At 62.8% G+C, this 226766-nt stretch carries 213 protein-coding genes, 1 tRNA gene and 3 pseudogenes; 111 read left to right on the top strand and 106 right to left on the bottom strand.

Annotated features, from left to right (window positions below; translation table 11 throughout):
• Positions 1–255: 255 nt before the first annotated feature.
• Together RFN30_RS18325 and RFN30_RS18330 are read right to left on the bottom strand one after the other, a co-directional pair.
• Positions 256–1593: an adenylate/guanylate cyclase domain-containing protein gene (locus tag RFN30_RS18325; protein ID WP_320263495.1), complete on the bottom strand. Its 1338-nt coding sequence runs from the start codon at positions 1591–1593 to the stop codon at positions 256–258.
• A gap of 265 nt (positions 1594–1858) precedes the next feature.
• Entirely contained in the window at positions 1859–3028 is a 1170-nt protein-coding gene (locus tag RFN30_RS18330; protein ID WP_320263724.1) for a DUF3095 domain-containing protein, read from the bottom strand.
• A gap of 92 nt (positions 3029–3120) precedes the next feature.
• Between RFN30_RS18330 and RFN30_RS18335 the strand changes: the two genes are divergently transcribed.
• Entirely contained in the window at positions 3121–4209 is a 1089-nt protein-coding gene (locus RFN30_RS18335; protein ID WP_320263496.1) for a glycosyltransferase family 4 protein, read from the top strand.
• The gene (locus RFN30_RS18340) at positions 4206–4973 is read left to right on the top strand and encodes a polysaccharide deacetylase family protein (protein ID WP_320263497.1); all 768 of its coding nucleotides are present in this window, start codon (positions 4206–4208) and stop codon (positions 4971–4973) included. The genes RFN30_RS18335 and RFN30_RS18340 overlap by 4 nt, the downstream gene beginning before the upstream one ends.
• A gap of 57 nt (positions 4974–5030) precedes the next feature.
• Here the strand turns inward: RFN30_RS18340 and RFN30_RS18345 are convergent, their stop codons facing one another.
• The 4 genes from RFN30_RS18345 to RFN30_RS18360 form a co-directional block, all read right to left on the bottom strand.
• Positions 5031–5885 (bottom strand): MBL fold metallo-hydrolase, encoded by an 855-nt coding sequence (locus tag RFN30_RS18345; RefSeq protein ID WP_320263498.1) that lies wholly within the window; start codon positions 5883–5885, stop codon positions 5031–5033.
• Positions 5886–5960: 75 nt separating this feature from the next.
• Positions 5961–6410, bottom strand: a complete 450-nt coding sequence (locus tag RFN30_RS18350) for a cyclic nucleotide-binding domain-containing protein (protein WP_320263499.1) — start codon at positions 6408–6410, stop codon at positions 5961–5963.
• 186 nt (positions 6411–6596) lie between these two features.
• Complete coding sequence (locus RFN30_RS18355) at positions 6597–9311, bottom strand: ABC transporter transmembrane domain-containing protein (RefSeq protein WP_320263500.1); 2715 nt, start codon at positions 9309–9311, stop codon at positions 6597–6599.
• A gap of 16 nt (positions 9312–9327) precedes the next feature.
• Entirely contained in the window at positions 9328–9657 is a 330-nt protein-coding gene (locus RFN30_RS18360; protein ID WP_320263501.1) for a hypothetical protein, read from the bottom strand.
• Between the two features lie 80 nt (positions 9658–9737).
• Here RFN30_RS18360 and RFN30_RS18365 point away from each other — a divergent pair, with 80 nt between their 5' ends.
• The gene (locus RFN30_RS18365) at positions 9738–10412 is read left to right on the top strand and encodes a class I SAM-dependent methyltransferase (RefSeq protein WP_430699064.1); all 675 of its coding nucleotides are present in this window, start codon (positions 9738–9740) and stop codon (positions 10410–10412) included.
• Positions 10413–10469: 57 nt separating this feature from the next.
• Here RFN30_RS18365 and RFN30_RS18370 read toward each other — a convergent pair whose 3' ends face one another.
• From RFN30_RS18370 to RFN30_RS18400, 7 genes are all read right to left on the bottom strand, one after another.
• Positions 10470–11621: a glycosyltransferase family protein gene (locus RFN30_RS18370; RefSeq protein WP_320263502.1), complete on the bottom strand. Its 1152-nt coding sequence runs from the start codon at positions 11619–11621 to the stop codon at positions 10470–10472.
• On the bottom strand, positions 11618–12862 hold the full coding sequence (locus RFN30_RS18375) for a glycosyltransferase (RefSeq protein ID WP_320263503.1): 1245 nt from the start codon (positions 12860–12862) through the stop codon (positions 11618–11620). Before RFN30_RS18375 ends, RFN30_RS18370 begins: the two co-directional genes overlap by 4 nt.
• A 1-nt stretch (position 12863) precedes the next feature.
• Positions 12864–14078, bottom strand: coding sequence for a glycosyltransferase family protein (locus RFN30_RS18380; protein WP_320263504.1), 1215 nt, complete (start codon positions 14076–14078; stop codon positions 12864–12866).
• A 422-nt stretch (positions 14079–14500) separates the two neighbouring features.
• A complete protein-coding gene (locus RFN30_RS18385) occupies positions 14501–15571 on the bottom strand; it encodes an adenylate/guanylate cyclase domain-containing protein (protein ID WP_320263505.1) in 1071 nt (356 codons plus the stop codon).
• Positions 15572–15574: 3 nt separating this feature from the next.
• Positions 15575–16069, bottom strand: a complete 495-nt coding sequence (locus tag RFN30_RS18390; RefSeq protein ID WP_320263506.1) for a Rab family GTPase — start codon at positions 16067–16069, stop codon at positions 15575–15577.
• Positions 16070–16082: 13 nt separating this feature from the next.
• Complete coding sequence (locus RFN30_RS18395) at positions 16083–19130, bottom strand: OmpA family protein (RefSeq protein ID WP_320263507.1); 3048 nt, start codon at positions 19128–19130, stop codon at positions 16083–16085.
• Positions 19131–19137: 7 nt separating this feature from the next.
• Positions 19138–19803: a hypothetical protein gene (locus tag RFN30_RS18400; RefSeq protein WP_320263508.1), complete on the bottom strand. Its 666-nt coding sequence runs from the start codon at positions 19801–19803 to the stop codon at positions 19138–19140.
• 738 nt (positions 19804–20541) lie between these two features.
• Here RFN30_RS18400 and RFN30_RS18405 point away from each other — a divergent pair.
• From RFN30_RS18405 to RFN30_RS18415, 3 genes are all read left to right on the top strand, one after another.
• A complete protein-coding gene (locus tag RFN30_RS18405) occupies positions 20542–22470 on the top strand; it encodes a TPR end-of-group domain-containing protein (protein WP_320263509.1) in 1929 nt (642 codons plus the stop codon).
• A gap of 662 nt (positions 22471–23132) precedes the next feature.
• Positions 23133–24239, top strand: a complete 1107-nt coding sequence (locus RFN30_RS18410; protein WP_502572748.1) for an efflux RND transporter periplasmic adaptor subunit — start codon at positions 23133–23135, stop codon at positions 24237–24239.
• Positions 24236–27439: an efflux RND transporter permease subunit gene (locus RFN30_RS18415; protein ID WP_320263510.1), complete on the top strand. Its 3204-nt coding sequence runs from the start codon at positions 24236–24238 to the stop codon at positions 27437–27439. The genes RFN30_RS18410 and RFN30_RS18415 overlap by 4 nt, the downstream gene beginning before the upstream one ends.
• Positions 27440–27567: 128 nt before the next feature.
• Here the strand turns inward: RFN30_RS18415 and RFN30_RS18420 are convergent, their stop codons facing one another.
• Together RFN30_RS18420 and RFN30_RS18425 are read right to left on the bottom strand one after the other, a co-directional pair.
• Positions 27568–27843 (bottom strand): hypothetical protein, encoded by a 276-nt coding sequence (locus RFN30_RS18420; protein WP_320263511.1) that lies wholly within the window; start codon positions 27841–27843, stop codon positions 27568–27570.
• Positions 27729–28072, bottom strand: a pseudogene (locus RFN30_RS18425) (substrate-binding domain-containing protein); the annotation flags it as partial. The pseudogene RFN30_RS18425 and the gene RFN30_RS18420, both read right to left, overlap by 115 nt.
• Positions 28073–28458: 386 nt before the next feature.
• Between RFN30_RS18425 and RFN30_RS18430 the strand changes: the two are divergent.
• From RFN30_RS18430 to nuoG, 14 genes are all read left to right on the top strand, one after another.
• On the top strand, positions 28459–28959 hold the full coding sequence (locus RFN30_RS18430) for an NADH-quinone oxidoreductase subunit J (protein WP_320263512.1): 501 nt from the start codon (positions 28459–28461) through the stop codon (positions 28957–28959).
• A complete protein-coding gene (gene nuoK, locus RFN30_RS18435) occupies positions 28959–29261 on the top strand; it encodes an NADH-quinone oxidoreductase subunit NuoK (RefSeq protein ID WP_292109789.1) in 303 nt (100 codons plus the stop codon). The genes RFN30_RS18430 and nuoK overlap by 1 nt, the downstream gene beginning before the upstream one ends.
• Positions 29262–29264: 3 nt before the next feature.
• Positions 29265–30719, top strand: coding sequence for a monovalent cation/H+ antiporter subunit D family protein (locus RFN30_RS18440; RefSeq protein WP_320263513.1), 1455 nt, complete (start codon positions 29265–29267; stop codon positions 30717–30719).
• Complete coding sequence (locus RFN30_RS18445) at positions 30716–30970, top strand: hypothetical protein (protein ID WP_320263514.1); 255 nt, start codon at positions 30716–30718, stop codon at positions 30968–30970. Before RFN30_RS18440 ends, RFN30_RS18445 begins: the two co-directional genes overlap by 4 nt.
• Positions 30963–32723 (top strand): Na(+)/H(+) antiporter subunit D, encoded by a 1761-nt coding sequence (locus RFN30_RS18450; RefSeq protein WP_320263515.1) that lies wholly within the window; start codon positions 30963–30965, stop codon positions 32721–32723. The genes RFN30_RS18445 and RFN30_RS18450 overlap by 8 nt, the downstream gene beginning before the upstream one ends.
• A 9-nt stretch (positions 32724–32732) precedes the next feature.
• The gene (locus tag RFN30_RS18455; protein ID WP_320263516.1) at positions 32733–34208 is read left to right on the top strand and encodes an NADH-quinone oxidoreductase subunit M; all 1476 of its coding nucleotides are present in this window, start codon (positions 32733–32735) and stop codon (positions 34206–34208) included.
• Positions 34205–35644, top strand: a complete 1440-nt coding sequence (locus RFN30_RS18460) for an NADH-quinone oxidoreductase subunit N (protein ID WP_320263517.1) — start codon at positions 34205–34207, stop codon at positions 35642–35644. Before RFN30_RS18455 ends, RFN30_RS18460 begins: the two co-directional genes overlap by 4 nt.
• A 155-nt stretch (positions 35645–35799) precedes the next feature.
• Positions 35800–36165, top strand: coding sequence for an NADH-quinone oxidoreductase subunit A (locus tag RFN30_RS18465; RefSeq protein ID WP_320263518.1), 366 nt, complete (start codon positions 35800–35802; stop codon positions 36163–36165).
• Positions 36153–36656: a NuoB/complex I 20 kDa subunit family protein gene (locus RFN30_RS18470; RefSeq protein ID WP_320263519.1), complete on the top strand. Its 504-nt coding sequence runs from the start codon at positions 36153–36155 to the stop codon at positions 36654–36656. The genes RFN30_RS18465 and RFN30_RS18470 overlap by 13 nt, the downstream gene beginning before the upstream one ends.
• Complete coding sequence (locus RFN30_RS18475) at positions 36653–37216, top strand: NADH-quinone oxidoreductase subunit C (RefSeq protein WP_320263520.1); 564 nt, start codon at positions 36653–36655, stop codon at positions 37214–37216. The genes RFN30_RS18470 and RFN30_RS18475 overlap by 4 nt, the downstream gene beginning before the upstream one ends.
• A gap of 1 nt (position 37217) precedes the next feature.
• Complete coding sequence (nuoD, locus tag RFN30_RS18480) at positions 37218–38432, top strand: NADH dehydrogenase (quinone) subunit D (RefSeq protein WP_320263521.1); 1215 nt, start codon at positions 37218–37220, stop codon at positions 38430–38432.
• Between the two features lie 16 nt (positions 38433–38448).
• Entirely contained in the window at positions 38449–38961 is a 513-nt protein-coding gene (locus RFN30_RS18485; protein ID WP_320263522.1) for an NADH-quinone oxidoreductase subunit NuoE, read from the top strand.
• 4 nt (positions 38962–38965) lie between these two features.
• On the top strand, positions 38966–40231 hold the full coding sequence (gene nuoF, locus RFN30_RS18490) for an NADH-quinone oxidoreductase subunit NuoF (protein WP_320263523.1): 1266 nt from the start codon (positions 38966–38968) through the stop codon (positions 40229–40231).
• Positions 40232–40263: 32 nt separating this feature from the next.
• On the top strand, positions 40264–42852 hold the full coding sequence (gene nuoG / locus RFN30_RS18495) for an NADH-quinone oxidoreductase subunit NuoG (protein ID WP_320263524.1): 2589 nt from the start codon (positions 40264–40266) through the stop codon (positions 42850–42852).
• A 49-nt stretch (positions 42853–42901) separates the two neighbouring features.
• Here the strand turns inward: nuoG and RFN30_RS18500 are convergent, their stop codons facing one another.
• From RFN30_RS18500 to nuoH, 3 genes are read right to left on the bottom strand one after another with little or no spacing between them, the layout of a single operon-like run.
• Positions 42902–43342 (bottom strand): CBS domain-containing protein, encoded by a 441-nt coding sequence (locus RFN30_RS18500; RefSeq protein WP_320263525.1) that lies wholly within the window; start codon positions 43340–43342, stop codon positions 42902–42904.
• A 45-nt stretch (positions 43343–43387) separates the two neighbouring features.
• On the bottom strand, positions 43388–43954 hold the full coding sequence (locus RFN30_RS18505) for an NADH-quinone oxidoreductase subunit I (RefSeq protein ID WP_320263526.1): 567 nt from the start codon (positions 43952–43954) through the stop codon (positions 43388–43390).
• 20 nt (positions 43955–43974) lie between these two features.
• Complete coding sequence (gene nuoH, locus RFN30_RS18510) at positions 43975–44961, bottom strand: NADH-quinone oxidoreductase subunit NuoH (RefSeq protein WP_320263527.1); 987 nt, start codon at positions 44959–44961, stop codon at positions 43975–43977.
• Between the two features lie 360 nt (positions 44962–45321).
• Here nuoH and RFN30_RS18515 point away from each other — a divergent pair, with 360 nt between their 5' ends.
• From RFN30_RS18515 to RFN30_RS18540, 6 genes are all read left to right on the top strand, one after another.
• A complete protein-coding gene (locus RFN30_RS18515; protein WP_320263528.1) occupies positions 45322–45780 on the top strand; it encodes a YbhB/YbcL family Raf kinase inhibitor-like protein in 459 nt (152 codons plus the stop codon).
• Positions 45781–45844: 64 nt separating this feature from the next.
• Positions 45845–46972, top strand: coding sequence for a CapA family protein (locus RFN30_RS18520; RefSeq protein ID WP_320263529.1), 1128 nt, complete (start codon positions 45845–45847; stop codon positions 46970–46972).
• 143 nt (positions 46973–47115) lie between these two features.
• On the top strand, positions 47116–48051 hold the full coding sequence (locus RFN30_RS18525) for an oxygenase MpaB family protein (RefSeq protein ID WP_320263530.1): 936 nt from the start codon (positions 47116–47118) through the stop codon (positions 48049–48051).
• A 5-nt stretch (positions 48052–48056) separates the two neighbouring features.
• A complete protein-coding gene (locus tag RFN30_RS18530; RefSeq protein ID WP_320263531.1) occupies positions 48057–48776 on the top strand; it encodes an SAM hydrolase/SAM-dependent halogenase family protein in 720 nt (239 codons plus the stop codon).
• A gap of 38 nt (positions 48777–48814) precedes the next feature.
• A complete protein-coding gene (locus RFN30_RS18535) occupies positions 48815–48970 on the top strand; it encodes a hypothetical protein (protein WP_320263532.1) in 156 nt (51 codons plus the stop codon).
• A gap of 44 nt (positions 48971–49014) precedes the next feature.
• Positions 49015–49350 carry a 4a-hydroxytetrahydrobiopterin dehydratase gene (locus tag RFN30_RS18540; protein ID WP_320263533.1) on the top strand — a complete coding sequence of 112 codons (336 nt, stop codon included), beginning with the start codon at positions 49015–49017 and terminating at the stop codon, positions 49348–49350.
• Positions 49351–49473: 123 nt separating this feature from the next.
• Here the strand turns inward: RFN30_RS18540 and RFN30_RS18545 are convergent, their stop codons facing one another.
• Entirely contained in the window at positions 49474–50394 is a 921-nt protein-coding gene (locus RFN30_RS18545) for a complex I NDUFA9 subunit family protein (RefSeq protein ID WP_320263534.1), read from the bottom strand.
• Positions 50395–50797: 403 nt separating this feature from the next.
• Between RFN30_RS18545 and RFN30_RS18550 the strand changes: the two genes are divergently transcribed.
• Together RFN30_RS18550 and RFN30_RS18555 are read left to right on the top strand one after the other, a co-directional pair.
• Positions 50798–51091 carry a GYD domain-containing protein gene (locus tag RFN30_RS18550; protein WP_320263535.1) on the top strand — a complete coding sequence of 98 codons (294 nt, stop codon included), beginning with the start codon at positions 50798–50800 and terminating at the stop codon, positions 51089–51091.
• Positions 51092–51137: 46 nt separating this feature from the next.
• Complete coding sequence (locus tag RFN30_RS18555; protein WP_320263536.1) at positions 51138–51659, top strand: amino acid synthesis family protein; 522 nt, start codon at positions 51138–51140, stop codon at positions 51657–51659.
• A gap of 158 nt (positions 51660–51817) precedes the next feature.
• Here the strand turns inward: RFN30_RS18555 and RFN30_RS18560 are convergent, their stop codons facing one another.
• The 12 genes from RFN30_RS18560 to RFN30_RS18615 form a co-directional block, all read right to left on the bottom strand.
• Entirely contained in the window at positions 51818–52657 is an 840-nt protein-coding gene (locus RFN30_RS18560; RefSeq protein ID WP_320263537.1) for a D-glutamate cyclase family protein, read from the bottom strand.
• 152 nt (positions 52658–52809) lie between these two features.
• Positions 52810–53625, bottom strand: coding sequence for a type III secretion system export apparatus subunit SctT (gene sctT, locus RFN30_RS18565; protein ID WP_320263538.1), 816 nt, complete (start codon positions 53623–53625; stop codon positions 52810–52812).
• Positions 53626–53634: 9 nt separating this feature from the next.
• Positions 53635–53904 (bottom strand): EscS/YscS/HrcS family type III secretion system export apparatus protein, encoded by a 270-nt coding sequence (locus RFN30_RS18570; protein WP_320263539.1) that lies wholly within the window; start codon positions 53902–53904, stop codon positions 53635–53637.
• A 17-nt stretch (positions 53905–53921) separates the two neighbouring features.
• A complete protein-coding gene (gene sctR, locus RFN30_RS18575; RefSeq protein WP_126101731.1) occupies positions 53922–54575 on the bottom strand; it encodes a type III secretion system export apparatus subunit SctR in 654 nt (217 codons plus the stop codon).
• Positions 54568–55683: a type III secretion system cytoplasmic ring protein SctQ gene (gene sctQ, locus RFN30_RS18580; protein WP_320263727.1), complete on the bottom strand. Its 1116-nt coding sequence runs from the start codon at positions 55681–55683 to the stop codon at positions 54568–54570. Before sctQ ends, sctR begins: the two co-directional genes overlap by 8 nt.
• A gap of 17 nt (positions 55684–55700) precedes the next feature.
• A complete protein-coding gene (locus tag RFN30_RS18585) occupies positions 55701–56189 on the bottom strand; it encodes a hypothetical protein (RefSeq protein ID WP_320263540.1) in 489 nt (162 codons plus the stop codon).
• Positions 56186–57535: a FliI/YscN family ATPase gene (locus RFN30_RS18590; RefSeq protein WP_320263541.1), complete on the bottom strand. Its 1350-nt coding sequence runs from the start codon at positions 57533–57535 to the stop codon at positions 56186–56188. The genes RFN30_RS18585 and RFN30_RS18590 overlap by 4 nt, the downstream gene beginning before the upstream one ends.
• Positions 57532–58152 (bottom strand): type III secretion system stator protein SctL, encoded by a 621-nt coding sequence (gene sctL / locus RFN30_RS18595; RefSeq protein ID WP_320263542.1) that lies wholly within the window; start codon positions 58150–58152, stop codon positions 57532–57534. Before sctL ends, RFN30_RS18590 begins: the two co-directional genes overlap by 4 nt.
• Positions 58152–58775, bottom strand: coding sequence for a SctK family type III secretion system sorting platform protein (locus RFN30_RS18600; protein WP_320263543.1), 624 nt, complete (start codon positions 58773–58775; stop codon positions 58152–58154). The genes sctL and RFN30_RS18600 overlap by 1 nt, the downstream gene beginning before the upstream one ends.
• The gene (gene sctJ, locus RFN30_RS18605; protein ID WP_320263544.1) at positions 58772–59608 is read right to left on the bottom strand and encodes a type III secretion system inner membrane ring lipoprotein SctJ; all 837 of its coding nucleotides are present in this window, start codon (positions 59606–59608) and stop codon (positions 58772–58774) included. The genes RFN30_RS18600 and sctJ overlap by 4 nt, the downstream gene beginning before the upstream one ends.
• A gap of 10 nt (positions 59609–59618) precedes the next feature.
• Entirely contained in the window at positions 59619–60239 is a 621-nt protein-coding gene (locus tag RFN30_RS18610) for a hypothetical protein (RefSeq protein ID WP_320263545.1), read from the bottom strand.
• Positions 60240–60251: 12 nt separating this feature from the next.
• Positions 60252–60848 carry a type III secretion protein gene (locus RFN30_RS18615; RefSeq protein WP_320263546.1) on the bottom strand — a complete coding sequence of 199 codons (597 nt, stop codon included), beginning with the start codon at positions 60846–60848 and terminating at the stop codon, positions 60252–60254.
• Positions 60849–61142: 294 nt separating this feature from the next.
• Here RFN30_RS18615 and RFN30_RS18620 point away from each other — a divergent pair, with 294 nt between their 5' ends.
• Together RFN30_RS18620 and RFN30_RS18625 are read left to right on the top strand one after the other, a co-directional pair.
• Positions 61143–61862: a L,D-transpeptidase gene (locus RFN30_RS18620; protein WP_245460067.1), complete on the top strand. Its 720-nt coding sequence runs from the start codon at positions 61143–61145 to the stop codon at positions 61860–61862.
• A gap of 3 nt (positions 61863–61865) precedes the next feature.
• Positions 61866–62843 (top strand): LysR family transcriptional regulator, encoded by a 978-nt coding sequence (locus tag RFN30_RS18625; protein WP_320263547.1) that lies wholly within the window; start codon positions 61866–61868, stop codon positions 62841–62843.
• Here the strand turns inward: RFN30_RS18625 and RFN30_RS18630 are convergent.
• Together RFN30_RS18630 and RFN30_RS18635 are read right to left on the bottom strand one after the other, a co-directional pair.
• The gene (locus RFN30_RS18630; protein WP_320263548.1) at positions 62816–72613 is read right to left on the bottom strand and encodes a LysM peptidoglycan-binding domain-containing protein; all 9798 of its coding nucleotides are present in this window, start codon (positions 72611–72613) and stop codon (positions 62816–62818) included. The two genes, RFN30_RS18625 and RFN30_RS18630, sit on opposite strands and share 28 nt — an antisense overlap.
• A gap of 77 nt (positions 72614–72690) precedes the next feature.
• Positions 72691–73518, bottom strand: a complete 828-nt coding sequence (locus RFN30_RS18635; protein ID WP_320263728.1) for a MurR/RpiR family transcriptional regulator — start codon at positions 73516–73518, stop codon at positions 72691–72693.
• Between RFN30_RS18635 and RFN30_RS18640 the strand changes: the two genes are divergently transcribed.
• From RFN30_RS18640 to RFN30_RS18675, 8 genes are all read left to right on the top strand, one after another.
• Entirely contained in the window at positions 73429–73689 is a 261-nt protein-coding gene (locus RFN30_RS18640) for a hypothetical protein (RefSeq protein WP_320263736.1), read from the top strand. The genes RFN30_RS18635 and RFN30_RS18640 overlap by 90 nt on opposite strands.
• A gap of 75 nt (positions 73690–73764) precedes the next feature.
• Positions 73765–73947 (top strand): hypothetical protein, encoded by a 183-nt coding sequence (locus RFN30_RS18645; protein WP_292299484.1) that lies wholly within the window; start codon positions 73765–73767, stop codon positions 73945–73947.
• Positions 73948–74071: 124 nt separating this feature from the next.
• Entirely contained in the window at positions 74072–75094 is a 1023-nt protein-coding gene (locus RFN30_RS18650) for a SctD/MshK family protein (protein WP_320263549.1), read from the top strand.
• Positions 75091–75531 carry a hypothetical protein gene (locus RFN30_RS18655; protein WP_320263550.1) on the top strand — a complete coding sequence of 147 codons (441 nt, stop codon included), beginning with the start codon at positions 75091–75093 and terminating at the stop codon, positions 75529–75531. Before RFN30_RS18650 ends, RFN30_RS18655 begins: the two co-directional genes overlap by 4 nt.
• 179 nt (positions 75532–75710) lie before the next feature.
• On the top strand, positions 75711–75860 hold the full coding sequence (locus tag RFN30_RS18660; RefSeq protein WP_320263551.1) for a hypothetical protein: 150 nt from the start codon (positions 75711–75713) through the stop codon (positions 75858–75860).
• Positions 75857–78013 (top strand): type III secretion system export apparatus subunit SctV, encoded by a 2157-nt coding sequence (gene sctV / locus RFN30_RS18665; protein ID WP_320263552.1) that lies wholly within the window; start codon positions 75857–75859, stop codon positions 78011–78013. The genes RFN30_RS18660 and sctV overlap by 4 nt, the downstream gene beginning before the upstream one ends.
• A gap of 48 nt (positions 78014–78061) precedes the next feature.
• Positions 78062–79423, top strand: coding sequence for a type II and III secretion system protein family protein (locus RFN30_RS18670; protein ID WP_320263553.1), 1362 nt, complete (start codon positions 78062–78064; stop codon positions 79421–79423).
• A gap of 12 nt (positions 79424–79435) precedes the next feature.
• Positions 79436–79885: a hypothetical protein gene (locus RFN30_RS18675; protein ID WP_320263554.1), complete on the top strand. Its 450-nt coding sequence runs from the start codon at positions 79436–79438 to the stop codon at positions 79883–79885.
• Between the two features lie 170 nt (positions 79886–80055).
• Here the strand turns inward: RFN30_RS18675 and RFN30_RS18680 are convergent, their stop codons facing one another.
• Complete coding sequence (locus RFN30_RS18680; protein WP_320263555.1) at positions 80056–80859, bottom strand: tetratricopeptide repeat protein; 804 nt, start codon at positions 80857–80859, stop codon at positions 80056–80058.
• Positions 80860–80944: 85 nt separating this feature from the next.
• Here RFN30_RS18680 and RFN30_RS18685 point away from each other — a divergent pair, with 85 nt between their 5' ends.
• A complete protein-coding gene (locus tag RFN30_RS18685) occupies positions 80945–81985 on the top strand; it encodes an EscU/YscU/HrcU family type III secretion system export apparatus switch protein (RefSeq protein WP_320263556.1) in 1041 nt (346 codons plus the stop codon).
• 505 nt (positions 81986–82490) lie between these two features.
• Here the strand turns inward: RFN30_RS18685 and RFN30_RS18690 are convergent.
• Positions 82491–83387: a GNAT family N-acetyltransferase gene (locus RFN30_RS18690; protein WP_320263557.1), complete on the bottom strand. Its 897-nt coding sequence runs from the start codon at positions 83385–83387 to the stop codon at positions 82491–82493.
• Positions 83388–83617: 230 nt separating this feature from the next.
• On the opposite strand from RFN30_RS18690, the gene argE reads away from it, so the two are divergent.
• The 6 genes from argE to RFN30_RS18720 all read left to right on the top strand — a co-directional run bounded on the left by argE (position 83618) and on the right by RFN30_RS18720 (position 90203).
• Positions 83618–84742, top strand: a complete 1125-nt coding sequence (argE, locus tag RFN30_RS18695) for an acetylornithine deacetylase (RefSeq protein WP_320263558.1) — start codon at positions 83618–83620, stop codon at positions 84740–84742.
• A gap of 13 nt (positions 84743–84755) precedes the next feature.
• Positions 84756–85679: a 2-hydroxyacid dehydrogenase gene (locus RFN30_RS18700; protein WP_320263559.1), complete on the top strand. Its 924-nt coding sequence runs from the start codon at positions 84756–84758 to the stop codon at positions 85677–85679.
• A gap of 24 nt (positions 85680–85703) precedes the next feature.
• A complete protein-coding gene (locus RFN30_RS18705; RefSeq protein ID WP_320263729.1) occupies positions 85704–86057 on the top strand; it encodes a cupin domain-containing protein in 354 nt (117 codons plus the stop codon).
• A gap of 153 nt (positions 86058–86210) precedes the next feature.
• The gene (locus RFN30_RS18710) at positions 86211–87674 is read left to right on the top strand and encodes an aldehyde dehydrogenase family protein (RefSeq protein ID WP_320263560.1); all 1464 of its coding nucleotides are present in this window, start codon (positions 86211–86213) and stop codon (positions 87672–87674) included.
• Positions 87675–87684: 10 nt separating this feature from the next.
• The gene (locus tag RFN30_RS18715) at positions 87685–88728 is read left to right on the top strand and encodes a tartrate dehydrogenase (protein ID WP_320263561.1); all 1044 of its coding nucleotides are present in this window, start codon (positions 87685–87687) and stop codon (positions 88726–88728) included.
• 17 nt (positions 88729–88745) lie between these two features.
• Entirely contained in the window at positions 88746–90203 is a 1458-nt protein-coding gene (locus RFN30_RS18720; protein WP_320263562.1) for an NAD-dependent succinate-semialdehyde dehydrogenase, read from the top strand.
• Between the two features lie 35 nt (positions 90204–90238).
• Here RFN30_RS18720 and RFN30_RS18725 read toward each other — a convergent pair whose 3' ends face one another.
• Together RFN30_RS18725 and RFN30_RS18730 are read right to left on the bottom strand one after the other, a co-directional pair.
• Complete coding sequence (locus tag RFN30_RS18725; RefSeq protein WP_320263563.1) at positions 90239–91513, bottom strand: NAD(P)/FAD-dependent oxidoreductase; 1275 nt, start codon at positions 91511–91513, stop codon at positions 90239–90241.
• Positions 91514–91529: 16 nt separating this feature from the next.
• Positions 91530–92198, bottom strand: a complete 669-nt coding sequence (locus RFN30_RS18730) for a haloacid dehalogenase type II (protein WP_320263564.1) — start codon at positions 92196–92198, stop codon at positions 91530–91532.
• A 320-nt stretch (positions 92199–92518) separates the two neighbouring features.
• Between RFN30_RS18730 and RFN30_RS18735 the strand changes: the two genes are divergently transcribed.
• The 15 genes from RFN30_RS18735 to RFN30_RS18805 all read left to right on the top strand — a co-directional run bounded on the left by RFN30_RS18735 (position 92519) and on the right by RFN30_RS18805 (position 107002).
• Positions 92519–93358, top strand: a complete 840-nt coding sequence (locus tag RFN30_RS18735; RefSeq protein ID WP_320263565.1) for a GNAT family N-acetyltransferase — start codon at positions 92519–92521, stop codon at positions 93356–93358.
• 14 nt (positions 93359–93372) lie between these two features.
• Positions 93373–94746: an aspartate aminotransferase family protein gene (locus RFN30_RS18740; RefSeq protein WP_320263566.1), complete on the top strand. Its 1374-nt coding sequence runs from the start codon at positions 93373–93375 to the stop codon at positions 94744–94746.
• 268 nt (positions 94747–95014) lie between these two features.
• A complete protein-coding gene (locus tag RFN30_RS18745; protein WP_430699066.1) occupies positions 95015–95707 on the top strand; it encodes an HAD-IA family hydrolase in 693 nt (230 codons plus the stop codon).
• A gap of 65 nt (positions 95708–95772) precedes the next feature.
• Positions 95773–97383: an ABC transporter substrate-binding protein gene (locus RFN30_RS18750; protein WP_320263568.1), complete on the top strand. Its 1611-nt coding sequence runs from the start codon at positions 95773–95775 to the stop codon at positions 97381–97383.
• An 88-nt stretch (positions 97384–97471) separates the two neighbouring features.
• Complete coding sequence (locus RFN30_RS18755; protein WP_320263569.1) at positions 97472–98422, top strand: ABC transporter permease; 951 nt, start codon at positions 97472–97474, stop codon at positions 98420–98422.
• Between the two features lie 2 nt (positions 98423–98424).
• The gene (locus RFN30_RS18760; RefSeq protein ID WP_320263570.1) at positions 98425–99270 is read left to right on the top strand and encodes an ABC transporter permease; all 846 of its coding nucleotides are present in this window, start codon (positions 98425–98427) and stop codon (positions 99268–99270) included.
• 2 nt (positions 99271–99272) lie between these two features.
• Complete coding sequence (locus tag RFN30_RS18765; protein WP_320263730.1) at positions 99273–100928, top strand: ABC transporter ATP-binding protein; 1656 nt, start codon at positions 99273–99275, stop codon at positions 100926–100928.
• Positions 100929–101016: 88 nt separating this feature from the next.
• Positions 101017–101496 (top strand): Lrp/AsnC family transcriptional regulator, encoded by a 480-nt coding sequence (locus RFN30_RS18770; RefSeq protein WP_320263571.1) that lies wholly within the window; start codon positions 101017–101019, stop codon positions 101494–101496.
• A gap of 381 nt (positions 101497–101877) precedes the next feature.
• Positions 101878–102120: a hypothetical protein gene (locus RFN30_RS18775; RefSeq protein ID WP_320263572.1), complete on the top strand. Its 243-nt coding sequence runs from the start codon at positions 101878–101880 to the stop codon at positions 102118–102120.
• A 55-nt stretch (positions 102121–102175) separates the two neighbouring features.
• On the top strand, positions 102176–102952 hold the full coding sequence (locus tag RFN30_RS18780; protein ID WP_320263573.1) for an amino acid ABC transporter ATP-binding protein: 777 nt from the start codon (positions 102176–102178) through the stop codon (positions 102950–102952).
• A 40-nt stretch (positions 102953–102992) separates the two neighbouring features.
• Entirely contained in the window at positions 102993–103811 is an 819-nt protein-coding gene (locus RFN30_RS18785) for a transporter substrate-binding domain-containing protein (RefSeq protein ID WP_320263574.1), read from the top strand.
• Positions 103812–103871: 60 nt separating this feature from the next.
• Complete coding sequence (locus RFN30_RS18790) at positions 103872–104585, top strand: ABC transporter permease subunit (RefSeq protein ID WP_320263575.1); 714 nt, start codon at positions 103872–103874, stop codon at positions 104583–104585.
• A gap of 1 nt (position 104586) precedes the next feature.
• Positions 104587–105279: an ABC transporter permease gene (locus RFN30_RS18795; protein WP_320263576.1), complete on the top strand. Its 693-nt coding sequence runs from the start codon at positions 104587–104589 to the stop codon at positions 105277–105279.
• An 11-nt stretch (positions 105280–105290) separates the two neighbouring features.
• The gene (locus tag RFN30_RS18800) at positions 105291–105644 is read left to right on the top strand and encodes a cupin domain-containing protein (protein WP_320263577.1); all 354 of its coding nucleotides are present in this window, start codon (positions 105291–105293) and stop codon (positions 105642–105644) included.
• Between the two features lie 20 nt (positions 105645–105664).
• A complete protein-coding gene (locus RFN30_RS18805) occupies positions 105665–107002 on the top strand; it encodes an NAD(P)/FAD-dependent oxidoreductase (protein WP_320263578.1) in 1338 nt (445 codons plus the stop codon).
• Between the two features lie 31 nt (positions 107003–107033).
• Here RFN30_RS18805 and RFN30_RS18810 read toward each other — a convergent pair whose 3' ends face one another.
• Positions 107034–107510 carry an Lrp/AsnC family transcriptional regulator gene (locus RFN30_RS18810; protein ID WP_066989429.1) on the bottom strand — a complete coding sequence of 159 codons (477 nt, stop codon included), beginning with the start codon at positions 107508–107510 and terminating at the stop codon, positions 107034–107036.
• A gap of 224 nt (positions 107511–107734) precedes the next feature.
• Between RFN30_RS18810 and RFN30_RS18815 the strand changes: the two genes are divergently transcribed.
• Complete coding sequence (locus RFN30_RS18815) at positions 107735–109060, top strand: NAD(P)/FAD-dependent oxidoreductase (protein ID WP_320263579.1); 1326 nt, start codon at positions 107735–107737, stop codon at positions 109058–109060.
• A 53-nt stretch (positions 109061–109113) separates the two neighbouring features.
• Here RFN30_RS18815 and RFN30_RS18820 read toward each other — a convergent pair whose 3' ends face one another.
• The 5 genes from RFN30_RS18820 to RFN30_RS18840 all read right to left on the bottom strand — a co-directional run bounded on the left by RFN30_RS18820 (position 109114) and on the right by RFN30_RS18840 (position 115839).
• Positions 109114–110481 carry an FAD/NAD(P)-dependent oxidoreductase gene (locus tag RFN30_RS18820; RefSeq protein ID WP_320263580.1) on the bottom strand — a complete coding sequence of 456 codons (1368 nt, stop codon included), beginning with the start codon at positions 110479–110481 and terminating at the stop codon, positions 109114–109116.
• The gene (locus tag RFN30_RS18825) at positions 110478–110777 is read right to left on the bottom strand and encodes a (2Fe-2S)-binding protein (RefSeq protein ID WP_320263581.1); all 300 of its coding nucleotides are present in this window, start codon (positions 110775–110777) and stop codon (positions 110478–110480) included. Before RFN30_RS18825 ends, RFN30_RS18820 begins: the two co-directional genes overlap by 4 nt.
• Positions 110774–112759, bottom strand: a complete 1986-nt coding sequence (locus RFN30_RS18830) for a hydantoinase B/oxoprolinase family protein (RefSeq protein ID WP_320263582.1) — start codon at positions 112757–112759, stop codon at positions 110774–110776. The genes RFN30_RS18825 and RFN30_RS18830 overlap by 4 nt, the downstream gene beginning before the upstream one ends.
• A 5-nt stretch (positions 112760–112764) precedes the next feature.
• Complete coding sequence (locus RFN30_RS18835) at positions 112765–114843, bottom strand: hydantoinase/oxoprolinase family protein (protein WP_320263583.1); 2079 nt, start codon at positions 114841–114843, stop codon at positions 112765–112767.
• Between the two features lie 90 nt (positions 114844–114933).
• Positions 114934–115839 (bottom strand): LysR family transcriptional regulator, encoded by a 906-nt coding sequence (locus tag RFN30_RS18840; protein WP_320263584.1) that lies wholly within the window; start codon positions 115837–115839, stop codon positions 114934–114936.
• Between the two features lie 115 nt (positions 115840–115954).
• On the opposite strand from RFN30_RS18840, the gene RFN30_RS18845 reads away from it, so the two are divergent.
• Positions 115955–117073, top strand: coding sequence for an NAD(P)/FAD-dependent oxidoreductase (locus RFN30_RS18845; RefSeq protein ID WP_320263585.1), 1119 nt, complete (start codon positions 115955–115957; stop codon positions 117071–117073).
• 432 nt (positions 117074–117505) lie between these two features.
• On the opposite strand, the gene RFN30_RS18850 is transcribed toward RFN30_RS18845, so the two are convergent.
• Positions 117506–117766: a hypothetical protein gene (locus tag RFN30_RS18850; RefSeq protein WP_320263586.1), complete on the bottom strand. Its 261-nt coding sequence runs from the start codon at positions 117764–117766 to the stop codon at positions 117506–117508.
• Between the two features lie 13 nt (positions 117767–117779).
• Positions 117780–118805 carry a substrate-binding domain-containing protein gene (locus RFN30_RS18855; RefSeq protein WP_320263587.1) on the bottom strand — a complete coding sequence of 342 codons (1026 nt, stop codon included), beginning with the start codon at positions 118803–118805 and terminating at the stop codon, positions 117780–117782.
• Between the two features lie 270 nt (positions 118806–119075).
• On the opposite strand from RFN30_RS18855, the gene RFN30_RS18860 reads away from it, so the two are divergent.
• The 6 genes and pseudogenes from RFN30_RS18860 to RFN30_RS18885 all read left to right on the top strand — a co-directional run bounded on the left by RFN30_RS18860 (position 119076) and on the right by RFN30_RS18885 (position 125428).
• On the top strand, positions 119076–120119 hold the full coding sequence (locus RFN30_RS18860; protein WP_320263588.1) for an ABC transporter substrate-binding protein: 1044 nt from the start codon (positions 119076–119078) through the stop codon (positions 120117–120119).
• Between the two features lie 28 nt (positions 120120–120147).
• Complete coding sequence (locus tag RFN30_RS18865) at positions 120148–121188, top strand: ABC transporter ATP-binding protein (RefSeq protein WP_320263589.1); 1041 nt, start codon at positions 120148–120150, stop codon at positions 121186–121188.
• Complete coding sequence (locus RFN30_RS18870; protein ID WP_320263590.1) at positions 121185–122075, top strand: ABC transporter permease; 891 nt, start codon at positions 121185–121187, stop codon at positions 122073–122075. Before RFN30_RS18865 ends, RFN30_RS18870 begins: the two co-directional genes overlap by 4 nt.
• Positions 122076–122078: 3 nt before the next feature.
• Positions 122079–122870, top strand: coding sequence for an ABC transporter permease (locus tag RFN30_RS18875; protein ID WP_320263591.1), 792 nt, complete (start codon positions 122079–122081; stop codon positions 122868–122870).
• Positions 122871–122889: 19 nt separating this feature from the next.
• Positions 122890–123789 carry a phosphorylase family protein gene (locus RFN30_RS18880; protein ID WP_320263592.1) on the top strand — a complete coding sequence of 300 codons (900 nt, stop codon included), beginning with the start codon at positions 122890–122892 and terminating at the stop codon, positions 123787–123789.
• A 563-nt stretch (positions 123790–124352) separates the two neighbouring features.
• Positions 124353–125428 (top strand): annotated as a pseudogene (locus RFN30_RS18885) (site-2 protease family protein).
• 463 nt (positions 125429–125891) lie between these two features.
• Here RFN30_RS18885 and RFN30_RS18890 read toward each other — a convergent pair.
• Entirely contained in the window at positions 125892–126809 is a 918-nt protein-coding gene (locus RFN30_RS18890) for an MBL fold metallo-hydrolase (protein WP_320263593.1), read from the bottom strand.
• A gap of 419 nt (positions 126810–127228) precedes the next feature.
• On the opposite strand from RFN30_RS18890, the gene RFN30_RS18895 reads away from it, so the two are divergent.
• Genes RFN30_RS18895 through RFN30_RS18910 form a run of 4 tightly spaced genes read left to right on the top strand, consistent with a single transcriptional unit; the run spans position 127229 to position 132750 of the window.
• A complete protein-coding gene (locus tag RFN30_RS18895) occupies positions 127229–131026 on the top strand; it encodes a PAS domain-containing protein (protein WP_320263594.1) in 3798 nt (1265 codons plus the stop codon).
• Positions 131023–131664, top strand: a complete 642-nt coding sequence (locus RFN30_RS18900) for a response regulator transcription factor (protein WP_320263595.1) — start codon at positions 131023–131025, stop codon at positions 131662–131664. The genes RFN30_RS18895 and RFN30_RS18900 overlap by 4 nt, the downstream gene beginning before the upstream one ends.
• Positions 131665–131666: 2 nt before the next feature.
• The gene (locus RFN30_RS18905; protein ID WP_320263596.1) at positions 131667–132056 is read left to right on the top strand and encodes a response regulator; all 390 of its coding nucleotides are present in this window, start codon (positions 131667–131669) and stop codon (positions 132054–132056) included.
• Complete coding sequence (locus tag RFN30_RS18910) at positions 132046–132750, top strand: response regulator transcription factor (protein WP_320263597.1); 705 nt, start codon at positions 132046–132048, stop codon at positions 132748–132750. The genes RFN30_RS18905 and RFN30_RS18910 overlap by 11 nt, the downstream gene beginning before the upstream one ends.
• 144 nt (positions 132751–132894) lie before the next feature.
• On the opposite strand, the gene RFN30_RS18915 is transcribed toward RFN30_RS18910, so the two are convergent.
• The 6 genes from RFN30_RS18915 to RFN30_RS18940 all read right to left on the bottom strand — a co-directional run bounded on the left by RFN30_RS18915 (position 132895) and on the right by RFN30_RS18940 (position 137563).
• Entirely contained in the window at positions 132895–133542 is a 648-nt protein-coding gene (locus tag RFN30_RS18915; RefSeq protein ID WP_320263598.1) for an HD domain-containing protein, read from the bottom strand.
• 96 nt (positions 133543–133638) lie between these two features.
• Positions 133639–134391, bottom strand: coding sequence for an SDR family NAD(P)-dependent oxidoreductase (locus tag RFN30_RS18920; protein WP_320263599.1), 753 nt, complete (start codon positions 134389–134391; stop codon positions 133639–133641).
• A gap of 18 nt (positions 134392–134409) precedes the next feature.
• On the bottom strand, positions 134410–134823 hold the full coding sequence (locus tag RFN30_RS18925; RefSeq protein WP_320263600.1) for a cupin domain-containing protein: 414 nt from the start codon (positions 134821–134823) through the stop codon (positions 134410–134412).
• A 98-nt stretch (positions 134824–134921) separates the two neighbouring features.
• Entirely contained in the window at positions 134922–135914 is a 993-nt protein-coding gene (locus RFN30_RS18930; protein ID WP_320263601.1) for an alpha/beta fold hydrolase, read from the bottom strand.
• Between the two features lie 63 nt (positions 135915–135977).
• Positions 135978–136736, bottom strand: a complete 759-nt coding sequence (locus RFN30_RS18935) for an SDR family oxidoreductase (protein ID WP_320263602.1) — start codon at positions 136734–136736, stop codon at positions 135978–135980.
• A gap of 65 nt (positions 136737–136801) precedes the next feature.
• Positions 136802–137563: an alpha/beta fold hydrolase gene (locus tag RFN30_RS18940; protein ID WP_320263731.1), complete on the bottom strand. Its 762-nt coding sequence runs from the start codon at positions 137561–137563 to the stop codon at positions 136802–136804.
• Positions 137564–138043: 480 nt separating this feature from the next.
• Here RFN30_RS18940 and RFN30_RS18945 point away from each other — a divergent pair, with 480 nt between their 5' ends.
• Complete coding sequence (locus tag RFN30_RS18945) at positions 138044–138826, top strand: sensor histidine kinase (protein WP_320263603.1); 783 nt, start codon at positions 138044–138046, stop codon at positions 138824–138826.
• A 194-nt stretch (positions 138827–139020) separates the two neighbouring features.
• Here the strand turns inward: RFN30_RS18945 and RFN30_RS18950 are convergent, their stop codons facing one another.
• Together RFN30_RS18950 and RFN30_RS18955 are read right to left on the bottom strand one after the other, a co-directional pair.
• The gene (locus tag RFN30_RS18950) at positions 139021–140589 is read right to left on the bottom strand and encodes a mechanosensitive ion channel family protein (RefSeq protein ID WP_320263604.1); all 1569 of its coding nucleotides are present in this window, start codon (positions 140587–140589) and stop codon (positions 139021–139023) included.
• A gap of 117 nt (positions 140590–140706) precedes the next feature.
• A complete protein-coding gene (locus tag RFN30_RS18955; protein ID WP_320263605.1) occupies positions 140707–140928 on the bottom strand; it encodes a DUF680 domain-containing protein in 222 nt (73 codons plus the stop codon).
• Positions 140929–141566: 638 nt separating this feature from the next.
• On the opposite strand from RFN30_RS18955, the gene RFN30_RS18960 reads away from it, so the two are divergent.
• Positions 141567–143780, top strand: a complete 2214-nt coding sequence (locus RFN30_RS18960) for a mechanosensitive ion channel family protein (RefSeq protein WP_320263606.1) — start codon at positions 141567–141569, stop codon at positions 143778–143780.
• A gap of 576 nt (positions 143781–144356) precedes the next feature.
• On the opposite strand, the pseudogene RFN30_RS18965 reads toward RFN30_RS18960, so the two are convergent.
• Positions 144357–144725 (bottom strand): annotated as a pseudogene (locus tag RFN30_RS18965) (NAD(P)H-dependent oxidoreductase); the annotation flags it as partial.
• Between the two features lie 34 nt (positions 144726–144759).
• Positions 144760–144835: transfer RNA gene (locus tag RFN30_RS18970), tRNA-Ile, on the bottom strand.
• A gap of 220 nt (positions 144836–145055) precedes the next feature.
• Between RFN30_RS18970 and RFN30_RS18975 the strand changes: the two genes are divergently transcribed.
• A complete protein-coding gene (locus tag RFN30_RS18975; RefSeq protein ID WP_320263607.1) occupies positions 145056–145766 on the top strand; it encodes an SIMPL domain-containing protein in 711 nt (236 codons plus the stop codon).
• 171 nt (positions 145767–145937) lie between these two features.
• Here the strand turns inward: RFN30_RS18975 and RFN30_RS18980 are convergent, their stop codons facing one another.
• The 3 genes from RFN30_RS18980 to RFN30_RS18990 all read right to left on the bottom strand — a co-directional run bounded on the left by RFN30_RS18980 (position 145938) and on the right by RFN30_RS18990 (position 147760).
• Complete coding sequence (locus RFN30_RS18980) at positions 145938–146291, bottom strand: hypothetical protein (RefSeq protein WP_320263608.1); 354 nt, start codon at positions 146289–146291, stop codon at positions 145938–145940.
• A 227-nt stretch (positions 146292–146518) separates the two neighbouring features.
• Positions 146519–146965: a YcgN family cysteine cluster protein gene (locus RFN30_RS18985; protein WP_320263609.1), complete on the bottom strand. Its 447-nt coding sequence runs from the start codon at positions 146963–146965 to the stop codon at positions 146519–146521.
• 324 nt (positions 146966–147289) lie between these two features.
• Positions 147290–147760, bottom strand: a complete 471-nt coding sequence (locus RFN30_RS18990) for a hypothetical protein (protein WP_320263610.1) — start codon at positions 147758–147760, stop codon at positions 147290–147292.
• A gap of 27 nt (positions 147761–147787) precedes the next feature.
• Between RFN30_RS18990 and RFN30_RS18995 the strand changes: the two genes are divergently transcribed.
• The 4 genes from RFN30_RS18995 (at position 147788) to RFN30_RS19010 (ending at position 150892) form a co-directional block, all read left to right on the top strand.
• Positions 147788–149422, top strand: a complete 1635-nt coding sequence (locus RFN30_RS18995; protein WP_320263611.1) for an OmpA family protein — start codon at positions 147788–147790, stop codon at positions 149420–149422.
• 362 nt (positions 149423–149784) lie between these two features.
• The gene (locus tag RFN30_RS19000; RefSeq protein ID WP_320263612.1) at positions 149785–150300 is read left to right on the top strand and encodes a TIGR00645 family protein; all 516 of its coding nucleotides are present in this window, start codon (positions 149785–149787) and stop codon (positions 150298–150300) included.
• A gap of 65 nt (positions 150301–150365) precedes the next feature.
• On the top strand, positions 150366–150602 hold the full coding sequence (locus RFN30_RS19005; protein WP_320263613.1) for a type II toxin-antitoxin system ParD family antitoxin: 237 nt from the start codon (positions 150366–150368) through the stop codon (positions 150600–150602).
• Positions 150599–150892, top strand: coding sequence for a type II toxin-antitoxin system RelE/ParE family toxin (locus RFN30_RS19010; RefSeq protein ID WP_320263614.1), 294 nt, complete (start codon positions 150599–150601; stop codon positions 150890–150892). Before RFN30_RS19005 ends, RFN30_RS19010 begins: the two co-directional genes overlap by 4 nt.
• Here the strand turns inward: RFN30_RS19010 and RFN30_RS19015 are convergent.
• The 3 genes from RFN30_RS19015 to RFN30_RS19025 form a co-directional block, all read right to left on the bottom strand.
• On the bottom strand, positions 150889–151755 hold the full coding sequence (locus RFN30_RS19015; RefSeq protein WP_320263615.1) for an SDR family oxidoreductase: 867 nt from the start codon (positions 151753–151755) through the stop codon (positions 150889–150891). The two genes, RFN30_RS19010 and RFN30_RS19015, sit on opposite strands and share 4 nt — an antisense overlap.
• A 117-nt stretch (positions 151756–151872) precedes the next feature.
• Entirely contained in the window at positions 151873–152514 is a 642-nt protein-coding gene (locus RFN30_RS19020) for a helix-turn-helix transcriptional regulator (RefSeq protein ID WP_320263616.1), read from the bottom strand.
• A gap of 8 nt (positions 152515–152522) precedes the next feature.
• On the bottom strand, positions 152523–153395 hold the full coding sequence (locus RFN30_RS19025) for a S1C family serine protease (protein WP_320263617.1): 873 nt from the start codon (positions 153393–153395) through the stop codon (positions 152523–152525).
• Positions 153396–153623: 228 nt separating this feature from the next.
• Between RFN30_RS19025 and RFN30_RS19030 the strand changes: the two genes are divergently transcribed.
• Complete coding sequence (locus RFN30_RS19030; protein WP_320263618.1) at positions 153624–154571, top strand: S1C family serine protease; 948 nt, start codon at positions 153624–153626, stop codon at positions 154569–154571.
• 2 nt (positions 154572–154573) lie between these two features.
• On the opposite strand, the gene RFN30_RS19035 is transcribed toward RFN30_RS19030, so the two are convergent.
• Both RFN30_RS19035 and RFN30_RS19040 read right to left on the bottom strand, forming a co-directional pair.
• A complete protein-coding gene (locus tag RFN30_RS19035) occupies positions 154574–155479 on the bottom strand; it encodes an arginase family protein (protein ID WP_320263619.1) in 906 nt (301 codons plus the stop codon).
• A gap of 170 nt (positions 155480–155649) precedes the next feature.
• Entirely contained in the window at positions 155650–156597 is a 948-nt protein-coding gene (locus tag RFN30_RS19040) for a LysR family transcriptional regulator (RefSeq protein ID WP_320263620.1), read from the bottom strand.
• A 111-nt stretch (positions 156598–156708) separates the two neighbouring features.
• On the opposite strand from RFN30_RS19040, the gene RFN30_RS19045 reads away from it, so the two are divergent.
• On the top strand, positions 156709–157353 hold the full coding sequence (locus RFN30_RS19045) for an FMN-dependent NADH-azoreductase (protein ID WP_320263621.1): 645 nt from the start codon (positions 156709–156711) through the stop codon (positions 157351–157353).
• Positions 157354–157408: 55 nt separating this feature from the next.
• On the opposite strand, the gene RFN30_RS19050 is transcribed toward RFN30_RS19045, so the two are convergent.
• Positions 157409–157750, bottom strand: a complete 342-nt coding sequence (locus RFN30_RS19050) for a hypothetical protein (RefSeq protein ID WP_320263622.1) — start codon at positions 157748–157750, stop codon at positions 157409–157411.
• Between RFN30_RS19050 and kce the strand changes: the two genes are divergently transcribed.
• Complete coding sequence (gene kce / locus RFN30_RS19055; protein WP_320263623.1) at positions 157710–158642, top strand: 3,5-dioxohexanoate:acetyl-CoA acetone transferase; 933 nt, start codon at positions 157710–157712, stop codon at positions 158640–158642. The genes RFN30_RS19050 and kce overlap by 41 nt on opposite strands.
• Positions 158643–158671: 29 nt before the next feature.
• Here kce and RFN30_RS19060 read toward each other — a convergent pair whose 3' ends face one another.
• Positions 158672–158965, bottom strand: coding sequence for an HlyU family transcriptional regulator (locus RFN30_RS19060; protein WP_320263624.1), 294 nt, complete (start codon positions 158963–158965; stop codon positions 158672–158674).
• A gap of 182 nt (positions 158966–159147) precedes the next feature.
• Positions 159148–159819 carry a PadR family transcriptional regulator gene (locus RFN30_RS19065; RefSeq protein WP_320263625.1) on the bottom strand — a complete coding sequence of 224 codons (672 nt, stop codon included), beginning with the start codon at positions 159817–159819 and terminating at the stop codon, positions 159148–159150.
• A 265-nt stretch (positions 159820–160084) separates the two neighbouring features.
• Between RFN30_RS19065 and RFN30_RS19070 the strand changes: the two genes are divergently transcribed.
• Positions 160085–160342 (top strand): DUF2798 domain-containing protein, encoded by a 258-nt coding sequence (locus tag RFN30_RS19070; RefSeq protein WP_320263626.1) that lies wholly within the window; start codon positions 160085–160087, stop codon positions 160340–160342.
• Between the two features lie 68 nt (positions 160343–160410).
• On the opposite strand, the gene RFN30_RS19075 is transcribed toward RFN30_RS19070, so the two are convergent.
• The 5 genes from RFN30_RS19075 to RFN30_RS19095 form a co-directional block, all read right to left on the bottom strand.
• Complete coding sequence (locus RFN30_RS19075) at positions 160411–160791, bottom strand: thiol-disulfide oxidoreductase DCC family protein (RefSeq protein WP_320263627.1); 381 nt, start codon at positions 160789–160791, stop codon at positions 160411–160413.
• Between the two features lie 62 nt (positions 160792–160853).
• Positions 160854–161147: a GYD domain-containing protein gene (locus RFN30_RS19080; RefSeq protein ID WP_320263628.1), complete on the bottom strand. Its 294-nt coding sequence runs from the start codon at positions 161145–161147 to the stop codon at positions 160854–160856.
• Positions 161148–161342: 195 nt separating this feature from the next.
• Complete coding sequence (gene rpoD, locus RFN30_RS19085) at positions 161343–163373, bottom strand: RNA polymerase sigma factor RpoD (RefSeq protein WP_320263629.1); 2031 nt, start codon at positions 163371–163373, stop codon at positions 161343–161345.
• A gap of 367 nt (positions 163374–163740) precedes the next feature.
• Positions 163741–165693 (bottom strand): DNA primase, encoded by a 1953-nt coding sequence (gene dnaG / locus RFN30_RS19090; protein ID WP_320263630.1) that lies wholly within the window; start codon positions 165691–165693, stop codon positions 163741–163743.
• 137 nt (positions 165694–165830) lie between these two features.
• Complete coding sequence (locus RFN30_RS19095; RefSeq protein ID WP_320263631.1) at positions 165831–166193, bottom strand: RcnB family protein; 363 nt, start codon at positions 166191–166193, stop codon at positions 165831–165833.
• Between the two features lie 363 nt (positions 166194–166556).
• Between RFN30_RS19095 and RFN30_RS19100 the strand changes: the two genes are divergently transcribed.
• The 3 genes from RFN30_RS19100 (at position 166557) to RFN30_RS19110 (ending at position 169848) form a co-directional block, all read left to right on the top strand.
• The gene (locus RFN30_RS19100; protein WP_320263632.1) at positions 166557–168221 is read left to right on the top strand and encodes a Na/Pi cotransporter family protein; all 1665 of its coding nucleotides are present in this window, start codon (positions 166557–166559) and stop codon (positions 168219–168221) included.
• A gap of 106 nt (positions 168222–168327) precedes the next feature.
• Positions 168328–168585: a DUF2061 domain-containing protein gene (locus RFN30_RS19105; protein WP_320263633.1), complete on the top strand. Its 258-nt coding sequence runs from the start codon at positions 168328–168330 to the stop codon at positions 168583–168585.
• A gap of 81 nt (positions 168586–168666) precedes the next feature.
• Positions 168667–169848 (top strand): MFS transporter, encoded by a 1182-nt coding sequence (locus tag RFN30_RS19110; protein WP_320263634.1) that lies wholly within the window; start codon positions 168667–168669, stop codon positions 169846–169848.
• 31 nt (positions 169849–169879) lie between these two features.
• Here RFN30_RS19110 and RFN30_RS19115 read toward each other — a convergent pair whose 3' ends face one another.
• On the bottom strand, positions 169880–171256 hold the full coding sequence (locus RFN30_RS19115; protein ID WP_320263635.1) for an aminotransferase-like domain-containing protein: 1377 nt from the start codon (positions 171254–171256) through the stop codon (positions 169880–169882).
• Between the two features lie 113 nt (positions 171257–171369).
• Here RFN30_RS19115 and RFN30_RS19120 point away from each other — a divergent pair, with 113 nt between their 5' ends.
• Complete coding sequence (locus tag RFN30_RS19120; protein WP_320263636.1) at positions 171370–171756, top strand: DUF983 domain-containing protein; 387 nt, start codon at positions 171370–171372, stop codon at positions 171754–171756.
• 31 nt (positions 171757–171787) lie between these two features.
• Here RFN30_RS19120 and RFN30_RS19125 read toward each other — a convergent pair whose 3' ends face one another.
• Positions 171788–172345 (bottom strand): GNAT family N-acetyltransferase, encoded by a 558-nt coding sequence (locus RFN30_RS19125; RefSeq protein ID WP_320263637.1) that lies wholly within the window; start codon positions 172343–172345, stop codon positions 171788–171790.
• A gap of 114 nt (positions 172346–172459) precedes the next feature.
• Between RFN30_RS19125 and RFN30_RS19130 the strand changes: the two genes are divergently transcribed.
• On the top strand, positions 172460–173464 hold the full coding sequence (locus tag RFN30_RS19130; protein ID WP_320263638.1) for a hypothetical protein: 1005 nt from the start codon (positions 172460–172462) through the stop codon (positions 173462–173464).
• A 31-nt stretch (positions 173465–173495) separates the two neighbouring features.
• On the opposite strand, the gene RFN30_RS19135 is transcribed toward RFN30_RS19130, so the two are convergent.
• The 3 genes from RFN30_RS19135 to RFN30_RS19145 form a co-directional block, all read right to left on the bottom strand.
• Complete coding sequence (locus RFN30_RS19135) at positions 173496–173783, bottom strand: hypothetical protein (RefSeq protein ID WP_320263639.1); 288 nt, start codon at positions 173781–173783, stop codon at positions 173496–173498.
• Between the two features lie 122 nt (positions 173784–173905).
• Entirely contained in the window at positions 173906–174304 is a 399-nt protein-coding gene (locus RFN30_RS19140; RefSeq protein WP_320263640.1) for a PALP domain-containing protein, read from the bottom strand.
• A gap of 97 nt (positions 174305–174401) precedes the next feature.
• Positions 174402–174851, bottom strand: a complete 450-nt coding sequence (locus RFN30_RS19145) for a GatB/YqeY domain-containing protein (RefSeq protein WP_320263641.1) — start codon at positions 174849–174851, stop codon at positions 174402–174404.
• Positions 174852–175121: 270 nt separating this feature from the next.
• Between RFN30_RS19145 and carA the strand changes: the two genes are divergently transcribed.
• Positions 175122–176327: a glutamine-hydrolyzing carbamoyl-phosphate synthase small subunit gene (carA, locus tag RFN30_RS19150; protein ID WP_320263642.1), complete on the top strand. Its 1206-nt coding sequence runs from the start codon at positions 175122–175124 to the stop codon at positions 176325–176327.
• 15 nt (positions 176328–176342) lie between these two features.
• Here carA and RFN30_RS19155 read toward each other — a convergent pair whose 3' ends face one another.
• From RFN30_RS19155 to mntR, 3 genes are all read right to left on the bottom strand, one after another.
• Positions 176343–177611, bottom strand: coding sequence for a TCR/Tet family MFS transporter (locus RFN30_RS19155; protein WP_320263643.1), 1269 nt, complete (start codon positions 177609–177611; stop codon positions 176343–176345).
• Between the two features lie 156 nt (positions 177612–177767).
• On the bottom strand, positions 177768–178670 hold the full coding sequence (gene ypfJ / locus RFN30_RS19160; protein ID WP_320263644.1) for a KPN_02809 family neutral zinc metallopeptidase: 903 nt from the start codon (positions 178668–178670) through the stop codon (positions 177768–177770).
• 160 nt (positions 178671–178830) lie between these two features.
• Positions 178831–179286 carry a manganese-binding transcriptional regulator MntR gene (mntR, locus tag RFN30_RS19165; protein ID WP_320263645.1) on the bottom strand — a complete coding sequence of 152 codons (456 nt, stop codon included), beginning with the start codon at positions 179284–179286 and terminating at the stop codon, positions 178831–178833.
• Positions 179287–179501: 215 nt separating this feature from the next.
• On the opposite strand from mntR, the gene RFN30_RS19170 reads away from it, so the two are divergent.
• From RFN30_RS19170 to RFN30_RS19180, 3 genes are all read left to right on the top strand, one after another.
• Positions 179502–180863 (top strand): Nramp family divalent metal transporter, encoded by a 1362-nt coding sequence (locus tag RFN30_RS19170; RefSeq protein WP_320263646.1) that lies wholly within the window; start codon positions 179502–179504, stop codon positions 180861–180863.
• Between the two features lie 45 nt (positions 180864–180908).
• The gene (locus RFN30_RS19175) at positions 180909–181748 is read left to right on the top strand and encodes a protein-L-isoaspartate O-methyltransferase family protein (RefSeq protein ID WP_320263647.1); all 840 of its coding nucleotides are present in this window, start codon (positions 180909–180911) and stop codon (positions 181746–181748) included.
• A 189-nt stretch (positions 181749–181937) separates the two neighbouring features.
• Complete coding sequence (locus RFN30_RS19180) at positions 181938–182588, top strand: dihydrofolate reductase family protein (protein WP_320263648.1); 651 nt, start codon at positions 181938–181940, stop codon at positions 182586–182588.
• Positions 182589–182818: 230 nt separating this feature from the next.
• On the opposite strand, the gene RFN30_RS19185 is transcribed toward RFN30_RS19180, so the two are convergent.
• Positions 182819–183715 carry a LysR family transcriptional regulator gene (locus tag RFN30_RS19185; protein ID WP_320263649.1) on the bottom strand — a complete coding sequence of 299 codons (897 nt, stop codon included), beginning with the start codon at positions 183713–183715 and terminating at the stop codon, positions 182819–182821.
• A 69-nt stretch (positions 183716–183784) separates the two neighbouring features.
• On the opposite strand from RFN30_RS19185, the gene RFN30_RS19190 reads away from it, so the two are divergent.
• Complete coding sequence (locus tag RFN30_RS19190; RefSeq protein WP_320263650.1) at positions 183785–184384, top strand: LysE family translocator; 600 nt, start codon at positions 183785–183787, stop codon at positions 184382–184384.
• 12 nt (positions 184385–184396) lie between these two features.
• Here the strand turns inward: RFN30_RS19190 and RFN30_RS19195 are convergent, their stop codons facing one another.
• Positions 184397–185191 carry an SDR family NAD(P)-dependent oxidoreductase gene (locus tag RFN30_RS19195; protein WP_320263651.1) on the bottom strand — a complete coding sequence of 265 codons (795 nt, stop codon included), beginning with the start codon at positions 185189–185191 and terminating at the stop codon, positions 184397–184399.
• Between the two features lie 193 nt (positions 185192–185384).
• On the opposite strand from RFN30_RS19195, the gene RFN30_RS19200 reads away from it, so the two are divergent.
• Positions 185385–185849, top strand: a complete 465-nt coding sequence (locus RFN30_RS19200; protein ID WP_320263652.1) for a MarR family winged helix-turn-helix transcriptional regulator — start codon at positions 185385–185387, stop codon at positions 185847–185849.
• 33 nt (positions 185850–185882) lie between these two features.
• Here RFN30_RS19200 and RFN30_RS19205 read toward each other — a convergent pair whose 3' ends face one another.
• A complete protein-coding gene (locus RFN30_RS19205) occupies positions 185883–187061 on the bottom strand; it encodes an MFS transporter (RefSeq protein WP_320263653.1) in 1179 nt (392 codons plus the stop codon).
• Between the two features lie 208 nt (positions 187062–187269).
• Between RFN30_RS19205 and RFN30_RS19210 the strand changes: the two genes are divergently transcribed.
• The 4 genes from RFN30_RS19210 (at position 187270) to carB (ending at position 193303) form a co-directional block, all read left to right on the top strand.
• Positions 187270–187626, top strand: coding sequence for an ArsR/SmtB family transcription factor (locus tag RFN30_RS19210; protein ID WP_320263654.1), 357 nt, complete (start codon positions 187270–187272; stop codon positions 187624–187626).
• On the top strand, positions 187626–188384 hold the full coding sequence (locus RFN30_RS19215) for a metallophosphoesterase family protein (protein ID WP_320263655.1): 759 nt from the start codon (positions 187626–187628) through the stop codon (positions 188382–188384). Before RFN30_RS19210 ends, RFN30_RS19215 begins: the two co-directional genes overlap by 1 nt.
• Before the next feature lie 385 nt (positions 188385–188769).
• A complete protein-coding gene (locus RFN30_RS19220) occupies positions 188770–189585 on the top strand; it encodes an SH3 domain-containing protein (protein ID WP_320263656.1) in 816 nt (271 codons plus the stop codon).
• Between the two features lie 214 nt (positions 189586–189799).
• Entirely contained in the window at positions 189800–193303 is a 3504-nt protein-coding gene (gene carB / locus RFN30_RS19225; protein ID WP_320263657.1) for a carbamoyl-phosphate synthase large subunit, read from the top strand.
• Between the two features lie 536 nt (positions 193304–193839).
• Here carB and RFN30_RS19230 read toward each other — a convergent pair.
• The 9 genes from RFN30_RS19230 to RFN30_RS19270 all read right to left on the bottom strand — a co-directional run bounded on the left by RFN30_RS19230 (position 193840) and on the right by RFN30_RS19270 (position 201796).
• Complete coding sequence (locus RFN30_RS19230; RefSeq protein WP_320263732.1) at positions 193840–194424, bottom strand: AIPR family protein; 585 nt, start codon at positions 194422–194424, stop codon at positions 193840–193842.
• A gap of 280 nt (positions 194425–194704) precedes the next feature.
• Entirely contained in the window at positions 194705–195208 is a 504-nt protein-coding gene (locus tag RFN30_RS19235; RefSeq protein WP_320263658.1) for a hypothetical protein, read from the bottom strand.
• A gap of 201 nt (positions 195209–195409) precedes the next feature.
• A complete protein-coding gene (locus RFN30_RS19240) occupies positions 195410–195874 on the bottom strand; it encodes a cupin domain-containing protein (protein WP_320263659.1) in 465 nt (154 codons plus the stop codon).
• A 244-nt stretch (positions 195875–196118) separates the two neighbouring features.
• Positions 196119–196685: a DUF4142 domain-containing protein gene (locus tag RFN30_RS19245; protein ID WP_320263660.1), complete on the bottom strand. Its 567-nt coding sequence runs from the start codon at positions 196683–196685 to the stop codon at positions 196119–196121.
• Positions 196686–196764: 79 nt separating this feature from the next.
• On the bottom strand, positions 196765–197589 hold the full coding sequence (locus RFN30_RS19250; protein WP_320263661.1) for a carbohydrate ABC transporter permease: 825 nt from the start codon (positions 197587–197589) through the stop codon (positions 196765–196767).
• A gap of 1 nt (position 197590) precedes the next feature.
• Positions 197591–198505 (bottom strand): carbohydrate ABC transporter permease, encoded by a 915-nt coding sequence (locus RFN30_RS19255; protein WP_320263733.1) that lies wholly within the window; start codon positions 198503–198505, stop codon positions 197591–197593.
• Positions 198506–198597: 92 nt separating this feature from the next.
• A complete protein-coding gene (locus RFN30_RS19260; RefSeq protein WP_320263662.1) occupies positions 198598–199866 on the bottom strand; it encodes an ABC transporter substrate-binding protein in 1269 nt (422 codons plus the stop codon).
• A gap of 414 nt (positions 199867–200280) precedes the next feature.
• Entirely contained in the window at positions 200281–200778 is a 498-nt protein-coding gene (locus tag RFN30_RS19265; RefSeq protein WP_320263663.1) for a GNAT family N-acetyltransferase, read from the bottom strand.
• A gap of 55 nt (positions 200779–200833) precedes the next feature.
• Positions 200834–201796, bottom strand: coding sequence for a transglycosylase SLT domain-containing protein (locus RFN30_RS19270; RefSeq protein WP_320263664.1), 963 nt, complete (start codon positions 201794–201796; stop codon positions 200834–200836).
• A gap of 176 nt (positions 201797–201972) precedes the next feature.
• Between RFN30_RS19270 and RFN30_RS19275 the strand changes: the two genes are divergently transcribed.
• A complete protein-coding gene (locus RFN30_RS19275) occupies positions 201973–202542 on the top strand; it encodes a methylated-DNA--[protein]-cysteine S-methyltransferase (protein WP_320263665.1) in 570 nt (189 codons plus the stop codon).
• A gap of 102 nt (positions 202543–202644) precedes the next feature.
• Here the strand turns inward: RFN30_RS19275 and RFN30_RS19280 are convergent, their stop codons facing one another.
• Positions 202645–202974, bottom strand: coding sequence for a hypothetical protein (locus RFN30_RS19280; protein WP_320263666.1), 330 nt, complete (start codon positions 202972–202974; stop codon positions 202645–202647).
• On the opposite strand from RFN30_RS19280, the gene RFN30_RS19285 reads away from it, so the two are divergent.
• Both RFN30_RS19285 and RFN30_RS19290 read left to right on the top strand, forming a co-directional pair.
• Positions 202973–203239 (top strand): hypothetical protein, encoded by a 267-nt coding sequence (locus RFN30_RS19285; RefSeq protein WP_320263667.1) that lies wholly within the window; start codon positions 202973–202975, stop codon positions 203237–203239. The genes RFN30_RS19280 and RFN30_RS19285 overlap by 2 nt on opposite strands.
• 12 nt (positions 203240–203251) lie before the next feature.
• Positions 203252–203464, top strand: a complete 213-nt coding sequence (locus RFN30_RS19290) for a cold-shock protein (RefSeq protein WP_040970890.1) — start codon at positions 203252–203254, stop codon at positions 203462–203464.
• Between the two features lie 367 nt (positions 203465–203831).
• Here RFN30_RS19290 and RFN30_RS19295 read toward each other — a convergent pair whose 3' ends face one another.
• The 3 genes from RFN30_RS19295 to RFN30_RS19305 form a co-directional block, all read right to left on the bottom strand.
• Positions 203832–204440 (bottom strand): glutathione S-transferase family protein, encoded by a 609-nt coding sequence (locus RFN30_RS19295; protein WP_320263668.1) that lies wholly within the window; start codon positions 204438–204440, stop codon positions 203832–203834.
• Positions 204441–204521: 81 nt separating this feature from the next.
• On the bottom strand, positions 204522–205382 hold the full coding sequence (locus tag RFN30_RS19300; protein ID WP_320263669.1) for an EAL domain-containing protein: 861 nt from the start codon (positions 205380–205382) through the stop codon (positions 204522–204524).
• Positions 205379–206278: an EAL domain-containing protein gene (locus RFN30_RS19305; protein ID WP_320263670.1), complete on the bottom strand. Its 900-nt coding sequence runs from the start codon at positions 206276–206278 to the stop codon at positions 205379–205381. The genes RFN30_RS19300 and RFN30_RS19305 overlap by 4 nt, the downstream gene beginning before the upstream one ends.
• 205 nt (positions 206279–206483) lie before the next feature.
• Between RFN30_RS19305 and RFN30_RS19310 the strand changes: the two genes are divergently transcribed.
• Positions 206484–207686: a pyridoxal phosphate-dependent aminotransferase gene (locus RFN30_RS19310; protein WP_320263671.1), complete on the top strand. Its 1203-nt coding sequence runs from the start codon at positions 206484–206486 to the stop codon at positions 207684–207686.
• Between the two features lie 63 nt (positions 207687–207749).
• On the opposite strand, the gene RFN30_RS19315 is transcribed toward RFN30_RS19310, so the two are convergent.
• On the bottom strand, positions 207750–208145 hold the full coding sequence (locus RFN30_RS19315) for a (R)-mandelonitrile lyase (protein ID WP_320263672.1): 396 nt from the start codon (positions 208143–208145) through the stop codon (positions 207750–207752).
• A gap of 310 nt (positions 208146–208455) precedes the next feature.
• Between RFN30_RS19315 and RFN30_RS19320 the strand changes: the two genes are divergently transcribed.
• The 3 genes from RFN30_RS19320 to RFN30_RS19330 all read left to right on the top strand — a co-directional run bounded on the left by RFN30_RS19320 (position 208456) and on the right by RFN30_RS19330 (position 213424).
• Positions 208456–209985, top strand: coding sequence for a putative bifunctional diguanylate cyclase/phosphodiesterase (locus RFN30_RS19320; protein ID WP_320263673.1), 1530 nt, complete (start codon positions 208456–208458; stop codon positions 209983–209985).
• A 222-nt stretch (positions 209986–210207) separates the two neighbouring features.
• Positions 210208–212259: an elongation factor G gene (locus RFN30_RS19325; protein WP_320263674.1), complete on the top strand. Its 2052-nt coding sequence runs from the start codon at positions 210208–210210 to the stop codon at positions 212257–212259.
• A gap of 667 nt (positions 212260–212926) precedes the next feature.
• Positions 212927–213424, top strand: a complete 498-nt coding sequence (locus RFN30_RS19330) for a methyltransferase family protein (RefSeq protein ID WP_320263675.1) — start codon at positions 212927–212929, stop codon at positions 213422–213424.
• A gap of 156 nt (positions 213425–213580) precedes the next feature.
• Here RFN30_RS19330 and RFN30_RS19335 read toward each other — a convergent pair whose 3' ends face one another.
• On the bottom strand, positions 213581–214477 hold the full coding sequence (locus tag RFN30_RS19335; protein WP_040970899.1) for a LysR family transcriptional regulator: 897 nt from the start codon (positions 214475–214477) through the stop codon (positions 213581–213583).
• Positions 214478–214549: 72 nt separating this feature from the next.
• Positions 214550–215524 (bottom strand): thioredoxin-disulfide reductase, encoded by a 975-nt coding sequence (gene trxB / locus RFN30_RS19340; protein WP_320263676.1) that lies wholly within the window; start codon positions 215522–215524, stop codon positions 214550–214552.
• A 222-nt stretch (positions 215525–215746) separates the two neighbouring features.
• Between trxB and RFN30_RS19345 the strand changes: the two genes are divergently transcribed.
• Positions 215747–216223, top strand: coding sequence for an Lrp/AsnC family transcriptional regulator (locus RFN30_RS19345; protein WP_126088098.1), 477 nt, complete (start codon positions 215747–215749; stop codon positions 216221–216223).
• Positions 216224–216356: 133 nt separating this feature from the next.
• Here the strand turns inward: RFN30_RS19345 and RFN30_RS19350 are convergent, their stop codons facing one another.
• From RFN30_RS19350 to RFN30_RS19370, 5 genes are all read right to left on the bottom strand, one after another.
• Positions 216357–216989, bottom strand: coding sequence for a D-glycero-alpha-D-manno-heptose-1,7-bisphosphate 7-phosphatase (locus RFN30_RS19350; RefSeq protein ID WP_320263677.1), 633 nt, complete (start codon positions 216987–216989; stop codon positions 216357–216359).
• Complete coding sequence (locus RFN30_RS19355) at positions 216982–217554, bottom strand: D-sedoheptulose-7-phosphate isomerase (protein WP_320263678.1); 573 nt, start codon at positions 217552–217554, stop codon at positions 216982–216984. The genes RFN30_RS19350 and RFN30_RS19355 overlap by 8 nt, the downstream gene beginning before the upstream one ends.
• A 7-nt stretch (positions 217555–217561) precedes the next feature.
• On the bottom strand, positions 217562–219052 hold the full coding sequence (gene rfaE1, locus RFN30_RS19360; protein ID WP_320263679.1) for a D-glycero-beta-D-manno-heptose-7-phosphate kinase: 1491 nt from the start codon (positions 219050–219052) through the stop codon (positions 217562–217564).
• A 149-nt stretch (positions 219053–219201) separates the two neighbouring features.
• Complete coding sequence (locus RFN30_RS19365; RefSeq protein WP_320263680.1) at positions 219202–219834, bottom strand: LysE family translocator; 633 nt, start codon at positions 219832–219834, stop codon at positions 219202–219204.
• 47 nt (positions 219835–219881) lie between these two features.
• Entirely contained in the window at positions 219882–220316 is a 435-nt protein-coding gene (locus RFN30_RS19370) for a thioesterase family protein (RefSeq protein WP_320263681.1), read from the bottom strand.
• A 239-nt stretch (positions 220317–220555) separates the two neighbouring features.
• Between RFN30_RS19370 and rfaD the strand changes: the two genes are divergently transcribed.
• Genes rfaD through waaC form a run of 3 tightly spaced genes read left to right on the top strand, consistent with a single transcriptional unit; the run spans position 220556 to position 223457 of the window.
• Positions 220556–221506: an ADP-glyceromanno-heptose 6-epimerase gene (gene rfaD, locus RFN30_RS19375; RefSeq protein WP_320263682.1), complete on the top strand. Its 951-nt coding sequence runs from the start codon at positions 220556–220558 to the stop codon at positions 221504–221506.
• Positions 221479–222486 (top strand): lipopolysaccharide heptosyltransferase II, encoded by a 1008-nt coding sequence (gene waaF, locus RFN30_RS19380; RefSeq protein ID WP_320263683.1) that lies wholly within the window; start codon positions 221479–221481, stop codon positions 222484–222486. The genes rfaD and waaF overlap by 28 nt, the downstream gene beginning before the upstream one ends.
• Positions 222483–223457: a lipopolysaccharide heptosyltransferase I gene (waaC, locus tag RFN30_RS19385; protein WP_320263684.1), complete on the top strand. Its 975-nt coding sequence runs from the start codon at positions 222483–222485 to the stop codon at positions 223455–223457. Before waaF ends, waaC begins: the two co-directional genes overlap by 4 nt.
• Positions 223458–223755: 298 nt before the next feature.
• Here the strand turns inward: waaC and greA are convergent, their stop codons facing one another.
• Together greA and RFN30_RS19395 are read right to left on the bottom strand one after the other, a co-directional pair.
• Entirely contained in the window at positions 223756–224229 is a 474-nt protein-coding gene (greA, locus tag RFN30_RS19390) for a transcription elongation factor GreA (RefSeq protein ID WP_320263685.1), read from the bottom strand.
• Positions 224230–224499: 270 nt separating this feature from the next.
• A complete protein-coding gene (locus RFN30_RS19395) occupies positions 224500–225036 on the bottom strand; it encodes a tetratricopeptide repeat protein (protein WP_320263686.1) in 537 nt (178 codons plus the stop codon).
• A gap of 181 nt (positions 225037–225217) precedes the next feature.
• Here RFN30_RS19395 and RFN30_RS19400 point away from each other — a divergent pair, with 181 nt between their 5' ends.
• Both RFN30_RS19400 and RFN30_RS19405 read left to right on the top strand, forming a co-directional pair.
• Positions 225218–225643, top strand: coding sequence for a DUF3775 domain-containing protein (locus tag RFN30_RS19400; RefSeq protein WP_320263687.1), 426 nt, complete (start codon positions 225218–225220; stop codon positions 225641–225643).
• Positions 225644–225836: 193 nt separating this feature from the next.
• Complete coding sequence (locus RFN30_RS19405) at positions 225837–226640, top strand: extensin-like domain-containing protein (RefSeq protein ID WP_430699065.1); 804 nt, start codon at positions 225837–225839, stop codon at positions 226638–226640.
• The last annotated feature ends 126 nt before the right edge of the window (positions 226641–226766 follow it).

Below are 226766 nucleotides of genomic sequence, written 5' to 3' on the forward strand. Positions count from 1 at the left end.
AGGCCCCGCCATCATCGCCTATCTGCCCGGTGTCCGGGCATGGAGACGACGAGGGAGCGGCAGGCCGATCAGCTATGGAGCGATAGCGATACCGAGCACTCGCGCAACAGCCTGCGGCAACCCTCAGCGTGTTGCGCCGGGACCTCTCCCGATCGCGAGTCGACCTCATTCATTGGATTCGAAGCGATCGCCCGTCTCCCGGCGGAACCGGTGACCGGACTGCATGCCAATGGCGTTCGGATCAGATCGTGGCGACTACTGGAGCTTCCTCGGGTCGCCCGCGGACAGCCGCGAGGCATCGCGGTGAAGCAGCATGACCTGCTCGGCGTCCGACATTCGGTCGTGAATCGGCTCCAGCGCCCCGTCTTCATCGAGTGCAGCACCCGATAGATCGGGGGCAAGCACCGTAAGCTTCTGCTTGATGCCCGGCAGTTCCTCCTTGCCGAGCGTCAACCAGTTGTTGGCGCCGCAGTAGCTGGCGAAGTGTTCGCTGGCGAGAACGCTGTGCGGATATTTCTTGGTCAGGATCTGGAGGCGCTGGACCTCGTTCACAGCCGCGCCGAAGACAGAGAATGTGAGCCGGTCGGTAAGCCCGACATTGCCGAACATCACATTGCCGACATGCAGGCCGATACCAAATTTTATGTCGGACAACCCCTTTTCCTTTCTGCGCAGGTTGAGATCCATCATGCGCGCCATGGCCTTGTGCGCTGCGCCAAGAGCAGCCTGGCAGGCGGTCTCGGACTGCGAGCGGTGCCTTTCGCAAGGGTAGACGGCAATGAAGCCGTCACCTATGAAACTCATGATCTGCCCGCCTTTACGATTGAACGGTGCGGCAACGGCGTCGAAAAACTGGTTCAGCGTATCGATGTAGATTTCGCGGCCCGAGGTTTCGGCAAGCCTTGACGACCCACGCATATCGCCCATGACCAGCGCGGCCCGGATCGTATCGCCCTCGCCGCGCTTGATTTGACCGTCAAGCACGCGCCTGCCGGCGTCGCCGCCGAGATAAGTGGTCATCATGTTGTCGGCGAGCTTGGTGAGCACCGCCATCTTGGTTGCGATGGCGAGATGGCTCTGGATGCGCAGCAGCGCCGAAATCATGCTGTCGCTGAAGCCTGCGGCACTGTCGGTGGACCAGGACCCCATCATGCCCTGACTGGTGTTGCCGCTGAAGGGAAGGACGAAGGCCATGTAATCGGTGATGCCCATAGTCCTGAGTTCATCGAAAACAGGAAACTCCGACGGCACCGATGGGTCGAGCCGGCGTCGCAGATGCTCGAGCTTGTTGCTGAGCAGATGGTAGTATGGACTGGTGAGGAATCTGTCAGACGGCAAGCCGGCCTTGTGGCGGAAGCCTTCCACTTCCATGCCCTGGCCGCGAAACCAGGTGAAGCCAAGCGCGTCATAAAGCGGATGAAGCATCGAAAAGCTCAAATGCACCCGCTTCAGCGGCAGGCCGGCAGCAGCCAGCCGTTCGCAAAAGCCTTTTATCAATGTCTCCAGGTCGTTGCCCGCGAGTGCCGATTGGTTCAGCCAATCTGCAACCTTGTCCATGAGAATGGTGGAAATTTCTGCTTGTGCTGTGCTCATGCTATCTCGAAATCCGTCGAAGACGGAGCCTTTATGCTTTGATCCGCCATAACACAGTCCGCCAACGACCCAAAGACAAGAGCCCCGAAGTCAACCATGCCGGCTTCGGCGGCAAAAGCGGCGAAGAATTTCCCGGATGACTGTCCTTGCGGCCAGGGAGCAGGCGTAACTGCATCTATGTTCTGCAGCACTATGTGGCGAGGCTGCCGGCGGAGTGCAAACACGATTGTGACATCGGCCAAAAAATTCGCCGGCTCAGACGCCGTCAGGCCTTCACCACCGGCACCTTCGCCTTCAGGCTTGCGGCAGCCATCGCATAGCCGCCGGCCGCGCCATCGATGAAATGAAGGTGATCGCGCTGCAGCGGCGAAGCGACGAGGCATGTCATCAAGGCCGATTTCTGGCGGTGCAGGCCATAGCTGCAGATGCCCGCCTCTTCCGCCTGTTTCAGCCGGCTCTCGATCCGTTGCAACACATCAGCGTCAACGTCGATGGTCATCTTCAAGCCGTCGTCGAACTTGCGGAAATCCGAATTGCTGGCCACGTCGCGTTTGTAGACCTTCGGATCGAAGCTGCCGATCGTCCAGCCATATCTATCGGTGACAGCCGTAAGCGTCATCAGGAACACTACCCACAGCTTCGTCAGCCACCGCCGTCCTGCCGGCGCCGTGGCCCGCGCCTCGATGTCGAGACCAGCGGGCAGCAGACTGTAGTTCGGCCCGTTCACCGGCACCGGGTGGCCATCGCGCTCCTGCCTGCCGGCAAGGGCGATGATGTCGGAAACCAGCAACTGAAAGCCGCGCAAGTCGCGCGATGCCCCCGGTATGGCTATGATCGAGACGATTTCGCCATGCCGGGCTTCGATAGGGTTCCAGCGGCAAGAGAGGCCTGTCAGATCCGGCCGCGCGCCGGCCGGCGCGGGATCGATGCGGTAGCGCCCCGCTTTCATCTCGGCTTCCGCCCAACTGCCGCCACCGCCGGCGAACATGGCATAGAAGACCGCTTCGGAGGCCTGGAACCTCGCCACGCGAACGTCGAGGCCTTGCGCTCTTATGTCCCTTATCGGCACGATTGCGGCACGCAAGGTCAGGTCCAGCTCGTCCGCCACCCATCTCTGGACAGCCGCAAGCGCGTTGCGGGTGATCTCCAGCGCCGAGCCGGGAAACGCCACGAGCGCGCCGTCGCCGCCGAAGACAAAGGGAAAATCCTGCCGACCCAGCGCATTGAGCAGTGCCGAAATGACGCTGGCGCCAGCCATGTTGACGGTCTTATAGCGCCCAGCCGCGATCGCCTTGGTCGAGCCGACGATGTCGGCGGTGGCCAGCGCCCAGCCATCGGGGAGAGGCCGATAGTTGTCGATATCGGCAACGCTTTCGAACTTTGCGAAGACCGGCAGAGACGCGACAAACGGGTCGGACGCGGCAGCTGTTTCCATGAGCATCAGATAGCATATTCCACTGCTTGAAGGTGAAGTCGATCATGCTTCGAAATTGACTTGCGCCGGCTTTCCGATGATAGGGTCCGGCGATGCGAATTGCCTTCTACGCGCCGCTGAAGTCACCCAATGATCCCATTGCCTCCGGCGACCGCCAGATGGCACGGATGCTGGTCAAGGCGCTGGAACATGGGGGGCATAGCGTCGAGCTGGCATCCGAATTGCGCTTCTATCTACGCGAACCGGACCCGAAAAGTTTCGATGCGCTCAAGATCGAGGCCCGGGAGGAAGCCGCGCGGCTGACAAGGCTTTGGGATCGTGACGGCAAGCCAGATCTCTGGTTCTCCTATCACCCCTATTACAAGGCGCCCGATCTGATCGGGCCCGAGCTGGCGTCGGCTTTTGCTGTCCCCTATGTGACGGCGGAAGCCTCCTATTCGAGCCGGCGCAACGCCGGTTTGTGGGCCGATACGCAAGCATTGGTGGCGCGGGCCGTCGAACAGGCGGCACTGAACATCTGCTTGACGCAAAGGGATCGTCAGGGACTGGCAGATGCGATACCCGACGCCGCTTTCGACATGCTTTCGCCCTTCATCGACACATCGCTATTCCGGGAAACACCGGCGCGGGGTTGCCCGACGCGCCTCGTTACCGTCGCCATGATGCGCCCGGGCGACAAAGTCGAAAGCTATCGCATGCTGGCGCAAGCGCTCGGTTCGATCAGCCATCTGCCCTGGACCATGTCGGTCGTCGGCGACGGGCCTGCCCGTGAAGAGGTCAAAGCGCAATTCGCCGGCTTGCCCGCCGACCGTATCGAATGGGTTGGTGCTGTTGAGCCGGCCGCCGTGCCGGATGTCCTCTACAGTGGGGGAATCTACGTCTGGCCGGGGTTCGGCGAGGCCTATGGCGTTGCCTATCTTGAAGCACAGGCCGCCGGCCTTCCGGTGGTGGCTCAGAATATCGCCGGCGTGCCGGAGGTCGTGCGGGATGGCCAAGCCGGGTTTCTCACCCCACCGGGCGACGTGGCGGCGTTCGCTTCTGCCATTGAAAGGCTTCTGGCCCGTCACGACGAACGTGCCATCATGGCCGCGGAAGCCAGACGTTTCATCCTCGAAGAACGCTCCCTCGGTGCCGCGGCGGCGCGGCTGGCCGAACTTCTTGCGAAGATCCCGGCTTCATGACATCCGATCAGATTTGGCAACCCCTGGCAGAAGAACTGGCGCGCCGGCAACGAACGGGCCGTAAGGCAGAGTTCTGGCTGCGCGACGATGACGCCGTGGAGCCGACGCCTGCGCTGGACAGGCTGCTCGACCTCACCGGCGAATTCGCGGTTCCGGTCACCCTGGCCGTCATTCCGGCCCTGACCGATGAGAAGCTTGTCGCCCGGCTTGACGAGGCGCCGCATGCCACTGTCGCCGTCCATGGCTGGGCGCACCGAAACCATGCGCCCGAGGGCCAGAAAAAGCAGGAACTCGGCCCGCATCGGCCACGCGAGGCGGTGCTCGATGATCTGGCTCGCGGGCTGTCGCGCATAACCGGCCTGCACGGCGCACGTGCCGTTCCGATGCTGGTGCCACCCTGGAACAGGATCGACGCCGGCCTGGTATCCGAGCTTGGATCGATAGGATTTGCGGCATTGTCGGTCTATGGACCGCCGAAGCCAGCTTCGCTGGCGGTCATCAACAGCAATGTCGACATCATGGATTGGCATGGCACGCGCGGTTGCCGCGACCATGGCGTGTTGGTTCAGGCTATCGTCGCGCAATTGCATGCATTCGGCGGCGGCGGGCCGGTCGGCCTGCTCACCCACCATCTCGTCCACGATGAATCGGCCTGGCTTTTCCTTGAACGGCTGTTCACAGTCACCGCGCAGGCTGAAGCCTGCGCATGGCTTCCGATCAAGACATTGATCGGCCGCGGCGCCGGTAGAGCAATTCCAGGATAAAGTGTGAGCGGTTTCCCGTCCGGAATTGCGTCAAAGAAGAAGATAGAGGAAAATAGCTCAGCGCTCTTTGCGCAACGAGGCCGGAAATTTGAGCGTCTGGCCATCCCGCGCGGCAAAAGCTCCGGCAAACCTGTCCTTGGCCAGTTTCTCGATCTCGTCCAGTTCCTCGTCGGTGCGTGCCGGATCGTGGTGAAACAGCGCAAGCTCCCGCGCACCGGCTGCCTCGCAGAGCTTGACGCCCTGTTGCCATGTCGAGTGCCCGTTACCGCGGCGGCGTTCCATTTCCTCCTCGGTGTACGCACAATCGTAGATGACGAGGTCGGCATCTTTGATCAGGCCGAGCACCGCCTGATCGAGTTCGCCAGGCTTGTGCTCGGTGTCGGTGATCACTGCCACGACGCGGCCGCCCCATTCGACCCGGTAGCCTATGCAGCCGCCCGGATGGAAAAGACTGCCGGTTCGGACCACCACCCCTTCGCGCGGCCGAAGCACGTCTCCGGATACGAAATCGCAGCAGTCAATGTTTGCCTTGCAGATATCGAGTTTCACCGGAAACCAAGGCGGCCGCATGAACTCATCGACCATCTGCCGGGTCGTCATGCGTCCTGCAAGATGCGCGGACCAGAGCCTGACTTTGACGCCTCGGTCATAGATCGGCTTAAAAGCCGGCAGCCCGATGATGTGATCGTAATGGCAATGGGTGAAAAACAGGTCGAAATCGGTCACGCCCGTCGCACGAAACGTTTCGCCGGCAGGCCGCAGGCCAGAGCCCGCGTCGAACAGAAGCGTATGCTTGCCGCACCGCATCTCAATACAGATTGTGTTGCCGCCATAACGGGAGAATTCTGGCCCCGATACCGAAATGCTGCCGCGCACACCCCAAAATCTGACCAGGAAAACGTCGTCGTCCATGCTACCTCTTCGCAGTCCAGTCGCCCATGGTAGCCGGTGCCATCACGACGGCGAGGATTAAGCGCGCGTCAGTCGTTACTTGGTGCTTCGTGCATCGATCAGATCCGCGGTCGTATGGCTTAGGCGATCGGCAAGAACCCGCAATATCTCGATGGTCATTTCCGGGAACTCCTTCATAAGCCTCAGGAAATGATCCTTGCGGATTCTCAAGGCCTCCAGCGGACTTGCGGCTCTGACGGTGGCAGTGCGACTGCTGTTGCATAATATGGCTATCTCGCCAACGATCGAATTTGGCACCAGTTCGGCAACTTTTATCGGCCCGCTGTCGGAATCGACCAGAATATCCGCCCTGCCTGAAAGGATGACATAAGCGGCGTCTCCCTCGTCGCCCTGCCGGAAAAGGATCTCGCCGGCGCTGTAGCTCACGCGATCGGATGTGAACGCAAGCAGCTTGAGCTTTGTCGGCTCCACGCCAGAGAACAAGGGAACGCGTTGCAGCATTCCAACCTCATCCTTGAGAAGCATTATCGCAAACCTTCCCGAAATTCACGCCTGCGAGATTAGAACAACCGGCACCCAGATGGAATTCTGTTTCCAGACGGCGAGACGAACCAGGCGAAAGGTGGCGAGCCCGATCGGCCGCAAACCCCAATTCCTGACCTTGCAGCAAGTTCCCACCGGCAGAATAATCCCGTCTGAATGTCCTATGCTCTATGACAGCAGTTCCTTGAAAATACCGCTCCTTGCCAGAAGTGTCTCTTGAGTTCCGTCTTCCACCAAACGACCCGAGTCGAAGACGACAACGCGATCGAACATCATCCCCATTGCCGGATTCGTCACGACCCACACAATTGCCGGCGAATGGCCGTCGCGTCTGGCTTCCTCGAGCACGTTTCGCAGCACCTTCTCCTGCATGCGCTGGTCGAGCGCCTCCAGCGGCCGGTTGAGAATGAGAAAATCGGGACGCTTGAGCAGGGCCCGGGCAACATCGAGCTTTTGTCGCTGTCCACCGGTCAGCCGCCTGCCACCGGAGCCGACGTTGAAGTCCAGGCCGACATCCAGAAGTTCGCCGTAAAGCCCCAGTTCGTCAAGAATGTCATAGACGATGGAGCGTATGCGGTCCGGCGCGTCGGGATGGTTGTTGCCCACACGCCCGAACAGGACATTGTCCATGACGGTAGCCGCGGCAATGTATTTGGCAGGATCGTAGCGTTCGACCGCATTTTGCAGGTCGGGCGGCAAGTTTTCATAGAACATGTTGCGTGCAGCGACGATCTTGCTCATCAGCTCGTCACTCAGCAGGCCGAAGCGGTGCCGGGGCTCGATATAGGCAAAGCTCAAGGTGACGATCATGGCGCGATCGTTCTCCGAAACCGCGTCATAGGGACGGTTCTTGAGCCGTTGCAGCAAGGTTTCGTAGGCGGGTATCTCCTCGGCGCTCATGAAGGCGAGCTGCTGGAAGAACTGGTGATCGGGCGGCAGGTCGGCAAACAGCTCGATCGTCTGTTCCGCGATCTCCATGCCCATTTCGTAGAGCGCGCGGTCGAGGCCGGATTGCTTCAGCACGGAAGCAAAATAGGGATTGGCCGCCAGAGCCCTATCAGCCAGTTCGGGACCGGCGGCAGCGCCGAAGAGCAGGTTTTGGCCGATCGTTGCTTCCTTGTTGTAGGCGCCCGGTTCGAAAGGAACCACCAGTCCGCTCAGCCCTTCGTGTTCCAGCCGGGTCCGCAGCGCCGCACGCAGTTCGACGATGTGCCTGGCAAGCTCCGTGTGACGCGTGAGGTCGGCCGAAGAACGCAGGCCAAGATCCAGAATGTCGCGCGACAGGACGACCGCGTCGAGCACCCGGCGCACGGGTTCAAAGAGGTCGTGCGAGCCGGTAGCGCCGGCGGAAGCATAGTCTATCCAGTCGCTGTGAATATCATGATCCGGATTGCCCGATCGGCTCGCCTCCTCGATGTCCCAGCGGCGCTGGTCCGCCGCAGCGCCTTCATAAGTCACCGATGTCAGCGGCGCATGCTTCAACCCGTAGAGCAGATTGTCGCGCAGGCTTGCCTGGAACAGGAAAACATCCGACGAGGCATAGGAGATGCGCCGGCCGGTCACTGCTTCGGGGAGTTCAAGCAGGTCATCGGCGCCCGAGGCGACCTTTCCGCTGCTGGGCCAGACCAGCCGCGCGAAGGCTTCTGCAAGGGCGTCGGCTCCACCTGTTGCGGTACTGACCAGCGCCACCGTCTCACCCGGCTTGACTTGGACGGAGATGCGGTCGAGGAGCATCGCACCGCCATCGTCTGCTACGGACAGGCTGATCGCCGACAGCGGGTCGGTCATCGGAGGCGGATCGTCGACCGTCAATGCCGCGATTCTCGGTGCAATGACACTCTCGACGGAGAACTGTTCAACGACCTGTTGATATTTGACCTGGACATCCTGCCGCGCCTGATCCCAGTCGATCAGTTCCTTCATCGGTCCAGGCAGATCCTTGTAGGCGCCGATCACGGCCACGAGCTGGCCGACGTCCAGCCGCCCCTCGATGGCTAGATATCCGCCGATCATGTAGAACAGAAACGGCGTGACCTGCGCGAGAAAATTGTTCAGGAACTTCACCATGAATTTCCATTGGTAAAGATCGAAGCGGATCTTGAAGATGCGCCCGAGCCGGGCAGCTATGTCGGCGCGCTCGTAGTTTGATGTATCGTGGACGTGAACCGCGCCGATGCCGTCGACGATTTCGCCGACCCGGCCCGAAAGCGCGCGCGCCGTCAGCTGTCGCTCGCGCCCGAGTACGATAAGCCGCCGCCGCATTCGCGGGATGAGCACGATCTGGATCACCACGATCACGGCTGCGATCATTCCGAGCCAGAAGTTCTGGACCACGATGAACAGCATGGCCGTCAGCGCCTGGCCGCCGAGCAGTACCGGCTGCAGGAAGGCATCGCCGATGAAGCCGCCCAGCGGCTCCACCTCGTCCTTGACCATGGTCGCCACTTCGGCGGATTTCACCCGTTTGAAGTAGCGCGGCGGAAACCGCAGCACACGATCGACCAGATCGAAGCGGATACGCCGCAGCATGCGTTCGCCGAGGCGGCCCTTGTAGGTGTTGATGTAGAGTTTGAAGAGGCCGTTGATGATGACCAGCAAGAGGAACACAAGGCTCAGGGCAAACAGCGTCTCCTCGCGGTCGAGCTGAAAACCGGAGAAGAGCTGGACCTCGCCAATGAACGGCAGGTCATAGTGCAGCTTCATGAATGGTCGGGTCGCGCCCGGTTGCTCGAAACCGCGCCCCTGGATCGGGCCGTTGACGATCAGCTTCGGCAGATCGAAGGACATGAAATACGGGATCATCGAAAGCAAGACGATCACCAATGTCCAGATCTGCTGCTTCTTGGTATACCTCCAGATATATCGGACTAGGCTGGGTTCCATATGCGACTGTGGACCTTCAGTTGGATGGACGGATGCAAAAAGCACCTGCTGGCGAACGGCGTGTCGGCGATTTCTTCGTCGCCAGCAACAGGTTCGCAGTGGAAGGAACCTGCCAGGCGGCGCGATCCAGATCCGGCGCATGGGCGATGACAACGACATGGGCATTGTTCATCGGCGAAGAAAGCAGCTGGCCAAACGGTTCGCTGCTTCCGTAGGGTTTTGACGAATAGCCGAGCAGCACGGGGCTGCAGCTGCGCGGCTGGCGCTGGCGGATGGACGCCGATGGTCCGAACAGATGCAACAGGCTCTCTCCGGCACCGGACAATGGCGAAGCGGCTTGCGGCATGATCACGTCCGCGAATCAAACAGGCTTGCGGGAGGCAAGATTGCGTTGTGTCGCCCGAAACCCCGACATACAAGACGAATATGATGGATGTCACGCAACCACGCAATGCCGGCATGGACCAGCACGAGCAAGCCTTGGACCTCACGCGGGGAATTGCTGCCTATGTCAACCACCCGCTGGTGGCAGGGCTGGCGCGCGTCATCGCCAAGCATCCGAAGGCCGATATCGCCAACGCCTTCAACCACAAGCAGGTCGCCTGCAAGATGTGGGCGCTCGACAGGCTGTTCGAAAGCTGCGGCGGCCGGTTCGAGCGCATATGGGTTCTGGGTGGATGGTACGGCGTATTGCCGGCAATGCTTTTCAACGATGCCCGCTTCGACATCGCGGCGATCGATAGCATCGACATCGATCCCGAAGTCGGGCCGGTCGCCCGGACCCTCAACCGGGAAGCCGGCGACCGGTTCCGGGCGCTGACGGCGGATATGTATGCACTCGACTATGCGGCCGGGCGGTCCGACCTGATTGTCAATACGAGCTGCGAACACATAGCCGATCTGCGCGCCTGGCTTGCTCTGCTTCCGCGGGGCACGAATGTGCTGCTGCAATCCAACGATTATTTCAGCGAGCCGACGCACATCAACTGCGTGGCTTCACTGGCAGCCTTCGAAGCAATGGCGGCGCTACGGGAGGTGCGGTTCTCCGGTGAACTGCCGACAAAAAAATATACGCGCTTCATGCTGATTGGAACCGTTTGACGCATTTCGCCCGAAAGAGCGTGGCGGTTCTGGGACAACGATATCGCGCGACGCCCGTTAGGGGCCGGTTTTCAGGGACCATGTTCTATACCGCTCGCGCAGGATTTGCGCCGAGTGACGCGCGCCTTCCAGATCGAGATGGTGCGCCGATGGCGGCGGTGCCGCAAGCGCCCGTTCGATCGCTTGCGCCATACCGTCAGGCGTCAGGTCCTTTTCCATCAGCACCGTTGCAAGACCGAGTTCTTCGAGCATCTGGGCGCGAACCGTTTGTTCGGTTTCCCCGCCGGCTGCAAATGGAACGAGCAGGGAGCGACACCCCGCGCGCAGGACATCGCAGACCGTGTTGTAACCCGCCTGCGAGACCGACAGGGGGGCACCGGCCAGCAGGCTGGCGAAATCCTCGCGGAACCGGAAGATGGACAGGCCCGGCGTGGCGTCGTATGCGATCGCGTCGAACTCGACTTTCGGCAGGTTTGGGCCGGTGATCAAACACCATTTCCAACAGTTGTTGGCATTCCGCGCCGCTGCGATGGTGGCGCTCACAAGGCTCTTTCCGGCAGCCCCGCCGCCAACCGACACCAGAACGTCGAAGCGCTCGGAGGCCGCGGGCGCTGGCGGCGCCGCAACGAGACCTGTGTAGGCGACCTCGGCCCTGATCGCCCCAGCCAGCGGAAATGTCTTGTCGATGGTTGCGAAAGCCGGATCGCCGTGGACCATGACAAGGTTGAAATGCCTGTTGATGAGATCGACCGTTTCCTCGTTTCGGCCCGGCTTGACGCGCTCCTGAAGGATATCACGGACGGACGTCGCCAGCAGCGGTCTGGGTGACGTCGCGTCGATGGCCTCGATCAGCGGCAAGAGTTCGAAACGCATCTGCCGGCGTCCAAATGGAAACGCCTCGACAATGACGATATCAGGCCGGCAATCCCGGTATGCCTGCAGCAGCATCTCCGAACGCCGTTGCTTGAAATCATCGTCGACTGGTTTGCCCTGCAGGTCGACAAGTCCCGAAAATCCTTCATCGCCTGAGGTGACGGGTGGCAGGGTTACAGATTTTACCCCTGGTCCCGGAAACCCCGCGATCGGCGCTCCGCCGGTCACGACGGTTACGTCGAACCCGTCATCGACCAGAGCCGCCGCGATGCGGCTGGAGCGCGCGAGATGGCCGATACCGAGCAGGTGCTGGACATAGAGGAAGACGCGCGTCAATCGGCGGCCCGCCACTCGCGCTCGAACAGTTCCTTGAGCTGTCCAATGCTTGCCGTATGATCGAAATTGCCGCGCACGCGCTGCTCTGCGGCGTCGCCGAGGCGGGCGCGCAGCACGGGATCCCGGATCAGGCGTTCCAGCGCCTGTGCCAGGGCAATTGGGTTTTCAGGCGGAACCAGCAGCCCGGTTTCATCCGGCGATAAAAGCTCCGGCACGCCGGAAATATCGGTGGACACGCAGGCAAGCCGCTGGCTGGCCGCCTCCACCAGAACATTCGGCAGACCGTCCCGGTCGCCATTTGCGGTGATCCTGCAGGCCAGGGCGAAGATGTCGGCGCGGCGGTAGTGCTCGAGCACCTCCTTCTGCGCAAGCGCGCCTTTCCAGGAGATGCGACCATCCAGTCCAAGCTTTTGCGCCAGCGCCTTGAGCCGTTCCAGGTCCTCGCCGGAGCCGATATGCTCGAAACGCCACGCCAAATCGCCAGGCAAAAGGGCAAGCGCCTTCAGCAAGGTATCGTAACCTTTCTTTTCAACGGCGCGCCCGACACTCAGAACGATAACCGGTTCGTCCGGCGCCGAGCCGTCACGCTGCTTTCGCGCCTCGCCGAAAATGCCGAAGCGATCAAGGTCGAGCCCATGATAGCTCAGATGCACAGACGAGTTGCCGTTAGCGAGTTCTTTCAGACGGTCGAAGCCGGTTTTCGTGCAAGTGACCGTCCAGCGCGCCGAGGAAAGCTTGCCAGCCAGATCCCAGTCCGCCGAAGTCCAGATGTCCTTGGCATGGGCTGAGCAGCTCCAGGGCAGACCACGAAGCAGGCTGGCATAGCGCGTCACCGATGCCGGCGTGTGTGCGAAATGCGCATGCAACCATCCCGCCCCTTCCGGCCATTCGGCTGCCAGCACGAGCGCTTGTCCGAAGCGACGCACACGATTGCGCGTGAAGTCGCGGGGGAGATCGGTAGCCAGCGATCCGAGCGCGCGCCAGAGGCCCGGCCGCGGCAGATGAGCAAACAGCGAGCGAAGCACGCGCAGCGGCTCTCTATGCAGATATTCCGGCAGATAATGGACGGGCGCTTTGATCTCGTCATGCACGGGGTGGCGTTTTGCGTCGGTCGGCCGCCTCAGCGCGACGAGTATCAGTTCGAACCCCGCACGCTCCAGACCGAGCAGTTCCTGCGCGATGAAGGTTTCCGACAGCCGCGGATAGCCCTTCAGAACCACGACGATCTTGCGGCGTTGCAACTCAGTTCAGTCCTTCGATGACCGAAAGGTGATGGCCGGCCCGCCGTTCGAGCAGTTCCGCGACGATTTCGGAAATATGAGGCAGCCCTTCCAGCGTCAGATGCGGATTGCTCTGTGATGGGCGGGGCCGGTCCGGCAGCACCACCAGTGCATCGGCAAACCGCTGGGAATCCTTGGCTTCTTCCGGCAAAAGCATCTCGATGAGGCCGAGTTCGGCTGCGCGCCGGGCGCGGATCAGTTGTTCCTCCCGAGGCTCGGTGCGCGGCACGATCAGCGCCGGCTTGTCGAAAGACAGTATCTCGCAATAGGTGTTGTAACCGCCCATCGCCACTACCGCCTTGGCGCCGGCAATCAGGTCTTCCATGCGGTTGTCGAACTCGATGATCTTGATGTAGGGGATCTTGGCCCCCTTCTTGAGCAGCTTGTTGCGCTTGCGCGCCGGCATGTAGGGCCCAAGCACGATCAGCGCCCTATGCTGCAAGTGCGGGTCCTGCTGATAGGCATCGATGACGTCGTGGATCAGTTCCGCGCCGTCACCGCCGCCCCCGGTGGTAACGAGGATATACTCGCCCTCGGGCCGGTGGCCGGGCAACTCGATCCGCTGCAGGCTCCGTTGCAGGAAACCAACGAACCTCATCTTTGCCCTGACAGCCGGCGGCACATCCAGGCCGGTCAACGGATCGTAGAAATCCGGCGGGCCATAGGCCCAGATCTTGTCGTAGAACAGGCCTATCTTGCGCATTACATCCCTGCGTGCCCACTCTGCTTCGAGCAGATGCGGCGCATCCATCACCTCGCGCAGGCCAAGCACGAGCGTGGTACCCCGCGTCTTGAGGTAGGACAGAGTGTCCTCGATCTCACCGCGCAGGCCGAGCGGTTCCTTGTCGACGATGAAGATATCCGGCCGGAAGGTCTCGGCCGTGTGGCGGATGATCGACTGCCGCATCCTTAGCGTCTCATGCAGATCGATATCCTTTTCCAGCGACGTGTACTCGCCGTTGCGCAACTTGATGACGCTGGGGATCTTCACGAAGTCGACACGGGCGCGATAGTCGAAGGCGCCGGCGATAGGCGCGCCTGAAATGATCAACACCTGAAGTCCGCGGAAATCCTCGACCAGCGAATGCGCGATCGTCCGGCAGCGCTGCAAGTGGCCGAGCCCGAACGTGTCGTGGCTATACATGAGAATTCGAGCGTCTTGTACGTGCTGGGTCATTGTTGAACGTCTTTTCGAATTCTCGCTTCAGGACCGTAGGCGACCCCGCAGGCCTCGAAGCCATCAAGGGTCTACCGACTTGTCCGACTTGCCACAGGGAGCCGCCTAGCCCTTTCGTCGTTCCCCTTAGAGCGTCCAGGGCGGCACGGTTACGATAGTGAATGCAATTAAGGCCAACCGACCCAATAGGTACTTGGGTCATGGACCCGGTCTACGATGCGATCCTTAAAATTGATCCTGCCTGTCCCGAGGGCATTGGCAACCAGAGCGGTGCTGGCAAGCTCACGCGCGATCAAAAGCGCCTCTCATCATTGGCCGGTCGAATTTTCTCATGCACCTTTCATATCAGCCCACCGAGAATTTCGGCAACGGTGTCCAAGGAATGCAATGCGCCCCGGGGTCCGACACTGCCAAGCGGCAAATCAGGCCGGGAGCCGCCACATTCGCACACGACCTGTACCACGCAATTCCGTTTCCTCGAGTGGGTCGCATGCAAAATCTGGTCCAAGCAGTTTATGAGTTGCATCCGAGATACGGATTTCATCGGGCTCCGCGGCCTTTTGAATCCGCGCGGCGAGATTGACGGTGTCGCCCCACAGGTCATAGACAAACCGTCTTTTGCCTATGACGCCCGCCACGATCGGTCCTGAGTGAATTCCAATTCTAAGACTTAGCGGTTCGCCCGCGAAGCGCTCGCGTCTGGCCGCCTCCCGCAGCTCAAGCGCATAGTGCACAAGGGCTTGTGCATGATCGGATCGCGCGGTGGGCAGGCCGGCAACCGCCATCACGCAGTCGCCGATGGTCTTGATCTTTTCGCAGCCATGTTGCTCCGAGAGCAGATCCGCCGCCTTGAAGAAGTAATTCAAGATAGCGAGCGTTGTCGTGGCTCCAACGCTCCGCGCTCTTTCCGTAAAACCGACGATGTCGGCAAAAAGCACACTCACCTCCGCGTGGCTGTCTGCAATTTGCTCGTCCGCCTTCAGCCGCTCCGCGATCGACGCCGGAAGAATGTTGAGGAGCAGGGATTCGGCGCGCCGGTATTCGCGCGACAACCCCTCCTGGCTCTCCCTCAATGCCTCGTTCGTCGATTGTAATTTCTCATTGAGTTGACGCTCCCTCTCCTGCAGGAGCGTCATTTCATAAGCCTTCTGTTGCAGCCGCTGCTGGTTGTCGCGTTCGGGAGTGGCGTCGAGAAAGAGCAGCCACACGGAGCCGCCGTCGCCAAAGAGATGAAGGTCCGCGACACACCCGCCGGGCAGTTCCACCATGGGCATATGGTATGGAAGCTCCGGGCAAGGCAGCAGCCCTTCCATGAATTCAAGCTGATCGGCAACGGGCTTGCCAATGCGAAGCGACGAGAGTCCGTAATGTTCAAAGTTGCCGCCCTTCGCGGCTATGCATTGCCGGGCGTCAATTTTCAGATATGCGGCAGAGCGCTCATTGTAGAAGAAATCGTATATCCAGCTTCTGACTTCTTTCGGCACTCTGGGCATGGTCTATTTGGCGACCATCGAGGCAAGCTGACGAAACGCATCGTCAACATGTTCGCCAGAAAGCGCGCTTGTCAGATAGATTTGCCATCCACGTTGCTTCAGTTCGTCAATCTCACCATCCGATATTGCCCACCGATCGGCCAGATCGGATTTGTTGAACAGCAATACGAACGGCATGGCGCCGAATTCGGCCTCGGCCCGCTCGCGCAGCGTGAGCGCCACGGCAAGAGTAGCGGGCCGGGTTCCATCGACGACGAGCACGAGCCCGGTCGCACCTCGCACATAGCTGACGCGGAATGAACCGATGTCGTCTTCGCCGGCCAAATCCCACAAAATCAGATCCACGGTTTTGTCCGGGAGTGCGACACTCTTCTTGTCGATTTTCACGCCCACCGTGGTCAGGTAGTTTTCCGAGAAGATGCTTTGCACGAACCTGCGCACCAGGCTCGTCTTGCCGACAGCGAACCCGCCCAACATGCAGATCTTTTTTTGCAGCATCCTGGGCTCCGCACTACTCCAGGTTCACCGTAACCGAAACCCGGCGATTGGTGGAGTTCCCAGTTCGACTATTTTCATTTTCGGGTACCGCCGGCTCAAAGGTGCCGGCGCCCCGAACCAGCAGCAGTTCCGGAGCGACGCCGCGCTTGTTGAGAAGCGCGCGAACTGTCTCGGCGCGGGCGGCGCTGATCGACGCGTTGGCCGTCTCACGGCCCGTCGTGTCCGAATGGCCGGTCAACATGAACCGCGCTGTCACGCCTGCCTTGCGGGCATTTTCGGCGAATTCCTTCAACTGATCAGCCAATCTGTCGAGCACCGGCGTCTGCTCCGGTCCCGGGACAACTCTACCGGAAGAGAAGAAAATATCGGTCGTCTGGATGGCCTCTCTCAAATGATTAAGTTCTGCAAGGTTCAGCTCGCGCAGCTGCGAGACATCCAGAACCACTCCGTCCGCCGAAAGTTGGTCGGCGGCGGCCTGCGCCCGGCTGATCCAGCCGGCAGGAGCCTCGCCCACGACAACGATGCGACCCTGGACGATCGAAAGCCGAACCGATTTCGGCGGGGACAGCGACGCCGTCAGCCGCTTCACCACGAACTTCGGATCAAGACTCTGATAGAATTGCCACTGTGAATGAACGCGGGCAGGATCAACCTCCGTTCCGGACAGCAGAGCTTGCGGGTCGGCGGCAAGAGGGTCTCTCAGACCGGAAATGTAGAAATGTCCGCCCCTCGCCGTTTGTTGAGCGACGATGATTCCCGGTTGGGCCTCAAGTCGCGACACATAATACTGCCAATGCTCCGCCGCGCGTGCATCGGGGCTCACATCACGAACCTTGGAGATGTCGAACTCCGGTCCGCCTACTGAAAGCTGTCGTGCCGCTGCGCGCGCCCGATCTATCCAGGTATCGGGAGCCTCACCCTCGGCAACGATGCGGTCATTGACGATCGAAAGTCGCACTGTATCCGTCGGATACAGCGACGCCGTCAGCCGCTTCAACACGAACTCCGGCTCAAGGCTCTGATAGAATTGCCACTGTGAATGAACGCGGGCGGGATCGACCTGCGTCCCGGACAGCAGCGACTGCGGGTCGACGGCAAGCGGGTCTCTCAGGCCGGTAATATAGAATTGGCCATCGCGCACATTCTGTTGGGCGACGATGATGCCGGGCTGGGTCTCCAGTCGCGACACATAGGCCTGCCAGCGCTCCTCGGGGCTCACATCACGGACCCCGGAGATGTCGAAGACCGGGCCGCCGGCTGAAAGCTGCTGGGCGGCGGCCCGCGCCCGGTTGATCCACGCGGTGGTGGCCTCACCCGCGGCAACGATGCGATCATTGACTACTGAAAGCCGCACCGAATCCGGCGGCGCCAGCGACGCCGTCAGCCGCTTCAGCACGAACTGCGGCTCAAGGCTCTGGTAGAATTGCCAGCTTGCATGAACACGCGCGGGATCGACCTGCGTTCCGGCCAACAGCGACTGCGGGTCGGCGGCAAGCGGGTCTCTCAGACCGGTAATATAGAATTGGCCGTCGCGCACATTCTGATCGGCGACGATGATGCCAGGCTGGGTCTCCAGTCGCGACACATAGGCCTGCCAGCGCTCCTCGGCGCTCACATCGCGGACCCCGGAGATGTCGAAGACCGGGCCGCCTGCCGAAAGCTGCTGGGCAGCGGCCCGCGCCCGGTTGATCCACGTGGTGGTCGCCTCACCCTCGGCGACGATGCGACCATCGACGACCGAGAGTCGTACCGAATCCGGCGGCGCCAGCGACGCCGTCAGCCGCTTCAGCACGAATTCCGGCTCGAGGCTCTGATAGAACTGCCAGTTTGAATGAACGCGGGCGGGATCGACCTCCGTTCCCGACAACAGCGACTGCGGGTCGGCGGCGAGCGGGTCCCTCAGGCCGGCAATGTAGAACTGGCCGCCGCGAATTTTTTGTTCGGAAACGACGATCCCCGGCTGGGTCGCCAGTCGCGACAGATAGGTCTGCCAGCGCTGCCCGGCTTGCCAGGAAAGAAAGAACCAGGCGCCTGCCGCAGTCAGAATCAGCAGGGCTGCCGTCACCACCAGCCACGGGAATCCCTCTTTTGAATCCGTATGCTGCAGCTCGACGCAGGTCTGCAACTGGGTCTCTACGCCGGGCAACTGCGAGGTGTCCCCGTCGAAGCGCTCCAAAGCCTGCGAGGACTGATCATGGATGCGAAGCAATACGTCGCGGATTACGTCATGCAACTCCTCGGGCGGATTTCCCCTGATCACCGCAACCAGCGTCGCAAACGGTCCGACTTCCGACCAGAGGCGAAGCTCTCCGAACCGGATGGTGTCCAGGCCGCTGTTTTCTTTCTCGTTGAACGAGTCCTTCACAAAATCCTGGATTGCGCTGAGCATCGAGGAAATCAGTTGAGGGTCTTCGCTGGTCGCGTTTTCGGCTGTTACATGCGCGATCAAAAGCCCGGAGCTGCGGCTGATGAGAAAGACATGCTCCACGCGATAGACAAGAGAATGCTTGAGAACGACTTCGGAGAAGCTTGTTCCCGTTCTCCAGGCCTCAAATCTCCACTTGAGGCCATGCCAGGTAAATATATGTCTTAAAGATTCATTCAACGACTGAAAAGTCTGGTCGATTTTTTCACCGATCGACTTGCGAATAGCCGGCAGAAACACCGGATACAATATATCGGTCAGCGCGCTGGGGTTCTTCTGGATGGACCGTTGCGCTGCCCTCTCGACGGCTGGCGCAAGGGCCTCGCCGAGCTGCACAAGAGACGCACCTGCGGCTGCAGTGGGGAGAACGTTCCCTACAGCGGCCGCAAGCTGCTCAGGTTCGTCGAGCAGGTGCGTAACGCGTGAAAGTTCCGAGATTTCGCCGCCGACGAGCAGTTGGCGAAGCCTTTCCAGCCGATGATCGGCGGCTGGAACGCCTTCGTAAAGCGCATGGTTGTCCGGATCGACGTTCCGGGCAATTTCCACCAAAAGGCGGGCCAAAGCCTCGCGATCAATCCCGGTATCGTTCGAAGCTGTTCTTTGAGGAAGGCTGATTGGTTCGACGCTCGACGTCAACTTCCGATCAACTCACTTTCCAGCCACGCTCCGAATTGCCCTTGCTGCCGACGGGATCCTGATTGAGACATTTCGCGACCTCGACAAACAGGCCGGCCAAAAGATTTCGGTCGGTCTTGACGTTGCTGAGATCGGAAAAGATCTTCTCCATCAGCATTTGAGCGCTTTCATTCTTTTGCTTGATTTCCTCGCGCAGCAAATGGTCGCTTCTGTTCATGCGATCCGCTATTTCGCGCTCGAGCTCGCTCAATTGATCAGACAAAGCGCGCACCTGCTTTTCAAGCGCCTGATTTTGATCGCGAAGATTGCGGTCGATCTCCTTGTCGGCCTCGGCTCGCGCATCTTTTTCGTTCCGCAACTGCGTCGCCAGCGAGTCAACCTGCTTCTTGGCATTCGACTCGTAGGTCTCAAGATTGCGCTTGGCCTCGGATTCGACATCCTTGAACCGCTGCAGGAACCGTTCCTCAAGTTTGGAGAAGCGGCGATCATAGTCCTGCATCTGATTGCCGAACAAGAGATCGCGTATCTTGTCGACACCTGGAGCGTCACCGCCGGGCCCGCCCTCGCGCGCCTGGCCCGCCATGAAGTTCAGCCCGTTTCCCTCTGCATTACCTATGAGATTTGCGTCCGCTTTGTTTGCTGAAGAAGCGGCAGTCGAAGATTCCTTAGCCATCACTATGCCCCAATTGCCCAGTGCAACATTAGGAAGTGATAAATCATGTCAGACAAATACCCGGCCCGCAAGCTGGAATCCTGTCGGCGCGGGCCGATTCGTGCCTCCCTTGTTCGTCTCTTGGACCCGCAACAAATGCACGAGTTCCGATTGGTGTCGCTCTCGGTACCGCTATGTGATAGCGGCCCGCCAATCCAATCGACCATTGGACGCAATCTGCCATCGAAAGGCGTATCAAAATGTCAGACTATAGTCACTGGAGCGCAAATAGGTTGCGCAGGCTCTTTGGATGAATCGCAATGGGCTGATCTGGCGGTGCCCATATCGCAGGCCAACAAAATCAAAGCGACGCGCGGAAGTTCGCCACCGGGACTTGGCCAACCAACGGAAGAAATAGGCACTAACAGGTTGATGAAAAAGTCTCGGAGATACCCGTTTTGACTCTGATCTGTGCCGGGTTCCGATACGTTCCGTGAGTTTTGCCACAGCCCGCTAAGTCATTGATAGACGATGGCGGGCCCGGAGGATGTGCTCAAGTTGTTGATTTCATTGATTATTTCGTGGTCTTGAATCAGAAATCTTCCCGCATCGTTCCGAAAGGTTCCGTGACCTGCCGCGCAGTCGAATTTCGCTACGATATGCTTCCTTAGCCAATTTCGGATTCCAGGCATCCGAACAAGGGCTCGCTCGCGCCGTTTCTTAGGCTAAGATTGTTCCAACTGGCGGGAGGTCCGTCCCTTGCGAGAAGAGCAACGCAGGCTTGCGGCGATCTTGGCTGCCGACGTGGCAGGTTACTCGCGGCTGATGGCGGCCGACGAGTTGGGAACGCTGGGGCGGCTGAAGCGGTTCCGAGCTGAGGTGTTCGAGCCCAAAATCGCGCGGTTCCACGGACGCATCGTCGGCTCGGCCGGGGACAGCCTGCTGATCGAGTTTGGGAGCGCGGTTAACGCCGTGCAGTGTGCGATCGAGCTGCAGCGCGAGCTGGGCGGCGAGAACGCCGGCCTCCCCGAAAACCGGCGTATGGCGTTCCGTATGGGCGTAAATCTCGGCGACGTGATCGTCGAAGACGACACGATATACGGAGACGGTGTGAACATCGCGGCACGGCTTGAAAAGCTAGCGGAGCCTGGCGGCGTTTGCATCGGGCGCGCCATTTACGATCAAGTAAAAGGCAAACTCGAATACGTCTATACGGATATCGGCGAGCAACGGGTTCACAACATTGCGGAGCCGGTACGCGCTTACCGTGTCATGTCCATTGAGCAATCCCAGACCAGCTCGTCCGTGCCGTCGGCCAAGGATGCGCTTCCGTTCCGCAACCGACCATCGATCGCCGTGCTGCCTTTCACCAACATGAGTGGCGACCCAGAGCAGGAATACTTTTCTGACGGCATCACCGAGGACATCATTACGGACCTCAGCAAGGTCGGGGCGCTGGCAGTCACGGCGCGCAACACGACCTTTGCCCTCAAAGGCAAGTCGATGGACGTCAGCGAAGCGGCGCGGCAATTGCGCGTTTCGCATGTGCTGGAAGGCAGCGTACGCAAGGCGGGTAGTCGCGTTCGGATCACGGCGCAGCTGATCGACGGGACGAGTGGGCATCATGTGTGGGCCGAACGCTACGACCGTGATCTTAACGACATATTTGCGCTCCAAGACGAGATCGCACGGGCCATCGTCGATGCCCTGAAGATCCGGCTGATGCCGGCCGAGTATGCTGCCATCGGCAAGCGCACGACGGAGAACGTAGAAGCCTATCAATATTACCTCATGGGACGGCAGCATTTCTTGCGCCTGGGCCGTCGCAATCACCTTTCCGCCCGACGCCTCTACCAGCGGGCGCTCGAGATCGATCCTGAATACGCGCTGGCGCGGGCCGGGCTGGCGCTAGCTGAAGGCATGTTGCTGAGATCCGGAGATCCCAGCGCAAACCTTGTCACCTTGAGCGCCGAGGCGCAGCGCGCGCTGGCCTTGGACTCGACGCTGGCGGAAGCTCACGTGGCCCACGCGATGGCACATTTCCAGAAGGAGCAAATCGAGCTCGCAGGCGCCGCCTGTCGGCGAGCAATCGCGCTCGATCCCGATCTCTACGAGGCGCACAGGACCTTGGGCGACGTGCTGCGCATGGAGCGCAAGTTCGCAGAGGCCGCGGCTGCCTATGAGAAGGCGGCGGAGGTTGATCGCAACAGCTATGGTGCGATGTGCATGCTCTGGGATTGCCGCAAGACGCTGGGCGACGAGGAGGAAGCCCACAGGCTTTCAGGGGAGTTGCTTACCCGCATCGAGAAAGCCATGCAGCTCTATCCGGACGATGGGGCAGCCTATGCCTATGGTTGTTACATCCTCCACAATCTCGGCCTGGACGAACGCGCCCTCCAGTGGGCCGAGCGCGCGATCACCATCGACCCGGAGGACTATAACAGCCATTACAATGTCGCGTGTTTCCTTGCGGCGATCGGCGCCGTCGAAAAGGCGATCGACACGCTGGGGCACTGCGTGCCGCAGCTTGGATTGCAGCAAGTGCACTGGATGGCGCAGGACGTGGATATGAATCCTCTGCGCGATAATCCGCGCTATCGGGCGCTGATCGAGCGCCTGGAGGTCAGTTTGGCGAAGGCAGAAGGCCAATCAGGAAGCGGAACCGAAGGACGGCCTTCCGGAGCTTAGAGCCATTTCCCGCTCGGGACTGCGAGATGGCTTTAGGCCGTGACTTCCGATTCCGAAAGGCCGCGTCGCGCCGGTCGGTGACGCTGCGCCGAGTCCAAAATGGCTATAAAATACAATAAAATCAAATGCTTAAATTGTTGGCGGGCCCGGAGGGGCAACTTTTTCTACAGGAAATCAATACGTTAGCGGATGGTTCGCCAACCCGTTTCCTTCGTATTCTCTCGTATGGTCTGAACCTCAAGACGATGAACGAGATTAATTGCTGGCTCGACATATCGATGTAACCGCAGGTAGCTCTCCTAGTGAATGACCGAAAGGGGCCGGAAGCGGCCGGTCCGGTTCTGGGACGAACTAGCCAGAAAGGTGCCATTCCGCTGGCGCCCATCTTGGCGGCAACGAGGACGAGTGGCGGGGCAGCCACAGGGTGGACATTTCAGCCCACATGGAAAATGATCATGTTGCCATGCACAACACTGCAGTGCTCTGATCTCGACGACAAGCCTGAGCGTAGAAGCGGATCAACCGACCTCCGGGTCCAGCGAGCGGGGACGCAAATGGACACCCCAGGGAATGGGCAATTGCATCGCGACGCGGGCGGGCGATCCCGTCGATCGGCCGGCTGGCTTGCCCGCGTCGCGATGTCGGTGGCATTCCTGCTCGGCATGGCTTTCAGCACCACTGCGTTTGCGCAGGACCAGCAGCTACCCGTGGTGACGGCGGCCAAGCCGGTGGTGCGTGAAATCGTCGAAGACGACGAGTTCGTCGGGCGCTTCGAAGCCGTCGACCAGGTCGCCATCCGTTCGCGCGTCAGCGGCTACCTTGACAAGGTCAGCTTCCAGGACGGCGCACTGGTCAACAAGGGCGACCTGCTCTTCACCATCGATCAGCGTCCGTACCAGGCGGCTTATGATGCCGCCAAATCGCAAGTGGACGTCGCCAAGAGTCTGCTCGAATTCTCCAAGATGCAGCTGGATCGCGCCGACGAACTCGCCAGGACCGGCAATATCTCAACCGCGACGGTCGACGACCGCCGGCGGGAATACCTTTCGGCGCAGGCGCAGATGCAGGGCGCGACGGCTGCGCTGACGACGGCCAGCCTGAACATGGAATTCACCGAGATCAAGGCGCCCTTGTCCGGCCGCATCGACCGCCGGCTGGTGTCGGTCGGCAACCTCGTGCAGCCGGATTCCACCTTGCTGACGACCATCGTCACGCGCGACCCGATCGACTTCTATTTCGACGTCGATGAGCGCCTGTATTTCAGCTACGCCCGCGACGCGAAGGCGCGTGGCGGCAGCATGCAGGAAGGCGCCGGCGGGCTCGATGTGGAGGTTCGTGTCGCCGACCGCGCGGAGGCGGTATTCAAAGGCAAGCTCGATTTTGCCGAGAACCGGATCGACAACGCGACCGGCACCATGCGGGTGCGTGCGAAGTTTCCCAACGCCGACGGCATTCTCCAGCCAGGTATGTTCGGGCGCATCAACGTGCCGGGATCGCTGCCGCATAGCGGCGTGCTGGTGCCCGACGAGGCGATCGGCGCCGATCAGGATCGACGCATCGTGTTCCTGGTGGATGAGGCCGGGATGGTGTCGGCGAAGCCCGTGCGCACCGGCCCGCTTCTCGACGGCTACCGGGTGATCCGATCGGGCCTGACTGGCGGCGAGACGATCATCGTCAACGGGCTGATGCACGCCAGGCCCGGCACCAAGGTTAAGGTCGAGATGGCGACGTTGCCGCCCAAGACCGAGACCGCCGGGTTGCAGCAATGAGGTTCGCACATTTCTTCGTCGACCGCCCAATCTTCGCATCGGTCGTTTCGATCGTCCTGCTGGTCCTCGGCGGGATTGCTTATACCCAGCTGCCGGTCGCGCAATATCCCGAGATCGCGCCACCGACCATCGTCGTTCGCGCGCAGTATCCGGGCGCCGACGCCGAGACGGTCGCAGCGACGGTGGCAACGCCGATCGAGCAGGAGATCAATGGCGTCGAGGGCATGCTCTACATGTCGTCCTATTCATCAGGCGACGGATCGATGGCGCTGACCATCACTTTCAAGCTGGGCACCGATCTCGACAAGGCGCAGGTGCTTGTGCAGAACCGCGTGTCGGTCGCCGAGCCGCGCCTGCCCGAAGAAGTCCGCCGCCTCGGCATCACCACCACCAAGAGCTCGCCCGACCTGATGATGGTCGTGCACATGCTGTCGCCCGACAATACCTACGACCAGCTCTATGTCTCGAACTACGCCCGCTCGCGGGTGCGCGACATACTGCTCAGACTCGACGGCGTCGGCGATCTCATCATCTTCGGCGAACGCGAATATTCGCTGCGCATTTGGCTCGATCCGGAAAAACTGTCCGCCCTGGGGATGACCTCGGGCGATGTGGTGCAGGCGCTGCGCGACCAGAACGTCCAAGTGTCGGGGGGCTCGATCGGCGCGCCGCCGACCGGCACCGGCACGGCGTTCCAGTACACGGTCACCACGCAAGGCCGCTTCAACGACGCCCGCGACTTCCGATACGTGATCGTCAAATCGACCGACGACGGCCGGCTGATCTCGCTGCAGGATGTGGCGCGCATCGAGCTCGGCGCCAAGGAGTATGTCACCAACTCCTATCTCAACGGCAAACCGGCGGTGGCGCTCGCCATCTTCCAGCGGCCGGGCACCAATGCGCTCGCCGCAGCCGCGGAGATCCAAGACAAGATGAAGGAGCTTTCCCGCGACTTCCCGAAGGGGTTGAGCTACGACATCGTCTACAATCCGACCGAGTTCGTCGCCGAGTCGATCCAGGAGGTCTACAAGACGATCCTCGAGGCGATGCTGCTGGTCATCATCGTCATCATCGTCTTCCTGCAATCGGGGCGCATGGCGATCGTGCCGATTGTGGCGATCCCCGTGTCGCTGATCGGCACGCTGGCGGTGCTTTACGCCGCCGGCTTCTCGCTCAACATGCTGACGCTGTTCGGCCTCGTTCTGGCGATCGGCATCGTCGTCGACGATGCGATCGTCGTGGTCGAGAACGTCGAGCGCAATATCGCCAGTGGGCTGGCGCCCAATCCTGCGTCGCACCTGACCATGGACGAAGTCGGAACGGCAGTCATCGCGATCTCGCTGGTGCTGATAGCCGTGTTCGTACCGACAGCCTTCATCCCCGGCATTTCAGGGCAGTTCTACCTGCAGTTTGCGATCACCATCGCGGTGTCGACAGCCATCTCGGCATTCAATTCGCTGACGCTTTCGCCAGCGCTGGCGGCACTGCTGTTCAAGCCGCACCACGCCACGGCGGCGCCACCGCGCTTTTTCCTGGCGCGGTTCGGACGGGCGCTCGCCGACGGCTTCAATCGCGGCTTCGACAGGGTCGCCCATTGGTATTCGAGCATCGTCCGCGTGCTGGTCGGCTCGTGGTTAGCGATCACCGCCATGCTGGCCGTTTTCGCGGCCCTCATCTACGCGACGGTCTACATGGTGCAGACGGTGCCGCGCGGTTTCATTCCGTCGCTCGATCAGGGATATGCGATCGTCGTGGTCCAGTTGCCGGACGGCGCCTCGCTGTCGAGGACCGATGCGGTCATCCAGCAGGCGTCGCAGATCATCCAGAAAACGCCTGGTGTCGACTACGCAGTCGCCTTCGCCGGCTTCTCGGGCGCGACCTTCACCAATGCCAGCAACGCTGGCGTGATTTTCGCCAGGTTCAAGCCGTTTGACGAGCGGCTGAAGGCCGGCCAGTCGGCGACCAAGGTCATCGGCAACCTGTTCGGCAGCCTGCAAAGCATCAAGGAAGCCTTCATTATCGCACTGCCGCCGCCGCCGATCCGCGGCGTCGGCAATGCCGGCGGTTTCAAGCTGCAGATTCAGGAGCGCAACAGCGCCGACATGCGGCAGATCCTGGCGCTTGCCTACGAAATCGCCGGCAAGGCCAACAAGACGCCGGGGCTGACAGGCGTGTTCACCACGTTCTCCGCGTCGAGCCCGCAATTCTTCCTGGCGATCGATCGCGACAAGGCGCGCATCCTGAACGTGCCTATCCCCAACATCTTCGAGACCCTGTCGATCAATTTGGGCACCGCCTACGTCAACGACTTCAACGCTTTCGGGCGCGTCTACCAGGTACGGGCGCAGGCCGATCAGGCGTTCCGCCTCGATCGCGCCGACATCTTGAAACTGAAGGTGCGGTCGGCGACCGGCGCGCTGGTTCCGCTCGGCACGCTGATCGAGATCCGCGACGTCACCGGCCCGGCGCTGGTCCAGCGTTACAACATGTACGTCTCGGTGCCGCTGCAGGGCAACGCCGCGCCGGGCGTTTCCACGGGCGACGCGCTGGCATTGATGGAAGGAATCACGGCAAAGACGCTGCCGGCCGGTACCTCCTATGAATGGACCGAGCTCGCCTATCAGGAGCGCAACACCGGCAATGCCGCTGTCTATATCTTCGGACTATCGGTGCTGTTCGTCTTCCTGGCGCTGGCGGCGCAATATGAAAGCTGGGTGCTGCCGTTCGCCATCGTGCTGGTGGTGCCGCTCGGCGTGCTCGCGGCGTTGCTCGGCGTGACTTTCCGAGGGCTGGACAACAACATCCTCGTGCAGATCGGCCTCATCGTGCTGATCGGGCTTGCCGCCAAGAACGCGATCCTGATCGTCGAATTCGCGCGGCAGGCGCAGGAACGCGGCCTGTCGGCCGCCGAGGCTGCCGTCGAAGCCTGCCGGCTCAGGCTGCGGCCGATCCTGATGACCGCCTTCGCGTTCATCCTCGGCGTCGTGCCGCTGATGATCGCAACGGGCCCGGGCGCAGAAATGCGCCAGTCGCTCGGCACCGCGGTGTTCTCCGGCATGCTCGGCGTCACCTTCGTCGGCCTGTTCCTGACGCCGGTGTGCTACGTCACGCTTAGATCGCTGTTTTCACGGCGCAAGCCACGTGCTGAGGCCGGGGCTTCGGGGCCGGCAGAGGCGCCATCGGAGACGGCTGCCGAGTAGCGCAACCGCGACCTCCGGAGTCCTCGCTTGCGATGTCTGCTTTCAGGACGCGGCAGCTGATCTCTACGGCCAAAATGGGTCGAGAGCTGACCGTCGGCTTCTAGTTTCGGAATGTTAGAACCGGACCTTCAGAGCGAGGCAAACACCAATTTGGCCGCGACGAGGTCCGCCAGGCCCGAGCCGACAGCTTTGAAAAATGTGATCTGCTGCTGGTTGCGGCGCCCTTTGATCTCCGCTCTTGCGAGCTGTGCAAGAGTACTGCGGATATGATTTGGTGAGATCAGTGCGCTCGCACGACCGCGTTGAAGGCCGAGGTGACGCGATTGTTTACCTCGATGTTGCCCATTGCGGTCGAAGACGGGAGAACGATCGAGCCCTTCTCGATCCCCTTGTCGGCCAGGCACTTGACGAGTGCTTCACCGGCGATCGCCGCGGCGGAGGCGTCCTGGCCGGTGTGGCTGATGCCGCTGCGGTCGAGGATCGTGCCGTCGAGGGAATTGGTCGTGGCTACCGGTATGCCCTTGGCCTCGGCGGCCTTGACGATGTCGTTATAAGCGCCGACCGGGGCGTTGTCATGATCAGCCCATCGATCGTGGGGTCCTGCACGATCTGGTTCAAGCAGGCCATCCTCCGCGTAAGCATCGAATTGAGTCAGGAACTTCGCGCGAGATATGATGGTGACTTCAGCTATGAACCGAAGGATATGCTCCTTAGGCCGCACGCGACGGCCTCGGCAGCGAATTCGTCTCCGGGATCGGTACCGGCGTCCTCGTCTGCCGCCCTTTCCGTGCCGCCTGAAAGCCTCGCTTCAACCGAGCCTAACCTGTCACGGATCGGCAGGCTTTCCGAGAAGTGCGCCTCTCTCTCAAATATGAGTAGTGAGTTTAGCGCAGCACTAAACCACGATAATCTTGAGAAAAATCCGAGACTAGGGCACAATTTGTGAACGGAAGGGGCCAGCTATCTCAAGTCCGGCCCTGTCGCGCCGAGTGACAGTTCGGGTCGGAGGAGCGGCGTCGATGGATCAGGGGTTCTTTCTTCTGTTTGCCGTGGCGTCCGTGGTCACGGCCCTGACCTTGGTCCTGGCGCGTAATCCTGTTCACAGCGCATTGGCGCTGATGGCGTGTTTCCTGCAAGTATCGGCGATCTTCGTCTTGCTCGAGGCGCCGCTGCTCGCGGTCATCCAGATTTTCGTCTATGTCGGCGCGATCATGGTCTTGTTCCTGTTCGTGATCATGATGATCGACGTGCGCGAAGCGGTGCTGCAGCGGTTCTTGCCCGGCAGCAATCTGCCGGTCCTGGTGCTGCTCGTCGTGCTCGGGGTCGAGATGCTTGTGCTGGTGCTCAGGAGCGAGCGCTTTGCGATCGCGCAACCCGTCGCAATGCGCACCGGCGGTGAGGTCAGGCAGCTCAGCGCGACACTTTTCGCCGACTATCTCCTGCCGTTTGAAGTCGCCTCCGTCATCCTGCTGGCAGCCCTGGTAGGCGCTATCGTGCTGGCGCGGAAGGAACCGCAGTGATGGTGCCGCTGTGGTGGTATGTCGTGCTCGGAGTGGTCCTGTTCGTGATCGGTGCGGCGGGCGTGCTGCTCAGACGCAATATCCTGGTCGTGCTGATGTCGCTGGAACTGCTGCTCAACTCGGTCAATATCAATTTCATCGCTTTCGGGCATTACTACGACGACTTCCGCGGGCAGATTTTCGCAATCTTCGTCATCGCGATCACTGCGGCGGAGGTTGCCGTCGCCCTGGGAATCCTGGTCGCCCTCGCGAGGAACAAGTCCACCCTCAAGGTCGACGAAGTGACCATGATGAAAGGATAGCCGGTGATATCGATCCGGCCGCTGCTTGCCGTAGCCGTCGCAGTTGTGGCGGCCCTGGCAGTGCTCCTTCTGAACAAGCGCGCGAAGCTCCGCGATGTCGTCTCGCCGTTGGCAGCGATCGCCATGTTCGCAATCGTCGCCTCAATGGCACCCACGGTGCTGGCAGGCGGGACAGTCGATTTGCGCCTGTTCGAGATTCTGCCGGGGATCGACTTCGCTTTCCGTGTCGATGCGCTCGGCATGGTGTTTGCCACCGTATCTTCGCTGCTGTGGATCGTGGCTTCGATCTATTCCATAGGCTACATGCGGCACTTGAATGAGCATGCGCAGACCCGGTTCTTCGCCTGCTTCGCTGCCAGCCTCGCGGCAGCCGCCGGGGGCGCCTTCGCCGCCAACCTGTTCACGTTGGTGATCTTCTACGAGGTGCTGAGCCTCGTCACCTATCCGCTTGTCTACCACCACGAGGACGAGGAGGGATGGACGGGCAGCCGCAAATACCTCGTCTATTTGATGGGCGCATCGAAAAGCGTGCTTCTGGCTGCGCTGGCGTTGACCTACAATATTGCAGGGTCGCTCGACTTTGTGCCGGGGGGGCTGCTGGCGGGAGTCAACGCCTCGGCGCCGCTGCTGACCGTCGTCTATTTCTGCTACCTCTTCGGCTTCGCCAAGGCCGCGGTGATGCCGATGCACGCCTGGCTGCCTGCCGCGATGGTGGCGCCGACACCGGTTAGCGCGCTCTTGCATGCGGTGGCCGTCGTCAAGATGGGTGTTTTCTGCGTGCTGCGCGTCGTGTTCCATGTCTTCGGCGCAGGGCTGGTGGGTGGGCTGGGGCTCGGAATCGCCACGGCCTATGTAGTCTCGTTCACGATCCTGATGGCGTCCATCTACGCCCTGACGCGGGACGACCTGAAGGCACGGCTCGCCTATTCGACGGTCAGCCAGCTCTCCTACGTCGTGCTGGGCGCGGTTCTGCTGTCGCCCGTCGCGATGGTTGGTGGGATCATCCACATCGCGGCGCATGCATTCTCGAAAATCACGCTGTTTTTCTGCGCAGGCTCGATCTATTGCGCGTCCGGCAAGCGCAACATCAGCGACATGGCCGGCATCGGCCGCAGGCTGCCCTGGACGATGGGGGCGTTCTTCGTCGGCTCGCTCAGCATGATCGGGGTGCCGCCGGCTGCGGGCTTCATCAGCAAGTGGTATCTGGCGCTCGGCTCGGTGGAGGCCGGGGAGACCCCGTTCCTAATCGTGCTCTTGATAAGTTCGGTCCTGAACGCCGCCTATTTCCTCCCGGTCAGCTATGCCGCTTTCTTCGGGACGGAGGCGCAGGAGAGCCCGGCGACCGTTCGTGAAATTCCGATGTTGACGATCCCGCTTGTCGCGACCGCCATCCTGTCGGTGGCGATGGGCATCTTCCCGGACTATTTCCTCGCCCTGGCGGAAAGAGTCGTCAGATGATCAGGCGCGTCGTCGATTTCTTTGGCGATGAGAGACATGCGAGAAAGCGTCGCCGGCTATTCTATCTGGTGCTCGTCCTGATCGTCGTCGCCGACTTTCTGGTCTTCCGCGAACACGCCGAATACCTGTGGGAGCGGCTGCCTGGCTGGTCTGCCGTCTACGGCTTCGGCTCCTGCGTGCTTCTGATCTTCGTGTCCAAGTTTCTTGGCCATCAGTGCGGGCTGATGCGGCGCGAGGACTATTATGACTGACTTCGTCCATCCAGGACTACTGTTCATTCTCGGCGCTCTTCCGATTCCATTCCTCAAAGGGTCCGTCCGCAAGGCCTATGTGCTGCTGATCCCGACGCTGGCGATCCTGGCCGTGCTGACGATGCATCCTGGCGCCTACGGCACTGCGCAGTTCATCGGGCAGCAAATCATTGTTGCGAAAGTCGACAAGCTAAGCATCCTCTTCGCCACTGTTTTCAGCATCATGGCGTTGATCGGCACGGTCTATGCGTTGCACCTGACGCGTGCGGGACAGCATGTCGCGGCGTTCGTCTACGTCGGCAGCGCGCTCGGAGTCGTGTTCGCCGGCGACTACCTGACCCTCTTCCTTTTCTGGGAAGGTATGACGTTTGCCTCCGCCTACCTGGTCTTTGCCCAGCGCAGCGGGCAGGCATTCCGCGCAGGGTTCCGCTACCTCATGGTCCACATCACCGGCAGCGTTGCCCTGCTCGGCGGCATCGTTCTCCATGGGTTCGCCACGGGTTCGCTGCTCATCGGCCCGATCGAGGGCGGGCTGGGCTTCGCCACTTGCCTGATCCTTGCCGGGTTCCTGCTCAACGCCGCGGTGCCGCCGCTCAACGCCTGGCTGACCGACGCCTACCCGGAAGCAACCGTCACCGGGGCCGTATTCATGAGCGCCTTCACCACGAAGACCGCCGTCTATGTGCTGGCGCGGGCGTTTCCGGGGACCGATCTTCTCGTCTGGCTCGGCACTGTGATGGCGCTTTACGGCGTTATCTACGCGGTGCTGGAGAACGATTGCCGACGGCTCCTTGCCTATCACATCGTCAGCCAGGTCGGCTACATGGTGGCGGGCATCGGCATCGGGACCGAGATGGCGGTGAACGGCGCCGTCAGCCATGCCTTCGCGCATATCCTCTACAAGGCGCTCCTCTTCATGGGCGCGGGGGCGGTGATTCACGTCACCGGACGGCGCAAGCTCACCGAGCTCGGAGGGCTCTATAGAACCATGCCGGTAACCCTTGCGCTCTATATGATTGGCGCCTTTGCGATCTCGGCATTCCCGTTCTTCTCGGGCTTCGTCACCAAGTCGATGGTGGTGGCCGCCGCCGCGCAGGATCATCGCGCGCTGGTGGTGCTGGCGCTGACGATGGCGTCGTCAGGCACGTTCCTGCACACCGGGCTCAAGCTCCCGTACTACATGTTCTTCGGTGCGGACCAAGGGCTGGAAGCGCGAGAACCGCCGCACAACATGCTGGTTGCGATGGGCATGGCGGCAGTACTCTGCATTGCGATTGGGGTGTTTCCCCACACGCTCTACGCGCTTCTGCCACATCCGGTCGACTTCCAACCCTACACCGGCGTCCATGTCACCGAGAGCCTCGGCGTGCTGATGTTCACGGCCTTGGGCTTCGTCATCTTCCTCCGGGCGCTCGACCCCGAGAATACGATCAGCATCGACACCGACTGGTTCTACCGCATGGGCGCGCGGCGCTTCATGTGGCTCGCCGAAAAACCGCTCGCGCGCTACGAGAAGGCGGTGAGTGACGTGTCCGAGACCGCGGCGCTGCCCTTTCTGCATGGGATGGCACGGGCAGGACTGCGGATCGACCTCCACGGCGTGGACGCCTTCGTGAACGGCGTCGCCCGCTCGATCCTGCGCGGCGGCCTGGCGCTGCGGCGGCTCCAGAGCGGCGTCGTGACCCACTATGCGCTGGCGATGGTCGCCGGTGTGATCGCGGCTATCGCCATATTCGCTGTGGCGTGGCGGTAGGGCAGCGCGATGGCGATGCCTCTGCTTAGCCTCATCGTCTTCACGCCAGCCGTCGGGGCGACAGCATTGATGTTTGTCCGCAACGACGATGTTGTGCGGTGGACGGCACTGGGCGTCACTGTCCTCGACTTCGCGCTTTGCATCGCCATGCTTGGCGGCTTTGACACCTCTACCCACGAGATGCAGTTCACCGAGATACGCCGGTGGGTGCCCGCGCTAGGGATCACTTACGCACTTGGCGTCGACGGGATCAGCGCGCCCTTCGTGTTCCTGACCGCGCTGCTGGGCTGGATCTGCGTGCTTGCCTCGTGGGTTGCGATTGACCGCAAGGTAAAGGAGTTCATGGTCAGCCTGCTGGCCATGCAAGCGCTGATGCTGGGCGTGTTCTGCGCGCTGGACCTGTTCCTGTTCTACGTCTTCTGGGAGGCGATGCTGATTCCGATGTACGTCATCATCGGCGTCTGGGGTGGCGACGGCCGGATCTATGCGGCGTTCAAGTTCTTCCTCTACACGCTGGCAGGCAGCCTCATGTTCCTGATCGGTGTCATCGTGCTCTATTTCCACGGTGGCGAGACCTTCGACATCCGCACCTTGATGGCGCAGCATTTGCCGTTCCAGGTCCAGTCGTGGCTGTTCTTCGCCTTCCTGATCGCCTTCGCGGTCAAGGTGCCGATGGTCCCGGTCCATACCTGGCTCCCGGATGCCCATGTGCAGGCACCAACGGCCGGCAGCATCATCCTCGCCGCCGTGCTCCTGAAGATGGGCGCCTACGGGTTCCTGCGGTTCTCGCTGCCAATGCTGCCCGAAGCGACGGTGCATTATTCGACGCTGATGCTGGTTCTTTCGGCGGTTGCCATCGTCTATGGCGGGTTGCTCGCCCTGGCGCAGGACGACCTGAAGAAGCTGGTGGCCTATTCCAGCATCAGCCACATGGGCCTGGTGACGCTGGGAATTTTCACGCTGAACCTGCGTGGGCTCGAGGGCGGCATCCTGCAGATGTTCAATCATGGCGTGACGACGGGTGCGCTATTCCTGTTCGTGGGCCTTATCTACGAGCGGACCCATACCCGCAGCATCGCGGATTATGGCGGCCTGATGAAGGCGGCGCCGGTCTATACGGCGTTTCTTGCACTATTCGCCCTGTCGTCGATGGCGCTGCCGGGAACGAATTCGTTCGTGGGCGAGTTGCTGGTGCTGTCAGGCGCGTTCGCAGCCAATCTCGCTGTCGGCGCCGCCGCCGTTCTGGGAGCCTTGCTGGGGGCAGCCTATCTGCTTGGCATGTATAGGAAGGTCGCGCTTGGTCCGGCCAGCATCGGCATGCGGTTCAAGATCCGCGACGTGAACGCCCGCGAGATAGCGGCGATCCTGCCGCTAGCCGTCTTCGTTGTTTGGATCGGACTCTATCCGAAGCCCTTTCTCGAAATCATCGACGCCTCGGTGAAGCATCTTCTGGCGCAGGTGCACGGCAAGGGGGATGCCCAATGACCGCCGCCGTGCTTTTCCAGTCGATTCTAGCAAGCCTGCCCGAGATTGTCGTGATTACCGGGGCCTGCATCCTGCTGATCCTGGGGCAGCTTGTGCGCAAGGGGCAGGAACATTTCCTTGTCTGGGCTTCAGTCGCGGTCGTGCTGATGGCCGCTTCGGGGACACTCATGCTGGCTGGCGAGGTGCGATCGGCTTACTCGGGCATGTTCATCGCCGATCGCTTCGCGGTCTTCTTCAAGGTCGTGTTCTACCTAGCTACAGTTCTGACATTCCTTCTGTCGCAAAAATATACCGAGATCGAAGCGATCGGGCGCAGTGAATATTATGTACTGCTCCTCTTGGCGCTTTCGGGAATGATGATCATGGCCTCGGCGATCGACCTCCTGTCGATCTATGTGGGCCTCGAACTGATGGTGCTCTGCACCTATGTGCTGACCGGTTTCCTGCGGCAGCAGCAGCGGTCGAACGAAGCGGCGCTGAAATACGTGATCCTTGGCGGGGTCTCGACCGCAATTTTCCTCTACGGCGTTTCGCTGGTCTACGGGCTCACCGGCACGACGCAGTTGGACAAGATGGCTACGGCGGTGACCGGAAACCCGCTCGATCCCGGATTGCTCCTCGCGGTGGTCTTTATCGTCGCGGGGCTTGTATTCAAGGTCGGCGCTGTGCCGTTCCATATGTGGGTGCCGGACGTCTATGAAGGCGCGCCGACGACGATCACCGCCTTCATGTCGGTGGGGCCCAAGGCAGCGGGGTTCGCTGTGATCCTGCGGGTGTTCCTCAACCCGCTGGTCGCTGCCTCGAATGTCTGGATCATTGTCGCAGTCATTGCGGCAGTGACAATGGCACTCGGCAGTTTCGTGGCGCTGGTGCAGGACAATTTCAAGCGCCTCCTGGCCTATTCCAGCATCGCCCATGCCGGGTTCGCCATGTTCGGCGTGGCGGCCGGCGGTGCGGACGGGGTCGCCAGTGTGATGCTCTATTTGCTGATCTATGCGTTCATGAACCTCGGCATCTTCGGCATCGTCATCATGATGCGGAACGGCGATTTCTCGGGCGAGGTCATCGAGCACTACGCTGGTTTCGCCAAGTCCCATCGCGGGCTGGCGCTTCTGATGCTGCTCTATCTGTTCTCGTTGGCCGGCATTCCGCCGACAGCCGGGTTCTTCGCCAAATTCTACGTGCTGGTCGCGCTCGTCGAGCGAGGCTTCGTCATGCTGGCGGTGATCGCGGTGCTGTTGAGCGCCGTTGCCGCCTACTTTTACATCCGTATCGTGATGGTGATCTACATGCGCGAGCCTGAAGGCGCGTTCGTCCCCGCGCTGACGCCCTCGGTCGGCGCCACACTCGCCCTCACCGCAGCCGGCACCATCGGCATCGGCCTGTTTCCGGCGTGGTTTCTGAAGCTTGCTCAACATGCCGCGATTGGCGGCTGATCGATTGGATTTGCAATGATCCGACCGACGGAATACTCTGAGGGTACTAGAAAGGAATGCCCTAGTCGCTTCCAAAGGGCGCCCGCATCACCGATCCCAAAGGCGTCGGTGGCGGCTTGAGTAAAGCCCTCGGCGGATGACCGGGGCTGTGCGACGTGACCGGAATGGAGTTCCTGCCGGTACTTTTCATGGTCGCCGGAATTGTTCTGGTGGCGATAGCTACGCTTTTTGTCTCCTCGCTCCTGCGCCCATCCAATCCCTATCCCGCGAAGAACATGCCCTATGAATGCGGCATGGACCCGGCGGGCGAAGCCGCCGGGGGCCGCTTCAGGGTGCAGTTCTTCATCATCGCGATCCTGTTTGTGGTCTTCGACGTCGAGACGATGTTCCTCTTTCCGTGGGCCGTTGTCCTGAAAGAGATCGGGCTGGTTGGTTATGTCGAGATGTTCGTCTTCATATTGCTGCTTCTCGTGGGCTTCGCCTACGCCTGGCTAAAGGGGGCGCTGGAATGGGAAGTGTAAACAACGCGATCCGCGACAGCGTGCTGTTCACCACCGCCGACAGCCTGATCAGCTGGAGCCGAAGGTCGGCGCTGTGGCCCGAAACCTTCGGCATTGCCTGCTGCGCCATCGAGATGATCTCCGCGGGCTGTGCACGCTACGATCTCGACCGCTTCGGCGTGGTGTTCCGGCCTTCGCCGCGCCAGTCCGATGTGATGATCATCGCCGGCACCATAACGCGGAAATTCGCGCCCGTGGTGCGCCGGCTCTATGACCAGATGCCGGAACCGCGCTGGGTCATCGCCATGGGCACCTGCGCCATCTCGGGCGGGGTCTACAACACCTATGCGGTGGTGCAGGGCGCGGAGACCTTCGTGCCGGTGGACGTGCATGTGCCCGGCTGCCCGCCGCGGCCCGAGGCGCTGATGCACGGCTTCCTTCTGCTTCAGGAGAAGATCAAGAAATCGAGGGCGCTGGCCGGGGCGTCTCCGGATCGGGTCGCGGTGCCATGAGCGTGGAGACACCCCTCATCCGCACCCTGGTCGCGGAACGTTTCGGGGAGGCAATCAAGGAACTCGGCTTTTCGCACGGTGTTCACGCTTTCGCCGCTCCGCCTGACATGATCGTCGAGCTTTGCCGGTTCCTGAAGGAGCACCCGGTGCTTCGGTTCGACTTCCTGTCCGACATCTGCGGGGTCGATCACTACCCCGAGATGCCGCGCTACGAGGCGGTGTACCACCTCTGTTCGCTGCCGAACAAATGGCGCGTGCGGGTCAAGTGCCGCCTCGGTGATCCGCCCCGGGTCCCGTCGGTGACGGGGGTCTGGCGCACCGCCAACTGGCATGAGCGCGAGGCCTGGGACATGTACGGGATCAGGTTCGAGGGCCACCCCGACCTGCGCCGGATTTATATGTGGGAAGGGTTCCAGGGCTTCCCGCAACGCAAGGACTTTCCGCTGCGGGGCTACAAGGACAAACTGAACCCGTTCGGCGCCGAAGGCTCGCCGCCGACGCAACCCGACCTTGCCACCGAGGACATTCCGCAGGGAGGCCGCTCCACACCGGGGACTTGAGATGACCGAAGTCACGGAATTGAGCTGGTCTGAATCGGATGCGCCCCACACCAGGGAAGTGCTTCTCAACCTCGGGCCGCAGCATCCCAGCACGCATGGAGTGCTGCGCCTCGTCCTCGAGTTGGACGGCGAATATGTCGAGCGTGTCGACCCGCACATCGGCTACCTCCACCGCGGCACCGAAAAGCTGGCGGAGAGCTTCACCTACACCCAGATCTTTCCGCTGACCGACCGGCTCGACTACCTCTGCCCACCCTCGAACAACCTGGCCTTCGCGCTCGCGGTGGAGAAGCTCCTGGGCATCGAAGCGCCGATCCGCGCGCAATATATCCGCGTGCTGATGGCCGAACTGGCGCGGATTTCCGGCCATCTCCTGATCACCGGCGCGCTGCCGATGGACCTCGGCGCGATGACCGCGCTCCTTTACGCCATGCGCGAGCGCGAAATGATCATGGACCTGCTGGAGATGATCAGCGGGGCGCGGATGCACACCTCATTCTGCCGGGTCGGCGGCGTGCGCGAGGACCTGCCCGACGGGTTCTTCCCCAAGATCCGAGAGTTCTGCGACATCTTCCCGAACCGGATCCGCGACTACGAACGGTTGCTCGACAGCAACCGGGTGTTCCTGAAGCGCACGCAAGGGATCGGTGTCATCTCGGCCGAAGACGGCATCGATCTCGGCCTGAGCGGCCCGAACCTGCGCGCCTCGGGCGTCGACTGGGATATCCGCCGCGATGAGCCTTACGAAATTTACGACCAGCTCGATTTCAGGGTCATCACCAGGCAAGAGGGCGATTGCTACGCACGTTGGCGATGCCGGGTCGAGGAAATGCGCGAGAGCGTCCGGATCATCGAGCAATGCCTCGACCAGATGCCCGACGGGCCGTTCCAGATCGACATGCCGACGATCGCCTTCCCGGTGGACAAGGACCGGGTGCACTGTTCGATGGAGGCGCTGATCCAGCATTTCGACCTGTCGGCCTATGGCTTCAAGGTGCCGAAGGGAGAGGTTTATTCGGTGATCGAGGCGCCAAAGGGCGAGCTCGGCTTCTACATCATCAGCGACGGGTCGCCGAAACCGTTCCGCATGAAGGTGCGGTCACCCTCGTTCGTCAACCTTCAGGCGCTCTTCGGAGTCACCAATGCGCGCTATCTGGCGGACATGATCGCCGTGCTCGGCAGCCTCGACCCCGTGATGGCGGAGGTGGACAAGTAGCAGGGGATTGGACACGATGACCTTGCGCGAAAAAATCGAAGAGGCGGCGGCGCGATATCCCGACCAGCGCTCGGCGATCATGCCCGCGCTTCTGATCGCGCAGAGGGAACATGGCCATCTGCCTGGCCCGGTGCTGGAAGAGGTCGCCGACATCCTCGGCGTCGAGCGTATCTGGGTCTACGAACTGGCGACCTTCTACACCCTCTTCCACACCGAGCCGGTCGGCATTTTCCACCTGCAGCTCTGCGACAATGTCTCCTGCATGCTGCGCCGATCCGAGGACCTGCTGAGGCACCTGGAGGAGGTGCTCGGTATCAAGAAAGGCGGCACGACCCCGGACGGGCTGTTCACGCTTTCGACCGTCGAATGCCTCGGTGCTTGCGAGATGGCCCCGGTGATGCAGGTCGGCGACGACTATCACGGCGACCTCGACATCGCGCGAATCGACGCGCTCCTGGACAGGTTGCGCGCAATGGTGCGGCGACCGACTGGCGCCGATCTCGCCGCCGCAGGGCCGCCGGGAGAATAGCGCCATGTTCGAACCGGTCCTTCTCAAGAACGTGGACGTGCCGGATGGCCATCTGCTCGCGACTTATGAGGCCGGCGGCGGCTACAAGGCGCTGGCCAAGGCGCTGCGGGAGCACACGCCCGACGAGATCATCGACCTCGTCAAGAAATCCAACCTGCGCGGTCGCGGCGGAGCCGGATTCCCTACGGGAATGAAATGGAGCTTCGTGCCCAAGCGTGCCGGCAAGCCGAAATACCTGTGCTGCAACGCCGACGAAGGCGAGCCGGGCACCTTCAAGGACCGGATCATAATGGAGCGTGATCCGCACCAACTGATCGAGGGCATGGCGATCTCCGCCTACGCGATCGGGGCGGAAACCGCCTATGTCTACATCCGCGGGGAATACACGCTGGCGATCTCGCGGCTTGAGCAGGCGATCGCCGAGGCTCATGCGAAGGGTTATCTGGGAACGCGGATCCTGGGCTCGGATTTCAACTTCGTCGTGCACATCCATTGCGGCGCCGGCGCCTATATCTGCGGCGAGGAGACCGCGATGCTCGACTCGCTCGAAGGCAAGCGGGCGCAGCCGCGTCTGAAACCGCCTTTTCCGGCGGTCGAGGGGCTCTACGCCAGCCCGACCGTAATCAACAATGTCGAGACGCTGGCCTGTGTCCCGCATATCGTGGTGCGAGGGGCCGACTGGTTCCGCGGCATCGGTCCGGACAAGAGCCCCGGCCCCAAGCTCTATTGCCTCAGCGGACAGGTGAGGAAGCCGGGCCTTTACGAGCTGCCGATGGGGATACCGCTGCGCGAACTGGTCGAGGACTGCGCCGGCGGGCCGCTGCCGGGGCGCAAGCTCAAGGCGGTGATTCCAGGCGGGGTTTCGGCGCCGCTGATCCCGGAGCGCGGGCTGGACGTGGGGATGGATTTCGACTCGCTGGCCGCCGCTGGCTCGATGCTCGGCTCGGCCGGGGTGATCGTGATCGACGACTCGACCTGCATTGTCAAAGTCGCCACCCGGATTATCGAGTTCTTCCACCACGAGTCCTGCGGCAAGTGCACCCCCTGCCGCGAAGGGCTGAACTGGGTCGTGAAAGTGCTGCGCCGGGTCGAGGCGGGTCAGGGCGCGCCGGGCGATATGGAACAGCTGGAGGCGCTCTGCAAAGGCATTTTCGGCAACACGTTCTGCGCCCTGGGCGACGGCGCGGCGATGGGCCTGCGGGCGGCACTGGCCCATTTCGAAGATGAATTCGTCACGCACATCGAGGAGCGGAGGTGCCCGTTTCACTGAGGAGGGCGCAACGAGAGGACCGCGAGGAAGCCATGGTTCGCGTCACAATCGATGAACGAACGCTGGAAGTGGAGGCGGGCTCCACGGTGCTCCAGGCCGCCGAGCGTTTGGGCATCGACATCCCGACCTTCTGCTATTTGAAGCGGCTGCCGGCGCTGGCCTCCTGCCGCATGTGCCTGGTGGAGATTGAGGGGCAGCGGCGGCTGCAGCCTGCTTGCGCCACCGCGGTCACCGACGGCATGGTGGTGCACACGAACACACGGCTGATCGACGAGACGCGCTCTTCCATGCTCGACATGCTGCTTGCCAATCACCCCCTCGACTGCCCGATCTGCGACAAGGGTGGCGAGTGCGAACTTCAAGACATGGTGATGGCGTACGGACCCCGCGCAAGCCGGTTCCGCGATGCCAAGCGTGTGTTCCACTCCGAGGACATCCGTCTCAGCCCGGTAATCATCATGAACGTCAACCGCTGCATCCAGTGCCAGCGCTGCGTCCGAATGTGCGAAGAAGTCGTCGGCGCGGTCGCCTTGGGCACCGTTGAAAAAGGCATGGATACCGCTGTCACCGGCTTCGAGGGCAGTCTCGCGAGTTGCGACCAGTGCGGCAATTGCGTCGAAGTATGCCCGGTCGGCGCGCTGATGAGCTTCCCCTATCGCTACAAGGCGCGGCCCTGGGATCTTGTCGAGACCGACACAATCTGCCCGCATTGCGGCACCGGCTGCCAACTGACCGTCGGTACACGCAAGGGCGAGTTCATGCGGGTCCGCTCGAAGGTGGAGCACGGAGTCAACCGCGAAACGCTCTGCGTGCGCGGGCGCTTCGGTCTCGACTTCGTCGGGAGTCGGGACCGGATCAAGCGACCGATGATCCGTCGTGACGGGGTCCAGGTCCCGGTTTCCTGGGACGAAGCGGGGGACTACCTCCGCCGGCGGCTGTCGGCCGTCGCCAGCAAGGCTGCGGGCGGGCTGGCCTCGCCGCGCCTGCCCAACGAGGTGCTTTATCAATTCCAGAAGCTGATGCGGACAGCATTCCGGACCAACAATATCGACTGCTCCTCGCGCTGGTCCACGCCCTTTGACGCGCTCGGCCCGTTGGTAGCCTCCTTCTACACGCGAGCGCCGCTGGAGGAAGTAATCGGCAACGACTGTGTGCTTGTCGTCGGCGGCAACGTGACGGACGAAAACCCTGTCACCGAATATTTACTGCGAGACTGTGCACGGCGGCGACAGACCGGCTTACTCATGCTCTCGGCGCGGCCATCCCGCCTCGACGCCGATGCGCGGGCGGTCGTTCGCGTGTCGCCAGGCGGTGAGGCTCAGGGCCTTGCCGCAGTGGTGAGCGGACTGGGGGCGGCTGGTCAGGCATTGCCGGGCGACGTTTTTGCGGACATCGGCGTGAAAACCGGCCGGCCAGCAGCGGCCGCCGACAGTGACGATCCGGACCGCCTGGCCGCAGCGCTGCTGGAAGGCCGGAGCGCCACTGTGCTTGTCAGCGCCGACCTCTTGAGATCACCCCGGGCGCGCGCGACGTTGTACCAGATCAACAACCTTTTGCAGGTCCTGCGCGCACTCGGTAAGGGCCTGGCGATGCAGTTCCTCTTCGACCGTGCCAACCAACTGGGCGCCTGGGACATGGGCGTTCTGCCGACGGCGCTGCCGGGGTTGCGCGCGCTCGCCGATGATGCGGCACGCGCAACGCTCGAACGGGCCTGGGGCGCCGAAATCCCGTCTGAACCGGGCTTGGATTTCGACGCCGTGCTGGAGCTCAGTGACAGGAAGCGAATGGGTGCGCTCTATATCGCCGGAAGCGACCCAATGATGTCCTATCCCGACCGGGGATTCGTGCAGCGGGCGCTTCGTGGCGTCGATCTCCTGATCGTGCAGGACGCGTTCCTCACGGATACGGCGGGGCTGGCGGATGTCGTTCTGCCCGCGGCCAGTTATGGCGAGGAATCCGGCACGCTCACCAACAACGAAGGCCGGACCCAGAAGGTCTGCAAGTTCCGCGAGCCCGCCCACGAGGCGCGGGAAAATCTGGCGATATTCGACTTCGTTGCGGCGCTTTGCGGCCAGGCGTTGCGGCCGTCGATCCATGGCGAAATCTTCGGCGAGATTGCTCGGCTGGTTCCGGCCTACGAAGGGTTGACGCAGGACGGGCTTGGCGCCGACGGAGCTTTCACGAAGGCGGCCCTTGCGCCGCCGGTTGGCGAGTTCTTCGCCCCACCGTCTGCCCCGATTGCAGCCGGCCGGCTCATGCTGATCACCGGCAACTCCCTGTTCCACAACGGATATCTTTCCGAGCGCTCGGAAATCCTGAACACGGTCGCCGATGACCCATATGTCGAGATGAGCGCACCGGATGCAGCCCAGCTTGGCCTTGCGGATGGCGATCAGGTGGTCGTGCGATCGGCCCAGGGCGAACTGACGGCGAAGCTCAAGGTCAACAAGCGTTTTCCCAACGGCCTCGTGTTCGTTCCCGAGAACTACAGATCCCTGCGTCTCAACAGCCTGTTACGGCGGGGCGAATACCCATGCCCGGTGGAAGTTGAAATGGCGCACGCGGCTTTCGAGATCGCCACTCTCGCCGGCGTCGGGGCGTGGCCTGGCAATCCGGGCTGAGGCACCACGGGTTTCCCGGCGTCCTGCCCCCTGCGCCTTGACCCGGCGGTCAGTGATAACCGGTCCCGGCAATGTAATCGTATAGCACCTGCTCGTTGGTCATCAATTCTTCGAGGCGGTGCTTGACCAGGTCGCCGATGCTCACCACGCCGACAATCGTGCGGCCATCCACGACCAGCACATGGCGCGTGCGCCGTTCGGTCATGATCGCCATCACCGAGGGCAGCAAATCCTGTGTCGAACAGGTCGCCACACCGCGGTTCATGATCTCGGCGACCCGCATCAAGGGCGCCTTGGTTCCGTGTTCGGCAACGGCATTGCAGCAGTCCCGCTCCGACAGCGTGCCCATGCAATCGCCGGGGAAACGGCTGACGACCACGAAGCCGATGTTGTTCTCCCTAAACAGCCGCAGCACTTCCACCATCGTCTGACTTGGAGTGACCGAGACGACCTCGGGAGCCTTGCTCTTCAAGATTTGGCAGACCAGCATCTGAGCCTCCTGTCTGCGCGCCCCGGCTTGCCAACCGGCGCGCCCTCACGTTCGACGGATATTCCGCCACCAGTTGTACCCCTGCGGCTCGCGCGTCTCGACCAGCACGTCCTGTTCGGTGTTCAGGCGTGCAGCGACCACGCCGCCGCCGCTCGTTGCCTTGCCCGGCTTGCCGAGCAGATCATCACGCCCGACCACCAGGTCAGCTGAGGAAAAACTCGAGAATTCGTACTGTTGGCCAAGCGCGATCGCGTCCGCCGGACAGGCGTCCTCGCACAGCCCGCAGAACAGGCACCGGGCCATGTCGATCTCGAATTTCGCCGGGTGTCGGTTGCCCTTCTCGTCCTCGTAGGGAATGACTTCAATGCAGTCGCAAGGACATATCCGCGCGCAGAGTTCACAGGCTACGCATTTGATCTCGCCCTCGTCGTCGCGCTTCAGGAAGTGATGCCCGCGGTAACGCGAATAGGGCAACCATTTTTCCTTGTCCGGATACTGCATGGTCACGGATCTGGAAAACATGTAGCCGAAAGTCAGCGCCAGCGCGTTCGCCAGATCGGCGAAGAACGCCCAGCCGATCCATCTTCCAACTCTGTCCACTGCGCGCGACATCGTCGCCTCGTTGCAGCCCCCTAGAGGAAAGCAACACCGGTTATGATTATGTTCGCCATCGACAAAGGAAGCAAGACTTTCCAGCCGATCGCCATCAGCTGGTCGTAGCGGTAGCGCGGGAAAGTGAAGCGGAGCCAGATAAACAAATAGACGAAGAACGCGACCTTGAGCAGGAACCAGAGGAGCGGCGGCAACGGGACCAGCACGCCGTTCCAGCCGCCGAAGAACAGGATCACCGCCAGGACCGACGTCAGAAGCATGACGGCGTATTCACTGACCATGAAGAATGCGAAGCGGATCCCGCTGTATTCGGTATGGAACCCAGCCCCCAGATCGCCTTCCGCTTCCGCCAAGTCGAAGGGAATTCGCTGCGATTCGGCCAACCCTGCGACGAAGAACACGAAGAACCCGACCGGTTGGTAGACGATGTTCCAGACATTGGCTTGCGCTCGCACGATGTCGAGCAGGCTCATGGATTGCGCCAGCATCACCACGCCGATGACCGCGAACCCCATGGGAATCTCGTAGCTGATCATCTGGGCGCAGGTCCTGAGGCTGCCCAGCACAGCATATTTGCTGTTCGCCGCCCAGCCGCCGAAGATGACGCCATAGACCTCGATCCCGATCACCGCAAAGACGAAAAGGAGCGCCACATTCATGTTGGAGACGTAGAGAGTGATCCTGGTGCCGAGGACCGAGACGGATTCGCCGAAGGGGACCGCGGCGAACACCACGAAGGGCGGGGCGAGCGCCAGGATTGGCGCCAATTTGAACAGGAAGCGGTCGGCCTCGGCCGGGACGTGGTCCTCCTTGGTCAAGAGCTTGACCCCGTCCGCCACCGGCTGCAGCAGCCCATGCCAGCCCACACGCATCGGCCCCATCCTCTGCTGGATGTGCCCCGCGATCTTGCGTTCCAGCCACGTCAGAGGCAAGGGCAGCAGCAGCAGGATCGCAATCAGCAACGCGACCTTGAAGACGATCAGCCCAAGAGCAACGACGAGTTCCATGATACGAGGCCACTCGTTCGACGGGACGAGACCCGCGACCCGATTAGCACTGCGCGGTCATTGGCTGCGCGGGAACGGCAATTGCCAACGGCGGCGCAACTTGTGCAATGGTATCACAGCCTTGCCACCACTGGCTACGATGGGTGCGGCGCGGCCTTAGACGGCAGGGCGAAACGAGCTGCCATTCAATATTGTCTCGTACATTTTCGATAGAGGGCTTATCCTTGCGTCAGATCAACCGTGAAGCTCGTGTCGGAACGCAGCCTCAAGGCGACGCCCGCGCTTCCTACCAGTTTGCCTGGCACCTGGCGTTTTGGGACTGAGTGTTGCGCGGCGCGGCAACAGCGTAAGGTGCGACCCATGCAGCTCAGTTCAAGCGGCTTTGCCAACGGTACGACGATCCCGCGGCGCTTCACTTGCGACGGTGAGGATCGTTCCCCTCCCCTCGGCTGGACCGGCGCTCCGGCCGGCACCCGCGGCTTTGTCCTTCTCTGCGATGATCCAGACGCTCCGGGTGGGATCTGGCATCACTGGGCGGCCTATGACATTGCGTCCGATTGTGTAGAGTTGGCCGAAGGTGCTGCCCAGCACGCCGGCAAACAAGGCTTCAAGCAGGCAACCAACGATTTCCGGCTACCAGGTTACGGTGGTCCCTGCCCACCGCATCGCCACGGCCGACACCGCTATCACTTCCGGCTGCTTGCGCTGTCGATCGATCACCTGCCGCTCGGCAATGACCCATCGTGTCAGGCGGTCGAACGAGAAGCGCGCAAGCATCTCCTCGCCGAGGCGGTTCTCGTCGGAGTATATGAGCGATGATGGTCTTCGCTCGTGTGAACTTTGGCAATTGAGGAAGGCCTGCGGGTCATGAGCGGCATGACTGATGATGATGGCCCGGCTGGTGCGCGTCATGCGGATCTTTCTCTGTGGCGATGTGATGACAGGGCGAGGCATAGACCAGGCGCTTCCGCATCCGTGTGACCCTCGTCTTCACGAGCGCTACGTGCAATCGGCCATCGACTATGTCCGGATGGCGGAGGAGGCGAACCAACCGATACCGACGCCGGTCGACTTCCCCTACATCTGGGGCGCAGCGCTGCAGGAATTGGAGCGGGTGCGGCCGGACGCGAGCATCATAAATCTTGAAACCAGCATTACGCGCAGCGACGCCTATGTTGCCAAAGGCATCAACTACAGGATGAGCCCCGAGAACGCCGACTGCCTCGTCGCCGCGGGGGTCGACTGCTGCGTGCTCGGTAACAATCACGTTCTTGATTGGGGGCGCGCTGGACTGCTGGAGACCCTAGCAACGCTCGATAGCTTGCAAATCAAAACCGCTGGAGCGGGGCGCGATGCCGTCCAGGCAAGCGCCCCGGCGATTTTGGCAGACACCGACGCGGGGCGCGCACTTGTTTTTTCGTTCGCCTCGAAGACGAGCGGCGTCCCTCGACATTGGGCGGCGACCCATGACCGTGCCGGAGTGAACTTTCTGCCTGCGTTTTCCGATGCGACTGTCGCGGCGATCGCCGCTCTGGTGGCTGCTGTCCGACGAGAGAATGATGCGGTTGTGGTTTCCCTTCATTGGGGGCCAAACTGGGGCTATGACATCCCGGAGGAGCAAAGATGGTTCGCCCACGAACTGATCGACAGGGCCGACATATCCATCGTTCACGGCCACTCATCGCATCATGCTAAATCCATCGAAGTATACAAGAACCGCCTCATTCTCTATGGCTGCGGCGACTTCCTGAATGACTATGAAGGCATCAAAGGCCACGGGGAATTCCGGCCCGACCTTGCCGTGATGTATATCGCTGACCTTGGTCCTGGAAGCGATCTGTTCGCGCTCGAACTGGTGCCCCTCCAGATCCGCGGTTTCCAGCTCATGCAGACGGCGAACAGCGACGTTGCCTGGTTGCGGCAGACGCTGGACCGAGAAAGTCGGCAGTTTGGTACGTGCGTCGGAACTGCGCCAGGGGGGAGGCTTGCGCTGTCCTGGCCAACAATGTGAACCGGCGGTGGGCACGGTCATCCAAATGAGCTACTGTGCGGGATCGAGCCCCGCAGAAAGTGGCCGTAATTTCGCCAGGTGCGTCCCGCGGCCCAACTTCGCTGCTTGGAATTAAGCGTTTCTTGTGAATGGCGCTCGTTGCCATGACCACGCCGATTGTCCTGCCTTGGCCGTTGCAAAGTCTCCTGGAGGCGGTAGCGCGGGCGGTGCTACAACCGGGCGACCAGCCTCACATCGATTTCTCGCGACCAACCGGCGAGACCGCGCTCGTATCGCCGGACTCCATGTCGTGGCGCGTGTTCAAGAACCCACTTTCGCTGTTCATCGGCGGCGTCGCCGCCGTGATCATGGAGCTTGCTGAACCGCGCGTGCGCACTGGCATATGGGAGCATACGTCTTTCCGTATGGATCCAACTCGGCGGCTGCACAGCACGGGGCTCGCTGCGATGGTGACGGTCTACGGTCCCCGCGCCACGGCCGAGGCCATGATCACCCGCATTCGACGGATACACGACCGAGTCGCAGGCGTGACATCGTCAGGCGAGACTTACCACGCCAATGACCCCGACCTTCTGAACTGGGTTCAGGCCACGGCGGGATACGGCTTTGTCCAGGCTTATCACACCTATGTGCGGCAGCTCTCTGCATCGGAGCGCGACCGCTATTACGCCGAGGGCGTTCCGGCTGCACGCCTTTTCGGCGCTACAGGCGCACCGGGATCGGAAGCCGAGCTTGAAGCGCTGCTCCATGCGACCGCAGGACGGCTGCAGCGCTCGACCATTGTGTTCGAATTCCTCGCGATCATGCGGTCAGCACCTATCCTGCCGCTGCCGCTGAGGCCGGCACAGCGCCTACTGGTGGCGGCCGCCGTTGATCTGGTGCCTGATTGGGTGCAGGCGCTGTTGGGGCTCACCGGGCACGGCTTGCGCGGTTGGGAAGCCGAGGCAGTCCGGCAGGCAGGGGCTTTGGCGGATCGCCTCGTTATGGAGACCAACCCGGCCGTTCAGGCCTGCCGGCGGATGCGCCTTCCGGCCGACTATTTGTATGTCCATCGCAACGCAGTCGGCGCCCGTCCGTGATTGTCTTGTTCACCGATTTCGGCTTGCACGGCCCCTACACGGGCCAGATGAAGGCTGTGTTGCACCAGATGGCGCCGGGCATCCCCGCAATCGACCTCTTCTCCGACGCGCCGGTCGGCAATCCCCAGGCGTCGGCCTACCTGCTGGCGGCCTACGCGGAGTGGTTTCCCGCGGGAACCGTCTTTCTCTGTGTCGTCGATCCGGGCGTCGGAGGGACGCGGCCGTCCGTTATCGTCGAGGCCGACGGTCGCTGGTATGTCGGCCCCGGCAACGGCCTGTTCGAGCTGATCCAGCGCCGCGCGGCCGAGACGTTCCGCTGGGATATCGACTGGAAGCCAAAACGCCTGTCTGCCAGCTTCCACGGGCGTGACCTGTTTGCCCCGGTCGCGGCCATGCTGGCACGCCGTGAGCCGCCGCCCGGAAGGCCGCGTCTGGATGAAGCAGATCGCCGTAGAGACTGGCCGGAGGATCTCGCCGAGATCGTCTATATCGACCATTTCGGCAATGCGTTGACCGGCCTGAGGGCAGCCAGGCTGCCGGCGGGCGCAAGGCTCGCCGCTGCAGATCGCCTGCTGGAAGGCGCAACGACCTTCAGCGATCGGCCGCCTGGCACGGCCTTTTGGTACGAGAACTCGAACGGGCTTGCCGAGATTGCTGTCAATCAAGGGCGCGCGGACGGCGAGCTCGGTCTCGCAATCGGCAGTCCTGTGGAGATCGTCCTTTGAACGAAACCGGTTGTCCGTCACCGCGTTGATCTATTGCGATGCGCAAATCAACGAAACGAGGCCCGGACGCCGATCCGCCGAAGCTGCGAAAAGGCGATGACAAGGCGCGGGCGAAGACCGGCAACAAGCGCCTTGCCGAGCAGATTCGGAAGGTTCTTGCCAAGCACTATGCGAGCAAATACCGGGCAAGGTGAAAACGCGATCGCTGCACCAGGAATGAGCACGAAGGGAGGTTATCATGACCGATGGTATTGCTCAGAAAACCTGCACGCCCTGCCGCGGCGGCGTTGCGCCGCTAACGCAGGAGGCAGCCGAGGGCTATCTGTCCCAGACACCTGGCTGGGAACTGGAGGAGGCGCAACTGCTGCGCCGCAAATTCAAATTTGCGGATTTTCGTCAATCGCTCGACTTCGTCGACAAGGTTGCCCGATTGGCGGAACAAGAACAGCATCATCCCGACATCTGTTTCGGCTGGGGTTATGCGGCAGTCTCGCTGCAGACTCACAAGATCAAGGGATTGCACGAGAACGACTTCATCATGGCCGCGAAGATCAACCTTCTTGCCGATTCGTAAGAGGCACCGGCAACCCAACGACCGGAGCGGACCCAACTGGTTTCCAGTCTTAATTGGGCGACCAGCATGATTTCCGGATACTCTTTCGTGGCGCCCGGGAGCAGTGCCGAAGAGGCTCATTGATCAGTGATCGTGCAACATTTCCCCGAGTATTTCCTCGACCGGGTGCGGCGAAATGCCAAGTTCTTCAAATCCGGGCATCTGCGGCGATGACACGTTGTCGACCTGCATCAGTTCCACTTGATTCCGAGTGACGGGCGGATTTGCAAGCATTTCCGCGGCCCATGCCAGCGCGTGCCAAGCGGTAAACGGCACTGGGATTAGTATGGGTCTAAGACCGGCCTGGTGCGCAACGGCTCTGAGGAATTCCTCGTACGTGTAGACGCGAGGACCGCCGCACTCATACGTGATCGCATGCGTTTGCGTCCGCTGCAGCACTCTTGCGGTCGCCTCTGCCACATCGCCCACATAGGCCGGCTGCAATCTCGTCAGGCCACGACCGAACATCGGATAGATTGGAAGCCGGCGCAGAAGCTTGAGGATAATCGTAAGAAACGCGTCATCCGGTCCGAACATCACCGCCGGGCGGATGATGGTGGCGTCAGCAAACGCGGCAAGCACCGCCAGTTCGCCTTCGCCACGCTTGCGGATGTAGAGCGACGGCGAGGCAACATGGGAGCCGATTCCTGAAATGTGAGCGAGCCGTTCGACGCCAGCTCGGTGTGCTTGAGCTGCAACCCGCCGGGCTGACTCGACATGCACGGAATGAAAGGTCCCCTGTCCATGTTCGACATAAAGACTGACCGCATTTACAACACCGTAAGCACCGGCAAGCGCATCGGCGATCGCCCGTTCATCGTGGATATCGGCTTCGACCGATTGAAGTTGCGGGTCATCAGTACCAAACAACTTCTTGGCCCGCTCCGGATGTCTTGATGCAATCCGAACGAAAACCCCACCATTGCGGAGATGCCGAACAACGCGGCGGCCGAGAAACCCGGTTCCACCGAACACGGTGACGACGCGATGGTTCATGGCAGCCATAGCTTGGACTTTGTCCGCTCATGTCGGCCGTCTCGACCCGACGGTCCAGGTCATGTGGACGGCACGCCTGCTCACCACTATCCCCCACCTGTGCGACTTCGTACAGGTGGGGATCGATCCCGCCCCTCAACTGATCGAAAATGACCCACCCCTTGGGGAATCCGGCGGTTGATGAACCGACTGCAGCAGATCGCGATTCTGCCATGGGACGTCGGTGACAGTAGCCGCACGTCATGGCTGCGATGCCACAACGAAGACGTGCTATGTGGTCGACACACCACCGAGCACCGTTGTTGTTTCTTGACCGTCGGTGGTTCGCGCACCCGGCTCGTGTTATCGTGGTTCCGGGAAACGGCGGACGCGCCGTGAGCGCCCCGCCGGCTCCCCATTTTGGGAGGAACCAATGGCGCACTTCGTATTACTGTCGAATTTCACCGATCAAGGTATCAGGACTGTAAAGGATACTCAGAAGCGGGCTGAGGCCTTCAAGGCGATGGCCAGCAAAAGCGGGGTCAAGGTTCACACTCTGTTGTGGACGCTTGGCAAATATGATGTCGTGGTGATCGCAGAAGCAGAGGATGACATTGCTGCGACCGCACTAGCCTTATCAATCGCATCAATGGGCAACATCAGGACTGAGACGCTGAGGGCATTCGACACGGCAGATATGACCAAGATATTGGCAAAGATGGCCTGACCGCCACTTTGCTGACGTGCGCGGGTGATCGAAGCCGGCGCCGGGCTTGAGTGCCCGGCGCCCAAGTCGTCTAGCTATGTCTCATCCCGCCAGGCCATGGGCGGGGCGTGGGTTCGTCGAGAACCTGCGACCCGAGATCGTGGCCATCGCGCCTCGGCTGGGGCACGAACTTATCCGTCGCCTGCTCGAACTTATGCCTGCGGAGCGCATCGAGAGCTACGGCAAGGCCGCTGCCGTTGGGGTCGCCGGCGAGATCGAGCACGCCTCGGCCATGATCCACACACTGCGCTTCGGCAACGTGTTCCGCGACGCCGTCGGCGGCATGACCTATCTCGAATTCTGCAACACGCGCAACGCGCCGGGCGCACTTCCGTCATTGCCGATGATGCACAAGAGCGAGAACGGCCGCCGCTCGCATTTCATCACCGCCAACTTCCAGATCGCCGACGGCCCGGCCGCCGACGAGATCGTCGTGGCCATCGGCGGGACGGACGGCGGCCGGGTCCACCCGCGGATTGTCGACCGTTTTCAGGACATGAAAGAGATGGAGCGGGAGGCCGCGATATAGCGTCGTGCGCGACATTCTCGGCGCTGCTGTCGACGGTGACGGCTTTGGGATGGCTAGGCTAGAAAAGCGGACGGATGCTTCCGGAGATCCCGGTCGTAGGCGCCCCGTCAGCGGCGCCGGAACCGACAGCGGTATCGGAGAGAGCCAGAAAGCTGGTATCAAACCTTGAAGACACCGGCATCCGCTTGTGCGTCGACGTCGGTGATCAGCATATGCCCTGGCGATACTGTGATCGATACCGCGAGCTCGGCACGAGCAAGCGCATCTTGCGCGGTCAGGCTGCTCGCCCAGAACACCGGGACCTCCCCTTCCATGATTTCGACCGCGTCGCCCCAGTCGGGAGCCATCAGATCCGCTATTCCGATAATCGATGGCTCGCCGACATGGATGGGCGAGCCGTGGGCACGCGGGAAGCGCGCCGTGAGGGCGCGAACCTTGTCGACATCGCTCAGTCTTATCGGACGCATGGAGACGACCATCTCACCGCCAAACGGTCCCGCGTCGCACGTCATGATCTTGGTTCGAAACTTGGGCAGGGCATTGCCGCGACCTCTGCTGCGCAGCTTGACCCCCTTTTCGATGAGGGCAGCTTCCACGGTAAGCGAACTGCCGAGGGCGAAGGCGGCAAAATCATCCCGCCACAGGTCGATGATATCCGTCTTCTGACGGATCATCTCGCCGAAATAATAGATGTTGTACTGGGGGGCATCGGTGCGGATATCGATATCGCCCAGGGCCGGGAGCAATGGGCTGCCGGCACGGCTCACGCCCACCAAAGGACAGGGCTTGGGATTGCGCACACAAAACTGATGGAAATCGCCGGCAAAGCGGCTGGGCACAATCACGACATTGGCCTGCAGCTTGCCCCGCGCAAGACCGCCCGTGTGCCCTTCATAGGCACCCGTTCTGACCAGCATGCGCAGCTTATCCGCATCCACCAGCCGCAAATTGTCATAGAACAATGAAGTGGTCTGGCGAGCCATGGCTTCCTGAAGCATGCACGTTTCACGGACGCGTCGAAAGAGCGTAAGATCATCGGCAGGCTGGTCGCTTGTCAAATCGTCAGAATCTTTCCTCCTCGATAAATTGTATTTATTGATTAGCCGGTGAACGCTTCACTATTAGCATTTTAGCATAGACATACTGACTCTCACTGACAGTTTAGGCAGCCGATCGCTTCTATCTGGCGGCCTGATTCCCGCAGGAAACCGAGGTCACGGTTCATGTAGGAAAGCAGGAAAGCCGCGTAGAGGACAAAGACGAGGCTGAAGACCAGCGTCTTGACGACCAGCGAAAGCGCAAAAACATTGAGGTGCGGCGAGGCGCGCGCCAGAAAGGCCAGCACGATGTCGGACAACAGCATGCTGATGACGAGCGGGAAAACGAGGGTCAGCGCCATCACCAGGATGCGGTTCAGCAGATCGAGGAAGATTCCGGCCGCGTCCTTGCTGAACACCGGCAGAAGTCGGTCGATCGGCCAAAGGCCATAGCTGTCGTAGAGGCCGTTCAGGGAAAGTTGCAGGCCGCCGGCTGCGAGGTAGATCGTGAGCATGATGACGGCGAGCAAGGTGCCAGTGGCGCCGGTCTCATGGGTCATCATCGGATCGATCAGCGTTCCCATCGTGGAACCGCGCTGCAAATCCAGGATATCGCCCGCCGCCTCCGCCGCCCAGAACGGTATGCCCATCGCCAGGCCGAGCGTCACCCCGACGACGACCTCCTTGAGCATATAGAGCACGATCATCGTCGTCGGGAGGTCGGTGCTCGTCAGCTTGTTCACGATCATCGGAAAGACCGGGACCGCCAGCGCCAGCGCCACGCCATTGCGCAGAAGCCCCGACAGCGGCACGCGCGAAAAGAGCGGCATCAGCAGCATGAACCCGGTCAGGCGAGCGAGCGCGAAAGCGCCTGCCAGGAGGTAGAACTGAAGCTCCTTGACCGAGGTGAAGAGTGGTTCGACCGGCATCCGCGTGCCTCAACGCGTGACGACGGGGAACTCGTCCAATGCCGTCGAGGCCTGCTGCGCGATCTGCTGGCCAAGCAGCGGACCGAAGACCATGATGACGAGCAGGATCACGACGAGCTTGATGGTCTGCGGCAGCGACTGGTCCTGGATCTGCGTCAGCGCCTGGGCAAGTCCGACGAGGATGCCGACGGCCAGCGCCGCGATGATCGCCGGGCTGGACGCTAGCAAAACCGTTAGAAGCGCGCCTTGGACCTTCGCCACAATGAAGTCGTTGCTCATGCAAAACCCCAGCGGCTTTAGCCGTAGCTCAGGATGAGGCCGTGCATCAGCCGCGACCAGCCGTCTATGGCGACGAAAAGGAAGAGTTTCAGCGGGATCGAAATGAGGACCGGCGAAACCATGATCATGCCGAGCGTCATCAGGACGTTCGCAACGACGATATCGATGATCAGGAAAGGCAGATAAAGCAGGAAGCCGATCTCGAAGGCGCGGGTAAGCTCGGATGCGACAAAGGCAGGGACAAGTATCGAGAGATCGTCGTCCTTGAGATTCTGCCGGGCCTGTTCCGGCCACAGGCGGTTCGTTCCGTCGAGAAAGAACTGCCGCTCCTGCGGCTGGGTGAATTTCATGAGGTGGCGCTGCAAGGGTTCCCTGGCCAGTTGCGCCGCCCTGGCGAGGTCATCGGTGGTCTGGAACTGGACCTGCCCTTCCTGAAGCCGGGCCGACATTTCGCTCAGCAAAGGCGTGGTGACATAGACCGTCAGCACGAGCGCTATGCCATAGAGTACCAGATTGGGCGGCATCTGCTGAACGCCAAGCGCGTTGCGGATCAGAAACAGCACGACCGAAATCTTCAGGAAGCCCGTCATCGTGACGACCGCCAGCGGCAGCAATCCGACCACGCCGACGGCGATCAGAATCCCAAGCAGGTTGGGCGAATTCTCAAGCATTATCGAACATGCGAACGATCCGCACGCCCATGCTTTCTCCGATCCGCACGATCTCGCCACGACCGACACGCCTGCCGTTGGCGAGGATGTCGACAGTCGCCCCGGCTACATCGGCGAGCGGAACGATAGCGCCGGGCGCAAGCTGCCTCACTTCTCCGAGCGGCATTGCGGTGCGGCCGACCTCGAAGGCAAGCGCGATCGGCAGCTCGTCGATCGTTGACTCTTCCAGGGCCTGCACGGCCGGCTGCTGCTCGGTCTGGTTCATGGTCCACTCCCAATTCGATCCAGCGATTGCGGTCGGCGCGGCAAGCAATTGCGGGCCGTCGGCCATCAGGGCCACCGGCGCATAAAGGCGCTCGGCAATGACGAGCGCCGCCATGCGTTCCTCCACCGCATCGCCGAGAAGCACCACATCGTCAGTCTGCAGGCTTTGAAGCTCGCCAAGGGTGAGCGTAAGCGGGCCGCGCCGAAGGCAGACCGGCAGCGGAATTTCGTCCGGGACCGGCGCTCTGGTCTTGCCGAGCTCGTCGAGAAAGCGACCGATCCGCACCGCCAGAGCGGCATTATCTGCGGTTAAGACGCAGCCTATCGTTTCATCCTTACCGGTCAGGACAAAAGCGAACGGAGTTTCGCCGGAAACTGCATCTTCCGGTGCGACGGAGATGATCGCGATCCGCTCATCCAGCTTGCCCTCGATCCACGCGAGATCATCTTCGAACGCGGCCTCTAGCAGAAGCGCGGCATGAGCCGGCGCCAGCCGTTTGATATCGACCGATCCGTCGACCCTGGCGAGGCCTCGCTCGACAACGGAAAGCGGCAGGCGCAATTGTGCGGCCATATCCCCGACGGCGAACCCGATCGAGCATTGCGGCTGGTCCGCAGCGCCGGGCGCCGGCCAGATGGCTGCGATCGCCATGGCCTTCTGCGCAATCGTGATCTGCGTGGCGTTGCGGCGACGGTAGAAGGCGTTCAACGCCCCAACATCCACGGGCGCGACAATTTCCAGCGTCAGCCGTTCTCCACCGCTTGCACGTGCGGCGGTCCGTTTCGCCGGTTTTACCCGCGCTTTCCTTTTCGCCGGCGCGACGTCTTGAGGCATCACATTCATATCGATCACGGATTGGGCTATCGTTGCGCGGGCAGTCGCGACTGGCCGCGCTCCTCTTCCTCGGACAGCTCGGCCAGGGCCAGGCGACGACTCACGTTGCGTCTGGCCAGTTGCTCCGACAGCCTGTCCAGCTTGGTTACAGCCTTCATGCTCGCGCGGTGATCGTTGCGAGCCACCGACAACTCGGCATGTCGTCGCTGCTCGGCGAGCGCCGCAGTCTTCGCGCTTTCCCGCAACTCATCGGTTTTTCTCGCGGCGCCCTCGAACCGTCCCTGGAGCCGATGGAGGCTGGCAGCCTTTACCGGCTGGCCAACGAGCGCGCCGAAGGCCGCATCTTCGGCGTCGAGCATACGCTCGAGGTGATCCGTCACCGCGGCGGCGGCCTCCTGGCCTTGCCTTGCCGCCCGCTGCGCCGCCGCGTGCCTTCTGATCACATCTTGCCTGGCGCGCTCTTCACGGCGGCTTCTGAGGTCGCTCAATCGGGCGATCATGTCAGGCTCCTTCATCCGACGATCTCCCGCATCAATTGGCGAGTCTTCTCGATGCTCTCGTGCATGGCGGACGGCTGACGCAGGAAGGCGTTGATGGCGTCGTTCTTCGCCACCGCCTCGTCCGCCACGGCATCGCTGCCCTTTTCATACTCACCGACACGCAAGAGAAGTTCGATGTCGGCATAGCGGGCGAGCAATTCGCGCAGACGGCCGGCGTCGGCCCGATGCGTGGACGGCACGACGGCATCCATCAGACGGCTTCTGCTGCGCAGGACGTCGATGGCAGGGAAATGGTTCCGCTGCGCAAGTTCGTTCGACAGGAAGACATGGCCATCGAGCAGCGCCTGAATTTCCTCAGCGACCGGATCCAGCGTGCCATCGCCTTCCAGGAGGACGCTGTAGAGGCTTGTGATGGACCCGACGCGACCGGGCCCGGAGCGCTCGAGCAGGCGCGGCAGCACCGCGAACAGCGAAGAGGGAAAACCGCGCCGCGTCGGCGGCTCGCCTGAAGCGAGGCCGATTTCGCGCTGCGCGCGGGCAAACCGCGTTATGTTGTCCATTGCCAACAGCACATGCTTGCCCTGGTCGCGAAAATATTCGGCAATGCTGGTCGCCACATAAGCGGCCTTGACGCGCTCGATGGCGGGCCGGTCCGACGTCGCGACGACGACGATCGCCCGCTGACGCCCTTCCGGTCCAAGCTGGTGTTCGAGGAATTCGCGCACCTCGCGCCCGCGCTCGCCGACGAGGGCAACCACGGCGACATCGGCGTCGGTGCCGCTGACGATATCGGAAAGCAGGATCGACTTGCCGACACCAGGCTCGCCGAAGATGCCGACGCGCTGTCCGCGCGCGCAGGTGAGCAGCCCATCAAGGACGCGGATCCCAAGCTGGATCGGCTCGGAAATCAGGCTGCGCTCCAGCGGGGATGGCGGATAGGCATTGACGGGATAGCTGCCGACAATGCCTTCCGCCGAAAGCGGCTTGCCATCCAATGGTTCTCCGAAAGCGCTGATCACGCGGCCCAGAAGGCCGGGACCGACGGGCACCAGCTGGTCCTTTCCGGTCGCAACGACCTCGGTCAGGCTTGAAAGGCCGGCCAGATCGCCTAACGGAACAAGGATCGCCATCTCATCCATGAGCCCGACGACTTCCGCCTTGGTCGTCCTGCCGGTTTTGGGGTCGACTAGCTCGCATATCTCGCCGATCCGGGCTTCTTCGACGGTTGCGTGGATGACCGTCCCGATCAACCGCCGCACACGCCCTTTCCGAGGGCGGCTGGAATCGTCGCGCAGGCCGGAGCGGAGATTTGGAATGATGGACGCCAGACGGCCTTCGATATCGATTGCTAGACCTGTCATGCCGGCGCCTCGGCCTTTGACGAGATTGCGGTGGCGATGGCATCGAGCTGAGCGTCAATGCTGGCGTCAATGACGGCGACATCGGTCGAGAGTATGCAAGCAGCCGGCGCCAGCGCATCGTCGACATCGATTTCGACCGTCATGCCCAGATCACTCTTGCGCAAGGCCGCGTCCAGCTCTTCGCGAACCCGGTCCACGGATGCGGGATGGATGCGGACCTTCAGATATTTGGCCCGGCGAATATCGGTCACTGCCTGTCCTGCTGCCTTGGCGACAAGCGTGCCGACGTCGAATTCTCCCAAAATCCGCCTGACGACATCGAGGGCGAGACTGGTGACTTCGGCTTCCAACCCGCCAAGATAGCGATCCACCTTGACCGCCGTTTCGCTTATCAGCCGGGCGGCATCGGCATCGCCCTGCGCCTTGCCGTCTTCGTAGCCCTGCGCGTATTCGGCCGCATAGGCTCGCCGGGCGGCGTCGCGCATCTGGTGGGCATCACGCCTCGCCCCATCGAGAAATGCATAGCCATCCTGCCAGGCGCGCGCCTCGGCGGCGCGCAGAATGCGGGCGTAAGGCCGCCTTGGCATATCGTTGGTCGCAGCGTCCGGTTCGACCATCACGTCAACCCCATCGCGCGCCGGACGATCGCCGGACCGCACTCGACGAACGGCTTGGCCGTCCGGTCGACGAATTCATGCGGCATGAGCTTGAGGCGAACGCGCATGCCCGTCTCGCCAGGCATTGCCTGACACCACCCGCCAAGGCAGCTCAGGCCATCGGCATAGACACGATGGCGGATATCTTCCAAGGGCTCCAACGGCCGCACTGGACCGGCCAGGTCACGGTTGGCGACTGCGAAAGTACAGAGATCCACGCCGAGCGCCGCCTGCAGCGCATCGGCCTCGCGTCCGTCGATGACGGCGGCAACACTGCCGGCCCAGTAGATTGCTCCCGAGCGAAGCGCGAGGTCCTCCAGTTCCTCGCCCGAAGACAGGGCGATCGCCCGATCCACTTCGTCGGACGGTTCATCGACCGCGCAAGAGAGGCGGTAACGCTCCAGCAGAAGCTTCGACAACCGCTCATGCAGGCGTTGCGACTGCAGCATGCGATGGCACGCGGCTTCGCCGATCGCCCCGTCAAAGCAGTCCGAGAGCCGGGCCGCGTCCGCATAGGATGCAGGGCCGGAGACGAATGCCTGCCACTGCGGGCTGGCGGCTTGCGCCGAGCGGGCCCGGATCATGTCTTCTTCACAGCTATTGCGGAAGCGTCGAGGGCATAGACACCGAGTCGTCGGTACCACTGCAGGTAGGCCAACCGCGCAGCCAGCGCGACTATCGCCGCCGCCATGCCGTAGAACAGCCACATCGCGGCCGCCACGCTGTCCGGATGCAGCCAGAGGCCAAGGAAGGTTGTAAACCCTGCCTCGGAGTCCTGCTCCGGGGCTGTCGTGGCGACCGGAATGAGCGTGACGGAGACGTTGTCATAGGTCAGCCCGGCGATACCCTTGGCCACCAGCATCTTGACCTGTGGGATCAACGCATTCATCGGCACGGATGCCCGATGCCGGATGAAGACGGAGGCGGATGACGGCACCAGCTGCTGTCTCAGCGGATCGTTTTCGGGCAGAACGAGATGAACGCGCGCGGAAAGCACGCCGTCGATGTCCGAGATCGTCTGCGAAAGCTCCTGGCTTAGGCCATAGATCATCGTCGCCCGCTCTTCCACCGGCGAGGACACAAGCCCGCCCCTCTTGAACACCTCGCCGAGCGACTGGAACTCCTGTTTGGGCAAACCGCTTTCGTCAAGGATAGCCATGGCTTCGGCAAAACGGCCCTTCTGTACCGAAACCGTCATCTTGCCGTCCTTGCTGGCCTCGCGTTGGGCCGGAATCCCATGACGCATCAGCGTCGCCACGATCTCGTTGGCCTGCCGTTGATCGAGGTTGGAATAGAGCTCCACCGAGCAGGCCTGGAGCATAAGCATGCCCACGACAACAAGCGCGACGCGGCACCCGGCGACGCATCGACTGAACAGCGCTGACCGCCGAGGTAGGACCAATTCGGGCACGAACACTCCGCAGCGCCTATTGTTGCTTGATCAGGGTGCTGGTGGACGAAGTCACGGCCTTCACGCTGCTCGTCACGACTTCGAGATTGGCTGCCGCCCACATCACCGAAATGGACCGTTCGAGCAGTTGCTCGGCATTCTTTGCCGGAGCATTTTCGGCTTCTTTGCCTGACGGTGCGGCATCCTGCGTGGCGGCCGTTTCAGCGTGCGCCGGCGTGTTCGCCCTGCCGAGCGCCTTCTGGACCTGCTGCATGGTTCCTTCCAGCGACTGAACAGCGGAGCCGAACAGGGCCGAGGGATCCGCGACCGTTCCCCCTCCGGACTTCTCCACCTCGGCCAGATAGTCGAAGAGTTTGCGCTCGATGATCGGCTCGGTCTTTTCCGATTTGGGAGACTGGCCGGCCATTGCCGGATTGGCTCCGGACGATGCCTGCGCCACTTGCTGGCCTGCGCGTGTGGCGACATCGCCGCGCTCAGGCGCGTTGGGCCGCGCGGCTTCGTGCTCTTCCTGCTTGGCGCCTGCCATTCGGTTGCCCGGCTGCGCCGCCGCGCCCGCGTTGATCTGCTGCTGCGAGCCTATGCTGGTGGTCAAGTTTGCCAGCGTGGCCTCCAGGGCTCCAATCGGCGCGATCTGCATGAAGCTGCCCTCCTATTCCTTAATCGGTTTTGCGGAGGGGACATTTTGCGCCTCCGCCTGCCTTCCGCGAAAAACGCGGACCGAAGCAACCTTGCCCGCTTCCTGCTTGGCGCCCTGTGCGGCCGGAACTCCGAGCGTCTTCCTGACGAGTTCGATATAGGACGGCGGCCCCGATACCGAGACGACGTCGTCCTGCCTGGAAACCTTCACCGGAAACTTCGGATCGAGGACGCCCAGTCGCGAAAGCCGATCTTCCGCGTCGGCAGCCGTATTGGCGTCAAGCGGGATCATCTCCGTCTGGACCTCCGCTTCGGTCGCGACGTTCATGACGATACCGTCGAAATGCCAGACGAGGCCGTATCGATTGCAAATCTCTTCGAGAAACTCACGGGCCGTTCCAACGGGCATGCCGTCACTCAGGCGCCCCTTTACAAGCTTGCTGACGCGCATGGGCACCCGCATGTTGCGGCCAAGCTCGACAAGCGCATCCGTCACCGACTGATCGATGGTGATGTATTTGTAGGGACCGGGAGGCCAGCGCGGCTCGGCGGCATTGGCCGGCGAATCAGCAAGGCCGAACATCAGAATCACCGCGATGCCGCCGGCCACGAAGGCAGCGTTGGCTTTCGACGACTGGTGCACATGGCAGGTACCGCGTGCCGTCAACATTGGGTCCTATCGCAGGGGCGCGGAGCAATAGCCCGCGTCGCCCGTGTCATGGTTTACCCGCCGAGTTCATCCTATCGCGCGCGTTGCCAAATTGGAAGTCCAATTGGATTGCAGATGTGTAGTTGGTTCCAAATGTTGCGAACGGTGAGCAAAGCGATATGGTGCGCATGGAATCAGGCAGAAGCGGTTCTTGGTCGCCGGCTCCATGCTCGAATATGAAAGGGATCGGCCTGGGTGGCGGCACAGAAGTACCTTCTCTCGAGCTTAAATGATCCCGCCGGCACTGGGCGCTGGATCCTGGCCGGTTCGCGTCTCGTGAGGGGCTTGGGTAATTCGGTTCTAGTCGCGGCCACGTTGACTGCCGCCATGACGCCGGCGCAGGGTCAATCGAATAGCGGCTATGACCCGCGAAGCTGGAGCTACGATCAAGCCCGAAATGTGCTGGTCTCGCCATCCGCTCCCGACCGGGCTGCTGGTGGAGAAATGCGGCCTGCGTGGTCGGCAATCGCTAGGGAGATCGTTGATTTCGGTGAGGCTCAACCGGAGGGATCAATTGTGATCGACACCACGGAGCGACGCCTTTACTACATTCTGGGGGACGGCAAGGCCCTGCGATATGCGGTGGGCGTCGGAAAGGAGGGGCTCGAGTGGTCCGGCCGCGACACGATTTCGAGCAAGAAGGACTGGCCGGATTGGCGGCCGCCGGCCGAAATGCGCTCCAGGGAAGCGTCGAAAGGCCGCTTCCTGCCCGCTCTTGTCGCGGGAGGGCCGAACAACCCGTTGGGCGCGCGTGCGCTCTACATCGGCAACACGCTTTATCGCGTTCATGGCACCAATCAGCCATGGACCGTCGGACAGGCCAACTCCTCTGGTTGCATCAGAATGACCAATGACGATGTAATCGACCTATATGACCGAGTGAAGATCGGCGCCCAGATTATTGTCCGGCATTGAATCGTGATCCCTTTCAACATCAAGCAGCTCGAAACCTTTCTTCTGGTGGCGACTTTCGGAAGCTTCCGAAAGGCTGCGGAACGCCTGAACACAACACAGCCAGCGGTCTCGACCCGAATTGCCAGTTTGGAAGGAGCGCTCGGCGCCAAGTTATTCGAGCGGCAGAGTAGCACCGTAAGACTGACCGCCGAGGGACAAAGGCTGCTGCCGCCGGCGCAACGGGTCCTGCGCGTGGCCGAACAGCTGCAGTTGACGGCAAACTCTCTTTCGGAGACCGCGGGAGTGCTCAGGCTCGGGGTTGCCGAGACCATCGTGCACACCTGGCTTCCGGATTTCCTCAAGGAATTGCAGGCGAACTATCCGCTTGTCGATACGGATATCGTCGTCGACACAACGACGACCCTTCGCAACGAGTTGATGTCCCACCGGCTCGATCTTGCGGTGCTGATGGGGCCTATTCTGGAATACAGCATCGAGAATATGGAGTTGCCATCCTTTCCCCTCGTATGGGTCTGCTCGCCTGCCTTGAAACTGCCCAACCGAGGCAAGCTGACGCTGAACGACCTGATGCAATTCCCAATCATCAGCTACGCGCGCACGACCAGACCCTACAGCGAACTTTACCGCAAGTTGACCGGCGAACTCGAAGCGACGCCGCGCATCTTTCCAGCCAATTCGCTGGCCGCTTCCATCAAGATGACGCTGAATGGGATCGGCATCGCCTCCCTCCCCAGGGAGGTCGTCCAGGATCATACCGCCAACGGCACGCTGCGCATCGTTGACTGTGAATGGCATCCCTCCGACCTGCGGTTCACCGCCTCGTACTCCTCCGAACCATCCAATCCGATAGCGGAGCGGGCGGCAAAGCTGGCCGGTTGCATCGCACATGCATATGCCGCGAGAATCGGCGAGGCGCAGGCTGCCAACAACTCCCGAGTTGAGCCCGTGGCGTCTCAGCCGACCGACGCTATTGGCAGGTAGATGCGGTCGCCGGAGAAAATCATATCCGGGCTCAGAATATGATCCATGTTGAGCACGACCGTATCCGCCACATCGGCTGAATGCGCCTTGGCGATCAGGCGTATGCTGTCGCCGTCCCTGACTTCGACCCACCGATAGCCGTCTTTCTCCAGGGTCGGATTCGTGCGACCCTCCGGATTGCTGCTGCCCGCGGGATGAACCTCGACATAGTCGCCCGAGACCCAGCCGCTATGCTTTTTGCCGTCCGGTCCGAACCCTTCGACGGGTATCCAGGCCTCTCCTGACGGATCGGTCGAAGGCTTCGCCGTCTGCTCTACGAACGTGCCGGGTTGCAGAACCGTCACCACGGCAGAATCGCCCTCGGGCTGGCTCCGCAAATTCAGGCCGTCATCCGCCGACACGACGAGTTGCGGGAAGTCTTCGGGCGGGGTCTTCGGCTTGCCTGGAACATCCGAGTGATCGTCCGGCTGCTGGGACGACGTATCGCCATCCGGTTTCTTCGGATCGGGCAGAGCGGTTGTTTTCGGGTCCCAGGGCTGCGCGAGCAGGGAGTCCAGAGAGAAGAGAAGCATTCCAATGCCGAAGGTGATGCCCAGCGTCCATCGATCCGCTGAGGCCCATCGTTTGTCGGACTTCGCCGCCGCCGCGATATCGGCATCGGTTCGCGGCACCGAACGGCGATTCATCCGGTCCGTCCTTATGGCCGACGCCCAGAACTCCGCGCAGCCAAACGTGAACATGGTGCCGGCGACCGTGGCGATCGGCGCCGGCCAGGAGTGCAGCGTATAGACGGCGCAGCCAAGCACATAGCCGGGTCCAGCCAGATACTCGGCCAGGTTTCGGATCACCGGCCTGCCGGTGAACGACTGCAGCATCGACTTCGTGCCGTAGACGACGTTGCCGAGCGAGAACGTGCTGTTGACGACGAGATCCTTGCCCTGGATCATCCCGGTCGCGGCACCTGGCGCTGCAGCAATGAACGTGGCTCCGCCGAGCGCGTTGAGGAATCGTCCGAACGGCTTGTGATTTGCGGTTGCGTTGGGGAAGATCGCCTGCGTGCCGAAAACGAAGCCTCGCACGCCAAATGCCACCGCTCCGGCAGTGGCGGTCCAGGTTGGGGGCAACGAAGTCCACAACATGTAGGAGGTGGTCGACATGCCGCCAAAGGTGGCGAGCGCCTGAGCGTTTTCGCGCATCCTGGCATGGCTCAGCGCCAGGTCGACGCTGGCGGCCTGATCCAGCGTCATCGCCTTTTTGTGGGTCGCCCGGAAGGTCGTCAGCTGCAGCACGGAGAGGGCGTCCGTCTGATCCCCGCTCATCCATTCGAACTGCTCAAGCGTGAACTTGCGGAACTGGCCGGGGCTCATTTCCTCGAACTGTTTCGGTGTCACCGCTTCGATCTGCGGCTGGGTCAGGGCCTCGATGTGGTGGATCGTGAAGGCGCCCCATTGATCGCGGGTCAGCGCCGGGATCTGCTTCCCGGTCAGCCACGGCACCTGCTTGGGATCGAGTTTCGCCATGTCCACGGAACCGATCATGGGTTCAGGGATGGCCTGAACCTGGCGCTCGACGAGGTTCTTCTGCAATCCAGCCTCGCCCAGATCCTTGAATTGCGGCGATGTGAACTTCGCGGCCTGGCCGGGCTTGAACCACGGCACCTGCCGCGCATCCAACTTCGACACGTCGACGAGCCCGACTTTGTCTCCCTTTATCGCCTGCAACTGTGGTCTCGTCAGGTGGCGGATCAAACCCGATGTGCCGAGATCATGGAATTGCTGGTCGGTCAGATTGCGGATGTGGCCCTCGGTCAGCCAAGGAATCTGCCTCTCCGCGAGGCCCGCTATGTGGACATAGCCTGTCTTTGCCTTCGGGATGCCCCGCAATTGGCTCTTGGTCAGAGAGGGCAGCAAGCCGGCCTGATCCATGTCGCGGAACTGCTGTTCCGTCAGTTCGGCCACCTGCTCGCGCTTCAGCCAGGGAATCTGGTTCGGCTGGAAATCGCCCATGACGAGATCCGGCACCTGATCAAGCGGGGTCGCTCTGACGCCGTCCCGGGTGAGCGGTCCATTGTTCCCCGGCACGTGACCGTCGGAAGCTCCGCGTATCCAGGGCAGCACCACGGCCTCGCCCGTATCGGGGTCGTACACCAGTATGTGCGTCTTGTCCGCCACCTCCGGGGCATCGCCCGACACGCGCGGGCCGTCCGAGGGCGCAACATAGACCTGCTCCGGGCTGCTCGGCCCGGTGCCCAGCATTGTTGCCGTAATCACATTGCCGCTTTCGTCCTCGAGCTGAATGGTCCGGCTCGAACCGCTCTTGGTCGATGCGGATTGGGGTTGCGGTGTTGCAGCGGCAGGTTTGTCGTGTCCGAAGATGTTTCCGACAATCCCGGCATCGTCGAGCGCCCCTTGCAACTCGGCTGAAGGCGGCGCGTCGAGGAAAACCCAGCGCGGTTGATAGCCCGGGTTCTCATTCCGCAGCGCCACATCCTTGTTGATCTGTTCCTGCAGCTTCGGCGTGAGCGGCACTTCGCGCATCTGCGCGACACCGTTGATCGTCGTCCAGCGATGGTAGGTCTTGACCTCGATCGCCTCGATCACATCCTGGCTCTTGAAGACTGGCGCATCCACGTAACGCCCGCCCTGGCCGGTTACGGCGTAGGGACCGTCCGGGTTGGCCTCGACCGGAAAATGCGCCTCTCCAAGCGACCCGTTGAGTTCGCGCGTATAGATCTCGCCTGCCTTCCACTTTTCGGGCTGCCGCATGTTGCGGATCTGCTGCAGCGAGTAGGTTGTCGGTGGAGCCGCCTCGATGGCTTTCCTGGCTGCATCCGGCGGCACCGCTTCTCCCTTTGGCGTTCCTTGGCCGCCCGGCACATGGTCCTCGGAGGCGCCGCGTATCCACGGCAGGACGTATGCTTCTCCCGTCTCCGGATCCCGGAACAGAATATGCGACTTGTGGATCAACTCCGGTTCGTCGCCACGCGCTTGCGGCCCGTTGGCCGGCGGCACATAGACGTTCTCTGCACTCTTTGGCAGCGGTCCGTAGCGGGTGGCGGTCACCGATTGCCCGTTCTCGTCCCTTATCTGGATCGGCCCGCTTCGACGGCTGCCCACCTGCGAGGAAAGGAACGTCAGCACGCCGTCGGCAACGTCCTGGCGCATGAAACCGCCATCGACGATCGAAGCGCCGAAATCGCTCTTGAACTGCTCGATCGCGACGAGCTGATCCGGCCGCGCCGTCTTCTGCAGGTCGGCCAGGAACTGGTCCAGCGAGGCCTTGCCGCCCTTGGGTATGGCCGTCGAGGCGCCGTCGCGAGACGTTTCCACCGCACGCGCGAGCCAGGCCGGGATCGTCACCTGCTCGGATTGTCCGCCGGCGCGATCGAAAGTCAGCGTCGCGGTTTCGTTCTTGGCGATCGAGGAAGCGGTCTTGGCCGCCTTCGACTTGTACTGGAATCTCACCTCGGCACTGAATGCCACGGCGCCTGCCGGCAACGGAGGCGTGGAGAACGAGATCGTGTAGCGCGTCGCCGGAGTCCCGTCGGAACCATAGAGGTTTCGGTAGATGTTACCGGCGCTCGGCATGTAGCGCGACTGCGGTGAGCCGTCCGGAGTGAAACGCGCCGGAAGCCAGGACTGCACTGTCGATTTCACCTTGTAGGTCGCGGAGGTGGCTACCCGATCCGGATTGAAGCCCAGCGCGCCCGGCAGCCTGTTGCGATCGTTGAAGATGACGTCGACCAGCATCGCCTCGGGGTTCACCACGCGAGCCTTCTCGCCGGTCAGCAAAACAATGTCCGCCGTGGGCGACTTGCCCGGCACCGCTGAAAGCCGCAATCCGCTCAGCGTCGGCTCATCGACCAGAGAAACCGTGTTCGACGGATCGATCTGACCGGACTTGACGAGGTCGCGGATCGACCGGATGCCATCGCCCTGCCCGATCGCCGTGACGAGTTCGGATGCCTTCGCCGGGTCCTTGACGGCAAACTGGATCTTCAGGTTTGTCGAACCAAGGGCCGACTGTATCTGGTCGAACGCCTGCGCCGACACAATGTCGCCCGGCTGCAGCGTGTCCTTGACAGGCATTTCCGGACGCTTCTCGAAACCGATGCGCGGCATCTGATCGACCGCCGCGACATGATTGGCCGCGATCGGCAGGCGTATGCCGGCCTTGGTCTCGGTCATGACGCGATCGAAAGGCAGCGCGGCTTGCAGCGTGACGTGGCCGGAGCTGTTTTCCGCTGGCACGCCAAAGAAATCGTGTTGGCCGGGCGCGAGGGTAGCCTCCTTGCCTTCGAGCAAAGGCGTGTAGGTCATCTCGACCACGGTGCCCTCGCCGTCCGGCGTCATCCCGACAATCGCGGCATCCAGCGGTCTGGCGTCATAGCCGGTCCCGTCGCTGAACAACGCCCTGCTCGCCGCCGCCGATAGATCGCTGGCACGGACCGGCAGGGCCGTCTGATTGGACACAGGCCAGACGCCGGCCTGGAGGCCGGTGATGTTCCTGTACTCGCGCGGCCTGTAGGAGATGACGCCCTGGGTGCCGAGCGCGTCCTTGACCGGCGTCAGGCTGCGTTGGCTGACGCTGTCGACGATCGACCATCCGATCATACCGAAATCGGTTTTGGTGCCGACGCCGAAGCCAACGGCAGCAACGGTCGGCGACCCGATCCCGAACGCCTGGCCCGTGTTCAGCCGGACCCGGAAGGTGACGCCGACGCGGAAGTCGGGCAATGTCTCGCGAAGCGGCGTGCGCGGTATCTGAACCCCGTCCGGACCATAACGCTCGGCCATCTCGCGGCTGGAATAATAGCCTTTCTCCTGTTCATAGCGGTTGACGAGCTGCTCGACGGTCAGGCCGTCGAGATAGGCCGACGGCGTCTTCGGATCCTTGCCGCTGGTGTAGATGTAGCCGCTCGTGTCTCGCTCGGGCATGCCGGCAAAGCTGCGCGTCTCGGGATCCCAGACAAGACGTACCGGCCCATCCTTTCCTGTCGGCGCGCCCGGCACGACGATGGGATCGCCGTCGGCGAGGTGCGGTGTGCCGGAGGCAGTCGAACCATCGGGATCGCGGTCCGGCGACGCCGTCGAGCCATTGCCGCTGCCGTCATCGGTCTTGATCACCTCTCCTGGAATCACCGGGTGGCTGGGATCGTGGAAGACCTGTTCTCCGGTCGGCCTGTAAACGCCGTCGGCGCCAATTTCGTACACATCCATCGGATGCCCCGAAGGCCCGGGTTCCAGCGCCAGTTTCGACGGTCCTTTGCCGCCGGGCGGCTGGTGGAACGGTCCGTCGCCGCCGGGCGGCGGATTGGCATCAGCGCCGGGAGCGTTGGGGTCCTGCGTGCCCGTTCCTGGCCGCATCGTCCGCAGACCATGGATGCCGAGCCCCGTGCCGGTGACGCCGGTGCCGAGACCCGTAAGCGCATTGGCAAGCTGGAGACCGTTCATCTGGTCTCCGTTGGCGGCGAGATCGTAAGCAGATGTTGCCAGCAACGGTGAGCCGACAATCACCGAGCCGACATCCATCCCCCACGCTGCCTTGTTCAGTCCGGCGGTCGATTGCATGTATGTGCGGGTTTCGGATGCCAACGCCCAGTTCGATCGTGTTGCGCCGATGCTGCCGGCGAAGGCGCGGGGGGTGGCGGCAACGCCTGCCAAGAATGACTCACTCTTCGCCGCCATGCCGATGGTGCGCAGGCCGCTGGAAGCCATGGGCAGCGCCGTGGTTGCTGCGCTGGCGATGTTCGTCAGCGACTCGCTATCGTACCACTCGCCGCCATGGTCCAGGTGGTTCACCTCGTTTATGACCGCCCTCGTTCCAAGATAGGCCGCGCCCGCATAGGCCAGCGGTGCGGCGACCGGCGCGGCCGGCGTGAACGACAGGATGGTTGCAATGCCGGTGCCGATGCCGACCACCGGATCGACAACCTTGTCCCAGACCGAGACGTTGCGGGCCTTCACAACTTCAAGCGCGATCTTGCCGTCGGCGCCCACCTTCATTTCCAGGCCTTTGGGAACGACGAGCTTGCCGCTCTCGCTAAACTGGCTGTTGTTGTCCTGGAAATCGCCGAGGTCGTCGAACTTCTTGCCGGTCGCGTCGACGTAGCGGGTGTTGCCGTGCCCGTCGCTCACCGCAAACAGCGTGACCTGTTGCGTTCCAACCTGGTCGTCGACATAGAAGATCGGCACGCGACGCACATACGGGTTGTCGCCGCCGATATCGCGGATCTCGTCCGTCACATTCTTTATCGCGTCGCGGCCGTCATCGGTCGAACTGTCCAGGCCGAGCGTTTTGGCTACCATAGTATCTAGATCCGTGCCGTGCTGTTGGTGGAACTCCTTGTCGTAGCCTCTGTTGAGCAGTTGCTGGAATCTCGGCTGATACATGGCGTCGAGCGTCTGCTGCTCGTGCTCGTCCAGATAGGTTTTGTCGACAGTGGTGTTGTCATCGGCCAGCAGAGACGGCTCGCTGAGCCGAAGCTCGTGATAGTCGTTGAAGCCCTGCAACTGTCTGCGCAGATCCTGGATTTGACTTATCTGAAGCCTTGTCGCCTCCAGCCTGAGCTTGGCGACCGCCAGTTCGGGATCGACCCAGCGGCCACTTTTGTCGTCATCCTGCGTGTTCAGGTCGATCCAGATCGCCTTGCCGCCCTGAGTCAGGGCGTCGATCCCATTCTGCTTGTAGTTCTGGGCAACGTCCGGCGCCACCTTGATCGTCTGCCCGCCGACGTCGATCTCGACCGGCTGCACGCCGTTGGGCAGCGTGCCTTCGGGAGCATGGACCGATCCCGGCTTGTGATGCGTCAGCGCATTGTCGAAATTGGTCTGCAGCGTCGGCAGCTTGGCGTTCAGATCGGCGAGGCTGTCGCCGAGCTGCCGGTCCAGGACGTCGTTGAGGCTCTTTGCCGCCTGCTCCTCGCTGGACCTCACCGATTGCAGGCCATTTGCCGTGCAAATTTTTGCGTTGGAGTCGTAGCCGGCCAGCAGCGCCTGCCAATCTTTGTTGAGTTGGCGATCGCGATATTCGCCCCTGACATGCTTGTCGTTCAAGCTATAGGTCAGCTGCTGTTCAGTGGTTCCCTCATCGAAATGGTTGACCACCCAGAGCTGGCCGTCACGGATCTCGAGCGTCGAGTTCTTGTAGTGCCCGAGGTAGTCGCCATTGATGCGATTGTACTTCTCGTCAAAGTTGAAATTCTGTTTACCAAGATATTCGGTAGCCAGCTTCTGCTCGAGGTCCGTCTGCCGCGCGTTGACCTGTGCGGCATCGGCATGGGCGTCGAAATAGTTCTGGTAGGCCTGGGCCAATTCGAGCTGGTTGCCTGCCGTCGTCTGCAGGGCTTTGAGGTCCTTGTATTCCTTGGAGTCCGCCGGAACGCCGGCGAGTTCGGCCTGCCCAACCAGGTAATCGATGGTTAGCTTGTCGCCCTTGCTCAGATGCAGGCCGACATCGGAAAACAGCTTGTCGACGGCGCTATGGTCGGCGACGCCCTGGTCGTATTTCGGATCAAGGTCGGGAGTGCCCCGCGCTTTGACCGACGGCGCATTCGGATCGCCCAGAGGAGTGAGCTTGCCTTGCGCGGCAATGGCCTCCTTGAGGACGCGCCCGGCATTCTCATACTCGCCTCGGGCATCCTGTGCGTTCTGCAGAAGGGTGTTGGCTTTGGTCAGCCGCGCCTGCGCATCGGCGAGGGTGCCCTTGGGTTTCTGCGGCGTCCATTGCAGGCCGTGAGGCTCCAGTGCCTTGTTTATGATGGTTTGCGCGCCGTCGACGGCATCCTTGTAGGCAGGATCGAGCAGATCGACGTTGAACTGCTCCTGCCGCTGGCCTGCCAGAGCCCGCGTCTCGGTGATGCGCGACAGTGCGACGTTCTCGTTGATGATGGCCTGGGCGACCTGGGGATCGACCCACCTCCAGACGCCATCTATCTTCATCGGCATCCATTTTCCACCGGAGGGTGCGTTGCCCTGGGGTGGATCGCCAAATGGATCGACAACCCTGTTCTGCCCGTCAAGCTTGGGCTTGGCGGGCGTACCCAGGTGGTATTTGTCGATCAGGGCCTGTTTGTCCTGTCCGGCCTTTTCCGCGGCATCGATCAGGCTGGGCAGGGTCTCCCCTGCCAACAGCCCCTCGACGAAGGTCTTCACGACCTCGCCCTCTTTTGCCACCTTGGGGTCGCTGCTGTTGGGGTTCACCGCCAGCAGCGTCCTGGCCAGGGCTTCTTGCGTGCTTCCCGCCTCGATTTTCAGGTCGGTGCCGGTGGTGTTGTTATGCAGCGTCATGCTGCCATCGGGCTTGGTGGTCAGCGTATAGCCGTTGAATGTGACCTCGACCGTCGTGCGGGTGCCGTTGTCGATGGTAATTTTTTCGCCTGTATGGATTGTGCTCGGGTCGCGCGACGAACCGAAAAGCTCCGGATTCGTGCGCCTGAGGTCATCCAGCGTGACGCCATATTGCCGCGCAATCTGGGTCAGATTGTCGTCCGGCTTGACCTCGTACTCGACCGGCTTGCCGCCATTGATCTTCTCGGTGGTGGTCGTCGTCACCCGGCCATCTTGGTCGGTGACGGTCTTGGTTTCGGTTCCTTTGCCATCGATGGATACCGACGTTTTCTTGCCGTCCGCCGTGGTCGTGACGGTGCGCGCGTCGTGCTGGTAGTCGCGAGAGTAGACGGTCTTGTCGCCGGTGCGCGGATCGACCATCTCGATCGACTGCCCGTCGCTGCTGCTGGTGCTCGTGACCTGATATCCGGCGGCTTGCAATTCGGCGATCACCTGGTCGTTGGTGAGGCCATGTTCCTTTGCGATCTGGTCGATGCTTTTTCCGTCGGCAAGGTCGTGCTTGATGCCCTGCGTGCTGGATCCGCCCGGATCCTGGGAGGGCGCCAATATGGTTTTGTGGCCGTCCGGTCCTGTGACGGTGGTCACGGGAAGAGAGGGGCCGGCGCCTGGCGTCACCTTTTCCACCGACGCACCGTTGGGCAATGACGTCCGCTCGGTGACGGTTCCTGTCCCGAGATCGTCCTCATATCGCGTCGTTATGGCGCCAGTGTCTGAATTGTAGCTGCTGGTTTCCTTGCGCCCGAGCCCATCCCGGGTCGGCGTGGTGGTCGCTGCGCCGTCAGGCTGCGCCTGAACGGTCGCATAGTAGCTGTCATGCTGGTAGTCGTAATATTGCGTGACGGTGCGGCCGCTGGCATCCGTGATTTTCGTCGCCTGCACGTCGCCATTGCCGCTCGTCGGGTCAGTCGTCGACACGGTCATTCCGCCGGACCTGAGCGCAGTGATAACCTGTTCGCGCGTCATGCCGCGCGCAGCGGCAATCTGGTCGATGCTTTTGCCGCCGGTGACGTCCTTGACGATGTCGCGGGCAGTCGTCGCTGCCGCGGCACCGTCTTCGGGCTTGCCGCCATCGAGGTCCACCGGCGTCAGCGCGAGCGCCGAATCAGGCCGCGTGAAGAGGGCTGGCGTAACCGTCGTTCCATTGCCGGATGTGCCGTTGCTGGCGTTCACGACATTGACGCCCGGCGTCGCCGGAACCGTCGCCGGCTGCGGCTGAAGGGTACTTAGTTGCGTGTTTACATGCGCCAATTCCTGGCGGGCTTGTGCCGCCCAATCGCGCTCGCCCATTCTGTTGGCAAGCCTGATTTCTTCCCGCAGCTCCGCTGCCTGCGCCTCCAGCCGCGCTACCTGCGCCGCATCTGCCTTGGCATTGACCTTTTGCGGCTGGAGCGGCGGCCTGGTGAGGGTTATCGGGCGAACCATCTGGACGACCTCCGGAAATCACTGTTGCCGGCAGCTTGGCCACCGTCACGCCCGTCCCGATCGCAACCTTTCCGTTGTTATCGAGGAGGCTTCCAATAGACGCCGAAAGCAGCAAGCTGCTCTTCCGACTGCTTCACTCGTTCCGCGGCATTGGTTCCGGACCGCGCTGCCGTCAACGCCGCCAGGATTTCGACGGCGGCGAACGCCGGCGACATGCTTCGGAAGAACGATTGCGAACTTGAGGTAACGACGATTGCTTCCCGCGCGATCCGGGTCAGCGGCGACACACTGCTGTCGGTGATCGCCACCACGCCGACGCCTTGCCGGGCCGCTTGGCGCGCCACTTCTATCGTCATGCGTTCATAGGGCGACATGCCCACGGCAAGGAGCACGTCTCCGCGCCCCGCATGCTGAAGCGCATCCAGGCCGTGTCCGGCTATCTCGCCGACAAGCATCACCTTGCGGTCACGGCCGGCTGCGAACGACATGATGTGAACGAAATGGCTGGCAATTGCATAAGCCGAGCCTGCGCCGAGAACGAAAAGATTGCGTGCTCCCGCAAGCAGCTCGGCGGCGGCGATGAATTGCATGGCGTTGCCGTATTCGCCAAGACTTGAGATCTGGGCAGCGAGAGAGTCGGCAACGACCCCGGCCGTCGAATACCCCGAATCGCCATTCCGTTCGACACCTTGTCGGGCCGGCTCTCCGGCTATCGTCTCACGCAGCGCGCGCGCATAAAGGCTGCGCATGTCCTCATAGCCTTCAAGGCCGAGCCACCGCGCCAGCCGCATCATCGTGCTGTGCGAAACGCCGGCTTGCTGCGCCTGCTCGCGCATCGACATCAGCGCCACATCCTTGGGGTGATCCAGCACGAAACGCGCCGCCACCCGCAGTTGCGGCGGCATATTCTCAAACCGTTCGACCAACAGCTCCGCCAAAGGACCTTTTTCCATTCCCATTACCCCATGAAAACCCCGTCGATCAGGCTACGCCGTGAGCGCCTGAAACGCAACGGTTGGAACAAACATGCCTCAAATATTCCAAGTGGACTTTCATTTCCGATCGTCCTGCCCTAAGTTGTTATAGCAAGTCCGGGGCCGCAGGCGTGAGCCCGGGCCTCGCAACCTGAATAGCCCCTCAAGGAGACAATGATGGCTGCTACCCCTCCCATTACGTCCGGCTCTACAGGCTCGCCGGAACAAAACCTGGACAAGATGATCAAGCAGCAGGAGCGCATGTTCAGCCTGGAGATCACGAAAGAAATGGCAAAATCCCAGCACGACATGCTGATGAGCACCGCCAAGACGCTCGGCGAGTCGGCTGAAAAGGCTTGACGCAGGAGATGCACGAACTCATGCGCCGCCGCGAGCAACCGGCGGCGTACTCGCATGGCGGTAATTTCCAAGCGCCATCGTCCGGCTGCATTTGAAATCCTCATCGGCGGGGAGATGAAGTGGCATGACCGCTAGTCCTATCGGCAGATATCTCAATGCCGCGCCAGGGCGTCGGCTCCGATCGATCATTTCCCCATCGCCGGCAACGGCACGGTCCGTCGCGCTCAGCGTGACCCACGGTTTTCATGCCGGCGCCGAACTCAGTCTGGTTGGGCCCCTGTATACGATCGGCTCCAGCACCGAATCGGACGTTGTCCTCAGGGATGGCGGCATCGCTCCGATCCACGCGAGACTGCGGCGCAAGGGCAGCCAGTTTGAAATCGAAGCCGTCGGCGGCGATGTCGCGCTCGCCACAGGCGAATTCATCCGTGAAGGCCAGGGCAGCCGCTGCAGGTTGCCGCTCGTCATCGGTATCGGCGACGCCCGCATCCGGCTGGTCAATCCGGAACAGCCCTCGAGCCGGTGGTCGATCGGCAATCGCCCCATGCTGATTGCAGGCAGCGTTCTCTTTGCCGTTTTCGCCATTTCCGTCGCTGCCAACGGGTTCTCTCTCGCCAAGTCCGATTTCTCACTCGCCAAGTCCGACATTGGCACGCAGGCGTCCTCTAAAGACGATCAACCGGTCAGAATGGCTTTCGCCGGCGAGCGGGACCAGCAAGTGCTGGACGATTCATCGCCAGCGCAGATTCAGACCGCCGCCGAAGCGGAAAACCAGCTCAAACAGCGTCTCGATCAGTCCGGTATAAGCACCGTAACCGTCCAGCGATCGCCCGGGCGCCTGGTGGTTTCTGGCATGATCCCGAGCGACAAGAGTAATGTCTGGACGGAAACGCAATCCTGGTTCGACCAGGCGTTCGGCGCTCATGTCCCCTTGGTGTCCAATGTCATGATCGGCGACGCGCAACAGGCGCCGCGTCTGATGCTGCAGGCGATCTGGTATGGCGAGCGGCCTTACGTCATCGCAGCCGATGGCGCGCGCTATCACGAAGGTGCATTCACGGCTGACGGCTGGACCATCAAGCACATCGGCGAGACGGAACTTCTTCTGACCAAGGGCGGCGCCACGGTCGCGCTGAAATATCCGTGAACCGCCGGCTCGAAGGGCCGCGCCTCGATTCGGCCAGGATGGACACTGCCGGCCGCGACGTGCATCAGGCGGAAGGCGTGCGCGCGCAGACAATCAACCGGCGGCGGATGAATGGCGTCGACCAAGGCGCCAAGCGCCCTCAGGGGACGAAATCGGCAGCGGCCGCCGAAAGGCCTGAAACGGCGGAATTCCAAGCCTCTCGAGATGCGGCAGGAGAATCGTTGGATGACATACTCATCAACTTCGTCATGCCCACTATTCCGGAGCCGGCCATCCTGCGCCGCTCCGTGCCTATTCTCCAGCACTTCATAACGAACCTGGTTCCTGACCTTGAGGGCGGCGAGCAGCTCAAGACGCTCGCCAGAGCGCTGATCGAGGGTGAGATCGAGCGTCATCGCGATCTGCTTGGTCGCATGCAGGAAGGAATCGAGATCTGACCAACCCGCACGACACGGTCCATCTGCTGCATGTCCTGGGCTATCTCTACGGGTGTCATGGGCAGGCCAAGCGGGGCGCGACGTACCTGCTCATCGCCGCACAGCTGGCGCCGGAAAATGCCGGTCTCCTGAGGACATTGGCGCACCTGCTCATACTTGATGGCGAGGCGGAAAAGGCGTTGGCCACGATTGCCAGGCTGGAGACCTTGGAAGGAATGGACCACCCGGCGCTTACATTGCTGAAGAGCCGCGCCCTGCTGGTGGCCGGGCGCAAGGCGGAGGCTCACAGCGCCTTGCTACGCTTCCTGTCGCAACGAGGCGTTGAATGACCATGACCGTGTCGGAGCGGCTTCTGCAGTTCCTTGCCAGGCTGTCGCGCCGCAGCGATCTGGTCATCGCCGTCCTGTTGCTCGTGGCCGTGGTGATGATGCTCATCCCATTGCCGACATTTCTCGTCGACATTCTCATCACCGCGAATATCGCCATCAGCGTGCTCATTCTGCTGGCCTCGTTCTACGTTTCTCATCCGCTGCAGTTCTCGTCGCTGCCGTCGGTCATCCTCATCGCAACCTTGTTCCGGCTGGCGATCACGATCACGACGACGCGGCTGATCCTGCTCCAGGCCGACGCCGGCGAGATCATCACCGCCTTCGGCACCTTCGTCGTCGGCGGCAGCATTGTGGTCGGCCTCGTCATCTTCCTGATCATCACCGTCGCGCAGTTCATCGTGGTTGCGCGAGGTGCGGAACGCGTCGCCGAGGTGGCCGCGCGCTTCACGCTCGACGCGCTGCCGGGCAAGCAGATGAGCATCGATGCGGAACTGCGCAACGGCGATATCGATCAGGCGGAAGCACGCCGTCTGCGCCAGCAGCTGGAGCGCGAGAGCCAGCTGTTCGGCGCGATGGACGGCGCCATGAAGTTCGTCAAGGGCGACGTCATCGCCGGGATTGTGATCATCCTGGTCAACCTTATCGGCGGTTTCGCTGTCGGCACGCTGCAGCACGACATGTCGCTGGGCGATGCGGCAGCGACCTACTCGCTGCTCACCGTGGGTGACGGGCTGGTGGCGCAGATACCGGCACTGCTCGTCGCCGTCGCCGCCGGCACGATGGTGACGCGCGTCGGCAGCGCGGACGGGACCGGCGATCTCGGCCGGCAGATAACCAGCCAGCTTCTGCGAGACTCGCGTGCGCTTGCCCTCGCGGCGGTGATCATGGTTGGCCTTGCCATGGTGCCGGGCTTCCCTTCCATCGTGTTCCTGGTGCTTGGCGCCTGCTTCGGCACAGGCGCCTATGCCATCAATCGCCGCAGCACGCAGGACTCCGAACCCAAGGACACCCACCTGATCGAGGTGCAGGAACAACGGGGCAGCTCCGCAATTCCGACCGCAACGCTGCCCGCTTCGTATCGCGTGGTCGCACGCCTCGGCTCCGAACTGGCGGACGCGATTGCGGAGCCCGAATTCGCCGCACTCGCCGACGGCGTCCGCCGCGAGCTTTTCGGCGATCTCGGTGTCGACGTTCCGGCCATCGGCATGCAGGTCGACGAGATGCTCTCACCCCGAAGCATCCGCATCGACCTGGAAGGCGCGCCTATCCTGGATGCCGAAATTCCCGCCGGCCGCGTTCTGGTCGAAGCGGACCTGGCGCATCTCGATCTGCTCGAAGTGACCTACGAAAAGGCTGCCTCGATTGCCGGCCCGCGCAAATTCGTATGGGTCGATGATCGCCACATCCCTGCGCTGAAAGAAGCCGGCTTCGTTTTCGCCACGCCACCGGAAACAGCCGCCAAGTGGACCGGAAACGCACTTCGGCTCTATGCCGGCCATTTTGTCGGCATCCAGGAGACCCGCAGGCTGCTGTCCGACATGGAGGCGGAATATGCGGATCTGGTCAGACAGGCTCAGGAGATCGTGCCGCTGCAGAAGATCGCCGAAGTGCTTCGCCGGCTTGTCGGCGAAAACGTGCCCATCCGCAATCTGCGCCTTATCCTCGAAGCGCTGATTGAATGGGGCCAACGCGAACAGGACGTCGTCCTGCTGACGGAATATGTCCGCACATCCCTGAAGCGCCAGATCAGCTTCCGCTGCGCCGGCCGCAACAACATCATCGCGGCCTATGTACTGCAGCGGTCGGCGGAAGATGTTCTGCGCAACGCTGTGCAAAGCACATCGACCGGCACATTCCTGAACCTTTCGGACGACGATGCGCAGGCTTTGGTCGGCGAGGTCGAGCGCGCGCTGTCGCACAATTCCGCCGACGTCTCGCCAGTCGTCCTTGCAGCGATGGACGTGCGCCGTCACATGCGCAGCCTGCTCACGCACAATGCCATCGAGCTTCCTGTCCTGTCCTTCCAGGAACTTGCACAGGAATTCAACGTCCAGCCGCTGGCCACGATCACCGGCCGTAGCGGAAGAGCCGGCGCGCGCACTCAGGTGCTGCCGTCGGCTCAGGCGAAAGCCGCGCAAGAGGCAACCTCATGACGGCAGCCGGACGATCGGGGACATTTGGGGAATCAGGAGAGGAACGGCATGACGATCCACGATACCGCAGCAGGCGTTCGATCCGCCGCTTCCGCCTGGCGGACGGACATGCGCTGGCTCGCTATCGCGACGGTTGGCGTTTTGGTGGCTTTGCTGTTCATGATCGCCGACGCGAGGGCCCAGAACGTATCGCCCCTGCCGAGCAAGCCAACGCTCGACCTGCCGGTCGGGCAAGGCCGTCTGCTGCGGTTCAACGAGCCGGTCGAATCCGTCCTGGTTGCGGACACCACGATCGCAGACCTCCAGGTCGTGTCGCCAAGCATGGTCTATGTCTTCGGCCTCAAACCCGGCCTGACCAATCTCATTGCGGTCACGGCCGACGAGCGGATCGAGGCAACGGCTCAATTCCGCGTCACACCCGATATCACGCCCGCCGCTGAAGCCAAGCATACGATGCAGCCGAATTCGGCGACAAATCTTCACATTTTCGGAACCCGCATTGTCATCACGGGTGAGGCACGAGGCGTCGATGAGGCAAAGGATCTGGACAATGTCGCAAGAACGTTTTCGCCGCCGGAAACGCCGCCGCTGAACAACATGACCGTGCAAGGGTCGCAGCAGGTCAACATCCGGGTCCGCTTCGCCGAAGTCTCACGCACGGAGCTGCAGTCCTATGGCGTCGACTGGTCCGTCGGCTACAAAAGCGGCGGCTTCGAATTCAACATGTTCCAGGACAATGGCGTGCCTTCAGGCAGCGACGGGAATTTTGGTCTGAGCCTCAACCAGGCGCACGGCCTCAATTTCGACGTCCTTATCGAAGCCCTGCAGCGCAACGGCGTCGTCAAGATACTGGCCGAGCCGAACCTGACTGCTGTGACCGGACAGACGGCGAACTTTCTGGCCGGTGGCGAAATTCCGGTGCCTATCGCGCAGGGATCCGACGTCACGACCGTTCAGTACAAACCCTTCGGCGTGTCCCTCGGCTTCACCCCGACGCTCATCGGCCGCAATCGCATCGCGCTCCATGTCCAGCCGGAGGTCAGTTCCTTGTCGGATTCCGGCTCCGTGACCGCCAACGGCTTTGCCATGCCGAGCTTCGTGGTCCGAAGAGCGGACACGACGGTGGAGGTGGCGAGCGGTCAGACCTTCGCGATCGCGGGCCTTTTCCAGCAGCGGACCTCGCGCAACCTGGAGAAATTTCCGGTTCTGGGCGATGTGCCCGTGCTTGGCCCGCTCTTTCAATCGCAGCGCTTCCAGCATGAAGAGACCGAACTGGTCATCCTGATCACGCCCTATCTGGTGGCGCCGGTGCGGGACAGTCTCGCCACCCCACTCGACCGTCCGGCAGCCAAGCGCCTCAGCCGCAAGCACGCCAATGACGCGTCGGCGACCGGTCTTATCATCAAATAGCAGGAAACGACCATGACATTGCGCACCGCTTTCTGCTCCGTGCTTCCCGCGCTGTTTCTGGCCGGCTGCGTGAACAGCCCGCAACAGCGGCAGGATTATTCGCCCGGCTACAGCTATGTTTCGACCGATACCGGCGGCTCCGAGAAAGGCGTCAGCGGCTCCATCCTGGCTCCCAATGCGTGTCTGGCCGAACCGGCCGACGACGACAACACCGCCGCCAGGACCGACCTCACCGTTGTCTCCGGCGTCGGCTCCCATCTGCCGGCCGGCTGCGCCAATGCCTACAATCTGCAACGCATGGCCGAAAGCCAGCGTGATCTCGTCGAGGGCCGCCGCATGGGGCCGGCAGCCGCCGCGCCAACTGCGCGCGCGGCCCGTCGTTACCTCGATGGCGAGGAGGCTCCGGTCGGTGGCGCCAACAGCGCGCCGGCAACGCCGCAAACGACGCTTCCAGTCGAGTGAGCCAGCGCGATCATCGCTCGTGTGGCACCTGTTTGCGCGGCGGGCTTTGCAAAAGAGCGGCTCAGGCGCTAGAGCGGTTCACCGTTTCACGGAAACGCCGAACCGCTCTACCTCTTTGTTCTCACGCAATTCCGGACGGAAAACCGTTACACACTTTTCCTGGAATTGCTCTAGCCGAGGATGGAGCCGAGCACCTTGGCCTTGGCCTGTGTGCTGCCCTTCGACCGGATGGTTCTGGCACGGCCCAGCAAAGTGGCCACCTCCTTGGTCGTCAAACCGATGGGTGGCGAGGCCTTGACCTGATCGGCTTGGCCAAGAAGTCCATAGACCATCACAACGTTGCGCTTGTGGTGCAATTGCGCGTTGGGCGCGGCGGCAATCTTCTGCACCAGCGGCAGTGCCGTGGCGGAGTTGTCCTCAAGGGCTGCCGCCAAAGCCATGTTGGTCTCGACGTCGAGATCGCCGGGCGCAAGTTTCAACGCCTGGGCGAAGGTCGCCTGCGCTTCGGCAGTATGGCCGGCAAATGTCTGCGCCACGCCCAGACGGTTGTAAGCGGCGCTGCTGTTGACCAAAGGCGCTGCCTGGGCGAGCGCGCGCATGCCGGCCTCGACATCGCCGGCCTCTATCATCGCCGAGCCAAGCCCGAGCATCGCTTCGCCGTCGTTCGGAGCTTTGGCGAGCGCTGCCTGATAGGCTTTGGCGGCATCGGTCGGGTATCCCGCCCGCATATAGGCGTCGCCTGCCTTGACGAGCGCGCTCGGCTTAGCGTCCGGCATCGCTGCCGCACGCTGGTAGAGCGCTATCGCGGTATCGCTTTCCCCGCGCGCATCGATATCGTCGGCAAGCTTGATCAGTCGATCCGATTGCGAGGCCGGGGCTTGGGCCTTCGCGTTGATCGAGCCGGTTTTGGTCGTCTGGCAACCGGACAATGCCAGCGTGACGGCAACTGGCAAGAATACGACATGCAACCGCATATCCACCTCTCCGTATTCAAGCCCGCTTTCACCTTACACAGAGCATCGACGGACTGGAACCACAACAGTGCGGTAAGATTGCAACATGGCCGAAGAAGCTGAGGAAAAGAAACTACCGGCTTCCGACAAGAAGCTTCGCGACGCCCGCCGCAAAGGCAAGGTCCCGCAGAGCCGCGATCTCATCTCCGGCTTCACTTTCTTCGCAGCGCTCGCCTATCTCTATTTTTTCTGGCCGACGCTCTTCAAGCACCTCTCGGAACTCGTGCAGACCGTAACCGTGGCCGGCGGTTCGTTCGGGGATGTCAGCCTGCGCGCGATCCGTCATTCGTTCTCGCTGCTGATGCTTGCCACGCTGCCGCTGGTCGGCATCGTCGTCGTTCTCACCATGGCCTTCGGCATGCTGGGGACGTTCGGGCCGGTCTTCTCGTTCGAGCCGCTCAAGCCGCAGTTCGATCACATAAACCCGGCCAAGGGCCTGCAGAAGATCCTGTCGCTCCGCAACGTCATCGAGTTCGCCAAAGGCGTAATCAAGCTGGTGCTGCTAGCATGCCTTTTCGCATTTGTGCTGATCACATGGCTGCAGCCGCTTTTCGATGCACCGGGTTGCGGTCCGTCATGCCTGCCCCCGATGATCAAGGCAGTGCTGACGCCTCTCGGAATCGCCGCCGGCCTGGCCTTCGTCGTCATCGGAGTGATCGATGTTCCTGTTCAGCGCTGGCTGTTCCTCCGCGACATGCGCATGACGACAACCGAATACAAGCGCGAGCACAAGGATCTCGAAGGAGATCCCTTGATCCGTCATGAACAACAGCGGCAGCGGCGCGAGGCGGTGATGCAACCGGCGAAGCTGGGCGTGAAAAATGCGGTCATCGCTTTTATATCCAGCGACCAGGCCGTGGCGCTGCGTTACGTCAAGGGCGAAACGCCGGTGCCGACAGTCGTCGCCAAGGGGCAGGGGCGCGCCGCCAACGAGCTGGTGGCTCAAGCACGCCTAGCGGGTATTCCCGTCGTCGAGGACAGCGCCGTCGCCGAAGCACTCTTCGAGAATGCGAATACCGGATCCTATGTCGGCCAGCAGATGTTTTCGCCGATCGTTCGCCATCTCGTCCGACATGGCCTCACTTGAGGCCGGGATTGCCCACTCAGTCGCTGCCAATCTCACGGCATACGTTGCTGGCGGCCTGGCCGGCATCCTTGTCGGCCACGACATTCTCGGTTCGACGTTGGTGATGTTTGCGATTTCGGGAACCTACCTGGCTTGCGGACGAACGATTTCACCGATCCGCTGAACCAATGACGTGTCAACGAAGGCACCTGATGTAGCAGTCAAATGTCCGCTTTCGGCGGAAGATGAGGCTGGTCGCAATTTCCGACATGCGGCGCAAAGCAGACGTCTAGCGCTGGAACCGCGAACTTCGTTTTGATCCAAAGCAGTCCACCTATCAGCAGCAAACATTTCAAGCGTCACTCAGCGCGCTAGTTTGCTGCCCCAAGGTTCGCTCCCAAACAGGCAATGCGTAAATCGTACCCGGCATCGCTCGTCGCGATCCCTGTTCGCCTGATGGCGGGATACAAACGGTGCAATGGTGAATGTTGGCCGGCTCTTTTGTCGACCTAATAGGAACACCGAACTACCCGAGAGTTTGGCTTGCCAGGGCATAGGTCCTCGGCGTAGCCGAGCCGTCAGCGGCAAAATCGGCGAGGCGTTTGCCCAGCGACATGGTCAGCACCGTGTCGAAGACCGGCATTCCAGCGTGCGACAAGAAGGCTGCGAACTCGCCACTGTCCATGTGCGTGTCGATCCTGAGGAAAGACCCTGAATGGTCGACCACGTGCGGCCGGACGACCGCCAAAGCATCGGAGTCGCCCTCCGCCACGACCGGTCCCACGACATGGCCCCGCCCGAATGGCCGACAGAGCGAGAAAGCGATCAGCTTGTCGTCCTTGAAAAGACCATAGCCGGTCGAGTGCCCGAATAGCTTTTCAATGAGTGCCGCCCGCCTCACGCCAAATCCTGCCGCGTCGAGCGCGATCGCCGCGGGAATATCCGTTGCATCCAAAATCCGAATGCCGCCCCGTGTCTCCGTGCCCGTCCTCTCCGCGTGGGCGATGCCCTGGCATTGGTAGACTGTCTTCTCCGGCTGGAAGTCCAGCGAGAGATAAAGCCGCCGCGCGGCACGGGTCGCGTTGAGGCGCAGGTCGCGTCCGGGAATCTTGTCGAAGACCCGCTTCATCAGCCATTGCCCTGCCCCGAGGGTCTGTAGTCGCGGCGAGGTGATGACCATTCCGACCGTCGCGAAATCGGCGCCATGCGGGAACCACATGGCCGAACCGAGAACCCGGCCGATCTCATCGAGCGCCACGAAGCCTTGCCCCGATTCACGCAGGAATTGCCAGTCCTCGGCCCGATGCGGCCATCCCACAGACAGCGAGAGCGCGTGCAATCGATCCAGGTCGACATCTTGGATGTCTCCGATGCGCATCGAGAAAACGTCGATTTTCAAGCTTTCGGACGGCTTCACTTTCATGGCCCTGAAAGAACCCTCAAGAATCAACGGGCGACAGACCGCGCCCCGTGCCCGCCAACGCTAGACAAGCAAACCCCATACGATTTGCTCGAAAGCCGTGCACCAACGCAAGATTCAACTGAAACACTTCCGCTTTCGGCATGCAATCGCGAAGGAACGGACGCATCCTCTGCGGAAATCCACCAGCAGCTGCATCGATGCCGGCGAACCTTAACTGCCTGAGGGCTGGAATGAACGTCTTCGACATCCTCGACCGTCTCGTCGCCTTTCCATCCGTCGCCGGCAGAGCGAACGGTGATATCGCCGGCTGGATCGAGGCCTATCTCGCCGAACATGGGGCAAAGGCCACCCTGCTTGCCGGGCCGGAAGGCGACCGTTCCAATCTTTTCGCGACGATCGGCCCCGCAGATGTTCCGGGCTATATCCTCTCCGGCCACATGGACGTCGTCCCCGCCGCTGAGCCGCAATGGAGCTCGCCCCCTTTCGCGCTGCGTCGGGAGGGCGAATGCCTCTATGGACGCGGCACGACGGACATGAAGGGGTTTCTGGCCGCCGCGCTGGCGGCTGTGCCCATACTGGCGGGGCTGCGCCTCGCCAGGCCGGTCCATCTCGCGTTTTCCTATGACGAGGAGATTGGGTGCCGCGGCGTGCCGCATCTGATCGCCCGTCTTCCCGAGCTTTGCGCCAAGCCGCTCGGGGTCATCGTCGGCGAACCGAGCGGCCTGCGTGCCGTGCGCGGCCACAAGGGCAAGGCGGCGGCCCGCGTTATCATCAAGGGACGCTCCGGCCATTCCTCGCGGCCCGATCTTGGGCTGAACGCAATCCATGCCATGGCCGACGTCCTGAGCGCGGCCGTGAGCGAAGCCGAGCGGCTGACACACGGTCCGTTCGATGAGGCCTTCGAGCCGCCCTACTCCTCGCTGCAGGCCGGCGTGGTCGCCGGCGGACAGTCGGTCAACATCATCCCGGATATTTGCACACTGGACCTCGAGGCGCGCGCCATCCCCGGTATCGACCCAGCCAGCCTGCTCGCGCCCGTCAAGGCGCAGGCCGAGGCCCTTGCGGTCGATGGCTTTCGGATCGAGTGGACGCCGATGAGCGCCTATCCGGCGCTATCGCTGCCGCTAGGCGCCGCACTGGCGACGCTGCTCCGCGAATTGACCGGCGAGGCGCCGCTCGCCGCCGTCAGCTACGGCACGGAGGCCGGGCTCTACCAGGCCGCCGGTTTCGACGCGATCATCTGCGGCCCGGGCGATATCGGCCGCGCTCACAAGCCGGACGAATACATCCTCGCCGACGAACTCGCCGCCTGCCAGCGGATGATCGAGGCGCTGGGCGCGCGTTGCGCGGCATGAAGGAACAACCGGAATGACCTTCCTGTTCAACTCCGACGCGCGGCGCGGCGCGATCTTCGCCGAGGCGTTCGCCGCGGAATTGCCGGACGTCCCGTTCGCCATGGATGCCGCTGCGGTCGATCCCGACGCGGTGCGCTATCTGATCACCTGGACCGTTCCGGAGAACCTCGCCCGCTACAGGAAGCTGGAAATCCTGTTTTCCCTCGGCGCAGGCGTCGACCAGTTCCGCTTCGATGCGGTGCCCGCGACGGTGAAGGTCGTGCGCATGATCGAGGAAGGCATCGTGCGCATGATGCAGGAATATGTGACGCTCGCCGTGCTTGCGCTCCACCGCAACCTGCCCGCCTATCTGGCGCAGCAGTGCCGCGGCGAGTGGCGCGATATCGCGCAGCCCCAGGCCGAGTCGCGCCGGGTCGGCGTGCTCGGTCTCGGACAACTCGGCCAGGCCGTCCTCGACCGGTTGAAGCCTTTCGGCTTTCCGCTCGCCGGCTGGAGCCGCTCGCCGCGCCAGATCGAGCGCGTGACCTGCTATCATGGCGAGCTCGGCCTTGAGGAGATGCTCGCGGCAAGCGACATACTGGTCTGCCTGCTGCCTCTGACCGAGAATACGCGCGGTTTCCTGAACGCCGACCTGTTCGCGAAACTGCCTGAAGGCGCGGCGCTCGTCCACACCGGCCGGGGACCGCAGCTCGACCACCAAGCGCTTGTCGCCGCGCTCGACAGCGGCCATCTGTCGGCGGCGATGATCGACGTGACCGACCCCGAACCGCTGCCCGCTGGCCATCCATTCTGGCCACATCCGAAGGTCGTCCTGACCCCGCATGTCGCCAGCGTGACCCAGCCGGCAACCGCCGCACGCGCTGTCATCGACAACATCAAGCGCCACTGTGCCGGTCTCGATCCCATCGGCCTTGTCGACCGGACGCGCGGCTATTGAAAATCCAACATGAAGGACCACTCCTTGTCCCTGCTTAAGACCATCGATACCGATCCAGTCTTCCAGCCACGCGAATCCAGCGCGCTGCCCAAACGGCTGATTGCCGGCGACCCGGCCTTCAAGACCTGGGCGCAGGACGTCGCCAAGGACGGCCTCGTCCATACCGGCGTATGGGAGGCCACGCCCGGCGAGACGCGCTCGATCAAGGGGGAGACCTTCGAGTTCTGCCATATCCTTTCCGGCGTGGTTGAAATCACCCCGGACGCCGGCAAGCCGGTGACCTACCGCGCCGGCGACAGCTTCGTGATGAAGCCGGGCTTTAGCGGCGTTTGGAGGACCATCGAGACCGTGCGTAAGATCTACGTCACGGTAGGCTAGTGAGCGTCCGCGCCGGCGCTGAACCTCCGCGCGGAAGATTTTGCCGTCACTGACGTCCGACACGCAACATTCGTCGGCGGTGGATCATCGAACAGCGCATGCTGGGTGCCGGCAGGCGCTAGACTCAAGCCGACACTGCCGAGTGGTTTGCCCATGAGCCTGAGCTTCGATCCCGAGACGATATCCCTCCCCGTCGGCCATTTCATCGGCGGGGAGCTGACTTCTGCAGCGGGCGCAATCGAGATGCACCGCCCGTCGGACGGCAAATCCTATGCGGCCTGTCCCGTGGCGGGTGTTGATATGGTCGACCGCGCGGTAGAGAGCGCCAAGGCGGCGCTGAAGGCCAGCAACTGGGGCGGCGTCCGACCACGCGAGCGCACCAGGGCGCTGCAGGCCTGGGCCGACCTGATCGAGGCCGAAGCCACAGCGCTCGCCACAGTCGAAGCGCTGTGCTCGACCCGACCCGTCGGCCAGCTCGTCGCCGGCGACATCGCCGTCACCGCCGAGCAGATCCGCTTCTTCGCCGAATTCGCCGACAAGGAAGGCAGCGAGTTGGCGCCGACCGACGACGCCAGCCTCGGTATGATCATGAGCGAGCCTTATGGCGTGGTCGGCGCGATCACGCCCTGGAATTTTCCGATCTCGATGGCCGGCTGGAAACTCGGCCCGGCGCTGGCCGCGGGCAATGCAGTCGTGCTGAAGCCCTCCGAGATGACGCCTTTCTCGGCCGTCTATCTGGCGCAACTCGCCGTCAGAGCCGGTTTGCCGGCAGGACTTGTCAACGTGGTGCTCGGCGATGGGCCAACCACCGGCACGGCACTGACCGGCCATCCGGAGATCGCCAAGGTCAGCTTCACCGGCTCGACCCGCGCCGGCTCGGCGATCATGGAGAACGTCGCCCGCACCGGCGTCAAGCCGATGACGCTGGAGCTTGGCGGGAAGAGTCCCCAGCTCGTCTTTGCCGATGCCGATCTCGACAAGGCGGCGGCGGCGATCGCCACCAGCGTCACCTTCAACGCTGGCCAAGCCTGCGTGGCCGGCACGCGCCTGATCGTCGAGAAGAGTGTGGCCGACAGGCTGACGGCCTCGATCCTAGAAAAGATGAAGGCGGTGAGGCCCGGCCCGACCTGGGACGAGACCACGCTGTATTCGCCGATCATCTCGGAACGGCAGCGCGCGCGCGTCGACGGCATCGTGCGGGCCGCGGTCGAGGCCGGCGGCGAATGCCTGACCGGTGGCACCTCTATGGACAGCCGTGGCTATTTCTACGAACCGACACTGATCGCCAATGTCGACCAGGCCAATCCGGCGATCGTCGAGGAAGTCTTCGGCCCGGTCCTGACGGTCCAGACCTTCGAGACCGAGGACGAGGCGCTGGCGCTGTCCAGCCATCCGACCTACGGACTGGCTTCCGGCCTGTTCACCGCCGATCTGTCTCGCACGATCCGTTTCGCGCGCAAGCTCGAAGCAGGCACCGTCTGGGTCAACCGCTACAGCCGCTCGCGCGACCATATCCTGCCGACCGGCGGCTACAAGCGCTCCGGTATCGGCAAGGACCTTGGCCGCGAGGCCTATCTCGCCAATCGCAGGACCAAGAGCGTCCTGATCAGCCTCTAGAGAGATGCCGATGAAGACCTACTCGATAGCCCTGATCCCCGGTGATGGCATCGGTCGCGATGTCACCGCCGCGGCCTGGGCGGTGCTGGAAACGGTGGCCAAGCACTCCGGCTTTGCCCTGACCGGAACCGAGTTTCCATGGTCCTGCAAATTCTACAAAGAGACCGGCCGCATGATGCCCGAGAACGGCATCGAGACCTTGCGCGCCTTCGACGCCATTCTTCTCGGCGCCGTCGGATGGCCGGCCGAGGTGCCGGATTCTGTCTCGCTGCACGGGCTGCTGCTGCCGATCCGCAAGGCCTTCGTGCAATACGCCAACATCCGGCCGCACCGCTTGCTGCCGGGCGTCACCGGACCGTTGCGAGCCGAGAGCTTCGACATATTGTGCATCCGCGAGAACACCGAAGGCGAATATTCAGGCGCCGGCGGGCGCGTGCATCAAGGCACGCAGGACGAGGTCGCGGTGGAGACCTCGATCTTCACCCGCGCCGGCGTCGAGCGCATCCTGCGCTTCGGCTTCGAGCAGGCGCGGGCACGGCGAGGCAAGCTTGCCTCCGTCACCAAGTCCAATGCGCAGAAATATTCGATGGTGTTCTGGGACGAGATCACCCGCAAGCTGGCCGCGGAGTACGCTGACGTCACCGTGACCAGCTATCACGTCGACGCGCTTGCCGCGCGCATGATCATGGCGCCGGAAAGCCTCGACGTGCTCGTCGCCTCCAACCTATTCGGAGACATACTGACGGACATCGGCGCGGCGATCCAGGGCGGGCTCGGCTACGCCGCCTCCGCCAATATCAACCCGGACCGTTCGGCGCCGTCCATGTTCGAGCCGGTGCACGGCTCCGCCCCCGACATCGCCCATCTCGGCATCGCCAATCCCATCGCCGCCATCTGGTCTGGCGCCATGATGCTCGATCATCTCGGCGAAAAGGCCGCAGCCGGCCGCGTCTTGAAGGCGATTGAAGCGACAACTGCGCGAGGCATTGGGACTGCTGCCGGCAAGGACAAGACGGACGCGATCACCGCCGCCGTCGTCGCGGCGCTCACCTGATTGCAAGGTCGTTTTCGATGAAAAGCTTGAAAGACAAAAATCTCTTCCGCGAGGCCGGCCTGATCGGCGGCAAATGGGTCGGGGCCGCTTCCGGCAGAACGGTCGATGTCATCGATCCCGCGACGCAGAGTGCGATCGGCACCGTCCCCGACATGGCCGGTTCGGAAACCCGCGCGGCCATAGAGGCCGCGGCTTCCGCCTATCGGGATTGGAAAAAGAAGACCAACGCCGAGCGCGCTGGCCTGCTGGAGGCCTGGCATGGCCTGATGCTTACGCATCTGGACGATCTCGCGCTGATCCTGACGACGGAACAGGGCAAGCCGCTGGACGAGGCCAAAGGCGAGATCCGCTATGGCGCATCCTTCGTCAAATGGTTCGCCGAGGAGGCGCGCCGGATCAATGGCCACACCATCCCCTCGCCTACATCAGACCGCCGCATCATCGTCCTGAAGGAACCGGTCGGCGTCTGCGGCATCATCACGCCGTGGAACTTTCCCAACGCCATGATCACCCGCAAGGTCGCGCCGGCATTGGCCGCCGGCTGCACGGTGGTGATCAAGCCCTCCGAGTTCACGCCCTATTCCGCGCTGGCGCTCGGCGTGCTCGCTGAACGCGCGGGAATTCCCGCGGGCGTCATCAACATCGTCACCGGCATGCCGGCCGAGATCGGCAACGAGATCATGGCCAACGAGACAGTGCGCAAGATCTCCTTCACCGGCTCGACGCGGGTCGGCTCGCTGCTGATGCGCGGAGCGGCCGGCAGCGTGAAGCGGCTCAGCCTCGAGCTCGGCGGCAACGCGCCCTTCATCGTCTTCGACGATGGCGATCTCGACCTCGCAGTCGAGGGCGCGCTCGTCTCGAAATTCCGCAATGGCGGCCAGACATGTGTGTGCGCCAACCGCATCCTCGTCCAGGCGGGGGTCTACGATGCCTTCGCCGCGAAGCTCACCGCCCGCGTCAACGCCATGACGGTGGGGCCCGGCACACAGGCCGGTGTCGCCATCGGGCCGATGATCAACATGGCGGCGGTCGAGAAGATCAACCGCCATGTCGAGGACGCGCTCGCCAAGGGTGCTGAGATCGTTACTGGGAAACCGGCGCTGCCGGAGGGCCCACAATATGTCGCGCCGTTGGTACTGACGGGCGCTACTAAAGACATGGAACTTGCTGGCGAGGAAACCTTCGGCCCGGTCGCGCCGCTCTTCCGTTTCGAGACCGAAGAGGAAGCAATCGCGCTCGCCAACGGCACGCCCTATGGGCTTGCCTCCTACTTCTACACCGAGAATTTGAAACGCGCCTGGCGCGTCGGCGAGGCGCTGGAATTCGGTATGGTGGGCTTGAACACCGGCTCGGTGTCGATGGAGATAGCCCCCTTCGGCGGCGTCAAGCAGTCCGGCCTCGGGCGCGAGGGCGCGCAGGCCGGCATCGAGGAATATCTCGAGATGAAAAGCTTCCATATAGGTGGGCTCAGCTGAAGTAATTCAGCTGAGCTCTGACCACCTCGCCCGGATCACTGAATCAGGTCGAGCGCCTTGTAGTAGAGGCCGACCATCGGCAGGAACCAGGGCTTGCCGGAATAGCCTGGGATGGCAGGCCACTCGAGCCCCTTCAGCGGATTGCGGTCCTCGCGGCCGAGCATGGCATCGGCCAGGATCATGCCGAGATGGGTGGAAAGCTGCGCGCCATGGCCGGAGTAGCCCATCGCGTACCAGACCCCCTCATGGTAGCCGGCGCGCGGAAAGCGGTCCTTGGTCATGTCGACCAACCCGCCCCAGCAATAGTCGATCTCGACCTTGGCGAGTTGCGGAAAAATCGCCGCGAGGCTTGCCCGCAATATCTGCCCACTCTTGGCATCTGAGCGCTGGTCCGATGTCGCCGAGAAGCGTGCGCGGCCGCCGAAGATCAGGCGGTTGTCCGGCGAAAGCCGGAAGTAGTTGCCGATGTTCATCGAGGTCACGCATGTCCGGTTGCCGGGCATGGTCGCGGCGATCTCCGCATCGCTCAGCGGCCGCGTGGCGATGATGAAGCTGCCGACGGAGATGATCCTGCGACGGAAGTAGCCGAAGTTCGGCGTCGTGTAGGCGCCGGTCGCCACCAGCACATTGTCGGCGCTGATCCGGCCGCGCGAGGTAGTCAGCTCATGCCGAGTGCCGGCCTGCTTGCGATCCGTCACTGCAGCGTTCTCGTGGATTATGGCGCCGTGGCGGGTAGCGGAAGTTGCCAACCCAGCTACATAACGGCCCATATGCATCATGGCGCTTTTCCTCGACAGCATCGCGCCATGGAAGGGCGAGCCGATCTCCGACTTGAGATCGGCCGGCGACAGCAGCGCCGTATCCGGATCGACCTCGGCATGGATGGCTTCGAAGTTGCGGGCGAGTGCTTCGAAATGCTGCGGCTTGGAAGCGAGTTTCAGCTTGCCGGCGCGGCGGAAGTTGCAGCCGATGCCTTCCTCGGCGACCAGCGCCTCGATGGCGTCGACGGAGTCGTCCAGCGCCCGGTAGAGCGCGATTGCCCGTTCCTTGCCCAACTCCGCCTTGGCCGAAAGGTAGCTGTGAGCCAGGCCGTTGTTCAGATGCCCGCCATTGCGCCCGGATGCGCCCCAGCCGACCCGTTCCGCTTCCAGCACGACCACCTTGGCGCCGGCCTTCGCCAGTTGGCGCGCGGCGGCGAGGCCGGTGAAGCCGCCACCGATGATGGCGACATCGTAGTGTCCCTCGACCGGGCCTTGCGCGCCGCCGGAAAAGACGGGTGCCGTGTCGTACCAGTAGGAAACCAGCTTCATTGGCAATCCGTCTGCTTCAAAGCCCGACCACGCCCGGAAGCCCGGAAATATCGCCGATCTCGACATAGCCGTAATACGGGTTGGCCGGCTCGTGGGCGCGGTTGACCCAGACCTTGTTCTTGATGCCGAGATCATGCGCCGACATCAGGTCGTAGCGGAACGAAGACGAGCAGTGAAGGATGTCTTCCGGGCCGCAGCCCAGCATGTCGAGCATGTATTCGAAGGCCTTGAAGCGCGGCTTATAGGCCTGCGCCTGCTCGGCCGTGTAGACGGCATGGAACGGCGCGCCGAGCTTCTCGACATTGGACATGATTTGTGCGTTCATCGCGTTGGAGAGGATCACCAGCGGAATTTCCTTGGCGACCTTGGCAAGGCCTGCCGGAACATCGGCATGAGGTCCCCAGGTCGGAACGCGCTCATAGACCATTTTGGCATCGTCGGGGCTGAAGACGACAGCATTGCGCTTGCAGGCGCGCTCCAGCGCGTTGTGGATGACGTCGGCATAAGGCTTCCAGTCGCCAAGGATCTCGTCCAGCCGATAGGCCGCGAAGTTCTTGATGAACTCCTGCATGCGCGGCTCGTCCAGCCGGCTGCCGTAGAGGTCGCGCGCCGCTTCCGCCATCTGGAAATTGGTCAACGTGCCGTAGCAGTCGAAGGTGATGTATTTGGGCCTGAAAGAAGCCATGTCCGTCGATCTCCGGTGGAAGCACACCCGCTCTGGGATGTGTTCCATCATAGGCCGGCAGGCGGCGGGCCACCTGACCGAAAAGCGCCTCCCTAAAGCAGAAAGTTTCGTATCCGCCGTCCTGTTTGGCACGCTGTAGCATCTTGAGCGCCGACGGATGCGCCGGTCGGAGGCGTGAAGCGCATCCAGTTCGATGGATGCCAGCACAAGATGCGGCGCATGCCCCGCGCAACGGCGAATGATACCGCCGAAGTCGAAACCTTCAGACGATCTGCGGCGCGCCAATGGCCGAGACTTAGAGGCAGACGGAAGGATGCCTCATGCAGCAGGGCGAGATCGAACTCCGGGACTTCGGGCCTGACCATATCGAGGGCGCGGTGGCGCTTTCTCGCCAGGAGAACTGGCCGCATCGCCCGCAGGACTGGCAAATGGCGCTGCAGCTTTCGAGCGGCGCGGTGGCACTCGACAACCAGGGCCGGGTCACCGGAACCATACTGGTGACGCCCTATGGCGCGGATTGCGCCATGATCAACATGGTGATCGTCGACAGGAACGTGCGTGGCAAGGGGCTCGGGCGCCGGCTGATGGAACAGGCCTTCGCCCTTGCTGAAAATCGGCCGCTGCGGCTCGTCGCGACGGCGGACGGCATGCCCCTCTATCAGAAACTGGGGTTCGCGCCCTCGGGCAACATCCTGCAGCATCAGGGCAGCGTGACTCATCTTGGTGCGCCGGATGGCGCGGAAGCGGCAAGCGCCGATGACCTGCCGGAGATCAAGGGGCTGGACCGCGACGCCTATGGCGCCGACCGCGAAGCCTTGATCGATGCGCTGGCCGAGCGAGGCCAATTCGCCGTCATTCGCCGCAACGGCGCCATTGAGGCCTATGCCGCTATCCGCCCGTTCGGGCGCGGCGAGGTGATCGGCCCGGTCATTGCGGGTAGCGCGGAGGAAGCCAAAGCACTGATCGGTTTCTTCGCCGCGTCGCGCCCCGGCGCCTTCCTGCGCGTGGATACGGACAGCAGGACAGGCATCGCCGGCTGGCTCACGGAAATCGGCCTCGCTCATGTCGGCGGCGGCGTGGCCATGGACCGTCCATCCAGGACGGACGCGGCGCAGGCCAGGCCAAAAGTTTACGCCCTCGCCAACCAGGCGCTCGGCTAGTCACGAGGACAAAAATGCTCGCCAACTCCCTGATCGAACTCGACCGCGCCCATCTCATCCATCCGGTCTCCTCCTATCGCGGCCACGAGGCGCTCGGCGTGCGCGTGCTGAAATCGGCGAAGGGCGCGACCGTGACCGACGCATCCGGCAAGCAACTCGTTGACGGTTTCGCCGGGCTGTGGTGCGTCAATGCCGGCTATGGCCATGACAGCATCGTCGAGGCGGCGGCCCGGCAGATGCGCGAGCTTCCCTACGCCACTGCCTATTTCGATCTCGGCTCGGAGCCGGCCATCCGGCTCGCCTCGGAACTGGCTGACCGCGCGCCCGGCGATCTCAACCACGTCTATTTCACCCTTGGCGGATCGGACGCTGTCGACAGCACGATCCGTTTCGTCCGCTACTACTGGAATGCCAGGGGCGAGCCGCAGCGCGACCAGTTCATTTCGATCGAGCAGGGCTATCACGGATCGTCGGTGGTCGGCGCCGGCCTGACGGCGCTGCCTGCCTTCCACGCCGGGTTCGGCATTCCCTTCGAATGGCAGCACAAGATCCCGTCGCCCTACCCTTATCGCAACCCGGTTGGTGAGGATGGCAACGCGATCATCGCCGCATCGCTCGCCGCGCTGAAGGCGAAGATCGAGGCGATCGGACCGGAGCGGGTCGCCGCCTTCTACGCCGAGCCCATCCAGGGCTCGGGCGGTGTCATCGTCCCGCCGAACGGCTGGATCAAGGCGATGCGCGAGCTCTGCCGCGAATACGGTATCCTGTTCATCGCCGACGAGGTGATCACCGGCTTCGGCCGGACCGGCCCTCTGTTTGCTTGCACGGACGAGGACATCGTTCCGGATTTCATGACGACCGCGAAAGGCCTGACCTCCGGCTATGTCCCAATGGGCGCCGTGTTCATGGCCGATCATGTCTACAACGTCATCGCCGACGCCGCGGGCAACGCGGCGGTTGGCCATGGCTACACCTATTCCGCCCATCCCGTCAGCGCCGCCGTCGCGCTCGAGGTGTTGAAGCTCTATGAGGACGGCCTTCTGGAGAACGGCACCAGGGCAGGCGCTCGCCTGATGGCGGGCCTGTCGGGCCTGAGCGACCACCCTCTCGTCGGCGATGTGCGCGGTCGCGGCATGCTTGCCGCGATCGAGCTGGTGGTCGACAAAGAGAAAAAGACGCCGCTTCCGGCCTCGTCCATGCCGGCGCGTCGGGTCTTCGACAGGGCGTGGGACAACGGCCTGATCATCCGTGCCTTTGCGCATGGGGTTCTCGGCTACGCACCCCCGCTCTGCTGCACGGATAGCGACGTCGATGCGATCATCGAGCGCACGCGTCGAACGCTCGACCAGACGCTTGACGATGCCGATATCCGCCAGGCCCTTGCATGACGGGCGACGCATTTTTCGCATCTCGAAATATCGCCGGGGCGGACGATTTCGCAATTTTGTGCCGCTACCCCGCGCCTTTTCGGCGAATCCAGCGCGGGGGAAGTGCCAGACTGCTTTTAAGAGAAGGCCAGACAGCCCAAATTTCCGGGCTTTTGAACAAGGCCGACGCCCCGGACAGCACGGAATTTTGTTCTGTTCAGCATGATGCAATTCAGTCGCACGCAGAGGAGAGCCAGTCTTGGCCAGGGGCTTTAACGAATTCAAATACATGACCTTCGATGTGGTCGGCACGCTGATCGACTTCGAAGGCGGCATCACAAGATGCCTGGCCGGGATTGCCGCCGAGGCCGGAGTTTCGATCGACGGTGAAGAGGCGCTAGCCCTTTACCGGCAGGCTCGCTACATGCCCGACGCAGGCTTGTTCCCCGACGATCTGGCGCGTGTCTACATGGTCATCGCGCCGCGGCTCGGCCTGCCGGCCGAGGAGAAATATGGCGTCCGCCTGCGGGATTCCGCCAGCACCTGGCAAGGCTTCCCCGACAGCGCGGCGGCCTTGGCCGACCTTGCGAAATCCCACAGGCTGATTGCCATGACCAATGCCCGGCGCTGGGCGCTCGATCATTTCGAGAAGCAACTCGGATCGCCCTTCTTCGCCACCTTCACGGCCGACGATACCGGCACGGAAAAGCCGGACCCGGCCTTCTTCCGGGCGGTCTTCGATTTCGTGGCCTCCCGCGGCGACAGCAAAGACGACATCCTGCACGTCGCGCAAAGCCAGTATCACGACATCGGCATATCCCGAACGCTTGGCATGACCAACTGCTGGATCGAGCGCCGGCACGCCCAGAAAGGCTACGGCGGCACGATCGAGCCCGAGCGCTTCACCATGCCGGACTACCACTTCACCTCGATGGCCGGCTTTGCATCGGCCGTGCGGGAAAGCCTGAAGGAACGAACCTGAGCCCAAGCCCGGAAAGCGCGCGATAAGACGAGCATTCCGGCGAAACCATCAGAAAGGGGAATGACATGACAGACAAGATCACGAACTGGACCAGAGCAGACGATGCCATGGTCGAAAATGCCATTCGACGGGGCGCCAGCCGCCGCGAACTCCTCAAGATGCTGCTGGCCGGCGGCGCCGCGGTTGCCGCGGGCGGCGTGGTGCTTGGCCGTGCCACGCAAGCCGTCGCCGCCATGCCGGTTTCCGGCGGAACTTTCAAGGCGGCCGGCTGGTCATCCTCGACCGCCGATACGCTCGATCCGGCAAAGGCGTCGCTCTCCACCGACTATGTCCGCTGCTGCTCGCTCTACAACCGGCTGACTTTCCTCGACAAGGACGGCAAGACGCAGATGGAGCTGGCCGAAAGCTTCGACAGCAAAGACGCCAAGACCTGGACCGTAAAGCTGCGCAAGGGCGTCACTTTCCACGACGGCAAGGACCTCACCGCCGACGACGTCGTCTTCTCGCTGAAGCGCCATCTCGACAAAGCGGTCGGCTCGAAGGTCGCCAAGATCGCGGCGCAGATGACCGGCTTCAAGGCGGTCGATAAGTCGACCGTCGAGATCACGCTCGCCGACCCGAACGCAGACCTCCCCACTATCCTGGCGCTCCATCACTTCATGATCGTGGCGGACGGCACCACGGACTTCTCCAAGGGCAACGGCACCGGCGCCTTCGTGCTGCAGACGTTCGAACCGGGCGTGCGTTCGGTGGTCACCAAGAACAAGAACTACTGGAAGTCGGGCAAGCCCTATCTCGACTCGTTCGAATTCATCGCCATCACCGACGACAGCGCCCGCGTCAACGCCCTGATTTCCGGCGACATCAATTTTGCGGCCTCGATCAATCCGCGCTCGATGAAGCTGCTGGAGAGCCAGCAGGGCTTCGAACTGTCGAAGACGACATCGGGCAACTACACGGACCTCAACATCCGGCTCGACATGGATCCGGGCAGCAAGGCCGACTTCGTGGCCGGCATGAAGTATCTCGTCAATCGCGAGCAGATCGTCAAATCGGCGCTGCGCGGACTCGGCGAAATCGGCAACGACCAGCCCGTCTCGCCGGCGAACATCTTCCACAATGCCGACCTCAAGCCGAAGGCTTTCGATCCGGACAAGGCGAAATTCCACTTCCAAAAGGCAGGCCTGCTCGGCCAGTCCATCCCCGTGGTCGCCTCCGACGCCGCGACCTCGTCGATCGACATGGCGGTGATCATCCAGGCCGCCGGCGCGGATATCGGCATGAAGCTCGATGTGCAGCGCGTCCCCTCCGACGGCTATTGGGACAATTACTGGCTCAAGGCGCCGGTTCATTTCGGCAACATCAATCCGCGCCCGACGCCGGACATCCTGTTCTCGCTGCTCTATGCCTCCAACGCGCCCTGGAACGAAAGCCAGTACAAATCCGAGAAGTTCGACAAGCTGCTCGTCGAGGCGCGCGGCCTGCTCGACCAGGCCAAGCGCAAGGAAATCTACGGCGTAATGCAGACCATGATCGCCGAGGAGGCGGGCACCATCATCCCAGCCTACATTTCCAACGTCGATGCCCTCTCCAGCAAGGTGAAGGGTTTGGAAGCGAACCCGCTCGGTGGCATGATGGGTTACGCGATGGCGGAGTACCTCTGGCTCGAAGCCTGAGAGGCGCCTGCCGGGGACCGGTCAGCCGGTCCCCGGCACTGCATTGCGCAAAATTGTCTGGCCGAACGCAACCGCAGGGAGCGCTTCCATGAAGTCTGGGGTTCTCAAACTCGTGGCGAAGCGGCTGGCGGTGGCGGTCATCACCCTTCTGATCGTCCTGTTCGCCGTGTTCTTCGCCACCAGCATGCTGCCTGGCGACACCGCGTCGATCCTGCTCGGCCAAGCGGCGACGCCCGAAGCGGTCGCCGGCCTGCGCGAGGCCATGCATCTCAACGATCCGGCGATCCTGCGCTTCCTGCGCTGGCTTCTCGGCCTGCTGCACGGCGACCTCGGCACCTCCTATGCCAACGAGATGCCGGTCGCCGCGCTGATCGGCGGCCGCTTTGTGAACACCATGAAGCTAGCAGGCATCACCACGCTGATCTCGGTGCCGCTGGCGCTGACGCTTGGCATCACCGCCGCGATGCTGCGCGGCTCCCTCTATGACCGCACCGTCACCATTCTTTCGATCGGCGTCATCTCCGTGCCGGAGTTCATGGTCGCGACTCTCGCGGTGCTGCTCTTTGCCGTCTATCTCAGATGGCTTCCGGCGCTGTCCTCGGTCAACGAGGCGCATTCGCTGACGGACCTCGTGCGCATCTATGCGATGCCCGTCATCACCCTCACCTTCGTCATCTCCGCCCAGATGATCCGCATGACCCGCGCCGCCGTGATCGAAACGCTCTCCACGCCCTATGTCGAGATGGCGCTTCTCAAGGGCGCCTCGCCCAGCCGCATGGTGCTCAGGCACGCGCTTCCCAATGCTCTGGGGCCGATCGTCAACGCGGTCGCGCTCTCGCTTTCCTATCTGGTCGGCGGCGTCATCATCGTCGAAACGATCTTCAACTATCCCGGCATCGCCAAGCTGATGGTCGATGCGGTCGCGACCCGCGACCTGCCGCTGATCCAGAGTTGCGCGATGATCTTCTGCCTCGGCTACCTCCTGCTCATCACGGCCGCCGATATCATCGCCATCATGTCCAACCCGAGGCTCAGATAACGATGGCTCGCGCGGCAACTTCTCGACGGTCCTTCCTGGGCCACAGCTACAACCTCGTGGGCGTCGTCGCCTCGCTGGTCATCCTGGCGTGGACGGTCGTCGCGATCTTCGCGCCTTACATCATTCCTCATCCGATCGGCGACATCGTCGACGACGACTATTTCGGACCGATGCGTCAAGGACTATGGCTCGGTTCCGACTATCTGGGACGCGACATGCTCTCGCGGGTCCTTATGGGCGCGCGCTACACCGTCGGCATATCGCTCGCCGCGGTGTCCATCGCCTGCTTTTCGGGTGTCGTGCTGGGAATGATAGCGGCCGTCACCGGTGGCTGGCTCGACACCTGCCTCAGCCGCTTCCTGGACGCCATGAACTCCATTCCCAGCAAACTGTTCGGCCTTGTCGTCGTCGCCGCTGTCGGCTCGTCGATCCCCGTGCTGATCCTGACGCTCGCCGTCATCTACATCCCGGGCGCCTACCGTTTCGCGCGGGCGCTCGCCGTCAACATAAACACGATGGATTTCATGACCGTCGCCCGCGTGCGCGGCGAGAGCACAATCTATCTCATCGGGTCCGAGATCCTGCCCAACATCATCCGTCCGGTGCTGGCCGATTTCGGCCTGCGCTTCGTCTTCATCGTGCTGTTGCTCTCGGGCCTCTCCTTCCTCGGGCTCGGTCTGCAGCCGCCGCTGGCCGACTGGGGCGCGCTGGTGCGCGAGAACATTGGCGGCCTGCCCTTCGCGGCCCCCGCCGTCATCGTGCCCTCGCTGGCGATCGCCAGCCTCACCATCAGCGTCAACCTGCTGATCGACAACCTGCCGCAGAAGATCAGGGACAGGGACGCATGAGCATGACCAATCTCGTCGAGGTCAGGAACCTGAGGATCGAGGCGACGACCGACGCCGGACGTGTCGTCGAAATCATCAAGGGCGTCAGCCTCGACATCGCCGACGGCGAGATAATCGCGTTGATCGGCGAGAGCGGCTCCGGCAAGACGACGGTGGCGCTCTCGCTGATGGGCTACGCGCGGCCGGGCTGCCGCATTACCGGCGGCGAGATCAATGTCAACGGCAAGAACATGGCCGCGCTTTCCGAGAAGGAACGCGCGAGGCTGCGGGGCACCGACATTGCCTATGTTCCGCAAAGCGCCGCCGCCTCGTTCAACCCGTCGTCCACGATCATGGAACAGGTGATCGAGGTCACGCGCATCCACAGACTGATGCTGCCCGAGCAGGCGCGCCGGCGCGCGGTCGAGCTGTTCAGGGCCTTGTCGCTGCCGGACCCGGAAGGCATCGGCGCCCGCTATCCGCACCAGGTTTCAGGTGGGCAATTGCAGCGACTGGCCGCGGCCATGGCGCTGATCGGCGATCCCAAGCTGGTCATCTTCGATGAGCCGACGACGGCGCTCGACGTGACGACCCAGATCGACGTGCTGAAAGCGTTCAAGTCGGTCATGAAGGTGGGTGGGATAGCGGGCGTCTACGTTTCCCACGACCTCGCGGTGGTCGCTCAGATCGCCGACCGCATCGTGGTGCTGAAGGGCGGCGAAGTGCAGGAGACCGGCACGACCGGAGAAATTCTTTCCGCGGCCCAGCATCCCTATACGCGAGAATTGCTGGCCGCCTTCGAGCCGAAGCCGCGACAAGCGCAGGCCGACGCAGATGCCGCTACGAAAGAGCTGCTGCGTATCGACAATCTAACTGCCGGCTATGGCCCGGTGCGGGATGACGGACTGCCACTGATCCGGGCCGTCGATTCCGTCAGTTTGGCCGTGGAAAAGGGGCGCAATCTCGGGGTCATCGGCGAGTCCGGCTGCGGAAAATCCACTCTGGCGCGGGTCATCGCCGGCATCCACCCGGCGGCCGCCGGCGAGATCGTCTTCGACGGCAAGGAACTGGAGCGGGCCGCCAGGAAACGCAGCCAGGATCAGCTGCGCGAGATGCAGATCGTCTTCCAATATGCCGATACCGCGCTCAATCCGGCCAAGCCGGTGGAGGACATCATCTCGCGACCGCTGGCCTTCTATCACCGGCTCGACAGGCAGGCGCGCTCGAAGCGCGTCGATGAACTGCTCGATATGGTGCGCCTGCCGAGGGCGCTGCGCTACCGTCATCCATCGGAGCTCTCGGGCGGCCAGAAGCAGCGCGTGAACTTTGCCCGTGCGCTGGCGGCAGACCCCAAGCTGATCATCTGCGACGAGATCACCTCGGCGCTCGACACGGTGGTGGCATCCGCCGTGATCGAGCTGCTCAAGGAGCTGCAGCGCGAGCTGGGGCTCTCCTACATCTTCATCAGTCATGATCTCTCGGTCGTCGAGGCCATCTGCGACAAGATCATGGTCATGTACAATGGAGAGCGGGTGGAACAAATCACGCCCGACAACGTGAAGGCACCCACCCATCCCTATTCCAAGCTTCTGTTCTCCTCCGTGCCGAAGCTCGATCCGACGTGGCTCGACGGCCTCGTCCGCGACCCCGAGCTCGTCAGCCAGTACGGTCACCGCTGACTACGTGAGGGAACAGGCTGGAAGACTAAAGGGTGAGGCAAGTTTTCAGCAACGATTGTGTCACCAGATCAACGCGCAGGCCCGCCGAATGAAGCTTGATCGACTGGACTCCCGCTTGCTTAATATTCTGCAGGCCAACAATCGCCACGGCACGGAAGAGCTTGGCCAAATGGTCGGCCTGTCGGCAACGGCGGTCCAGCGTCGTCTCAAACGGCTTCGGGAAGGGGGAGCAATCGAAGCTGACGTTTCGATCGTGAAACCCAAGACCGTCGGCCGGCCAATCGCGATGCTCGTGCTGGTTTCTCTCGAACGCGAACGGGCTGACATCGTCGACCGCTTCAAACAATCGATCCGCCAGACTCCGGAAGTGATGAACGGCTACTACGTTACAGGAGAAGCAGACTTCGTTCTCATTATCACATCCCGAAGCATGGAAGATTATGAAGCTTTTACTCGGAGATTTTTCTACGAGAATCACGACATTAAGGGGTTCAAGACAATGGTTGTCATGGATCGAGTGAAGGTTGGGTTTTCCATGCCAATCGATTTCGAGCATTTTCTTGATTGATAATGCGTTTAGGCCTGTCAACGGCGTGGTGCAGGCAGCCCGTGATCTGAATCTCTGCAAGAACGTGCCGCGAAAATGAGCGCGAGATTAGCGCCGATCCGAAGTACTGGTTTACCCGGCCGCGGACAGAGTCCGACGCGTTCGGAGCGTTTCCTCTTACAAACCCAGAATTGGCAGGAATTCTGCGGACATCCAATGAAATAAGACGGAATTGCGTGCCCCAACGGACATAAGCTGAGGTCACGTTTTGTAATCCTTGAGGGTGGAATGGAGCTGGAAGCAGTCGGCCTTGAACGGGAGGGGTCTCGACATCGTCCGTCGTCGGATTTCGTCGAGCCGAATTCGTCTGTTTCTGCGATTTGGCCCCCTAGGGATCCGAGAATGACGACCAGCGAAGATGTCGCCGAAATGGACCGTCCATCGGTTCTACACACCATCACCTACCTGAAAGATTGCGCCTCTGGCGTGAACGAGCCTCCGGTCATGCAAACCGGCAAGGGCGTCCGCATCCAGGAGGCCAGCGGGCGGGCTTTTTTTCTTGTTATGAGGGAATCCGAAATTGATGAGATGGCCTCGATCGCGAGGGCGGCCGTCGACGACGTTGCGCAAACGATCGAACACTGAAGGCGCCGAGCAAAGTGGAGAAAATCGAAACGGCACAGTCAGGAGGTCTTTCGGCATGCCTCCTGTTCTGAAAGTTCACGAACTGCGCAAGGCATTCGGCACGGCCCGCGTTCTCAACGGGCTGAGCTTCCAGATGCGGCAGGGCGAGGTCATTTCGCTGGTCGGCTCGTCCGGCTCGGGAAAGAGCACCGCCCTACGATGCATCAATTTTCTGGAGACGCCGAGTTCGGGTGAGATCGAGGTGATGGGCGATGCGATTTCCGCATCGCAGAACGAACGCCACGAAACGAAAATCGTCAACGCGACCAATATCAGAGTTTTCCGTCGCCGCATCGGAATGGTGTTTCAGAGCTTCAACCTGTGGCCCCATCGAACCGTACTTGAGAACGTGACCGAGGCGCTGATCTACGTACTGCGGAAGGGCAAGCGGGAGGCGGATGAAACAGCGCTTTCCGCGCTATCCAAGGTGGGCATGGCCAACTTTGGCCACCGGTATCCAAGCCAGCTTTCGGGTGGGCAGCAGCAGCGCGTGGCAATCGCGCGCGTTTTGGCGATGCAGCCTAAACTGATGCTTTTTGATGAACCAACCTCCGCGCTTGATCCCGAGTTGGTCAGTGAGGTCTTGAAGGTCATCAGAACGCTTGCCGACGAAGGGGCGACCATTCTCCTCGTCACGCATGAAATGAGGTTCGCACGGGAGGTGTCGAACCGAATGATATTCCTGCACAAGGGTATCGTTGAGCAGGATGCCAGGCCGGAAGAACTGTTTCGAAATCCCGCATCCGAAGCGGTGAAACGGTTCCTATCCAGCGTTATCTCAACCGTCGCCTGATGGCGGCCATCAATCAGAAAGCAAAGAGGGGTAACTCAGCATGCTCACAAAGAACGCACTTCGCTCAATCTGCGCATCCGGTCTCATGATGGCGGCGGCAATAGGCGCCGCATCGGCCGAGGATGGTGTCTTGCGCGTGGGCACCGAAGGCGATGCGCCGCAGTTCAGCATGGCCGATGCTAACGGCAACGTTACCGGCTTCGACGCCGATATCGCCAACGGCATTTGCGCCGAACTCAAGGTCAAATGCAAATTCGTGGTCCAGACGTTCAGTTCCTTGGTTCCGTCGATGGACAGCGATCGCTTTGATGTCATCATCTCGGGTCTCGGCATCACTGACGAGAGAATGAAAAAGATAGACTACTCCATCCCCTACGCAACCACACCCCAGTATTTCGTGGTTTCAAAGGATTCTCCGTTCGTCGGGCTGAAGAGTCTTGTGGAAATTGAGAAGGCGCTGGCCGGCAAAACCGTAGGTGTAGTGAACGGGACCACCTACGCCCAGTTTATCAAGAAACATATTCCGACCGCGGACCTGAAGACCTACGACGCCACGACCCAGCAGAATTCCGATCTTGCGGCAGGCCGGCTCGACGCTGCATTCGGCGATTCCCCAACGTGGGTTGACTTCCTCAGTTCGCCAGAAGGCGCCAACTTTGCCCGCATCGACGTTAAGGTCACCGGAGCGGACGATCACGAAGCGCTAGGTTATGGCATGGGTGTCGGCCTGCGCAAGGGAAACACAGAACTCAAGGCGAAGCTTGACGGCGCGATCTGTAACATGATCAACAACAGTAAGGTAAGGGCCGCCTCGGAAAACTGGTTCAAGGACGACTACACCATCCAGTGCAACAAGTAATCATCCGATAGGCAACAGATCGTCGCGGCAATCCCGCGACGGTCTGATGGAATGTATTTCATGTTGCACGATATCTGGGTGCTGATGATCGAGAAGGGCTGGTCCCTTGCACTGCTGCACGGCGCCGGCATTACGATTCTGATCGGACTTCTTGGTGTAGTCATAGGGTTGGCGACGGCAATACCGCTTGCCATCCTTCGTTGGCGCCGGGTCCCTGTTCTGTCACAGCTTGTTGATGTTTACAGCATCGTCATCCGTGGCGTTCCGGGACTGCTGGTCATTTATCTCCTGTTCTTCGGCTCCGTCGATTGGGTGCAGAAAATTGCCTCAGCATTCGGCTACGCGGATAGTGCCGAAAACGCCTATCCATTCATTGTCGGCATCATAGCAATCGCCGCCATCTCATGCGCGTACTCGATAGAAGTCATTCGGGGGGCATTGCAGGCCGTTCCTGACGGTCTCCTGGAGGCGGCTCGATCGCTGTCGCTGTCGCCACCCGTGACCTTCCTCCGCGTCACCCTGCCTCTTGCCCTCAGGCTGGCTCTGGGTGGGATCAACAACGTATGGCAGATGACAATCAAGGACACGTCGCTCGTATCCGTCGTCGGCATGCAGGAATTGATGCGTGCCGCTGCGGTCGCGGCCGGGATCACCCGCTCGCCGCTTCTGTTCTATTGCCTGGCGGCGGCGATGTTCTTCGCCATCACGGCGGCGAGTCAAGTTCTGTTCGACCGCGCCGAAAGACATTTCAATCGCGGCTTCAGTAGAGGTTAGGATGGATTTCAGCATCGCCACATATGCGATTCCATTTCTCCTCATCGGCACAAAGACAACCCTGTTTATTGCAGCTTTCGGGGTCGGTCTTGGATTGCCGTTCGGCATCCTGCTCGCAACAGCCCGGATATCCCGGGTCAACACGATTCGGAAATGTGCCGATTTCTACTGCGCGGTATTCAGGGGCACGCCGATGCTGGTGCAGATCTTCGTGATCTACTACGGTCTCGCACAGATAGGTCTCATACGCCACAACGCGGTTATGTGGTGGCTGATCGGCGACAGTCTGCATGCTGCCATCCTTGCCGTCATTCTCAATACCGGCGCCTACACTGCGGAGATTTTCCGCACTGCCCTGCTCTCGCTGCCGCGCGGGCTGATCGAGGCGGCAGAAGCCTGCGGCATGTCTCCCTGGGTGATCTTCCACCGTATCAAATTTCCATTGGCGCTGCGGCAGGCCCTGCCTTCCTACAGCACCGAGGTCGCAGTCATCGTCAAGGAATCGAGCCTTGCTTCCACAATAACGGTGCTTGAAATAACCGGCTACGCGAAGCGGCTGATGAGCGAGACCTTCGCCATCATGGACATCTTCGTCGTCACCGCTGTCTTCTATCTGACTATCAACGTCATCTGTCTGAGTGCTCTCAATGCCATCGAAAGGCGACTGTCCTTCGAGCGGCATTCCGCACGCTGAAAGGGTACCTCATGTCCAAACTTACCTTTATCGATCAGAACAACCTTCCCGAACCGCGGAGTGGAGAACCGCTGCCGGAACGGCGCGTGGAAGGCGATCCCCGTTTCCTGACTTGGGATATCGCGCAAACCTCTGACGGCCAGGTGCAGGCCGGCGTATGGGAGGTCACGCCGGGCGCCTATCGCTCCATAAAGGGCGGAACCTTCGAAGTCTGCTACATCCTTTCGGGGGTTTCGGAACTCATCGAGGATGGGGGCGAGCCGCGTCGCATTGCGGCAGGCGACGCCTTCGTGATGCACCCTGGATTCACGGGCGTCTGGCGAGTGATCGAAACCACCCGGAAGCTCTGGGTCTCGCGCGATTGAGCGCGTTGATTGGATCACAGATGCACACCATGGATACGAGCGCCCCGCGTCCGTTCAAGGCTACGCCGTACTGGTGGGACGATTGCGCATTCTCTGCTTTGCCGGTGGTGCCGCTGGTCCCCCGATGCGATGTCGCCATCGTCGGTGGCGGCTATGCGGGACTGTCGGCGGCCATCGAACTTGCGAGAGCCGGACGCAGCGTTCAGCTCTTCGACCGGCAACCTATCGGGCAAGCCGCGTCCAGTCGAAACGGCGGCATGGCAAGCGGCAGCATAAGGCCGAGCCGCAAACAATTGATCCGCAGGTTTGGTCAAGCGCGGGCCGATGGCATACTGGCGGAAGGAAAGGCCGCGCGGCAGGATTTGGCAGCCTTTCTCGAAGCCGAGGGGGTGGAGTGCGACTTCTTCCTCTCGGGTCTCTTCGATGGAGCCATAAGCGATCGCGAATGCGAGGACCTCAGCCACCACGCCGAGTTGTTGCACCGTTCCCTCGGGATTGAGGCATTCGCGGTCCCCCGCAACGAGGTATCGCGGTATATCGGCACGGATTTCTACGCTGGCGGCTTCGTACGGATGGACATCGGAGGCCTTCATCCCGCCAAGCTGCTATCGGGCATATTGCGAGTTGCCAGGACAACCGATGCCGTCATTCACGAGAACACGAGGGTTCTCGGGACCACTCAGGATGCTGGTGGCGTGCGTGTCGCAACGTCACGCGGCGACGTGTCGGCGAAAAAGCTGTTGGTATGCACCGACGCCTACACGGACGGCTTCGATCCTTGGCTGCGCCGTCGCCTTGTGCCGGTGCGCAGCCGCATCATAGCGACTGAGCCCTTGGGCGAAGGCGTGATGGGTCGGCTGATGCCGAAGAAGATGATGTACGGCGACACGAGACAGCTCAGCTATTACTATCGCCCGTCGCCGGATGGCTCGCGCATTCTGTTCGGTGGACGAGACGGCACGACTGAGGGAGATCCGCTTGCGCCTACCACACATCTGTGCTCGGAACTCCGGCGCATATTTCCCGAACTGGCAGGCGTGGGCATAACGCATAGCTGGTTCGGCCAAGTCGCGATGAACCGGGATATGATCCCGCGAATGTTTACGGTTGGCGATACGGTCTACGCCACTGGATTCTGCGGTTCCGGTGTGGTTTGGGCCCGCTGGCTCGGCAAGAAGGCTGCGTTCAAGCTTCTTGGCCAGACAGAGAAGGCCCAGTCGGCTTTCGACTTCGATCCACCGCCTAAGGCAGTGCCGTTGTACCGCGGCAAGCCTTGGTTTATCCCATTGGTCTATTCGCTCTACGAGCGCAGGGACAAGCGCGCCATGCGCGGCAAGAATGAAAGTCCGAAAGGCTGATCTTCTTTTTTCAGTGATCGCACGTACGGCCTCACATTGGAAACAGGCTGGGCAGCGGCATGTGCGATTTGACGATCGGCGACTTCAACACGACGAAGCTGAAATATTTGTCGATGCCGATATCCATGTCGGTCAGCCGCTCCATGATCGTCTGATATTCGCCGATTCCGGCGGTGACGAATTTCATCAGATAGTCGTAGCCGCCCGAGACGAGGTGGCATTCGATGACCTGATCAATCTTTTCGACGACGGCGAGAAAGCGGGCGAAGTCGACCTGGCGATGGTTCTTCAAGGTGATCTCGGTGAACACGGTGAGCGTCTGGCCGAGCTTGCCGATATTGACCTGCGCCGAATAGCCCTCGATATAGCCTTCCGACTGCAGCTTCTTGACCCGCATCAGGCACGGGCTCGGCGACAGATGCACCAGCTCGGCCAGTTCGACATTGGTGATGCGGCCGTTCTTCTGCAACTCGTGCAGAATCTTGATGTCGATCCGATCCAGTTTCATGGGTTGTCTCCGAGGAAGAGTGCCACAGCACAAAATGCCGCCATGCTGGTGATCGTCGAGACTACCATAGCCCGCTGGCCTGTCCATCCGAGCGGACACCGCTTTGAAACGCAGGGTCTCGCGATTTCAACAGGGTTGCCGGAACAAAATTCTGCTTGTGCCTCAACTGCGGCAGCGGCTGCCTGCGCAACGCGATAAACTGGCGCTTCAAGGCAGAGAGGATCATGCGCGCGCCACTGCAGCAAATCGAGACATCTGGAGAACTGCCGCAATCCGCTGATGCAGTGATCATCGGCGGCGGCGTCGTCGGCGTCTTCGCAGCCTATTACCTGACGCGGCGAGGCATGAAGGTCGCGCTTGTCGAAAAGGGACGCATCGGCGCCGAGCAGTCGAGCCGGAACTGGGGATGGTGCCGCCAGCAGAATCGCGACGCCCGCGAATTGCCGATGGCAACCCACAGCCTCGATTTGTGGGAGCGCTTTGCAACGGAGACCGGCGAGGACACCGGCTTCCGCCGCTGCGGCCTGCTCTATCTCAGCAATGACGAGGCGGAACTGGCCGGCTGGGCGCGCTGGCGCGACTTCGCCAGAACGGCCGGCGTCATCACGCATATGCTGGACACCACCGAGGCCAGCAAGCGGGGCCGCGCCACGGGCCGGACGTGGAAGGGCGGCGTCTTCTCGCCGACCGACGGCACCGCCGATCCTTCGCGGGCCGCGCCCGCGGTCGCCCGCGCCATCCTCAAGCTTGGCGGCAGCGTGCACCAGAATTGCGCCGCGCGCGGCATCGAGACCGAAGGCGGGCGTCTGAGCGGCGTGGTCACGGAAAGCGGAACGATCCGCACGAAGATGGCGGTGATGGCTGGCGGCGCCTGGGCCTCCTCCTTTTGCCACCAGTTCGGCTTTCGCTTCCCGCAGGCGTCGGTTCGCTCGTCCATCCTTTCCGTCTCGCCCGGCGCCGAAGGTCTGCCGGATGCGCTGCACACCGCAAAGATTTCGGCCACGCGCCGCGGCGACGGCGGCTACACCCTCGCGATCAGCGGGCGCGGACGCGTCGACGTAACGCCGCAGCAGCTGCGCTTCTCCTCGCAATTCGTGCCCATGTTCCTGAAGCGCTGGCGAAGCCTTGGGCCCGGCGGATTGCAAGGCGTGCGCTCGGGCCACGAAACGCTGAAACGCTGGCGGCTCGACCGGCCGACGCCGATGGAGCGTATGCGCATCCTCGATCCGGCTCCGGACCAGGCGACGATCCGGCTGACCCACGCCCGAGCGCTCGAACTTCTGCCCGATCTCAGAAAGACGAGGATCAGTGCTGCCTGGGCAGGTTATATCGACAGCACGCCGGACGGCGTGCCCGCCATCGGCGAGATTGACGCCGTACCGGGTTTCTTCCTGGCCGCGGGATTTTCGGGACATGGCTTCGGCATCGGGTCCGGCGCCGGGCACCTCGTCGCCGATCTGGTCACTGGGGCGGAACCGATCGTCGATCCGACATCCTACGATCCGCGGCGCTTCGATGCTTCGGCCTGGGGCAAGGTCGCCGACTTCTAGTCTCAAGCTCGACATTCCGACATGGCTTGGTTGGTGGAATCTCCGGAACTGCATCAGCCCTCCCGAAGAAAGGCGCCGATCGGCGCCGGCCGGGCAGGCGCTTGCCCACGGAACCGGCCGACATCCTCGGGCGTACAGCCGGCTTGCGCCGCAATGAGCTCGACGGCGGCCAGTTGGCAATAGCGTCCTTGGCAGCGCCCCATGCCGACGCGCGACAGCGACTTCACCCTGTTGGCCTCGCCGCCACAGCGTTCTACGCTCTCGCGTATGGCTCCTGCACTCACATTCTCGCAGCGGCAGACGATCGCATCGTTGGTGATTGCCCGCGCCATTGCGTCCGGCCAGGGAAAGGCGCGAGCCAGACCGGTGGCAAAGCGTTCGAGCCGCGCGAGCTTGCGCAGATCGGCGCTAGCCGAGGGCGCCGGAATGCCGAGATCGGACAGGCATGCCGCCGCGGCGAGACGCCCCGCGATCTCCGCCCCGTCCGCTCCGAGGAGGCGAACCCCGTCGCCCGCAAGATAGACGCCGTTGCCGGCTCGCCCTATCTCGTCGGTCTTCGGCAGCCATTGCCGCCACTGCTCGTCATAGGCGAAGGTGCATTCTGTCAGGTCGGCCAAATGCGTCTCGGCCCGCAGATGCCAGCCCACGCCGATCATGTCGCATGGGGTGACTTGCTGCCTTCCTCCAGCATCGCGCCAGCGCAGTGCCGTGACACCCGACGCGTCTGCCTCGATACGCTCCAGCGTCACGCCCGCACGGTAGCGGCCGCCGAGCCTTGCCCTCAGCGCCAAGCCGCGCAGCGCGACGATCGGCCGGGCCGCAAGTCCGGAGAATCCCCGCATCTGCTGGCGCCAGGAGGATGTATCCAGCACCGCCGCCACGTCCGCTCCGGCCTTGAGGAGCTGTGCACCGACCAGCGTCAGCAGAGGTCCCGATCCGATGAGAACGATGCGCCGTCCGAGCGCCACGCCCTGCGCCTTGAGTGCGATCTGCGCCGCACCTAGGCTGTAGACGCCGGCGCTCTGCCAGCCCGGAACTGGAACGACGCGGTCGGACGCTCCGGTGGCGAGGATCAGGCGGTCGTAGCCGATCACCTGCACCCCGCCCTCTCCCAGAACGTGCAGCCTCCCGTCATGCGCGGCGATGACGGAGCTGCCCGCGTGGTGGGTCAGCCGCCTTTCTCCGGCCAGCCGGTCGAAGAGCGCATGCAACACACGCGCCTTCACCACTTCCGACCCGTAGAGCTGTCTCGGCATGCGGACGAACCCATCCGGCGGGCGCCGATAGATCTGCCCGCCCGCGCGATGCCCTTCGTCGATCACCACCGGATGGAATCCGGCCGCGACCAGCGTCGCCGCCGCCCTTATGCCAGCGGGACCGGCGCCGACGATGACGATCCTCGGCGATGAGGCGTCGCTCATGGCCAGTTCTCCGGCGGCGCCGTGCGCAACCGCATGCCCTCAGCGACCGGCGTGGAACACGCCCGCAGGCGTGGCCCCTCCTCCTGCCACACCCAGCAATCCTGGCAGGCTCCCATCAGGCAGAAGCCGGCGCGCGGCTCAGGTCCGAACTCGGAGTTTCGCAACGCGTGTCCTGAAGCCAGCATGGCGGTCAGCACGGTATCGCCCGCAAGCGCGCTCCGCATCTCACTATCAAGAACGAAACGCACCTCTGGCCGGTCGCGCTCGGCCAGCCGGACGATGCGGCCGGTATTCATTCCGCGGCCTCTCGCACCGGCCTCGGACGTGGCAATTCAGGGAAGCGTTCGCAGACCGCATCGAAGGCTGCCTGGACGCCATCCGCCCCGGAGCGACCTTTCATGCGCCGAAAAATCTCCGTCTTGGCGAAGAACCGCCAATGGATCGGCAGAGCATCCAACACGGCGTGGAGCTGGTCATAGGCTGCCGGCGTCCACTGTGCCTCGTAGCCGTCGCGCTCCGGGCCGAAATGGAAATGGCTGGCGGCCGGCTTGTGCCGCGCGCGCAATTGCGCGGTCGCCTGCTCGTCGACCTCGCCGTCGCGCAGGACGACGCCATAGTCGCGCCCAGCCGCTGCCGCGGAGAGATAGCCGCGCCGCACATCTTCGGCGACCCGCCAGGGCTCGCGCTGAAACGGATCGCCGCGCCCGCCGCCGCCGGCGGAGCGAATCTCGAGCACGTCGCCGGGCTGCAGGACCGCCGTGTCGATGTTGCCCAGCCGCCGCTCGTGCTCGGTTCCCGGATTGACGACCATGTCCGACAAGCCGGCGGCCTTGCCGCCCAGCACGCCCCAGGGGCGGAAGAAGCTGCGGTCGCGGTTGCGCGCCGTGATCCGGGAGTCCGGCGCAAAGACGCGGAAGGCCATCTCGGTCGCCAGCCCGCCGCGCCAGCGGCCAGCGCCGCCGCTGTCCCTGGCGAGCCCGTATTTCACGAACTCGACCGGCGTCTCGGTCTCGGTGATCTCGATCGGCGTGTTCTTGAGATAGGCGGCATCGGCGCCCGATCCGTTGGTTCCATCGCGACGCGGCATCGCGCCGCCGCCGCCCACAACGGGGTTCACCGCCGCGATGACGCTGCGGCTGGTGCGCTCGTCTGTGGTCATGACATTGACGATGCAATTGTTGCCGGCCGGCGCCGCCGGCAGTCGTTCCGGCACCGCCTGCGAGAAGGCGCCGAAGATGACCGAGCGTAGCCGGGCGCAGGTCAGCGAGCGCATGCCGACGGCGGCGGGATGGACCGGATTGAGCACCGAGCCCTGCGGCGTGATGCAGGTGAACGGCCGGGTAAGCCCGGTGTTGAGCAGGATCTTCGGATTGAGCGTATAGAGCACGTAATAAACGCCGACGAGCAGCATGGTGTGGCGCGGATCGCCGCCTGAAGGCACGTTGAGCGAGGAGCCGAGCTGCGGATCCGAGCCGGTGAAGTCGAGCACCGCCTCGTCGCCTTTGATCGTCAGCCTCAATTTCAGCCGGCAGGGATTGGCCTCGACCGAATCCTCGTCGGCATAGTCGGCGAATTCCCATGTGCCGTCGGGCATGGAGCGCAGCACGTCGCGCGCCTGCGCCTCCGCATGGTCGAGAAGCGCGGCGACGCCTTCGACGAAGCCGGCCTTGCCGAACTTCCGCACCATCGCCTGGATCTTGCGCTCGCCCGTGTTGAGCGCGCCAACCAGCGCCTTGATGTCGCCGATGTTGAGGTCGGGCTTGCGCACATTGGTGCTCATGATCCTGAGGATCGCGTCGTCGAAGACGCCCTCCCGCACGAGCTTCATCGGCGGAAAGCGGATGCCTTCCTGATGGATCTCGGTCAGCGCCCGGCTGAGCGAGGCCGGCACAGCGCCGCCCATGTCGGTGTTGTGGATATGGCCTCCGGCCCAAGCGACGATCTCGCCGTCGACGAAGACAGGCTTCCACAGATGCGTATCGGGCGCGTGCGTGGCGACGTGGCCGGAATAGGGATCGTTGGTGAAGGCAACGTCCCCCGGCCGGTAATCGTCCACCATCGCGATCGCGCGGTGATAGGAAAGCCCCGGATACCAGGTGGCGCCAAGCTCCATCGGCACGGCGAAGGTCGCCCCCGAGCGATCCATCAGCATCACGGTAAAATCCTGCGTCTCCTTGACGAAGGCGGAATGCGCGGTGCGGTGCAGCGTGTGCGCCATGTTCTCGGCAGCCGCTCGGGCATGGTTTGCGAGAACCTGAAGATTTGTCCGGTCAAACAAGACAGTCACTCCGCAAAGGTCAGAAGGAGGTTGAGGTGGCGGTCGACGCGCGCCCGCGCTCCGGCGGGGATGGCGAACGTGGTGTCTTCCTGCACCACCACAGCAGGCCCCTGGAACACACTGCCCGGCACCAGCGTCTGCCGGTCGTGGAGGTCGACAATCTCGACGCTCAGGCCCGTATAGACCGGGAGCCGGCGCGCCGGACTGGCCGGCGCATCGACCTCATCGATCTCCGGGAAGGAGAGCGGCGGACCCGCGCCGATGGCCGACAACCGGACATTGACCAGTTCAATCGCCCCGGCCGGATCATGGAAATCGTAGAGCTGCTCATGAGTTCGGTGGAAGGCCTGCTTGATCGCGGTCATGTCACCTTCGGCAAGCCATTCCGGCGAAAGGACGACCTCGATCTCATAGCTCTGACCGACATAACGCATGTCGCAGAAGAGACAGAGTTCTGCGGCCGCCTTGTGCCCCTGCGCCGCGAGCCAGTCGCGACCCTCTTGCGCAAGCGCATCGAAGGCCTCGCGGATGGCGGAGAGCGACGCGGCCGACAGAGGGCTGAAGATCGTGCGGATGAAGTCGCCACGCAAATCGGCCACCAGCCCGCCGAGCGCCGAGACCACGCCCGGGCGGCGCGGCGCCATGACACGTTTCATGCCGAGTTCGCGAGCAAGGAAGGCGCCGAGCATCGGGCCGCCACCGCCGAACGGCATCAGCGTGAAATCGCGCAGGTCCACACCAGCGCGCGAGGCGAGCTTCTCGACCTCGACGAACATTTCCGACACCGCAATGTCGAGGATCGCCTGCGCAGTCTGCTCGACCGTGCGGCTGAGCCGGGCGGCAAGATCACCCACCGCGCGATGCGCCAGTTGGGTGTCGATCCGGAGCTGGCCATAGGCCATCTCGCTGTGGCCGAGCCATCCGCACACCACCATGGCGTCGGTCACCGTAGCCCGCTCGCCGCCGCGGCCATAGCAGGCCGGTCCCGGCGTCGAGCCGGCCGATTCCGGCCCGACCCGCAGCACGCCTTGCGCGTCGACGCTGGCGATCGAGCCGCCGCCGACGCCGATCGAGCTTACCGACACCGATGGGATATGGAGCGGAAATTCGCCGATCAGCTCGCCGGTGCCGAACTGCGCCTCGCCGCCGATGATCAGCGCGAAGTCGGCCGAGGTTCCGCCGATGTCGAGGGTAAGGATCTTGTCCTCACCGGCTTGGCGCGCCAGCCACGAAGCGCCGATGACGCCGGAGGCCGTTCCTGATAGCAGCATGTTCACGCAGGCGCGCTTGCCTTCGGCGGCGTTCATCAGTCCGCCATTCGACTTCGTCAGCATCGGGCGGGCCGGCACGCCGCGGCTCTTCAGCCGTTCTTCCAGCGCCGTCAGATAGCCCGAGACGCGCGGATGGACATAGCCATTGAGGATGGCGGTCGAGCTGCGCTCGTACTCACGGATGACCGGCCACACCTCGGCCGACGAGAAGACGAAGAGTTCGGGCGCAAGGCTCGCGATGGCCGCCTTCACCGAGGCTTCCTGCGCGGCGTTGCGCCAGGCATGGAGGAAGGAGACGATGATCCCTTGCGCTCCGTTGGCCTTCGCCGCCGCGACGGCGCTTTCTACCGCCGCCATGTTCGGCGCTTGGGATTCGCTGCCGTCGGCGCGCATGCGGGCCGGAATGCCGAACACCATGTCGCGAGAAATCAGCGGGTCCGGCCGAGCGCAGAACAGCGAATACATGTCCGGCATGCGAAGCCGCGCCAGTTCGATGACATCCTCGAAGCCGGCATTGGTGAACAGCGCGAGCGGCGCGCCTTTGCGCTGGATGATCGTGTTGATGCCGACGGTCGTGCCGTGCACGAAGCGCGTCATATGTGTAGCGTCAAAGCCTTCGCGTTCGGCTAGGAGGGCAAGACCTGTCATCAGCTCGGCGCCCGGATCCTCCGGCGTCGTCAGCACCTTCAGCGATGCGACGCGTCCGGAGTTTGCTTCCAGCGCGCAGAAATCGATGAATGTCCCGCCGATATCGACACCGACCTTCCAGTTGGCCTCGTCCCGCGCCTCGTCCGCCGCGATGGCTCCGTCCATGATGCGTCCCTTCGTGTCTGCCATCCCAAAGCTGGCATGAGCCGATGGTCAGCGTCCAAGACGTATGATGGGCAAGGATATAAGCCTTGCTTATGCCCTGACGCGATATTCGCTCAAGACGGCGGCACAGGCCGCACGGATTTGGTCGCGCATCATCTCGTCGGCCAATGAAAGGGCCCGAGTTCGCGATGTCAGCAGAGCGATCGGGAATTCCGGGCCGTTCGCGAGCCGCCTGACGGCGAGCCCGGCAAATTGGTGCCACGGCAGCAGCGCATCGACCAATCCGATACCCATGCCGGCCTGGACGAAGCCGACCGCGGAAATGGACACGTCGATCTCGAGCGACGGTGAAAGCGTGACACCCTGGGCGCGAGCCGCATGGGCCAGTTCGTCGGCAGGGCGGGTGTTTCCGCGATAGGATATCAACTCCAGCCCGACGAGGTCGGCGAGCGTCAGCTCAGTCTTCCTTCGCAACGCGTGCTCTGCGGGAAGCAAGCACGCGAAGCCGACGCTGCCGATCACTTCCGCCTCGATGTCGGGCGGCAGGCGGTCGTCCATGGCGACGCCCAGGCTGGCATCGCCCGCACGCAGCATGTCGACGATCGCGGCGATCGGCGCACTGTGGGAGCGCAGCAATATATCGGGATGCTGCGCCCGGAATGCGGTGAACGCTCGCGGCAATATCGCCATGGCCGGCGGCGGCGAGGCCGCCACCCGCACCAGTCCGGTCCGGCCGAGGCGCAAGTCGGTGGTCTTGCGGCGGAGGCCGTCGAGCCCCGCCGACAGCCGCTCGGCATCGGCGAAGATCTCGAGCGCTTCCGGCGTCGGGCGAAGCCTGCCCTTCACCCGTTCGAACAGCGTAAAGCCGAGCTCGTCCTCGGTGTGGAGCAGGATCTGGCTGAGCGCAGGCTGGGAGATGTTCAGCATTCGCGCCGCGGCGGTCACGGTGCCGGCGCGCATGACGGCAACAAAGACTTCAAGCTGCCGGGCTCGCATTGCAACTCCATAGGCCAAGCTTATGGTTTTTGTCGAAACCCATCTTTGACGCAATGCCGCGGCGCGAACAAGATGGGCGCATCCAAGGATCAGCCGCTCAGGGCTAAGGAAGACTATGGATGTGATCGTGCTGGGTGGCGGACTGATGGGGACGGCTTCGGCCTATTTCCTTGCCAGGCGCGGCGCTCGCGTGACGCTGATCGAGCGCAACCGGATCGGCGCCGGCGCGACCGTCGCCTCCTTCGGCAACATCCGGCGCACCGGGCGCCATCTGTCCCAGCTTCCGCTGGCCCACCGCTCGCTCAGGCTTTGGAGCGAGGCCCAGAAGATGCTTGGCCGCGACGTGGAATTCCGCGCCACCGGTCATATCCGTCTGATCTTCGATGAGGGCGGCCTTGCCGACATGCGGGCCTATGCCGAGGCGGCGCGACCCTGGGGGCTCGAGCTGGAAGAGCTCTGCCCGCGCGAGATCCGTGTACGGTTTCCCGGTCTCGGTCCCGAAGCGATCGCCGCATCTTTCTCGCCGCATGATGGCAGCGGTAATCCACGACTGATTGCGCCTGCCTTTGCCGAGTCTGCCCGCAAGCTGGGTGCGGAAATCATCGAGGAAGCTGAGGTCGAGAAGATCAAGCACACCGATTCCGGTTTCCTTGTCACCTGTTCGAAAGGTGCTTTCGCCGCCGAATGCCTGCTCAACGCCGCCGGCGCTTGGGGCGCGCGCATCGCCGCGCTGTTCGGCGAACAGGTTCCGCTCGATGCCCGCGGCCCGCAGATGGGCGTGACCGAGCCGCTGCCGCACCGAATCCTGCCGGTGGTCGGCATCTGGACGCGCGACAAGGAGTATGGCGCCTATCTGCGCCAGGTCGAGCGTGGCAACATCGTATTCGGCGGTGCCGCCGAAAGAGTGCGAGTGGACCTCGATCCCGGCTATGCCAAGGCCGATCCTGCGTGCCTGCCTGCGCAATTGCGTGCCGTGGCCCGGCTGCTGCCGGCAATCGCGCAGGTCGCGATCATCCGCACCTGGTCAGGCTGCGAGGGTTATATGCGCGACATGCTGCCGGTCATGGGACGCTCGGCAACGACGCCGGGCTTGTTCCATGCCTTCGGCTTCAGCGGGCACGGCTTCCAACTCGGTCCGGGCGTCGGCGACGCCATGGCTGAGCTCATAACTACCGGCCGTTGCGAAACTCCGCTCGAAGATTTTGGCATAGGTCGCTTCAATCGCGGAGCCTGACGAAGCGAAGTCGATCACTGGGCGCCATGCTTCCTTTGACGCGGAAGCAGGAAGGTTGCATCTGTTCGAATGACCGCTATCGGGCGACTCGTTTCGGACGGCTAACGTCCACCTGTCGGCGACGCCCAGCATTAGAATTAGGAACATTGTTTTTGGATCCAAAGCAGCCACTCGCCAAGCCGCCTATGACCAAACGGACCATCCGACCCTCCGTTTTCCTTCTGCAGCAAACATTTCAAGCGTAACGTGGGTCGCCAGTTTGCCGCGCACGTTCGCTTCCCAAACAGGCGCAACGCGCTAATAGTATCTAGCGCCGCTCGCCGCGATCGTCTGATTGGCCTCAGTAGCCCACCATAGCTCAACAAAATCAAAACGATGCGCGGAGGTTCGCCACGCGAACCTGGCTAACCGAAGAAAGAAATAGGCGCTAAATCATTGATAAATAACGATAATGGTGAGCCCGGAGGACGTATTAAGACCCCTGAGTTTGTTGGATTTTTCCTGGGCCAAAATCAGAATGCATTCCGCATCGTTCCGTATTATCTCGTCGCTGATTTCAGAGATCGAAAGCGTATCGGCCTTAGCGTGTAGAGCGTCCATGATCATCGACGACGCGGTGGAATAGCTGGCCTGGGCCGAAAACCCCCAGTCGTTTTCTGGAGCCCCGAAGCCAGAAGCTGTCCAATGCGCCAAGAGCCGCCAAGCCTTAGACGTCAGATCCGCGGTACCGCTCAAAATGTCCCGACATGACGATTTGTGTCAGGGGCGATCCCGGATCCTCGATCTGGCGCAGCAGTGCGTCCACCGCCAACCGTCCGGCTTCGGCAAGATCGACGAAATGCGCGAGCAAGGGCACGGCCAGATACTTGCTGAGATGCGTGTTGTCTCGGACGAAAAGCCCGACATCGCGTCCCGGCGCCAGCCCCCGCTTGCGCAGGGCGCTGATCGCGCCCAGCAGTCCCAACTCGCTCGAGCACATCAGGGCGGTCGCCGGTTTCGGCAGGCCGAGCACGGATTCGAAGAAACTCTCGCTCGCCGCCATGGTGAACTCCTCGTGCCCGACCAGCGCCGGATCGAAGGGAAGCTTGGCCTTGGCAAGGGCTTGCCGGTAGCCGCGCAACCGCTGTTCGCAGCTCTCGTCATCGCGAGTCAGGAGGTGCAGCGCGATCCGGCGATGTTTTTCAGCAACCAGCTTGGTCGTGGCTTCCCGTACCATGGCTTCGTTGTCGACGTCGATATAGGCGTAGTCCGGCTTCGTCGCCGAGCGCCCGAATGCGACGAAGGGGATGCTTCGCTCCTTGAGGAAGGCGATCCGCGGATCTTTCGCCATCATGCGCGTGATGATGATCCCGTCGCTGATCCCCGACTGCACCAAGCGCTGTAGTGACCACAGTTGGTCCTCCTCCGGTCCGGTGGAAAAGATCGAGAGCGCATAGCCGTTCTCCGATGCCGCAAGCGTCATCCCCTCGATGAGTGGGACCTTGGCAAGGTCGGCCACATAGGCCCGTGTTTCCAGCGGTAGGATCGCCGCGATCATGCGGGTGCGTCCGGTCCGGAGCGCCAGACCGTGGATGTTCGGCGTATAGCCTGCCTTCGCCGCCGCCTTCTGCACCCGTGCCCGGGTCCGCGGGTGGACTTCCGGCCCCTCCTTCAGGGCGCGCGACACGGTGGTCACGGATAGGCCGAGGCTGGCGGCGATCTGTCGGAGGTTCGGTCTGGCTGGCTGCGCCATGGTCTGGTCCGGTTGCAATGCGTTCAGGCGGCAAGATGGCCAAATATCGGCGGAAAGTGAAGCCAACGCCGGTTGGGCCACCCTCCGGCACCGCCGCCCTGCCGCGCCAGCCTTGCTGAAATATCGTTCGTATACGTACGAATCTGACTTGACAGCATCGAGATGCTTGGCCAATCGTAACGTTACGAATTTGATCGTAACGTTACGATTTTGGTTGCGTAAGGCCGGATTACACGGTCGCGCCGCCTAACGATAACAGGGAGGACTGACATGACCAAGCTTTTGCATATCTCTTCGCTGATATTGGCGCTCTCGGCCGCTGCTCCAGCCTTGGCACAGAGCGTGACGATCACCACCGCCGGCGGCGACTACGGCACCGGCATGAAGGAAGCGATGTGGGCGCCGGCGGGCAAGGCGATCGGGCTCGACGTGCGCGGCGAGACCCAGAGCGACGGCATGGCGGCGCTCCGCCTGCAGGTCTCCTCCGGGAACGTCACGACGGACATCATTCATCTTGCCTCCGGCGAGGGTGCGCAGGCCGCCGATCTCAACCTGCTGGAGCCGCTCGACGAGACAGCGGTCGATCAGAAGGCGCTACCCGCCGGAGCTGCCTCGAAATTCTGCTATCCATTCTCCTCCTATGGAACCGTAATGGCGTGGAACACCAAGACCTACGGCCAGAACGGGCCTAAGGACTGGGCGGAGTTCTGGGACGTGAAGAAGTTCCCCGGCCGCCGTGCGCTGCGGGCCAATGCGCAGGACCTGCTCGAGGCGGCGCTGCTCTCCCAAGGTGTCGAACCCGGCAAGGTCTACGATGCCTTGAGCGAGCCCGGCGGCATCAAGCGCGCCATCGACCGCCTGGCCGAGCTGAAACCCAATGTCGCGGTCTGGTGGACCTCGGGCGCGCAGTCCGCGCAGATCCTGAAGGACGGCGAGGCCGACCTGGTCGAAACCTGGAACGGCCGTGCCCAGAGCGCCAAGGATGACGGCGGAGCGGTCGCCTACACGTTCCACAGCTCGATCATCGGCACGGATTGCCTGGCCGTGCCGAAAGGCGCGCCACACAAGGAAGACGCGATGAAACTGATCGCCGCCATGACGTCGCCGGAGCGCGAGGCCAAGCTCACCGACTACATCACCTACGGCCCGATGAACCCGGCCGCCTACATCGGCGGCAAGGTTCCGGCCGACAAGATGGCACTGCTCGCCACCGCCCCGGACAATGCTGTGGGCGTGGTTTATTCGAATGCAACCTGGTGGGCAAAACACGGCGACGAGGCGCAGGCCGCCTTCGACGCCATGATGAACCAGTAGGCGGTTGCTGCCCAAAGGGGGCTTGCCCATGGCTTCGCCGCGCATAGCGCTCGAACGGGTGCGCAAGGTCTATGGCAGTCACGTTGCCCTGGACGATGTGAGCCTCGACGTCCGACCAGGGGAGTTTCTGACGCTTCTCGGTCCCTCCGGCTCGGGCAAGACGACCCTGTTGATGGCGATCGCGGGATTTGTCAGGCCCGAGGCCGGAGCGATCCGGATCGGCGATGTCGATGTCACGCGGCTTGCGGTGAACAAGCGAGACATCGGCGTCGTTTTCCAGAGCTACGCGCTCTTCCCGCATATGAGCGTTCTGGGAAACGTCGAATATCCCTTGCTCGTGCGCCGGCTGCCGCGCGCGGAGGCCCGCGAACGGGCGCGAGCCGCCCTGGCCCGTGCGCAGCTGGAGGGCTACGAGGCACGGGATATCGCGGCACTTTCCGGCGGCCAGCGCCAGCGTGTCGCGCTGGCCAGAGCTGTGGTGTTCGAGCCGCGGGTGCTGCTGATGGACGAGCCGCTCTCGGCGCTCGACAAGAACCTGCGCGAGCAGATGCAATTCGAGATCCGGAAGCTCCAGCAGGATCTGGGAATCACCACGGTCTACGTGACGCACGACCAGCGCGAAGCCCTGACCATGTCCGACCGCATCGCGGTGATGAATGCCGGCAGGATCGAACAGCTCGACGCGCCGCAGCCGATTTATCAACGCCCAATATCGCGGTTCGTCGCCGACTTCATGGGTGAATCGAACATCGTTCCGGCAGCGCTCCTGGAGCCGTTCGGATCCCTTCCGACTCTTAAGGGCACCCTGGTCATCCGTGCCGAGAACCTCGCTTTGGAACGCGAAGCGGCGGGGGATGATGGCGTCGCGATCAAAGGCCGGGTCGCCGCCCATGCCTTCCGAGGCGAGACCTGGCACCTGCGCCTCGATGTCGGCGGCGACCGGGACCTGCTGCTCAGCATTCCCTCCGGACAGTCGCTCGACGGGACCGGCATCCAGGCCGGCCAACAGCTGACCGCCTATGCCGCGGCCCGGCATATCCACAGCATCGACGGCGGCTCCCAACCATGACCGCGACGACCGCAACAATTAATGCCACCGGTCGGCTGCGCGACGCCGCCACGGAGCGAAGGTTCTTTCTGTCGCTCGCTCTGCCGTCGCTGGTCGTCGTCGGGATCGGCGCAATCCTGCCGTTGTTTTGGATCCTGCAGCAATCCCTGACCACGGTCCGGGGTGGTTTCTCTCTTGAGAACTATGCGGCGCTGCTGACGAACGGGCTCACCTGGGGGTCCTTGCTGGTCACCCTGGAACTATCCGGGGGGACCCTGCTGTGCTGCCTTCTGCTCGGCATCCCGCTTGCCTTTCTGCTGGCGAGCACATCGCCGAAGACCGCCAGCCGGCTGATGGTGCTCGTCCTCCTGCCGCTCTGGACGTCGATCCTGGTGCGCACTTACGGCTGGCTCGTGCTGTTGCGGCGCGACGGATTGATCAACGATCTCCTGGTCGGCAGCGGCTTCGTGTCCGAGCCGGTGCCACTGGTCTACAACTTCACCGGCACCTTGATCGGCATGGTGCACTACATGCTGCCGATTTTCGTGCTGCCGACCTATGCGGCGATGCGCGACATCGACGGCAACGTGATCCGCGCTGCTGCCAGCATGGGCGCAAGTCTCTGGCACTGCTTCCGCTCGGTGATCCTGCCGCTAGCCTTCGGCGGCATCGTTTCCGGCTCTGTCATCGTCTTCGTCTACACACTGGGATTCTTCATCACGCCGGCGATCCTCGGCGGCGGCCGCGTCAACCCGATCGCGATCCGGATCGACCGCACGCTCTCGACCCTCCAGGACTGGGGTGGCGCGGCGGCGCTCGGCATCTTGCTGCTGATCATCGTCGCGATCCTCGGCGCAACCGCGCTGGGCGCTATCAGCCTGGTCAAGTCGAAGCCGACTGCGGATTGAACCATGCTAGACGCGTATCCCGAAAGCAGACTTGCCCGTGTTTTGCTCTGGTCGTTCGGCGTGCTGGTGCTGGCATTCCTCATCCTGCCAACGTTGATCGTGGTGCCGATCTCGTTCTCCGCCTCTGACATGCTGGAATTTCCACCGCGCAGCTTTTCGTTGCGCTGGTATTCGAGCTTCTTCGGTTCGGCCGATTGGATGGCCGCATTGCGCACGAGCCTGATCCTCGCCGGGCTGACGGCCGTTGTGTCGGTGCCCGTGGCATTCCTGGCCTGTGTCGCGATGGACCGGCTGGGCGGGAGGCTCGCCCGCGGAATCTACACCTTCGCGGTGATGCCCTCCGTCGTTCCCGGCATCCTGCTGGCGATCGGCCTGTTCTTCGTCCTGGCGAAGCTTCGGCTGCTCGGGACGCTCGGCGGCGTCCTCCTGGGGCATGTCGTCTTGGCCATACCGGTTGCGGTCATCGTGCTCTATCCCTCCGTGCGCAGGTTCGACTGGGTGCAGCTCCAGGCCGCGCGCAGCCTGGGTGCTGGCTGGGGCGGCGGGCTTGTCGGCATCATGCTGCCGCAGATGACTATTTCGCTGGTTTCGGCGGCGCTGATGGCGTTCCTGAGTTCGCTCGATGAAGCCGTCATTTCGATCTTCGTTTCGGGAGGCGCCAACACCACGCTGCCGAAGCTGATGTTCATTTCGCTGCGCGACCAGATCGACCCGACCATTGCCGCGATCTCGACGCTATGGACCGGGTTCGTCATCGCGGTCGTCCTCGTCTTCGCCGCGCGCCAGAAGCCCTAGACCCGACAGGAACATTCTGATGACAATTCACAGCTCTGCCCCAGAGCCTATCCCATCGGTCGAGCTGGCCCTCATCACCGGCTCGGCGAGCTGGGGGCTTGCCTTTCCCGAGGACGTGCCGGTGGCCGGCGTCGAGGTGCTCGCCCGGGATATAGCCTTCGATACGCCCTATGGACGCACGGAAAATTGGAAGCTGCTCGCGTTCGACGGCTCAATCACCAGCGACAGGCGGCCGCGTCGGGCGCTCTGCATGTATTCTCACGGCAATCCGCGGGACGAAGTCGATCATGCCTGCCACCGCCGCGCCTTCTGGGTGCTGCGCGAGGCAGGGGTCAAGCGGGTGATCGCCTGCTCGACGGCGGGCTCGGTCAACCGGGCGATCCGCAACGGCGATCTGGTCATCGCGGCCGACATCATCGAACCGACCCAAACGCCCTATTCCCTGCTGCCGGGACGCCAAAGATTCGACGCCAGCGGCAAGCAGATCGTCTGCGGCACCTGCGCCGCCATCCTGGCCGAGAAGGCCGGCCGGCTCTGGCCGGCGGAGGGGCGCATCCACGGCGTCGAACAAGGGCTGGTCGCCAGCCATGTCTACGGTCCGCGCCTGACCACGCCGGCCGAGGCCATCATGTTCCGCACGCTGGGCGCCGATATAATCAACCATTCGATCGCGCCCGAGGCGACCCTGTCACGTGAGATCGGCGCCTGCTTCACCCCTTGCGCGTTTGTGACCGCGACGGTGAACGACTACCTCAGCCGGGACCGCGGCACGCTCCTGGAGGCCGGCGTGCTCGAGCGGCTTTCGCAAGTCACATCGGCGATCGCCCTGGAGACCGCGGCCGCACTTCCAGTCGGCGAACCCTGCGCCTGCCACGCCCTCCTCACGCCGCAGCCGCCGGAGCGCTACGCGCGGTTCTAGATTGGAATGTCGGCGGCTCGTTCATTACAATGTGGTCGGACTTAGCAGCGAGGAAGATGGCCCGGGCTGCGCTCACCCGGGGTTGGAAGGTGACCGCTCACAATTCTCGACTTGCCCACGTCGGGGCTGGATGCCCTGGGGGCAATCGCGACGTCCGGCGAGTCAGCTTCCCGGCGATGGCAACCCTGATTGCACCGGCCAGTATCAGGCGCTTAGCTGCCGTTCCGCAGAAGATAAATGCCGTTTGCGAGTGGCTGCATCAGCTTCTTGAATCAACTTTGGCGAACTGCTTTGTAACTCATTGGCGAATAACGATTATGGTGGGCCCGGAGGGTCGTCGTTTTCTACAGGAAATCAATACTTTAGTGGGTGGTTCGCCAGCCCATTTACCTCGTATTCTCTCGTATGGTCTGGCGAACCCAAGAAGCAGGAGGAGGACTAGTTTTTCCTGTACGCGGTTTCTCTTCATCCCACAAAAGGGTCGATGAACCCGTGACGAACACGGCGAACGGGGGCATGCTCGGCGATCGCGGCCTGCTTGCCGATCCCGACGGAGTCACATCATGCAGTGGTCCTACCCGATCCTCCGTGTCGGCGGCACCGAGATCCGCATCCACCTGACCTTCCTGCTGCTGCTCGTCTGGATCGGTATCGCCTATTTCCAGGAGGGTGGAACGTCGGCTGCGATCGAGGGCGTCGGCTTCATCGGCGCCGTGTTCGCCTGCGTGGTGTTGCATGAGCTCGGCCATGTCGCTGCCGCCAGTCGCTACGGCATCCGAACGCCAAAGATCACGCTCTTGCCGATAGGCGGCGTCGCGGAGCTGGAGCGCCTGCCCGAGAAGCCGTCGGAAGAGATCGTCGTGGCGCTCGCCGGTCCGCTGGTCAATGTCGTCATTGCCTCTTTCCTCGTCGTCGCGCTCGGGACCACCGTCGGTGTCGACGCGCTGACATCAATGGATAACCCACGCGTCGCGTTCGTGGCTCGCCTTGCCGCCGTCAACATCTGGCTGGTTCTGTTCAACCTCATTCCGGCTTTTCCGATGGATGGCGGGCGCGTGCTGCGCGCCTTGCTCGCCACGCGCGCGTGCGCGCGACGGCGATTGCAGGGACCGTCGGCCAGTTCGCCGCCTTCGCCTTCGGCTTCATCGGTCTCGTCGCCGGCAACGTGCTGCTCATATTCGTTGCAATCTTCGTCTACCTCGCCGCCACTGCGGAAACGCAGGCGATGGGGCTTGAGGCAGCGGCGCGTGCCGTCAACGTCCGCGACGTCATGATCAGCCGGTTCGAAAGCATGCCGGCGACCGCGAGCCTCGACGAGGCGGCACAGGCTCTGTTGCGCACGACGCAGCACGAGTTCCCAGTCGTCGACGGTTCCGGCAGGCTGCGCGGCGTGCTGAGCCGTGAAGGGCTCGTCGCCGGCCTGCAGCAGCGCGGCGGTCAGGCTCCTGTGATCGAGGCAATGGCCGCAAATATCCCGGTGGTTCGCGACCACGAGAAGCTCGTCAAGGCGCTCGAGCCCCTGAAGAATGGAGCGGCACCTGCCGTCGGCGTGGTGGATGCCGAGGGTCGGTTGGTCGGCTACGTCACCATCGAAAACATCGGCGAGCTCATGCTGCTGCGCAACGCCGTCGCAAGCTGACGGATCTCGGTCGGGCCGCAGCCGATGGATAGATGGCTAGAGCAATTCCAGAAAAAGTGCGAGCGGTTTTCCGTCCGGAATTGCGTCGAAACAAGAAGATAGAGCGGTTCGCCGTTTCCGTGAAACGGTGAACCGTTCTGGCGCGCGAGATGCACTTGCGCTGGCCACGCCGGTTCGGGAGCTCGCGAGCTCCCTTCGTCCAGAGTCACTGATCCGCAGGCCGGACGTTACCCCGGCGGCTATCCATTCTTGCCAGCCGGCGCGCGTCGCCGGGCGATCGTTGGCGTGGCCTTAGTGCGGCTTCACCAGGAGCGGAACGCCCCTCTGCGGACCGGAATGCATGTAGCGATGGCGCACCATGATCTCCAGTTAGGTGATGCGAATGCCCGAGGTTGCAGGAAAAACCAGGGCGCGAACTCATTAACGCCACGCGCCCTAGTTTAGGCCCTGACCCAACAAGCGGTCAGTAATCCCAGAACACCGGCACCCAACGAAAGACATCGCCGTCCACCGCCACATGGCCCACGGAGGGGAACGGCATATGAGTGGCCACCAGCAGCTCTCCGGTCTCCGCCAGCTCCCGCAAAAGTCGCGCCCGAACGCGAGCCGCCTCCTCGGGGTCGTGCTCGAAGCCGTTGTACCAGTCGGGGTGTTCGAATCCGACCGCGAACACGGCGTCGCCAGCAAACATCAGTCGGTCCTTGCCGGACGCGACGCGCACTATGCTATGCCCGGGAGTGTGGCCGCCCGTTCGAGAGACGACTACGCCCGGCGCCACTTCGTATTCCTCATCGAACAGGTGCAGCTTGCTCTCATACTCTTTCCTGAACCGCTTGGCGGTTGCCCGAAGTGCGTCCGGGAACCCGGGCGGCATTGAGACGCGGGAGAAATCGGGCGACTCCCAGAACTTAACCTCGGCGGTCGCCACGTGGATCCGCAGGTCCGGACGCAGCCGCTCTTTCACCCCATCGACGAGCAGCCCGCCAACATGGTCCATGTGCATGTGGGTAAGCACCACGTCGGTCACGGATCCAAGATCGATGCCGGCGGCCTCCAGTCGCTTGATTAACTGCCCGGCCCGCGGCAAGTTCAACTCCGGGTCCAATCCTAGCCCAGCATCGATGAGTATGGTCTGCCCGCCGCTGCGCACCACGACCGCGTTCAGCGCCCAGTCGAAAGCGTCCGGCGGCAGGAACATATCGTTCAGCCAGGCCGCATGCACGGCCGGGTCGGCGTTGTATCCCAACATGTTGGTTGGAAGCGGTAGCACCCCATCGCTGACCACCAGCACTTCGATCTCGCCGACTCGCACCGCATAGCGAGACGGAACCAACTCTTCGGGCCCCGTTCTGTGGGGGTGTGAGGTTTTGTCTAGCATCATGTTTGTCTCCTGCTGACCGCCGCCTTACACGCGGCATCGACGACGTACATCGAGGCGTGTTTGCGGTCGATTGTGTCGAGGGAGAGGGCGAGCCACACCACGGGATAGGTTGCGGGATATCGAAATAGAGGACCGACGTGTCCTGAACGGCATTTTTTGCCGGCGAGTAGCGACCCGCTAAGACAAGGTCGCTATTTGCTGTCAGCGTCCCTTCACCCTGACTGCTTGAACCTTCACTTGGGAGGTCTAACAGCCTTATCCGCAACGCAGGGTCGGCCACAGCTCATGGATTTCCATGAGGTGCGGCCGAGGGCATAGCCCGTTAAGCTGGCAAGCCAAATCGCCACCTAGATCCAAGGATGAGTGCTACACAAGGCGCTGACGGTCTCCGGCTTTCTTTTGTCCGGGAGGAGAAGACAATGACGACAGCGTTTAAGTCCATTGGCGGAATCGGCCCCGAAGCATTGCGAGCGGCTCGGATCGTCGAAGGCGTGGTCGGCAACGCGTGGGCGACAGACGCCTCGGGCAAGTTCATCTACATGACGCCCAGCGCGCTGACGCTTCTCGGCACAACGCTAGAGGAACTCAATTCGCCTTCGGAAGAGGGCGCGGTCGGCTGGAAGCGGCTAATCCATCCAGACGATTACGACGCCGCCGTCACAATGTGGCGTCGCTGCCTGCAAACAGGTGACCATTACAATATGGAGCATCGCATATTGCGCGCTAGCGGTGCTTACGGATGGAGCAGGAGCTCGGGGCAGCCGCTGCGCGACAGCACAGGTCGCATGGTTGCATGGTATGGTGCGCTGATTGACGGTGATGTCCCGTCCGCGGCCAAGGAACAATTCGCTGACGTCATCAGTGACGCGCTCGAAAGCAAAGCCGTTTCCGATGCTTCGCATTCGCTGAGCCTTGTCCATCCGGATGACCGGACTGCCGCAGCTCACGCTGCCGCCCGCGCCTTCTGGACGGGTGTTCCTCAGGTGACGAGGCACCGGCAACTCCAGGCCGACGGTAGTTATCGCTGGAACGAGACGCGGTCAGAACCAGGCTACAGTGTGAGTGTCGACATCGACGATCTGGTGACGGATAGGGAGGCACTCGCCTCGGCAGGGTTGGACCCATCGGTAGAAAGCGAGGCTGAACCAATTCGATCGGCGAAGGTTGTCGAGAGCATATTCGGGAACGGATGGGCATTCGACGCGGCCGGCAGATGGATTTACCTGCACCCGTTTGCACAGAATTCTCTTGGGGTGACGTTGGAAGAACTGAACGCGTCTTTGGACGAGGGGCATACCGCCTGGAAGCGTCTGCTTCATCCGGACGACTATGAGCAGATCGCAGCCACATGGCGCCACTGCCTAGAGACAGGCGATCACTTCAATGTCGAGTTTCGCTTTCGGCGCGCAAGCGGCATCTATGTCTGGGCTCGAGCAGCCGCGCGGCCAGCACACGACAGCCGCGGTCGTATCGTGGGATGGTATGGCATTGCACTCGACAATGACGTCTACAAAAAGACCGTGGCGGCGCTGCGTGGCCGGGAGCGGGAACTTTCTCAGCTCGTCGACATGGTCCCGGTCCAGATCAGGCGTCTGACACCCGAAGGTGAGCCGATCTTCTTCAATAAACGCTTGCTCGACTTCTTCGGACTGAACGACGTGGCGCAATTGGACAGGCTGGGAATGAGCCGGATGGCGGCAGCCATCCAGTCTCTCGTCCATCCGGAAGATGCTGCCCGCCTTTTGAAAAGGCTCCATCATTCCTTGGCTACCGGCGAGCCCCACTCGATGAAGTATCGCATGCGTCGAGCGGACGGCGCCTACCGCTGGGTGGATGGTCGCTGGGAGCCGCTTCGTGATCATAGCGGCGCGATCGTACAATGGTATGCAATTTCCATCGATATCGACGATGAGATGCGCGCCCAGGAAGCGCTGCGTCTCCGCGAACGCGAGCTCTCGCAACTTGTCGATATGGTGCCGAGCTTCCTCTGGCGCCTGTCTGCGTCGGGCGAGCCGGTCTTCTTCAGTAAGCGCATGGTTGAGTTTCTCGGCCTCGACATAGGGGAATACGAGAGGCCGGGAGTTAGTGCACTGGCAGCCGCGATAGCGGCCGTCGTCCATCCAGACGACGCGGCGAAGCTGGAAGCGGCGCTTGATCACTCCTTGGCCACCGGCGAGAGCTTCTCGCTGAACTATCGCCTGCGTCGCGCGGATGGCGTCTATCGCTGGATGTCGAGCCGTGCAGAGCCGATGCGGAATGAGGAGGGATCCGTCGTACAGTGGTACGGCCTGTCACACGACATCGATGATCAGGTGCGGGCCGAAGAAGCACTGCGGAGCAGCAAACGCCAGCTGGAACAGATGATTGACGCCGTGCCCGTGAATATCCTGAGCTTCGCTCCTTCAGGTAAGATCACCTACACTAGCAAACGATATCTGGAGAAGGTCGGTTCGCCACCCACGCACATCGAGGACTTCGATGCCCTGGCTCGGGACCTGGCCCACCCTGAAGACTTTCCGACAATGTTCCGGAGGGCATCGAATGGCTTTGCGACCGGCCAGCCTTTCGTAAACCGGTTTCGTCGTCGCGAGAGGGATGGCGTCTACCGCTGGATAGAAGCGCGAGCGCAACCGTTACGGGATGCCGATGGCGCGATCGTGCAATGGTATATGGCTTCAATCGACATCGAAGACGAGATGCGAGCGCAAGAGGCATTGCGCGAAAGAGAACGCGAGCTTCAGCAGCTTGTCGATGCCTTGCCGGTCCACATCTGGAGCTGGACGCCCGATGGCAAGCTGGCCTACGTCAACAAGCGGTCTTTGGAGGATCTCGGCATCTCCGGGGCGAGCTTCGAAGATTTCACCAGGGTGGCGCAAGAGCTGGTCCATCCCGAAGATGCTCCCGAGGTGCTGAGCACGTCAGCCAACTGCCTCAAAACTGGCGACTCCTTCATCATGCGGTATCGCCGGCGTTGGAAGGACGGCAATTATCGCTGGATAGAGGGGCGTTGCGAGCCTCTGCGTGATCGGGATGGAACGATCGTGCACTGGTACCAGGTTTCCATCGACATCGACGACGAGATGCGCGCACAGGTGGCGCTGCGCGAGAGAGAACGTTCGCTGTGGCAGCTGGTTGAAACGCTGCCGGTGATGATCGAATGCGCCGCGCCGAATGGCGAGCCGATATATCGCAGCCGTCAGCTCCGCGAATTCCTCGGATATGAGTTGGAGTCAGTGGGCGGCAAGGGAAGATCCCGCCTGGCCGGCACACTCGATGACGGTGTTCATCCTGACGACCTGGCGGACGTCAGAGCGAGCTATGCTCATTCGTTGGCTACCGGCGAACCGTATGCGCGGAGGCACCGTCTGCGGCGCTTCGATGGCGAATATTGCTGGGTCGATACGCGCGCGGCACCGATGCGCAATGCCGAAGGGGCGATTGTTCAGTGGAACGTCGTCTGTCTGGACATCGATGGTGAAGTTCGAGCGCAAGAAGAGCTGCGTCTGGCGCAAGAGAGACTTGCACGTGCGAGCCAGGCGGCGAGTCTTGCCGAGCTTTCGGCCTCAATCGCGCATGAGGTGAACCAGCCTCTGGCGGCTGTTGTCGCCAACTCGTACGCCTGTCAGCGCTGGCTCACGGCCGAACCGCCAAATATCGAGCGGGCGCAGAAGACGGTGGAGCGCATTATCCGGGATGCCAACTCGGCGGCGGATGTCGTCGGGCGCATCCGCGCGTTGTTCAAGCAGTCTGCGGACGCGATGGCCTACACAAAACTCGGCAGCGTTATCGCGGAGGCGCGCGACCTCATCGCTGAAGAGGCGGTGCGGCGGCGTGTTCGTATGGACATCGATATCGAAAGCGACCTTCCTATTGTCGCGCTCGATCGGGTGCAGATCCAGCAGGTTCTGGTGAACCTCATCCGCAATGGCATGGATGCGATGGACTCTGTTGCGGGTGACAGGGTTCTTGGACTTCGCGCGCGCCGGATAGGGGACGCGATCCAGATCGAAATCAGCGATCATGGCCCGGGCATAGAATTTCCTGACCGAATATTCGAGCCGTTCTTCACGACGAAAGAGCACGGCATGGGCATGGGGCTCGCGATCTGCCGTTCGATAGTCGAGTCGCACGGCGGACGGTTGTGGGTGGAGAAGAATGAGCCGCACGGAACGACGTTCGTCTTCACGATGCCCGTTGAAATGAAAGCGGCAGCATGACGACCTACAATCACATGGTCTTCATCGTCGATGACGACGTGCGTATCCGGGAAGCGCTCGGTGAGCTTCTGGAGTCGCATGGCATGCGCGCCATCGCGTTCGGATCGGCCGGCGACTATGTCCTGTCGGACAAGCCGGACGTCCCCGCCTGTCTCATCCTCGATGTAGAATTGCCGGACATCAACGGCCTCGATCTGCAGAAGCAGATCGCCGAGGGCGATCACCCGCCGATTGTTTTCATAACGGGGCATGGCGACATTCCGTCATCCGTCCGTGCGATCAAACACGGCGCCGTGGACTTCCTCACCAAGCCTTTCAGCGATGAGGATCTCATGGTCGCAATCCACGCGGCAATCGGACAGGATCGGGAAAGAAGATCAGAGCGCGCCGAGCTCGACGTGCTGAGGCAACGCTATCTCAACTTGACGCCGCGCGAACGCGACGTGCTGCCGCTGGTCGTGAGCGGTCTTCTCAACAAACAGGCAGCCGCCGAGCTGGGGATCAGCGAGGTCACGCTGCAAATTCATAGAAGGAATGTGATGCAGAAGATGGCGGCGGCCTCGCTGGCCGATCTCGTGCGCATAGCGGAGCGGCTGGAAATACCCATCACCCACTCACGCCGGGCGGGAGGAAGCTGAGAGTGAGCAAACATAGGCCTGTCATAGCAGTTGTCGATGATGATCCAAGACTGCTCGAGTCGCTGGAAGACCTGCTGGAGTCCGCGGGTTATACGACCTGCCGCTTCTCCTCGGCGGGATCGTTGATCGCCTGCGGGCTGTCAGGCTTGGACCTTCTCATTACCGATATCGGGATGCCCGGCATGGACGGCTTTGAACTCCGCGACTTGGTGAAGAAGGCGCGTCCCGAGTTGCCGGTGTTCCTGATCACCGGCCGTCACGAGATAGCAGATCAAGTCCGCGCCAAGGGCATCAGCGGGTTTTTCCGCAAGCCTTTCAATGGTCAGGCCCTGCTTGCGGCCGTTGCCAATGCCTTACGCTACGGGGAAATGGAAGGTAATCATGAGAGTTGAGCAACCGCTCCAGCGCAGATCGGCGCCGTTGTCGCCGCAGCGGAAGGGTGACGCGGAGCAGCCGGTCATCATTATTGTCGATGACGATGCGTCTGTTCGCGAGGCGCTGTCGGAGTTGATCCTCTCGGCGGGGTTCCAGGCGGCCAGCTTTGCCTCGACCCGGGAATTACTTGAAGCCGACATATTGGACAGTCCAGGCTGCTTGATCCTCGATGTGCGGATGCCTGGAGCAAGTGGCCTCGATCTTCAGCATGACCTGGCTCGAAACGGGAACTTCAAGCCCATCATCTTTCTGACCGGGCACGGCGACATTCCTATGACCGTCCAGGCGATGAAGGCCGGCGCTGTGGACTTTCTCACCAAGCCAGTGCGGGACCAAACGCTGCTTGATGCCGTGATTGCGGCCGTTGCTATGGATGCCACGCGCCGGGCGGAAGCCGCGGTCGTAAGGCGCAATGTCGAACACCTAGAGACGCTTACCCCACGCGAACGTCAGGTCCTGCGCGAAGTCGCGCATGGGCGGCTGAATAAGCAGATCGCGTTCGAGCTCGGCATAAGCGAGATCACCGTCAAGCTCCATCGCGGCAATGTGATGCGCAAGATGGGGGCGGCTTCGATCCGCGAGCTGATCCGGGCGTGGGAAACACTGCCGGCACCGATGCGCGAGGCCAGCGCGGGCAAGACTTTGGCTTGAACAGACGCAAGCCGTTTAAGAAGAGAACGGGTCAGGACCGAGGGGCTGAAAACCGAACTCGTGGATGCGATGAATTCAAGCGGACTGAAGCGACTCAGTTTCTCACAGAATGGCTGATCCGCTCCGAATATTTGTTTTACGGGCCTATTCGTCGAAGGGTGCGTTCGACACCAGGTCGACGGAAGAAGGCGCCCTGTACCCAGCGACGTAGCGTTCACCAAAATCCCGGACGAAATTGTCGTACGTCGTTTCCGGTCTGGACTCGGCGATGCGACAGAAGCACCGTGTCATGCGCCGCTTCATGTCGAGTCGCGGGAATTCTTCGACGATCCTGGCGACCTCTGCGGCAGGGACAATCTCGTATTGCAGGCCGACAACATCCAGGCAGATCCCGGCGGTGCAAAGCGCTACCTCAGCCTCCTTGTAGAGACCGATCGACGGTGTCGAGTTCAGGGCGACGCTGTCCCAGATCAATTGGGCCCGGCGCTCGTCGACACCTCCTTGCCGCGCGAAGACCCGCGCCAGATCCGCACCCTCGACTTCAAAACGGCGAGGACCGTTGAAGTGCTCGTTAAGCGTGATGTCGTGCAGCAGTGTTCCCACCGCAACGACTTCCGCGTCGTAACCGATGTTGCGAAGCTGTCCTATGCGCGTCGCAAACAACCAGGAACGGACGACGTGATTGAACAGATAAGGCTCGCATTCCCGGCGAGCATGGTCGAAGGCCCGCTTCACAAGCGGCGTGTCCGGAACCGAAATTCCTGCAAGCTCACGACCGTTGGCGCTGTTCATCTTCCTGGTCTCCTCAGCGGATTTCGTGCGGCCGGGGCGAGAAGTTCGTTGTCCGCTCGACGGCTGCTGCCGTCGTCAACAATCCGACACAAGCAATCATGTGAGGCCCAGACCTCCGTCGACGGCGACGACCTGCCCGGTCACCCATTCGGACGCCGGATCGGCGAGATGCAGAATCCACCTGGCGACGTCATCCGGACTGCCGCGTCGTCTGAGCGGTATCTGCGCGCGCTCCGCCTCCTCGATGACGGCAGCGTGCTCCGGGGAGAGCCCCATCATGCCCGTAAGCGCTCCGGATTCAGTCGGGCCGGCAGCGACGGCGTTGACGCGCACACCCTCAGGCGCGAGCTCGAGCGCCCAACAGCGGGTCAGATGTTCCAGCGCCGCCTTGCTGGCGGCGTAGTGGGAGAGGCCAGCCGCGGGCCTATGACCGAATGTGCTCGATATGTTGATGATCGCTCCCTTCGTCGCCGCCAGATGCGGAAGTGCTGCCGCCGCCAGCAGGCTGGGGCCGACGACATTCACGGCAAATATGTTCGCGACCCGCTCAGCGGCAGCATCACGCAGGGGCAGAAGAGCACCGGCGCCGGCGTTGTTCACCAGCACGTCGAGGCGACCCCATGTGTCGATTGCCTTGGCGATGGTGCGCCGGGCATCTTCGGGCTCCGCAGCGTCGGCGACGAGGCTGACAATGTTCGGGTGCTCGGCGACCGTCTGCTTTAGCGGCGTCGCGCGGCGGCCGGTTACCATCACCTTTGCGCCTTGCCTGGCAAAGCCAAGCGCCGCTGCTCGACCGATGCCTGAGCTTCCACCGGTGACGATGACGACCTTGTTATCAAATGCGGACATGGCGTTGCTCCTCGGCTTTCATTCGCCGGAGGGTGTGGTCAGTTCCGTCTCGTCAGTATCGACGACGAACACGGCGAGCAGCTTGGTGGGCTCAGTTGCACTGGCGTTCTCGCTGACGCCGTGACGGTCGCCCGGAAATTCGGAGAAGCCTTGGCCGGCGTAATAGGTCGTGACCGGCCCATCGTTGACCTTGCTGCGGATCGCTCCTTCAAGCACGGTCGCGTAGATGAAGGCCGATTTCGGGTGAGTATGTGCCGAGGAGGTGCCGCCAGGTGCATATTCGACCAATACAGCGCGCATGCTCTTGCCTGGCACGTTGGGTAGCGGCTGGTCGTAGACGAGCTTGACGTTCTCGCCAATCGTATCGTGGGCAAGTGCCCCGCTTGCGAGAATCGTTACGGTTGCTGCACTGCAGAGGATGGTCTTGATCACTGTCTGGCTCCAGTCGCGGTTTGATGTGATTTGGGGGGGCCGCCGGCCGGTGGGGAGGACAGCCGGCGGCAGGCTCTCGCTGGCGGTACGGCGTGAGCCTAAGACTTGACGAAAGCGAGAAGGTCGTTGTTCACCAATTCGGCATGGGTCGTGCACATGCCGTGCGGCAGGTTCTCGTAGACCTTGAGCGTACCGTTCTTCAGAAGCTTCGCGGACAAAGGTGCGGAATCCGCGAACGGCACGATCTGATCATCCGTGCCGTGCATGACGAGAGTTGGCACGTCGATGATCCTGAGGTCGTCGGTGAAATCGGTTTCCGAGAAGGCCTTGATGCCCTCGTAGTGCGCCTTGGCGCTGCCCATCATGCCCTGCCGCCACCAGTTCTGGATGACGCCCGGGATCGCTTTCACGCCCGGCCGGTTGAAACCGTAGAAGGGCACCGACGGGAAGTCGATATAGAACTGTGCCCGATTGTCGGCGAGCGACTTGCGCAGCCCGTCGAACACCTCGATTGGAAGGCCGCCAGGATTGGCCGGCGTCTTTACCATGATCGGCGGCACAGCGCCGATCATGACGAGCTTCGCGGTGCGCCCCTTGCCATGGCGGGCGACGTAGCGGGCCGCTTCCCCGCCGCCGGTCGAGTGGCCGATATGGATCGCGTCCCTCAATCCGAGATGTTCGATCACCGCCGCCGCGTCGGCGGCATAGTGATCCATGTCGTGGCCGTCGCTCACCTGCGCGGAGCGGCCGTGCCCGCGCCGGTCATGGGCGATGGTACGATATCCCTGGCTGACGAAGAAAAGCATCTGCGCGTCCCAGTCATCGGCGCTGAGCGGCCAGCCGTGGTGGAAGACGATCGGTTGAGCGTCTTTCGGACCCCAGTCCTTGTAGTAGATCTCAGTGCCGTCCTTGGTGGTAACGGTGCTCATGGTCTTGGGTCCTTTGTCTGGTCTGGGAGAGGGAAGGTCTTTCGCCCGCCCTGCTTGCGCGGGCGCAGCTATGGAGAGGCCGGTTGCCACGGTGGTGGCGAGTGCGCCTAACAAGATGTCTCGGCGCGATGCTCCGGCGGGGGAAGAAAAGTCGTCTTTCATCGGCTCGCTCTTTTCGCGTTGAATCTTGGCCCGCGTCATCGGACGATGCGCGGCAGCGGTAGATCAGTGTCGTGGGAGCGGGGCGTGGGTGAACCAGTCCTCGAAGCGGATCGCTCCGATGCGCGGATGATCACCGGGGACCAACGAGCTGTCATTCAGTTCCGTGCCGAAATAGCGCGCGTGGGGATCCCCGATCACTTTGCGCGGATCATTGGTCGCCTTCAGGAACCGCGCGACGAGATCGCTCATGCGGATCGGCTCAGGCCCGGCGATCTCGATGATGTCGTTGATCGGGGCGGAGAGCGCTACGTCCGTCATGGCGTCGGCGACATCGTCCGATGCGATCGGCTGAAAATAGGCAGACGGAAGGGTTACGGTATCGCCTACCGTTGCCGACTGGGCGATGCCGCCCAGGAATTCGAAGAATTGCGTCGAATGAACGATGGTGTAGGGAATTCCAGACTCCCGGATCAGCTTTTCCTGCACCATCTTGGCGCGCAGGTAGCCGCTATCGGGCAGGCGCTCGGCGCCCACGATCGAGAGTGCGATGTGATGCTTGACGCCGGCCGCCTTGCCTGCTGCGAGAAGGTTCCGGCCGGAGGTCTCGAAGAATTCCAGAACGGCCTTGTCCTCAAACGAAGGCGAATTTGCGAGATCAATGACAACCTGCGCCCCGGCGAGAGCTTCCGTCAGGCCTTCACCCGTGACGGTGTTGACGCCGCTGTTCGGTGAAGCGGCGAGCACTTCATGACCCTTCTTGCGCAGCCTCTCGACGGTCTTCGAACCGATGAGTCCTGTGCCGCCTATGATGACGATTTTCATGTCCAAGCTCCTGTCTTGCGTTCTGAATTGCGTTGCGGAACGGAATGCCGGCCGTTACGGGCTCTTCACCGAGCTGAGGCAGCGTCCTCGATGAGCGCGGCGACCTCGTCGGGATGCGAAACCATCACGGCGTGGGAAGCTCCCTCGACGATCACGGTCTTCACGGCATGCGCGCGTTCGGCCATGAACTTCATGACCGCAGGCGGGATATTTCGATCGGCCGAGCCATAGATTGCGTATGAGGGGATCGTCTTCCATGAGGCGGCACCGGATGGCTCCGCCAGAGCGGCTTTGGCTATGGGACGCTGGGTCGCCGCCATCAGGCCGGCTTCGGCCGACGGCACGTCGGCCGCGAACTGCTCGTGGAATTTTTCCGGCTGGATATAGAGGTCCTGGCCTCCGTCGGGCTGCGCCACTGGCAGAAGCGCGTCGCCCAGCGTGCTACCGGGGAATCTTGCCGAAAGCGTGAGGCTGGACTCGCCGGTCTCCGGCGCAAACCCGGCCACGTAGACCAGCGCCTTCACATTGTTCTTGCCGTTGGCTGCCTCGGTGATGACCGGCCCGCCATAGGAATGGCCGACCAGCACGACCGGTCCCGAGATCGAGCGGATGACGGCCGAAACCGCCGCTGCATCGCCCGCGACGCTGCGAAGAGGATTTGCCGCGGCGATGGCTGCATAGCCGTCCTTGTTGAGGTCGGCGATCACCGCGTTCCAGCTCGACGACTCGGCAAAGGCGCCATGCACCAGCACGATTGTCGGCTTGACCCGCTGGCCCGCGGGTTGAGCCATGGCGTCACCCGAAGCGGCAAACGCCGCGGTGAGCATCAGAATTCTCGTAATCCTTTGCACTTCCTTCTCCTTTGCGACCGGAACGCGACCGGTTGCAGGGGAGAATGCTTCGAGCCGGCATGCTTAACTATTCTACGGAGGCATCGGTCTTCCGATGCGAAGGTCTAGGGCGGATGCATTCGGAGACTGGGAGTCCTAGCCGAGGAGAGGCAGAGGCCAGCGCACGCTGCATCGATCGGTCAGACGATGAGGGTAAATGGGCAGGGCCGAAGCCGACGGCTGAAGAGCGAAACGCCACATGAGTGGCACAGGCCACACTGCTGGCGTTGACGGTCAGCAGTCGGACAAGCGGACGACCAACTCAGTAAAGTCCTGGCACCGATCGAACCCAACGATATCTGCGGCAGGACATATACCGCGGTATGGTCGGTCCTCTCCCTCGATCCAATCGATGGCTAAGGCCCGTCGAAATAGCGTCTTGGAGACAAAGGCCGCTACTGAACAGACGGGGCTGAGATGCTACACGCCGAGACAAAAGCCGACCCAGCGGGCGAGTATGTCCGTGACTCATCAGCCGAAGCCGCTCGGTACGAGCTGCAAACGAAAGCGCCGTCAGCTGGCACCATTCACGATCTGGGCAATCTAATCCAGATCGCGTTATCCGCGCTAAACCGCATCGCACGGGACCCTGGCGTCTCGGTTGCACCAACGCTTGAGCCCGTGATCGGCAGCGCCAGGACAGCCTTGCTGCGAGCCGGCGCGCTTGTCCGGGAGACGATAAGCAGGGCTCAACAGAGCCATAGCGAGGTCGAGGAAACCAACGTAAGTGCTTGCCTGACCGAGGTCGAGGCCCTCGTCCGGTGCGCCTGCGAGCCGCATATCCAGCTTGAGGTCCGCGTCGGATCCGCCTTGCCTCGCGCGAAATGCGATCGCTTGGGCCTGCAGAACGCGATCCTGAATCTCGTATTCAACGCGCGTGACGCAATGCCGGGCGGCGGTTTGATCTCGATCGACGCCGCCGCCGTTCAGGGCCGTGCCGCCCTTATCGAGCTTCGCATCGTCGATAGAGGTATCGGGATGACCCCGGAGACCGTTGCCCGTGCCTTCGAGCCATTTTTCACCACGAAGGGCAAGGGCTTAGGCGGCGTCGGCTTGCCGATGGTGAAGCACTTCGCCGCGGAGCACGGCGGAAGCGTCGAAATCGAGAGCGTCTTGGAGGTTGGGACGACCGTGATCCTGCGAGTGCCGGCTGCACCATCGGAACTCGACGCCGGGCAGACCGATCAATCTGTCTTGTGAGGCTGAGCGCTTGCAAACGGACACGAAGGCTACAGAAATACGCAAGAGCATCCTCCGTGCCGGTAGCAGGCGGTTGCGAGCGCACCATGGGCCAGATCCTCGCGGTATTCGCGATGATTTGATCTTCGCCGAGTCGCGCACCAGGCATGAAGTTCCGCCCCATCCATGAGGAAAGCGATTGTATTTATCCCGAACTAGGTGTTTCGCTCCGCGGGTTGACCATCGCTTCCTCCCTTCTTGTGAGCCCTGGTCTCGGTATCCAAAAGGCGTCCGAGCTGAATGTCGCGAAAAACCGTCTGAATGGCTTTGACTAGCGTGGATCTTGAGTTCGCGCGCCGCTGCTCTGGAGGGCCGCTTTCGCCTGAAGTTGATATGCTGGTCGCCAGTGCCGCCGCGAGATCTTCGGCCATTTCGGGCCGGGCGAGCAGCAAGGGAGCGAAGCTTTTCTGGTCAATTTCGTAGACTACGACATGGGTCAACGCTCGCAATGTCGAAGTCTCGCCGATGCCGGCCAGCAGACCAGTCTCACCAAAGAAGTCGCCGGGAGCGAGACGACCGATGTCCTGCATGCCGGCGTCGTCCTCGCCCAGTTGCCGGGCGACGATACCGGCTCGAATGATCATGAGCGACGGCAGCATCTCTCCCTGTCGTGCGATGATGTCGCCCTTTCGGTAGGTGCGAACCGAGGTCGTCGCGGCAAGGGTCTCCTGCTCGTCGTCCGTCAGCGCCGAAAAAATCGGTATGGCCCTTATCAGGTCAATCGGGGTGACGCTTGGTGGCCTCGCCGTCTCTTCAGTCGGCAGGCTGGTCACGGCGATCGACGAGGGAGGTGCCGCAAGCAGCAGGCCGGTGGACTTGGCGTGGCGGTAGACGAGATCGAAGACTTCATTCCGCGCTGCTATTCGTCGGCCAATATTCTCGACATGAACAAGCAGATCGATCTCGATCGCCACGGCATTCAAATCCCGAACAATGACCAAGGGCGGCGGTTCCTTCAGGATAGAGTTGCAACTCAGCAAGGCCGTATGCATCACATCCACGACGATGGCCGGCATTTTGGTGGGTGCGATTCTTATGGTGAAAGCAATTCCGTGGCTCTCGTCTGGTCTGCTCACATTGGTCAGCCCAAGCTTGGCCAGAAAGCTATTCGGAAGTGCAATGACGTTATGTGCCCAGGTGAGCACCTGGGTCGATCGCCAGCTTGTTTCCACAACCCGGCCTTCGGTGCCGTCACTCAAAACGATCCAGTCCCCAAGCCCGTAGGGGCGACCGAGGTTTAGTGCGATGCCCGAAAATACGTCGCTCAACGTATTCTGGAGGGCCAGTCCCAGGACGATGGCAAAGACACCTGAGGTGGCGATGAGGGTTCCGACCGGTACGCCAAAGACGAAAGCGAGGACCGATAGCAGCATTCCAACATAAACGACGCCGACGACGAGATCCTGCAGGAGCCGTGCCTCGCGTGGCTTCCCCTCGAAGACGAGAAAGATGCGGACGAAACCGATCAGCGCCCACGCGAGATGAACCCACCACAGCACTTTCGCGACCCCGAAAAGTATCGCTCGGGCAGTTGTCTCATCGCTCGGGGTCAGTTCGTAGGGGACGACGGCTCCGTCCAAAAGGAGAACCGACATTGTAAGGAAGAAGGCAATCTGAACGACCAGCCTTGTGTTGGGGCGACTCTGCGGAATGAGGTGCCAGACAACAATTCCGGCGACGCCCACCAGAGCCGTGTAGAGAGGGGGAGCGATCCACCAGTCCATAGCAAATCCCGTTCGGCCAAAACCTCAACCAAAGCTTCTAGTCCTGAACGCAACGAGGCCGCCCTAGGCCGCGCGCTCGCTTGAGCCGCTCGATCTGGAGGCGGCCCTATAGTTTGTCTAGCGCCCCCAAATACCCTGTCCGTATTTGTCGTTAGGCGTGACGGGCTTTCGTACCGCCTGACCCGCTTCATGCTTGGCATGTCCGTCGATCATCTTGATCGCGGAGGTATGCAATTTGTCGGCAGGAGTCGCCTTTTCCGACCCGTAGTGGTCGCTGCCGGCATGGGCGGTTCCGACAGAAACAGCAATCGAGGCGGCAGCAAGTGCGATGAGCTTCATTCTTCTTCTCCAATGTAGGACACTCCGCCCGAATGATAGGGAATAGGTCGTGGCCAAACGATCAGACGACCGCGTAGTTGGGTACATACGGAAGCATTGGAAGCACTGGCCGAAGACCAGGGAATGATCTCGCGGTTGATTGACTTCTTGCGGGAAAGCAGGGCTCAGCCTTCGAAGCTAAGCCCGTTGCCGTTTGATCCGACAGAGCCCGCCAAGGATTGACCGTGGCCAGCATCTCGGAGTTAGCCGGCGTCTAGCGCGGACTTGTCGCACGTGCAGCCTGTGAATCTCCCACCTAGGAAATCATAGACCAAGGTATCGAATGATTGCGTCTTCGGCGCGATGGCTAGCACCCCTTGAAGCTCGGCATGTTGGTCTCAGGCAATGTCGCGGAAGTTTCTTAGCACTCGCATCGCTCCGACCGTGCCAGCAACGCGGATCAGTCTGGTGGTCTCATCGATCGCTGGCAAAAGGGAACCGGATAAACTCGTGATTGGCGCGATCGGAGGGCTCGCGGGCATACGGGTCCTCACTCGCCGATTTGACCGGAAGGTTGCAGCACGATGCCACTCATGATTCGACGATTGGTAACCGGGGAACCGGCGCGCTCGGCACGACGTCCCGGATATCTGACTGCGATGCTTGTCCTGACTGCCGGGCCGCTCGTCTTTGGGATCGCCCTGTGGTTGGCCGGTCCGGCACAGGCGCAGGCGACCGTCCCGCCTGAAAAGGTCAAACAGCTATTCGAGCTTTTCGACGATCCGTCGGTGAAGGCCTGGATGGCCGAACAGCGAAATCGCGACGCCGCGTCGGCGGGAGCGCCTGCCGGGGCGGAAGCTTCGCCGGCCAACGCATCGTCCGACGCCGCGGCCGCACCTGGCCAGATGAATACCATGGCATCCTCGACGCTCGATCGGATCAAGCATCATATCGAAAGAATCGTGCGGACTTTGCCCCTGCTGCCAGGCCAGTTCGCGCGCGTTCGGGCAGCGACCATGGACGATATGTCCAGCAAGGGGTCGGCCGGCGTACTTTTGCTGATCGCGATGTTCATCGCTGCCGGCGTGGCGCTCACCTGGGCAACTTACAGGCTCACCCGTCCGTTTCGTCTTTGGATTATCGCGCAATCGAAGGATACGCCCATCGGACGAGCCAAGAAGATTGGCGGCCGCACGCTTTATTCCAGCCTGTTGATCGTCTCGTTCGCGCTGGGCAGCGCCGGCGCGTTCATGTTGTTCGACTGGCCAATGCTGATCCGCGAGATCGTGCTGACATTTCTGATGGCGGCAGTCGCCACAGCGGGTGTGCGCATGTACCTCGCGGCCATGCTCGTCCCATCCTTCATGCAGGTCGAGAATGCCGTCGAGGTTCGCGCTTTGCCGATCACCAACGAAGCGGCCGACCACTGGTTCTATTGGCTACCCCGAATCGTCGGCGTCTTCGCCTTCTTCGCCGCGGCATTCATCCTTTTGCCGGGTCTCGGCATCGACCGGGACGGGATGGCGGTCCTGTCGGGGGGCGCTGATTTCGTGCTGCTGGTGCTCTTGCTTATTGCCGTCTGGCGCCGGCCAAGAACACGGCGGGACGATGGGCACGGTCATACGGCAGCGACATGGTTGTTGACGACCTATTTCGTTGCTCTGTTCCTGGAGCGCATCGCCGGCCTGTACACGTGGTTCTGGTTTACCTTGGCCGCATTCGTCCTGCCTTTTGCAATCGTGCTGACGCAGCGCGGGGTCAATTTCGTCCTGCGGCCGGGTTCGGAAGATGCCGGCCGGCCTACGATCCCGGCGGTGACGATCGCTGTGATCGATCGCGGAATTCGGATGATCTTGATCCTGGCGGCGGCTTACCTTCTTGCGCGTGTCTGGGGTCTGGACATGCAGGCCATGCAAGGCAGCGATACGACGACCATGCTCATACTGCGCGGCCTGATCAATGTCATCGTCATTGCGCTTGCCGCCGATTTCGGCTGGTCGATCATCAAGGCCTTGATCGAACGAAAGCTGGGCATCGAAACGCCGCATGCGGTGATCGGCGAGGAGGACGTCCCTCCCCTCGATCCGCAGCAGGCGCGGCTGCGCACGCTCTTGCCCATCATCCAGAACATTCTGCTGGCAGTGATCGTCGTCATGGCGGTGCTGATGATGCTCGCCTCCGTCGGTATCCAGATCGGCCCGCTGATCGCCGGCGCCGGCGTCGTCGGCGTCGCAGTGGGTTTTGGCGCACAAACCATCGTCAAGGACGTGATCTCAGGCGTGTTCTATCTGCTCGACGATGCGTTTCGTGTCGGCGAATACATTTCATCGGGCAGCTACAGGGGTACGGTGGAGAGCTTTTCGCTGCGCTCCGTAAAGCTGCGCCACCATCGCGGGCCGCTGTTCACAATACCGTTCGGTGAACTCGGAGCCGTGCAGAACCAGAGCCGTGACTGGGTTACCGACAAATTCAACATCACCGTCGGCTATGACACCGACATCGACTTCGCTCGCAAGCTGATCAAGCGGATAGGCCTGGAGCTGGCGGAAGATCCCGAATTCAAAAACTGGGTGATCGAACCGATCAAGATGCAGGGCGTACAGGAGTTCGGTGAGTACGGCATCGTATTGAGGGTCAAGGTCACAACCAGACCGGGAGGTGCCTTCGCTATGAAAGGCCGATTCTTTTTACGCCTCCGCCAGGCCTTCAAGGAGCAGGGCATCGAACTCCCCTTCCCGACCGTCCACGTCGAGGGGCTGCAGAGCCCACATGGGGCAGAGAATGCGCCGTTGCAGATCACACCCGAGTTGAAACTGGCCGTCGCGCAGTCGCACACCAACCGGCGTAGGAAAAAAGCCAGCACAACGGAGTAGGAAAGTTGTGACACCTGCCGATCGTCAACCGGTTCCGCCCGCCCGGAAAATCCAGGATTTAAGAGCGTTGCTCTCGAGTCAAAATCGGACTCGGGCCGATGGAGGCAGCCGCGCGGACCGCCGGGCGCACGGACGACGAACCGGGAGACCGCCCCATGACCCGACATGGCATGATCCAGTCTCAAGTCGTAGGCGCACAGCCTCCGGCACCGGATCCACGCCTGTCCATGGTGATCATCAACGCCGACAGAGCCGCGCCCAGCCGCCCACCGTCCCGACAACACCGCGCGCAGGCGCAACGAAGCGGTCTGTCCGCATCCACCCCAGAGCTTCCCGACGGCGGTCGCGCCGTCGCCGACATCTGCAGAAATCCGAAATCCCCATAGCCATCGCCTGTGGCCCGCGGGTTCCTTCCTCGGGGACTTTCGTACGCCTGCCGGCGCCCGAAACTCTTCACGCAAGCAGACAGGCCGCTTTTGGGGTGATCGCAAACAAGCAGACCTGGCATCCGTCTTGATGCGGTCCGTCGGCCAGGAAAGCGAGAATCCACGACTTGCCGGGAGCAGGGCCGCGTGACTATTCGGCGGCTATTCTGACACCGGACTTGTTGGCGAGCAGAACCGTGATTTCATCAACCGCCTGCGCCGCCCGCTTTAGGATCAGTTCGGACCGAAGCACGCCATCGGTGAAGTCCTTGTCGGTCGCGTAGACGGCTGTCGGCAGCGCGAAAGCCTCGAAGAAGCCGAACAGCGGCCTCAGCTGATGCTCAACGATCAGGGCATGGCGCTCGCCGCCTCCGGTGGCGGTGAGAAGCACCGGTTTACCTCTCAACGCCGACGGATCGATCAGGTCGAAGAAATGCTTGAAAAGTCCGGTATAGCTGCCTTTGTAGGTCGGTGAGCCGAAAGAATCGGCGGCCCATAACTGGCCCAGAACGTTCTGGGCCGACAGAAATTTTCTCCAATAAAATCAAAGGTTATGGTGGGCCCGGAGGGACTCGAACCCCCAACCAAGCGGTTATGAGCCGCCGGCTCTAACCATTGAGCTACAGGCCCCACGCGGGCTGGCTTAGTGTTTTTCGCCGCCCGGCACAAGGCTTTCGAAAGCGCTGGCGGCAAACGCCAAAATCAGCCCATATTCGCTCCGTACAGCGGCGTGCGCGCCCATAAGGCGCGTGAACAGGTCCGAGCCTGCACCGCACTGCCGGGAGCCGACGCTTTTTCGAGTCGGGGCAGAGGCGGCAGGATACCGGATCGCAGATCTCGAGGAGTTTTCATGACCAGACATCTTTTGCCTGTCGCGCTGGCAGTCGCGATCGCGTTTCCGGCGCTGGCAAGCGCCGCCGACACGCAGCCGCCCCTGCGCATTGTTGTTTCGGGCGAAGGCGAGGCGACGGTGGCGCCCGACATGGCGATCCTGACGCTCAGCGTCATGCGCGAGGCAAAGACCGCGCGCGCGGCGCTCGATGCCAACAACGACGCCATGGCGGCCGTGATCGCGGCGATGAAATCGGCCGGCATCGCCGATCGCGACCTGCAGACGGCCGGCATCCAGATCAACCCGCGCTACAACTACACCAACAAGGCTGACGGCAGCCAGGAGGCCGAGCTCGTCGCGTACCAGGTGACGAACACGCTGTCGGTGCGCGTGCGCGATGTCGATAAGACAGGCGACATCCTCGACAAGGCGGTGTCGCTCGGCGTCAACCAGGGCGGCGGCATCGCCTTCACCAATGACGATCCGAAGGCCACCGTTATCGCGGCGCGCAAGAAGGCGGTCGCGGACGCGATGGCCAAGGCCAAGACGCTCGCCGAGGCCGCCGGCGTCAGCCTCGGCAGGGTGATCGAGATCACCGACCAGAACGTCGCGCCGGTGCCGATGCCGATGAACGCCAAGGCCTTCGATGCTGCCCGCGCCGCCGTGCCGGTGCAGGCCGGCGAGAATTCCTACTCTGTCCAGGTCACCGTCACGTTCGAGCTGAAGTGATCTCGGCCCGACCGGTGGTACGAAATCCAGCCACAAAAAACCCCAGAGGACGAATCCCCCGGGGTTTTTTCGAGCCACGCGCTTCTGACTGAGGGGGCTCCGCTACTCATAGGCGATCCTCGCAGAGGATCGTCCTCACGACCGACCTTCGCGAAAGGTCATGGCCAGGCCTCAGCGATAGATGATCGGGCAGCCGCGCTCGTTGGCGAACACCACCACCACGCGGTCGCCATACTGGCGGCCAACCACCTTCACCGTGCGGCGACTGATATCGACGATGCGGGCGCGATGCAGGCCCATACGCTCGGCCTTGTCGAGCGCGCGGTCCGGCGAGCAGCCGCGGCGGCGCCAGTCGCGATCGCGGCGGTAATATCCGTCATCATCATCACCGGTGTAGACACCGAAGCGCGGATCCTGATTGTTGCCGAAGCCGAGATAGAGGCTGTCCGCATGCGCCGGCATGGCGCCCAGCGTGCCAAGCCCGACAAGGGCCGAAAGGGCCGCCGCCTTGATCTGATTGAACATCGTCTCTCTCCTTGTTGTGGGCCTCTCGCCCCTTGAGCTGATGATTGGCGAACCAATGATTTTACAAAATGCCTTTTCGTGTCTGAACTTTCTGCGAACCGGCCGTTCATCTCCGGTTCATGTAAGCGCGAACCCGCAGGGTTCGTCGCTCGTCGTCAAAGCGCGAACCCGCCAGGGTTCGTCGTCAAAACGCGAACCCCTCGGATTCGTCGTCAAAATGCGAACCATCAGGGCTCGTCATCAAGTATGTAGTCAAAATAGTCGTCTGGCTCGGCCAGGTCGGTTTCCTTGGCCTTCACCCGGCCGCGAATCGAAATCCCGGCCTCATGCACGGTCTCGGCACTTCCCGAAACCAGCCTGTGCCACCAATAGAGATCGTGTCCCTCGGCGATCAGGCGGTAGGCGCAGGTCTTGGGCAGCCAGGTGATGGTGCGCACGTTCTGCGGCGTCAGCCCGACGCAATCGGGCACGCGCGACAGCCGGTTGGCATAGTCCGAGCAAAGGCATTTTTCGGCATCGAACAGCCGGCAGCCGACGCTCGTCCAGTAGATTTCGCCCGTATCCTCGTCCTCGAGCTTGGACAGGCAGCATTTGCCGCAGCCGTCGCAAAGCGATTCCCACTCGGCCGGGGTCATGGCCTCGAGTGTCTTGGTTTTCCAGAACGGTGCATTCATGCGGCAGGATTTGGCCCTCCGGGACCTCCCGGTCAAGCATCACTGTCACAGTGACCCAGTATCAACATTAGAAAAACACGAAATTGCCTTCAAAAGGCCGGCCCGGCATCCTTGGCTGGCAGCAATGCCCGACGGAACCAATTGCGGTTGATGAAAGTTTGGGCAGGGATGGGACCCCAGTAGGAGAAAATCGATATGAAACGCCAACCACGGATTCTGGCGGGTACGGCAATCGGCCTGCTTATGGCATCCGCGCCGTTGGGCGCGTATCCGCTGCAAGCCGATTTCGGCGCCTCGCGGGGGACGCCGTTTATTCTGGCGCAGTCAAACTGCGCCGAAGGCCAATCGGCGGAAGAGTGTGCGCAAGGTGGCCAGCAGGGAGCGGAGCAGCAGCCGAAAAAAAAGAAGCGCGAGCAGCAACAGCAGACGGAATCGGCCCCGGCCGAACAGCCCGCCGAGTCCGAGCAGAAGCCGCGCAAGAAGCGGCAGGAGCAGCAGCAGATGGACACCGGCCAGGCTGAGCAAGCAGCGCCGGCCGAGCAACAGCTCAAACCGCGCAAGAAACGCGAGCAACAGCAGCAGATCGAGGCGGCACCCGCCGACCAGGGCGGCGCGGCTGTGACTGATGAACAGCAGCCGCGCAAGAAGAAGCGCCAGCAGCAACAGACCGAAACCGCGCCGGCCGAGCAGCCCGCCGAACAGGCGGCACCGGCGACCGACGAACAGCAGCCGCGCAAGAAGAAGCGCCAGCAGCAGCAGACCGAAACCGCGCCGGCCGAGCAGCCGGCTGAACAAGCCGCGCCTGCGACCGACGAACAGCAGTTGCGCAAGAAGAAGCGCCAGCAGCTGCAGACCGAAACCGCACCGGCCGAGCAACCTGCTGAACAAGCCGCGCCCGCCAACGACAACACGCCGCAGGACAAGCTGCGCAGGAAGAAGCAGAAGCAGCAGCAGACGGAGACCGCCCCGACCGAGCAGGCACCGAAGACCGAAGTCCCTGCCGGCGAACCGGCGCAGCAGGCCGAGCCGCAGCAGAACAATCAGCAAGCTGCGCCGGCCGAGGGCGAGCAGCCTCTGGACAAAACAAAGAAGCGCAAGAAGGCTTTCGGCGAGCAGCCCGGCACCGGTCAAGCGGTGACGGGAGAGCAACCTTCGACCAAGCAGCCCTCCGGCGAAGGCCAGACAACCACCGGAGGCCAGCCCGCAACCGGCGAGCAGCCGGCTGAAGGCGGCGCGAACGCCGGCACTGCCGCGCAGGGCCAAGCGCCTGCCAACGCCAATGAGGCTCCAATCTTCGACAGCCAGAAGGACGTCGTTCGCAAGCGCAAGGGCCGCCAGCCGGCCGGCCAGAACGAGGTCGGCAGTGAGCAGGGCGGCAACCAAGCTGGGCAGCAAGGCGGCAATCAGGCCGAGCAGCAGGGCCAGCAGGCGCAGAGGCCTGCGCCGGTCGATCAGGGCCCGCCGCCCACAGACGACAAGGCCGCCCAGCAGTCAATCCAGCCTGAGAAGCTCGTTCCGGTCACCGAGGAAAAGGGCAAGCGGATCGAGCTTACGCCCGAGCAGGTTGTCCGCGAGCGCCAACGGCCGCAGGGCGCGGACGTGGTGAAACAGCTTGGCGACCGCGTGATCGTTCAGTTCAACAACCAGACGATCGTGGAAAGCAATGAGGCGCCTCGCATCACCCGCGGAGCACGGGATGTTTACTACGAGGATCTTTCGGGCGGCCGCACCCGCGAAATCGTCGAGCGCGACAACGGCATCCAGATCGTCACCATCCGCAACCGCAATGGCGATGTCATCAGGCGATCGCGCATCATGCCGGATGGCCGCGAATATGTGTTGAGCTATGTCGACGAACGCTACTACAACGATGTCGACGAGTGGCGCGATCCTGGTGACGATCTGCCGCCGATGCGGCTCGACATCCCGCGTCGGGACTACATCCTGGATTCGGAGGAAGTCGAGGATCCGGACGAGTATTACACCTTCCTCGAACAGCCGCCGGTGGAGAGGGTGCAGCGCCTCTACTCGATCGACGAGGTCAAGCGCTCGGCCCGCGTGCGCGATATCGCCCGCCGCATCGATCTCGACACGCTGAACTTCGATTTCGGCTCGGCGACGATCTCCGACACCGAAGTGCAGAAGCTCGAAGGCGTGGCCACCGCCATGGAAAAACTTCTGAAGAAGAACCCGGCGGAAACCTTCCTGATCGAGGGCCATACCGACGCCGTCGGCACGCCGGACGCGAACCTCGCGCTATCGGATCGGCGCGCCGAGGCGGTGGCCGAAGCGCTGACCAACGCTTTCGGCATCCCGGCCGAGAACCTCACGACGCAGGGCTATGGCGAGGAGTATCTCAAGGTGAATACGCCTGGCCCGAACCGCGAGAACCGCCGCGTCGCCATCCGCCGCATCACCTCGCTGGTGGCGCCGGTGGCGAGCAACAACGAGCAATGATTTCAAAATCCTGACCCGATTTTCGGAATCAGAGCAAGAAGACGAGGCCCGTCCGGATCCGGACGGGCCTTTCTCTTGAAAATTCAAGAAGAATTGTCCCGTTTTGTCCCGCCGCGCTCATTGAATCGCCGCATTCCGGCACCCAGATTCCAGACAGGGCGTTCCCTGCCCTGTCCCGACTCCAGCGGGACACGTGAGCCCCGCCGGCGCCCCTCTCCGGCGGGGTTTTTTCTTGAAAAGAGAGCACACCTGCCCGAAATACGGCCGAACTCCAGACAGCAATTCCAGGAAACTGCGCAGCGGTTTTCCGTCCGGAATTGCGTAAAGACAAATAATCAGAGCAAAGCCGACCGGAGCACTTCATGAAGCGTCTCGAACTCGCCATCGAATCCGTCATCCTTGCCTCGCGCTGGCTGCTGGTCGCCTTCTATCTGGGGCTCGGCGCGGCGCTGGCGACTTACGCGCTCTCCTTCGGCAAGAAGCTGTACGAGTTCGTCATGAGTGTCTTCACGCTCGGCGACACCGACACGATCCTGAAGATGCTCGGCCTGATCGACGCGGCCCTTGTCGCCTCGCTGGTGGTGATGGTGATCATCTCGGGTTACGAGAATTTCGTCAGCCGCTTCGACGAGCAGGACGGCGAGGTCCACTGGCTCGGCACGATCGACGTCGGATCGCTGAAGGTCAAGGTCGCCTCGACCATCGTCGCGATCTCGTCCATCCACCTTTTGCAGGTGTTCCTCAACCATGCTTCCTACACGACGGATCAGCTGATGTGGTTGACCATCATGCATCTGGCCTTCGTGATTTCGGCGTTGATGCTTGCCTATATCGACCGGGTGATGGCTCTGGCAAAAGGCAAGAAGGCCGAGATGTAGAAATACGCAGGGCTTGTCAGCGTGAAGCCACGTTGATACCATCTATTGGTATTGGAGCTTTAGCCGTGCCCAAAAACACGTCCGTTACCCTTGGCGATCAGTATGACGCTTTCATCCGGCGGCAGGTTGAAAACGGCCGCTTTGGCTCTGCGAGTGAAGCTGTCCGCGCAGGCCTTCGCCTCCTCGAAGAGCAAGAACTGAAGCTCGAGCAGCTCCGCGCCGCTATCGACGAAGGAGATATGTCGGGCAGTCCCGAGCCATTCGACATCGAGGCGTTCCTCAAGTCTAAGACCCGTGGATGAAACGAGAGGTCCGATTCTCGCCGAAGGCGAAAGCAGACTTTGACGGCATCTGGAATTACTCACTGGACCGATGGGGCGCAGAGCGGGCCGAGGCCTACGTCCGCTCGATCCATTCTGTTCTCACCCTGATAGACGAGTTTCCGGCAATAGCGCGAAACGCCTCGGATGTCAGACCTGGCCTGCTGAAATATGCTGTCGGCTCTCACGTGGTGTATCTGCGGATGAACGAGCAATCCATTGACGTTGTGCGTATTTTGCATCAACAAATGGACTATCCAAAACACCTTTAGAACGTCCGCGTTATCTTCGTTTCCGAATTGGCGAACACTTCGTCCGGCACGAAGAAATCGCCGGCAAGCGATCCTTTGGCCCCAGGCGCATAGACCGAAAAGTCCGTGACGCCTTCGGCACTCAGCACCTCCTCGTCGATGTAGAAATTGCCTGTCGCTTCGCGCGACGGGCGCATGAAGATCGCATGCGCGGCGTCGGCCATGATGTCGGGCGAGCGGCTCATCGCCGCCACCGTCGCGCCGCCCAAGAGATTGCGCACGGCCGCCGTGTCGATGGTCGAGATCGGCCACAGCGAATTCACCGCGATACCGTCCTTGGCGAACTCGGCGCTCATGCCCAGCGTGCACATCGACATGCCGAACTTGGCCATCGTATAGGCGACGTGGTTCTTGAACCATTTGGCCTTCATGTCGAGCGGCGGCGCCAGATTCAGGATGTGAGGATTCTTTGCCAACTTCAGGTGGGGAATGCACATTTTGGAGACCAGGAAGGTGCCGCGCGTGTTGATCTGGTGCATCAGATCGTAGCGCTTCATGTCGGTCTCCAGCGTGCCGGTAAGCTGGATGGCGCTGGCATTGTTGACGCAGATGTCGATGCCGCCAAACCGCTCGACAGTCTTTGCCACCGCATCGGCGACCTGGGCTTCGTCGCGGATATCGCAGAGCACCGGCAGCGCCTTGCCGCCGGCCTGCTCGATCTCCTCGGCCGCGGTGTAGATCGTGCCCGGCAGCTTGGGGTGCGGCTCGGCGGTCTTGGCGGCGATCGTCACATTGGCGCCGTCGCGCGCCGCGCGCAGCGCGATTGCCAGTCCGATACCGCGCGACCCGCCCGAGATGAACAGCGTCTTTCCCTTGAGCGACATCCTTCGCCTCCCTCTTCATGCGGGAGGCAACTTGCGCGGGGGATGGGCGTGGCGCAAGGCCTTAGGCGCCAGAACGAGATTACGCTGCGTCGTCCCGAAAACAGGGATGCTGCGAAGCTAGACCAACACCAGCCCCTGTCGCATCGCAATGGCGATGGCATCGGTGCGGTTGGCGGCGCCAAGCTTGATCAGGATCGCGGCGACATGAAATTTCGCCGTGTGCACCGAAATGTTCAGCCGCCGGGCAATCACCTTGTTGGGAGCGCCTTCCGCCAGCAGCGCCAGCACTTCGGCCTCGCGCGGCGACAGCGCCGCGCGAGGCTGGTTGTCGTCAGGGGCCTCGTCCTCGGAAAGTTCGCCGTGGAAATCGCCATGAGCCTCTGACGGCCCTGCCCTGCTGATGCGATAGCCGGATGCCGCCAACCGCAAGGCTGCGGCGATCAGCAGGCCGTCGGCGGAGGCAGGCAGCGTCGCAAGCACATTGCCGGCCGACCGTTCGTGGCCGGCGCGCCGCGACAGCAGCACGCATGGCGTTGCCGGGCTCACGGCCCGGCTTTCCAAGGCAGCCTCGTCGACCAGGGCGACGTCCGCCGTTTGACCCACGCTGCTTCCGGCAAGCACCGGCAGCAGATCGTCGCTCGCCGCAAGCGCGTCGGCCAGTTGCTCGGCGCGCTCAGCGTCGCCGAGCGCGATCAGCACCGTCAGCCGGTGGCTTACCGGCTCCGGTCTCGCGATCGTCTGCGCTGCGCTGGTTGCCATGGACCCTCTCAGCTCAGCGGCTTCTCGCCGATGGTGATCGAGACGTCGCGCTCAGCGCCGCCGCTCAGGATGCCGAGCGTCACGGCCGTGCCGGCGCTGTCCGGCCCAAGCCTGCGGATCAGCTCGCGTGGTCCGCGCACCGCTTCGCCGTTCCAGGCAACGATGATGTCGCCGACATGCAGTCCGGCGGCTTTTGCCGGACCGCTGTCGTCGAGGCTCATCACCATGGCGCCATGCATGTCGCCATTGCGGATCGGGTGCAGCCCGGCACCGAGATAGCCGCGCGCGACATGGCCTTTCTCGCGCAGCGTCGCCACCGCCCGCTCGATCGTCTCGTAAGGCATGACGAGTGCCCGCCGGCGCGGCCCGAACAGCAGCATGCCGATCAGGCCGCCCTTGGCATCGAGCACCGGACCGCCCTCGAAGCGGCCGCCGGTGTTGATGGCGAGATTGATGCGCCGGTCGATTGTGCCGCCGCGCATCGAGCGCCAGGCAGGCCCGACCTCGCCGACCGTGCCGAACACCGCAAGTGCTGCCCCTTCGCTGTTGCCGACGGCGATCGCCACATGGCCGGGACGCACGGCGGCGGCCTCAGCCAGTTGCGGCAAACCGGCGGCGGAAGCCGGCTTCAGCAGCGCAACGCCCGTCGAAGGGTCGCGGCCGACAAGCTCGGCCTTCACGGTTTCGCCCGAGGCCAGCGTCAGCTCGATCTCCTCTCCGGCCTCGACCGCTTCCTCGGCGGTGACAAAAAAGCCATCGCGCCAATGGAAGGCGCTCGCTGTGCGGTGGTGATGGGTGGCAAAGCTCGCCAGCGCCGGCGCGGCGGTCGCCGCGACATCGGCAATGGCATCGGAAAAGGCACTGAGGTTGAAGTCGCTCATATCGATCATCTCCTGGGTTTCTGTGACCCAGATATCGCTCCATGGCGCGCCCGCGGATACTCGCCTGACGGCTAGTCGGCGGCCGGACTGGCCATGTGGTCAGGTCGCGGCGCCTGAGGCCGCTCCGCACATATAGTGCGTGTCGCCCAAAAGTGCCGCGCGGTTTTGGGGCAACGACACGCACACAGGAAAAAAGTCGTTTCGCCAGATCACATGAGAGCCCCGCCGATGGCCTTCGCTGCCGAAAAACTCCAATCCGATGACGCTTTGCTCGACGCCTATTCGGCGACGGTCGCCGACGCGGTCGATCGCATCGGCCCGGCCGTCTGCCGCATTGAGCGCATCGGCGGCGCCGGCGGTCATGGCTCCGGTTTCGTCATCGCGCAGGACGGACTGGTCGTCACCAACTTCCATGTCGTCGGCGATGCGCGTGCCGTGCGTGTCACTATGCCCGACGGCGCGGCGCGCGACGGCCGCGTGCTTGGCCGCGATCCCGATACCGACATCGCGCTGGTACGCGCCGACGGCAGTTTTGCCGATGTCGCGCCGCTCGGCGATTCCAAGCGTCTGCGCCGCGGACAGATCGCGATCGCCATCGGCAATCCGCTCGGCTTCGAATGGACGGTCACCGCCGGCGTCGTCTCCGCGCTCGGCCGTTCGATGCGCGCCTCGACCGGCCGGCTGATCGACGACGTCATCCAGACGGATGCAGCCCTCAATCCCGGCAATTCCGGCGGACCGCTGGTGTCGTCGGCCGGCGAGGTGATCGGCGTCAATACGGCCATGATCCACGGCGCGCAGGGCATCGCCTTCGCGGTCGCCTCCAACACCGCCAACTTCGTCATCTCCGAGATCATCCGCTTCGGCCGCGTGCGCCGCGCCTTCATCGGCGTCTCTGCCGACACCACCAACCTGCCGCGCCGCGCGGCACTCTTGTCGCAGGTGACCACGAACACGGCGGTGCGCCTGCGCAGCGTCGAGAAGAATGGTCCCGCCGCGAGGGCCGGCCTGCGCGAAGGCGACATCATCGCCGCCATCGACGGCCGGCCGGTCACCGGCGTCGACGACCTCGTGCGCATGCTGGATGCCGAACGCATCGGCCGCGAGACGCTCTGCACCGTCGTGCGCCGCACCGGGGTGAGCCAGATGGTGGTGACGCCGGTGGCGCGGAGCTGAGCTTATGCAGGCCTGACGATCCGACCGAGCAGCGACACCAGCCTTCTTGCCAGTTCGCCAGTCGGGTCGAGGTCCGGGTCGAAGATCGTCATGTCCATGCCGATGCAGCGCCGGTCCACCGCCAACGGCGACAGCATGGCCACGAGATCATCGGGATCGATGCCGGGACTGCCCGGCGAATCCACGGCCGGCATCACCGTCTGGTCGAGCACGTCGACATCGAGATGCAGCCAGCAGGGGCAATCGGCACGCGCCAAGGCTGCGCTCGTCTTCTCCAACACCGCTACCGCGCCCATTTCCCGGGCCGTGAAGACATCGATGCGCGTGATCGGGGTCGCATTGATGTCGGCCCAGGCAAAGTCGGGATCGCGGCTGTTGCGCTCGCCGATCTGCACCACGGCCTCGTCCGCGACGAGCGGACCGGCAATGCCCGGCCATTCGGTGAGCAGCGCCTCGCCGCGCCCGGTGGCCAGAGCCAGATCCATGCCGGCGGCAGAGCCGAGCATGGCATTGACATCGTAGTTGCCGGGATGGCGGAAGTCGCTATGGCCGTCGGCATGCACCAGCGCGACGGGACCCGATCGCCTCGCAGCCGCCAACGCGCCCAGCAGCAGCGAGCAATCGCCGCCGATGACCAGCGGCCACTCGCCTCGCCCGATCGCTTTGGCGACAACATCCGCCAGTTCGAGCTTGAAACGGCGGATCGCATTGCCGTTGCGCAGCCGGGTGCCGGGCTCCGCTTCGGCGCTGTAGGCCGGTCGCTCGAGATCGACGACGGCGACTGGCGCCAGGGCTTCGACCAGCCCGGCCAGAGCCTCGGGCCCGCGCCATGTGCCGGGCACGTGACCCGGCCGCAAGGGTCGCAGACCGAGATTGGAGGGGGCACGAATAAGGCGGATGTCACGCATGCGACAGAATCCCGGTTCAACACTCTCTGCAGCATAGGTCGCCGCGAAGGGTGCCGACCATATAGCCGGAGCCAATGCAGACATCTGCTGCCAACGGGAAGCTCAGGCTCCCGCCGCGCCGTCGGCATATTGTGCCAGGAACTCTTCACTCTGCGCCGCCCTGCTGGCGCTCATGGACGGTTTGTCTCCGGCCCCTCTTCCGTCCAGACGCCCGGCTCCATCTCGTTGAAACAGCCGAGCTGACGTTTGAATTCGTCGATCAGCCAGGACGCTGCCGGCTTGGGACTGCGGTCATTGCGGTGCATGGCATAGAGCGGCGAGCGCACCTCGCGATAAGGCTCGAGATCGAGCTCGACCAGCCGGCCGCTGGCGAGATCGTCGGCAATCAGCCAGCGTGGCAGGCCGCCCCAGCCAAGCCCCTCGCGCATCAAGGCGTGCTTGGTGCGCACATCCGTCAATCGCCAGGTGCGATAGGCAAAGACGCCATAGTCACGTCCGCGCGTCCGCTCCGACTGATCGGAGACGACGAGCTGGATATGCTCGCGCAGATCCTCGACCGCAACAGGTTTCGGCAGTTTCGCCAGTGGGTGGTCAGGTGCCGCCGCCGGCACCATCGAGGTGAAGCCGATGCGCAGCAGATTGACATCGGCTTCGCCTATCAACCCGCCAAAGCCGAGATCCGATAGGCCATTGACGACCTGATCGACGATCAGGCCGAGCGAGCCGATATAGAGCCGCAGCATCACCGCCGGGAATTGTGACTCGAAGGCCTTGAGGACCCGAACGAGCGCCGGCGAAGGCAGCGCCACGTCGACCGACACGGTCACTTCCGCCTCCAGTCCCTGCCGGTAGCCGTCGGCGCGCGAGCGGATGCGCTGCAGGACGCCGATCATGCGCCGCGCGTCCTCCAGCATGGCCTTGCCGACATCGGTCAGCTGCGGCTCGCGCATCCCTTCGCGCTCGAACAGTTTCAGGCCGAGCTGCGCTTCGAGATTGGCAATGCCGTAGCTCACCACCGACTGCGCCCGGTTGAGCTTGCGCCCCGCGGCCGAGAAGCTGCCGGTGTCGGCCACCGCCACCAGGATCTGCAATTGGTCGAGCGTCGGATTTGGTTGCATGATCAATCCATATTCTAGATGGATACCATGCAAATTATACCGGTTTTCCAGATAGGCCGGCAATCCCATATTGCCGGGGAAAGTTCAATCCAACCCCAAGGGGACACCGCCATGTCTATTCTGCTTGTTACCTCGAGCCCGCGCGGCGCTGCTTCGCACTCGACCCGCGTCGCCACCGATCTGGCCCAGAAGCTGCTTGCCGCCGACCCGTCGGCCAAGCTTGTCGTGCACGATCTCGTCGCCAATCCGCTGCCGCATATCGACCCCGATTATGCGACCGGCATCTACACGCCCGCCGAGGCGCGCAGCCAGCGCCAGGCCGAGGTGGTCGGCGTCTCCGATGCGGTGCTCGACGAAGTGTTCGCGGCCGACACGATCATCCTCGCCACCGGCTTCATCAACTTCAACATCTCCTCGACGTTGAAGTCGTGGATCGACCACGTCGCCCGCTCGGGCAGGACCTTTGCCTACGGCGAGAACGGTCCGAAGGGCCTCGTCACCGGTAAGAAGGTCTATATCGTCCTCGCTTCCGGCGGCATCTACTCTGAAGGCGCCGCGGTGCAGATGGATCACGCCATTCCCTATCTGCGCAGCGTGCTTGGCTTCCTGGGCATGACCGACGTCGAGGTCATCCGCGTCGAGGGCGTCGGCATGGGCGCCGACGCTGTCACCGCCGCGCTCGCCAAGGCGACCGCCAAGGTCGACGCCATCGCTGCCGCGGCCGCCAATGCCGATCAGGTCGCGATCGCCGCGTAACCCCTGCCCTGAAAACTGAAAAGGCAGGCGCAACCAGCGCCTGCCTTTTTGCATGTCAGCCGGTTAAACGCTCCGAAGCGGCAAAACCGCCGCCGCATGATCGTGGCGATCCTGAACGCGGTGCCGATCTGGAACGACTTTTTCTTCCCGCCTGGTCCTGATCACCTCCGACAATTTGAAGACACTGCCGCAAGGGCTGGCCGTGTTCGTCGGCGAAGCAGCACCCACAGGTGCTGTTCACCGGGCTGACACCGGCGGCGCCGCCGACTACGCTGCTCTGTGTCGTGCTGTCGAAGCAGCTCTTTCCGGCATCACCCGGGGCGTCGTCAAATTGCGAAGAGATCAGGGCATCAAAAGTGGCGAACCAGAACAAGATCATCATCACCTGCGCGGTCACGGGCTCGATCCACACCCCGTCAATGTCGCCGCATCTGCCGGTGACGGCGGAAGAGATCGCGACCGCGGCCATCGAGGCGGCCGAGGCCGGCGCTGCGATCGTCCACCTTCATGCCCGCAATCCGGTCGACGGGCGTCCCGACCAGTCGACGGAGGCGTTCGCGCCCTTCCTGCAGGTCATCAAGCAGCGCTCCAACTGCGTCATCAACATCACCACCGGCGGTGCCGCGACCATGAGCGTGGAAGAACGGGTCAAGCCGGCGAAGGTTTTCGCACCCGAGGTCGCTTCGCTCAACATGGGGTCGATGAATTTCGCGCTGTTTCCGATGCTGGAGCGGTTCAAGACCTTCGAGCACGACTGGGAGCGGCCCTATCTCGAAAGCTCGCGCGATCGGATCTTCCGCAACACCTTCGGTGACATCGAGCACATATTGCGCACCTGCGCCGACAACGGCACGCGCTTCGAGATCGAGTGCTATGACATCGGCCATCTCTATACGCTCGCGCATTTCGTCGACCGCGGCCTGGTGAAGGCGCCGTTCTTCGTCCAGAGCGTGTTCGGCATCCTGGGCGGCATCGGCACGCACCCGGAGGACGTCGCCCATATGAAGCGCACCGCCGACCGGCTGTTCGGCAACGACTATCACTGGTCGGTGCTGGGCGCCGGCCGCCATCAGCTGCCGATCGCCACGCAGGCGATCGCACTCGGCGGCAATGTGCGGGTCGGCCTGGAGGACTCGCTATGGATCGGCAAGGGCAAGCTCGCCCGCTCGAGCGCCGAGCAGGTGACCAAGGTCCGCCAGATCATCGAAGGCCTCGGCGCCTCGATCGCCACACCCGACGAGGCGCGCCAGATCCTGCAGCTCAAGGGCGGCGACAAGGTCGCATTCTGATCGGCGCAAAGAGAACCGCGGCGAGGCGGCTACCCAAACATCCTCTCGCCCTGCTCGTCGACGAGCTGGATGCCCTTCTTGATCGAGATGTCGACGGCGTCGTCAAGCCCGGCGAAACGGTCGGCGCGGATGAAACGGTGCTCCTTCATCACGCCGTCCACTTCCTTGGAGACGACGCCGCAGGTCTGGTATTGGCCGTCGGCTTTGTAGGGCGTGGCGCTGATGAGGAATCCCTTGTGCTCGACCTGCTTTGCCGGCTTCGCGCCTCCGAACTCCGTTGCCTCGCCACCGCCGCCGCCGAAAAGACGTTTCAGAAAAGACATTTCAGTATCCTCCAACGGCATTCGTCCTGCATCACATAGCGTGTTGCAGGACGATTTTCACTAAGCATGATCCGGAAAACCGTGCAGCGGTTTTTGCTTCGCTGACCTTCGGTTCGGAAAAGATCAGGCTTTTGCGGCCCTTGGCCGAACGGGCAATAGCCGTTCGGAGCCAGCCGTTGTCCTTAGCGGCGCGACAGCGCCTCGAGCGCCGCGGCGGCGTCCTCCAGGATGCTGATCGCCTCGGCCTGCTTGTCTTCGCTCGCATCGACGATGTCGCCGAGCGCGGCGCGCAGCCGGTGGCGCAGCGCGCGGAAGCGGTCGCGCTTTTCGTGGCGACCGCGCCGGCCGCCGTCCTCGCTGTCGTCGCTCCAGCCGAACCAGTCGCGCGCCTTGGCCATCTTGCGGCCGAAACGCTCCAGGTGATCGAGCACGTGATCGATCATCTCGCGGTTTTCCTCGAGATGCGCCCTGCCCGCCTCGGTGATCGAGAACACCTTCTTGTTGCCTTCGCTGGACGAGACGGCATAGCCGGCCTCCTCGAGGAAAGTCAGCGTCGGATAGACCACGCCCGGGCTCGGGCTGTAGATGCCGCTGGTGCGCTCCTCCAGCGCCTTGATGATGTCGTAGCCGTGCCGCGGCGCCTCGGCCAGCAGCGACAGCGTGATCAGCTTGAGGTCGCCGTCGGCCAGCATGCGGCCGGCGCGGAACATGTCGCCCGGGCCGCCGCGGCCGCCGCCGCGCATGCCGTGGCCGAACGGCCCGAAGCCGCCGCCGCGGCCGCCGAAACGGCCCGCCATGTGCATGAACATGCGCTCGCCGAAATGGCTGCGCCCGGAATGGTTATGTATGTGCATGGATTGCTCCTTGAGTTATGTCTTACGATATATCTTAATTAAGTCGCGACCTTCATGGAGTCAAGATATATCTTACGATGTATCTGAAAGTGCCGCAGCTGGATTGATTTCACGAGAGCCAGCCGCTAGAACGCCTTCGAGGGTCGCCGACCGCTCCGTAAGCGTCTGACGTCAAGCAACGCATCCACCCCGGTCCTTCCGGGCATATGCCGAAAACCGGCAAGAGGATGCCAATGCGACGGACCGACCTTTCGGGAAAATCCTAATGACTGGAAGAAATCGGCGCAGGAAGCTGCCTGCGCGCTATGCCTCTGTCGTCAGCCCGCTGGTGCTGTCGCTTTTGATGACCTTCATCGTCTCCTTCATCTCCACGCTGAAGAGCCTCGGCCTTCACCCCGACCTGCCCGTAATCTGGCTGACCGCCTGGGGCCTGTCCTGGCTGGTGGCGTTTCCGACCTTGCTGCTGGTGCTGCCCGTGGTGCGCCGCATCGTCGGCTGGCTGTGCGAGCCGGCGGCCAGGTGACCGACGCCCGGAAGGGCATGGAGCGCGCTCCATGCTTTTCCGGGCTTTCCTTGGTTGAAGAGCGCCGGCTACCAGCGGCCCTTGCGGCGGTTCCAGGCGTAGAGAAGATCGGCGAAGCGGTCATAGGCAAAGCGCGTCAGCGGCAGCGCGACCGGGTTGCCGAAGAGCGCCGCCAGCCAGCTTTCGCCCGGCGTCATGCGCCAGACCGCGATCGCCACGTCGGCGCCGACCAGCAGCCTGCCCTCGGCATCGGTGGCATGCAGCCGGCGGCGGATGTCCTCCAGCGAAGCGCCGAATGCGGAAAGTGCGGCCGGCTCGAAATTGATGTCGCGGAATTCGACGCGTCCCGCCTTGACCGCCTCGATCAGCCGCCGCTTTTGGCGGCTGATGCCGGCGTCGCAGACCGGGCAGCGCGTATTGTACCAGACTGTCAGGAGCGGCACGGGCATAGCAAGACTATCGGCCGCGCCGCCGCGCTCCGCAACTCCACGCCGGTGCGGATAACAGCGCCCTATCCTAGCGAGCTGATGATCTCGCGATAGGCGAACTCCGGAAAGGCCTTCAGCGTGCGCGTCCGCACACTGCCGCCAGACGACAGCATCAGCGCGAAACGGGCGAGCACCGCATCGTCGGGCGCCTCGACCACGGCCACCATGTCGCACTCGCCCATGGTGAGATAAAACGCCTTGAACGAGCCGCCCATCTCGCCCAGCTGCTTCTTGGCGGCATCGAGCCGCTTCGGCGAATCGCGCACATTCTTGGCACCCTGTTCCGTCCAGTTGATGAGCATGATGTAGGTCGTCATGGCAACACCTCCCTCCGGCGCCACGGAGCACGGCATATGTGCCGGGGCGGGCATCCGGCCTGTCGCCCAGAAATGCATCCGACCCTAAAATTATCCTCCTGTCGGGCGACCCGGGCAAGGCGGCAACAGATGGCTGCAAACGCAAAAAAGGGCGCCAGAGGCACCCTTTTGATTTGCTCGTCGGATTTTTCCGTATCAGCTGTCGAGGAAGCTTCTGAGCTTGCGCGAACGGCTCGGATGCTTGAGCTTGCGCAGCGCCTTGGCCTCGATCTGGCGGATACGCTCGCGGGTGACCGAGAACTGCTGGCCGACCTCTTCCAGCGTGTGGTCGGTGTTCATGCCGATGCCGAAGCGCATGCGCAGAACGCGCTCCTCGCGCGGGGTGAGCGAGGCGAGCACGCGCGTGGTCGTCTCGCGCAGATTGGCCTGGATCGCAGCGTCGATCGGCAGGATCGCCATCTTGTCCTCGATGAAGTCGCCGAGATGCGAATCCTCCTCGTCGCCCACAGGGGTTTCGAGCGAGATCGGCTCCTTGGCGATCTTCAGCACCTTGCGCACTTTTTCGAGCGGCATGGCGAGCTTCTCGGCCAGTTCCTCCGGCGTCGGCTCGCGGCCGATCTCGTGCAGCATCTGGCGCGAGGTGCGCACGATCTTGTTGATCGTCTCGATCATATGCACCGGAATGCGGATGGTGCGCGCCTGGTCGGCGATCGAGCGGGTGATCGCCTGCCGGATCCACCATGTGGCGTAGGTCGAGAACTTGTAGCCGCGGCGGTACTCGAATTTGTCGACCGCCTTCATCAGGCCGATATTGCCTTCCTGGATCAGATCGAGGAACTGCAGGCCGCGGTTGGTGTATTTCTTGGCGATGGAGATGACGAGGCGAAGGTTCGCCTCGACCATTTCCTTCTTGGCGATCGCGGCCTCGCGCTCGCCCTTCTGCACCTGGTTGACGATCTTGCGGAATTCCAGGATCGAGATCGCCGTCTCGGTGGCGAGGCTCTGGATCTCGGCGCGCAGCTCCTTGATCGTGTCCTTCTCGTTCTTGGTGAATTCCTTCCAGCCGCGCGAGGTCAGATTGGCGATCGAGCGTGTCCAGTTCGGATCGAGTTCCGAGCCCTGATATTCCCTGAGGAACTCCTCGCGGCGCACACCGTAGCTTTCGGCGAGCCGAAGCAGCTTGCCCTCGTTCTGCACCAGGCGCTTGTTGATGTCGTAGAGCTGCTCGACCAGCGCCTCGATGCGCGCGGTGTTGAGCGACAGCGACTTCACCGCCTTGATAAGCTGGTCCTTCAGCTCCTTCAGCCGGCGGTCCTGGCTGGGCGAAAGCGTGCCGGCAGCCGCCAGCCGGTTCTCGACCTGCTGGTCCTGCAGCTTGCGCAGCTTCTTATAGGTGTCGGCGATGACGTCGAGCGTCTCCATCACCTGCGGGCGCAGTTCCGCTTCCATCGCGGCGAGTGACAGGCTTGCCTCGTCCTCGTCGTCTTCCTCTTCTTCCAGCCCGCGCGTGTCGCCGCCGACATTGGTGATGTCGTCCTCTTCGTCGCGCGCCGCCGCGCGGCCGCGCGGCTTTTCCTCGGGCTTGGGCGTGTCCTCGACGCGTTCGACGACCGGCGCCTGCTTGGCCTCGGGGCCGGCATAGGTCGCTTCGAGGTCGATGATCTCGCGCAGCAGGATCTTCGATTCGTTGAGCTCGTCGCGCCAGATGATAATCGCCTGGAAGGTCAGCGGGCTTTCGCACAGGCCCGCGATCATCGTCTCGCGGCCGGCCTCGATGCGCTTGGCGATCGCGATTTCGCCCTCGCGCGACAGAAGCTCGACCGAGCCCATCTCGCGCAGATACATGCGCACCGGATCGTCCGTGCGGTCGGTCGGCTCTTTCTTGGTGGTCGTGGTGGCGACGGCGGTGCCGGTCTGCTCGGCAAGCTCGTTGGCGTCTTCCTCAGTATCGGCGCCCGCGTCGCCGCCTTCCGCCTCCTCGCCCTGCTCGTCGTCCTCGACGACGTTGATGCCCATGTCGGAGAGCATGGCCATCGTGTCCTCGATCTGCTCGGAGGTCACTTCCTCCGAAGGCAGCACCGAGTTCAGCTCGTCCATGGTCACATAGCCGCGCTTCTTCGCGGCCTTGATCATCTTCTTGACAGCATCATCGGAAAGGTCGAGCAGAGGGCCATCGGTGGCGCCTTCACGTTCGGTCTCGACCTCTTCCTTTTCCTTTGTCGCCATTCTTTGTCGTCTCCAAGCGGCTGTACATCGAAGCCGCGTAAGCTGCCGGAACCGGTCTACCGGATGCGCTCGCACCAGAACGCTTCTTACCGGGCCAGTAACCGCATCTCTCGTTAAGTCCAGATTAACCCTGGTATCTGTGGCAGGCCTTTTGCCTGTCCAGTCACCAGCACCTCACATCGCTCAAATTTTCCCGCCGCCGCCGGGGCATGGTTAACGTTTCGAATCGTCCTGATTCCGCCAATCTGCCAGAAGGTCAAGCGCCTCTGGCATGATTCGCATGAAAAAAGCGAATCAATTACCCGACTTAGAGGCGTCGATTCGACGCGCCTGCGTATTTCCACTTCATTTTCGGGCCGGTCCGGACCTAAACGCGCCCGGCCCTGCCCGAGGAAACGCCGAACCCTTCGATCAGTGCTTCCGTTGCCTGTACATCGTTGAATTGCGCTTGAATCTCGACGAGATGCCGGAAGTTTTCATCCGAAGGGTCTGCATCGAGCGCCGCCTGCGCCTGTTTCAGCTCTCTATGTAAGGTGCGCGCGCTGCGCTGCAAGTGCAGCGCCTGGTTGAAGGCGTCGCGGGCATCGTCAAGTCCGGCGGTTTCGAGCGCCGGCCACTGCCGCGCCCGCTTGATCAGCGCCACCGCGCGCTCCCAGATGCCGCCGCATCCGGCGCGCTCGATCGTGGCGATCACCGCGTCGCGGTCGTCGGCCGTGTCATGCGCCATGGCATCGAGGATCGCGGCGTGCAGTCGCCTGAGATCCGAGTTGGCAAGGTCGAGGAATTCGACATGCGCGAAATTCTCGTCGATCAGCGGCGGGTGGTTGATCAGCGCCACGATGATCGTCGCCTCGCGCACCGACATGGCCTCGCCCGTCCGCTTGACCAGCGCCGAGCGGCCAAGGCTTTCGGTAATGGCGGTGCGCGCGCCGGCCACGCCCCGGCCAAACGCCCCGCCTGGCGCCGAACCTCTGCCGCGCTCGCCCGGCCGACCATCCTGGCGGACTCCCTGATGAGCTTGCCGCGCCCCGCGCTGCGAGCCGAAAAAGCTCAGGACGCGTTCGCGCATCTCCTGCTGGTAGTGGTAGCGCAGGCTTTCGTCGCGGATGCGGCTGGTGATCTCGCGCAGCGTCTTTTCGAGCTCCGCCCGCCGCTCTGGCGTGTCGAAGACACCGCCGGCCGTCTCGCGCATCCAAAGCAGGTCGGCGAGCGGCCTGGCCTCGGCAAGCACGGCGCGAAATGCGTCCGGTCCGTCGGCCTTGACCAGGTCGTCGGGGTCCTTGCCCTCCGGCAACAGCGCGAAACGCGCCGAGCGTCCGGGCTGGACCGCCGGCAGCGCCAGGTCGGCGGCGCGCCAGGCCGCTTTCAGCCCGGCCTGGTCGCCGTCGAAGCAAAGCACCGGCTCGCCGGCCATGCGCCACAAAAGCTCGAGCTGGTTTTCGGTGAGCGCGGTGCCGAGCGGCGCCACGGCATTCTCGAAGCCGGCCTGCGCCAGCGCGATCACGTCCATGTAGCCTTCGACGGCAATCACCGTGCCGCCCTTCGCCACCGCCTTGCGGGCTCGGGCGAAATTGTAGAGCACGTTGCCCTTGTGGAAGAGCTCCGTCTCCGGCGAATTCATGTATTTGGCCAAGGCGTCCGGCGCCAGCGCCCGGCCGCCGAAGGCGATGATCTTGCCGCGCGAGTCCGGTATGGGAAACATGATGCGGTCGCGGAACCAGTCATAGGAGACGGCAATGTCGTCGCCATGCCGCACCAGCCCGCAGGCCTCGATGTCGGTCTTCGGCACACCCTTGGCGGCGAGGTATTCCTTCAGCGCATTGCGGCTGTCCGGCGCATAGCCGAGCCGGAACGACTGCTGCGTCGCCGGCGTCAGGCCGCGATCGCGCAGATAGGCGCGGGCCTTGGCACCTTCCGGTCCCTGCAGCCGCTCCTGGAAGAAGACGGTCGCCATCTCCATCACGTCGGTCAGGCTGGCGCGTTCCTTCTCGCGCCGCTCCTCCGCGGCGTCGCGCACCGGCATCGGCACGCCGGCCATGTCGGCGATCTTTTCGACCGCCTCGGGAAAGCTCATGCCGTCGAGCTCGGTCAGGAACTTGAAATGATCGCCCGAGACCGAGCAGCCGAAACAATGATAGCGTCCCTTCTTATCCTCGCAGTGGAAGGACGGGCTCTTCTCGCCGTGGAATGGGCAGCAGGCCCAATAGTCGCCGCGCGACGCGTTGGTCTTCTTCCTGTCCCAGCTGACGCGCTGGCCGATCACCGAGGAAATCGGCACGCGGTCGCGGATCTCGTCGAGGAAGGCGGGCGGAAAGCGCATCGGGAAAGCTCGTTTGCCCTCCATATAATCGAGCCGCCCGGGCGCTACGACTCGTTAAAGTTGATCGTACCCGCTTTTCACAGACAAAAAGAAGGCGGCCGCTCGGCCGACCTCCCGGTGTTCGGATCGTTGCCGGATCAGTGCGCGGCGATTGCGCCGAAGATGATGCCGGAGACGATGCTGACCAAAAGGTAATCGTTGCCGACGCGGATCCACTCCTGGCCAGGGCCGGGGCGACGCAGGCCATAGCGGTTCCAGTCGCGCACCGCCCGATGGCGCTTCCAGTTCGAATATTTCTGGCCGTTGCGCCAATGGCTGCGCTTCACCACGACCTTTTTCTTCACGACACGCTTCTCGACATGCCGGCCCGGCCTCTGCCAGTCGACCTGGGTCAAGTTCGACTGCGGTGCGCTCGGCTGAACGAGCGGCGCGGCCTGGCCGGAAAAGGCCGAGGCGGCCAGCATCGAGGCGGTGACGGCGGAAAGTATGAGACGCTTCATGGTCGGTGCTCCTTGGTTGTCGATAGGCTAGGAAATAATCGGAACCGCATGAACTGAAACTGAACGATCGGATTACAATTCTGTAATGATTTCCGAAGCTTATATTAGCTTCTTCAACAATTTCAACGAAACGGGCCAGCCATCGGCCCGGCGCCCGCGCGCTATTTGCCGCCTGCTCCATGCTCGGCATGCAACCAATATGCCTTCCATCCATTTCCGACACGCGCCGTCGCGTGCCGAACGTTGACGAAATCGGGCAAAATTTATTATCCGGCTAACGTAACTTGCTTTATTCTTGGCCCTTGAAATGCTTGTGATTCGCGCCCTTTCCCGCTTCTTTGCTGCCTCGTCGCGGGGCCAGGCATGAGCGGTTCCGTCGTCCTTCTGCACCTTGCCGGCGCGGTGGCGCTGATGCTGTTTGCCACCCGTATGGTGAAGACAGGCGTCGAGCGCGCTTATGGCGACGTGTTGCGCCACAGGCTGCGCGCCACCATGCGCAATCCGCTGATGGCGGTGCTGGCCGGTTGCGGTCTCGCGATCGCCCTGCAAAGCTCCACCGCCGTCACGCTCCTGGTCGGCTCCTTCGCCGGCGCCGGTATTGTATCGGGCGCCGCCGGGCAGCTTGCCGTGCGCGGCGCCGAGATCGGCTCCGCCCTGGTGGTCAAGCTGCTGACCTTCGACCTGTCGCTCCTGGTGCCGGTCTGCCTCGTCGCCGGTACCTTCATGTTCATGGCCACCGAGAGGCGTGACTGGCGCCAGTTCGGCCGCATCCTGGTCGGCATCGGGCTGTTGCTGCTGTCGCTGGAGATGATCGGCCAGGCCTCGGAACCGTTGCGCCAGAGCACGCTGATGCCGATGATCGTCAACTATTTCTCCGGCGACTTCGTCACCGCCTATCTGCTGGCCGCGCTGATCACCTGGCTGTTCCATTCCTCCATCGCCGCGGTGCTGTTGCTGGTGACGCTGGCCGGCCGCGGTTTCATCCCTCCGGAACTCGGCATCGTGCTGGTGCTCGGCGTCAATCTCGGCTCCTCGATCATCGCGCCGCTGCTGACCCGCAATGCCGATCCGGGCGTGCGCGTGGTGCCCGTCGGCAACCTTCTGATGCGCGGCATGGGTTCGCTGGTCATGCTGATCCTGTTCATGACGCTGAAGCCGCCGGTCGGCTTTCTCGGCGCGACCGGGCCGGACCAGATCGTCAACGCCCATATCCTGTTCAACGTGATCATCCTGCTGGCCGGCCTGCCGCTCGCCGGCCTCGTCTACCGCGCGTCCGAAAAGATCGTCGCCTTGGGCGTGAAGCCTGCGCCGGCGACCAGGCTAGATGTCGTCGAGCTTTCCGCGCTGAACGAGAGCGCGCTCGACACGCCGAGTCAGGCGCTGGCCAACGCTACGCGCGAGGTGGTGCGGGTCTGCGAGACGGTCGAGATCATGCTGAAGCGCATCATCGAGCTCTATGAGAGCGCCGACAGCGACAAGATCAAGGCGCTTGCCGCGCTCGACGACCGCGTCGACCAGAAGCACGCGGCGATCAAGCTCTATCTGGCCAAGGTCACCAAGAACCCCTTGAGCGAAGACGAGGCGCTGCGCTGCCAGGAACTGATCGGCGCCTGCGTCAAGCTGGAGCAGGTCGGCGACATCATCGTGCGCAACATGCTGGTGCATGTCAGGAAAAAGCTGGAGCGCGGACTTGAGTTCACGCCCGAGGGCTGGCGCGAGCTTTTCGCCTTCCATGCCTCGGTGCTTGCCAATGCGCGGCTTGCCTTTAATGTGCTCGTCTCGCGCGACCCCGAAACAGCCCGCCAGCTGGTGCTGGAGAAGGATTTGTTGCGCGAGCGCGAGAAAGAGACCAGCGCCAGCCACTTCGTGCGGCTGCGCGACGGCACGGCCAAGAGCGTCGAGACCAGTTCGATCCACCTCGACACCATCCGCGACCTCAAGCAGATCAATTCACTGCTTGCTTCCATGGCCTACCCGGTGCTGGAGGAGCGCGGCCTGCTCGGCAGCTCGCGGCTGAAGGCGAGCTAGGCATCGATCGACACGGCGCGTCGCCCCCGGACAAAATTAGTCTTTGCTCATCTTTGCATACGTCGGCTAAGGAACAGCTGAGGCCAACGGGAGGATGATTTAGTCGATGGACACCCATTCGCGCAGCTTCATCAAGGCGCTTTCCTGGCGCGCCACCGGCACGGTCGATACGATGATCATCTCGCTCGTCGTGACCGGCAGCGTCAAGCTCGCTGCAGCCATCGGCGGGACTGAAGTCGTCACCAAGTCTCTGCTCTTTTACCTTCATGAGCGAGCATGGCTGAAAATTCCTTACGGCCTGGACAAGAAGTCGGCCTCGCCATCCGCTACCGATGCAGAGCTAAATCCGGTCAAGAAAAGCTAAAGCGGCGTCGACAATTTCTGCATTGCCCGCAGCGTCCATCCATGGTTTGAGGCCAGCTCATTCAGGATCGCTTTCCGCGCCATGCTGCCCCTCATTGCCCTGTTCATTGCCGCCTTCGCTTTCGGCACGACTGAATTCGTCATCGCCGGCGTGCTGCCGGAGGTGGCCGAAGGCCTCGGCGTCTCCGTGCCCACCGCCGGCTATCTCGTCTCCGGCTATGCCTGCGGCATCGCCATTGGCGGTCCGCTTTTGGCGCTGGCCACCAGCAGGGTCTCGCGCAAGGCGCTTCTCATCGGGCTGACGATCGCCTTCACCCTTGGCCAGGCCGCCTGCGCGCTGGCCCCCGATTTCGCCTCGATGCTTCTGCTGCGCATTGCGACCGCCGTGGCGCATGGCTGCTATTTCGGCGTTGCCATGGTGGTCGCGGTCGGCCTGGTGCGCGACGACCAGCGCGGTCGGGCGGTGGCGGTCATCCTCTCGGGACTGACGGTCTCCAATGTCATCGGCGTGCCGGCCGGCACCTCAATCGGCGGCCTCTGGGGCTGGCGGGCGACGTTCTGGGTAATGTGCGCGCTGGGTGTCGTCGCGATCGCCGCCATGCTGGCGCTGCTGCCGCGCGCGGCAGGCGCGGCCAACCGGCCTGCCGGCCTTGCGCGCGAAGTGCGCGTGCTCGGCCGCCAGCAGGTCTGGACCTCGCTCATCCTGATGCTGATGCTGATGATCGGCCAGTTTGGCCTGTTCACCTACATCACCCCGACGCTGCTCGAAGTCACCGGCCTCGACGAAAGCCTGATCCCCTTTGTGCTGCTGCTCAACGGCGTCGGCGCCACGATCGGCGTTCTTCTGGGCGGCAAGCTCGCCGACTGGAAGCTGATGCCCTCGCTGATCACCATGCTCTTCCTGCAGGCGGTCATGCTGGCCGTTATCTATGCCGTCAGCCCCTACCCGGTGCCGATGATCGTCGCGATCGTCATCTGGGGCGGCCTCAACTTCGCCATCGGCGCACCGATCCAGACCCGCATCCTGGCCTGGACCGCCGACGCCTCGAACCTGGCTTCCTCGCTCATCCCGTCTGGCTTCAACGTCGGCATCGCGCTCGCAGCGTCGCTGGGTGCGGCGATGCTCAATGCCGGTTTGGGCTATCGCAGCCTGCCGGTCGCCGGAGCGCTCGCCATGCTGGTGGCCGTGGTGGTTGCGCTCGCCTCGCAGACCTGGGAATGGCGCAGCCGCGCAACGCCGCCGCTGCCGGCGGCGGCCGAATAACAGGCCGCGCTCCGCTTTGTCGGCTTGAGCCTCAGACCTGTGGGCGCGAAGATCCCGGGCCGCCGGAAAGGATCGACCGCAAGCCGAGCAACCCCTCCTCCAGCCTTTCCCGGCTGGATGCCGCGCCCAGTGCCAGGCGCAGGCCGTCGGCAACGCCGGGCGCGACAGAAAACTCCTCGGCCGGACTGATCGCCAATCCGCGGCGCCGGGCCACATCGGCAAGCTCTGAAGAACGCGGCCGCTCGCCAAGCGGATACCAGAGATGCAGGCTCGATTCCGCCGGCGCGAACCCTGCCGACAGGATCTCGCGCGCGATCTTCTGCCTGGCCTCCGCTTCGGCACGCACCGCGGCCGTGATCTCGCCGGCCAAGCCGCTTCGCACCCATTCGCAGGCAAGACCTGTCATCAGCGGCGGCGCCATCATCGTGGTGCCCCGGATTGCCGCCGCAATCCGCTCGATGGCTTCAGCATTGGGCGCGGCAAGGAAGGCGGTGCGCAGGAAAGGCGAAACGCATTTCGCCAATGTCGCGACATGAAAGGTTCGCTCCGGCGCCAGGCTGAGGAAGGCTGGCGGGGAGGAGGTCTGCAGTGGACTGTAGGGATCGTCTTCGACGATCATGAGGCCGAGCTTGCCCGCCATCCTTGCCAGTTCCCGGCGCCGGCCCTCAGGCATGGTGAGCGCGGTCGGATTGTGCAGCGTCGGGTTGAGATAGAGGACGCGGGCGCCGTGCCGTCGCACCGCTTCCTCCAAATGGTCGGGACGCATGCCGTCATCGTCACGACCGACGGCGGCGAGCTTTCGCCCCGTGGCTCCTGCCAGCGCGATCAGGCCGGGATATGTCAGCGCGTCGCTGAGGATGGTGTCGCCCTCGCGGGTTTGCGACAGCAGCACGGCCGCAAGCAGCGCCTGCGCCCCCGAGCCGACAGCCACGCGCTCGACCGGCAGCCTGTCGCCGGTTGCGGCAAGCCATGACGAGCCGGCGGCGCGTTCGGCGGGCGAGCCCGGACCGGGATGGTAGGAAAGCAGAGCTTCCGCGCTGGAACGTTTGAGCAGTCCCTCGATGCCGCTCCGGATCAATACCGGCAGGCTGAGGCCCAACGGCGCCGGCGGAATGTTCATGCTCAGATCTAGGATCGGCTCTTCCGGCTCGCCGGGCGTGACGAAGGTGCCGCGACCGGCCGTTGCATCGATCAGGTTCCTGCGGCGGGCCTCGGTGAAGGCCCTGGTAACCGTGGTCAGATCCACGCCAAGGAAGCGGGCAAGTTCGCGCTGCGGCGGCAGCCTGTCGCCCGGCTGCAGTCGGCCGCTCGAGCGGGCAGCCGCAAGCGCGTCGACAATTCTGAGATAGATCGGCTGAGGGCCTTCCCCCAAGGGAGAAAGCCAGCCGAGGTCACTCTCGCCGTTCATGCCGTCGTTCTCCATACATTTTGTCGCATTGTATGCATACAATCATGATACTAGTATGTATGTGTGACCTCAAGGCCGATCGAATGCCATACGAGGTCCCTGGAGCGACAACCATGCAAGATCACGCGCACTATCCCCACCTCGAACCTTGGCGGGTCGGTATCCGTGGCCGCTGCCCGCGCTGCGGAGAAGGCCGGCTGTTCGAAGGCTTTCTGAAGCTGGCGCCGAAATGCGATGTCTGCGGGCTCGACTATTCCTTTGCCGACCCGGCGGACGGCCCCGCCTTCTTCGTCATCTGCTTTGCCTGTGTGCCTTCCGTGCTGTTCGCCGTCTGGGCGCAAGTGACCTTCGAGCCGTCCATGTGGTTCCACGCCTTCGTGTCGATCCCCATAATTCTGGCGACCTGCATTCCACCACTCAGGCCGCTCAAGGGCTGGCTCGTCGCGAGCCAGTTCTACTACAAGGCCGCGGAGGGAAGACTGGCCAAGCCCGGCGAATAGGCGCTTCGGGCCCTGTTGCTCGTGAACGGATCTAAAGGTCGATCCGGTACTTGAGGCTCTCGTCGCCGCCATAGGCGGCGATCTTGGCGAACGGCCCGACGAGAATGCCGCCATTGGCGAGCACCACCTTCTGGGACGCAAGATTGTCGAGGTCCGTGGTGATCTCGACATAGTCGAGGCCCACCGCCCTTGCCTCGTCGAGCATCAGCCGCAGCGCCTCGGTGGCGTAGCCGCGCCCCGCCTTCCACGGCACAACGGCATAGCCGATATGGCCGAGCACGTGCGGCGGCAGCGCCGACGTGCCCTTTTGCCAGCGAAGCCCGATCGAGCCGGCAACCTCGCCGTCCCAGATCCAGCGCCGGAACCCAGGCAGGCGCGGCGCCGTCGTGCCGTCCGGCAAGGCGATGCGCGGCCCCTTGGCTTCGGGATCGTCCAGGCTGGCGAGAAAGGCGACGGGATCTTCCGCGATGGCCGCGAGCTGCTCGCGCGTCGCCTCCAACAGCCGGACATTGTCCGGCGACCAGCCGCGCTCCAGCGCCGCCTTGTAGGACGGCAGATGTTCGAGCGCGGGCCTGACGATTTCGACCATGACGTATTCCGGTTGAACAAGAAGTGTTTCGCCGATTGGCAACAGGCCTTTTATGATCGGCGCAGGTGATTCACCGCAAGAGACTGGGAACACTTCGAGAGGGGAAATAATCCGGTGCGGTTGAGATCTGTTCCGCTGGGTGTCGCTGTTTTCTGCCTCCTCGCCTTTGCCGTCGCGCTGACGATGTCGGCCCGATCTTTCGCGGCGTTGCGGTCCTCGAGCATTCCGGCCTGGCTGCAGGCCCATGTCGGCGAAGGCGACGGTCAGATCGCTCAGGTGGTCCTGGAACGAGCGCGTGCGCTTTACCTGAAGAAGGTGAGCGAAGGTTCCGTGAAAAATCCCTGCTACTTCGCCATGGACGCGACGCGTCCCGGCGATTTGGGCAACAGCGTGTTGGGGCGCCGCTATTACATCATCTGCGAGGCCGAGCACTCGTTTCGCGCGGTCTCGGCCGGCCACGGCGGCGGCCGCAACCTGAAGGGCGTCGCGGATTTTTCCAACGGCAGGCGTTGCGCCAGGAACTTCGGCAACGCGATGGATTCGGAACTGACGGCCGGCGGCGCCTACATGACCGCCGAGGCCAAAACGTCGTTCAAGGGTTATTATCGCGTCGGCGCGAAGCAGAACGCGGTTTTCATGCGCACTTTCGTGCAGTTCGATGGCGAAGGCGAAGCCGCCAACGCCAGGCAGCGCGTGATCGGCGGGCATCCGGCAGCGTTGCTGAGGGGAATGTGCCTTCGCAAAAGCCCGAACAGCTCATACGCCGACCACGATGGCTACGTGCCCTTTGGCAAGCTGGTGAACTATGCCGGCGGCCGCAGCAATGGCTGCACCAGCTGGTCGCCGACGGATGCCGAGCTGATCATCCCGATGGTGAAGGACAATCCGACGACGCTCTACATCTATCCGGAGTCGGGCGACATTGCCGCAGTAGCGCGTTCCGTGGCGGCCAGACAACAGGCGTCAGGCACCGGACCGTACTGGAATGCATCCTGCCTGAAGGAGATCGGCTCGCCGAAATTCTGGCCGAAGAAGAAGCTGGAGCCGATCATCGCGCGATATAAGAACGATCACCCGTTGCCGCCGCCGCAACCGGTGCCGATCTGCAAGGATCCGTGAGATTTCACGCGGCTGCCTGGAGCGGCAATCCCTACTGAAGCGATCCCTTGACGATGGCGCTTTGGCTCGGCGAGGTCCATCCGGCCGTTACGGCCTGCGCCCGTTCGCTCGCAAACATCGTCAGGCACCATTCCGATCGGAGCTCGTCGTACCGCAGGATGTAGAGCGCGCCATCGCTGCCTTTGACCTTGCAATAGCGGTAATCGGCGCCAAACCATTGGTCGATCATCTCGAAAACGTCCACCTGGTCGCCGTTGAGGCTGAACCTCCGGGGCACGTCGATATCGCCGTCTTGCCGGGTTTCGACCTTGATCCGCATGTGCGCCTCCGCACTTTGACAGGCTGATCGCTGCCTCTTCACCTAGGCACTCACCCGCCCTCCTGCCACCCTGACCGGATCGGACGGGCCTCATCGTCGGCGAAAGAACGGGCAACGACGATCTACAGCACCTGCTCCAGAAATGCCTTCGTCCGCGCCTCTCGCGGGTATCTCCTCCGGTGAGCCGTGTTCCACGATGGCGCCTTGATCGGCGAAATAGATGCGGTTGGCGATTTCGCGCGCGAAGCGGCTTTTTCCATCGCGCCGTTCATGTCGGGATTGGCCGGGCAGCGCTCGATCGTCGCGCCGTGGAGGCGGTCGAGCAGCACATTGCCGTTTTCCTTGTAGTCGAAATCGGTCTTGCCGGTTCGGTCCTCCAGCAACAGGTGGCAGGCCATGCCGAGCTTGGCGGCGGCGGCCGCGGTCCGCCGCGCGTGATTGATTGGGTCGCGCCCCGCGTCATGACGGTCTCGGCGCCTTCGGCCAGTGCTTCGGCCATCAGAAAACGCGTCCTCCGTCATGGCAGGGAAATGCCGCAACGCGGCTTGAAGCGGGCTTGGGTGCCCGCCTTACATGGGTCTCGCTGCGGGTGCGGCAAGAATGCCTGCTGCAGTCCTCCTACTGCAGCAGGCCCTTGACGATGGCGCTTGCCTTGGCGAAGTCCATCTGGCCGGCATATTTCTGCTTGAGCGCGCCGATGACCTTGCCCATGTCCTTCTGGCTGGCCGCGCCTGTCGCGGCGATCGCCTCCCGCGCTGCCGCCGTGATTTCCGCATCGCCGAGCTGCGTCGGCAGGAACTCGCGGATGATCTCCATCTCGCCGCGCTCCTGAGCGGCCAGTTCCGGCCGCTTGCCGTCCTCGAAAGCCTTGGCCGATTCCTCGCGCTGCTTCACCATCTTGGCGAGGATCTGCAGGATTTCCTCCTCGCTCGCCGCCGGCTTGCCGGCGCCGCGATTGGCGATATCGCGATCATGGATGGCGGCCTGGATCAGCCTGAGCGTCGGCAGCCGGTGCTTGTCCTGCGCCTTCATCGCGCTCTTCATGGATTCGGCGATTTTCTCGCGCATCGTGCTTCTCCTTCGAACGCGGCGGACAATAGCTTTGCCGGACGCGCAAGGCAAATCTCGGCAAACTATTGATATTGCTTGACGAAATAAATCGATTCCGTTCGCGGCAAGCGTCATTGACCGCTTTGGCGCCTTCCCCTATGTACTGAGCCTCGCATGAACTGAAAATCTGGCTGCGCGCAGGCTCGCGAATTCGCCGCCGCGCGCTGTTTGCTGCGCGGATCGTCCCGCAAACGGGATGATCTGGAAGCAGCCTCTAGGAGTGCCGCCATGGCCACGATCACCGCCCCCTGGGCCACCGAAAAGCCGACCGCCCTTCTGGTGCTTGCCGACGGCACGGTGATCGAGGGCCGCGGTCTCGGCGCCACCGGATCGGCTGTCGCAGAAGTCTGCTTCAACACCGCGCTCACCGGCTACGAGGAAATCCTCACCGATCCCTCCTATGCCGGCCAGATCGTCACCTTCACCTTCCCGCATATCGGCAATGTCGGCACCAACAGCGAGGATATCGAAGACCTCAATCCTGCGGCGCGCGCAGGTGCCGTCGGCGCGATTTTCAAGGCCAATGTCACCGACCCGTCCAACTACCGGGCGGCCGGTCATCTTGATCAGTGGCTGAAGAAGCGCGGCATCGTCGCGCTTTCCGGAATCGATACTCGCGCTCTCACAGTGCTGATCCGCGAGAAAGGCATGCCCAACGCCGTTATCGCCCACGCACCCGACGGCGTCTTCGACCTCGACGACCTGAAGCGCCGCGCGGCCGCCTGGTCGGGTCTGATCGGCCTCGACCTCGCCAAGGAAGTCACCTCGGGCCAGTCCTCGGTCTGGCGCGAAACGCCCTGGGCCTGGAACAAGGGTTTTGACGAGCAGGGCGAGCCGTCGCTGCACGTGGTGGCGATCGACTACGGCGTCAAGCGCAACATCCTGCGCCTGCTCGCTGGCCTCGGCGCCAAGGTCACCGTCGTGCCGGCCAAGACCGGCGCGGAAGAGATCCTGGCCATGCAGCCGGACGGCATCTTCCTTTCCAACGGTCCGGGCGATCCGGAAGCGACCGGCGAATATGCCGTGCCGGTCATCCAGGATCTCCTGAAGACTGATATCCCCGTGTTCGGCATCTGCCTCGGTCACCAGATGCTGGCGCTGGCGCTCGGCGGCAGGACCGAGAAGATGCATCAGGGCCACCATGGCGCCAACCATCCGGTGAAGGACCACACGACCGGCAAGGTCGAGATCGTCTCGATGAACCATGGTTTCGCCGTTGACGCGGACTCACTGCCGGAAGGCGTCGAGGAGACCCATGTGTCGCTCTTCGACGGATCGAATTGCGGCATCGCCTTGACCGGCCGTCCGGTGTTCTCGGTCCAGCATCATCCCGAGGCCTCGCCCGGCCCGCAGGATTCGCACTATCTCTTCCGCCGCTTCGTCAATCTCATCCGCGAGCGGCGCGGCGAGCCGGCGCTGGCCGAACGCGCCTGACCAACAGAACACGCCTCAAGCCGCGTCGGTCACCGCACCCTCAGCATGCATGCGCTCGACTTCCTTCGGCGTCGGCTTGGCCACTTTCGTCACGAAGACGACAACCGCCAGAGTGAGGAAAACAGCGCCGAGCACATAGGGCGCCCCGCCGAATGCAACCGGCGCGCTCGGCCCGGTGAACCAGGAGAAGATCGCCGTATAGAGCAGCGGCGTGATGATCGAGGTGATCGAGAAGATCGAGGTCATCGCGCCCTGCAGTTCGCCCTGCGCCGAAGGCGGCACCTTGGCGGCGGCAAGGCTCCTCAGCGGCGGATCGGCGAGCGCTTCCAGGCAGCCGGCGACGATCACCGCGTAGATCATCCAGCCCTGCGTCGCGAACGCATAGCCGAAGGCGCTGAGCGCAGTGAAGGTCAGGCCGATCGCCGCCGTCTTCCACTCGCCGAGCTTGGGGATGACCCGCGGCAGCACCGTTGCCATGATGATGGCGCCGCACAGGCCGAAGGCGCCGAGCGAGAAGCCGATCTGCTGCTCGTTCCAGCCATAGCGGTAGTTCGAGACGAAGGACCAGACCGCCGGATACATCATGTGGCCGAGCGTCATCAGGAAGAAGACGAGCCCGATCCAGCCGATGCCGGGATAGTTGCGCATCTGGATGAGCGTGCCGACCGGATTGGCGCGCTTCCACTCGAAGCGACGGCGATGCTTTTCGTCCAGCGTCTCCGGCAGCAGCAACATCGCGATCAGGAAGTTCACTAAGGCAAGCCCGGCGGCAAAGTAGAACGGCACGCGCGGCCCGAACGTGCCGAGCAGGCCGCCGAGCACCGGACCGATGACGAAGCCGACGCCGAAAGCGATGCCGAGCAGGCCGAAATTCTTGGCCCTGTTCTCGTCGTTCGAAATGTCGGCGATGAAGGCCGATGTCGTCGAATAGCTGGCGCCGGAAATGCCGGCGAGCACGCGGCCGATGAACAGCATCGGGTAGGACCAGGCGATGGCGCAGATCAGGTTGTCGATGGAAAAGGTGAGCACAGAGGCGAGCAGGATCGGCCGCCGCCCGAAACGGTCGCTCAAGCCGCCGATGACCGGCCCGAAGAAGAACTGCATCGCCGCATAGACGAAGAACAGCCAGCCGCCCTCGATCGCCGCCTCGCTGACGCCGACGCCGGTCAGTTCCTGCAGATAGGCCGGCAGCACCGGCATGATGATGCCGAAGCCGATGACGTCGAGCAAAAGCGTGGTGAAAACGAGCGCAAGGCCCCGCTTGGCGGTCTTGGGGTCGATCATGATGGTGTCAAGCTCCTCGGCCGCCCGGGGGCAAGGACGGATGCACCTTATAGGCGAGCTTGCCGCCCGGAACAATAAGCGAACGGCCGCAACTGCCTCATCCTGACATCAGTTGCTGGCAACGATGCGGAAAGACGGCAGCGCTACGCCACCGCCTCAGACCGGGTTGTTGAAGGTATCGCAGTCCGAAAGCTTGCCGCTCTTGTAGCCGCGCGCCAGCCAGGTCTGCCGCTGTGCTGACGTGCCGTGGTTGAAGCTTTCCGGGACAACATAGCCCTGCATCTTCTTCTGCAGCGTGTCGTCGCCGATCTGCTTGGCGGCATTCAGCGCACTTTCCATGTCGCCCTGCTCCAAGATGCCCTTCTGCGCGGTGTAGTGCGCCCAGACTCCCGCGAAGCAGTCGGCCTGGAGCTCGACCCGCACAGACATCTGATTGGCCTCGGCCTCGCCCATGCTCTGCCGCATCTGGTCGAACTTGGACATGATGCCGGTGAGGTTCTGCACGTGGTGGCCAACCTCATGCGCGACCACATAGGCCCGCGCGAATTCGCCCGAGGCGCCGAACTGCTGGTCCAGCTGCTGGAAGAAGGTCATGTCGAGATAGACCTTGTGGTCGCCCGGACAATAGAACGGCCCCGCCGCCGAGGAGGCAAAGCCGCAGGCCGAGCGGATCTGGCCGCTGAACAGCACCAGCTTGGGGTCCTCATAGGTCAAACCATTAGCCTTGAAGATACCGGTCCAGGTGTCCTCGGTCTCGGCGAGCACTGTCGCCACGAACTGCTTCATCTCATCGGAAGCAGGCGCCCCGGTGCTGTCCTGCGAACCACTGTTGTCGGTGATCTGGCCACCACCGCCGTCGCCCAGAATCTGCGATGGATCGAAGCCGAAATACCATCCGGCAAGAACGACCAGGATGACGAAGATGATGCTGCCGCCGCCGCCGGCGCGCCCGCCGATCGGAACGCGGAACTGGCCTGGGCTACCGCCGCCGAATCCGCCGCCGCTATCGCCACGCTGATCTTCGATGTTGTCGCTCTGGCGACGGCCTCTCCAAAGCATGGCAACTCCTCGCAATGCGAATGTTCTGGAAGGTCCGGCCCGTGACCGCCCCCGCCAGACAATTATCGCAACGCATACGCCAAGTCACAGCATTTTTCGCGTGGCCGGCACCGCGACCTCGCGCTCCTCAACCCGATCCTTGCGTGCGAAACGCCCAGGCTCAGCGGGCTGAGGTCATTGCTTTGCGGAAAGCTTCCAGCGTCTCGGCGCTGACATGGTGTTCGATGCCCTCGGCATCGATGCGCGCCGTCTCGGCGCTGACGCCGAGCGAGCGCAGGAACGCTTCGACCGTCTGGTGACGGATGCGGCTCTCCTCCGCCACTTTGCGGCCGGCCTCGGTCAGGAACACCCCGCGATAGGGCTTTCTGGAGACCAGCCCGTCGGCGCAGAGCCTGGTCAGCATTTTCGCCACGGTAGGTTGCGCGACGCCGAGCCTGGCCGCGATGTCGACCTGACGCGCCTCGTTGCCGTCTTCGATCAGGTCGGCGATCAGCTCGACATAGTCCTCGACGAGCGCGCCGCGGCGCGCTTCACGCGTCTGCCGGAACCCTTCCGAATGGATTTCGGCATCGGGAAGCGGCTCTTCACGTCGAAACGGTCTGTTCCTCAGCGCCAACACGCGCTCCTTCTTGGCTGGCCGAAGGCTGAATCGGGATCGCATTCATAACACGAACCCCGGTGGTCCGGCCGTTTATTTGCATTCCCGCTCACATGCAACGGCCCTCCGCGCCGTCCGACAAAAAGCACAAACAATGAAATATAGCCTATTGCATAATGTTGAGCCGTAGCGTAGATAAGGAGCACAATTTACTCATCCTTGCGGAATCCTCCATGTCCGACGCCGAAGCAGCCGCCGTATACCATTCCTTGTGGCAATTTGCCCGGACCGATGTAGGCGAGCAGCCCAGCCTGCGCGAGGTCAATGCCACGATCGCAGTGCCGCGGACCGGCGTCTGGTTCCGCCGCCTGTTCGCCTTCATGGGGCCGGGCTATATGGTGTCCGTCGGCTATATGGACCCGGGCAACTGGGCGACCGACCTCGCCGGCGGCGCCCAGTTCGGCTACACGCTGCTTTTCGTCATTATGCTGTCGAACCTGATGGCGATCCTTTTGCAGGCGCTGGCCGCCCGCCTCGGCATCGCTACCGGCCGCGATCTTGCGCAGGCCTGCCGCGCCTATTATCCGCGCCCGGTCAATTTCCTGCTCTGGATCGCCTGCGAGCTGGCGATCATCGCCTGCGACCTTGCCGAGGTGATCGGCACGGCGATCGCGCTGCAGCTCTTGTTCGGTATTCCGCTGATCGGCGGTGCCGTGCTCACCGCGTTCGACGCCTTCCTTGTGCTGCTGCTCATGAACAGGGGCTTCCGTTACCTCGAAGCTTTCGTCATCGCGCTGCTGATCATCATCTTCGGCTGCTTTGCCATCCAGATCTTCGTTGCTGCGCCGCCGGCCGGCACGATCCTGCATTCGATGTTCGTGCCGTCGTCCGAGATCGTCACCAACCCGACGATGCTCTACATCGCCATCGGCATCATCGGCGCCACGGTCATGCCGCACAATCTCTACCTGCACTCCTCGATCGTGCAGACCCGCGCCTATGATCGCACCGATGCGGGCAAGCGCGACGCCATCAAGTGGGCGACGACGGACTCGACCATCGCGCTGATCCTGGCGCTGTTCGTCAACGCTTCCATCCTGATCGTCGCGGCGGTGGCTTTTCACGGCACCGGGCATCTGGATGTCGCCGAGATCGGCCAGGCGTTTGAATTGCTGTCGCCGCTCTTGGGCTTGAGCATCGCTTCGATCCTCTTCGCGGTCGCGCTGCTCGCCTCGGGCCTCAACTCGACGGTCACCGCGACGCTCGCCGGCCAGATCGTGATGGAAGGCTTCCTGCGCCTGCGTATCCCGCAATGGGCGCGCCGCCTGCTGACGCGCGGTATCGCCATCGTCCCCGTCGTGGTCGTCACCGCGCTCTACGGCGAAAAGAGCACCGCGCAGCTCCTCGTCTTCAGCCAGGTGATCCTGTCGATGCAGTTGCCCTTCGCCGTGGTACCCTTGGTGCAGTTCGTCTCGGACAAGAAGAAGATGGGCAATTTCGCCATCCCGCGCGGCGTCGCAGCGCTCGCCTGGGTGGTCGCGGCCATCATTCTGGCGCTCAACTTCAAGCTGCTCTTCGACACTTTTGCCGGTTGAGATAGAGCAGCGACATTCCGGCCGGACGCGCTATCTTCTGCAAGCATGACCGGATCGGACGACGCCCGAAAATTCTATGCCAAGCTGATGGCCGCGCATGCGCGCTCCGCCGATCCGCGTATTGAGGAGGCGTTCGCCTCGGTGCCGCGCGAGGCCTTTCTCGGACCCGGGCCGTGGACCGTCTTTGCCGGCGACGGCGGGTTCAAAACGCCGACTGCCGATCCGAGCTACATCTACCAGAACGTGCTCGTGGTGCTCGATGCCGACAAGGGCATCAACAATGGCGAGCCGCTTCTGCACGCCATGTGGATCGGCAAGGTCCAACCGAAGCCCGGCGAAGCCGTCACTCATATCGGCGCCGGTACAGGCTACTACACCGCGCTGCTGGCGAAGCTGATCGAGCCCGGCGGCAGCGTCACCGCCTTCGAGATCGAGGCCGATCTCGCGGAGCGAGCAAGCCAAAATCTTGCAGCTTACGACAATGTGAAAGTGATCCAGGGCAATGCGGTCACCAGCCTGCTGCGGCCTTCCGACATCATCTATGTCAATGCCGGTGTCGCGGCCCCTCCCGCGGCATGGTTGAGGGCGCTCAAACCCGGCGGCCGCATGATCTTCCCGTGGCGTCCCGCCGAGCGCATCGGCCTTGCAGTGATTGTCACGCGCATGGCGGGCGGGTTTGCCTGCCAGCCCTTCATGGGCTCCTGGTTCATCCCCTGCGTCGGCGCCTGGGTCGGCGGGCCGGAAGCGAAAGTGCCAACCCGCGAGCGCGCCGTGCGCACGCGCTCGATCTGGCTGAGTGAAGACAAGGTGCCCGACCGCACCGCCACCGCCGTCTTCGGCGATGTCTGGTTCTCGTCGCGTATCATTGGCGGCGGCAAACGCTAAAAACTTTGTCGGCGGTTGTCGACATGGACGCCCGTCGTTCGTCCTTAGAGCAATTCCAGGAAAAGTGTACAACGGTTTTCCGTCCGGAATTGCGTAAAAACAAACACTTAGAGCGTTTCTTCGAAAGGCTGAACTGCTCTAGGCTGAAATCCGGCCGCGACGGCGCGGATCACGAAAAGGAGAAGACAGATGCGCAAGATCATCGCCGCCACCTTCGTCAGCCTCGACGGCGTCATGCAGGCGCCTGGCGGCCCGGAAGAGGATCCGGTCGGCGGCTTCAAGTTCGGCGGCTGGACGTTCCATTACTTTGACGAGATAGCCGGCGCGGCCATGGATGAATTGTTCTCCAAACCCTTCGCCCTGCTGCTCGGCCGCAGAACCTACGACATCTTCGCCGCGTACTGGCCGTATCAGAAAGATCCGATCGCAGATGCCTTCAACCCTGCGACCAAATATGTGGCGACGCATCGGCCGGAAAGCCTGACGTGGCAAAACACCCAGTCGCTCGGGCCGGATATCGTTGCAAGGCTCAGGCAGCTCAAACAGGAAGACGGACCTGACCTGCTCATCCAGGGATCGGGCAATCTGATCCAGACCCTGCTCGCCAACGGGCTGATCGACGAGATCCGGCTGATGATCTTCCCGCTGTTGCTGGGCAAGGGCAAGCGGCTGTTCGGCCATGACGCGATGCCCGCCGCCTTCAAGCTCATCAAGTCGCAAACCACCAGCACGGGCGTCATCATGGCGACCTATGAGCGTGGCGGCGAGATCAAGACCGGATCTTTTGCGACAGAGCAGCCTTCGGAAGCCGAGCTCGAACGACGCAAGAACTGGAAGTAACGTCCCGAGGCATTCACCAAGCTGGAGCACCCCTCATCCGACCGAGCTTCGCTCGGCCACCTTCTCCCACAAGGGGAGAAGGGAGAGCTTGGCGCATACGGCTCAGCAAATGTCCTGCGTCGACGATTGGCTGCAACGTCGGCACGATCTTCCCTTCTCCCCTTGTGGGAGAAGGTGGATCGGCGCGCAGCGCCGAGACGGATGAGGGGTGCTCCAGCGAGACGCCTGCCTCACGCCGCCTGGCGGAAGCGTGCCAGCCCCTCTCGGATATGAGCCGCAAACGCCTGCGCCGCCGGCGCGACGGCATGCTTCGGCAAATGCAGGTTGACCGAAAAATTCGGCAGCGCCGGCAGGCCGGCATCGGACAGGATGTCGAGGTCGGTCGGAACCGTCGAGGCAAGCCACGTGGTCACCGCAAGGTCCGAGCGCACCGTCGCCGTCGTCGCGTCGATATTGCGGTTCTCGAACACGGTGCGCCAATCCAGCCCATGCTCGCCAAGTGCTGTAAGAACCGCCGGGCGGAAGGCGCAGGTGTCGGCGACCATCGACACCGGCAGCGGCCTCTTCAAGCGCGCCGAGCCGCCTCTCGCTCCGACCCAGACCAGGCGGTCGACGAGCAGGCATTCGCCGGCGGTCGGACCGGCCCGCTCCTCGATGACGGCAAGATCGATGTTCCCCGCGACCAGCCCGGCCGCAAGCTCCGGCGAGGAAGCGCAAACCAGCGAGATCTCCACCTGCGGGTGGGCTTCGGCGTAAGTCTTGAGTACCGGCTGAAGCAACGTGCCGACAAGGTCGTAGGGCACGCCGATCCGCACCTGGCCAGCGACCGCCTTGCCGCTTATCTCCGCCAGGATCTCGTCATTGAGCTGCAGGAGACGCCTGCCCTTGTCGAGCAGCCTTTCGCCGGAACGCGTCAGCTTCAAGCCGCGCCGGTCGCGCTCGAACAGGCTCTGGCCAAGCACCTCCTCCAACCGCTTGATCTGCTGGCTGACGGCGCCTTGCGTCAGATTGAGGGCATTTGCAGCGCCCGTCATGCTCGCCTTTTCGGCTGCTGTGACGAAGGCGCGGACGAGCGTGGTATCGAGATCGCGGATCATCGATCCATTATAGATGCTAATGCCGATCATATCAAAACATTGCATTTACTGATGGGACGAAACGCCTAGCATGCCGGCTCTTCCGATCGGGAAAGCCAAATGTCCGAAACCATCATCCCACTGGTCCTGTTCGCGCTGATCGCGACCTCGACGCCGGGCATCGCCACGACACTGTCGACGGCGTCCGGTGCGCAATTCGGCTTTCGCCGTTCGGTGCCGCTAATGGCCGGCAGCGCCGCCGGCCTCGCTTCGGTGGCCGCGGCAGGCGCGGCCGGCCTCGCCGGACTGCTGACTGCGGTCCCTTCCCTGCAGCTCGCCATGAAGATCGCCGGCTCGCTCTATCTGATTTGGCTGGCGGTCAAGATCGGCCGCAGCGGCCCGCCCAGTCTCGACGTGACCATGGCCAAGCCGAACAGTTTCTTCGGCGGCGCCGGCATCCAGTGGATGAACCCGAAGGGTTGGGCGATGGGGCTGGGTGCTGCCGCTTCCTTCGCGGCGCTTGCCGACGGTCCCTTGCAGCTCGCGCTTCTGTTGGGCGCCGTGTTCGGCCTTGCAGCGGCTTTCTCGCTGTCGCTCTGGTGCGTGGCCGGCACGCTGCTGGCACGCTTGCTCCGGACCGAGCGGCAGTGGCGCGCGCTCAATATCGTGCTCGGCTTGCTGCTGGCCGCCTCGATCCTGCAGATGTTGCGGCCAGCCTGAGAGAGGCGGAGACTATACGGCGTAGCGCGCCGCCGGCTTGCCGGCGAACAAGCTGCCGTAGAACTGGTCCCGCGCGCCGAGATAGGTGTCCAACCCGGCCGGATCGGCGAGGCCCGGCGCGGTGACGGTCTCGCCCTGGGCAAAGCCGGCAAGCGCTGCGTCGACCAGATCGTCGGCACTCATGATCCAGTCCGGATTGATCCTGTCGAGGCTGATTCCGGAGACGTCCCACAACTCGGTGCGGATCGGTCCGGGCACCACTGACTGGACTTTCACATTGGTGCCCGCGACTTCCTTCTGCAGCGCTTCCGTGAAGTTGGCGACATAGGCCTTGGTGCCGCTGTAGATGCCGCCGACGGCAATGCCGTAGGCGACCACCGAGGCGATGTTGACGATGGCGCCGCTGTTGCGCGCAAGCAGGCCCGGCAGCACAGCGCGCGTCAGCCGGGTCAGCGCCACGACATTGACCTTGATCATGCGCTCGGCCGCGTCGGCATCGGCTTCAGCCACCACTGGCTGGCCGGCCATGCCGGCATTGTTGATCAGCAGCGTCACGCTGTCGTCCCCCGACACCGCCTGCTCGACACGGCGCAGATCAGCATCCACGGAAAGATCGGCGACGATCGTCCTGACCTTGCGGCCATAGACGTAAGCCAACCGGTCCGCCACTTCCTGCAGCCGGTCGGCGCGCCGCGCCACCAGCACCAGATCGTAGCCCTGCCCGGCCAGCCGGTCGGCATAGACCGCGCCGATGCCCGAGGAAGCGCCGGTGATCACTGCCGTGCCCTTGTTGTCTGTCTTGCTCATTTTTCTGTTCCTTTCGTCCAGTTCGCTCTCGCTCGGCGTCGGCGACACGTCAGCCACCGCGCCTATGTTCAATCCAATTAGTGGCATATGCCACTTTTGCGGAAGTAGGTATATGCCACTATCTTGTCAACAGCAGTAGCGAAAACTATTTCTGCGGCAGGCCGGCGCGCGTTTTCGCCGGCAAGGAGTGGATATGACCGAAGCTCAGCAGCCCGGATTCAGCCGTTGCAACAACGCCACCTTGCGGCGCGCCGCGCGCAGGCTCGGCCGCTTCTACGACGACGCGCTGGCGCTGTCCGGCCTGAAGGGCACGCAGTTTGGCCTGCTCTTCCAGATCCATATCGGCAGCGAGCCAACGATGGGCGTTATTGCCGAGGCGCTGATCATGGATCTGTCGGCGCTCGGCCACACGCTGAAGCCGCTGATCCGCGACGGCTATGTCGAGACTTTCGCCGACAAGGACGATCGCCGCATCAAGCGCATGCGGCTGACACCGCAGGGCCAGGCCAAACTCGACGAGGCGATCAAGCTGTGGAGCGCCGCCCAGCGGCAATTCGAGGACATGGTTGGCACAGAGCAGGCCGCAAAGCTGCGCGCAGCACTGGACGCGGTGGCTGATCTGGATTTGGAAATGCCGCCGGCCGCTCCTTCGAGTTGAAGAAGCGGCCGTCGATCAATTCTGTAGCTTGTTTTATTCAGCCGGCATGGCGACCGGGCGCGCAAACGCGCGGCCGGCAAGCACCACGCCCAGTCCAACGATCGGGAATACGGCCGCGATCAGGCCGAGATCGGCCGGCGCCCCGAAGCGCAGCACCGCGCCGCCGACCACGGCGCCGAGCGCGACGCCGAAATAGAGCGCCGAGGCATTGAGCGAGAGCACGATCGGGGCGGCATCGGGCGCTATTTTGATGATGCGGCTCGCCTGTGCCGGCGGGAAGGCCCAGCCGACGATGCCCCACGGCACCATCATGCCCATCAGCGCCGGCCCGGCGATCGAATGCGGCAGGAAAGTCGGGATCAGCGAGAAGGTGACGAGCATCGCCGCGCTGAGCGCCAGCGACCAGCAGACGGTGCGCGACGCGCCGAAACGATCGGCGGCCTGGCCGCCGGCGATGTTGCCGATGACCGCGCCGACGCCGAAGGCGAGCAGCATGCCGGGCAATGCAAACGGGCTGAGGCCGCCGCCCTCGATCGCCAAAGGCGCGATGAAGGCAAAGACGGTGAAGGCGCCGACCAGCGCCAGCACAGTTGTGAACAGGATCGGCAGCACGCCGGGACGGACCGCCGCCGCCAGCCGGCGTTTCAGCGGCAGCCTGGTGCCGATAATGCCGCGCGGCAGCCGCCACCACAGGATCGCGCCGGCAAGCGCGCCGAGCCCGGCGATGGCGAAGAAGGTGCCGCGCCAGCCGGCAATCGCCGCAACCAGCGCGCCGAGCGGCGCGCCGACCGCCACGGCCACCGTGGTGCCGCCGACGACGACGGCGATGGCGCGGGCGCGATGGTGGTCATCGACCAGCGCCACGGCCGTCCCTTGCGCGGTCGCCGCGAACAGGCCGGACGATAACGCCATGACGATGCGCGCGATCAGCAGCAGTTCGAAGGACGAGCTCACCGCCGCCACCAGATTGCCGATGACGAAGAACACCAGCGTCCATAGGATGACGCGCCGCCGGTCCCACTCGCCGGTCAGCGTCGCGAGCACCGGCGCGCCGATCGCATAGGCGAGCGCGAAAGCGGTGATCAGCGAGCCTGCCAGTGGAACGGAGATGCCGGCATCCGCGGCGATATCGGGAAGAAGGCTGGAGATGACGAAGCCTTCGGTCGAGATCGCAAACGATCCGAGCGCAAGCCAGAAGATCCGCTTGTCCATGGGTCACGTGTCCTTAGTTCAAAAGTTATTGAACAATTGGACATAAGGAGGCATGATGTCAACGCGGCGACGGAAAAATAACTGAACCCTGCTGACAGCCCTGTGTCAGGACGAGGCCAACGGCGAAGAACGAAACGAAGAAGCTGCGTAAACCGGCACGACAAGGAGACGCGTTGAAGTCGACCCCGTTTGCGCTTAATTCTGGCCCATGACCCTGCCCCATCCAACCGCCGACCAGATCAGCCTGCCGATCGTGCTTGCCGTGCTCGGCGACCCGACCAGGCTGGCCATCGTGCGCTATCTGGCCAGCAAGGAAGGCGTGCCGATGAACTGCAGCAAGTTCCTCGATCTCGCCTCCAAGACCAACCTCAGCTATCACCTCGCCAAGTTGCGCGAGGCCGGCGTCACCCGCGCCGAGGCGGTCGGCACCAGCCGTCTGATCACGCTGCGCCGCGACGACCTCGACAGGCGCTTCCCCGGCCTGCTCGACAGCGTGATCGCGGCCGCCAGCGAGGACAAGGCGCTGCCCGTGGTCGGCACCGTCGACGCCGAAATCGACTCCTGATGCGCATTGCCGTTCTCGCCGACATCCATGGCAACGTGCTGGCCTTGGACGCCGTGCTCGGCGACCTCGAGCGGCGCGGCGGCGCCGACCTCGTCGTCAATCTCGGCGATTGCGTCTCCGGGCCTCTGTGGCCGCGCGAGACATTTGAGCGGCTTGAAGCGCTCAGCCTGCCGACGGTGCGCGGCAACCACGACCGCCGCGTGGCGCAGGATCCGGCCGACGAGAAAATGTGGCCATCCGACCGCTATGCGCAGGAGCGGCTGACCGCCGCGCAGCGGGAAGCGCTGTTTGTCTTGCCGCTCACGCTTGAGATCGCGCCGGGCATCGTGGCCTTCCACGCCCGCCCCGACCATGACGAAAAATACCTTGTGGATGCGATCGTCGACGGCCGGCTGGTGCGCGCACCGCTGACTGCGATCGAGCGGCGGCTGAAGTCGCTCGGCCCGGCCTGCCGCATCGCGTTGTGCGGCCACAGCCATCGCAGCGAGTTGATCCGCATTCCGGGCGGACCGGTCATCTTCAACCCCGGCAGCGTCGGCTGCCCAGCCTATTCCGACGATACGCCGCCGGCGCATGTCTCCGAGCAGGGCACCCCGCATGCGCGCTATGGCATCGTCGAGTTGGACGCGGCTTACCGCCCCGACCGCTTCGAGGCGATCGCCGTGGACTACGACCATGAAGCCGCCGCAAAGCAGGCCGAACAAGCGGAAAGGCCGGAATGGGCGCACGCGCTGCGGACCGGTTTTATAAAGGGTTAAAAGAAAGCCTCTCAACCTCGTCATCCCGGGGCGAAGCAGGAGCGAAGCTCCGTCGCGGAGACCCTGGGATCCATGCCGTTACCTTGATCGAAGGGGGCAAGCGGAGCAGAATTCTGCATCGCAGCAGCGCTCTGAAGTCACGGCATGGATCCTCGGGTCTACGCGGTACGCTTCGCTTCCCGCTGCGCCCGAGGATGACGACGGGATGGGCATTTCGGCCAATCGCCAAGGCATGTGCCCTGCCAAGGTAAGCATAGCCAAGCCGAAGCGTCCATTTTGGAGATGACATGCGACGGCAACCTCCCCTACAAACGCCGTGGCTTGAGGTGGGCGCGTCGATTCCGGTGGCGCCTGAAAATTGCAGTGCATTGCCCATGGCCGAGGGATGAAGCGCAAAGTCACGCTCCGATCGATATTGCTGATCGCCGCTCCTTTGCTGCTGGCCGCCGCGCCGGCCCCGGCTCAGGATGCGCCAGGCGTGATCATTTCGATCGTCGGCGGCCTGGCACCCGACGATCTCCTCAACATCCGCACCACCGCTTCGCCGGGCGGAAAGGTCGCCGCGCGCCTGCCGAACGGCGCGGCCGTGAAGAACTACGGCTGCAAGGTCGTCGACAACTATCCCTGGTGCAAGGTCGAGGATACGCAGGACGCGCACATCATCGGATGGGTGCCCGCCCGCTATCTCAGCCCCAACAATCCGGCGCCGGCGCCTGAAGATGCCGCCGCGCCGGCGACTGACGCCAGCCTGTCTCAGGAAGCCGACGCGCCCTCCGAAGAACCGCCGGACATCGCGGCGCGCCTGGGCGGCGCCGAGCCGGCCGACCCGCCATCCGCGGCCGATATCAGCGTGACCGCCATGCAGGATGCCTACGGCCTCGCCTTCGCGGCATCGGCGGGGGCGCTTCCCGGTTCCGACACCCCTGCCCCCGATGCCGCCGGCGGCATCCCCTGCGCGCGCCATGTCGGCCAGCCGATGACCCGTTGCGAGGTCAGCGTCGCGCATGAGGCTGGCGACAGCGCCGTGACGGTCACCTGGCCGGACGGCGGCACGCGCGTCATCACCTTCCGCGACGGCAAGCCGGCCGGCTCGGACTCCTCCGACGAGTTCCGCTTCACCCGCGAAGGCACGTTGAACATGATCCGCATCGGCGCTTCCGAGCGTTTCGAGATCACGGATCAGTTGGCGCTGGGGAATTAGGCAGTAGGCGCTAGGCGAGGGTTCTGCCCGCTGCGGCCTATTCCCTATTCCCTACTGCCTACTCCCTATTCCCTCATTTTCAGGGTTACATCCGCCAAAACTCTTCCCTATAAGGCCCTCCTAGCCTGATACCAGAATCGCAAGCACAACCGGCCGGGTCCTCCCCCCGCCCGGTTTTTCGTGCAAGCCGCTCGCTGAACGGAACTCATAGACCATGCCAAGACGCACCGACATCAAGTCGATCCTGATCATCGGGGCCGGCCCCATCGTTATCGGCCAGGCATGCGAGTTCGACTATTCCGGCACCCAGGCCTGCAAGGCGCTGAAGGAGGAAGGCTTCCGCGTCATCCTGGTCAACTCCAATCCGGCCACGATCATGACCGACCCGGAGCTGGCCGACGCCACCTATATCGAGCCGATCACGCCCGAAGTGGTGGCCAAGATCATCGCCAAGGAGCGCCCGGGCGCGCTCTTGCCCACCATGGGCGGCCAGACGGCGCTGAACACAGCACTTTCGCTGCGCCGCATGGGCGTGCTCGACCGCTACAATGTCGAGATGATCGGCGCCGATGCGCATGCCATCGACAAGGCCGAGGACCGCGCGCTGTTCCGCCAGGCGATGAGCAAGATCGGCCTGGAGACGCCGCGCTCGATGCTGGCCAACGCCACCGAGGTCAAGGACGCCGACCGCAAGATCCATGAGGCCGAGCGCGCTACGCTGAAGGCCGAGCACCCCGAAAACCTCAATGCGGCACTTGATGCGCTGGAGACACGCTGGAACCTCGGCGAGGGCGACCGCAAGCAGCGCTACATCAGCCACGCGATGGCGATCGCCGCGGAGGCGCTCGACCATGTCGGCCTGCCGGCCATCATCCGCCCCTCCTTCACCATGGGCGGCACCGGCGGCGGCATCGCCTACAACCGCGCCGAATTCTTCGAGATCGTCCAGTCTGGCCTCGACGCCTCGCCCACCACCGAGGTGCTGATCGAGGAGAGCGTGCTCGGCTGGAAGGAGTATGAGATGGAGGTCGTCCGCGACAGGGCGGACAACTGCATCATCATCTGCTCGATCGAAAACCTCGATCCGATGGGCGTGCACACGGGCGATTCCATCACTGTCGCGCCGGCACTGACCTTGACCGACAAAGAATACCAGATGATGCGCAACGCCTCGATCGCGGTGCTGCGCGAGATCGGCGTCGAGACCGGTGGCTCCAACGTGCAGTTCGCCGTCAACCCGGCCGATGGCCGCCTGGTGGTGATCGAGATGAACCCGCGTGTCTCGCGCTCGTCCGCCTTGGCCTCGAAGGCGACCGGCTTCCCGATCGCCAAGGTCGCGGCGAAACTCGCCGTCGGCTACACGCTGGACGAGCTGGAGAACGACATCACCGGCGGCGCGACGCCGGCTTCGTTCGAGCCGACGATCGACTATGTGGTGACGAAGATCCCGCGCTTTGCCTTCGAAAAATTCCCCGGCGCCGAGCCGATGCTGACCACCGCCATGAAGTCGGTGGGCGAGGTGATGGCCATCGGCCGCACCTTCCAGGAATCGCTGCAGAAGGCGCTGCGCGGGCTGGAAACCGGCCTCACCGGCCTCGACGAGATCGAGATTCCCGGTATCGGCCACGGCCCTACCGCCGCCAATCACGTCGACGACCGCAACGCCATCCGCGCCGCCCTCGGCACGCCGACGCCCGACCGGCTGCGCATGGTGGCGCAGGCGATCCGCATGGGCACCTCGCTCGAGGACGTGCATGCCATGTGCAAGATCGACCCGTGGTTCCTCGAGCAGATCGCCGGCATCATCGCCATGGAGGAGCGCATCCGCGAGCACGGCCTACCGCAGGACGCCGCCAATCTGCGCATGCTGAAGGCGATGGGTTTCTCCGACGCCCGCCTCGCGTCACTGACGAAGACCGACGCGGAAGTCGTCCAGAAGGCCCGCGAAAAGCTCGACGTTCATCCGGTCTATAAGCGCATCGACACCTGCGCCGCCGAGTTCGCCTCGCCGACCGCCTATATGTACTCGACCTATGAGACGCCGTTTGCCGGCGAGCTCGCCAACGAGGCACTGGTGTCGTCGCGCAAGAAGGTGGTCATCCTCGGCGGCGGCCCCAACCGCATCGGCCAGGGCATCGAGTTCGACTATTGCTGCTGCCACGCGGCATTCGCGCTGCGCGACGCCGGCTTCGAGGCGATCATGGTCAACTGCAACCCGGAGACCGTCTCGACCGACTATGACACCTCAGACCGCCTCTATTTCGATCCGCTGACGCCGGAAGACGTGCTGGAAATCCTGCGCGCCGAGCAGGCTTCCGGCGAGCTGGTCGGCGTCATCGTCCAGTTCGGCGGCCAGACGCCGCTGAAACTGGCCGACGCGCTGGAGAAGGCCGGCATCCCGATCCTCGGCACCTCGCCCGACATGATCGACCTTGCGGAGGACCGCGACCGCTTCCAGAAGCTTCTGCACAAGCTCGGCCTCACCCAGCCGAAGAACGGCATCGCCTATTCGGTCGAGCAGGCTCGCCTCGTCGCCGCCGAGCTCGGCTTCCCGCTGGTGGTGCGCCCGTCCTACGTGCTTGGCGGCCGCGCCATGCAGATCATCTACAACGAAGGCATGCTGCAGACCTATCTGCTCGACACCGTGCCTGGCCTGGTGCCGGAGGACATCAAGCAGAAATACCCCGCCGACAAGACCGGCCAGATCAACACGCTGCTCGGCAAGAACCCGTTGCTGTTCGACACCTATCTGACCGGCGCCACCGAGGTCGACGTCGACTGCCTCTGTGACGGCAAGGAGACTTTCGTCTCCGGCATCCTGGAGCATATCGAGGAGGCCGGCATCCATTCGGGCGACTCGGCCTGCTCGCTGCCGGTACATTCGCTGCCATCCAACCTCGTCGACGAGCTGGAGCGCCAGACCGCGGCACTTGCCCGCGCGCTCAATGTCGGCGGCCTGATGAACGTGCAGTACGCCATCAAGGACGGCGTAGTTTTCGTCCTTGAAGTCAACCCGCGCGCCTCGCGCACCGTGCCCTTCGTCGCCAAGACCATCGGGCGTCCGATCGCCAAGATCGCCGCCCGCATCATGGCCGGCGAGACGCTGGAAAATGCCTTCGCGCACTATGGCGCGATGCCCGACCCGCGCAATCCCGGCCACATCGCGGTCAAGGAAGCGGTCTTCCCCTTCGCCCGCTTCCCCGGCGTCGACATCCTGCTCGGACCGGAAATGCGCTCGACCGGCGAGGTCATGGGCCTCGACCGCGACTTCGCGCTGGCGTTCGCCAAGAGCCAGCTCGGCGCGGGTGTCGATCTCCCCCGCTCCGGCACGCTGTTCGTCTCGGTGCGCGACGAGGACAAGAAGGGCATCCTGCCCGCCGTGAAGCGTCTCGCCGGCCAGGGCTTCAAGGTGCTCGCCACCTCCGGCACCGCGCGCTTCCTCGCCGAGAACGGCGTGGTGGCGGAAAAGATCAACAAGGTGCTCGAAGGCCGCCCCCACATCGAGGACGCCATTCGCAACCGCCAGGTCCAGATCGTCTTCAACACCACGGACGGCCAGAAGGCGGTGTCGGACTCGAAGTCGCTGCGCCGCGCGACTCTGATGCAGAAGGTGCCGTATTACACGACGCTGTCGGGTGCTGCGGCGGTGGCGGAGGCAATTGCGGCGTTGAGGGCGGGCAGTCTGGAGGTCACGCCGCTGCAGGAGTATTTTGGTTAAGGTGAGGTTGGACAAGCGTCCCTTAGCCAATGAATGACCAAGGCCAGCGGCCACCCCGGTTTCTCCGGGTGCCCACTCACCTGGAGCCCCTCGTACAAGTCCGTTATGCAGCCGACATATTCTATTTGATTTAGCTTAGCTTGCGATTTCGACCTGCTTAGAAAATTCCAAAAACGTCGGTTGATGGATTTGCTTGAGGGACTCGATAACACCGACAAAATTTGGAACGGCTTTCTGCACCGTTTCGTTTGAAATTCGATTCCGGGAGAAGGCAGAGTCAAGCTGATTAGACAGGGACAGCATCAAGTCAACTATAGGTGTCCAAATTTTTGACGCCTTTTCTGGAGAAATATTACTTCTAAGTTGAAGGCTCGACTTGTTAGAGATGGGTTTGCCGAGAATAGCCTCCATACACATGGCTATCACATATACCAGAAGATATGCAGCACCTTTTTTTGCTCAGGAAATTAAGATATGCTTTTTCACTCTGAGTTAGGCTTGACTCGTCCTTCCTCTGCTTTTGAGTAAGCAGTAACCTACGGGGCATTAATTTCTTCCAAGAGAGAAAAACAAAACACAACATGTCTGGCAGTCGTCCTGTCGGTAAAGAATCTTCTATATATATTCTCGCTAGTCCAAATTTCCGATTTTTTATCATAGGCAGTCACCGGGTCACCATGAAAGGCTGCCAGCGATTGCCCTACGGTATAGGATGGAAGAGTGTATTTACTCCTCTTTATGGCGTCGCTCGCGCCACCTCTTCTTCCACCTTCATACTCGGCATTTGGAATCTTGCTAAACTCACTACGCAGTCTCTCCTGAATCTGGTCGGTGCTTCGGAAATCCGCAGCCTGTAACTTATTCTGGGAGTTATTAAATCTAACTACCTTTGACACAATACTTTCTTTGTTAGATTTCACAAATCTAATTGGAACTTGCACAGCATCTGAAGGAGGCACACCCAAACTACTAAGAGAGCCCGTCGTCTGGGCGCCATTAACAATCGATATCCCCTTTAATTTTAATTTACGACCCTTGCTGGATCGTGGCCCAAGAGTATAATCCACCACCAACGCGGTTATTCCGTTATTGAAAACCCAAAAATTCTCCGGCTCATTGATGGCAGTTGTTTCTTAATACCATTGTTTATATTCGAATCACTGGCTCGAGACCCTAGATAGCCGCGCAAATTCGCGGAAAAAAGATCCGTCCCGTATTCACTATAGAGTTGACTTAGCCACTTCGCGCTAACCGTTGTTACGACAGAGCCCCACTCTTTGGATTTTATTTCCATTGCATCTGGGACGCGCGTTTCTAACCGATCTGTGACGATGACGGTGCGCTCCGCCTGGGCGTACAGACGACTTATCTGCTCCGTGCCAATCTCTTCAGCGAAAATATTTATCTCGCTGCCGTTTGGTAAGGCTTTAGGGCTAGTTTAGCAGTATTCTCTACGGTCTTTAACTCGTTAGCCACGTTTTTTGAAGACGGAAGGTTATGAACATACCAAATATATATCTGCTTTATTTCACCGGACGTTATTGCACTTCGAAATTCATCAGCACGACCCTTGAGAGAATCAGGAAGATGATTCAAATCTCTAGTAAGTATCCAGCTAACAGCTGTATTTAAATCGGACGCTTTATTGGCTGGAGCAGAAGTTTTCTTTGATTTTGAATAATAACATTGAGCAATTAGCCCAATCTGCAGCTCTTTGTCGACGTAAAGTATGTCGCATTTCTTGTCGTCTCCGCCACCAGTTATAGACTCTGCAGCTACAGACTGCATATCCTCAAGTCTAAATTTAAGCTGTAGAGCAAGAAGGCCGATAGCGTCATCAGGCAGGTTTAAATCTGCCTTCAGCGTCGCAAGGACCTCTTCCCAATCTGTAGAGCTAACTGCCAAGTTCCCCTCCCTTCGCAAACCCAACGGGACAATAGAATTGTCTTGAAAGAACACAAGTCCGTCTCGGCCAAAATTTGCGCCAAGCAGGGAGCTATTCCCCAGTTATTCGGCAGAGCTCTAAATTGCCATCGTTGACTAGCTGCTGGAGCCTTAGCTGTTCCCAAGTTAGGCTAGCTCATAGGAGATTGCACGTTGCCCCCCTCACCCCTGCCCCGGATACGGCATCCCATCCTTATGCAAAAACCTTCCATCCGAACTCGGGCTCATCATGTCGATGTCGGAGCAGGTGATGAGATCGTCCGGGTTGCGCGAGCCGACTTCCAGGTAGCGCGCTGTAGTCGATGACCGGTTGATCATGTGGTGGCCGTTGCCGCTGTCCTTGGGAAAGGTCGCGCAGTCGCCCGCCTTGAGCAGCGTTTCGCCGCCGTCCTCGACTAGCGTCAGCTCGCCCTCCAGCACATAGACGAGCTCGTCCTCATGGCTGTGCCAGTGGCGCTGGCTCGACCAGCCGCCCGGCGGCAGCGTCATCAGGTTGACGCCGAAATCCTGCAGGCCGCCAGCATCGCCGAGGCGCTGCCGCGTGCGCCCGGCGCAGGGCTGGTCGAAGGGTGGCGGATAGCCGGAGCCTTTGCGAACGGGGACTGATGACAGGTCGATCTTGGGCATGGCTGCTCCTTCGGTTCGAGCGGGTAACGCCCACCATGGCGCTCTACGGCGCCCCCCCTCTGTCCTGCCGGACATCTCCCCCACAAGGGGGGAGATTGGCAGCTTCGCCCGTGGCGCGCTTCCTGCAACGTTGGCGATTGGCGAAAGCCGAGGCGACATCTGATCTCCCCCCAAGTGGGGGAGATGTCCGGCAGGACAGAGGGGGCGCCGTAGAGCGCGACTTTGGATGGTTCGCTCGCCTTGTTCAACTCCCCTGATGCGCCACCGCCAGATCCTTCGCGTGCTTCTCATGCATCTTCAGCACCGGCAGCTCCTTCTTGGCGAATTCCTTGATCGCCGGGTCGTCGCCCGAATTGGCGTAGGTGCTGAACAGGGCGACGGCGTCCTTGTGCGCGTCGGTCTGCATCTTGATGTATTTCTGGTCGAAGTCCTTGCCGCTCGCCTCCTTCAGGTCGCCCAGCATCTGCTGCTCCCTGGGCTGCAGCGCAGGCCCGGCGGGCTTGATCGAAGCCGTCGTCTGGCCCTGGCTGAGCGCCGCCTTGAAATCCTCGGCAACCTTGGTGTGGTCGGCGAGCATCTGCTTGGCGAAAGCCTTCACATCGGCCGACGCCGATTTCTCCTCAGCCAGCTTGCTCGACTGGATCTCGAATTCGTTGGCGTTGGGCACTGTGGCAACGAAGGTCTGGGTGTCGACCTTGTCCGCGGTCACCATCGGGCCGACCGCATCCGGGCTGGTATCGTTCGACTGGGCAATGGCGGCCGGCGCGCCGGCAAGGAGCGCGACGGCGGCCAGGGGCAGAAGCATTCTCATCTGAAGTCTCCGATCCGGAACAGCCCCTCTGCCAATTCCAACGCGGTGCGGGTCACAGCGGTTGCGTCGGTGTCCGCGCCTAGCCTTTCACGCCGCCGGCGGTGAGGCCGGAAACGATCTTGCGCTGGAAGACCAGCACCACCACCACCAGCGGCACGGTGACGACCACCGATGCGGCCATGATGTTGCCCCACGGGATCTCGAACTGTGAGCTGCCGGAAAGCAGCGCGATCGCCACCGGCACGGTGCGCTGCGCATTGTTGGAGGTGAAAGTCAGCGCAAACAGGAACTCGTTCCACGCGCCGATGAAGGCGAGCATCCCCGTCGTCGCCAGCGCCGGCCACATCAGCGGCAGGAAGACGCGGGTGATGATGATCCAGGGCGTCGCGCCATCGAGGATCGCCGCTTCCTCGATCTCGACCGGCAGGTCGCGCACGAAGGTGGTGAGCACCCAGACGGTGAACGGCAGCGTGAAGATCATGTAGGAGAAGATCAGCGCGATGAGCGAATTGTAGAGGCCGGCCCAACGGATCATCTCGAACAGGCCGGCCAGCACCGCCACCTGCGGGAACATCGAGACCGACAGGATGCCGAGCATCAGCGCCGAGCGGCCGCGGAAACGGATGCGCGCCAGCGAATAGGCGGCGGTGACGCCGAGCAGCAGCGAGATCAGCACGACGGCGCCCGAGACGATCAGCGAGTTCATGAGGTTGCGCAGGAAGGTGCCTTCGGTGAGCACGTTCCGGTAGTTGGCGAAGCTGATCGCCTGCGGCCAGAGGCTAGCCTCGAAAAGCTCGGTCCCCGATTTCAGGCTGGTGGCGATGGCGTAATAGAAGGGGAAGACCGCGATGAAGATGATCACCGCCACCAGCAGATAGAAGGCCGCCCGCTTCAGCATCCTCATCTCAGCGGCCTCCATCCAGGCTTATCCGCGCGATGCGGATATAGGAAATGGTGAGCAGGGCGAGGATCAGGAACAGCAGCGTCGAGGCGGCCGAGCCGTAGGCGAACTTGTCGAACTCGAACAGGTTCTCGCGCGCGAACACCGACATCGACTTGGTCTGCACATTGTTGGGCGTCAGCACATAGATCAGGTCGAAGATGCGCAGCGCGTCGAGCGCGCGGAAGATCACCGCCACCATCACCGCCGGGCGGATCAGCGGCAAGGTCACCCGCCAGAAGATCTGCCACGGGTTGGCGCCGTCGAGCCTAGCGACCTCGAGGATCTCGCGCGGCAGCATCTGCAGGGCCGCAAGGATCAACAGCGCCATGAACGGCGTCGTCTTCCAGATGTCGACGATCAGCACCGCGACCATCGCCGTGTCGGCGCTCGCCGTCCAGGCGATCTTGCCGTGGATCAGGCCGAGGTTGATGAGCACGACATTGATGATGCCGAACTGGTCGTTGAGCATCCACTGCCACATCTTGGCCGAGACGATCGTCGGGATCGCCCAGGGAATGAGGATCGCCGCCCTGACAATGCCTCGGCCCGGAAAATCGGCGTTGAGCACGAGCGCGACGATCATGCCGAGGATGGTCTCGCAGACGACCGAGACCGCCGTGAAGCGCACCGTGTTCCACACGGCGCGCCACCACACCGGGTCGGCGAGCAGCCCGTCATAGAGCGTGCGGCCGCTCGGCATGCTGAGCATCGAGAAATAGTTGGCGAAACCCACCCATTGGCGGGCGTCGAGGTCGGACAGCGAGGCGTCGGTGAAGCTGAAATAGACGGTGCGGATGAGCGGCCAGCCGGCGACAGCGGCGAGCACCAGAAGCATCGGCGTGAGGAACAGCCAGGCCGAGCGCACACGCTGCGCCATCAGCCGCGAGCGCGGGCGCCGCGCGGCTGTTGCCTGCGCGCGTTCTGCCTTGCCGCCGCGGATGCCCGAGCCAGCTTCTGCCGGCGCGGTGGTCACCAGACGTTGCCCTTCAGCTTGGTCAGCGTCACTTCGAGATCGGCGAGATTGTCGGCGGCGCTGCCTTCGCCGGACAAGGTCTTGTGCACGGCGGTCCAGAACTGGCTCGACGCCTCATTGTACTTGACCTTGACCGCCGCCGAGGGCCGCGGCGCCGCGTTGAGGAAGACCTCCTTCCAGCGCGGGATGATCGGCTGCTCCTTGGCGATGTCGGCATCGTCATAAAGCGCCTGGATGGTCGGCAGGTTGGAGGTCCTCAGCGTCCGGTATTTCTGCATCTCGGGCGAGGCGATGAACTTGACCATGTCGATCGCCGCGTCCGGGTTTTTCGAGTATTTGGAGACCGCGAGGTTCCAGCCGCCGAGTGTCGCGACCGGCCGCGCGCCTTCGCCCTCGCCTGCCGGCAGCGGCGCGACGTCGAACTTGCCCTTGATCGGCGCGTCCGCGCCGTTGCCGAGCGCATAGGCATAGGGCCAGTTGCGCATGAAAACCGCATTGCCGGTCTGCCAGACGCCGCGCGATTCCTCTTCCTGGTAGGCGAGCACGCCCGGCGGCGCGATGGTGCCGATCCAACCCTTGACCATGTCGAGCGCAGCCGCTGCTTTCGGGTTGTTGACGGAGACGGTGCCGTCCGGCTCGATGATCTGGCCGCCGCCATTCGACATCACCCATTCGAGCGCGTCGCAGGTCAGCCCCTCATAGGCGTTGCCCTGGAAGACGAAGCCCCACATGTCCTTGTTGCCGGCGGCCCGCTCCTTGTCCATGACGAGCTTGGCGGTGTCGGCCAGCTCCTTCCAGGTGGTCGGCACCTTGGCGCCGTATTTGTCGAGCAGGTCCTTGCGGTAATAGAGCGCCGGCGCGTCGGTGAAGATCGGCAGCGCGATCAGCTTGCCGTTGACGGTCTGCGACTGGATGATCGAAGGGAAATGGGCGCCGACGACGTCCTTGGTCGCCGCCGTCAGGTCGACGAGCTGGCTGGCGAGCTGCGGCGCCCAGATCACGTCGGTCTGGTAGACGTCGATGTCGGTGTTTCCGGCCGCGAGCCACAATTTGTACTGGCCGAACTGGTCGGTCGTCGAGGGCGGCATGACGACGATGTTGACCTTGTTGCCGCTCTTCTTCTCATACTGGTCGAGTATCTCGCGCAGCACCTTGATGCCGTTGCCGGTGTCGCCCGACACGATCGACAGGTCGACGGCTCTCGCCGGGGTCGCCGCCAGCATTGCGCCGACTGCCAGCGCAAGAATTGCGTGAAGAAGCTTCATGGCGGTGGACCTCCCTTTGGAGCCGGCGACGGAGACTGCGCGCGTCGACAGCCATCAGATGCCCACCCAGCACTTGAATGCGGAGCGCCGCTTTGGGTTCCAACATGAGCTGTTCGGCATGAAACAGCGGCGTGCGGTCCCTGACCGAAGCGCAAAGGAAGTGTAATCAGGCTGGATGAAAGGGCGGATTTCAAACCAAAGCGGGCGGGCTCCGAAACCCGCCGCCCCGGAGCCCGCCTTGGAGTGGCTGACGCATGCCGGCACAGCCTCCTCCGACGCCTTGCCAGCGTCGATCCGCCGATCGGCCGCCCGGCACCACGACGCATTAGCATGTCCTAACGTCAGCCTGTGTGAAGCGGTTCACAATGCCGCCGCGCATTCGGTTTCGCCGTCGCAGGCAAATACGGCGAAGCGCTACCCTTCCCAGGCAACCGGAACCATGCCGAGCCGCTCGTAGAGCCTGAAGGCTGCGGTGTTATTGACCGTGTTGGTCTTGAGGTCGACGTGGGTAGCGCCCCTGTCCTGAAAGGCGAGAAAGACATGCCGCATCAGCGCCTCGCCGATGCCGCGTCTTCTGGAGTCCGGGTGAACCGCGAGATCTTTGACGAAGCCGGATGTCCAGCAAAGCGCGGCGCCGGCCAGCAGCCCCTTGCCGTCGATGACGAGAAAGCACAGCTCCGGATCGAACTCGGCATCGCCCGAGATACGCTCCCACCATTCGTCGAACGGGCCTTCGGCGCCATCGTCGAACGCCTCGTCCAGCAGCGCATGCAGGGCCTGCGCATCCCTGTGCTCGAATAAACGCATGACGAACCCTTCCGGCCAATGCGGCGCGGTCAGGGTGTCATCGAGAAGCTTGCGAAGGCGGACATCGTTGGGGGCAGGCGGGTTCGGACCACTTTTCTCATGCATGTCGCGGCCCCGAACAGCTACGCCCCCAGGCTGCGCATTGCAGCGGGCCGGATGCTCAGGCGCCGGGCTGAAGGCGGCGACGGTCGACGCCGAGGCCCGTCTGCTCGAGCAGGCCCTTGCGCTTGGCGTCGTAATAATAGCCGGTCTGGTAGAGCGTGTCGGCGCGCTTGGCATTGCCGCCGGAGACCAGCCAGGCGCCGCGCAGATATTTGACCGCGTATTTGAGATTGGTCTCGGCGTCGAACAGACCGCTCGCCGGCCCGTCATAGCCCATGCCGCGCGCCGTCGCGTGCTTGATCTGCATCAGACCCCAGTGGCCGTGATTGTAGGCTTTCGGGTTGAAGGTGCTTTCGCGGTTGACGACATGGCGCACCAGATCGACCGGCACTTCGTAGATCGCCGAATATTTCTCGATCAGCCGTTCGATCTCGGCACGCGGGCCGGTGGCATGCTGCTCGGGCTGGCCCGGCTGCGCAAGCAGCGCCGGGTTCTGCGGCACCACATAGGCGACCTGTTCAACGCCCGGCATGGGCGCCACCTTCGCCGACTGGCCGGTGACCGGCATGGCAACGCCGGCGGTCTTGTAGACGGCGGCTTGCTTGAGCGAAGCGGGGCCGGTCGGCGACGCGCCGGCCATCAGCACCGGCGGCGGCGGGAACTGGCCGGCGACGGGTGTCGAACCGGCGAAGGCTGCGGGCTGCGCCGGCGGCGGAAGGGCAGCACCTGGCTGCACCGGCGGCGGCAATGGCGCGCCAGGCGTCGTGGCCCCAGGCGTCGTCACCAACGCCGCGGCATCGCCGGTCAACGCCGCCGTCTGCACCTGCGCGAGGCCGGAAGGCTCCGGCAGTACGGCCACGGTTTCGGGGAGCGCGACGGTCGGTGTGTCGTCCTCGACGGCCGGCGTCGAAGCCGCCGCAAGCGCGGGCGTGGCCTTCATCTGCGAGGTCGAGGTGCAACCGCTGAGGCCGGCAGCCGCAACGAGCGCGCCGATCGCGGTGAGGATGATTTTCGCTGCCAAGCCCTGCAGGTCCGGTTGTCGGTTGTTAAAAAGTCCTTACACCAGCGATTCCAACCGGGCAATCGGGGCCGGTATGCAGGTTTCGGGTGGCGAGACTCAAAGCAAACTGCGATATTGTTCCCTATCTGTACTGGAGATGTACCCGTTTTTCGCAGTTTTGCGGAAAGGAGCACACCATGGAAAACGCGTCACCGATCACGGCCGGCCACGCAGTGTTAGAAACAGTGATCGGCTACATGGGCATCGCTTGGAGCGAAAAGGGCCTGATCCGGCTCTGTCTGCCCGAACGCAGCCGCGAAGCGGTCGAGCGCCGGCTGTTTCGCCATGCCGGCGTTTCACGCTCCACCGAGCAGCCGAAATGGGTGGCCGAATTGATCGCTTCGATCAAGGCTTATGCGGCCGGAGAGGATATCGATTTCTCCGGCGTGCCGGTCGATCTCGACGGCGTCGACGATTTCCGCCTCGCCATCTATGACGCCGCGCGCAAGCTCGGCTTCGGCGAGACCACCACCTATGGCGAATTGGCCAAGCGGGCCGGCCATTCCGGCCTCGCCCGCGAAACCGGTGCGGCCCTCGGCGCCAATCCGGTGCCGTTGGTCATTCCCTGCCACCGCATCCTTGCCGCGGGCGGCAAGATCGGCGGCTTCTCGGCCCCCGGCGGCTCCGCCACCAAGGAGAAGATGCTGGCCATGGAAGGCGTGCGCGTCGGTGCGCCGCCGGCCGCGCAGGCTTCGTTCGGATTCTGACTGGGGCGTTTCACCGTTTCACGGAAACGGGGAACCGCTCTATCTCTTTGTTTTGACGCAATCCCGGACGGAAAACCGTTTCACACTTTTCCTGGAATTGCTTTAGTCCTGCGGGAAGAGGCGGCGGCGGAAATGCCGGTCGAAGTCCGGCCGCTTGCAGACATAGACGGGGCAGGACTTGGTGTCGACGCTGGGCACGTAAGCCCTCGACCTCACCTCGCCCATATTGCAGAAGCGCTCGTCCCGCACATAGCGGTCATAGAGCGGCAGTCCCGGCACGCGGCTCGACTGGTAGCGCAGGATGACGGCACCTTGCCTGGCGATCGTCGCCTGCACGCGATCGCAGCTCATGCGCGTCGGGTCGTAGCGCGAGACGGCCTGCGCCTCGGCGGCCACCAGCGTCAGGCAGGCGGCAAGCAGAATTCTCTTCATGATCCTCTCCTACAACAGCGGGCGTATCTTGCCTCCAGGAACGCGCGCCTGGCCGCAAAACTTCCAGGACGATCGCGGGCGCCCGCTGGACGCTATCGCGGCACATGCCGGTAACGCCATCTTGTTTTCGTCCGCGAACCATACTATATCCGCCGCATTGAATTTGGCCGATCGATCGGGCCTCGCGATCTTCGCGTTTGCTGACGTCTCCAAAATTTCGATACCGCCGGCCGGGCTTTGGTCCGGTCAAACGAAGCAAATGTGAAGGGCATTTTACATGGCAACTGGTACGGTCAAGTGGTTCAACGCCACCAAGGGCTACGGCTTCATCCAGCCCGACAATGGCGGCGCGGACGTTTTCGTTCACATCTCCGCCGTCGAGCGCGCTGGCATGACCACCCTCGTTGAGGGCCAGAAGATCAACTTCGAGATCGAGCAGGACCGCCGCACCGGCAAGTCCGCCGCTGGATCTCTGAGCAAGGCAGCCTGATTTGGCTTAAGCATTTTGCAGCCAAGCGTTATCGCTTGGCGTCGCAAAAATGCGAGCAAGCAAAGGCGCGCACTGGGCGAGAGCCTGGGGCGCGCGGCAAGTCACGGATGTACTGACGGTCGCGCGATAAGCGCGCCGGAGCGGAAGGACCCGACAAGCCGAAGCAGCAGATTGCTGCCGGCCCGGCCCCGACGCTCCCGATCAGGCTACCGGCATAGGAAGGCGGGCATTGTCCCGCCTTTTTTGTTGTGGATTTTGGACGCAAGCGGTTGGCGAAGCCGGCGAAGCTGCTGTCCTTCTCCCCGTCTCTATACGGGGAGAAGGACGCTCTCATGGAAGCTTTCGCCAATTGCCGACGTGGCCTGTCTTAAGGCTGCCACTCGATCGGCACATGCCCCTTATCGGCCTCCACCCGCTTCAGCCACTCCACCACCGCCGGATAAGCATCGAGCTGGAAGCCGCCCTTCTCGGCGGTGTGGGTATAGGCGTAGAGCGCAATGTCGGCGACGCTATAAGTGCTGCCGGCGAAGAAGGCGTTCTGCTCCAGATGCTTGTTCATCACGCCGAGCGCCTTGTTGCCGCGTTCCAGAGTTTGCGCGAGCCGTTCCGGCGTCGCGTCCTCGGCCCTCTCGGGAAAGGTGAGCAGCGCCTTGCGCACAGCGATATAGGGCTCGTGGCTGTACTGCTCGAAGAACAGCCACTGATAGGCCAGCGCCCGCTCATATCTGTCGGCCGGCAGGAAGCGCGTGCCTTCGGCGAGATAGAGCAGGATGGCGTTGGATTCGGCGATGCGCCGGCCGTCGTCGAGCTCGAGCAGCGGCACCATCGCATTCGGGTTCTTGGCGACATAGTCGGCCTTGCGCGTCTCGCCGGAACGCGAGCTCACTTCGATACGAGTGAAGGGAATGCCGAGCTTGGCCATCAACAGCCGCGGCTTGTAGCAATTGCCGCTGTCGATCATGTCGTAAAGTATCATGGCTCCCTCTCCTCACGACGGTCGGCAAGGCACTACCGCGTCGGAGCGACGCTCATCCAGTGATTTGTTTTGGCGTAACCATCAGCGGCGCTGATGCAACGGCACGACCTTGTTGTCCATGCCGAGCAGCGCGTCGATCGACAGCGGCTCTTCGTTGAAGATCGTGCCGGCGAGCGCCGGGCGGGCGAGGTGGTAACCTTGCAAGAGGTCGACGCCGGCGTCGAGCGCCACACGCAGATGCCCGGCCTGCTCGATGCCTTCGACCAGCACCTTGGCGCCGCGGTCATGCAGCATCGAGACCAGCGGCCGGAAGAACCGTTCGGCGGCGGCATGGCGGCAGAACTCGGCGAACCAGCCGCCGTCGATCTTGACGATGTCCGGCAAAAGCAGGCTCATGCGCGCTTCGGTGGAATGTCCGGTGCCGAAATCGTCGATGGCGATGCGGATGCCGTCACGCCTCATCTCGCGCACAAGGCCGGCAAGCACATGCTCGTCGGCCGCCTGTTCGGTGATCTCGCAGACCAGCATGGCGGGTTCGAGGCCGAAATCGCCGAGATGCCTGGTCATAAGGCGGATCTCGGCCAGCGCCCGCCCGAGGTGATCGTTGATCATCGGGTTGTAGTTGAAAAACAGGGTGAGACCATCGACGCCGATGTTGCGGTAGTTGCGGAGATGCAGCATCCGGCACATCGTCTCGACGAACAACCGGTCCGATGCCGCGACGCTGCCGAAGAAAACCTGCGGCGCAACGGGTGTTGCGACCCGACGCGGCTCGATCAGCGCTTCGACGGCGACAGCCTTGAGCGTGCTGCCCTGCGGCGCGAAGATCGGCTGGTAGGCGCTCCATAGCCGGAACTCGCCATAGACGCCGAATTGCAGGCCGATTTCGTCGGTGAAGATCGCCTCGGCGGCATTGCGCCGTCTCTCGGTCCGCACGATCATGGCGCCCCCTTGCGCCCGAACGCCCTCGCCGGCCGCGACGGCGGCGCAGGAGCGGGATCGGTGGCGGCCGTGGCCTTGCTCTCCTCGGCCGCGGGCGCCTGCACGCTCTTGCCGAAGACGCGAAAACTGGTGGGCGCAAGCTCCGGCCGGGCGAGCACATAGCCTTGCACCATCGAGGCTCCGGATTTCTCGGCGAGGTCGAGCTGCCAGCCTTCCTCGATGCCTTCGAAAACTGTGCGGATGCCCTGGCTTTCGAAGCTCTTCACCATCGTGGTCAGCAAGGCGAATCCGGCCCCGGATTCCATGAGCTGCGTGATCCAATGGGCGTCGAACTTGACGATGTCCGGCCGCAATTCCTTGATGCGGTTGATGTCGGAATCGTCGGAACCGTAGTCGTCGACGGCAATGCGCAAGCCGTTGGCGCGCAACGCCTCGACAAAGCCGTAGAGCGCCTCCTGCGAAGCCGATCTCTGCTCGGTGACCTCGCACACGATGCGGCGCGGATCGATGCCGGCCTCGTGCAGCACCAGGCGCATGTCGCGCAGCGCTTTGTCGACGATGGCACGATCGGTGAACACGGACGGATCGAAATTGACGAAGATGGACGCCTCTTGCGGCAGACAGGCGCCGGCGTTGAGCAGATGCAACGTCCTGGTCAGCGCCTCGATATGCAGCCGGTCGCCCGCGGGGCAAGTGCCGAAGAAACTCATCGGCGACTGCGGCTCGCCGTCGCGGAACGGCCGGATAAGCCCCTCGAAGGCCACGACCGAAAGCTTGCCCTCGTTGAAGGCGAAGATGGGCTGGAAGGCGCTCTGCAACGTATAGATGCCCCAGACACCGGTGGAGGTGCCGTCATCATGACGGATGATGTGGGCGAGCCCGATGCTGCGCGACAAAGGTCCCTCGCTCCGCAAATTGAGCGGAATTCGATCTGCGATCTTGCCAGCCAAGGGTTTACCGGTCGTTGATGAATTTATAGTTGCCGCTCACGCCACCTTGACCTCTGGATCATCCGACAATGCTTGCGCTGGAGCCTGCGATGCGACATGAGAGGCGCCGCGGCCGCTCCTGGCCGCGCCATTCTCTTGGAGACGCTCTGTCATGGCCTTTCTTGCCGACGCCCTTTCCCGCGTGAAGCCTTCCGCGACCATCGCGGTGACGCAGAAAGCGCGCGAGCTGAAAAATGCCGGCCGTGACGTCATCGGCCTCGGCGCCGGCGAACCGGACTTCGACACGCCCGACAACATCAAGAACGCGGCGATCGACGCGATCCGCCGCGGCGAGACCAAGTATCCGCCGGTTTCCGGCATCGCGCCGCTGCGCGAGGCGATTGCGAAAAAGTTCAAGCGCGAGAACAATCTCGATTACCGGCCGGAGCAGACCATCGTCGGCACCGGCGGCAAGCAGATCCTGTTCAACGCCTTCATGGCGACGCTGAACCCCGGCGACGAGGTCATCATCCCGCGCCCCTATTGGGTGAGCTACCCGGAAATGGTGGCGATCTGCGGCGGCACGTCGGTTTTTGCCGACACCTCGATCGACAACGGCTTCAAGCTGACGGCCGAGGTGCTGGAAAAGGCGATCACGCCGAAGACGAAATGGCTGCTGATGAACTCGCCGTCCAACCCGTCCGGCGCCGCTTACACCGAAGCCGAGCTTCGCGCACTGGCCGACGTGCTGCTCAAGCACCCGCATGTCTGGACATTGACCGACGACATGTATGAGCACCTGACCTATGGCGACTTCGTCTTCAAGACCATCGCCGAGGTCGAGCCGAGCCTCTACGAGCGCACGCTGACCATGAACGGCGTATCGAAAGCCTATGCCATGACCGGCTGGCGCATCGGCTACGCCGCCGGCCCGGTGCCGCTGATCAAAGCGATGGACATGATCCAGGGCCAGCAGACCTCGGGCGCCTGCACCATCGCGCAGTGGGCTTCCGTCGAGGCGCTAAACGGCCCGCAGGACTTCATCGCCAGGAACAAGGCGATCTTCCAGGGCCGGCGCGACCTCGTCGTGTCGATGCTCAACCAGGCGCGCGGCATCTCCTGCCCGTCGCCGGAGGGCGCCTTCTATGTCTATCCGTCCTGCGCAGAGCTGATCGGCAAGAAGACGAAGGCTGGCAAGGTCATCGACAGCGACGAGGCCTTCTGCTCGGAACTGCTCGATGGCGAAGGCGTTGCGGTGGTGTTCGGCTCCGCCTTCGGTCTCGGCCCGAACTTCCGCATCTCTTACGCCACCTCGGAGGCGCTGCTGGAAGAGGCCTGCACCCGCATCCAGCGCTTCACCGCATCGCTGACCTGACCGGCAACGCGGCCGGCCAATGAGAAAAACCCGGCTTCGCGCCGGGTTTTTGTTGGACGGCGCTCAGCCGCCATATTGCTCGTCGGAGACCGCCTCGAGCCACTCGGCATGGACGCCGTCCAGCGCCTCCTGCATGGCGACATGCGTCATGGTGGTTTTCGGTCCGGCGCCGTGCCAGTGCTTCTCGCCGGGCGCGAAGGAGATGACGTCGCCCGCCCTGATCACTTCGATCGGCCCGCCCCATGTCTGCGCAAGCCCTGCGCCGGCCGTGACGTAGAGCGTCTGGCCGAGCGGATGCGTGTGCCAATGGGTGCGGGCGCCCGGTTCGAAGCTGACCAGCGTCGCCCTCAGCCGCGCCGGCGCCTCCTTCTCGATGATCGGCGTCTGCAGCACCTTGCCGGTGAAATACTTTTCGGGCGCGATGATCGTCGCAACGCTGCCGCACGCAATGATCTTCATCGTAGAAATCCTCAATCGTTGATGAATCGGCAAACCGCGAGCGCGGCTTCTCGCAGTCTAGTTTCATCCCGGCACGGGGTCAGTGCAACCGGCCTTTCCGATTGTCGATCGTGATGGCATCGAAACACGCTTCGATGCCGCCTCAAGTCATTTCGTTAGCCATTTAAAATACTGTCATAAATCGTTGCTTTTTAACCATAAAATGACGCGTTCAGCGATGCATCGGAGAACAGTGCAAGACAGCTGCCATGCTCAATGTCTTTTTAACGGCTCGGCTCTAGCCATTAGCCTGTGCTGTGGGGGCGCGGACATGAGCATCTTGGCGACAATCAAGGATCATAGCGGCAGGATTTACCGCGGCATCCAGGCGCTGCTTGTGGCAAGCATCGCCGCCACCGCGATTGCCGCCTTTGGCCTGACCGAAGACCCCTCCCGCGCCACGGCTCTCGCCATGTCGGTCGCATCGACCAGCCTGGCGCTCCTGGTGCTGATGTATATGCGCTCGAGCGTCGTCCAGAGCCTGCAGTCGGCGGCGGATGCAGAAGCTCAGAAGCACCGCTTTCTCAGCATCGACGCCATGACCGGCGCCATGACCCGGCGCTATTTCCTCGAGGCGTTGAGCGACAGGCTGGGCACCTTGCGCAATCGGCGGCAGGCGAGCCTGGTTCTGATCGACCTCGATCATTTCAAGCAGCTCAACGACACCTTTGGCCATCAGTTCGGCGACCTTGCCCTCGCCTATCTGGTCAAGGAAGCGGAGCGCATCTTCGCCGACGGTATCATCGGACGTCTGGGCGGCGACGAGTTCGGCGTCATTATCCCGCATGGCGACGCGGCCGCGCTCAACAAGGATGTGCGCCGGCTGCTCGACGCAATGCGGGCCGGAAAGCGGCATGAAGGCAAGATCATTCCGCTGTCGATCTCGCTGGGGGTGGCGCTTGCGCCGCTGCACGCCTCAAACCCCACCGAGCTGATGTTGCTTGCCGACCTCGCGCTCTACGAAAGCAAGGCGGCAGGCCGGGGCCGCGTCACCGTCTTCGACGAGGAGATGCTCTCGGACAAGCGATATCGCCGCCTCATCGAGCGCGAGCTGCGCGCCGCCGTCTATCTCGGCGAGCTGGAGCTCCACTATCAGCCGATCGTCGGCGCCGAGGGTTCCATCGACGCGCTCGAGGGCTTGATCCGCTGGCGCCATCCCGTCCGCGGCCTGATATCGCCGGCCGAATTCATCCCGATCGCCGAGCGCTCGACCTTGATCGACATGATCGGCGAGTGGGTGTTCAAGCGCGCCTGCGCCGATATCGGGCACTTTCCGGGGCGCCGCATCTCGATCAACGTCTCCGGCGAGCAGTTGAAGCGGGACGAGATCGTGACGATGTGCGAGCGCGTTCTGCACGAGACCGGCCGGTCGGCATCCTCCTTCATCATCGAGATCACCGAGACGGTTGCGACCGCCGCGACACCGGAAATCCTCAGGCGCCTGGAAGCCTTGCGCGGGCTCGGCTTCCGTATCGCGCTTGACGACTTCGGCACCGGTCACTGCGGCTTCAACTATCTGAAGACCCTGCCCATCGACAGCGTCAAGATCGACCGCTCCTACATCCGCAGCCTCGCCCACGACCAGGTGGCGCAGATCTTCGTTTCCGCGCTCGCCCAGATCGCGCGCATCCAGGACATCACCATCGTCGCTGAGGGCGTGGAGACGGCGGAGGAGTTCACCCTTGCCCGTACGGCGGGCTGCAGCCGTTTCCAGGGCTATTTCTTCGGCAAGCCGGCACCACGCGACAAGACGAGCGCGCTCTGCGCTGCCGACAATCAGCCGCTGACCCTGAGCGCCTGACAAACCAGGCGCCCGACAAACCGAAGCCGGCGCACTTCCTATTTTTCTTGCCCTCTCCGCGAACCCGTGTGACGATGGCCGTGGGCAGGTGGTGAGCAACAACCCCGCCCGCGACGGCCGAACAGGCCGGCCGCCGCTCTTCTAGAGAGTGCGATCGGACGCAAAACCGGTTTCCACTTTTGCTGATCGCTCTCTTGGGAAACGCCTGAGTGGAGGTCAGCCATGGGTACTCGCGCCGGAGGACGACGCACGGGACCGAAATGCATTGCCATAGTCGGTCCCTTCGCAAGCGGTAAGACGACACTTCTCGAAGCAATCCTCGCCCGCACGGGCGCCATCCCCCGCCAGAATCCCGTCTCATCGGGCAACACTGTTTCCGATCATTCGCCAGAAGCCCGTGCCCACGCCATGAGCGTCGAGGCGACCTTCGCCACCACGGAGTTCATGGGCGAGCAGTTCACCTTCGTCGACTGCCCCGGCTCCATTGAATTCGCCTTCGAGGCCGAGCCCGTGCTTGCAGCCTGCGATGTCGCAGTCGTCGTCGCCGAAGCGGACGAAAAGAAGATACCCGCGCTCCAGCTCATCATGCGCAAGCTCGACGATCTCGGCGTGCCGCGCATCCTGTTCCTCAACAAGGTGGACAAGGCGATCGCCGGCGTGCGCGAGACGCTCAAGATGCTGCAGCCGGCCAGCTCGGCGCCGCTGCTGCTGCGCCAGATTCCGCTGCGCAAGGACGGCGTCGTCATCGGCTCGATCGATCTCGCGCTGGAGCGCGCCTATGTCTACCGCGAATATGCCGAAAGCCAGGTCGCCGAGATTCCGGACGACGACAAGGCGCGCGAGCTCGAGGCCCGCTTCTCGATGCTGGAAACGCTCGCCGACCATGACGACCAGCTGATGGAACAGCTGCTAGAGGAGATCGAACCGCCGAAGGACGCGATCTTCGATGACCTTGCCGCCGACCTCCGCGCCGGCACGGTGACGCCGGTGCTGATCGGCACCGCCGAGAAGGGCAATGGCGTGCTGCGCCTGTTGAAGACGATCCGCCACGATGCGCCGGACGTCGAGGCGACCTGCAAGCGCCTGGGCGCGCCGGACGGCAGCCAGACGGTCGTGCAGGTGATGAAGACCATCCACACCGCGCATGGCGGCAAGCTGTCGGTGTCGCGTGTGCTTTCCGGCCAGTTGGCCGATGCGGCCGAGCTGTTCCTCTCCAACGGCGACACGACCAAAGTCTCCGGCATCTACAAAATGCTTGGCAAGGATCAGTTGAAGCTGTCGTTAGCCAAGGCGGGCGACACCGTCGCGCTCGGCAAGCTCGACAATGTCAGGACCGGCCAGACGCTGAGTTCGGCCAAGGGCGGCATCAAGCCGCTGATCGCACTGGAGCCGCCGCAGCCCGTATTCGCCTTTGCGCTGCGCCCCAAGGAGCGCAAGGACGAGGTCAAGATGTCGGCGGCGATCCAGAGGCTTGCCGAGGAGGATCCCTCGCTCAGCCTGCATCACAACCAGGACTCCGCCGAGACCGTGTTGTCGGGCCATGGCGAAATGCACCTGCGCGTCGTGCGCGAGCGCCTGGAGGGCAAGAACCAGATCCCGATCGAAGGCCACTCGCCGGCGGTGCCCTATCGCGAGACGATCCGCAAATCCGCGCAGCAGCGCGGCCGCCACAAGAAACAGTCCGGCGGCCACGGTCAGTTCGGCGACGTGGTGATCGAGATCAAGCCGCTGCCGCGCGGCTCGGGCTTCCAGTTCACCGACACCATCACGGGTGGCGTCGTGCCCAAGACCTACATCCAGTCGGTGGAGACAGGCATTCGCGACTATCTGAGGACCGGTCCGCTCGGCTTCCCGGTGGTCGATGTAGCCGTCAACCTGTCGGACGGCTCCTACCACGCGGTCGACTCCTCCGACATGGCCTTCCAGATGGCGGCGAAGCTGGCAATGAAGGAGGGCATGGCGGCCTGTTCGCCGGTCCTGCTGGAGCCGATCATGAAGGTCGAGATCGTCACGCCCTCCGATGCGACCTCGAAGATCATCGCATTGATCCCGCAGCGGCGCGGCCAGATCCTCGGCTATGACGCGCGGCCCGACTGGCCGGGCTGGGACGTGGTCGAGGCGACCATGCCCCAGGCCGAGATCGGCGACCTGATCATCGAGCTGCGCTCGGCGACGGCAGGCGTCGCCAGCTACAAGGCCGCCTTCGACCATATGGCCGAACTGACCGGCCGCCTGGCCGACGAGGCGATGAACGCCAACGGCAAGGCAGCCTGACCGATTTGGTTGAAGACGCGAAAACGGCGCCCGGATCATCCGGACGCCGTTTCTTATTGCGGACCGTCTTCCTGGGAGGCAACGGCAGGTCCGCCGCATCAGGAAATGGTTCGGACGCGGTAGCTGCCTGAGCCCGGCCTGCCCGAGTGATGCCCCCATCTCCCGAACCGACCAACCGCGTCCTACGATCTACTTAATTGATAGAGTGCGTCCGCGACATGTTACCCGATGTTACATGTCACTGTTACGTGGCCCCCGCGCACACATTTCCGCTATCGGCGTGACCTCAGGGCAACAAAAAAGCCGGATCAATAAAGATCCGGCTGAGTTTGATTGGAAGTGCCGATTAGGGCAAACCTCCAGAGGGGAACACTCGAGGGCGCTAATGGGAGGAGAACGCGCCCTGGAGATGAACTATATATGTGCTCATCATGCCCAAGAAACAAGCATCTATTTTGCAACACACGCATGCAAAAAGACGCAGGCTGTGGTCTAACCCTTTCGGAGAACCGATAGGACCAGAAAAAATCGCCGAATCCTGCGCCATTCCGGACTGAAAGCGATAGCTGATATGCAAAACGGATCAGATTCCGGTCGCGAAATACGCTAAATTCAAAATGACGCGAACTCGGGCAGGTCGCGTTTATTTTTGCGGCAGGAGCGCCCGATGCGAACTTTTTCGGCAATTGCCGGCAGCGCTGTGTTCTTTGTCGCCGCCCCCGGCGTCGTCGCCGGGTTGCTCCCCTGGTTGCTGACCGACCGCTATCGCATGCCGCAGTCCACCGTGCCGGGTTTTGTGCCGGCCGGCTGGATCCTCGTCGTCGGCGCCTCGGCGGTCCTGCTTCATGCCTTCGCGCGCTTCGCGCTCGAGGGCCTGGGCACGCCGGCCCCTGTCGCGCCGACCGAGAAGCTCGTTGTCGGCGGCGTCTATCGCCATGTCCGCAACCCCATGTATGTGGCGGTGCTGTCGATCATCCTCGGCCAGGCGCTCATCTTTTCGAACGGGGCCGTGTTCGTCTATGGCCTGATCGCCGCTGCGGCGATGATCTCCTTCGTCAAATTCTACGAAGAGCCGACGCTCGCCCGCCGCTATGGCGCCGAATACGAAACCTATCGCCGCGCCGTCCCCGGCTGGCTGCCGCGCATCACGCCCTGGCGCGGGTAGTCCGCGCCCGGGTTGCGCCGAGATTCAGGTCAGGCCGAGTCGAGAATGGTGGCTTCCGAGAACCGGAGCGGAGCGTACTTAAAGTACGTGAGCACCGGAAGCGCAGGCAGCCGCCATTCGCAGGCCGGCCTCACCTGAATCTCGACGCAACCCTGCCTAGTAGGACCAGCTGCGCGCCTTCGCGATAATGAAATCGCGGAACACATGCAACTTCGCCTGGTTCTTCATCGCATCCGGATAGGCGAAATAGGTGTCGAAGGACGGCACCTCGGTCTCGGGCAGCAACTGGACCAGGTTCGAGTCCTTGCTGATGACGTAGTCGGGCAGCATGGCGATGCCGGCGCCGCCCTGGACCGCGCGCTTGATCGACAGGATGTCGTTGATCTGCAGCGTCGGCACTCTTTGGCCGCCCTCGAAATCGCCGACCGTTTCCAGCCAGTTCAGTTCCGACAGATGCGAGGGCACCGGCACGCCGAAGGTGACGATCCGGTGGTTCCTGAGCTCGGCGATCGAGGCAGGCTTGCCGAACTTCGCCACATAGGAGGGCGCCGCATAGAGATGGAAATGCACGGTGAACAGCCTGCGCTGGATGAGATCCGGCTGCTGCGGCTGCCTGAGGCGGATGGCGCAGTCGGCCTGGCGCATGGTAAGGTCGAGCTCCTCATTGGCAAGGATGAGCTGCAGGCTGATCTCGGGATAGAGCTCGATGAATTCCTGCACGCGCTCGGTCAGCCAGCCGGCGCCCAGGCCTACGGTGGTCGTGACCCTCAGCACGCCGGAGGGGCGATCCTTGGTCTCGGTCAGCCGCGACTTGATCGTCTCCAGCTTCATCAGCACGTCATGCGCCGTGCGGAACAGCATCTCGCCCTGCTCGGTCAGCACGAGGCCGCGCGCGTGGCGATGAAACAGCGCCACGCCGACATCGTGCTCCAGCGCGCTGACCTGGCGCGAGATCGCCGATTGCGACAGATGCAGCGTCTCGGCGGCATGGGTGAACGACCCAGCCTCCGCCGCAGCGTGAAACACGCGTAGCTTGTCCCAGTCCAGCGCCATGATTCCCCTCGTGTTGCCTTTGGCGTCTGAATGAAAAATCAGGCTTTTAAACGGCTTTTTTCAGCCGATCGATTATTCCGCCGCCTCGCGGTGAACCTCGATCCCCGCCAGATACTTTTCCGCCTCGAGTGCGGCCATGCAGCCGAGCCCTGCCGCCGTCACCGCCTGCCGGTAGACGTCGTCGGTGACGTCGCCGGCGGCAAACACGCCGGGAACGTCGGTGCGGGTCGAATCCGGCGCCGTCCACAGATAGCCGTTCGGCTTCTGCTTGAGCTTGCCGACGAAGAGCTCGACCGCCGGCGCGTGGCCTATCGCGACGAAGACGCCATCGACCTTCAGCCGCGACACTTCTCCTGTCGCCACATTGCGCAGCTTCAGTCCTTCGACAGAAGGCGGTAGCGGCGCCTTGCCCGGTTGCCCGGTGATCTCGTCGACGACCGTATCCCAGATGACGCGGATATTATCCTTCTGGAACAGCCGCTCACGCAGGATGCGTTCGGCGCGGAAATCGCCGCGCCGGTGAATGACGGTGACGCTCTTGGCGAGGTTGGCGAGATAGAGCGCCTCTTCGACCGCGGAATTGCCACCGCCGACCACCGCGACGTCCTTGCCGCGATAGAAGAAGCCGTCGCAGGTGGCGCAGGCCGATACGCCGAAGCCCATGAAAGTCTGCTCCGAGGGGATGCCCAGCCACTTGGCCTGCGCGCCGGTGGCAATTATCAAGGCATCAGCGGTGTAGACGGTGCCGGAATCGCCGGTGGCGCGGAACGGCCGCACATTGAGGTCGACCTCGGTGATGATGTCGTTGACGATCTCGGTGCCGACATGCTCGGCCTGCTTGAGCATCTGCTCCATCAGCCACGGACCCTGGATCGGATCGGCGAAGCCCGGATAGTTTTCGACATCGGTGGTGATCATCAGCTGGCCGCCCTGCTGCAGGCCGGCGACGAGCATCGGCTTCAGCATGGCGCGGGCGGCATAGATCGCTGCCGTATAGCCGGCCGGACCGGAGCCGATGATGAGAACGGGCGCGTGTTTGGTGTTCATAAAAAAAGTCCCCTGCGGCTCGAGGCCGTGGTTTGTCGCCGACAATGTAAGTGTTGCCCGGCAAGCCAGCAAGGCAAGTTGGCTTTAGTCCCCGGAAAGCTTCCTGGCACGGCATAAAGGACCATATCCCCGCCTTGAAGTAGAAAAATCATCGCAAAGGGATGGCCTCCTGCGCGAAACCAAATTACAAAATCGCGAAAGATTCTTGCGTGAAAGCCGATCATGCCGCTCAAAGCCGATCTCGACGCCATCGACTGGAAGATCCTGCGCGAGCTGCAAAACGACGGCCGCATGACCAATGTCGAGCTGTCCAACCGCGTCGGCATCTCGGCGCCGCCCTGCCTGCGCCGCGTCAGGCGACTGGAAGAGGCCGGCATCATCCGCGGCTATCGCGCCCTCCTCAACGCGCCGGCGCTCGGCATGGATGTCGTCGCCTTCTGCCTGATCGGCCTGCACCATCAGGCCGACGCCGAGCTGAAGACCTTCGCCGAGCGCACGCGTGGCTGGCCGATCGTTCGCGATGCCTGGATGGTGTCGGGCGAGTCCGATTTCCTGCTGCATTGCGTGGCGAGCGACCTCGGCACCTTCCAGACCTTCGTCATCGAGGAGCTCGCCTCGGCCCCCAATGTCGACACGGTGCGCACCGCGCTGACCATTCGCCGCGTCAAGGATGAAGGGCTGGTGGCTTTTCCGGCTTAGAGCAATTCCAGGAAAAGTGTGAAACGGCTTTCCGTCCGGAATTGCGTCAAAACAAAGAGCTCCAATGCGCCGGCTTCCGATGAAGCCGCTGGAAAAACAGCGGTTTGGCGCTCAAACTTGAATCAATGCGGGATCAGAGCGCTCGTATCGCGGTCAGCAGGCCCTCTTGGTCCTGCGCGCCGCACAGCGGCAAAACTGAAAGCCCGCTTATCGTTGTGGCTCCGCCATCGACAAGCCAGCCGCGCAGAAGGCCGGCGCGCCAGCCGGCTTCCATGTCGGCCGGCTTGTCGCCGACGATCAGCGATCGCCTGAGATCGAGGTCGAGCCGGCGAGCCGCCTCGATCAGCATGCCCGGATTGGGCTTGCGCATCGGATGATCGGCGATCGCCAGCGGACCCGAACCGGCCTCGTGGTAGGCGCAAGCCAACACCAGATCGACGACTGCGCTCCGCGCGGCAAGCAGCTCGAGCACCCGCCCGTTGACGCGGGAAAAAGCGTCCCAGCCAAAATAGCCGCGCGCGATGCCGGACTGGTTGGTGACGACGACGACGGGGATGCCGTGCTGGTTCGCCACTTCTATGGCCGGCGCGATGCCGTCGCGCAATACCATGGCGGCCGGATCGTCAGGGTAGCCGGTGTCGACATTGATGGTGCCGTCGCGGTCGAGGAACAGCGCCGGCAGGCCGGCTGAGAAGGATCTGGACCCGATCCGCTCGACCCAGAGTCCGGGCTCGGCGAGCGGAAAATCTCCCTCGCCCTCAGCCATCGCTGAGACGCGCTTCCACGGCCTCGCACAGATGATGGTAGAGGCAGAGATGCCCCTGCTGGATGATCGGCGTCGAGGTCGACGGCACGTTGAGCAGGATGTCGGTCAGCGGCTTCAGCTTGCCGCCGGTGTCGCCGGTCAGGCTGATCACCGTCATGCCCATTTCCCGCGCCTGCTCGGCGGCGGCAAGGATGCTCGGCGAATTGCCGCTGGTGGAGATGGCCAGCAGCACCGCGCCTTCGGATCCATGCGCCTCGACCTGGCGCGAGAAGACGGTATCGAAGCCGTAGTCGTTGCCCCAGGCGGTCAGCACCGCCGCATTGGCCGGCAGCGCGATGACGTTGTAGGCCTTGCGCTCTTTCAGGAAACGGCCGACCAGTTCGCCGGCGATGTGGATGGCATCGCTCGCCGAGCCGCCATTGCCGCAGATCAGCAGCGCCTTGCCCTGCGACAGCGCCGTCACGACGGTGCTCACCGCACGCTCCATCTCGCCGGTAAGGTCGCGCTCGACCATCGCGGTGATCGCCGCCGCGGAGCGGACCAGATATTCGTTCAATTCGGACATAAAATCCTCAATTCGTTCCGCCGGCGCGCAGCTTGCCGATGGTGCTGGTGGTGCTCTTGCCGGCGACAAGGTCGACCAGCACCACGCGCCCGCCTGCCTTCTGGATCACATCGGCGCCGACCACGGTCTCGATCGTATAATCCGCGCCCTTGACCAGGATATCGGGCTTGAGCGCCTCGATCAGCTTGAGCGGCGTATCCTCTTCGAAGACGACGACGGCATCGACCGAGGCAAGGGCGGCGAGCACGCAGGCCCGGTCATGCTGGTCGTTGACCGGGCGTCCGGGACCTTTCAGCCGGCGCACCGAGGCATCGCTGTTCAAGCCGAGCACCAGCCGGTCGCACTGGCTGCGCGCGGCGTGCAGCAGGCTGACATGGCCCGCGTGCAGGATGTCGAAGCAGCCATTGGTGAAGCCCACCGACAGCCCCTCCTCCTTCCACGCCGCCACCATCCTGGCCGCCGCGTTGGCGTCGAGGATGGCATCCTGATGGGCGACCGGCCCATGCGAACGGAATAGCGCGCCGGAGAGTTCCTCGACGGTCAGCCGCGCCGTGCCGCGTTTTCCCACCACGACGCCGCCGGCGGCGTTGGCGATTGTGGCGGCCTGCACGCGGTCGGCGCCCGCGGCGAGTGAAAGCGCGAAGGTCGCGATGACCGTGTCGCCGGCGCCCGAGACGTCGAACACTTCGCGCGCCTGCGTGGAAATGTGGCGGGCATCTTCGGCGGTGACCACGCTCATGCCCTTTTCGCTGCGCGTGGCGACGATGAAGTCGAAGTCATGCGCCGCGATCAGGTCGCGGGCCGCGGCGACGATCTCGTCGTCGCCGAAAACCGCGCGTCCAACCGCTTCGCCGAGTTCCTTGCGGTTCGGCGTGACCGCCGTCGCCCCGGCATAGCGCGTATAATCGCGCCCCTTGGGATCGACCAGCACTGGCTTTCCGGCATCGCGGCAGATCGCGATCAGTTCGGCCGCCACGCCGTCGAGCAGGATGCCCTTGCCATAGTCGGACAGGATGACGATGTCGGCGCGCGCCAGCGCTGCCTGGAAATGCTCGACGAGCGCGGCCCGCTCGCTACGCGACAGCGGCTTGATCTCTTCCTCGTCGAAACGCAGCACCTGCTGGTTGAGCGCGCTGAAGCGACTCTTCGACGAGGTCATGCGGCCCTTTTGCTGCAAAAGGCCGTCGGTATCGGCGCCGAGATCGCCAAGCATGCGCATGAGATTGTCGCCGGCTTTGTCGGCGCCGATCACAGATACGGGAATAGCGGCGCCGCCCAGCGAGACGATGTTGGAGACGACGTTCCCGGCGCCGCCCATGGCCAGCATCTCGCCCCGCCCGTGCAGCACCGGGATCGGCGCTTCCGGCGAGATCCGCTCGATGACGCCGCTGACGAAGCGGTCGAGGATGAAGTCGCCGACCACCAGCACCGTGGCCTCGCCGAAGCGGGCGATTGTGCGATGCAAGGGTTCCGGGGAAGGCAGATGGTGCTTGATCATCTTACTGGTGCGCGCCCGAAATGGCTGGTTTGATCAGGGTTGCGGCGCCGGAAGTCCGGCGCCATTCGTTCGTCGCGATGCCGATATACCGCAATTCGGGCCAGCGCAACGGCAGGTCCGAATAGGCAGGGCCAAGGCCGACAAACGGATCAGGTCTTTTGCGAGGCGACATGGACGCCGAGACCAACAAGCACGGCACCACCTGCACGCTGCATCAAGCGCTGTGCACGACCGGATCGCCGCAGTCGCACAATCATCGCGCCGGCCAGGAAGACGCAAACGATGTCGGCCGACGAGAACATCAGGTTGACGATGGTCCCCAGCACCACGAACTGCAGCCACACCGGAAAGGTCGCCGAGGCATCGATGAACTGCGGCAGGAAGGCCATGAAGAAGATGGCTGTCTTGGGATTGAGCACCTCGACGGTGATGCTTTCGAAAAAGGCGCGACGGGCCGATTTGCGTTCGACGGCAGGCAAAGCTGCGTCGCCCTGCGCCTTGGCGCGGAACAGTGAGACACCCAGCCAGACCAGGTAGAGCGCGCCGACGAGTTTGACAGCCATGTAAAGCGGCGGCACGGCGTGGAACAACACCGACAGTCCGGTTGCGGCGGCAAGGACATGCACGTAGCCGCCGAGATGGATGCCGAGCGCCGCCGTCAGTCCCGACAAGCGTCCCCGCGCAATTGTTTGCGCCGCGGCATAGAGCATGGCCGGTCCGGGAATGTAGGCGAAGATCGCCGTGGTCACGAAAAAGGCGATAAGCAGTTCGGTCGAAGGCATCCTGGTCCCTCACGATAAGAGCCGACTGAAGCGGAAGCTTTGCGGCCTCACTGTGGCAAGGAACCGGTCTGCCCTGATTTGGCCAGAACGCGCGCCATGAACTTGTCATGGTCGACGACCGCGCGCTCGTGGAAACCTTCCCCGATCAGTCCGTTCTCGTCGCTGCACGACACCTTGAAGCGCAGTTTTCGCCCCTCCACGGCGACAAGCTCGACATCGGCGGTGACTGTCATGCCGACGGGCGTGGCGGCGACATGGCTGACGTCGACATGGGTGCCGACGGTTCTCTCGTGGCTGCGAAGGAACGGACGCAGCGCCTCGATGCATGCCCATTCGATGAAGCCGACCATGAAGGCGGTGGCGAAAACCGGTGGCATGTCGCCGAAGCCCGCAAAGGCCGGTGTCATGGCCGGGACCGTCAGGGTGCCGTCGACCCGTACTGTTTGAAGATGGCGAAGGCCGGGCTTTAGATCGGATGTCATGGCTATACCAAGGGCAAAGACGCATACCGACGGCGCTTGCCACGGCGCTCAAAGGCACCAAAGCTTGCCTCGACCGAAGAAGTACCGTTCGGCGCGCGGCAGAGCTTATCTCGCAAGCCGTTCTGCCGATCCATCCCTACATTCGTCGTAGCCGATGGGTCCGTGACGGCGAGCTTTATCGACACTCTTGTCTGCCTCCCCTATAAGGGCCGGAATCGGCAACGGAAACAGAGGCCTTCATGATCATCGTCACGGGCGGCGCCGGCATGATCGGCTCCAACATCGTCGCCGCGCTCAATGCCGAGGGCCATGACGACATCGTGGTCGTCGACGATCTCACCGACGGCCACAAGATCGCCAACCTGGCCGATCTTCGGATCGCAGACTATCTCGACAAGGACGAATTCCTGGCGCGGCTCGAGGACGGCGAGCTCGGCCGTGTCGAGGCCGTCTTCCATCAGGGCGCCTGCTCGACCACAACCGAATGGAACGGCAAGTTCATGATGGACGTGAACTATGCCTATTCGAAGCGCCTGCTGCATGCCTGCCTGGCGCTGCGCGTGCCTTTCCTCTATGCCTCCTCGGCCTCGGTCTACGGCGGCGGCGGCGAGTTCCGCGAGGAGCCCGAATTCGAGCGGCCGCTCAACGTTTACGCCTATTCGAAGAAGCTGTTCGACGACTATGTCCGCCGCAACGTCTTCGACACCGATCACTCGCAAGTGGCGGGCCTGCGCTATTTCAACGTCTACGGACCGCGCGAGGCGCACAAGGGCGCCATGGCTTCGGTCGCTTTCCATCTGTTCAACCAGGTCGAGCAGGGCCAGAATCCGAAACTGTTCGGCGCCTATGGCGGCTTCGGCCCCGGCGAGCAGAGCCGCGACTTCATCCATGTCGGCGATGTCGCCGACGTCAATCTGTGGCTGTGGAAGCGCGGCTCGAGCGGCATCTTCAACTGCGGCACCGGCCGCGCGCAACCGTTCCGCGCCATTGCCGAAACGGTGATCGACACGCTCGGCAAGGGTGAGATCGAGTTCATCCCCTTCCCCGACCATCTCAAGGGCAGCTACCAGAGTTTTACGCAGGCTGATATGTCCCGCTTGCGTGCAGCCGGCTACAATGGCCAATTCCGCACTGTCGAAACCGGCGTCAGAGACTATGTCCAATGGCTGAAAGCCCAACGATCCTCGTGATCGGCCCACGCTGGGTGGGCGACATGGTCATGGCGCAGTGCCTGTTCGCGGCACTGAAGGAAAAGCATCCGAACGCCGCGATCGACGTGCTGGCGCCGGCCTGGGCGGCGCCCCTGGTCAAGCGCATGCCGGAAATTCGCTGCCAAATCGATTTCCCGCTGATGCCGGGAGCGCTGGAATTCCGCAGCCGCCGGCGCTTCGGCCGCCTGCTGCGTGGCCGCTACGACATGGCCTATGTGCTGCCGGGGAGCTGGAAATCGGCGCTGATCCCGTTCTTTGCCCGAATCCCGCACCGTGTCGGCAATTTGCGGGAAATGCGCTACGGCTTGCTCACCGATATCGTGCCCCTGCCCGATGCGGTGAAGCGGCGCACGGCACGTGCCTATTTCGGCCTTGCCCGCGGCGGCACGTTTCGCGCGCCGAAACTCACCGTCGATACGGCCAATCAAGCCGATCTGCTGGCGCGGTTCGGGCTCGAAGCCAAGCGGTTTGTCGCCTTGATGCCGGGCGCCGAGTTCGGCCCGGCCAAGCGCTGGCCGAGCGATCACTATGCCGAGCTGGTCAGAGAAATGATGGACAAAGGCCTGGGCGTCGCCCTGCTTGGCTCGAAGAACGACGCCGAAGTCACCGGCGAGATCGCGAGGCTCGCGCCGGGCGCCATCGACCTTGCCGGCAGGACAAAGCTCGAGGACGCCATCGACCTGATCGCCGCGGCGAAGCTTGCCGTCTCGAACGACAGCGGACTGATGCATGTCGCGGCCGCCGTCGGCACGCCGATCGTCGCCGTCTATGGCTCGACCTCGCCCGAGAACACGCCGCCGCTGACCGATCGCTCGGAACTGATCTGGCTGCATCTTTCCTGCTCGCCCTGCCATAAGAAGGTCTGCCCGCTCGGCCATCTCAACTGCCTGAAGACGCTCGACGTCGCGCGGGTCGCGGCAGCGGCCGACCGGCTGCTCAAGGTTCCGGCAGCCGCATGAAGGTGCTGATCGTCAAGACATCGTCGATGGGTGACGTCATCCATACGTTCCCGGCTGTCGAGGACGCGCTGCGCAATCGATCGGACATAAGCTTCGACTGGTGCGTGGAAGTGGCCTTCGCCGGCATCGTCGCCTTGCATCCGGCGATAAGATCCATCCACAAAGTCGCGATCCGCCGCTGGCGCAAGACGCCGCTTGGCGGCGCCACATGGCGCGAGATGGCCGGCCTGCGCCACGGCTTGCGAACCGGCCATTATGATCTGGTCATCGACGCCCAGGGGCTGTTGAAGTCGGCTGTGGTTGCTAGGCAGGCCGGCGCGCCGATTGCCGGTTTCGACCGTTCCAGCGCCCGCGAGCCCTCGGCGACGCTGCTTTATCAGCGCAAATACGCGGTGCCGCGCGACCTGCACGCCATCGAGCGCACCAGGCGACTGTTCGGCCTGGCCTTGGACTATCAGCCGGACCTTTCGACGCTCAACTCCGGCATAGTGCCGCCGGCAGGCGGACTTCCCGGCGTCGAAGGCAGAACCGCTTTCCTGCTGCACGGCACCAGCCGAGAGGACAAGAAATGGCCGGTTGAGGACTGGATAGAGACCGCGCGCCAATTGGTGTCCAGGCAATTCATGCCGGTCGTCACCTGGTCGAACGAAGCGGAAAAGCGTGTCGCCGAAGCAATTGCCGGCGCGGTGCCGGACACGGTTCTGGTGCCGAAATCGCCACTTTCCGGAATCGCCGCGATTCTTGGACGGTCGACGCTGGTCATCGGCGCCGACACTGGCCTCACCCACCTTGCCAGCGCCTTCGGCCTGCCGACCGTCGCCATATTCCTGGCGACCGAACCGGGCCTCACCGGCCCGCGCGGACCGTTTGCATCGACTTTGCTTGCGCCAGCCGGAGGCAAAGTGACGCCGGCTGAGGCGGTGACGGAGGCTGAACGGCTGCTGGCGCTTAGATCAGAAGCGCCGGCTTAGATCGACTGCCTTGGAGATTAGCCGCTTCGTCATCCTGGGGCGGAGCAAGGAGCGAAGCGACGCGGCGCAGACCCCAGGATCCATGCCGTTACATGGACGTATTGCAACGGTGCAGAATTCTGCTCCGCTGCACTTTTCGCGCGAGGTCACGGCATGGATCCCAGGGTCTTCGCGACGGAGCTTCGCTCCTGCTTCGCCCTGAGATGACGACATCCGGGAGGCTTCAGCCAGTTCCGAACGTTTGCAATGGGTCAACCGCGAGCAGTGAAAGCACAGAAATCCACGCTACCCAAGAGCGTTAAATGAACTGCACCCGGACGATCTCATACCCCCGTGCGCCGCCGGGGGCGTTGACCTCGATGGCATCGCCGACTTCCTTGCCGATCAACGCGCGCGCGATCGGCGAGGAGATCGAGATGCGGCCGGATCTCACGTCCGCTTCCTGGTCGCCGACGATCTGATAGGTCTTCTTTTCCTCGGTGTCCTCGTCGACCAGCACAACGGTGGCGCCGAACTTCACCTTGTCGCCGCTGAGCTTCGAGACGTCGATGACCTCGGCCCGCGCGATCAGGTCCTCGAGCTCATTGACGCGGCCTTCATTGTGGCTCTGAGCCTCTTTCGCCGCGTGGTACTCGGCATTTTCGGACAGGTCGCCATGCGAGCGCGCTTCGGAAATCGCCTCGATGATGCGCGGACGCTCTTCCTGCTGGCGCCAGCGCAGCTCTTCCTTCAATGACGCGAACCCCTCGCCTGTCATCGGGACCTTGATCATATGCCTGACCTTTCCTGCCGCCACCCCCGCTTTTCGGGGATGGCCTTGTCGTTGGGTACAAAAAGAAAACGGTCCGGCAGCCTCGGGCTAACGGAACCGTTTCACCACAATTTCCCCGAATATAGCGATCTTCGCGCGATTTTCACGTCCAAAAATGAAGTTTGGCAAAATGATCACTGCTTTTGCTTGATCGCCTGGCGGCGAATGCTGCAGCAGTAAAAAAACCGGCTGCGATTGTTCGCAGCCGGTTTGGGGAAGCCGGTGGTCGGATCAGCTCCTCAGGAAATGATCGATCTGCTCCGACAGCATGCCGTATTCGCGCGAGCCTTTGCCGGTCCGCTTCTCGATCTCCATCAGCTGCTGCTGCGCGCCGGCAAGATCGCCGATCTGCAGGTGGGCCTCGCCGAGATATTCGCGCACCAGGGTGTAGTTCGGGTCGATGCGCAACGCTTCCTCGTAGTAGCCGAGGCCGACCGTGACACGGCCGGAATGGCGATGCGAATAGCCGAGATAGTTGAGAATGCGCGGATCCTGCTTGTTGGCGGCGAGCGTCAGCACCGAGATCGCCTCGTCATAACGTCCTGCCATCGCCAGGTCGTGACCGGCCTCGTAGATGCTGTCGTCATCCAGCATGCCATATTGCGGCTTTACGCATTTGCTTTTCTTCTTGTCCCAGACCTCGCCCTTCTTGCACTGGGTAGTGGTTTGACCGCTCCCGCCGCCACCTTCCCCGGCGGCAAAGGCCGGAGCGACGAATAGCGGCAGTGCCGCAACAGCCAGGACCTGAACAAGCAATCGTCTGCGCATCGATGCCTCCTTGAGCGTGACAATGGCAGAATAACGCCGCCTTGGTGCGGTTTCATCCCGAAAAGCCGGTAGTGGCCGAACTATTTCGCATGTCCAAGCGGATTCAGCTGCTTGCGAACGGATGTGACGCGGGCCGCAAATCCGCTATGATCAGTCGAGCGCACGACGAGGAGAAAGGCCCGTGCAGCAACGCCTCGAGCAAGAATGGGAGCTTTCCATCGACCCGGACACGGTGCGCCTGTTCATCCTGAAGGCCAAGGCGCTGAGCGCCGGCGTCAACGAGGACTATGACGACGGCGCCGAGCACGAGGTCGAGTTCGACGGCGACAGGCATGACAGCCACCACCATGACGGCCTTGTCGAGGAAGCTTCGGAAGACCTCACCGAGGAGGAATTCCGCGAGCTGATCAACGACCTCAACGTCGACGAAGCGGCCGAGCTGGTAGCGTTGGCCTGGGTGGGCCGCGGCGACTATGAAGCGTCCGAATGGGTCGACGCGGTGGCGGCCGCGCGCGAGCGCGCCAACAAGCGCACCGCAAAATACCTGCTCGGACTGCCGCAGCTCGCAGACTGGCTGGAGGAAGGCCTGGAGGCGATCGGCGCGTAACGGGCCGGTAACCGATTTTGATCGCAGCGCCGCAAAATCCAAGGCAACCTTGCCGTGCCGCCGCCGTTTCCGGCCGATGGCAACACTGAGCTTTTCCGGATTTTGCAGACTGGCGCTGCTTCTGGCGGCGGCAACCTTGGTGATTACACCAGCGATGGCCCGACATCACCACCACCGATCGCATAAGAGCCATTTGCCGCCTGCCGGCCAAAGCGCCGCGCCGGCGCCCGAAACGCCGGCGGCGGCACCCATTCCCGAGCCGCGCCCTGCCGAAGAGCCCGATCGGGAGTCCGAACTCGAACCGCAGACGCCGGTCGTCGCCCCGACGCCACCGGAAAAGCCGGCCGAAGTGGCGCCGGAACCGCCTGCCACCGCGCCAACGCCGCCGGAGAAGCCCGCACAAGTGAACCTGCCTCCCGATCCGCGTTCCGCTGAACTGCCCGCCGACAAGATGCCGCAGGAAGAGCTGACCTGCCGCGATCGGCTGAAGGCGCTCGGCGTCGAATTCGAGGAGCACAAGGCCGAGCACGATGCCGCAATCGGCTGTTCGATCCCCTACCCCATCGTCCTGAAAACGCTGGGAAAATCGATCGGCATCGGTTCCGGCGCCGAGCTCAATTGCCGCATGGCCGAGGCTGCCGCGCGCTTTGCCGCCGATGTCATCCAGCCGGCGGCGAAGGCCGATTTCGGCGCCGATCTCAAATCGATCACCCAGGCCTCCGCCTTTGTCTGCCGTCCGCGCCACGGTGGCGAAAAGCTGTCGGAGCATGCCTTTGGCAATGCGCTCGACATCGCTTCCTTCACGCTGGCGGACGGCAAAAAGATCGAGATCGGCCCGGTGCCGCCCGAAAAGGATGCAGAGTTCCTGAACACCGTGCGCAAGGCCGCCTGCGGGCCGTTCAAGACGGTGCTCGGTCCGGGCAGCGATCCCGACCATGCCCTGCACTTCCATTTCGACCTCGAGCCGCGCCGTCACGGCGGCACGTTCTGCCAATAAGAACTGATGCCGCAATTCGGCCCCAGGCGTGAATGCCGGCGCTGATCTTTCCTTTACTCTTGCCGACTAGACTTGTGCCATCGGAAGCATGATCCCTGCCGGGATCAGCTCGGGACGGGATGCCTT

The organism is Mesorhizobium dulcispinae (assembly GCF_033977345.1).
Classification (GTDB): domain Bacteria; phylum Pseudomonadota; class Alphaproteobacteria; order Rhizobiales; family Rhizobiaceae; genus Mesorhizobium; species Mesorhizobium dulcispinae.

What these genes read in the sequence shown, in the direction of transcription:
- RFN30_RS18325 (WP_320263495.1), bottom strand. Translation starts at nt 1,593, where the DNA reads ATGAGCACAGCACAAGCAGAAATTTCCACCATTCTCATGGACAAGGTT.
- RFN30_RS18330 (WP_320263724.1), bottom strand. Translation starts at nt 3,028, where the DNA reads ATGGAAACAGCTGCCGCGTCCGACCCGTTTGTCGCGTCTCTGCCGGTC.
- RFN30_RS18335 (WP_320263496.1), top strand. Translation starts at nt 3,121, where the DNA reads ATGCGAATTGCCTTCTACGCGCCGCTGAAGTCACCCAATGATCCCATT.
- RFN30_RS18340 (WP_320263497.1), top strand. Translation starts at nt 4,206, where the DNA reads ATGACATCCGATCAGATTTGGCAACCCCTGGCAGAAGAACTGGCGCGC.
- RFN30_RS18345 (WP_320263498.1), bottom strand. Translation starts at nt 5,885, where the DNA reads ATGGACGACGACGTTTTCCTGGTCAGATTTTGGGGTGTGCGCGGCAGC.
- RFN30_RS18350 (WP_320263499.1), bottom strand. Translation starts at nt 6,410, where the DNA reads ATGCTTCTCAAGGATGAGGTTGGAATGCTGCAACGCGTTCCCTTGTTC.
- RFN30_RS18355 (WP_320263500.1), bottom strand. Translation starts at nt 9,311, where the DNA reads ATGGAACCCAGCCTAGTCCGATATATCTGGAGGTATACCAAGAAGCAG.
- RFN30_RS18360 (WP_320263501.1), bottom strand. Translation starts at nt 9,657, where the DNA reads ATGCCGCAAGCCGCTTCGCCATTGTCCGGTGCCGGAGAGAGCCTGTTG.
- RFN30_RS18365 (WP_430699064.1), top strand. Translation starts at nt 9,738, where the DNA reads ATGATGGATGTCACGCAACCACGCAATGCCGGCATGGACCAGCACGAG.
- RFN30_RS18380 (WP_320263504.1), bottom strand. Translation starts at nt 14,078, where the DNA reads ATGACCCAGCACGTACAAGACGCTCGAATTCTCATGTATAGCCACGAC.
- RFN30_RS18385 (WP_320263505.1), bottom strand. Translation starts at nt 15,571, where the DNA reads ATGCCCAGAGTGCCGAAAGAAGTCAGAAGCTGGATATACGATTTCTTC.
- RFN30_RS18390 (WP_320263506.1), bottom strand. Translation starts at nt 16,069, where the DNA reads ATGCTGCAAAAAAAGATCTGCATGTTGGGCGGGTTCGCTGTCGGCAAG.
- RFN30_RS18400 (WP_320263508.1), bottom strand. Translation starts at nt 19,803, where the DNA reads ATGGCTAAGGAATCTTCGACTGCCGCTTCTTCAGCAAACAAAGCGGAC.
- RFN30_RS18410 (WP_502572748.1), top strand. Translation starts at nt 23,133, where the DNA reads ATGGCTTTCAGCACCACTGCGTTTGCGCAGGACCAGCAGCTACCCGTG.
- RFN30_RS18415 (WP_320263510.1), top strand. Translation starts at nt 24,236, where the DNA reads ATGAGGTTCGCACATTTCTTCGTCGACCGCCCAATCTTCGCATCGGTC.
- RFN30_RS18430 (WP_320263512.1), top strand. Translation starts at nt 28,459, where the DNA reads ATGGATCAGGGGTTCTTTCTTCTGTTTGCCGTGGCGTCCGTGGTCACG.
- nuoK (WP_292109789.1), top strand. Translation starts at nt 28,959, where the DNA reads ATGGTGCCGCTGTGGTGGTATGTCGTGCTCGGAGTGGTCCTGTTCGTG.
- RFN30_RS18445 (WP_320263514.1), top strand. Translation starts at nt 30,716, where the DNA reads ATGATCAGGCGCGTCGTCGATTTCTTTGGCGATGAGAGACATGCGAGA.
- RFN30_RS18450 (WP_320263515.1), top strand. Translation starts at nt 30,963, where the DNA reads ATGACTGACTTCGTCCATCCAGGACTACTGTTCATTCTCGGCGCTCTT.
- RFN30_RS18455 (WP_320263516.1), top strand. Translation starts at nt 32,733, where the DNA reads ATGGCGATGCCTCTGCTTAGCCTCATCGTCTTCACGCCAGCCGTCGGG.
- RFN30_RS18460 (WP_320263517.1), top strand. Translation starts at nt 34,205, where the DNA reads ATGACCGCCGCCGTGCTTTTCCAGTCGATTCTAGCAAGCCTGCCCGAG.
- RFN30_RS18470 (WP_320263519.1), top strand. Translation starts at nt 36,153, where the DNA reads ATGGGAAGTGTAAACAACGCGATCCGCGACAGCGTGCTGTTCACCACC.
- RFN30_RS18475 (WP_320263520.1), top strand. Translation starts at nt 36,653, where the DNA reads ATGAGCGTGGAGACACCCCTCATCCGCACCCTGGTCGCGGAACGTTTC.
- nuoD (WP_320263521.1), top strand. Translation starts at nt 37,218, where the DNA reads ATGACCGAAGTCACGGAATTGAGCTGGTCTGAATCGGATGCGCCCCAC.
- RFN30_RS18485 (WP_320263522.1), top strand. Translation starts at nt 38,449, where the DNA reads ATGACCTTGCGCGAAAAAATCGAAGAGGCGGCGGCGCGATATCCCGAC.
- nuoF (WP_320263523.1), top strand. Translation starts at nt 38,966, where the DNA reads ATGTTCGAACCGGTCCTTCTCAAGAACGTGGACGTGCCGGATGGCCAT.
- nuoG (WP_320263524.1), top strand. Translation starts at nt 40,264, where the DNA reads ATGGTTCGCGTCACAATCGATGAACGAACGCTGGAAGTGGAGGCGGGC.
- RFN30_RS18500 (WP_320263525.1), bottom strand. Translation starts at nt 43,342, where the DNA reads ATGCTGGTCTGCCAAATCTTGAAGAGCAAGGCTCCCGAGGTCGTCTCG.
- RFN30_RS18505 (WP_320263526.1), bottom strand. Translation starts at nt 43,954, where the DNA reads ATGTCGCGCGCAGTGGACAGAGTTGGAAGATGGATCGGCTGGGCGTTC.
- nuoH (WP_320263527.1), bottom strand. Translation starts at nt 44,961, where the DNA reads ATGGAACTCGTCGTTGCTCTTGGGCTGATCGTCTTCAAGGTCGCGTTG.
- RFN30_RS18515 (WP_320263528.1), top strand. Translation starts at nt 45,322, where the DNA reads ATGCAGCTCAGTTCAAGCGGCTTTGCCAACGGTACGACGATCCCGCGG.
- RFN30_RS18520 (WP_320263529.1), top strand. Translation starts at nt 45,845, where the DNA reads ATGATGATGGCCCGGCTGGTGCGCGTCATGCGGATCTTTCTCTGTGGC.
- RFN30_RS18525 (WP_320263530.1), top strand. Translation starts at nt 47,116, where the DNA reads ATGACCACGCCGATTGTCCTGCCTTGGCCGTTGCAAAGTCTCCTGGAG.
- RFN30_RS18535 (WP_320263532.1), top strand. Translation starts at nt 48,815, where the DNA reads ATGCGCAAATCAACGAAACGAGGCCCGGACGCCGATCCGCCGAAGCTG.
- RFN30_RS18540 (WP_320263533.1), top strand. Translation starts at nt 49,015, where the DNA reads ATGACCGATGGTATTGCTCAGAAAACCTGCACGCCCTGCCGCGGCGGC.
- RFN30_RS18545 (WP_320263534.1), bottom strand. Translation starts at nt 50,394, where the DNA reads ATGGCTGCCATGAACCATCGCGTCGTCACCGTGTTCGGTGGAACCGGG.
- RFN30_RS18550 (WP_320263535.1), top strand. Translation starts at nt 50,798, where the DNA reads ATGGCGCACTTCGTATTACTGTCGAATTTCACCGATCAAGGTATCAGG.
- RFN30_RS18560 (WP_320263537.1), bottom strand. Translation starts at nt 52,657, where the DNA reads ATGCTTCAGGAAGCCATGGCTCGCCAGACCACTTCATTGTTCTATGAC.
- sctT (WP_320263538.1), bottom strand. Translation starts at nt 53,625, where the DNA reads ATGCCGGTCGAACCACTCTTCACCTCGGTCAAGGAGCTTCAGTTCTAC.
- RFN30_RS18570 (WP_320263539.1), bottom strand. Translation starts at nt 53,904, where the DNA reads ATGAGCAACGACTTCATTGTGGCGAAGGTCCAAGGCGCGCTTCTAACG.
- sctR (WP_126101731.1), bottom strand. Translation starts at nt 54,575, where the DNA reads ATGCTTGAGAATTCGCCCAACCTGCTTGGGATTCTGATCGCCGTCGGC.
- sctQ (WP_320263727.1), bottom strand. Translation starts at nt 55,683, where the DNA reads ATGAATGTGATGCCTCAAGACGTCGCGCCGGCGAAAAGGAAAGCGCGG.
- RFN30_RS18585 (WP_320263540.1), bottom strand. Translation starts at nt 56,189, where the DNA reads ATGAAGGAGCCTGACATGATCGCCCGATTGAGCGACCTCAGAAGCCGC.
- RFN30_RS18590 (WP_320263541.1), bottom strand. Translation starts at nt 57,535, where the DNA reads ATGACAGGTCTAGCAATCGATATCGAAGGCCGTCTGGCGTCCATCATT.
- sctL (WP_320263542.1), bottom strand. Translation starts at nt 58,152, where the DNA reads ATGGTCGAACCGGACGCTGCGACCAACGATATGCCAAGGCGGCCTTAC.
- RFN30_RS18600 (WP_320263543.1), bottom strand. Translation starts at nt 58,775, where the DNA reads ATGATCCGGGCCCGCTCGGCGCAAGCCGCCAGCCCGCAGTGGCAGGCA.
- RFN30_RS18610 (WP_320263545.1), bottom strand. Translation starts at nt 60,239, where the DNA reads ATGCAGATCGCGCCGATTGGAGCCCTGGAGGCCACGCTGGCAAACTTG.
- RFN30_RS18630 (WP_320263548.1), bottom strand. Translation starts at nt 72,613, where the DNA reads ATGGTTCGCCCGATAACCCTCACCAGGCCGCCGCTCCAGCCGCAAAAG.
- RFN30_RS18635 (WP_320263728.1), bottom strand. Translation starts at nt 73,518, where the DNA reads ATGCCGCCGCAACTGCGGGTGGCGGCGCGTTTCGTGCTGGATCACCCC.
- RFN30_RS18645 (WP_292299484.1), top strand. Translation starts at nt 73,765, where the DNA reads ATGGCTGCTACCCCTCCCATTACGTCCGGCTCTACAGGCTCGCCGGAA.
- RFN30_RS18650 (WP_320263549.1), top strand. Translation starts at nt 74,072, where the DNA reads ATGACCGCTAGTCCTATCGGCAGATATCTCAATGCCGCGCCAGGGCGT.
- sctV (WP_320263552.1), top strand. Translation starts at nt 75,857, where the DNA reads ATGACCATGACCGTGTCGGAGCGGCTTCTGCAGTTCCTTGCCAGGCTG.
- RFN30_RS18670 (WP_320263553.1), top strand. Translation starts at nt 78,062, where the DNA reads ATGACGATCCACGATACCGCAGCAGGCGTTCGATCCGCCGCTTCCGCC.
- RFN30_RS18675 (WP_320263554.1), top strand. Translation starts at nt 79,436, where the DNA reads ATGACATTGCGCACCGCTTTCTGCTCCGTGCTTCCCGCGCTGTTTCTG.
- RFN30_RS18680 (WP_320263555.1), bottom strand. Translation starts at nt 80,859, where the DNA reads ATGCGGTTGCATGTCGTATTCTTGCCAGTTGCCGTCACGCTGGCATTG.
- RFN30_RS18685 (WP_320263556.1), top strand. Translation starts at nt 80,945, where the DNA reads ATGGCCGAAGAAGCTGAGGAAAAGAAACTACCGGCTTCCGACAAGAAG.
- RFN30_RS18690 (WP_320263557.1), bottom strand. Translation starts at nt 83,387, where the DNA reads ATGAAAGTGAAGCCGTCCGAAAGCTTGAAAATCGACGTTTTCTCGATG.
- argE (WP_320263558.1), top strand. Translation starts at nt 83,618, where the DNA reads ATGAACGTCTTCGACATCCTCGACCGTCTCGTCGCCTTTCCATCCGTC.
- RFN30_RS18700 (WP_320263559.1), top strand. Translation starts at nt 84,756, where the DNA reads ATGACCTTCCTGTTCAACTCCGACGCGCGGCGCGGCGCGATCTTCGCC.
- RFN30_RS18710 (WP_320263560.1), top strand. Translation starts at nt 86,211, where the DNA reads ATGAGCCTGAGCTTCGATCCCGAGACGATATCCCTCCCCGTCGGCCAT.
- RFN30_RS18715 (WP_320263561.1), top strand. Translation starts at nt 87,685, where the DNA reads ATGAAGACCTACTCGATAGCCCTGATCCCCGGTGATGGCATCGGTCGC.
- RFN30_RS18720 (WP_320263562.1), top strand. Translation starts at nt 88,746, where the DNA reads ATGAAAAGCTTGAAAGACAAAAATCTCTTCCGCGAGGCCGGCCTGATC.
- RFN30_RS18725 (WP_320263563.1), bottom strand. Translation starts at nt 91,513, where the DNA reads ATGAAGCTGGTTTCCTACTGGTACGACACGGCACCCGTCTTTTCCGGC.
- RFN30_RS18730 (WP_320263564.1), bottom strand. Translation starts at nt 92,198, where the DNA reads ATGGCTTCTTTCAGGCCCAAATACATCACCTTCGACTGCTACGGCACG.
- RFN30_RS18735 (WP_320263565.1), top strand. Translation starts at nt 92,519, where the DNA reads ATGCAGCAGGGCGAGATCGAACTCCGGGACTTCGGGCCTGACCATATC.
- RFN30_RS18740 (WP_320263566.1), top strand. Translation starts at nt 93,373, where the DNA reads ATGCTCGCCAACTCCCTGATCGAACTCGACCGCGCCCATCTCATCCAT.
- RFN30_RS18745 (WP_430699066.1), top strand. Translation starts at nt 95,015, where the DNA reads ATGACCTTCGATGTGGTCGGCACGCTGATCGACTTCGAAGGCGGCATC.
- RFN30_RS18750 (WP_320263568.1), top strand. Translation starts at nt 95,773, where the DNA reads ATGACAGACAAGATCACGAACTGGACCAGAGCAGACGATGCCATGGTC.
- RFN30_RS18755 (WP_320263569.1), top strand. Translation starts at nt 97,472, where the DNA reads ATGAAGTCTGGGGTTCTCAAACTCGTGGCGAAGCGGCTGGCGGTGGCG.
- RFN30_RS18760 (WP_320263570.1), top strand. Translation starts at nt 98,425, where the DNA reads ATGGCTCGCGCGGCAACTTCTCGACGGTCCTTCCTGGGCCACAGCTAC.
- RFN30_RS18765 (WP_320263730.1), top strand. Translation starts at nt 99,273, where the DNA reads ATGACCAATCTCGTCGAGGTCAGGAACCTGAGGATCGAGGCGACGACC.
- RFN30_RS18770 (WP_320263571.1), top strand. Translation starts at nt 101,017, where the DNA reads ATGAAGCTTGATCGACTGGACTCCCGCTTGCTTAATATTCTGCAGGCC.
- RFN30_RS18775 (WP_320263572.1), top strand. Translation starts at nt 101,878, where the DNA reads ATGACGACCAGCGAAGATGTCGCCGAAATGGACCGTCCATCGGTTCTA.
- RFN30_RS18780 (WP_320263573.1), top strand. Translation starts at nt 102,176, where the DNA reads ATGCCTCCTGTTCTGAAAGTTCACGAACTGCGCAAGGCATTCGGCACG.
- RFN30_RS18785 (WP_320263574.1), top strand. Translation starts at nt 102,993, where the DNA reads ATGCTCACAAAGAACGCACTTCGCTCAATCTGCGCATCCGGTCTCATG.
- RFN30_RS18790 (WP_320263575.1), top strand. Translation starts at nt 103,872, where the DNA reads ATGTTGCACGATATCTGGGTGCTGATGATCGAGAAGGGCTGGTCCCTT.
- RFN30_RS18795 (WP_320263576.1), top strand. Translation starts at nt 104,587, where the DNA reads ATGGATTTCAGCATCGCCACATATGCGATTCCATTTCTCCTCATCGGC.
- RFN30_RS18800 (WP_320263577.1), top strand. Translation starts at nt 105,291, where the DNA reads ATGTCCAAACTTACCTTTATCGATCAGAACAACCTTCCCGAACCGCGG.
- RFN30_RS18805 (WP_320263578.1), top strand. Translation starts at nt 105,665, where the DNA reads ATGCACACCATGGATACGAGCGCCCCGCGTCCGTTCAAGGCTACGCCG.
- RFN30_RS18810 (WP_066989429.1), bottom strand. Translation starts at nt 107,510, where the DNA reads ATGAAACTGGATCGGATCGACATCAAGATTCTGCACGAGTTGCAGAAG.
- RFN30_RS18815 (WP_320263579.1), top strand. Translation starts at nt 107,735, where the DNA reads ATGCGCGCGCCACTGCAGCAAATCGAGACATCTGGAGAACTGCCGCAA.
- RFN30_RS18820 (WP_320263580.1), bottom strand. Translation starts at nt 110,481, where the DNA reads ATGAGCGACGCCTCATCGCCGAGGATCGTCATCGTCGGCGCCGGTCCC.
- RFN30_RS18825 (WP_320263581.1), bottom strand. Translation starts at nt 110,777, where the DNA reads ATGAATACCGGCCGCATCGTCCGGCTGGCCGAGCGCGACCGGCCAGAG.
- RFN30_RS18835 (WP_320263583.1), bottom strand. Translation starts at nt 114,843, where the DNA reads ATGGACGGAGCCATCGCGGCGGACGAGGCGCGGGACGAGGCCAACTGG.
- RFN30_RS18840 (WP_320263584.1), bottom strand. Translation starts at nt 115,839, where the DNA reads ATGCGAGCCCGGCAGCTTGAAGTCTTTGTTGCCGTCATGCGCGCCGGC.
- RFN30_RS18845 (WP_320263585.1), top strand. Translation starts at nt 115,955, where the DNA reads ATGGATGTGATCGTGCTGGGTGGCGGACTGATGGGGACGGCTTCGGCC.
- RFN30_RS18855 (WP_320263587.1), bottom strand. Translation starts at nt 118,805, where the DNA reads ATGGCGCAGCCAGCCAGACCGAACCTCCGACAGATCGCCGCCAGCCTC.
- RFN30_RS18860 (WP_320263588.1), top strand. Translation starts at nt 119,076, where the DNA reads ATGACCAAGCTTTTGCATATCTCTTCGCTGATATTGGCGCTCTCGGCC.
- RFN30_RS18865 (WP_320263589.1), top strand. Translation starts at nt 120,148, where the DNA reads ATGGCTTCGCCGCGCATAGCGCTCGAACGGGTGCGCAAGGTCTATGGC.
- RFN30_RS18870 (WP_320263590.1), top strand. Translation starts at nt 121,185, where the DNA reads ATGACCGCGACGACCGCAACAATTAATGCCACCGGTCGGCTGCGCGAC.
- RFN30_RS18875 (WP_320263591.1), top strand. Translation starts at nt 122,079, where the DNA reads ATGCTAGACGCGTATCCCGAAAGCAGACTTGCCCGTGTTTTGCTCTGG.
- RFN30_RS18880 (WP_320263592.1), top strand. Translation starts at nt 122,890, where the DNA reads ATGACAATTCACAGCTCTGCCCCAGAGCCTATCCCATCGGTCGAGCTG.
- RFN30_RS18890 (WP_320263593.1), bottom strand. Translation starts at nt 126,809, where the DNA reads ATGATGCTAGACAAAACCTCACACCCCCACAGAACGGGGCCCGAAGAG.
- RFN30_RS18895 (WP_320263594.1), top strand. Translation starts at nt 127,229, where the DNA reads ATGACGACAGCGTTTAAGTCCATTGGCGGAATCGGCCCCGAAGCATTG.
- RFN30_RS18900 (WP_320263595.1), top strand. Translation starts at nt 131,023, where the DNA reads ATGACGACCTACAATCACATGGTCTTCATCGTCGATGACGACGTGCGT.
- RFN30_RS18910 (WP_320263597.1), top strand. Translation starts at nt 132,046, where the DNA reads ATGAGAGTTGAGCAACCGCTCCAGCGCAGATCGGCGCCGTTGTCGCCG.
- RFN30_RS18915 (WP_320263598.1), bottom strand. Translation starts at nt 133,542, where the DNA reads ATGAACAGCGCCAACGGTCGTGAGCTTGCAGGAATTTCGGTTCCGGAC.
- RFN30_RS18920 (WP_320263599.1), bottom strand. Translation starts at nt 134,391, where the DNA reads ATGTCCGCATTTGATAACAAGGTCGTCATCGTCACCGGTGGAAGCTCA.
- RFN30_RS18930 (WP_320263601.1), bottom strand. Translation starts at nt 135,914, where the DNA reads ATGAAAGACGACTTTTCTTCCCCCGCCGGAGCATCGCGCCGAGACATC.
- RFN30_RS18935 (WP_320263602.1), bottom strand. Translation starts at nt 136,736, where the DNA reads ATGAAAATCGTCATCATAGGCGGCACAGGACTCATCGGTTCGAAGACC.
- RFN30_RS18940 (WP_320263731.1), bottom strand. Translation starts at nt 137,563, where the DNA reads ATGCTCACCGCGGCGTTTGCCGCTTCGGGTGACGCCATGGCTCAACCC.
- RFN30_RS18945 (WP_320263603.1), top strand. Translation starts at nt 138,044, where the DNA reads ATGCTACACGCCGAGACAAAAGCCGACCCAGCGGGCGAGTATGTCCGT.
- RFN30_RS18950 (WP_320263604.1), bottom strand. Translation starts at nt 140,589, where the DNA reads ATGGACTGGTGGATCGCTCCCCCTCTCTACACGGCTCTGGTGGGCGTC.
- RFN30_RS18955 (WP_320263605.1), bottom strand. Translation starts at nt 140,928, where the DNA reads ATGAAGCTCATCGCACTTGCTGCCGCCTCGATTGCTGTTTCTGTCGGA.
- RFN30_RS18960 (WP_320263606.1), top strand. Translation starts at nt 141,567, where the DNA reads ATGCTTGTCCTGACTGCCGGGCCGCTCGTCTTTGGGATCGCCCTGTGG.
- RFN30_RS18975 (WP_320263607.1), top strand. Translation starts at nt 145,056, where the DNA reads ATGACCAGACATCTTTTGCCTGTCGCGCTGGCAGTCGCGATCGCGTTT.
- RFN30_RS18980 (WP_320263608.1), bottom strand. Translation starts at nt 146,291, where the DNA reads ATGTTCAATCAGATCAAGGCGGCGGCCCTTTCGGCCCTTGTCGGGCTT.
- RFN30_RS18985 (WP_320263609.1), bottom strand. Translation starts at nt 146,965, where the DNA reads ATGAATGCACCGTTCTGGAAAACCAAGACACTCGAGGCCATGACCCCG.
- RFN30_RS19000 (WP_320263612.1), top strand. Translation starts at nt 149,785, where the DNA reads ATGAAGCGTCTCGAACTCGCCATCGAATCCGTCATCCTTGCCTCGCGC.
- RFN30_RS19010 (WP_320263614.1), top strand. Translation starts at nt 150,599, where the DNA reads ATGAAACGAGAGGTCCGATTCTCGCCGAAGGCGAAAGCAGACTTTGAC.
- RFN30_RS19015 (WP_320263615.1), bottom strand. Translation starts at nt 151,755, where the DNA reads ATGTCGCTCAAGGGAAAGACGCTGTTCATCTCGGGCGGGTCGCGCGGT.
- RFN30_RS19020 (WP_320263616.1), bottom strand. Translation starts at nt 152,514, where the DNA reads ATGGCAACCAGCGCAGCGCAGACGATCGCGAGACCGGAGCCGGTAAGC.
- RFN30_RS19025 (WP_320263617.1), bottom strand. Translation starts at nt 153,395, where the DNA reads ATGAGCGACTTCAACCTCAGTGCCTTTTCCGATGCCATTGCCGATGTC.
- RFN30_RS19030 (WP_320263618.1), top strand. Translation starts at nt 153,624, where the DNA reads ATGGCCTTCGCTGCCGAAAAACTCCAATCCGATGACGCTTTGCTCGAC.
- RFN30_RS19035 (WP_320263619.1), bottom strand. Translation starts at nt 155,479, where the DNA reads ATGCGTGACATCCGCCTTATTCGTGCCCCCTCCAATCTCGGTCTGCGA.
- RFN30_RS19040 (WP_320263620.1), bottom strand. Translation starts at nt 156,597, where the DNA reads ATGCAACCAAATCCGACGCTCGACCAATTGCAGATCCTGGTGGCGGTG.
- RFN30_RS19045 (WP_320263621.1), top strand. Translation starts at nt 156,709, where the DNA reads ATGTCTATTCTGCTTGTTACCTCGAGCCCGCGCGGCGCTGCTTCGCAC.
- RFN30_RS19060 (WP_320263624.1), bottom strand. Translation starts at nt 158,965, where the DNA reads ATGTCTTTTCTGAAACGTCTTTTCGGCGGCGGCGGTGGCGAGGCAACG.
- RFN30_RS19065 (WP_320263625.1), bottom strand. Translation starts at nt 159,819, where the DNA reads ATGCACATACATAACCATTCCGGGCGCAGCCATTTCGGCGAGCGCATG.
- RFN30_RS19070 (WP_320263626.1), top strand. Translation starts at nt 160,085, where the DNA reads ATGACTGGAAGAAATCGGCGCAGGAAGCTGCCTGCGCGCTATGCCTCT.
- RFN30_RS19075 (WP_320263627.1), bottom strand. Translation starts at nt 160,791, where the DNA reads ATGCCCGTGCCGCTCCTGACAGTCTGGTACAATACGCGCTGCCCGGTC.
- RFN30_RS19080 (WP_320263628.1), bottom strand. Translation starts at nt 161,147, where the DNA reads ATGACGACCTACATCATGCTCATCAACTGGACGGAACAGGGTGCCAAG.
- rpoD (WP_320263629.1), bottom strand. Translation starts at nt 163,373, where the DNA reads ATGGCGACAAAGGAAAAGGAAGAGGTCGAGACCGAACGTGAAGGCGCC.
- dnaG (WP_320263630.1), bottom strand. Translation starts at nt 165,693, where the DNA reads ATGCGCTTTCCGCCCGCCTTCCTCGACGAGATCCGCGACCGCGTGCCG.
- RFN30_RS19095 (WP_320263631.1), bottom strand. Translation starts at nt 166,193, where the DNA reads ATGAAGCGTCTCATACTTTCCGCCGTCACCGCCTCGATGCTGGCCGCC.
- RFN30_RS19100 (WP_320263632.1), top strand. Translation starts at nt 166,557, where the DNA reads ATGAGCGGTTCCGTCGTCCTTCTGCACCTTGCCGGCGCGGTGGCGCTG.
- RFN30_RS19105 (WP_320263633.1), top strand. Translation starts at nt 168,328, where the DNA reads ATGGACACCCATTCGCGCAGCTTCATCAAGGCGCTTTCCTGGCGCGCC.
- RFN30_RS19110 (WP_320263634.1), top strand. Translation starts at nt 168,667, where the DNA reads ATGCTGCCCCTCATTGCCCTGTTCATTGCCGCCTTCGCTTTCGGCACG.
- RFN30_RS19115 (WP_320263635.1), bottom strand. Translation starts at nt 171,256, where the DNA reads ATGAACGGCGAGAGTGACCTCGGCTGGCTTTCTCCCTTGGGGGAAGGC.
- RFN30_RS19120 (WP_320263636.1), top strand. Translation starts at nt 171,370, where the DNA reads ATGCAAGATCACGCGCACTATCCCCACCTCGAACCTTGGCGGGTCGGT.
- RFN30_RS19125 (WP_320263637.1), bottom strand. Translation starts at nt 172,345, where the DNA reads ATGGTCGAAATCGTCAGGCCCGCGCTCGAACATCTGCCGTCCTACAAG.
- RFN30_RS19135 (WP_320263639.1), bottom strand. Translation starts at nt 173,783, where the DNA reads ATGCGGATCAAGGTCGAAACCCGGCAAGACGGCGATATCGACGTGCCC.
- RFN30_RS19140 (WP_320263640.1), bottom strand. Translation starts at nt 174,304, where the DNA reads ATGACGGAGGACGCGTTTTCTGATGGCCGAAGCACTGGCCGAAGGCGC.
- RFN30_RS19145 (WP_320263641.1), bottom strand. Translation starts at nt 174,851, where the DNA reads ATGCGCGAGAAAATCGCCGAATCCATGAAGAGCGCGATGAAGGCGCAG.
- carA (WP_320263642.1), top strand. Translation starts at nt 175,122, where the DNA reads ATGGCCACGATCACCGCCCCCTGGGCCACCGAAAAGCCGACCGCCCTT.
- RFN30_RS19155 (WP_320263643.1), bottom strand. Translation starts at nt 177,611, where the DNA reads ATGATCGACCCCAAGACCGCCAAGCGGGGCCTTGCGCTCGTTTTCACC.
- ypfJ (WP_320263644.1), bottom strand. Translation starts at nt 178,670, where the DNA reads ATGCTTTGGAGAGGCCGTCGCCAGAGCGACAACATCGAAGATCAGCGT.
- RFN30_RS19170 (WP_320263646.1), top strand. Translation starts at nt 179,502, where the DNA reads ATGTCCGACGCCGAAGCAGCCGCCGTATACCATTCCTTGTGGCAATTT.
- RFN30_RS19175 (WP_320263647.1), top strand. Translation starts at nt 180,909, where the DNA reads ATGACCGGATCGGACGACGCCCGAAAATTCTATGCCAAGCTGATGGCC.
- RFN30_RS19180 (WP_320263648.1), top strand. Translation starts at nt 181,938, where the DNA reads ATGCGCAAGATCATCGCCGCCACCTTCGTCAGCCTCGACGGCGTCATG.
- RFN30_RS19185 (WP_320263649.1), bottom strand. Translation starts at nt 183,715, where the DNA reads ATGATCGGCATTAGCATCTATAATGGATCGATGATCCGCGATCTCGAT.
- RFN30_RS19190 (WP_320263650.1), top strand. Translation starts at nt 183,785, where the DNA reads ATGTCCGAAACCATCATCCCACTGGTCCTGTTCGCGCTGATCGCGACC.
- RFN30_RS19195 (WP_320263651.1), bottom strand. Translation starts at nt 185,191, where the DNA reads ATGAGCAAGACAGACAACAAGGGCACGGCAGTGATCACCGGCGCTTCC.
- RFN30_RS19200 (WP_320263652.1), top strand. Translation starts at nt 185,385, where the DNA reads ATGACCGAAGCTCAGCAGCCCGGATTCAGCCGTTGCAACAACGCCACC.
- RFN30_RS19205 (WP_320263653.1), bottom strand. Translation starts at nt 187,061, where the DNA reads ATGGACAAGCGGATCTTCTGGCTTGCGCTCGGATCGTTTGCGATCTCG.
- RFN30_RS19210 (WP_320263654.1), top strand. Translation starts at nt 187,270, where the DNA reads ATGACCCTGCCCCATCCAACCGCCGACCAGATCAGCCTGCCGATCGTG.
- RFN30_RS19215 (WP_320263655.1), top strand. Translation starts at nt 187,626, where the DNA reads ATGCGCATTGCCGTTCTCGCCGACATCCATGGCAACGTGCTGGCCTTG.
- RFN30_RS19220 (WP_320263656.1), top strand. Translation starts at nt 188,770, where the DNA reads ATGAAGCGCAAAGTCACGCTCCGATCGATATTGCTGATCGCCGCTCCT.
- carB (WP_320263657.1), top strand. Translation starts at nt 189,800, where the DNA reads ATGCCAAGACGCACCGACATCAAGTCGATCCTGATCATCGGGGCCGGC.
- RFN30_RS19240 (WP_320263659.1), bottom strand. Translation starts at nt 195,874, where the DNA reads ATGCCCAAGATCGACCTGTCATCAGTCCCCGTTCGCAAAGGCTCCGGC.
- RFN30_RS19245 (WP_320263660.1), bottom strand. Translation starts at nt 196,685, where the DNA reads ATGAGAATGCTTCTGCCCCTGGCCGCCGTCGCGCTCCTTGCCGGCGCG.
- RFN30_RS19250 (WP_320263661.1), bottom strand. Translation starts at nt 197,589, where the DNA reads ATGAGGATGCTGAAGCGGGCGGCCTTCTATCTGCTGGTGGCGGTGATC.
- RFN30_RS19255 (WP_320263733.1), bottom strand. Translation starts at nt 198,505, where the DNA reads ATGGCGCAGCGTGTGCGCTCGGCCTGGCTGTTCCTCACGCCGATGCTT.
- RFN30_RS19260 (WP_320263662.1), bottom strand. Translation starts at nt 199,866, where the DNA reads ATGAAGCTTCTTCACGCAATTCTTGCGCTGGCAGTCGGCGCAATGCTG.
- RFN30_RS19265 (WP_320263663.1), bottom strand. Translation starts at nt 200,778, where the DNA reads ATGCATGAGAAAAGTGGTCCGAACCCGCCTGCCCCCAACGATGTCCGC.
- RFN30_RS19275 (WP_320263665.1), top strand. Translation starts at nt 201,973, where the DNA reads ATGGAAAACGCGTCACCGATCACGGCCGGCCACGCAGTGTTAGAAACA.
- RFN30_RS19285 (WP_320263667.1), top strand. Translation starts at nt 202,973, where the DNA reads ATGATCCTCTCCTACAACAGCGGGCGTATCTTGCCTCCAGGAACGCGC.
- RFN30_RS19280 (WP_320263666.1), bottom strand. Translation starts at nt 202,974, where the DNA reads ATGAAGAGAATTCTGCTTGCCGCCTGCCTGACGCTGGTGGCCGCCGAG.
- RFN30_RS19290 (WP_040970890.1), top strand. Translation starts at nt 203,252, where the DNA reads ATGGCAACTGGTACGGTCAAGTGGTTCAACGCCACCAAGGGCTACGGC.
- RFN30_RS19295 (WP_320263668.1), bottom strand. Translation starts at nt 204,440, where the DNA reads ATGATACTTTACGACATGATCGACAGCGGCAATTGCTACAAGCCGCGG.
- RFN30_RS19300 (WP_320263669.1), bottom strand. Translation starts at nt 205,382, where the DNA reads ATGATCGTGCGGACCGAGAGACGGCGCAATGCCGCCGAGGCGATCTTC.
- RFN30_RS19310 (WP_320263671.1), top strand. Translation starts at nt 206,484, where the DNA reads ATGGCCTTTCTTGCCGACGCCCTTTCCCGCGTGAAGCCTTCCGCGACC.
- RFN30_RS19315 (WP_320263672.1), bottom strand. Translation starts at nt 208,145, where the DNA reads ATGAAGATCATTGCGTGCGGCAGCGTTGCGACGATCATCGCGCCCGAA.
- RFN30_RS19320 (WP_320263673.1), top strand. Translation starts at nt 208,456, where the DNA reads ATGAGCATCTTGGCGACAATCAAGGATCATAGCGGCAGGATTTACCGC.
- RFN30_RS19325 (WP_320263674.1), top strand. Translation starts at nt 210,208, where the DNA reads ATGGGTACTCGCGCCGGAGGACGACGCACGGGACCGAAATGCATTGCC.
- RFN30_RS19330 (WP_320263675.1), top strand. Translation starts at nt 212,927, where the DNA reads ATGCGAACTTTTTCGGCAATTGCCGGCAGCGCTGTGTTCTTTGTCGCC.
- RFN30_RS19335 (WP_040970899.1), bottom strand. Translation starts at nt 214,477, where the DNA reads ATGGCGCTGGACTGGGACAAGCTACGCGTGTTTCACGCTGCGGCGGAG.
- trxB (WP_320263676.1), bottom strand. Translation starts at nt 215,524, where the DNA reads ATGAACACCAAACACGCGCCCGTTCTCATCATCGGCTCCGGTCCGGCC.
- RFN30_RS19345 (WP_126088098.1), top strand. Translation starts at nt 215,747, where the DNA reads ATGCCGCTCAAAGCCGATCTCGACGCCATCGACTGGAAGATCCTGCGC.
- RFN30_RS19350 (WP_320263677.1), bottom strand. Translation starts at nt 216,989, where the DNA reads ATGGCTGAGGGCGAGGGAGATTTTCCGCTCGCCGAGCCCGGACTCTGG.
- RFN30_RS19355 (WP_320263678.1), bottom strand. Translation starts at nt 217,554, where the DNA reads ATGTCCGAATTGAACGAATATCTGGTCCGCTCCGCGGCGGCGATCACC.
- rfaE1 (WP_320263679.1), bottom strand. Translation starts at nt 219,052, where the DNA reads ATGATCAAGCACCATCTGCCTTCCCCGGAACCCTTGCATCGCACAATC.
- RFN30_RS19365 (WP_320263680.1), bottom strand. Translation starts at nt 219,834, where the DNA reads ATGCCTTCGACCGAACTGCTTATCGCCTTTTTCGTGACCACGGCGATC.
- RFN30_RS19370 (WP_320263681.1), bottom strand. Translation starts at nt 220,316, where the DNA reads ATGACATCCGATCTAAAGCCCGGCCTTCGCCATCTTCAAACAGTACGG.
- rfaD (WP_320263682.1), top strand. Translation starts at nt 220,556, where the DNA reads ATGATCATCGTCACGGGCGGCGCCGGCATGATCGGCTCCAACATCGTC.
- waaF (WP_320263683.1), top strand. Translation starts at nt 221,479, where the DNA reads ATGGCTGAAAGCCCAACGATCCTCGTGATCGGCCCACGCTGGGTGGGC.
- waaC (WP_320263684.1), top strand. Translation starts at nt 222,483, where the DNA reads ATGAAGGTGCTGATCGTCAAGACATCGTCGATGGGTGACGTCATCCAT.
- greA (WP_320263685.1), bottom strand. Translation starts at nt 224,229, where the DNA reads ATGATCAAGGTCCCGATGACAGGCGAGGGGTTCGCGTCATTGAAGGAA.
- RFN30_RS19395 (WP_320263686.1), bottom strand. Translation starts at nt 225,036, where the DNA reads ATGCGCAGACGATTGCTTGTTCAGGTCCTGGCTGTTGCGGCACTGCCG.